Origin of the sequence: Streptomyces sp. NK15101 (assembly GCF_020400725.1) — a bacterium.
Classification (GTDB): domain Bacteria; phylum Actinomycetota; class Actinomycetes; order Streptomycetales; family Streptomycetaceae; genus Streptomyces.
The window spans coordinates 1-228,212 of record NZ_JAINVG010000001.1 but is presented as its reverse complement, the minus strand read 5'-3'; the positions used below and the strand labels follow the sequence as shown (position 1 = coordinate 228,212).

Sequence of the window (228,212 nt, the reverse complement as noted above, 5' to 3'; positions counted from 1 at the left end):
TACGCCGAGCGCCGCGACCGGCTCGTCGAGCTGCTCGGCGCCATGGCCGCCACCGGCCTCACCGCCGCCCACGTCATGGACCTCGGCGGACACGACGTCCCCGGACTCCTCGCCGGCGTCGAGGAGGACGGCCACCTGCCGGTCCGCCTGCGCCTCGCCCCCTGGTGCATGCCCGGCGCCGGCCCCGAGGAGATCGACGGACTCGTACGGCTCCAGGAGCGGGCCGGACGGCTGTGGGCGATCGGCGGCGTGAAGTTCTTCATGGACGGCACCGTCGAGGGCGGCACCGCCTGGCTGGAACACGCCGACTGCCACGGCCAGGGCACCGACGCCTTCTGGCCCGACCCGGCCGCCTACTCCGCCGCCGTGCGCCGGCTCCACCGGGCCGGTGTCGGCACCGCCACCCACGCCATCGGCGACGCCGCCGTCCGGCACGTCCTCGACACCGTCGAAGGCCTCGGCAAGGGCGGCCCCCGCCACCGCGTCGAGCACATCGAGACCGTCCCCGACGACCAGCTCGGACGCTTCGCCGCGCTCGGCGTCGTCGCCTCGATGCAGCCCCCGCACACCGCGTACACCCGCGCCGACCACACCGACGAGTGGTCCCGGCGGCTCGGCGGGGAGCGGGCCGCCCGCGCCTGGCGCTGCCGCGACCTGCGGGACGCCGGGGCGCACCTCGCGCTCGGCTCCGACTGGCCCATCGCCCACCACGACGCCCGTCAGGTCCTCGCCACCGCCCGCGCCCCGCGCGGCGCGGCCGCCGCCCGGCACGGGCTCACCGGCCTGATGGCCCTGGAGGGGATGACCACGCACGCGGCGCTCGCAGCGGGGGAGGAGGCGGTGGCGGGCCGGATCGCCCCGGGCTTCCGGGCCGACCTCACCGCCTTCGCCGCGGACCCGGTGGAGATCCCGGCGGACGAGACCGCCGGGATCCCGATCCGGCTGACGGTCGCCGGGGGCCGGATCACGTACCGGGGCTGACCGGCCGGATCACGTACCGGGGCTGACCGGCCGGATCACCCGCCGGAGCCGGCCGGCCGGATCACTTGCCGGAGCCGACCGGCTCCACGTCGTCCTCGCGGTCCGTCCCCGCCACGGGGGACGGACCGCCCCGCTGCGCGGTCGACGCCGCCGGCTCCACCAGCTTCGGCAGGCGGTGGGGGCGGGAGCCGTACCAGAAGTAGGAGACGGCGAAGCCGAAGGACAGGCAGACCGTGCCGCCGACCGCGTCCAGCCAGAAGTGGTTGGCGGTGGCGACGATGACGACGAGCGTCGCCGTCGGGTAGAGCAGGCCGAGGACCTTCGCCCAGGGCGCCCGGGCGAGCAGGAAGATGGTCAGTCCGCACCAGAGCGACCAGCCGATGTGCATCGACGGCATCGCCGCGTACTGGTTCGACACGTGCTTGAGGTTGCCCGAGGCCATCGAGCCCCAGGTGTGGTGGACGAGCACCGTGTCGACGAAGTCCTGGCCGTTCATGAGCCGGGGCGGCGCGAGCGGGTACAGGTAGTAACCGACCAGGGCCACACCGGTGGTCGCGAACAGGACCGTGCGGAACGCCGCGTAACGGCCCGGATGCCACCGGTACAGCCACACCAGCACGCCGATGGTCACGACGAAGTGCAGCGTGGCGTAGTAGTAGTTCATCGAGACGATCAGCCACGTCACCGAGTTGACGGCGTGGTTGACGGCGTGCTCGAAGGCGAGCCCGAGGGACTCCTCGGTCTTCCAGATCCAGTCGGCGTTCCGGAGTGCCTCGGCCTTCTGCTCCGGCACCGCGTTGCGGATGAGCGAGTACGTCCAGTAGCTCACCGCGATGAGCAGGATCTCGAACCAGATGGTGGGACGCCGGGGCGAGCCCGTGCGCAGCCGCGCGAACCTGCCCTCGTCGGCCACGATGGGTGACGACGGGGTCGTCCGGCTGTCCAAGCTCTTCACGGTCGTTTCACCCATAGCGAGAGAGTCTGCCAGATCCCGTCCCCCCGACCGATCATCCCTCCGTCGGGTCCGGGGTGCACCCGCTCCACCTCAGGAAGGAGTGCGCGCGGGTGCCGGAGCCGACGCGGTCGAACCGCGAACCACCAGCTCAGGCATGAAGACGAACTCGGAGTGCGGGGCCGGGGTGCCCCCCACTTCCTCCAGGAGCGCGCGGACCGCGGCCTGCCCCATCGCCTGCACCGGCTGCCGGATCGTGGTGAGCGGCGGGTCGGTGAACGCTATGAGCGGAGAGTCGTCGAAACCGACGACCGAGACGTCCCGGGGGACGTCCAGGCCCTGCTGCCGGGCCGCCCGGATCGCGCCGAGCGCCATCATGTCGCTGGCACAGACGACGGCCGTGCAGCCGCGGGAGATCAGCGCCCCGGCCGCGGCCTGGCCGCCCTCCAGGGTGTAGAGGGAGTGCTGGATCAGTTCCTCGGACTCCTCGGGGGAGAGGCCGAAGCGCTCCGCCATGCCCTGCTGGAAGCCCTCTATCTTGCGCAGCACCGGCACGAACCGCTTCGGCCCGACGGCGAGACCGATCCGCGTGTGCCCGAGGGCGGCCAGGTGCGTCACGGCCAGCCGCATCGCCGCCCGGTCGTCGGGGGAGACGAAGGGCGCCTGGACCTTCGGGGAGAAGCCGTTGAGGAGGACGTACGGAACGCCCTTGCCGCGCAGCTGGTCGTAGCGCGTCATGTCGGCGGTGGTGTCGGCGTGCAGGCCGGAGACGAAGATGATGCCGGCGACGCCGCGCTCCACCAGCATGTCGGTGAGCTCGTCCTCGGTGGACCCGCCGGGGGTCTGGGTGGCGAGGACCGGTGTGTACCCCTGCCGGGTCAGGGCCTGCCCGATGACCTGGGCGAGGGCGGGGAAGATCGGGTTGTCCAGCTCGGGGGTGATGAGGCCGACCAGTCCCGCGCTGCGCTGGCGCAGACGCACGGGCCGCTCGTAGCCGAGCACGTCGAGCGCGGCAAGGACGGACTCGCGGGTGGCGGCGGCCACTCCCGCCTTGCCGTTGAGCACGCGGCTGACTGTGGCCTCACTGACCCCCGCCTGGGCTGCGATGTCGGAGAGCCGCGCGGTCATGAGGATGGACTGTACCGGTCACGGGGCGTATTGCCCACCGCTACCTCCAGGTCGGCCCGACATCGTCCTGCTGCAAGGCCTTGCAGCCCTTGCCGCCGCCTTGCGGGGGCGCTCGGGCGGGAAAGGAGGCCCGGTCGCCCCTGTCAAGCGATCCTTCGGCAACCTTCGGGACACGTGAATGTAACGATCGACGGTCCTTGCAGAAAGTTCTCGCAAGGTCTTTCGGCGCGTTTTCATCCCTGTTACGTTCCTGGCAACCCGGAGCGCCGCGAGGGAGCGGTCGCATGAGGAAGGTTCCAGCCCCTCGTCACCCCCGGGATCATCGAAGGAGTTCACATGCGGCGTGGCATAGCGGCTACCGCGCTGGTCGCGGCCCTGGGCGTGACCCTGGCGGCGTGCGGCGGAAGCGACAGCGGTTCCGAGGGCGGCTCGAAGAGCTCGGGCGAGCTCTCCGGCACCGTGACCTGGTGGGACACCTCCACGGTCGGCTCCGAGGACAAGGTCTTCAAGAAGGTCGCCGAGGAATTCACCAAGGCGCACCCCAAGGTCACCGTCAAGTACGTGAACGTGCCGTTCGGCGAGGCGCAGAACAAGTTCAAGAACGCCGCGCAGTCCGGCTCCGGCGCGCCCGACGTCATCCGCTCCGAGGTGGCCTGGACCCCCGAGTTCGCCGACCTCGGCTACCTCGCCCCGCTGGACGGCACCCCCGCCCTCAAGAACGAGGGTGACTTCCTCAAGCAGGCCGCCGCCTCCACCAAGTACAACGGCAAGACCTACGCCGTCCCGCAGGTCATCGACTCCATGGGCATCTTCTACAACAAGAAGATCTTCAAGGACGCCGGCGTCACGGTCCCCAAGACCATCGACGAGCTCAAGTCCGTCTCCGCCAAGATCAAGCAGAAGACCGGCAAGACCGGCCTGTACCTGCGCGGCGACGACGCCTACTGGTTCCTCTCCTTCCTGTACGGCGAGGGCGGCGACCTGGTCGACGCCGAGAACAAGAAGGTCACCGTCGACAACCCGGCCGGCGTGAAGGCCTTCAAGGTCGTCAAGGACCTGGTGGACTCCGGCGCCGCCAAGACGGACGCGACCGACGGCTGGAACAACATGCAGACCGCCTTCAAGGAAGGCAAGGTCGCCATGATGATCAACGGCCCCTGGGCCGTCGCCGACACCTACGCCGGCAAGGAGTTCGCCGACAAGGCCAACCTGGGCATCGCCCCGGTCCCGGCCGGCTCGGGCGGCCAGGGCGCCCCGCAGGGCGGTCACAACCTCGCCGTCTACGCCGGCTCGAAGAACCTCGACGCCTCCTACGCCTTCGCCGAGTACATGACCTCGGCCGAGACCCAGGCGAAGATCTCGAAGGAGCTCAGCCTCCTCCCCACCCGCGAGTCGGTCTACATCAAGCCGGACGTCGCGACCAACGAGATGATCGCCTTCTTCAAGCCGGTCGTCGACAAGGCCGTCGAGCGCCCCTGGATCCCGGAGACCGGCAGCCTCTTCGCGCCGCTCGTCACCGAGTACACCAAGGTCCTGACCGGTCAGACCCCGCCGGAGACGGGAGCCAAGACGGTGGGCGACGGCTACCGCAAGCTCCTGAAGGACTGGAAGTAACAGGAAGGCAGGCCGGCTGATGGCTGTGGACACCCCCAGCCAGTCGGTGGCGAAGGCCGCGGGCGACGACGTCGCCCGCGGCCGGAGCCGCGGAACTGGCAGTCACCGGGGCGCGACGAAGCGCTCCCTCTCCACCCACTGGTACGCCTGGGCGATGGTCGCCCCGGTGACGATCGTGATCGCCGTGATCATCGGCTACCCGCTGGTCCGCGGCATCTACCTGTCGCTGACCGACGCCAACGAGCGGAACGTCGCGCGGTCGATCGGTGTCAACCAGATCCCGGCCAGCTACGAGTTCGTCGGTCTGGACAACTACACCGACGCGATCACCGGGGGCCAGTTCCTCGGGACGCTCGGCTGGACGATCGTCTGGACCGTGTCCTGCGTGGCCCTGACCTTCGGCCTCGGCCTCGGCCTCGCCAACATCCTGAACCGCAGGATCGCCGGCCGCTCCGCCTACCGGCTGATGCTGATCCTGCCCTGGGCCGTGCCCGGCTTCGTCTCGGTCTTCGCCTGGCGCTTCCTCTACAACCAGGACAACGGCCTGCTCAACAAGATCCTCGCGGGCGGCGGCATCGACGCCGTCCCGTGGCTCAACGACCCGACCTGGGCCAAGCTCTCGGTCATCGCGACCAACGTCTGGCTCGGCGTCCCGTTCATGATGGTCGCCCTCCTCGGCGGACTCCAGTCCATCCCCGGCGAGCTGTACGAGGCCGCCGAGATGGACGGCGCGAGCGCCTGGCAGCGCTTCCGGCACATCACCATGCCCGGCCTCCGGTCCGTCAGCACCACCGTGGTCCTGCTGAGCACCATCTGGACCTTCAACATGTTCCCGGTGATCTTCCTGCTCACCCGGGGCGGTCCCGGCGAGGCCACCCAGATCCTCGTCACCCAGGCCTACAAGTTCTCCTTCGAGGTCAGCCCGCGCGACTTCGCCCAGTCGTCCACGTGGGGCGTGCTCATCCTGGTCCTCCTGATGGTCTTCGCCGCGTTCTACCAGCGCGTCCTCCGCAAGCAGGGAGAAGTCTGGTGACCACCACGACCCCCACCCCCCAGACCCTGAACGCCCCGATCCGGGGACGCCGCTCCCCGCTCGCCTCGGTCGGCCTGCACGTCACGCTGATCGTGGCCTCCGTGATCGCCGTCTTCCCGGTGCTGTGGGTCCTGCTGACCTCGCTGAAGCCGGCGAAGTTCGCGACCACCACGGACTTCTTCAAAGAGACGACCTTCGAGAACTACACGAACCTGCTGAACGACACCCCGTTCCTCACCTGGTTCGGCAACTCGCTGCTCGTCGCCGGTCTCACCACCGTCCTCGGCGTCTTCGTCTCCGCCACCACGGGCTACGCCGTCAGCCGCTTCCGGTTCCCCGGCAAGCGAGGTCTGATGTGGACGCTGCTGGTCACCCAGATGTTCCCGGTCGCCGTCCTGATCGTGCCGATCTACAACATCATGGCGACGATGGGCCTGCTCAACCAGCCGGTCGGCCTGGTCATCACGTACCTGACCATCGCCGTCCCGTTCTGCGCGTGGATGATGAAGGGCTTCTTCGACACCATCCCGCGCGAGATCGACGAGTCCGGCTACGTCGACGGCCTCACCCCGTTCGGCACCTTCTGGCGGCTCATCCTGCCGCTCGCCAAGCCGGGCATCGCGGTCACCGCCTTCTACTCCTTCATCACCGCCTGGGGCGAGGTCGCCTACGCCTCCGCCTTCATGGTCGGCGACGAGAACCTCACGCTCGCCGGCGGACTGCAGAAGTTCGTCAACCAGTACGGCGCCCAGTGGGGCCCGATGTCCGCGGCCTCCGTGCTCATCGCCGTCCCCGCAGCACTGGTGTTCCTCTTCGCCCAGCGGCACCTCGTCACCGGCATGTCCGCCGGCGCCGTCAAGGGCTGACGGTTGAACGCCCCATCTGTACGCCCCTCCTTACCTCCCAGGGAAGACATGACCCAGCATCTCGCCACCCCGGCCGACGCCCCCACCACCGGCACGCACACGGGCTGGTGGAGAGAGGCCGTGATCTACCAGGTCTACCCGCGCTCCTTCGCCGACGGGAACGGCGACGGCATGGGTGACCTGGAGGGCGTCCGCAGCCGGCTGCCGTACCTCAAGGAGCTCGGCGTCGACGCCGTCTGGCTCTCCCCGTTCTACGCCTCGCCGCAGGCCGACGCCGGCTACGACGTCGCCGACTACCGGGCCATCGACCCCATGTTCGGCTCGCTCCTCGACGCCGACGCGCTGATCCGCGAGGCCCACGAACTGGGCCTGCGCATCATCGTCGACCTGGTCCCCAACCACTCCTCCGACCAGCACGAATGGTTCCAGCGCGCCCTGCGCGAGGGCCCCGGCTCGGTGCTCCGCGAGCGCTACCACTTCCGCCCCGGCAAGGGCGAGAACGGTGAACTCCCGCCCAACGACTGGGAGTCCATCTTCGGCGGCCCCGCCTGGACCCGTACGGAGAACCCGGACGGCACCCCCGGCGAGTGGTACCTCCACCTCTTCGCCCCGGAGCAGCCCGACTTCAACTGGGAGCACCCCGCCGTCCGCGACGAGTTCCGCTCCATCCTGCGCTTCTGGCTCGACATGGGCGTCGACGGCTTCCGCGTCGACGTCGCCCACGGCCTGGTCAAGGCGGCGGGACTGCCCGACATCGGCGCCCACGACCAGCTGAAACTGCTCGGCAACGACGTCATGCCCTTCTTCGACCAGGACGGCGTCCACGAGATCTACCGCTCCTGGCGGCAGATCCTCGCCGAGTACGACGGAGAGCGCATCCTCGTCGCCGAGGCCTGGACCCCGACCGTCGACCGCACCGCGAACTACGTGCGCCCCGACGAGATGCACCAGGCCTTCAACTTCCAGTACCTGGGCACCCACTGGGACGCCGCCGAGCTCCGCGCCGTCATCGACGCCTCGCTCGACGCGATGCGCCCGGTCGGCGCCCCCACCACCTGGGTGCTGTCCAACCACGACGTCACCCGGCACGCCACCCGCTTCGCCAACCCGGCGGGCCTCGGCACCCAGCTCCGCGAGGCCGGCGACCGCGAGCTCGGCCTGCGCCGCGCCCGCGCCGCGACCCTGCTCATGCTGGCCCTCCCCGGCTCCGCCTACGTCTACCAGGGCGAGGAGCTCGGTCTGCCGGACGTCACCGACCTGCCCGACGAGGTCCGGCAGGACCCGTCGTTCTGGCGGGCCAGCGGCCAGGACGGCTTCCGCGACGGCTGCCGGGTGCCGATCCCGTGGACCGTCGAGGGCTCCTCGTACGGCTTCGGCGACGGCGGTTCCTGGCTGCCGCAGCCCGCGACCTGGAGCGCCCTGAGCGTCGAGGCGCAGACCGGCGACCCCGGCTCCACCCTGGAGCTGTACCGCAGCGCGCTCGCCGTCCGGCGCGAGCGCCCCGAACTCGGTGCGGGCGATTCCGTCGAGTGGCTGGAGGCACCCGAGGGTGTGCTCTCCTTCCGCCGCGGCGGATTCGTCTGCACCGCCAACACCACCGGCCGGGCCATCACCGTCCCGCTGCCCGGCCGGTATCTCCTCTCCAGCGGGGAGGTGGAGGGCTCCGCCGCGGAGGGGACGGTGGAGCTGCCCGCCGACACCACCGTCTGGTGGACGGCGTGACGATCCCCCTGCCGCGGGGCGCCGGGAACGGCGCCCCGCGGCTCGCGGACATCGCGGCCCAGTCCGGGGTCAGCGAGGCCACCGTCAGCCGTGTCCTCAACGGCAAGGCGGGGGTGGCCGGCGCGACCCGGCACAAGGTCCTCGCGGCGCTCGACGTGCTCGGCTACGAGCGTCCCGTACGCCTCAAACGCCGCAGCGCGGGCCTCGTCGGGCTCGTCGTGCCCGAGCTGACCAACCCGATCTTCCCGGCCTTCGCCCAGGTCGTCGAACAGGTCCTCGCCGGGCACGGCTACACCCCGGTCCTCTGCACCCAGATGCCCGGCGGCGCCACCGAGGACGAGCTCGTCGACCAGCTCGTCGAGCGAGGGGTGGCCGGCATCGTCTTCCTCTCCGGACTGCACGCCGACGCCAGCGCCGACCCGGCGCGCTACGCCCGGCTGACCGAGCGCGGCGTCCCGTACGTCCTCATCAACGGCTACAACGAGCACATCGACGCCAACTTCGTCTCCCCGGACGACCGGGCCGCGGCCAGGATGGCCGTCCGGCACCTGGTCGAGCTGGGCCACGAGCGGATCGGCCTCGCCATCGGCCCCACCCGGTACGTGCCCTCGCGCCGCAAGGCCGAGGGCTTCGCCGCCGAGCTGTACGACCTCCTCGGCGTCGAACGGGCGGAGGCCGAACGGTTCATCAGGCCCACGCTCTTCGGCGTCGAGGGAGGGCACGCGGCCGCCGAGATCCTGCTCCGCGAGGGCTGCACGGGCATCGTCTGCGCCTCCGACCTGATGGCGCTCGGCGTGATCCGCGCGGTCCGCGCCCGCGGCCTCGACGTGCCCGGCGACGTCTCCGTCGTCGGCTTCGACGACTCGCCGCTCATCGCCTTCACCAGCCCGCCGCTCTCCACCGTGCGCCAGCCCGTGCAGGCCATGGCGACGGCGGCCGTCGGCGCGCTCCTGGAGGAGATCGAGGGGAATCCGGTGCAGCGCACGGAGTTCGTCTTCCAGCCGGAGCTGGTGGTGCGCGGTTCCACCGCGCAGCCGCCCGGTCGGCTGCCGCAAGTCCTTTCGTAACAAGTTACGTGGAGGTGTCCGGAGGGTTGACCGGGCGCCGGGGCACTCATACGGTCACGGCTGAAAACAGTTGCTGACATTTTCGGCAACTTCTTGCGACATCGGAGTCAGCAGGAGGAAACATGGCCAGGAAGACCGTGGCCGCTGCACTCGCCCTCGTGGCGGGAGCCGCTGTGGCCGTCACGGGCAACGCCCCGGCACAGGCCGCCCCGCCCGGCGAGAAGGACGTCACCGCGGTGATGTTCGAATGGAACTTCGCCTCGGTGGCCAAGGCCTGCACCGACCAGCTCGGCCCCGCCGGTTACGGCTACGTGCAGGTCTCCCCGCCCCAGGAGCGCATCCAGGGCCCCCAGTGGTGGACCGCCTACCAGCCGGTCAGCTACAAGATCGCCGGCCCGCTCGGCGACCGTGCCGCCTTCAAGAGCATGGTCGACACCTGCCACGCCGCCGGTGTGAAGGTCGTCGCGGACAGCGTGATCAACCACATGGCGAACGCCTCGGGCACGGGAACGGGCGGGACCTCGTTCTCCAAGTACGACTACCCGGGCCTCTACTCCGGCGCGGACATGGACGACTGCCGCTCCGCCATCTCCAACTACCAGGACCGCGCCAACGTCCAGAACTGCGAACTGGTCCAGCTTCCCGACCTCGACACCGGCGAGGACTACGTCCGCGGCCGGATAGCCGGCTACATGAACGACCTGCTGTCGCTCGGCGTCGACGGCTTCCGCGTCGACGCCGCCAAGCACATGCCGGCCGCCGACCTCGCGAACATCAAGTCCCGGCTGACGAATCCTTCCGTCTACTGGAAGCAGGAGGCCATCCACGGCGCCGGCGAGGCCGTCTCCCCGAGCGAGTACCTCGGCAACGGCGACGTCCAGGAGTTCCGCTACGCCCGCGACCTCAAGAGGGTCCTGCAGAACGAGAAGCTCGCCTACCTCAAGAACTTCGGCGAGGGCTGGGGCTACATGCCCTCCGGCCAGTCCGGCGTCTTCGTCGACAACCACGACACCGAGCGCGGCGGCGACAGCCTCAACTACAAGGACGGCGCGAACTACACCCTCGCCTCCGTCTTCATGCTCGCCTGGCCCTACGGCTCCCCGGACGTCCACTCCGGCTACGAGTGGACCGACAAGGACGCCGGCGCCCCCAACAACCACCAGGTGAGCGCCTGCTACAGCAACGGCTGGAAGTGCCAGCACGCCTGGCGCGAGATCTCCTCCATGGTGGCCTTCCGCAACACCGCCCGCGGGCAGGCCGTCACGAACTGGTGGGACAACGGCAACAACGCGATCGCGTTCGGCCGCGGCTCCAAGGCGTACGTGGCGATCAACCACGAGTCCTCCGCACTGAGCAGGACCTTCCAGACCTCCCTGCCCGCCGGCACCTACTGCGACGTGCAGTCCAACACCGCCGTCACGGTGAACTCCTCCGGTCAGTTCACGGCCACCCTCGCCGCGAACACCGCCCTCGCCCTGCACACCGGGGCCATGAGCTGCGGCACCCAGCCGGTCACCGCGGGCGCCTCCTTCAACGTGAACGCCACCACGGTCACCGGCCAGAACGTCTACGTCACCGGAAACCGCCCCGAGCTCGGCAACTGGGCCCCCGCCTCCGCCCTCAAGCTCGACCCGGCCGCGTACCCCGTCTGGAAGCTGACGGTGTCCCTGCCCGCCGGAACGGCCTTCGAGTACAAGTACATCCGCAAGGACGCGGCCGGGAACGTCACCTGGGAGTCCGGCGCCAACCGCACCGCGACCGTCCCCGCCTCGGGCCAGATCGTCCTGAACGACACCTTCCGCAACTGAGCCTCCCCCCCCGCAAGGGCCGTCCCGCCGGGGCGGCCCTCTCTTCCCGTACCTCCAGGGAGCACCCCCGTGATACGCAAGAGAACGGCGGTCGCGACGGCCGCCGCGCTGTGCGCCGCCCTCGTGCCCGCCGTCCCCGCGACGGCCGCGTCCCGGCCCCCCGCCCCGCCCTCCGACCAGGCCCTCGCGGCCCAGCCGGCCCGCCAGGACCTCACCCGCGAACAGTTCTACTTCGTCCTGCCGGACCGCTTCGCCAACGGCGACGCCTCCAACGACCGGGGCGGTCTCACCGGCAGCCGCACGGAGACCGGCTTCGACCCCGCCGACAAGGGCTTCTACCAGGGCGGCGACCTCAAGGGCCTGACCGAGCGGCTCGACTACATCAAGGGCCTCGGCACCACCGCGATCTGGATGGCGCCGATCTTCAAGAACCGGCCCGTCCAGGGCACCGGCAAGGACGCCTCCGCCGGCTACCACGGGTACTGGATCACCGACTTCACCCAGGTCGACCCGCACTTCGGGACCAACGAGGACCTGGAGAAGCTGATCGCCGCCGCCCACGCCAAGGGCATGAAGGTCTTCTTCGACGTCATCACCAACCACACCGCCGACACCGTCGACTACGCCGAGAAGAAGTACGGCTACCGCCCCAAGGGCGCCTACCCGTACCTCGACGAGGACGGCCGCCCCTTCGACGACCGGACCGCGATCGGGAAGGTGGACGCGGACTCCTTCCCGTACACGCCGACGACGACCGGCGGCAAGGTCCCCTCCTGGCTGAACGACCCCACGATGTACCACAACCGGGGCGACTCCACCTGGGCCGGGGAGTCCGCCGAGTACGGCGACTTCGTCGGCCTGGACGACCTGTGGACCGAGCGTCCCGAGGTCGTCGAGGGCATGAAGAGGATCTACGAGAAGTGGGTCCGCGACTTCAAGATCGACGGGTTCCGCATCGACACCGTCAAGCACGTGGACCTGGACTTCTGGACGCAGTGGGCCACCGCCCTCGACGCGTACGCCAAGAAGCAGGGCCGCGAGGACTTCTTCATGTTCGGCGAGGTGTACTCCGCAGACACCGCCGTCACCTCCCCGTACGTCACCCGGGGCCGGCTCGACGCCACCCTCGACTTCCCCTTCCAGGACGCCGCCCGCGCCTTCGCCTCCCAGGGCGCCGGTGCCGACCGCCTCGCCAGGGTCTTCGCCGAGGACTACCGGTACACCACCGACAAGGCCAACGCCTACGAGCAGGTGACCTTCCTCGGCAACCACGACATGGGCCGCATCGGCGCCTTCCTGAAGCAGGACAACCCGAACGCCTCCGACGGGGAACTCCTCCGCCGCGACCGCCTCGCCAACGAGCTGATGTTCCTCTCCCGGGGCAACCCGGTCGTCTACTACGGCGACGAGCAGGGCTTCACCGGCCCCGGCGGCGACAAGGACGCCCGCCAGACCCTCTTCGCCTCGAAGGCCGCCGACTACCTCGACGACGACCAGCTCGGCACCGACCGCACCCACGCCTCCGACGCGTACGACACCACCCACCCGCTGTACCGCTCCATCGCCGCGCTCTCGAAGCTCACCCGGGAGAACCCGGCCCTCCGCGACGGCGTCCAGCAGGAACGGTACGCCGAGGGCTCCGTCTACGCCTTCACCCGCACCGACCCGAAGACGCGGACCGAGTACCTGGTCGCCGCCAACGGCGCCACCGAGGCGAAGACCGTCACCGTCCCCGTCGACTCCGCCGGCTTCCGCACCCTGTACGGGGGTCAGGATGCCGTGGCGGCGCGGGACGGGAAGGTCACCGTCACCGTCCCGGCCCTCTCCTCCCTGGTCCTCAAGGCCGACGCCCCGCTGCCCGCCCCGGCGACGAAGCCCACCGTGACGCTGAAGGCCCCGGCCGCCGGCTCCACCGGCACCGTCGAGCTCTCCGCCGACGTCACCGGCGGCGGCCTCAACCGGGTCGTCTTCGCCGCCCAGGTCGGCGACGGCCGCTGGCAGACCCTCGGCACCGCCGACCACGCCCCCTACAAGGTCACCCAGCACGTCACCGCCCCCACCGGCACCGCCCTGCGCTACAAGGCCGTCGTCGTCGACGGCGCCGGCCGCACCGCGAGCGCCCTCGCCGCCACCACCGCCGGCGCGCCCCCGGCCCCGGAGAAGCCGGTCGCCGTCGAACGGGCCCACGCCGTCGTGCACTACAAGCGCGAGGACGGCGCCTACGACGGCTGGAAGCTGAAGGCCGCCGGCCAGGAAGCCGCCTTCACCGGACGGGACGCCTTCGGCGCCTTCGCCTGGGTCAAGGTCCCCGAGGGCGCCTCCACCGTCACCTACACCGTGGAGAAGGACGGCACCGCCGACGGGCCGCAGCGCAGCATCAACCTCGGCCGCACCGGCGAGGTCTGGATCACGCAGGGCACCGACGGCCAGTCCGACACGAACCCGGCCCCCGCCGCCCCCGACAAGACCAAGGCCGTCATCCACTACCAGCGGACCGACGGGAACTACGACGGGTGGGGCCTCCACACCTGGACCGGCGCCGCCCAGCCCACCGACTGGTCCAAGCCCCTCATGCCCGTCCGCACCGACGCCTACGGCGCGGTCTACGAGGTCCCGCTCACCGAGGGCGCGAGCTCCCTCTCGTACATCCTCCACAAGGGCGACGAGAAGGACCTGCCCACCGACCAGTCCCTCGACCTCGCCACCTACGGCCACGAGGTCTGGCTCCTCTCCGGACAGTCCAAGTACCTCCTCCCGACCACCGGCGGCGCCCCGAACCTCGACCTCGGCAAGGCCGAGGCCCAGTGGATCGACCGGAACACCGTCGTCTGGAAGGTGAAGGCCACCGACGCCACCAGCCAGCAGCTGGTGTACGCCGAGGACGGCGGGATCACCGTCACCGACGGCGCCCTGAACACCGAGGGCCGGTGGCTCCGCCTCAACCCGGGAAGCCTCACCGACGCCCAGAAGGCGAAGCACCCCCACCTCAAGGACTACCCGGCCTTCACCGTCGACCCGCGCGACGCCGACCGCGTGCGGGACTCCCTGCGCGGCCAGCTCGTCGCCACCCAGCGCGCCGCCAACGGCGCCCTCCTCGCCGCCACCGGCGTCCAGACCGCCGGCGTCCTCGACGACCTGTACGCGGCGAAGGCCACGAAGGCGGACCTCGGCCCGGTCTTCCGCGCCGGCCGGCCCACCCTCTCCCTCTGGGCCCCCACCGCACGGTCCGTCTCCCTCGAACTCGACGGGAAGACCCTGCCCATGCGACGTGACCCCGCCTCCGGCGTCTGGTCCGTCACCGGCCCCCGCGGCTGGGCGGGCAAGCCCTACCGGTACGTCGTGAAGGTCTGGGCCCCGAGCGTCCGGAAGGTCGTCGAGAACCGGGTCACCGACCCCTACTCCACCGCCCTCACCACCGACTCCGCCCGCAGCCTCGTCGTCGACCTCGCCGACCCGAAGCTCGCCCCCACCGGCTGGAAGACCCTGAAGAAGCCCGCCGCCGTGCCGCTGCGGGACGCCCAGATCCAGGAGCTCCACATCCGGGACTTCTCGATCGCCGACCCCACGGCGAAGACCGGCCACCAGGGCACCTACCTCGCCTTCACCGACAAGGACAGCAAGGGCTCGCGACACCTCAAGGCGCTCGCCGCCTCCGGCACCTCCTACGTCCACCTGCTCCCGGCCTTCGACATCGGCACCGTCCCCGAGGAGAAGTCCGCGCAGACCACCCCCGCCTGCGACCTGAAGGTCTACGCCCCCGACTCCGAGGAGCAGCAGGCCTGCGTCGCCGCCGCGGCGGCCAAGGACGCCTACAACTGGGGCTACGACCCCCTGCACTACACCGTCCCCGAGGGCTCCTACTCCACCGATCCGAACGGCACCCGCCGCACCGTCGAGTTCCGGCAGATGGTCCAGGCCCTCAACGGCGACGGACTGCGCACCGTCATGGACGTCGTCTACAACCACACCGTCGCCGCCGGACAGTCCGACAAGTCCGTCCTCGACAAGATCGTCCCCGGCTACTACCAGCGCCTCCAGGCCGACGGCTCCGTCGCCACCTCCACCTGCTGCGCCAACACGGCGCCCGAGAACGCCATGATGGGCAAGCTCGTCGTCGACTCGGTCGTCACCTGGGCCAAGGAGTACAAGGTCGACGGCTTCCGCTTCGACCTCATGGGCCACCACCCGAAGACCAACATCCTCGCCGTGCGGAAGGCGCTGGACGCGCTGACCGTCGAGAAGGACGGCGTCGACGGCAAGACGATCGTCCTCTACGGCGAGGGCTGGAACTTCGGCGAGGTCGCCGACGACGCCCGCTTCGTCCAGGCCACCCAGAAGAACATGGCCGGCACCGGCATCGCCACCTTCTCCGACCGGGCCCGCGACGCCGTGCGCGGCGGCGGCCCCTTCGACGAGGACCCCGGCGTCCAGGGCTTCGCCTCCGGCCTCTACACCGACCCCAACACCTCCTCCGCCAACGGCACCCCCGAACAGCAGAAGGCACGCCTCCTGCACTACCAGGACCTCATCAAGGTCGGCCTGACCGGCAACCTCGCCGACTTCACCTTCACCGACACCTCCGGGCGCACGGTCAAGGGCTCCGAGGTCGACTACAACGGCGCCCCCGCCGGATACGCCGCCGCCCCCGGCGACGCCCTCGCCTACGCCGACGCCCACGACAACGAGTCCCTGTACGACGCGCTCGCCTTCAAGCTGCCCGCCGGCACCTCCCCGGCCGACCGCGCCCGCATGCAGGTCCTCGCCATGGCGACGGCCACCCTCTCGCAGGGCCCGGCCCTCTCCCAGGCCGGCTCGGACCTGCTGCGCTCCAAGTCCCTGGACCGCAACTCCTTCGACAGCGGCGACTGGTTCAACGCCATCCACTGGGACTGCCGCGACGGCAACGGCTTCGGCCGCGGCCTGCCGCCGGCCGCCGACAACAAGGCCAAGTGGTCCTACGGCAGGCCGCTGTTGGTGAACCCGGCCCTGACGGTCGGCTGCGAGCAGATCGACGGCACCTCCGCCGCCTACCGGGACCTGCAGAGGATCCGCACCACCGAGCCGGAGTTCTCCCTGGCCACGGCGGACCGCGTCCAGCAGGCCCTGTCCTTCCCGCTCTCCGGCCGCGACGAGACCCCCGGCGTCATCACCATGCGCCTCGGCGACCTGGTGGTCGTCCTCAACGCGACCCCGAGCGGCACCTCGCAGAAGGTCGCCGACCTGGCCGGGAAGGGCTACCGCCTGCACCCGGTCCAGGCCGCGGGCGCCGACCCCGTGGTGAAGTCCGCCGCCTACGAGCAGGCCTCGGGCACCTTCACGGTCCCGGCGCGGACGGTCGCAGTCTTCAAGGCCGGGTGAGCGGTCGCTCCATCAGGGTGACCCCGTACCGGGTCCCGTCGGCGGCGAGCTTCCCCGGCTCCTCGCCGACGACCCGGTAGCCCGCGGCTTCGTAGTACGTACGGAGCCGCGGGTTGCTCGACACGCAGTCGAGCCGCGCGACCGTCCGTCCGCGGGCCGCGATCCGCCCCTCGGCGTGCGCGAGCAGCGCCCGCCCCGTACCGGCGGGCGCGGCCTCCCGGTCGGACATGAGCCGGTGGACGTACCCGGCGACCGGGGGCTGCGGGCCCCAGGCCTGCTCGTCCTCCCACCACAGCTCGTACGCGCCGACCGCCCGCCCCTCGTGCGACGCGAGCCACACCTCGCCCCCGGCGAGCCGCTCCCGGAAGTGCTCGGCGTCCTTCCCGCCCGGCTTCCACTGGTCGATTCCGTTCCGCACCATCCAGTGCGCCGCCCCGTCGAACAACCCCACCAGAAGGTCGAGATCGCGTTCGTCCGCCTGCCGGAAGGTCACTTGTGCGCTCATGGCCCTCACCGTAAAGGTGTGGCCAGCCATCCGTCTCACCGGGAGTGACCCCCATGCCACAGATCACCGTCGACTACTCCGCGCCCCTCGACCGGCGCGGCTTCGCGCTCGCCCTGCACCCGCTCGTCGTGGAGACGGTCGACACGACGCCCGACGCCTGCAAGACCCGGTTCCGGGAGGTCGAGGAGCTGGTGGTCGGCGACGGAGCCACCGACGACGTCATCGTCCACGTCGAGATCGCCCTGCTGTCCGGCCGTACGGACGAGGTGAAGGCACGGCTCTCGGAGGCCGTCCTCGACCTGCTGCCCGCGTACCTCAAGGCCGGCGAGGGAGTCAGGCTCTCCGTCGAGGTCCGCGACCTCGAAGCGTCCTACCGCAAGCGCTGATCGGGCACGCGGGGCGCGAGCGCCGAGAGCCTGGCCACGAGGTCCCCGAAGGGACCGTCGGCCGGCTCGTCCGCGAGGATCCGGACGAGGATCTCCGCCATCTCCGTGTCGTACGCGGCGCTCACCGCCGCCAGCGCGGCGAAGTCGTGCACCAGCTGGAGCTCCAGCTCCGCGCGCGGGACCCGGCGGCCGTCCAGCCACAGCAGAGCCGTCGACTCGGCGAGCGACACCCAGGAGCGGACGACCAGTTCGAGCCGGGCGGAGGGCTCCTCGACCGCCAGATGGGCCAGGATCTGCTCGTACGCTGCCTGCCGGACCTCGTCGATCATCGCGTTCGTCGTGGACGAGCCGACCGCGGGACCGCCGCGCATCAGCGCCGCGAACCCCGGCCCGTGCTCGTCCACGAAGTCGAAGAACCGGCCCATCACCCGCAGCAGCCGCGCCCCGAGCGGTCCCTGCGGCGGCTCCACGAAGCGGGCCGCCAGCTCGTCCGCCGCCCGCCGCAGCGCCGCCTCGTAGAGGCTCTGCTTGCCGGGGAAGTAGTGGTAGACCAGCGGCCGCGAGATGCCCGCGGCCGCGGCGATCTCGTCGATGGAGACCTCGTCGGGAGAGCGGTGGCCGAAGAGTTCGAGGGCCACCCCGATCAGCTGCTGCTTGCGCTCCTCGACGCCCATCCTGCGGCGCACCCCGGTCGTCATACGAACAGCCTAACGGTGTCCGTTACGCTCCTGCTTCATGAGCGCTTCCGACCAGGACACCCCGACGGCCGATGCCCCGGAGACCGAAGGGCCCGAGGAGGCCCGAAAGCCCGAGGAGGCCGAGAAGCCCGAGGAGGCCGGAGAGGGCCGGCAGGCCGAAGGGACCCGGGAGGCCGAAGAGGGCCGGGGAGACACCGAGTCCCCCGAAGTCCACGAGGACTCCGAGGAATCGGACGGGTCCGCGCAGGCCACCGGGGAAGCCGCGCGCGGCGAGGGGCTCACCCCGAAGCAGGCGCGGCGGCTGCGCGTCGCCGCCGCGTCCGTGCTCCTGGTCGCCCTGGCCGTGGTGCTCGTCATCCGGCTCGCGAGCCGCACGTCCGTCCTGGTCGTCGGCGTGTACGGGCTCGCCATGATCCTCTGCGGGATCGTGATCGAACTCTCCCGCAACGGTCGCACCCGCCTCGGCACCTGGCTCCTGGCGGGCGGCCTCCTCACCGCGCTGGCCCTCGACTGGCTGGTCCTGCCGTAGGCGTCACAGGTCCAGGACGAGCCGCTTCCCCGCGCAGCGCGAGACGCAGATCAGCATCGAGTCGTCCCGCTCGGCGTCGGTGAGCAGCTCGTCCCGGTGGTCGATCTCGCCCTCCAGGACGCGCTGTCGGCAGGTCCCGCAGAAGCCCTGCCGGCAGGAGTACGTGATGCCGGGCAGCTCCTCGCGGACCGCCGACAGGAGCGACTGGTCGGCCGCCACCGTCAACGTGCGCCCGGAGCGGCGCAGTTCGACCTCGAAGGCGGTGCCGCCGGTCGGCGCGGCCGCCGTGAAGCGCTCCAGGCGCGGCGCCCGGCCCTCCGGCATCGCCGCGCCCACCGCGTCCGCCAGACCGTCGGGCCCGCAGCAGTAGACGGCCGTCCCGTCCGGCAGGTGCGCGAGGAACTCCAGCTCGGGGAAGCCGGATTCGTCCTCGGCGACGACGGTCACGCGGTCGCCGCCCAGCGCCTCGATCTCCGCCAGGTACGGCATGGTGGCCCGGCTTCGCCCGCAGTACACGAGCCGCCAGTCCGCCCCGGCCGCCTCGGCGGCCCGGAGCATCGGCAGGACGGGGGTGATGCCGATGCCGCCGGCGACGAAGACGTACGCGGGGGAGTCGACCAGCGGGAAGCGGTTGCGGGGGCCCCGGATCTCGATCTCCACGCCCTCGTGGAGCTGCTCGTGCACCTCGCGCGAGCCGCCCCGGCCGTCCTCGACGAGCCGGGTGGCCACCGTGTACGCCGACGGGTCGCCGGGGTCGCCGCAGAGCGAGTACTGCCGGACGAGCCCGGAGGGCAGGACGAGGTCGACGTGGGCGCCGGGCTGCCAGGCGGGCAGTCCGGCGCCCTCCAGGCGGAGTTCGACGACGCCTTCGGCGGGCGCGGTGCGTCCGGTGACCCGGACCTTGCGCGGGACGGTGCTGCCCCGGCCGTAACCGGAGACGGGTACGTCGAGGGCGGGCATCGGCCAGAGCGGAGCGGTGCTCATCCGGCTGCGGACGGCACGGCGGACGAGCAGCGCGGCCCCGGCGACGAGGGCGACGGTGGTGAACCGGGGCATCAGCGGCCTCCGTTCGCACCGGGGGAGGAGGCCAGGTAGGCCATGGCCTGCGCGGTGTCGCCCTCCTGGGAGGGGTGGTAGGAGCGGCTGAGGTAGCGGGGTATCGAGCGCAGCATGGCCGGCGTGGAGGGCAGTACGCCCTGCCGGCCCTTGCGGACGAAGTCCGCGAAGGAGACCTTCGGGTCGAGCAGGCTGGGGTCGTTCTCCATGAAGAAGCGGATGCCCCGCTGCCAGAGGAAGACCAGCGCGGAGAAGGCGAGCGCCCAGGTGCGGGCGCGGCGCCGGTAGCCGCCGTCGAGGTGCATGAAGAGCTCGAAGGCGACCGCGCGGTGCTCGACCTCCTCCGCCCCGTGCCAGCGCAGCAGGTCCAGCATGGTCGGGTCGGCGCCGACCCGGTCGAGCGCGTCGGCGTTGAGGACCCAGTCGCCGAGGAAGGCGGTGTAGTGCTCGATGGCCGCGATCAGCGCGACCCGTTCCATCAGCCACCAGCGGCGCGGCCGGCCGGGCGGCAGGGTGCGGTCGCCGAGGAGCTTCTCGAAGAACCAGTCGACCTGCGCGGTGTACGGGGTGGGGTCGAGGCCCAGCTTCCGCAGGTGGGGGAGGACGTCGTCGTGGGCCTGGGAGTGGATGGCCTCCTGGCCGATGAAGCCGATGACGTCCTCGCGCAGCCGGTCGTCGGTGATGTGCGGCAGCGCCTGCTTGTAGACGTGGACGAACCAGCGCTCGCCGGCCGGCAGCAGCAGGTGCAGCACGTTGATCGTGTGCGTGGTGAAGGGGTCGCCCGGTACCCAGTGGAGCGGTGTCTCCTCCCAGTCGAAGGAGACCTTGCGGGCCTTGAGCTCGACGTGCTCCGACGCCACCGGTGCAGGCTGCGTATTAGACATGATGTCAATGTACTGAGGGGTAGGGCGCGGCAACAGGCCCGTGCGCCGTCTTTTCGCTCCTGTTAACTCCGGTCACCGCGGGGCGGCCGCTGTCCAGGTCGCCGAGGGACGGTCGTTGCTCCGGTCGCCCCGGGGCGACCGTCGCCCCGGTCACCGCAGGGCCGTCCGTCGCGTGCCGCCCCTCAGGGTGCCGTTCAGGTCCGCCCGCGCGCCCGCCGTCGCCCGTACCGCCAGGAGCGGCCCGTCCGAGCGGCCCTTCACCCCGCCCGAGACCTCCAGGGACGCGAAGTCCGGGCTGCCCGCCGCCAGGACGAACCAGCCGCCGCCCGGCGCCTGCCACAGCACGCCCGCCAGGACCCGGGGATCCCGCACCCCACAGGCAGGCGAGCCCTCGGAGCGGGCCGCGAGCGCCGCCGGGACCCCGGGCGACGGGACCAGGAACTGGGCGAGGACCCGGCTGCCCGTGCCCCGCCAGGTCTCCGCGCGCGTGCACACCCAGGTGCCGTGCCCGGCGCCCCCCGGCAGCGGCTGCCGCGCGAACCGCCAGGCGTTCACCGACCGCACCCCGTGCGCCCGCGCCGCCGCCAACTGGCACGCCGTCCGCGCCCACGCCTCCCGCGCCTCCGGTTCCGTCGCGTCCACGGGCGCGGCGGGCGGCCCCCACAGCAGCCGGGCGGGCGCCAGCTCGCCCAGATCGGTCAGGAGCCGCGCCCCCGAACCGTCCCGCACCTGGAGGGTGTTCCACCGGGTGCAGGCACCGGCCCGCGCGGGGCTCGGCATCGGATCGGTCACCCCGTCGGCGTCCCGCACCAGCGGCCGGGGCTCCTTCGTCGGCGCGAGCAGGTCCCGTACGGCCGTCTCCCGCACCCACGGGGCCGTCAGGTAGCGGACGTTGCCCGCCGCGCGGGAGACGACCAGCGCCGCCGAACCGACCGTGTCGGCCGCGTCCGTCCGCGCGAAGTCCAGTGCGGCACCCGCCGTCCCCTCGACCGGTTCCGCGTACCGCACGGCCCGCAGCCCGTCGTGGAAGAGCACCACCCGCATGGCGTCGACCCGTCCCGCGAACAGCAGCTGCGGCGGCCCCATCGGCGGCCCGACGGGCGTCCCCGGTGTCGCGGAGGACCGCACGGAGCCGCCGGGCCGGGCCCACACGGCGAGCGCCCGCCGCAGCAGCGCGCTGTCACCGGTCAGCCCGCCGCGCGCGGGCCACACCGAGAAGTCCTGCCGCGTCGACCCCGGCCAGACCGCCGGGTCCACCCGCTTGACCGCACCGGGGTCGAGGGCGGCCTCGGCGGCGGGGTTGCGGGCGTACGAGGGTGCCGCAGCACCGTTTCTGCCCCAGCCGTCCCCGGGCAGTCCGAGCAGCGTCCCGCACACCACGAGCGCCACGACGGCGACGAACGCGGCCCGGCCGTGCTGCCGTCGCCGCATCAGATCGGTCGGCCGCGCCTGCAGGGCACACGGATCGAACTCGTCGGACTCCAGCAGGGCGGCACCACTGAGACGGCGGGGGAGGACGGGGGCGCCTCCGCCGTCGGACGGCCCGCCGGGAGCGGCGCCGGCGGCCTCCCCGGGACCGGGACCGTCCGCCCGTCCGCCGGAGCCGCCCGCGATCCCTTCCCGGCCCGCCCCTTCCGCCCGGCCCGCGCCGCCGCCACCGGAACGGCCACCGGTCCTGCCCGGCCCGGCCTGTTCGCCGACCCGCTCGGAGCGGCCGCCCGTGACTCCGCCCGTGATTCCGTCCGGGGCTCCGGCCCTTCCCGGGCCGCCCTGTTCGCCGACCCGGAACGCGTCGGAACCGGTCCCCACGGGGGCGGGGACCTCCGCCGCGTCCAGGGCGTCCGCCTCCGCCAGGGCCGCCGCCGGGTCCTCGACGCCCGCCGCCGCCAGGACGCGCAGGACCTCCGGGTCCCCCTGGCGCTCCAGGCCGCGGAGCACGTACGCCGCGCGGCCGGGACCGGAGAGCCGGGACAGCCGCTGGTCCAGGGCGAGTTCGTCGGCGCCGCCCACCCGGGGGAAGAGCCGCAGCCCCCACACGTGCGGGAGCAGCGGCGGGAACTGGGCCCGGCGCGGCAGCGCGAGGCGCCGGAGCGGCAGCCCGGCGACCAGCGCCTGCCGCAGCACCTCGCCCCGTACGTACGCGTAGCCCGGATCCACCGCGTCCTCGTCCCGCCGCGGACCGGCCACCGCCGGACCCGGGACCCGACGCCGGGGCAGCGACCGCTGGACGAGGGCGTGCGCGGTCAGCACCCGGCGGTTGCGGCCGAAGGCCGGCGGCAGGACGAGATAGGCGATGCGGACGAGCCGTGGATACCGCTCGACGAGCGCGGCCTCGGCCTGTTCGACGTCGACGGGACCCACGGGCGAGGGAACGAGATCCTGGGTGCTCACGTTCAGCAGAACGAGCGATTCTTCCGATGGTCACCCCGGGCCCGTGCGGGGGAGGATCAGACCGCCGGGACCGTCAGGCGCTCGCGGATCAGCTCCGTCACCTCGTCCGGGACGCCCAGCCCCTCCCGTACGTACTTCTCCATCGAGCCGTGCCGGACCGCCACCTCGTCGAGCGCCGCGTCCAGGTACTCCGGCAGGACCCCGATCAGTTCGAGCGCGAGCTCGGGGTCGCCGCCCTGGGCCGTGAACCCCTCGATCATGGGCGCGAACGCCAGCCGCACCGCCGGGTTGACCGCCAGGTACTCGGCCCGCACCGTCTCCTCGTCCGCGCCGAGCAGGGACAGGACGACCGTCGCCGCCCAGCCCGTGCGGTCCTTCCCCGCCGAGCAGTGGAAGAGCAGCGGACCCGCGTCCGGCGCGCCCAGCTCGTCGAGCAGGGCCCGGTAGGAGGCGCGGGCGGACTCGCCCGAGACGAAGGTCCGGTAGGTCCGGGCGAAGGCCGCCCGGACCCTGCCCCCGCCGAGGTGCTCCTCGGCGAGCGCCGGATCGGCGAGCAGGGCCTTCAGGCGCGCGGAGGGCGGCAGCCCGCTGCCGGCCAGGTAGTCGGCGAGGACGTCCGCGACGAGCAGCCGCGCGCCGGACGGCAGCCGGTCCGGCCGGTCCGCGCGCTCGACCTCCGTCCGGAAGTCGACGACGGTACGGATGCCGAGCCCGGCCACCGCGGGCTCCACCGGATCGAGCCGGTCGAGCTGCGCGGAACGGAGGACGAGACCGGACCGGACCGAGCGCCCGCCACCCAGCGGCAGGCCGCCGAGATCGCGGAGGTTGGCGACGGAGGTGGCGGGGATGGCGGGCATGGCGTCGATTCCTCCGATTCGTGCACGTTCGTATCGACGGTAGTGGATCACCCTGCTCCAAGCAGATCCACGAAACCCACGCCCCCGCCCACCCGGCGGGTGGGCCGGGGCACCGCCACGCCGGGCGCGGGCCCGAACGGGCGGGGGCGGCGGCACCGCCCAGCCGGGCGCGGCGCTCGCACGGGCGGGAACAGCGGGGCACCGCCCGTACGGGCACGCTCCCTCAGCCCTTCGTCAGCGCCGCCAAGACCTCCGCCTCCCGCTCCGGAGAGAGCCCGGCGCCCTGCCGGTCCGGGCGCTGGGGCGCGACGCCGCCGAGCGACTCCAGCCACGCCCAGGTGTCCGCGACCGTCTCCTCCACCGGCCGGCAGCGCAGCCCGGTCGCGAGCGCCCGGGAGACGTCGGCGGTGTGCATCGCGTCGTACGTCTCGCCCGGCGGCAGCCACACCGGCAGCTCCGTCCAGGGCTCGGCCCCGGCCGCGAGGAGCGCCTCCGGCTCCGTCCAGCGCAGCTCGGCGTCGGCCCCGGTCGCCCGCACGCAGGCGTCGAGCAGCCCGCCCATGGTGGTGTGCCCGGACGGCGAGACGAGGTTGTACGGCCCCGAAAGACCGGCCGCCACCGCGTCCAGCGTCCATGCGGCGAGGTCGCGGACGTCGATGTACTGGACCGGCATCGTCCGCGGCCCGGGGGCGAGGACGGGGCCGCCGCGCGCGATCCGGCCCAGCCACCAGGGGAGCCGGCCCACGTTCTCGTACGGGCCGAGGATCAGGCCCGCGCGGACGAGCAGCGTCCGGCCGGGCCCGAAGGCGGCGGTGGCGGCGAGCTCGCCGCCCCGCTTGGACTCCGCGTAGGGCACGTCCCCGTCGTCCGGGGAGCCCTCCACCAGCGGGCCGTCCTCCGCGAGCCCGGCGGCGGGCGGCCAGGCGTACACGGAGCGGCTCGACACGTACGCGTACCGGCCCGCCCGGTCCGCGAGCAGCCGGGCCGCGTCCCGGACCGCCGAGGGCGCGGCCGACCAGGTGTCCACGACGGCGTCCCAGGAACCGGTGGCGAGCGCGGCGAGCCCGTCGGGGGCCGCGCGGTCCCCGATCAGCGACGCGGCCCCCGCCGGAGCGGCGTGGCGGCCCCGGTGGAAGACCGTCACCTCCCAGCCCCGTTCGAGCGCGTCCTCGACGATCGCGCGGCCGACGAACTCCGTGCCTCCGAGCATCAGCAGTCTCATGGTCCGAGCCTGCCCGGCGGGCACGGCCGGGGCCAGGGAGTTCCGCTCCCGGAGATTCCGCCAGGGGAGAAACGACTTCGGGAGGTGTGCCTGTTCGGCCATCTGGCCGGGATGACAGCATGGCGGCGATGACGAACGCCCGGTCGCCCCTGCGCACCCTACGAGCCGCACTTTTCGCGGTCGTGTGCGTGACTTTGGCCGCTGTGGGGCATTCATCCATGTCTGCGCACCAGCTCCCGGCGACACTGCTGCTCGGCGCCTTCGCCGCGACGGCGGCGGTCGCGTGGGCGGGGGCCGGACGACGCCGGGGCGCGCCCACGATCGCGGGGTCCCTGCTACTCCTCCAGGGCGCGCTCCACCTGCTGTTCTCGACGACGGGTCAGCACGCGCAGGGGATGCACCACGCGATGCCGGGGACGGACGGGGCGCCGGCCATGGCCGGCATGCACACCATGCCGGCCATGCAGGCCCTACCCGGCATGGACGCCATGCCCGGCACGGACACCATGCCCGGCATGGATGCCCTGTCCGCCATGGACACCATGGCCACAGCCACCACCACCCCCATGACCTCCGCCTCCGGCGCTGGCATGCTCGCCGTCCACCTCCTCGCCGCCCTCCTCTGCGGCCTCTGGCTCGCCCGCGGCGAGGCCGCGTTCTTCACGCTGGCCCGCGCCGCCCTCGCGTACGCCTTCACCCCGCTCCGCCTGCTCCGCGCCCTCGTCCCCGTCACCGCGGCCCCGCGCCGCCCGGTCCGCCGGGCTCGGCGCGAGGCCCTCCGCCCGCACGCCGTCGTCCTCGCGCACGCCCTCTCCCGGCGCGGCCCACCCCGGCTGTCCGCACCCCGCGCCACGGCCCTCGGAGCACACGTCTGACCCGGGGGTCGCCTCCCCCTGTCGACACACCGACTCCAAGGACGGTCCGTCATGACCATCGACGATCTCGCACGCCCGGAAACTCCGGAATCCGAAGCACTGCCGTCACCGGCCCCGGCCGGGAACCCCGCCCGGCCCGGCACCTGGAGCGCCCTGCGCCCCCTCGTCCTGCGCCTCCACTTCTACGCGGGCGTCCTCGTCGCCCCGTTCCTCCTCGTGGCCGCCGTCAGCGGTCTGCTCTACGCGCTCTCCTTCCAGGCGGAGAAGGTCGTCTACGCGCACGAGCTGGAGGTCCCCGTCGGCGACGCCGTCCTCCCGCTCTCCCAGCAGGTGGACATCGCCCGGAAGGCCAACCCGAACGGCACCGTCACCGCCGTCTGGCCCGGCGCCGAACCCGGCGCGACCACCCGGGTCCTGATGGCCGACCCCGACGTCCCCGAGGACACCTCGTCGGCCGTCTTCGTCGACCCGTACACCGGTGACGTGCGCGGACAGCTGCCCAGCTTCGGCAGCTCCGGCGCCCTGCCGCTGCGCACCTGGATCGACGGTCTCCATGCCGACCTGCACCTCGGCGAACTCGGCCGCAACTACAGCGAGCTCGCCGCGAGCTGGCTGTGGGTGATCACGCTCGGCGGCGTGCTGCTCTGGGCCGGCCGCCGCCGGAAGAACCGCCGCGCGCTCGTCCTGCCGGAGCGGGGCCCGAAGTCCCGCCGCCGCACGCTCTCCTGGCACGGCTCGGTCGGCCTGTGGGCGGCGCTCGGCCTGGTCCTGCTCTCCGCGACCGGCCTGACCTGGTCGCGGTACGCGGGTGAGAACATCGGCACCGTCCAGGACGCGCTCGGCGGTGCGACGCCCAAGCTGTCGGCGGGCGCGGCCCCGTCCTCGGAGCACGAGGGCCACGGCGGCGCGCACCACGGCGGTACGGCCCCGAAGGGCACGGACATAGGCCTCGACAGAGCACTGGCGGCGGCCCGCGCGGCCGGCATCGACAGCCCGAGGATCTCGGTCGTGCTGCCTGCCGAGGGCAAGGGGTACGTGGTCAAGGAGACCGACACGCAGTTCCCGGTCCAGCTGGACTCGGTGGCGCTGAACCCGGCGGACGGCACGGTCCTCGACCGACTGCGCTTCAGCGACTATCCGGTGCTCGCGAAGCTGACCCGGATAGGCATCGACGCGCACACCGGCGTGTTCCTGGGCCTGTTCAACCAGCTGGCGCTGGCGGCCCTCGCGCTCGCCCTCATCCTGCTGATCCTCTGGGGCTACCGCATGTGGTGGCTGCGCCGCCCGGGCCGCCCGGCGGCGCGCGGCACGTGGCGGAAGGTCCCGGTGACGCTGCTCCTGCCGCTCGCGGCGGCGACGGCGCTCGTCGGCCGGTTCGTCCCGCTGCTCGGCCTGAGCCTGCTGGCGTTCCTGGCGGTGGACCTCACCCTCGCCCTGGCGGCGAAGGTGAGGTCGAGGGCAACCGCCTGATCAGGGCGTGTACTTGTAGCCGACCCGCCGCACGGTCTGGATCGTGTGGCGGTGCTCGGCGCCCAGCTTGCGGCGCAGCCGGGCCACGTGCACGTCGACCGTCCGGCCGTCGCCCACGTGTCCGTACCCCCACACCGTCGTCACCAACTGGTCGCGGGTGTGCACCCGGTGAGGGTGTGCCACCAGGTGGGCGAGCAGTTCGAACTCGAGGTACGTCAGGTCGAGCGCCTCCCCGTCGACGAGGGCGATCCGCTGGACGCCGTCGATGGTCACCGGCCCCTGCGCCTCCGCCGCCGCGGGAGCCGGGGCGGGGGCCGCGGGCAGGTGCGGCTGCTGGTCGGCCGGGACGAGGACGAGGTACCCGACCATCGGCGGGCGCCCCGGCAGCGTCGGCAGCGCGTGCTGGGGCGCGGGCAGCAGGGTGGCGCCGGGCGGCAGGAAGTCCGCCACCTGGGAGAGGTCCACGACCTCGTTGGGGTCGACGGCACGGAGTCGGTGCCGGCCGGGGCGGACGGCGGTGAGGGAGGCGGTCTGGGTGTGTGCCATGACAGATCAGCTCTTTCGCGCGGGGAACGGACGGAGAGGTCTCGTACGTCGTGCGCGTGGGCCGAAGGCCGGGATCGGACCGTGTACCGATCGGGGCGTTAGAGGGCCGACGCGTTCCTCACGCGTCGACAGCACCGGTCGAAGTCGTGGTGCTGACGGGAAGGCCAGAACGGCTCGAGGTCGTGGCGACCCGTCGCGGTGTCGTTCTGCATGAAGGCCATATCCCTATTGAACCAGAAGGGAATGCCGTCGACGACCCCTCCGCCCGTCGTATCCCGTGTCATCCATCCCACATGGCGAGAGGGGCGCCCACCGTGTGAAACGGTGGGCGCCCCTCGGGAAGCGGTGCGGATCAGACCTGGCCGGCCTTCTCCAGGGCCTCGCAGCAGGTGTCCACGATGAGGCGGGTCACCACGTACGGGTCCACGTTCGCGTTCGGGCGGCGGTCCTCGATGTAGCCCTTCTGGTCCTGCTCGACCTGCCACGGGATGCGGACCGAGGCGCCGCGGTCCGAGACGCCGTAGGAGTACTCGTCCCACGGGGCGGTCTCGTGCAGGCCCGTCAGGCGCTCGTCGATGCCGGCGCCGTAGTTCTTGACGTGGTCGAGCGGCTTCGAGCCCTCGCCGAGCGCCTCGCACGCGGTGATGATCGCGTCGTAGCCCTCGCGCATCGCCTTGGTGGAGAAGTTGGTGTGCGCGCCCGCGCCGTTCCAGTCGCCCTTCACCGGCTTCGGGTCGAGCGTCGCGGAGACGTTGAAGTCCTCGGCCGTGCGGTAGAGCAGCCAGCGGGCGATCCACAGCTGGTCCGAGACCTCCAGCGGGGACAGCGGGCCGACCTGGAACTCCCACTGGCCGGGCATGACCTCGGCGTTGATGCCGGAGATGCCGAGACCGGCCTTGAGGCAGTTCTCCAGGTGCGCCTCGACGATCGGGCGGCCGTGGATCTCGTCCACGCCGACGCCGCAGTAGTAACCGCCCTGCGGGGCCGGGAAGCCGTTCACCGGGAAGCCGAGCGGACGGGTGCCGTCGAAGAAGGTGTACTCCTGCTCGATGCCGAAGATCGACTCCTGCGCGGCGTAGCGCGTGGCGACCTCGACCAGCGCGGCGCGGGTGTTGGAGGAGTGCGGCGTCATGTCCGTGTTGAGGACCTCGCACAGCACCAGGATGTCGTTGCCGCCGCGGATCGGGTCCGGGCAGGAGAAGACCGGCTTGAGGACGCGGTCCGAGGCGTGGCCCTCGGCCTGGTTCGTGCTGGAGCCGTCGAAGCCCCAGATCGGCAGCGCGTCGAGGGCGAGGCCCTCACCCGCGATGATCTTCGTCTTGGAGCGAAGCTTCGCGGTCGGCTCGGTGCCGTCGATCCAGATGTACTCAGCCTTGAAGGTCACGGGTCTCATCCTTTGGCGTGCTGCTGCGGGTGTCCGCTGCGGCTCGCGGCACTGCGAGAAGCTGCGGTCTCTGCGCTGACTGCGCGGTTTGTGTTCGACCGCAGCTTCGCAACACGGGATTTCCCGTCGGTTGCCCGTTTGTGAACCCCGTGTTACTCAGCCTTCCCGATCTTCGCGGAGCCGCCGTGCGACGACGTGGGCGTCGAGGAGCCCGCCGAGGCCCGCGCCCCGCACCCGCCGGACCAGTTCGGCGTACGAGGTCCCGAGCGCCTCCGCGGTCCGGCCGAGGTGCCAGTCGCAGTCCGCGAGCCGGTTCAGGAGGTGTCCCTTCCGGATCTGGTTCTCGGAGAGCCGGAAGGTCTTCAGATAGGCCGCCCGCCCCTTCCGGTCGGTGATCACCTCGCCGATGTGCTGCTCCCGCCCGCCCCGCTCGAACGGCGGGAGGAACCGGTACAGGCCGAACCGGTCCATCCGGTGGACCCGCTCGAAGGAGTACGGGGTCTCCAGCAGGTCGCGCGCCATCAGCCCGTCGTGCGCCGCCGCCCAGGCCCGCTCCTGCTCCCGCGCGGCCGCCCGCAGGTCGGCGAGGCCGCGGATGCCGCCGGCGCCGTCCCGGATCCGCGCCGTGAACTCGGGCACCGGGGCGCCGTAGTGCGCGTACTGGTGGACCAGCTCCCCGTACAGGTCCTCGACCAGCGTCGGGTGCAGCAGCCGGTAGTCGTCCGGGTGCGGCACCACGAACGCCGCGGCCAGCGCGTCCGCCACGTACAGGAGCAGCCCGCACTGGCCCGGGTGCAGCTCGAAGACCCGCAGCGCCTCCGCGAGCCCCGGCACCGCCCACCCGGCGTACGCCGCCTCCGCGCGAGGCGAGAGACCGCGCCGCAGCGCCTCCCGGGACCAGTCGTCCCAGACCACGGACGGCCCCCCGAAGTGCAGCGCCAGGTACCCCTCCAGGGCCAGGTGCAGCGGCAGGAACCGCAGCCGCCGCTCGGCGCGCCCGTCCTTGCCGCGCCGGCGCTTGGCCATCCGGTGGAGGCGCCGCACGGGCACGCAGCCCGGCACCGCCTCGCCGCCGAGCCGCGTCCCGTACACGGCGGCCTCCGCCCCCGTCCCGGTCCAGTCGGCGACGAAGCCGTGCGGGACGTACGAGGTGTACGCGGTGCGGTCGCCGAGCTCGACGGAGGCCCCGCCCCACCCCTCGTACACCTCCCGGCGCAGCCGCAGCCCCGGCACCGGCTCGTCCCGCACGAGCGGCACGAGCCGCACCCCGCCCCACACCTGCGCGGGCCGCACGCCGAGCCCGGTCAGGTCGATCCGGGTCATCCCTCCGCCCCCTTCAGGAACAGCTCCACCCTCCGGTCCAGATAGGCCCGCAGCTCCGCGAAGCCCGTGCGCCCCTCCGCGAACTGCGCGATCTCCACCAGGGCCGCCAGATCCTCCGCGTCCCGGATCCCGGCCGTCGGCACGCTCGGGGCGAGCCGGCGCACGTCGAAGCCCTCGGAGTCGTATACGGGGTTCAGGTGCACCGCGCTCGTCCGCCGCTCCGGATCGAGGCGCGAGCGCCACACCCGCAGCACCTCGCCCGCGAGCCCCGGCGGGGCGTTGTCCCAGCCGTCCGAGACGATCACCAGACGCTCGGGACCGGTCTCCAGGGCGTCCAGGACCCGCAGGCCGAGCGGGGTCGGCCCGTAGGGGTGGACGAGCAGGGGATCGTCCCGGCCCGACGTCCACAGCGGGGTGTACGCCCCCGGGGACGCCAGGGCCTCCAGGAGGAAGTGACAGCCGAGGGCCACGGCCAGCGGACGGCGCCGCTTCACCGCCGAACCGGACGAGGAGAAGCTGTCGTCGAGGACGGCCGCCACCCGCCCCCAGCTCCCGGCGTGCGGTCCCGCGGCGCGCCGGGCGGCCGCGCGCAGTGCGTCCGTCAGCTCGGCCCGGCGTGCCACCCGCTCGCCGAACGGCAGCGCGAGGACGTACAGGGCGAGCCGGGTGAGCGGCATGACCGACAGATCGGCCGCCCGGTCCGCGCGCAGCCGTTCGAGGCGGGTCATCCGGGGCGCGATCCGCTCCAGGAACACCGCGCGGGGCACCCCGTGCTTCGCGGCGAAGCCCTCGGCGACCGTGAACGGCAGCTCGTACAGCGCGTTCTGCTCGTAGTGCGCCCGGCGGTGCGCGTCGAGCGTGGCGTTCTCGTAGCGGGTGCGGCGGCCCGGCGCGAAGAGGAAGTCGCCCGTCTCCGCGTCGGCCGCCCGCCCGTGGACGTGCCGGAGGGCGGTCTTCAGGCCGGTCCGGTACTTCACCGCGTCCAGCGCGGGATCGGGGCGGGCCGCGAGCCACGCGCGCACGATCGCGCGCGTACGGCGGTTGTTGACCCCGGCGGCGCGGAGCGCGCCGAAGAGGCGGTAGACCCGCTGCGGCGGCAGCAGCGCGAGGCGTGCGGCGATCAGCCGGCCCTCGCCAGGCTCCGCCTCCTTCGGGGTGCGGAGCAGGTGCTCGACGACGAGCGCGGCGTTGTGGTCGTTGATGTCGAGCGCGAGCGCGGCGGCGTACACGGGACGGTAGTTGACGCGTACGTACTCGTGGAGGAACGCGAGCGAGAAGCGCTGCTCGGCGGCGGAGGACCGGAACTCGCGCTGGCCGGTGGCGGTCACGGCGGCGTTGACGAAGAGGAGCACGTCCTCGGCGGCGACGAGCTCGGACATGGTGTTCTCCTTCCGGCGCGGAGGTGCCGGCCGGGGAATGAGAGCGCGAACAGCGAAGACGTTGCTTCATAGGCAGGTTCCGGAAGTCGCGCCGGAGTCCCGCGGCCGGCGCGGGAACGCTAGCACCGAGCCGGGGGAGGTCCGCCAGCGGATTACGGGCCGCGGTGGGCCCCCGGCCGGGTCCCGGGCCGTGGGGCCGCCCTCCGGGGTCCGCTGTCGGTGCCGCCCGGCAGACTGTGGGGCATGGCGAAGCACCCGGGCGCGAAGCCCCGCATCGGACTCCTCGGCACCGGCCCGTGGGCCGCGCGCACGCACGCGCCCGCGCTCGCCGGGCATCCGGGCGTCGAGTTCAGCGGGGTGTGGGGCAGACGCCCCGAAGCGGCAGCGGAGCTCGCCGCCGCGTCCGGCACCCGGGCGTACGAGGACGTGGACGCCCTGTTCGCCGCGAGCGACGCCGTCGCCCTGGCCCTCCCGCCCGACGTCCAGGCGCCCCTCGCGGCGCGGGCGGCGGCGGCCGGCTGCCACGTCCTGCTCGACAAGCCGGTCGCGACGACGGTGGCGCTCGCCCGTGAGGTGACCGGGGCCGTGGAGGCGGCCGGGGTCGCCTCGGTGGTCTTCTGCACCCTGCGGTTCGCGGAGCCGACGGCCCGCTGGATCGACGAGCAGGCGGCGGCGGGCGGCTGGTTCCTGGGAGAGGCCCACTGGCTGGGCTCGCTCTACGGCCCCGGCTCCGTCAGCGCGTACGCGGCCTCGCCCTGGCGGCGGGAGAAGGGCGGCCTCTGGGACGTCGGCCCGCACGTCCTCTCCGTCTACCTGCCGGTCCTCGGCGACGTCACCGGCGTCACCGCCGCACCGGGCCCCGACGACACCCACCACCTGGTGCTGCGGCACGGCTCTGGGGCGAGCAGCACGGCCACGCTCACCCTGAGCGCGCCACCGGAGGCGGCGGAGACGGCCCTCACCCTGCACGGCAGCCGGGGCCGGGCCGACATGCCCCGCTGGGAGGGCGCGGTGGGGGCCTTCGCCGCGGCCGTGGACGCCCTCGTCACCGCGGCCCGCACCGGCACGCCCCACCCCTGCGACGCCCGCTTCGGCCTGCGCGTCACGGAGATCCTGGCGGAGGCGGAGCACCGTGCCGCTCGCGGCTGAGGGCGGCGGGCGGCCGGTCCTCCGGGCCGTCACCTCCGACGACTGGCCCCTCTGGCGCGAGGCCCGCATCGCCTCGCTCACCGTCTCGCCCGAGGCGTTCAAGGCCCGGCTCGCCGACTGGGACCGGGGCGGCGAGGAGCGATGGCGGGCCAGGTTCGACGACCCGGCGGCGTACGGCGTCCTGGCGGTGCGCGGCGCCCGTCCCGTCGGCCTCGCGGCCGGGCTCCCGGCGGCCGGCGGCCTGCCGGAGCTGCGCTCGGTCTGGGTCGCGCCCGAAGCCCGCGGGCAGGGCCTGGCCGCGGGCCTGATCGGGTCCGTCGAGACCTGGGCGCGCGGTACGGGGGCGGGAGCCCTCCGGCTCTCCGTGCTCGCGGCGAACGTCCGGGCCGTCGCGCTGTACGAGCGCCTCGGTTACGCGCCGGAGGGCCGCGCGGGCCAGGAGCTGATCATGACGAAGCGTCTGTGACCCGCGGGCCGAGCGCCCCGGTCAGGGCCCGCGCGGGCCTCGGCGGACTTCCCGATCAGCGGGAGAGCGCGTCCCGCACGGCCTCCTCGGTGCGGCCGACGACGGCCGTGCCGTCCTCCGCCGTGATGATGGGCCGCTGGATCAGCTTCGGGTGGGCGGAGAGCGCCTCGATCCACTTCTCGCGGGCGGCCTCGTCCCTGGGCCACTCCTTCATCCCGAGCTCCTTGGCGGCGTCCTCGCCGGTCCGCGTGATGTCCCAGGGCTCGAGCCCGAGCCGCTTCAGCACCTCCCGGATCTCCTCCGGCGAGGGGACGTCCTCCAGGTAGCGGCGCACGGTGTAGTCGGCGCCCTCCGCGTCGAGGAGGGTGAGGGCGCTGCGGCACTTGGAACAGGCGGGATTGATCCAGATCTCCATGGCCCGTACGGTACCCCCCACGCCTTCCTGGAACACCCCCCAAACCCCACCTGGCCAGCGGCGATTGTCAGTGGGGGTCTCTAAAATGGGGGGTGAAGGTGAGGGTCCCGAGGAGGGCCCGCACCCCCCGTTCGCCAGGAGGTAGCCCATGGCTCTCGCCGTGATCCGGACACCGTCCATCGAACCCTGGAAGCCGCTCGAGAAGAAGCCGCTCCCCGCGGGCCGCCCCCGCGAGTGGTACGTGTCCCACAACCGCCGTCTGAAGGCCATGCGCCTCGCGATCGCGCTGCTCGACGCCGGCGTCTACGTCCCGTCGAAGGCGACGAACGCGACGATCAGCGCGACGGCCGCCGACATAGGCATCCACCCGCCCTCCGACAGCACCTGCCGCATGGTCCGGGCCCTGATCCGCTACGGCCGCTGACACCGGAGGGGTGCTGCCCGGACCGGTCCGGGCAGCACCGTCTTCGGATCCCGTCCGCTACCAGGCCACCGGCAGCCGTTCGGGGAGCCGCTTCATGAAGTTGGTGCGCCACACCAGCTGCTCGACCGGCACCGCGAGCCGCAGCTCCGGCAGCCGGTCGAGGAGCGTCTCCAGGGCGATCTCGGCGTGCCGCTTGCCGAGCGCCGTCGCCGGGCAGTAGTGCCGCCCGCCACCGAAGGAGAGGTGCTCGGCGGCGTTCTCCCGGTCCGGCCGGAAGGCCAGCGGGTCCGGGAAGCGCTCGGGATCGTGGTTCGCGGCCTCCACGAGCACCAGGACGAGGTCACCGGCCCGTACCTCGACCTCGCCGAGCCGCACGTCCTCCAGGGCGAGGCGCGGCAGTCCGTCGCCGATCGACAGATTCACCCGCAGCAGTTCGTCCATGGCCCCGGCGACGCCGCGCGTGCCGCCGGCGGTCAGCGCCTCCCGCACGTCCGGCCGGGTCAGCACCGACACCAGCGCCATCGTCAGGAAGCCGGCGGTGGAGATCACCCCGGCCCCGAACAGCGTCACGCCCACCGTCGCCAGCATCTCGTCCGTCAGATGCGCGTAGTCGGGGTCCTCGCGCAGCGCCGCGAGCTCCGCCATCAGGCCGCCCGTCGCCGGATCGTCCAGGCGCTCGGTCATGTAGGCGATGTCCCGGTCCCAGTTGAGCCGGGCCGCCTCGATCTCGCGCGGTGCGTTCATGAAGGCCACGTCCAGGCTGCGCAGCAGCCGCGGCCCGTCCTCCTCCGGGATGCCCAGCATCCGGCAGTGCAGTCCCGCCGAGTACGGATCGGCGTAGGCGCCCCGCAGCTCCCCGGGCGCCCCTTCGGCGACCAGGGCGTCCACCAGGGTCCCGGCCCGTGCCCGCAGCCATTCCTCCAGGCCGGGTGCCTTCGGGTTGATCGCCTTCATGACGGCCTTGCGCAGCCCGGCCCCGGTGATGTTGCCCATGTTGTTCACCACGTGCGGCGGGATCGTCAGCGCGTACTGCCTGGGCGCCCCCGGCGCCGAGGTGTCCTTCAGGCTGAACCTCGGGTCCTCCAGCACGTGTCTGCACAGCTCGTACGAGGAGACCAGCCAGGCCTCGGCCCCGGCGATCGTGCGGACCTTCCGGACCGGCTCGGCACGCAGCGCGTCGATCTCGGTGGGCAGCCGGGTCCCGTCCCAGTCGAAGGGGAAGGCAGGCAGGGTCTCGACGGCGACGCTCATCGCGCGGCTCCTTCGACGGTGGTCTCGGCGGTCGTTCCGACGGGCGTGAGGATGCCGTGGCCCTGGTTGCGCGAGGCCCGGAGCCCGGACCCCCGCCCGTAGAGCAGATCGGCCAGGGGCAGTGCCTGGTGGTAGCAGTTGAGCGAGGAGGGCACCCCGAGGATCGCGGGCGTGTCCAGGAAGAGCGGTACCTCGGCGCAGATGTACGCCCGGCACACCTCCCGCTGCCGCTCGTCCGTCCGCTGCCCCGGCGCCAGCTTCCCCGCCAGGAATATCCCGGTCAGCGCGTCGCAGGTCTCCCGCACCACCGGGTCGGCCGCCACGGCGTCGAGCACCGTGCGGTGCAGCTCGCGGTACGCCGGGACGTCCCCGAACTCCGACATCCCGCGGGCCCGTGCCCGTGCTCCCGTGGGGTCGGCCTCCGCGACGGCCGCTCCGACCTTCGCCCGCACCCCCCGCAGGTTCTTGACGGCCTTCCGCCGCGCCTCGTCGGCCCCGTACCCCAGCGCCTCGTACATGTCGGCGACATGCAGATCGGTGTAGACGAGATCGACCTGATCGAAGTGGTCCAGGCCCCAGCGCGTCAGCTCGCGCAGCCGCTGGGCGGTGAAATAACTGTTTCCCGGTGAGACGCCGATGACCACGTGCGCGCCCTCGTCGGCGATGACGCGGCAGTGATCGGTGTACGGCTGGAGTCGGAGCGTCTCTGCAGGGGCGAAAGCCGCCTGAGTCACGTAGGCAGTCCTCATCGCGCCAGCTAGTCCCAGCGGAGCCCTGTGCTCCGGGTGTGGCGGCAGCGACGACGACAAGCTATCGATCAGTCGCGGAGCGTGAATCCCCTACTCGTAGGTACGACCGATAGTTCGTCAGCTGTTCGCATTGCCGTGATCTTGGCGCGAAGACGGCGAGGCCCGCCGCCCCCGGAAGGGGACGACGGGCCTCGGAAGGATCCCGCTCGCGCGGTCCGCGGTTTAGAGGTCGAAGTAGAGCTCGAACTCGTGCGGGTGCGGGCGCAGCTGGATCGGGGCGATCTCGTTGGTGCGCTTGTAGTCGATCCAGGTCTCGATCAGGTCCGAGGTGAAGACGCCGCCGGCCTGGAGGTACTCGTTGTCCTCCTCGAGGGCGTTGAGGACGGCCTCCAGGTTGGTCGGGACCTGCTGGACGTTGGCGTGCTCCTCGGGAGCGAGCTCGTACAGGTCCTTGTCGATCGGCTCCGCCGGCTCGATCTTGTTCTTGATGCCGTCGAGGCCCGCGAGGAGCAGCGCCGAGAAGGCGAGGTACGGGTTCGAGGACGGGTCCGGCGCGCGGAACTCGACGCGCTTGGCCTTCGGGTTCGAGCCCGTGATCGGGATGCGCATGGCGGCGGAACGGTTGCGCTGCGAGTACACCATGTTGACCGGGGCCTCGAAGCCCGGCACCAGGCGGTGGTACGAGTTCACCGTCGGGTTGGTGAAGGCGAGCAGCGACGGGGCGTGCTTGAGGATGCCGCCGATGTAGTAGCGGGCGGTGTCCGAGAGGCCCGCGTAGCCCGTCTCGTCGTAGAACAGCGGGTCGCCGTTCGACCACAGCGACTGGTGGACGTGCATGCCCGAGCCGTTGTCGCCGAAGATCGGCTTCGGCATGAAGGTCGCGGTCTTGCCGTTGCGCCAGGCGACGTTCTTCACGATGTACTTGAAGAGCATCAGGTCGTCGGCCGCGGCGAGCAGCGTGTTGAACTTGTAGTTGATCTCGGCCTGGCCGGCGGTGCCGACCTCGTGGTGCTGGCGCTCGACCTGGAGGCCGACGTTCTCCAGCTCCAGGGAGATCTCCGAGCGCAGGTCGGCGAAGTGGTCGACCGGCGGGGCCGGGAAGTAGCCGCCCTTGTAGCGGACCTTGTAGCCGCGGTTGTTCTCCACCGCACCGGTGTTCCAGGCGCCGGCCTCGGAGTCGATGTGGTAGAAGCCCTGGTTCGCCGAGGTCTCGAAGCGCACCGAGTCGAAGACGTAGAACTCGGCCTCGGGGCCGAAGTAGGCGGTGTCGGCGATGCCGGTGGAGGCGAGGTACGCCTCGGCCTTCTTCGCGATGTTCCGCGGGTCACGGCTGTACTGCTCGCCCGTGATCGGGTCGTGGATGAAGAAGTTGATGTTCAGCGTCTTGTCGCGGCGGAAGGGGTCCACGCGGGCCGTCGACAGGTCGGCGCGGAGCGCCATGTCGGACTCGTGGATGGCCTGGAAGCCGCGGATCGACGAGCCGTCGAAGGCGAGCTCCTCCGCCGGGTCGAAGGCCGTCGCGGGGATCGTGAAGTGCTGCATCACACCCGGAAGGTCGCAGAACCGGACGTCGACCATCTTGACGTCGTTGTCCTTGATGAACTTCTGGACCTCGTCGGCGTTCTGGAACCCGTTGTTCTGGGACATCCAACTCCTCCTACTCCCGGCCCGGGGAGGGGCGGGGTTGCAGCTCGGTCGTGCGGCCAGTGCGGGGGCACACGCTGGACCCGACCATAGGCAGACGGGATTTCTCAAGCATGACCCATTTGTTTCGTCGAAGTTAACCGGGCCGGGTGCCGCCCCGCCTCTCCGGCTTCGTACGCCCACCCGCGCCGAAGTGATCAAAAACGGGCACAGTACCGTGGTCGGGTGGACAACAGGCAAGCACTCGGATCTTGGCTCTCCGGCCCCCGCGCGGCGGCCGAGGACGCAGGCGTCGACTTCGGCTACCGCGGTGAGCAGCTCGGGCTGCCCGAGGAGGGGCCCGGCTCGATCGCCCGCCCCGGGCGGCGCCTCGGCGCCCTCGCCGTCGACTGGGCCCTCTGCGTCCTGATCGCATACGGCTTGATCACCGACGGCTACGGCCAGGCGACGGGCAACTGGGCCCTGCTCATCCTGCTCGTCCTGAGCGTGCTGACGGTCGGCACCATCGGCTCGACGCCCGGCAAGCGGCTCTTCGGCCTGCGCGTCGTCTCCGTGAACGGCGGGCGCCTCGGCCTGTTCCGGGTCGTGATCCGCTCCCTGCTCGTCTGCCTCGCCGTCCCGGCCCTCATCTGGGACCGCGACGGCCGCGGCCTCCACGACCGCCTCTCCGGCGCCGTCCAGGTCCGCATCTGAGACGGGAACACGAGAAAGGCCCCGGACCGCGCGGTCCGGGGCCTTTCTCGTCAGGTCGGGTGTCAGCGCATCTTTCCGCCGCGCGGCATCCGCATGCCCTTCGGCATCGGGCCCTTCGGCAGCGGCATGTTGCTCATCAGGTCGCCCATCGCCCGCAGCCGGTCGTTGGCCGCGGTGACCTGCGGACCGGTGAGCACGCGGGGCATCTTGAGCATGGTCGTGCGGATCTTCTTCAGGGGCACCTGGCCGTCGCCGTCGCCGACGATGAGGTCGTGCACCGGCACGTCGATCACGACGCGGTTCATCCGCTTCTTCTCGGCCGCGAGCAGGGTCTTGACCCGGTTCGGGTTGCCCTCGGCCACCAGCACGATGCCGGCGCGGCCGACCGCGCGGTGCACGACGTCCTGGTTGCGGTTCATCGCGACCGCGGGGGTCGTGGTCCAGCCGCGCCCGACGTTCTGCAGCACCGCCGCCGCCGCGCCCGGCTGGCCCTCCATCTGTCCGAAGGCCGCCCGCTCGGCGCGCCGTCCGAAGACGATGGCCGCGGCCAGGAGCGCCAGGACGAAGCCCAGGATGCCCAGGTAGACCGGATGACCGATGAGGAAGCCGATCGCGAGGAGGACACCGAGTACGCCGATGCCCACGCCCGCGACGACCAGACCGACCTTGGGGTCGGCCTTCCGGGTCATCTGGTACGTGAGGGCGATCTGCTTCAGTCGCCCGGGGTTCGCAGCGTCAGCGCTGCCCGTGTTTGCCTTCCTCGCCATGTCCTGAAGTTTACGTGGCCCGGGAAGCCCGGCCGGACGCGACCTCCATCACGCGCTGGGCCTCCACCCGGTCCTTGGCGCGGCGGCGGTCCTCCAGCACGGAGTTCCAGGCGTTCCGTCGCGCGGTGCGCTGGCCGGCGCCCAGGAGCAGGGCCTCCACGGCCTTCAGGGCGTCGGTGACGGACGGGATCGCGGTGACGCGGACGTGCGTCGATGCGGCCGGCATGGCGGGGCCTCCCTCGATGGCGGGTGGGACGAGGTGGGGGTGTGAGCGGCTGGTGGCGGTGAGTGAAACCAGGCTCACAGATCGGTGTTACCAGGGCGTGACCCGGTGGTCAAACACTGATGAAACGTTGATGCGGCCATGTGGAGGACCGGGTGGACGCCGAAGCGGCCCGGACGCCCCCGCTGAGCTGCGGAGGTGTCCGGGCCGCGCCGGATCCGGCCTATACCGGCCGGTAACTGCTTGTGCGGCGATTCACACAGGCCCGGCGCGGGGCTCAGACGGCCTGGGTGGCGTTGTCGACCGCGCCGCGCTTCTCGATCGCCTGCTGGTACAGCCGGCCCGCGCGGTACGAGGAGCGGACCAGCGGGCCCGACATCACGCCGGAGAAGCCGATCGCGTCGGCCTCCTCCTTCAGCTCCACGAACTCCTGCGGCTTCACCCAGCGCTCCACGGGGTGGTGCCGGACCGAGGGGCGCAGGTACTGCGTGATCGTGATGAGTTCGCAGCCCGCGTCGTGCAGCTGCCGGAGCGCCTCGCTGATCTCCTCGCGGGTCTCGCCCATGCCGAGGATCAGGTTCGACTTCGTGACCAGACCGTAGTCGCGGGCCCGGGTGATGACGTCCAGGGAGCGCTCGTAGCGGAAGCCCGGACGGATCCGCTTGAAGATCCGCGGGACGGTCTCGACGTTGTGCGCGAAGACCTCCGGGCGGGAGTCGAAGACCTCCTTCAGGAGCTCCGGCACCGCGTTGAAGTCGGGGGCGAGCAGCTCGACCTTGGTGCGGCCCTCGGCGCGGTCCGCCGTCTGCTGGTGGATCTGGCGGACGGTCTCCGCGTACAGCCAGGCGCCGCCGTCCTCCAGGTCGTCGCGCGCGACGCCCGTGATGGTGGCGTAGTTCAGGTCCATCGTGACGACCGACTCGCCCACGCGGCGGGGCTCGTCGCGGTCGAGCGCCTCGGGCTTGCCCGTGTCGATCTGGCAGAAGTCGCAGCGCCGGGTGCACTGGTCACCGCCGATGAGGAAGGTCGCCTCGCGGTCCTCCCAGCACTCGAAGATGTTGGGACAACCCGCCTCCTGGCAGACCGTGTGCAGGCCCTCGCTCTTCACGAGGCCCTGCATCTTCGTGTACTCGGGACCCATCTTCGCGCGGGTCTTGATCCACTCGGGCTTGCGCTCGATGGGGGTCTGGGCGTTCCGGACCTCCAGGCGCAGCATCTTGCGTCCGTCGGGGGCGACTGCGGACACATCGGCTCCTGTAGCTTCGATTCTTCGGCGTACACCAGGGTACGCCCGTTGCTTCCATGCCTTGCTTTACGCTTGGCCAACCTGTGGCCACAGCTCGGCATTCCTCAGGCCGAGGCCCGCTCGATCTCCCGCGGCTTCGGCTCCGCGTTCTCCAGCACGTCCCGCAGGTGCTTCTCCGCGACCGGGAGCACCTCCTCGATCGTGACGTCCCGGCCCAGCTCGTTGGCGAGCGAGGTCACGCCCGCGTCGCGGATGCCGCACGGGATGATCCGGTCGAACCAGGCGTTGTCCGGGTTCACGTTGAACGAGAAGCCGTGCATGGTGACGCCCTTGGCGACCCGGATGCCGATCGCGGCGAGCTTCCGGTCCTCGCGGCGCTGGCCGGCGTTGGACGGGGCGTACTCGGGGCCGTTCAGGCGCGGGTCGAACTCCTCGTCGTTCAGCCGCGGGTCGAAGTCCAGGGAGAGGCCGCCGATCGACGGCCGCCGCTCGACCGGGTCGCCGAGGACCCAGACCCCGCTGCGCCCCTCGACCCGCGTCGTCTCCACGCCGAACTCGGCGGCCGTGCGGATCAGGGCCTCCTCCAGGCGGCGCACGTGCGCGACGACGTCCACCGGGCGGGGCAGCTTCAGGATCGGGTAGCCGACCAGCTGGCCCGGACCGTGCCAGGTGATCTTGCCGCCCCGGTCCACGTCCACCACCGGCGTCCCGTCCAGCGGCCGCTCGTTCTCCTGCGTGCGCCGGCCGGCGGTGTAGACCGGCGGGTGCTCCAGCAGCAGACAGGTGTCGTCGATCTCGTCGGCGAACCGTGCGGCGTGCACTTCGCGCTGCTTGTCCCAGGCCACCTGGTAGTCGACGGATTCCTCGCCGAACCCAAGGCGGACGAATCGCAGCTCACTCACGGCCATGCCTCCTCCTGGGCGCCGGAAGCCGGGAACCGGGGATCATCCCGGGCCGGCTCGGCACCATGCGTCATTCGCGCCCATGCCACTGTACGGCGGTACCGGGGACGCCCCTCCGGCAGGTGGACGGGGGCACCTACGTCAGCGATGCCGTCAATCCTCACACGATCGGATGAATGTGGGGCGAAGGTGGCGGTACGGGCCGCGGAGACCGCTAAATTCACGCCGTTCCATGAGGGTCCGACGGGGCTGCCGCCCGGACCCGGAAGGCAGGAGACCGCACAGCTGATGACGGAACGACCACCGCAGCGCATCCCGAACCGCCAGCTCGCCGCGCTCATCGCCGAAGCCGGGTTCTCCAACGCGGGGCTCGCCAGACGGGTCGACCAGCTCGGTCTGGAACACGGGCTCGACCTGCGGTACGACAAGACCTCCGTGACCCGCTGGCTCCGCGGCCAGCAGCCGCGCGGCACCACCCCCGCCCTCATCGCCGAGGTCTTCACCCGCCGCCTCGGCCGCCGCCTCTCCGCCCAGGACCTCGGCCTCGACGCCTGCGCGCCCGTCTACGCGGGCCTGGAGTTCGCCGCCACCCCCGAGGAGGCCGTGGACATCGTCAGCGGCCTGTGGCGCAAGGACTCCGGCAGCCACGCCGAACTCCGCAAGATCGCCTTCACCCCGGCCGGCCTCGTCGTCCCCAGCCGCGACTGGCTGATCGGCCGCGCCGACGACCGGGTCGCCCGCGGCGAGCCCGCCCCCGGCCCGGCCGCCCGCCCGCCGTCCGCCCCCGCCGGATCCGCGCAGGACCCCCGGGTGCCGCCCCAGGGCCGCTTCTCCGTCCCCCGCCAGCGCGGCACGGACCGGGGCCCCGGGCAGCGGGTGTCCAGCGGCGACATCGCCGCCCTCCGCTCCGTCGGCGAACTCTTCCGCACCCTCGACCACGCCTACGGCGGCGGCCACGCCCGCCAGGCCCTCGTCCGCTACCTGGAGCACGAGGCCGAGCCCATGCTGCGCGGCACGTACGGGGAGAGCACCGGCCGCCGGCTCTTCGCCGCCGCCGCCGACCTCACCCGGCTCGCCGGCTGGACCTCGTACGACATCGCCGCCCACGGCCTCGCCCAGCGCTACTTCGTCCAGGCGCTGCGCCTCGCCCAGGCGGCCGGTGACCGCGCCTACGGCTCGTACGTGCTCCTCACCATGAGCTGCCAGGCCGTCTACCTCGGCCACGGCCGCGAGGCCGTACAGCTCGCCCGAGTCGCCCAGCAGGGCGTCGGCCCCGCCGCCCCGCCCGTCGTCCAGGCGATGCTGCACGCCGTCGAGGCGCGCGGCCACGCGGTCCTCGGCGAGGCGCGGGCCTGCAGCGCCTCCCTGGTCCGCGCCGAGCGGGCCCTCGAAGCGGCCCGGCCCGGCGACGAGGTGCCGTACTGGGCCCGTCACTTCGACGAGGCACAACTCGCCGACGAGCTCGGGCACTGCCACCGGGACCTCCAGCAGTACCGGCCCGCCGCGCAGCACGCCGAGCGCGCGCTCCAGCTCCGCGCGCCCGGCTTCGCCCGCAGCCGGCTGTTCTGCCGGGTCGTCCTCGCCACGTCACGCCTGGCCCTGGGCGAACTGGAGCAGGCGTGCGCGCTGGGCGCGGAGGCGGCGCAGCAGGCGTCGGAGATGCGCTCGGCGCGGGCGCTGGAGTACGTACGCGACTTCGAGCGCCGCCTGGAGCCGTACCGCGACGCGGCGGCCGCCCGCACCTACCGGGACCGCGTCGCGGCGATCGGCTGACACGGCGCCCCGGCGGAACGCATGCCCGTGACGGGGTCAGGCCGCCGCGTCCGGTTCCGCCAGGCGGGGGCGGGCCCCCCGGGCCGCCATGAGGGACCTCGTGGCGCGGGCCGCCGACGTCAGCGCGCCCCGGACCGTCCCCGCCTCCCGGTGGTCCCCGCACACGTACAACCCCGCCAGGAGCCGGACCGGGCGGTGCGCGTCGTGCGGCGGCGGCATCGCCGGGACCGCGTCCCGGGTGTGGTGGAGGGCCAGGAGCTCCCAGTCGTCCGTGGACGTGCCGTACAGCGTTGCCAGGTGCTTGCGGACCCGGCGCTCCGTGTCGTCCGGGGGCGTGCCGAGGACCGTGGAGGTGACGAGGCCCTTCCCGGCCGGCGCCCGGGTCGGGTCGACCGCGCTCATCACCGCCGTGTGGGCGACCGGTCCGCCGGGGTCGGACTCCAGGAGCAGGGTGGGGTCCGAGACGGGCGCCGCGGGCGCCGTGTGGTGGAGGACGGTGACCGGGTGGAACGCGGGGAGCCGCAGGCCCGGCAGCAGCTCCGCCGCCGTGCGCGCCCCCGTGGCCAGGAGCACCGAGCGGCAGCCGATCACGCCGTGCTCGGCCGTCGTGACCCGGGAGACCGACACGTCGGTGACGCGGACGCCGGTGCGGACCGTGCCCGGCGGCAGCGAGGCGGCGAGCCGCTCGGGGAGCGCCGCCGAACCGCCCTCGGGGACGGTCGGCCGTCCCCGGGCGAAGGCCCGCAGTGCCAGGTCCGCCTGACGGCTCGACATGCCGAGGTCCGGATCGGCGAGGAGCGCGGCGAGCAGCGGCCGCAGCACCCCCTGGACGGTACGGGCGGGGAGCCTCGCGGTCAGGGCTTCCCGGGCGGTCCGGTCGGGCCGGGCCAGCAGTCGCTGCGGCGGCGTCGCGGCGAGCCGCACGAGGGAGGCGCCGAGCCGCGCCTGGTCGAGCGACGCGGCCGGATTCCGGGGGGCGCTCGCGAGGGCGCGCGCCACGCTGAACGCTCCCCCCACGCCCCGGTGGACTCCGCCGCTCCGGTGTCCGGCGGTCCGGTGTCCGGCGGTCCGGCGCGGGTGCGGGACGCCCCATCGCGCGTACCGCCCGTCGCTGTGCACGAGCACCCCGGGGGCGAAGGGGCGGAGTTCCAGGCCGTGGAGACCCGGCGTGGTCCGCAGCTCCTCCGAGGAGAGGGTGAGCAGCGGGCCCACCCGGTCGAGCAGGAAACCGTCGACGAGATCGGTGGCCAGCCGTCCGCCGACCTGCGGCTCCGCCTCCAGGACGGCGACGGCGAGCCCGGCGCCCGTCAGCCGGTGCGCGGCCGCGAGCCCCGCGGTCCCGGCTCCTACGATGACGACGTCGACGGCCTCCACGACGTCCCTGTGCTGTGCGCTGGTTGCGGTACTGAGCACGTGCCCCTCCCCAGGTCGGCGCCGCCGGTGGGAGGCGTTATGCCCCCGACAGGCCTCCGGAACGCCCGAGTTCGCGTTCGTATCGAACGGTGGTCATCGAACGGTGGGCATCGAGCCTAGGCAGTGCCGCCGCGGAAGTCGGCCGCGCGCGGTGGGGTTCACGCAGCACGGGGGAGCGCACCCCGCGGGGAGGGGGCTCAGCGCAGCGCCGCCCGGATCGAGTCGTCGATCGTCGGGAAGGCGAAGTCGAAGCCGCTCTCCAACAGGCGCCCCGGCAGCACCCGCTGACTGCCCAGCACGTCCTGGGCGAAGTCGCCGAGGACGATCCTCAGGGCCGGCGCGGGGACGGTGAACACGGTCGGGCGGCGCAGCACCCGGCCCATCGCCGCCGTCACCTCGCGGTTGGTGACCGGCTCGGGGGCCGTCAGGTTCACCGGACCGGAGAGGGCGGGGGTGTCGACCAGGTGGCGCAGGGCGGCCACCTCGTCGTGGAGGGAGATGTGCGACCAGTACTGGCGGCCGTCGCCCATCCGCCCGCCGAGCCCCGCGCGGAAGACGGGGAAGAGCCGTCCCCACGCCCCGCCCTGGCGGGCCACCACCAGGCCCGTGCGGGCGTAGGCGACCCGGATGCCGGCCTCCTCGGCGGGGGCGGCCGCGGCCTCCCACTCCCCGCACACCGAGGGCAGGAAGCCCGTGCCGGCGGGGGCGCTCTCGTCCACCGCGCGGGTGCCGGTGTCCCCGTACCAACCGAGCGCCGTGCCGCAGACCAGCGTCTCCGGCGGGTCGGCGAGCGAGGCGAGCGCCTGGGAGATCGCCGTCGTGCCGAGGACCCGGCTGTCCCGGATCTCCTTCTTGTACGCCTCGTTCCAGCGGCGCTCGCCGACGCCGGCGCCCGCCAGGTGGACGACGGCGTCGACGCCGACGAGCCCGGCGGCGTCCACGTACAGCCGCTTCGGGTCCCATTCGACCTCGTCGGCGGTGCGGGCGGGGCGGCGGACGAGGCGGAGGACGTCGTGGCCGTCGGCGCGCAGGGAGCGGACCAGGGCCGAGCCGATGAGTCCGGAGGCGCCGGTGACGGCGACGCGCTTGCGAGTGGCGGAACGCTGCATGCGCACCATCCTGCCCTCTCCGGCCGGTGCGTGGCACAGTGGCCGTCATGATCGTGCCGGAGACGCAGATACGCACCGCCGTGCAGGACGACGACGCCGCGCTCGCGGAGCTCGACCGGGCCACCTGGTCGACGCTCCACGCGGTGATGCCCGCCCCGGAGCCGGGCGCGCCCTTCTTCGACGCGCGCCACCTGCCCGAGGACTACCTCGTGGCCGTGCGCGGGGGAGCGGTCGTCGGTTACGTCCGGGTGGTGCCGCCGACCCCGCTCGCCGCCACCGCCCACGTCCGCCAGATCCAGGGCCTCGCCGTGGCCGGGTCCGCCCGGGGCGGGGGCGTCGCGCGGGCGTTGCTGCGGGCCGCCATGGACCGGGCCCGGGAACAGGGCGCCGTACGGCTCACCCTGCGGGTCCTCGGCCACAACGCGCCGGCCCGCGCGCTCTACGCCTCCGAGGGCTTCGTGGTCGAGGGCGTGCTGCCGGGGGAGATGTTCCTCGACGGGGCGTACGTGGACGACGTGCTCATGGGCCGGTCGCTGGTCCGCTGAGAGCCCGTGACGGCCGCCCGCCCCGGGGGCCGGCGCGCCGCCGTCACGCGTCCCGCAACAGCCGCATCCCGCCCATCAGTTCGCGCAGGCAGCGGACCGCCAGCGCGGCCGGTGCTCCCTCTCCGCGCTCCGGGGCGTCCGTCTCCGCCCAGCTCTCCAGGGCGATCCGGATGGCGTCGGTGGCCGCCGCCGCTGCGAGGCGCACCTCCAGCGGGTCGGCGTCCGGTCCGGCGAGCCCGGCGACGACCTCGCGCAGCCGCTCCTCGGACTCCTGGTTGACCCGGTACCAGACGGCCCGCAGGGCGGGGTCCTCGGCGGCGGCCCGCAGCAGCCCGCGCGTCCAGCGCAGGCCCTCCGCGTCCGCCTCGGTCTGCGGGGTGAGCGAGGCGGCGATCGAGCGCTCCAGGGCCTCGGGCACGCCGGCGCCCGGTTCCGTCGCGGCGAGGAGTCGCCGCCAGCGGTCGGCGCCGCCCGCGAGGAGCGGGGCGACGGCGTCCTGCTTGGAGCGGAAGTAGCGGTAGAAGGTGCGCAGGGCGACGCCGGCCCGCTGGGCGATCTCCTCGGCCGTGGTGCCGTCGGGGCCGCGCTCGGTGAAGAGCTCGGCCGCGGCGCGGGCGATGTCGAGCTGGGTGGCGGCCTTGCGGCGCTCCGTCAGCGAGGGAGTGGGGGGCGTGGTGCCCTCGGGCTTGGTGCTCACCCGCGAAGCGTACGCCTGCGACTGCCGGAGATGCATGACGTGCAGGTGTGGCAAAACGTGCCACTCGGGCGTACGGTGGCGGCGTTCCCCGGAAGCTTGACATCGAGAGGTTGCCGCCATGAACCAGCTGACCCGTTACGAAGGACGCCGCGCCCTCATCACCGGCGGCGGCTCCGGCATCGGCCAGGCCACAGTCCTGCGCATGCTCGCCGAGGGCGGCCGGGTCGTCGCCGCCGACGTCAGCGAGGACGGCCTCAAGGACACCGTCGCCAAGGCGGGCGACGCCGCCGACCGCCTCACCACCGTCGTCGTGAACGTCGCCGACGAGGCCTCCGTACGGGCCGGCGTCGCCGCCGCCGTCGAGGCGCTCGGCGGCCTGGACGTCCTGGTCAACGCGGCCGGCATCCTGCGCTCCTCGCACACCCACGAGACGACCCTGGACTCCTTCGAGCAGGTGGTCCGGGTCAACCTCACCGGCACCTTCCTCGTGATCCGCGAGGCCATACCGGCGCTCCTGGAGGGCGACGGCTCCGCCGTCGTGAACTTCTCCTCCACCTCCGCGCAGTTCGCCCACCCCTACATGGCGGCCTACGCGGCCAGCAAGGGCGGCATCCAGTCCATGACCCACGCTCTCGCCGCCGAGTACGCCAAGCAGGGCATCCGCTTCACCGCCGTCCAGCCCGGCTCCATCTCCTCCGGCATGACCGACGGCTCCGGCGCCTCCAAGCAGTCCCAGGGCCCCGGCCTGCCCGAGGACACCGACTGGTCCCTCTTCGCCAAGCTCGCCCCCGCCCTCGGCCAGGGCTTCGCCGGCCCCGAGACCGTCGCCGGCGTCGTCGCGATGCTCGCCTCCGAGGACGGGAAGTTCATCACCGGCACCGAGGTCCGCATCGACGGCGGGACCCACTTCTGATGACCGCCGCCGAGGTCACGGCCGTCGTCACCGACGTCGCCGAACCCGCCTCGGTCGAGGCCCTCGCCGACGAGCACGGGCCCACGCCCGAGGAGCACGCCGAGAGGGTCTTCGAGATGATCGCGGAGGGCAGGTACCGGGCGATCCCGCAGCCCGAGCAGCTCTGCCCGGCGCTCAAGGCGCGCACCGACATGATCCTCGGCCAGGAGAACCCCCGGCCGCAGCCGGGCTGAACCACCCACCCGGGGCTGCGGATCCCGGAAGGATCCGCACCCCGGCGCGTCACGCCGTCCCGAAGCGCTCCCACAGCCGGGGGAAGCGGCTCGCGAGCACGCCCTCGTCCCCCAGGTCGACGGGGGTGCCCAGCGGCTCCCCGCCCGGCATCGGAATGCCCAGGTCGGGGGTCTCGCCGCCGGTCAGCTGCTCGTACGCCTCGTCGGCGGCGAAGCCGATCTCCTCGCCGTCCCCGTCGATCTCCACGTCGAAGTCGCCGAGCAGCTCCGCCAGCGCGTCCGGATCGTGCACGGCCCCCTCGTACACCTCACGGCCCTGGCCGATCAGCCAGCAGCGGAACGAGTCGAAGGTCTCCTCGCCCGCCCCGTCGAAGAGCACGGCCGCCGCACCCCACAGGTCCCAGAGGTACGCGCGGTTGAAGCGGGCCTCGAAATGGCGCGCGTAGTCGAGCACCGAGTCGGGGTCGAGCCGGGTCAGCCGCTCCACGAGCAGGTCGGCCTGCTCCTCGGGGTCGCCCTCGGCTTCCTCGCGGGTGGCGTCGATGAGCTCCCAGAACTCGGTCTCGTCCATCACGGCTCCAGCATCGTGGTTCGCGGAGTCCGACGCACCCGGAAAACCCGAAAGGAAACCCGACAGAAGATGTCGTGCTTTCCTGACAGGCTGGCGCCCATGACGACTGAGACCACACCCCTGCGCGGACGTGTCTGCCTGGTCGCCGGGGCCACCCGGGGCGCCGGACGGGCCATCGCCGTCCAACTCGGCACCGCCGGGGCCACCGTGTACGTCACGGGCCGCACCACCCGCGAGAAGCTCAGCGAGGTCGGCCGCGCCACGGAGACCATCGAGGAGACCGCCGAACTGGTGACGGCCGCCGGCGGCGAGGGCATCGCCGTTCCCACCGACCACCTGGACCCCGACAGGGTCCGCGCACTCGTCGACCGGATCGACCGCGAGCGGGGCCGGCTCGACGTCCTCGTCAACGACGTGTGGGGCGGCGAGCACCTCCTCGGCCCCTCCTTCGGCAAGAAGACCTGGGAGCTCGACCTCGCCGACGGCCTGAGGATGCTCGAACTCGGCGTGCGCACCCACGCCATCACCTCGCACCTCGCCGTCCCGCTGCTGATCCGCAACCCCGGCGGGCTCGTCGTCGAGGTCACCGACGGCACCGCCGCGTACAACGGCACCCGCTTCCGCGAGAACCTCTACTACGACCTCGCCAAGAACGCCCCGATCCGGATGGCCTTCGGCCTCGCCCGGGAACTGGAGGAGTACGGCGGCACCGCCGTCGTCGTCACCCCCGGCTGGCTCAGGTCGGAGCAGATGCTCGCCGGCTTCGGCGTCACCGAGGAGAACTGGCGCGACGCCACCGAGAAGATCCCCGACTTCGGCGTCTCCGAGTCACCGGTCTACGTCGGCCGGGCCGTCGCCGCCCTCGCCGCCGACCCCGACCGGCACCGCTGGACCGGACAGTCCCTCTCCAGCGCGCAGCTGGCCGGCGAGTACGGCTTCACCGACGCCGACGGCTCCCGCCCCGACGCCTGGGGCTTCATCGTCGCGAACGAGACGGGGAATCCGGACGTGGCCGACTACCGGTAGGGCTCCGCCGGCAGGGCCCTACCGGTAGAGCTCCGCCAGGCCCCGGGCCGCCTCCGCGAACCGCTCCCGGAGCGAGTCCGGGGCCAGCACCTCCGCCTCCGGGCCGAGCCCGAGCAGCTGACCGAGGGCGACCTCCTCGCTCTCCACCCGGAGGACGACCCGCACGAGGCCGCCCTCGGCGGTCCCCGCCGCCAGCGCCTCCTCGGCGGCAGCGCGGTCCGTGACGTGCGGCAGCCGGCGGGCGCCCGCCTCCGAGAGCCGCACGACCACCTCCGTACGGAGCAGGGAGCGGGTGAACTCCGCCGACCGCTCCTCCCAGAAGGCGGGCAGGTCGAAGTCGGGGTCCCGGTCGAACCGGGCCTCGCCCACGGCCACCGCCGTGAACCGGTCCACCCGGTACGTGCGGAACGAGGAGCCCGAGCGCGCGCACACGTACCAGACGCCCGCCTTCAGGACGAGGCCGTACGGCTGGAGCTCCCGCTCCACCTCGCCGCCGTCCCCGCGCCGGTACCGCGCCGACACCCACCGGTCGTCCCAGACCGCCTCCGCCAGCGGCGCCAGCAGCTCCGGCGTCTCCGGCTCCTGGTACCAGCCCGGCGCGTCCAGGTGGAAGCGCCGGGCCGCCGACTCGTGCGCGTCCCGCAGCGAGGGCAGCAGCGCCGCCGACACCTTCAGCCGGGCCGCCGAGGCGGCGTCCTCCAGGCCCATGTCCCGCAGCGCCCCCGGCAGTCCGGACAGGAACAGCGCCTCCGCCTCGTCGCGCCCGAGCCCGGTCAGCCGGGTCCGGTACCCGCCGACCAGCCGGTACCCACCGGTCCGGCCCCGGGCCGCGTACACCGGCACCCCCGCCTCCGAAAGGGCGAGCGCGTCCCGGGTGACGGTCCGCTCCGACACCTCCAGCTCGGCGGCGAGCTGGGCGGCGGTCATGGACGGCCGGTTCTGGAGGAGCAGGACCATTTTGATGAGGCGGGCGGCACGCATGACCACCAGAGTGCCGTACGCACGCCGAGGGGCCGCCTCCGCACGTGCGTGCGGAGGCGGCCCCTCGGACGGATCGGAGGCCCTTACAGGCCGTAGCGCTCGCGCGCCTCCTTCACGGCCGTCGCCTGGACCTCGCCGCGGCGGGCCAGCTGGGCCAGGGCCGCGACGACGATCGACTGGGCGTCGACGCCGAAGTGGCGGCGGGCCGCGTCGCGGGTGTCCGAGAGGCCGAAGCCGTCGGCGCCCAGCGAGGTGTAGTCCTGCTCGACCCACTGCGCGATCTGGTCCGGGACCTGGCGCATGTAGTCGGAGACCGCGAGGACCGGGGAGTCGATGCCCTCCAGCGCCCTGCGGACGTACGGCACCCGCTCCTCGCCGCGCAGGAGGGCCGCGTCGGCCTCCAGCGCGTCGCGGCGCAGCTCGGTCCAGGAGGTGGCGGACCACACGTCGGCGGCCACGCCCCACTCGGCGGCGAGCAGCTTCTGCGCCTCCAGGGCCCAGTGGATCGCCGTGCCGGAGGAGAGCAGCTGGACGCGCGCGGCGTTCGCGGGCAGCTCCAGACCGGCCGACTCCGCCGTGTTGAAGCGGTAGAGGCCCTTGATGATGCCCTCGTCGACGCCGGCCGGCTTGGCCGGCTGCGGCATCGGCTCGTTGTAGACGGTGAGGTAGTAGAAGACGTCCCGGTCCTCGCCCTCGGCGGCCTCGCCGTACATCCGGCGCAGACCCTCCTTGACGATGACCGCGACCTCGTAGGCGAACGCCGGGTCGTAGGTCAGCGCAGCCGGGTTGGTGGCCGCGATCACCGGCGAGTGGCCGTCGGCGTGCTGGAGGCCCTCACCGGTCAGGGTGGTGCGGCCGGCGGTCGCGCCGACGAGGAAGCCGCGGCCGAGCTGGTCGCCGAGCTGCCACATCTGGTCGGCGGTCCGCTGCCAGCCGAACATCGAGTAGAAGATGTAGAACGGGATCATCGCCTCGCCGTGCGTCGCGTACGCGGTGGACGCGGCGATGAAGTCGGCCATCGAGCCGGCCTCGGTGATGCCCTCGTTCAGGATCTGGCCGTTGACGGCCTCCTTGTAGTACATCAGCTGGTCGCGGTCGACCGGCTCGTACGTCTGGCCCTTCGGCGAGTAGATGCCGAGCGACGGGAACAGCGACTCCATGCCGAAGGTGCGGGCCTCGTCCGGGACGATCGGGACCCAGCGCCTGCCGGTCTCCTTGTCGCGGATCAGGTCCTTGATCAGTCGCACGAACGCCATCGTCGTGGCCATCGACTGCGAGCCGGAGCCCTTGTCGAACGCGGCGAAGGCCTTGTCGGCCGGGGCCGGCAGCGGGGCGAGCGCGTGGGTGCGGCGGGCCGGGGCCGGGCCGCCGAGGGCCGCGCGGCGCTCCTGGAGGTAGCGGACCTCGGGGGAGTCGGCGCCCGGGTGGCCGTAGGGGACCACGCCGTCGACGAACTGCGCGTCCGAGATGGGCAGCTCAAGAAGGTCACGCATGTTCTTGAACTCGTCCGTCGTCAGCTTCTTCATCTGGTGGTTCGCGTTCTTCGACGCGAAGCCCTCGCCCAGGGTGAAGCCCTTGACGGTCTGCGCCAGGATCACCGTCGGCGCGCCCTTGAACTCCAGGGCGGCCTTGTACGCGGCGTACACCTTGCGCGGCTCGTGACCACCGCGGGAGAGGTGGAAGCACTCGAGGATCTTGTCGTCGCTCAGCAGCTGCGCCATCGCGACGAGCGCCGGGTCCTTGCCGAAGAAGTCCTGGCGGATGTAGGCGGCGTCGCGGGTCTGGTACGTCTGGACCTGCGCGTCCGGCACCTCGCGGAGGCGGCGGACGAGGGCACCGGTGGTGTCGAGCGCGAACAGCTCGTCCCAGGCGTTGCCCCACAGCGACTTCACGACGTTCCAGCCGGCGCCGCGGAACTGGGCCTCCAGCTCCTGCACGATCTTGAAGTTGGCGCGGACCGGGCCGTCGAGGCGCTGCAGGTTGCAGTTGATGACGAAGGTCAGGTTGTCCAGACCCTCGCGGGCCGCCAGGGCGAGGGCCGCGGTCGACTCGGGCTCGTCCATCTCGCCGTCGCCCAGGAAGGCCCAGACGTGCGAGGCGGAGACGTCCTTGATGCCGCGGTTGGTCAGGTAGCGGTTGAAGCGCGCCTGGTAGATCGCGGAGAGCGGGCCCAGACCCATGGAGACGGTGGGGAACTCCCACAGCCAGGGGAGGCGGCGCGGGTGCGGGTAGGAGGGCAGGCCGTTGCCGCCGGACTCCTGCCGGAAGTTGTCGAGGTGGGCCTCGTTCAGGCGCCCGTCGAGGAAGGCGCGGGCGTAGATGCCGGGGGAGGCGTGGCCCTGGATGTAGAGCTGGTCGCCGGAACCGTCGGCTTCCTTGCCCTTGAAGAAGTGGTTGAAGCCGGTCTCGTAGAGCCAGGCAGCGGAGGCGAAGGTGGCGATGTGGCCGCCGACGCCGTGCTTGGAGCCGCGGGTGACCATCGCGGCCGCGTTCCAGCGGTTCCACGCGGTGATCTTCCGCTCCATCTCCTCGTCGCCGCCGAACTCGGTGATCGAGGGCTCGGCGGCCGTGGGGATGGTGTTGACGTAGTCCGTCTCCAGGAGCTTGGGGAGGGCCAGGCCCGCCCCCTCGGCGTGCTGGAGGGTGCGGCGCATCAGGTAGGCGGCCCGGTGGGGGCCGGCGGCCTTGGTGACGGCGTCCAGGGAGGCCGCCCACTCGGCGGTCTCCTCGGTGTCACGGTCCGGGAGCTGGTCGAGCTCGCTCGGAATCTTGCCTACGGGATCGGTCATGATCGCCGCCTTCCGGACGGATGGGGGTGGAGATAAGGGGGCCTTGTCTGGCAGGACAGGGCGAAGGGCCGGGTGACGGCCCGCCGAAGACTGTAAACCGGCGATCGATGATCGATCAAAGGGTTGAAGCGGAAAACCTCTTCAGATCGAGAAAGTCGGCACAGGGTGCCAGGGAAAGGGGCACCCGGTGCCTTGTTTTCTGCCTTGTTTTCGCAGGTGAACCCGGTTGTGTGAAGGTGTGCGCGCACGAATGAGCGGGCCCGCCGGAAGACGGACCCGCTCACCGTGCGTACGGGCGTGGCTCAGGCGCGCGGCGCGCAGCCCAGGACGTGCGCCTTCACCAGGGCGCCGATGTTCGGGTCGCCCCGCCGGAAGGCCTCCACCAGCTCCTGGTGCTCCTCCGCGTACGACTTCTGGACCGTGCCCAGCCAGCGGATCGACAGGGCCGTGAAGACCTCGATGCCGAGCGTCTCCCAGGTGTGCAGCAGGACGCCGTTCCCGGCCGCCTTCACCAGCTCCCGGTGGAAGGCCACCGTGTGCCGCACCTGCGCCGTCCCGTCCGAGGCCGCGTCCGCCTCGTACAGGGCGGCCACGTGCGGCTCCAGGGCCGAGCAGTCCGCCGCGAGCCGCCCGGCCGCCAGCTCGGCCGCGATCTGCTCCAGACCGGCGCGGACGGGGTAGCTCTCCTCCAGGTCGGCCGCGGTGAGGTTGCGGACCCGGACGCCCTTGTTGGGCGCCGATTCGATCAGCCGCAGCGACTCCAGCTCGCGCAGCGCCTCGCGGACGGGCGTCTGGGAGACCTCCAGCTCGGTCGCGATCCGACGCTCCACGATGCGCTCGCCCGGCTTCCAGCGGCCGCTGACGATCCCCTCCACGATGTGCTCGCGGATCTGCTCGCGCAACGAGTGGACGACGGGGACGGTCATGAAGCGGCTCCTCGGGGAGTGTTGACCCTTAGACAATACGGCGGCGCCCCCGTCCGGAAACACTTCCGGACGGGGGCGCCGCAGGTGAGGCTCGTTACGTTGCGCCTCGGACGACGGGTCAGAGACCGAGGTCGACCTCGAACTCGCCGGCCTCCAGGATCGCCTTGACGGCCGTCAGGTAACGGGCCGCGTCGGCGCCGTCCACCAGGCGGTGGTCGTAGGACAGCGTCAGGTAGGTCATGTCCCGGACGCCGATGACGGTGCCCTCGGCGGTCTCGATGACGGCCGGACGCTTGACCGTGGCACCGATGCCCAGGATGGCGACCTGGTTCGGCGGCACGATGATCGTGTCGAACAGGGCGCCGCGCGAACCGGTGTTGCTGATGGTGAAGGTCGCACCGGACAGCTCGTCCGGCGTGATCTTGCTCGCGCGGACCTTGCCGGCCAGCTCGGCCGTGGCCTTCGAGATGCCGGCGATGTTGAGGTCGCCCGCACCCTTGATGACCGGGGTCATCAGGCCCTTCTCGGAGTCCACGGCGATGCCGATGTTCTCCGAGTCGAAGTACGTGATCGTGCCCTCGTCCTCGTTGATCCGGGCGTTGATGACCGGGTGGGCCTTCAGCGCCTGGGCCGCCGCCTTCACGAAGAACGGCATCGGGGAGAGCTTGACGCCCTCACGGGCGGCGAACGCGTCCTTGGCGCGGGCGCGCAGCTTCATCAGCTTGGTGATGTCGACCTCGACGACCGAGGACAGCTGGGCCTGGCCGTGCAGCGCCTTCATCATGTTGTCGCCGATGACCTTGCGCATGCGGGTCATCTTGACGGTCTGACCGCGCAGCGGGGAGACCTCGAGGGCCGGGGCCTTCGCCGCGGCGGCCGGGGCGGCGGCGGGGGCCGGGGCGGCAGCGGCGGCCTTCTTGGCCTCGGCGGCCGCGAGGACGTCCTGCTTGCGGATGCGGCCGCCGACGCCGGAGCCCTTGACGGACGCCAGGTCGACACCGTTCTCGGTGGCGAGCTTGCGGACCAGCGGGGTCACGTACGCGCCGTCCTCGGCCGGAGCGGCCGGAGCGGCCGCGGGGGCCGCCGGGACCGGGGTGACCACGGCCGGGGCGATCGACGGAGCGGCAGCGGCCGGAGCCGGGGCCGCCGGCGCGGGGGCCGGGGCCGGGGCGGCCGGAGCCGGGGCAGCGGCGGCGGGCGCCGGGGCGGCGGGGGCCGGAGCGGCGGCGGGCGCCGGGGCGGCCGGGGCCGGGGCGGCACCCGCGGCACCGATGACGGCCAGCTTGGCGCCGACCTCGGCGGTCTCGTCCTCGCCGACGACGATCTCCAGGAGAACGCCGGAGGCGGGGGCGGGGATCTCGGTGTCGACCTTGTCCGTGGAGACCTCGAGCAGCGGCTCGTCGGCCTCGACGGTCTCGCCGACCGACTTCAGCCAGCGGGTGACGGTGCCCTCGGTGACGGACTCGCCCAGCGCGGGCAGCACGACGTCGGTGCCCTGGGCGGAACCGCCGCCGGCGGCAGCCTCGGCCGTCGGCGCCGGGGCCGGCTCCTGGACCTCGGTGGACGGGGCGGCCTGGGGGGCCTCGGGGGCCGGGGCGGCGGCCGGAGCCGGAGCGGCCTCGGCGGCCGGGGCCGGGGCGGCGGCCGGAGCACCGGAGCCGTCGTCGATGATGGCCAGCTCGGCGCCGACCTCGACCGTCTCGTCCTCGGCGACCTTGATGGAGGCCAGGATGCCCGAGGCGGGGGCGGGGATCTCGGTGTCGACCTTGTCGGTCGAGACCTCGAGCAGCGGCTCGTCGGCCTCGACACGCTCACCCTCGGCCTTGAGCCAGCGGGTGACGGTGCCCTCGGTGACGCTCTCGCCGAGCGCCGGCAGGGTTACGGAAACCGACATGGTTTCAGTTGCTCCTAACGAATTGCGGAAAGTGGTCGTCGCGCCCTGTGATGACGTGAGCGTCAGTCGTGGGAGTGCAGCGGCTTGCCGGCCAGGGCCAGGTGGGCCTCGCCGAGCGCCTCGTTCTGCGTCGGGTGGGCGTGGATGAGCTGCGCGACCTCGGCCGGCAGCGCCTCCCAGTTGTAGATCAGCTGCGCTTCGCCGACCTGCTCGCCCATGCGGTCACCGACCATGTGGACGCCGACCACGGCACCGTCCTTGACCTGGACGAGCTTGATCTCGCCCGCGGTCTTGAGGATCTTGCTCTTGCCGTTGCCCGCGAGGTTGTACTTCAGGGCGACGACCTTGTCCGCGCCGTAGATCTCCTTGGCCTTGGCCTCGGTGATGCCGACGGAGGCGACCTCGGGGTGGCAGTACGTCACCCGGGGCACGCCGTCGTAGTCGATCGGCACGGGCTTCAGACCCGCGAGCCGCTCCGCGACGAGGATGCCCTCGGCGAAGCCGACGTGCGCGAGCTGGAGGGTCGGGACGAGGTCGCCCACGGCCGAGATCGTCGGCACGTTGGTGCGCATGTACTCGTCCACCAGGACGTAGCCGCGGTCCATGGCGACGCCCTGCTCCTCGTAGCCGAGGCCGGCCGAGACCGGACCGCGGCCGATGGCGACCAGGAGCACCTCGGCCTCGAAGGTCTTGCCGTCGGCGAGGGTGACCTTGACGCCGTTGTCGGTGTACTCGGCGGACTGGAAGAAGGTGCCGAGGTTGAACTTGATGCCGCGCTTGCGGAACGCGCGCTCAAGAAGCTTCGAGCTGTTCTCGTCCTCGACCGGGACGAGGTGCTTCAGGCCCTCGATCACCGTGACGTCGGTGCCGAAGGACTTCCACGCCGAGGCGAACTCGACGCCGATGACGCCGCCGCCGAGGATGATCGCGGACTCCGGGACCCGGTCCAGCGTCAGCGCGTGGTCCGAGGAGATGATCCGGTTGCCGTCGATCTCCAGGCCGGGCAGGGACTTCGGCACGGAACCGGTGGCCAGGAGGACGTGACGACCCTCGACGCGGCGGCCGTCCACGTCGACGGAGGTCGGGGAGGACAGGTGACCCGTGCCCTCGATGTACGTCACCTTGCGGGAGGCGACGAGACCCTGCAGGCCCTTGTACAGGCCGGAGATCACGTCGTCCTTGTACTTGTGCACGGCCTTGATGTCGATGCCCTCGAAAGAGGCCTTGACACCGAACTGCTCCGCCTCGCGCGCCTGGTCGGCGACCTCGCCGGCGTGGAGCAGGGCCTTCGTCGGGATGCAGCCGTTGTGCAGGCAGGTGCCGCCGAGCTTGTTCTTCTCGATCAGTGCGACGTCCAGGCCCAGCTGCGCTCCGCGCAGCGCCGCGGCGTAACCGCCGCTACCGCCGCCGAGGATCACTAGGTCGAAAACGGTGCTGGCGTCGTTCGCCACGTCACGTCCTCCATGCATGTGCGCTCGTCGCCGGTCGTCGATGACCTGGCGGCGGCTGGTGTCCGGCCGCTTTATTTCGGCCCTGTGGTGGGGGCCCTGTCCTGCCGAGAACCCATCTTCGCACTTGTTGACGGACGACGGGACGCGGGGCCGGGCTCTGAGACGGCCGATCGTCCGTACGGCGGGGTCACGGGGGCGTACGAACCTACGGATTTCGTCGCGGGCGAACAGCGGCCGGTGAAAGGGGAAGGCCCCGGAGCCGGAGCTCTCGGGGCCTTCGTCACATCCGCGGTGCTCAGAGCTCGCCGGCCGCCGTGCGCTCGGCCAGCTTCACCAGGGTGCGGATCGAGGAGCCGGTGCCGCCCTTCGGGGTGTAGCCGTACGGGGCGCCCTCGTGGAAGGCCGGGCCCGCGATGTCCAGGTGGGCCCAGGTGATGCCCTCGCCCACGAACTCCTGCAGGAAGAGGCCGGCGACCAGGCCGCCGCCCATCCGGACACCCATGTTCGCCATGTCGGCGGTGGGGGAGTCCATGGTCTTGCGCAGTTCCGCGGGGAGCGGCATCGGCCAGGACTGCTCGCCGACCTCCTCGGCGATCTCGTGGATCGCGGTCCGGTAGTCGTCGTCGTTGGCCATGATGCCGAAGGTGCGGTCGCCGAGCGCCAGGACCATGGCGCCGGTCAGGGTCGCCACGTCGACGATGGCGTCCGGGTGCTCCTCGGAGGCCCTGGTGATCGCGTCGGCGAGGACGAGCCGGCCCTCGGCGTCGGTGTTCAGGACCTCGACGGTCTTGCCGCTGTACATGCGCAGCACGTCACCCGGGCGGGTGGCCGAGCCGGACGGCATGTTCTCCGCGAGGGCGAGCCAGCCGGTGACGTTGACCTCCAGGCCGAGGCGGGCCGCGGCGACGACGGCGGAGAACACGGCGGCGGCGCCGCTCATGTCGCACTTCATCGTCTCGTTGTGGCCGGCCGGCTTCAGGGAGATGCCGCCCGAGTCGTAGGTGATGCCCTTGCCGATGAGGGCGAGGGTCTTCTCCGCCTTCGGGTGGGTGTAGGCGATCCGGACCAGGCGCGGCGGGTTCACGGAGCCGGCGCCGACACCGAGGATGCCGCCGTAGCCGCCCTTGGCGAGCGCCTTCTCGTCGAGGACCTGGACCTTGAGGCCGTGCTCCTTGCCGGCGGCCTGGGCGACGGCGGCGAAGGCGGCCGGGGTCAGGTCGTTCGGCGGCTGGTTGATCAGGTCGCGGGCGCGGTTGATCTCCTCGGCGACGGCCTGGGCGCGCTCGGCGGCGGCCTTGTGGGCCTTGTCGCGCGGCTTGGCGCCGAGCAGGGCCACCTCGGCGAGGGGCTTCTTCGCGTCCTTGCCGTTCTCCTGGTACGCGGTGTAGGCGTACGCGCCGAGCAGGGCGCCCTCCGCGATGGCGGCGGCGTCGTCGGCGGCGGCGATCGGCAGCGCGAACGCGGCCTTCTTCGAGCCGGTCAGGGTGCGGGCGGCGGTGCCGGCGGCGCGGCGCAGGGTCTCCGCACCGAAGGACTCGCCGTCCTCGGGGGCCTCGCCGAGGCCGACGGCCAGGACGACGGGAGCCTTGAGACCGGCGGGGGCGGGCAGCTTCGTCGCCTCACCTTCGGCACCCGAGGCGCCCAGGGTCTCCAGGACGGCGGCGAGCCGGCCGTCGAAGGCCTTGTCGACGGCCTCGGCGCCCGGGGCGACGACCAGGGTCTTCCCGGACTTCGCGACGCCGACGACCAGGGCGTCGGCGCGCAGCGTCGCCGCGCCGGCAGTGCTGAGAGTGAGAGCAGTCACGGTGGTGAAATCTCGCTTCCATTGAGTTCTGTGGCGGTCGAGGGATGGGCCGACCGTGCCCGCCGCATCGTATTTCGGCCCGGAGAGCGCCGAGAACGAGCCTACGCTCGCTCACAAGGTTCGATCACGGCGGCGTTGATTCACTCATCCGTGGTGTCTCTTTCATGTTTACCCTTTCGGCCTCTGTCGCCCGGTCACACTCGCCTCATTCATGCAAGGACGACACACCGTCCTTCGCCTCATCTGCGACATCTCCACGGGTCCTGCCGGTTCGGGCGGGGCCCGTCGAGGGGGGACACCCGCCATGGACTCCGACCGAATCCGTACGCCCAGAACCGCGTCCCGCACCGCCCGCACCACGTCCCGTACGGGCGGGACCGCGCCCCGCACGGGCAGGATCGCGGCCCTCGCCGCCGCCGCGCTCCTCGCCACCGTCGTCCCGTCCGCGCAGGCGGTCGCCGAGACGACGGCGCCCCGCGTGGACCTCACCGTCCTCGTCGTCGACGACGGCGGCAGCGCGGTCGGGGCGATCGCCGCCGAGCTGAAGGGCGCCGGCGTCCCGTACCGCAGGATCGACCTCGGGGACCCGAACCGGCCCGTCCTGGACGCGGCCTTCCTCAGCGACACCGTCGACGGGCGGCCCCGCGCCAAGTACCAGGGCGTCGTCCTGCCCCACGAGAGCGCCTTCGGCCCCGACTCCGCCGAGCAGACCGCCCTCCAGGCGTACGAGCGGACCTTCGGCATCCCGCAGGTCGACGCCTACACCTGGTCGCACCCCGGCGTCGGCCTCGACTACACCGACCAGGGCGGCTGGTCCGGCGTCCTCGACGGGACCACCGCCGGCGTCACCGCCGCGGGACAGGCGGGCCCCTTCCGGTACCTCGCCGGGACGCTCGCCTTCGAGGACAACGACCCCGCGATCGCCGAGAGTTACGGCTACGCGGGCCGCCCCCGGGCCGGCTACACCAGCTACCTCGACATCCCCGTCGACGGCGGCGGCCGGGCCAGCCTCGTCGGCGAGTACGCCGCCGACGGGCGCCGCGAACTCGTCGTCACCTTCGCCTACAACCGGTACCAGCGGCAGTTCCGCGCCCTCGCCCGCGGCATCGTCGACTGGCTCACCCAGGGCGTCCACCTCGGGCAGAGCCGCAACTACCTCTCCGTCCACGTCGACGACGTCTTCGCCCCCGACGCCCGCTGGGACGTCGCGCTGAACTGCACCCCCGGCGACTTCGACTGCGTCGGCGACGACGGAGAGGGCGCCGATCCCATCCGCATGACGGCCGCCGACGCCCAGTACGCCGCCGCCTGGCAGAAGTCCTCCGGCTTCAAGCTCGACATGGTCTACAACGGCGGCCAGGGCGAACAGTGGAAGACCGAGCACGGCGGCACCGACCCGCTCACCGACCGGCTCGTCGCCGACCGCGCCCAGTACCGGTGGATCAACCACACCTACACCCACCCCTTCCTCGGCTGCGTCCAGGACAACACCGTCGTCCCCTGGCGGTGCGCCACGGACACCGCGGGCAACACCCTCTGGGTCAGCCGCTCCGAACTCTCCGGCCAGATCCGCGACAACCACAACTGGGCCGTCGGCAAGGGCATCTCCGTCGACCGCTCCGAACTCGTCACCGGCGAGCACTCCGGCCTCAGGACCCTGCCCCAGCAGCCCGTCGACAATCCCAACCTCGCCGGCGCCCTCGCCGACAACGGCGTGAAGTGGACCGCGAGCGACAACTCCCGCGAACCCGAGCAGCGCGCCGTGGGCACCGGCGCCGCGAGGACCGTGCCCCGCCACCCGATGAACGTGTACTACAACGTGGGCACCGCCGCCGAGATGACCGACGAGTACAACTGGATCTACACCTCCCGCGCCGACGGCGGCAGCGGCATCTGCGAGTCCGACCCGGCCTCCACCTGCCTGCCCGCACCGCTCCCCACGACCACCGGCTACGCCGACCACATCGTGCCGCAGGAAGCCCGCACCGCCCTCTCCCACGTCCTCGGCAACGACCCCCGGCCGCACTACGTGCACCAGTCCAACCTCGCCGAGGAGCGCCTCCTCTACCCCGTCCTCGACCGCGTGCTCGCCGACTACCGGGCCCTGTTCGCGGCGAACACGCCCCTGGTGAACCCGGCCCAGAAGGAGGCCGGCACCGAACTGAACCGCCGCGCCGCCTGGGACCAGGCCGTCGCCACCGGAAAGGTCACCGCCTACCGCATCGGCACCACGGTCACCGTCAAGGCACCAGCCGGCGTCAACGTGCCCGTCACCGCCCCCGAGGGCACCCGCAAGCGGCTCCTCCTCGGCAGCACCGCCTTCGGGACGGCCTACGCGGGCACCCGCTCCGCCTGGACCACGCCCGAACCGCTCCAGACCGCCGTCACACTCACGCTCCCGACCGCCTGACCAGCACGTCCTGGGGGGACCCGCTCATGCCGAGCAGTGGCCGTCACGTCACCATGCTCACCGAAGGCACCTACCCGCACGTCCACGGCGGCGTCAGCACCTGGTGCGACCAGCTCGTCCGCGGCATGCCGGAGGTCGACTTCGAGATCCTCGCCCTCACCGGCAGCGGCCGCGAACCCGTCACGTGGGAGCTGCCGCCCAACGTCACCCGGCACACCGCCTACCCCCTCTGGGGCCTTCCGCAGGGTCCGGCCGCGCCAGGGCGCGCGCGCCGGGGCCTGCGGGGGCGCGAACGCCGTCGCTTCCTCGACGCGTACGAAGGACTCCTGCTCGCCCTCCTCGACCCCGCGGCGGGCCGCGACTTCGGCGCGAGCCTGTACGAACTGGCCGCCCTCGCCCGGCAGGGACGGCTGACCGCCGCCCTCCGCTCAGAGCCGGCCCTGCGCTCCCTCATGTGGATCTGGACCATGCCGCACCTGCCGACGCTCGCGGCCCGGCCCACCGTCCACGACGCGCTCACCGCCACCGACCTGCTCGAACACGCCCTCCGTCCGCTCGCCGCCCGGATAGCCACCGGCGGCGTGGCGCACGCCGTCTCCAGCGGCCTCGCCACGCTGCCCGCACTCGCCGCGCAGCACTTCGAAGGGGTGCCCTTCCTGCTCACCGAACACGGCATCTACCTCCGCGAGCGCTACCTCGGCTACCGCACCGAAGCACAGCGCTGGCCCGTCAAGGCGCTCATGCTCGGCTTCTACCGCGAGCTCAACACCCTCGGCTACCGCAAGGCCGACCTCATCACCCCCTGCAACCAGTACAACCGGCGCTGGGAGGAGCGCGGCGGAGCTCCCGCCGACCGCATCCGCACCGTCTACAACGGCGTCGACCCGGCCCTCTTCCCCGAGGCCGGACCCGAACCCGAGACCCCCACCCTCAGCTGGTGCGGCCGGGTCGACCCCATCAAGGACCTGGAGACCCTGATCAGGGCGTACGCGATCTCGCGCGCCGAACTCCCCGAGCTGAGGCTCCGCCTCTTCGGCCCGGTCCCGGCGGGGAACGAGGACTACCTGACCCGCCTGGAGAAACTCGCCGCCGAACTCGGCGTCGCCGACGGCGTCTCCTTCGAGGGCCGCGTCTCCGACGTGCCCTCCGCCTACGCGGCCGGCAGCGTGGTCATGCTCTCCTCCATCAGCGAGGGCTTCCCCTTCTCCCTCATCGAGGCCATGTCCTGCGGCCGCGCCACCGTCTCCACGGACGTCGGAGGCGTACGGGAAGCGGTCGGCGACACCGGGATCGTCGTCCCGCCCCGCGAACCGGCCGTCATGGCCGCCGCCGTCTCCGCCCTCCTCCGGGACGGCGCCCGCCGCGCCGAGCTGGGCCGCCGGGCCCGACAGCGCGTGATCGACCAGTTCACCCTGCACCGCTCGGTGGACGGCTTCCGGCAGATCTACCGCGAACTCGCGGGCGGCCGCCCGCCGCGCCCCGCCCCGCTGCCCCGGGAACCCCTCCGCCTGAGCATCCCCGCCCCGCGCCGCACCTCCCCGGCCCTCGTCACGGGAGGCACCCCGGCATGAGCGGCTCCCTCTGGCTGAAGCCCCCGACGACGGGGGCGACCCCGCTTCCCGGCATCCCCCGGCCCCGGGTGGCCCGCCCCGACCAAGCCCCGGGCGCGGGGGCGGGGGCTCCGCCCCGGGCACTCGGGACGGCAGCCGCCGGGCGGGCCGGGCATCCGACCCCGCCCGGCACCGCCCGGCCCGGGACGCCCACCGGACGAGCGGCCCCACTCCCACCGGACACCGCCGGCCCGCCGCCCCCGACCGCCCCACCGGTTCCTGCCGGTCCCGTGGCTGCCGACCCGCCGGTTATTGCTGGTCCTGCGACTGCCGGCTCGCCGGTTCCTTCCGGTCCTGCGACCGCCGGTCCGCCGGTTGTTGTCGGTCCCGCGGCCGCCGGGCCCTCGGCTGCAGCCGGCCCCGCCGGGGCCCCGGTCCGTCCGGCCCGGCCCGCGCCCGTCGCCGGGCAGCCGGCCCGGATCGGCCCGCCCCCCGCCGGGGGCGAGCTCGCCGCGGAGGGCGCCCCGCCCTCCGCTGTCCCGCCTCCCGCCGGAGACGGTCTCGCCGCTGATCCGCTCGACGAACTCGCCGAGCGGCTCGACGGGTTCGTCGCCGCCGCCGTGCACCCGGACGAGATCGCCGCGATCCTGGAGTCCGACGGCATGACCGACGAGCACATCCGGCTCACCTACGGCCGCGCCGACTCCTTCTCCCTCGCCGAGGACCTCTACGCGCGCGTGGAGCGGCGCCACCCCGAACCGTCGGCGCCGTCCGCCGGCGCCTGGCACAGCGAGCTCTGGGGCTGTCTGCTGCGCGGGCTCGTCTTCGCGCTCCCCGGCCTCGCGTACGTCCTCGCCGCCCCGCTGCTCGCCGCGGAACACGGCAGGTTCGGGCTCCCCGCCGGGACCGTCCCGCTGCTCGCCGGGGCCGTCACCGGCTGGGTCTGGAACCAGGCCCTCTCCCACCGCGCGTACACCTGGCTCGGCCTCGGCGACCGGCCCGCCGCCGCCCGCGCGCTGCTCACCGGCGCCCCGGCCGGCGCCCTCGCGGGGACGGCCGTCGCCCTCGTGACCGCCGGGCCCGGCGAGATCCCGGCCGCCGTCTTCGCCGCCGGCCAGTCGCTCTACCTCGCCGCCGCGACCGCACTCCTCGTCCTCGGCCGTGAACGGGCCCTGCTCTGCGCCCTGCTGCCGCTCGCCGGAGCCGTCCCCGCCTTCCGCTGGGACCTGCCCGACGCGCTGCGCGCCGGACTGCTCCTCGCCTCCCTCACCGCGTCCGTCGCCTTCGCCGTGCTCGTCCTGCGCCCCGGCGCCCGCCGGGGCGCGGGGGGCCGCGGCGGCCCCCCGCGGACCGCCTCCCTGCCGTACGGCCTCTTCGGCCTCGGCAGCGGCCTGCTCGTCCTCCACGCGGGCGTGGCCGACACGCTGGTGAGCGGGGCGGGGGCGGTCATCGCGCTCACCCTCTCCATGGGCCCCGCCGAGTGGCTCCTGCACCGCTTCCGGGGCGAGAGCCTGACCCGGCTGCGGACCCTCACCACCGCCCGCGAGTTCCGCCGGGCGGTCACCGGCACCCTCGTGCTCTGCCTCGGCGGCTACCTCACCGTGCTCCTCGCCCTCACCCTCGCCGCGACCCTGGCCTGGCCCGGCGCGCCGTGGCCGACGCTCCCGCGCCTGGCCACCCTGCTCCTGATCGGGGCCGTGCTCTGGCTCGGGCTGTTGCTCCAGGCCTTCGGGGCGGTGCTCAGCGCCGCCACCGTCTGCCTGCTGGCGGCGGCCGCACAGACGGTGCAGCCGGCGGCGGGCCCGGTGGCCGCCGGGGGAGCGGCGGCGGTGCTCGCCGCCCTGACCTGTGCTCTGCTGGTACGACCGACCGCCCACCGCGCTTAGGGACGCCATGACGAACCCCTCCCTCCTGGTGCCGTACTACGAGCACCCGTCCGAACGCCCCGAGGCCTGGTCGGCGCTCGTCGGCGCGGCCCCGTCCCTGTACGGCGTCGTCCTCAATCCGGCGAGCGGCGCCGGCGCGGCCCCCGACCCGGCGTTCGCCGAGGCCGCCGGGCGGCTGCGGGCGGCCGGGGTGCGGGTCCTCGGCTACGTGGACACCGCCTACGGACGCCGCCCGCACGCCGAGGTCATCGCCGAACTGGTCCGCCACCGCGACTGGTACGGCGCCGACGGCGCCTTCCTGGACCAGGCGGCGACCGCGCCCGCCGCCCTCGCCCACTACCGCCGCATCGCGGTCGCGGCCCGGGCCGCCGGGGCCGCGACCCTGGTCTTCAACCACGGCGCCCACCCGGACCCCGGCTACGAGGCGCAGGCCGACCTCCTCGTCACCTTCGAGGGCCCCTGGGACACGTACCGGACGCTCGATCTGCCGGTCGCCGCCCACTACTGCCACCTCGTCTACGCGGCCCCGGCGGACTTCCGCCCGGCCACCCCGGTGCACTGCGCCGTCCCCGGCGCGGGCGCGCACCCCTGGGGCACCCTCCCGCACCTCCTGGAGCCCGCCCGATGAGGGCCGCCCGCGTGACGGCCCTGCTCGTGGGGATCCTGCTCCTCGCCACGGCCTGCACGGCGGCCCCCGGCCCCGGCCCGGACCCCAAGACGACCGACGACCGCTGGCGGCCGGCCCCCGGCCTCGCCTGGCAGTGGCAGCTCAGCGGCACGCTCGACCCGGCCGTCGACGTCCCGGTGTACGACATCGACGGCTTCGACCACCCGGCGTCGACCGTCGCCGACCTCCACCGCCGGGGCCGCAAGGTCATCTGCTACCTGTCCACCGGCGCCTGGGAGGACTTCCGCCCCGACGCCGGCGACTTCCCGAAGCCGCTCCTCGGCAAGGGCAACGGCTGGGAGGGCGAGCGCTGGCTCGACATCCGCCGCACCGACCTCCTCGCGCCCCTCATGGCGAAGCGCCTCGACATGTGCCGGGACAAGGGCTTCGACGCCGTCGAACCCGACAACATGGACGGCTACGAGAACCGCACCGGCTTCCCCCTGACCGCCGCCGACCAGCTCCGCTACAACCGCCTCATCGCCGCGATGGCCCACGAGCGGGGCCTCGCGGTCGGCCTCAAGAACGATCTGGACCAGATCCCGGAACTTCTCCCGGACTTCGACTTCGCGGTCAACGAGCAGTGCGCCGAGTACGACGAGTGCGGCCGTCTCGTCCCGTTCGTCACGGCGGGCAAGGCCGTCTTCCACGTCGAGTACGAGCTGACGGCGGACCAGTTCTGCCCCGAGACCCGGAAGCTGGGCCTCAGCTCCATGCGGAAACGGTACGAACTGGACGCCTGGCGCCGGCCCTGCTAGGGGCCCGATCCGAAAGGTCCTAGCCCGCCGAGCCCAGCGTCAGCGCCACCAGGGTCGCCGTCGCCGCCGTCTCCTCGACCGCGCCGAACACGTCGCCCGTCACCCCGCCGAAGCGCCGCACGCACCGGCGGAGCAGCAGTGCCGCGGCGCCGAGGCCCGCGCCGGCCGCCAGGACGTCGCGGACGGCGTCGTACGGGGAGAGCAGGAGGCCCGCCGCGGCGCCGAGGACCAGGAGCAGGGCGGTCGTGAGGGTCGCGGAGCGGGTCGGGACCGTCGCGGCGACGATCGCGCCGAGGCCCTCGGGGCGGGCCGCCGGGACGCCGTGGCGGGACGCGTGGGTGAGGGCGAGGCGGGCCACGGTGGCGGCGAGGACCGCGGCGACGGTGCCGCGCGCCCAGCCCTCTCCGTACAGCTCGTACAGCGCGGCGACCTGGGCGAGCAGGACGAGGACCAGGGCGATGACGCCGAACGGGCCGATGTCCGACTGCTTCATGATGCGCAGCGCGTCCTCGGCGGGCTTGGCGCTGCCGAGGCCGTCGGCGGTGTCCGCGAGGCCGTCGAGGTGGAGGCCCCGGGTGAGCAGGGCGGGGACGGCGGTGGTGACGACGGCCGCGAGCAGCGGACCCGAGCCGAGCAGCAGGAACGCGCCGCCGGCGGCCGCGGAGCAGAGCCCGACGGCGAGACCCGCGAGCGGGGCGCAGAGCATGCCGGCCCGCGCCGCGTCCCGGTCCCAGCGGGTGATGCGGGCGGGGAACACGGTGAGGGTGCCGAAGGCGAAACGCAGGCCGTCCATCCGGGCAGGGTAATCGCCGCCCCCGGACGGTAGATTGCGCATACCTCACATATCGGAAGGGGGTGGCATGGGTCACTGGTTCTCCCGGAACATCGTCGAGCCGGGCAAGCTCCCGATGTTGCTCGCTCTGACCTCCTTCGTCCTGACATTCCTGGTCACCCGCACCGTCACCCGGCTCATCCGGGCGGGGAAGGGGCCTTTCCGAAACGTTTCCTCGGGGGGCCTCCACATCCATCACGTCGTGCCGGGCGTCGTCCTCACCGTCCTCGGTGGATTCGGCGCGGTGGCCAGCGACCGGTACGGCGTCGCCGCGGCCGTCTTCGCCGTCGTCTTCGGGATCGGCGCGGGGCTCGTCCTGGACGAGTTCGCGCTCATCCTCCACCTCGACGACGTGTACTGGTCGGACGAGGGCCGCAAGAGCGTCGAGGTGGTCGTGCTCACCGCGGCCCTGGTCCTGCTCACCCTGAGCGGCTTCTCACCGCTCGGCGTCAACGACATGACGACGGAGGAGCGCCAGGACCGGACCGCCTTCATCCTCACCGTCGCGCTGAACTTCCTCATCGTCCTGGTCACCCTGATGAAGGGGAAGGTCCGGATGGCCGTTTTCGGGATCCTCGTCCCGTTCGTGGCGATCATCGGCGCCGTCCGGCTGGCCCGCCCCGGCTCCTGGTGGTCCCGGCGCCTCTACGGCCGCCGCCACCGCGCCAGGGCCCGCTCCCGGATCCGCGCCTACCGCCACGACAAGCGCTGGACCAGGGTGCGGCGCAGGGTTCAGGACCTGATCGGCGGTTTCCAGGAGCGCGTGCCCGGACGGGGCTCGACGCCGTCCTGACCCCGTCCGCGCCAGGCCTGGACCGCGATCAGGACGAGGACGGCGGCGATCGCCGCGAGGTGCTCCTTGCCCGCCAGGTTCGCCTTGACCACGACCTCGATCACCATCGCCAGCACCACGAGCGCACCCGTCCACCGCGCCCCGTACCGCCAGCAGACGTAGACGGCGAGGCCGACCACGGCCGCCGAGGGGCCGGTGTCGACGACCTGCGCGTCGGAGGCGGGCAGCCCGAGGGGACCGTCCGGGCCGAGGGCGATGCCCACGCGCGCGTAGAGCGTGCCGGCCAGCGTCGCCAGATAGGCGACGGCGAGCGTCCGCCACCGCCCGAGGCAGATCTCGGCGATCCCGAACACCAGCAGGACCTGTGCGAGGGCGCCCCAGACGGGCAGGTCGAGCGCGGGCACGAACAGCGAAGGCGGCGTCCGCAGCAGCGCGAGCCAGAGGGGGTCCTCGGCCCGTACGGAGCCGATGTCCTGGACCGGCTGATAGCCCCAGTCCTGGTTCTGCACGAGCTGGAACAGGGCGGTCAGACAGACGGCGCCCAGCGTCATCGGGACCGCTCGCCACCTCCCGGTGACGAGCGCCGTCCGTACGGTGGTGAACAGCGGCCCCCACTCACGGCGGGCGAACTCCTTCAGGGGCCCGCTCAACGCCCGCTCTCCAGATGCCTGCGGTGCATCCACTTCGGCAGGCCGGGAGCCTCCAGGAAGCCCTCGGCCCGACCGGCGGCGAGGCCGATGCGCAGCAGGTCGGCGCTCTTCTCGAAGAGCATGAATCGGGGCTCCCAGATCGGTCGGTACTTGGCGTTGGCGCGGTACAGCGACTCGATCTGCCACCAGCGGGAGAAGAAGCTGAGCAGCGAACGCCACATGCGCAGCACGGGTCCCGCCCCGAGCTTCGAGCCACGTTCGAAGACGGAGCGGAACATCGCGAAGTTGAGCGAGACCTGAGTGATCCCGATCTCCTCGGCCCGCTGCAGGAGTTCGATGACCATGAACTCCATCAGACCGTTCTCGGAATCCCGGTCGCGGCGCATCAGATCCAGCGAGAGCCCCTTCGGCCCCCAGGGGACGAAGGAGAGCAGCGCCCGCAGCTCACCCGACCCGTCGGTGCACTCCAGCATCACGCAGCGGCCGTCCCGGGGATCGCCCAGCCGGCCGAGCGCCATCGAGAAACCGCGCTCGGTGGCCCCGTCCCGCCAGTCGTCCGCCTTGCGCAGCAGCTCCGCCATCTCGGCCGCGGGGATGTCCTCGTGGCGCCTGATCCGGACCTCGTACCCGGCCCGCTTGACCCGGTTGAAGGCCTGCCGGACCGTCCGCATCGCCCGGCCGTCCAGGGTGAACTCGCCGGTCTCCACGATCGCCTCGTCGCCCAGCTCCAGGGCGTCCAGACCGTGCCGGGCGTAGATGACCCCGGCCTCCTCGCTGGCGCCCATCACCGCCGGGATCCAGCCGTGCTCGCGCGCCTCGGCGAGCCAGGGCTCGATCGCGCCCGGCCAGGCCTCCGGGTCGCCGATCGGGTCGCCGGAGGCGAGCGAGACGCCGCCGACCACCCGGTAGGCGACGGCGGCCTTCTCGCTCGCCGACCACACGACGCTCTTCTCGCGGCGCAGCGCGAAGTAGCCGAGCGAGTCGCGCTCGCCCTGCTTGTCGAGCAGGAGCCGCAGCCGCTCCTCGTCCTCCTCGGTCAGCGGGTCGACGGCCCGCCGGGAGCGGAAGGCGGCGAAGAGCACCGCGAAGAGCAGCAGCGTGGACAGGACGTTGATGGTGACGTCGACCCAGCCGGGGGATCTGATCCCGTCGAATCCGGAGGCGTCGGAGGCCAGGGTGACCAGCCGCAGCACGCCGTACTTCCAGCGGTCCAGGAAGGTGGAGTGGCCGGTGGACTCGTTGGTGACGGTCACCAGGAGGGCGGCCGCCAGCGAGGTGACGAGCAGTCCGCCGACCGCCACCCCCGCCGCCAGCTTCGGGTTGGAGCGGTCGCCCTTCGCGTAGAACTCCCTGCGGCTGAGCAGCAGGGCGAGCACGAACGCGGCGGTGAGGACCAGCGAGATCCAGTTCTGGGCGTGCTGCCGGATCTCGGGGAAGAACATCACGAGGGCGAAGAGCAGCAGGAAGAGGCCGCTGAGCACCAGGTTGAGGATCCACGCGGCCCGTTTGCGGCGCCGCATGGTGATCGCCAGGAAGAGGGTGAAGACGCCCGAGGCGAAGCCCGCGGTGAGCATGTACGGCGTGAAGTAGTTGTCCTCGTTGTGCCGGCGCAGGTCGTTGCCGAACGAGACCCAGACGGCGCTCAGGAAGTTGATGAACGTGACGACGCGTAGGTACCAGACGGCGAACGCGGCGCCGCGCCGCGAACGGGGGGTGCTGCCCCGGGGGGTCGTGCTCCGGGGCGCTGCTTCGGCAGACAAGCGGACTTCTCCCATGAAAAGCGATCATATGGGGCGTCGCTTGCGGTGCGGAGACGCCCGGGGCGGTCACGCGCGCGTCGCGCGTGACCGCCCCGGAGCCGACCGTTCCCTTCCGTCCGCGCTCAGGCCTCCACTGCGCCGTCGGCGTCCGGAGTGGTCGGATCCGGACGTTCGGGCAGCTCCGCGGCGAACGCCGCCGCGGCCTGGACGAGGGGAAGTGCGAGCAATGCCCCGGTTCCCTCACCCACATGGACGCCGTGGTCGAGCAGCGGGTTGAGCGCCATCCGGTCCAGGGCCTTCGCCTGCGCCGGCTCCCCGCTCACCTGACCCGCCAGCCACCAGTCCGGCGCCCGGAACGCCGCCCGCTGCGCCACCAGCGCACAGGCCGCGCCCACCACACCGTCCAGGATCACCGGCATCCGCCGCACCGAGGCCTGCAGCAGGAACCCGGTCATCGCCGCCAGGTCCGCCCCGCCGACCGCGGCGAGCAGCTCCAGCTGGTCGCCCAGGACCGGCCGGGCCCGCCGCAGCGCGTCCCGGATCGCCGCGCACTTGCGCATCCACGCCAGATCGTCGATCCCGGCACCGCCCCGGCCGGTCACCACCGAGGCGTCCGTCCCGCACAGCGCCGCGATCAGCGTGGACGCCGGAGTCGTCCCGCCGACGCTCAGATCCCCGAGCACCACCAGATCGGTGCCCGAGTCCGCCTCCTCGTCGGCGATCGCGATGCCGAGCCGGACCGCCGCCTCGGTCTCCTCGACCGTCAGCGCGTCCGCCACGTCGATCCGGCCGCTGCCGCGCCGCACCCGGTGCCGTACCACCTCGGCGGGCAGCAGCTCCGGGTCGCAGTCCAGACCGGCGTCCACGACCCGCACCGGCACGCTCATCGAGCGGGCGAGCACGGCCACCGGGCTCGCCCCGTCGAGCACCGCGCGCACCAGCTCGTGCGCCGTACCCGCCGCGCGGCCCGACACGCCCAGCGAGGCCACCCCGTGGTCGCCCGCGAACAGCACGACCTTCGGCTGCTCGATCGCCCGCACCTTGACCGAGGCCTGCGCCGCGGACAGCCACTCGCCCAGCTCGTCCAGCCGCCCGAGCGCCCCCGGGGGCACGCTCAGCCGCTCCCGGCGCTCCTCGGCGTCACGCCGTATCCCGCCGTCGGGGCGCTCGATCAGATCGGAGAAGTCGTCCAGGTTCAAGGGTTCCGCCTAGTGACAAGTCAGCGAGGGCCATCAGCGATCGGAACCCTACCCGCGCAGTACGAGGGCCTGGCCCGCGACCACGAGGACGACCTCCTCGCACTCCTCCGCGAAGGACGCGTTCAGTCGGCCCAGCTCGTCCCGGAACCGACGGCCCGCCGCCGTCGCCGGCACCACCCCGGAGCCGACCTCGTTCGTCACCGCCACGACCGTGCGGCGCGTCGCCCGCACCGCCGCCACCAGCTCCGCCGTCCGCTCCCGCAGCGCCGCCTGCCCGCCGTTCGCCCAGGTCTCGTCGTCCCACGCGCCCACCCGGTCCATGGCGTCCGTCAGCCACAGCGACAGACAGTCGACGAGCAGCGCCGGACCGTCCTCCGCGAGCAGCGGCACGAGCTCGCAGGTCTCGGCCGTACGCCACGAACCCGGCCGCCGCTCCCGGTGCAGCCCGACCCGCTCGGCCCACTCCGGGTCGCCCTCCCGGGTGCCGCCCGTCGCCACGTACAGCACCTCGGGGAAGGTCTCCAGGCGCCGCTCGGCCTCCACCGACTTCCCCGACCGGGCCCCGCCCGTCACCAGCGTCCGCCGGGGCACCTCCGGCACCTCGTGGTAGTCGCCGACGTACAGCGTCGTCCCGTCCGGCACCGCCCGCGCCCCCCCCGCCGCGAGCCGCCGGTCCAGCTCGGCGCCCGTCGGCGCGTCGTGGTCCAGGTGCACCGCGATCACCTCGGTGGCCGGGCCCACCGCCCCGGCCGCCCGCAGCCGGGCCAGCCCGTCCGGCCGACCCGTCACATCGGCGACCACCACGTCGTACGGGTCGAGGGGGCCGTCCGTCAGCCCGGCGGGCGCGCCGCCCGGCGGCAGGTACAGCAACCGCTCCCCGTCCGCCGAGGTCACCTCGTACCCGGTCCCGGGGGAGTCCATCGAGACGGCCCGCACCCGGTGCCCGCTGATCAGCGTCAACTCCCGCCCGTCCGGCACCCGCCCGGCCGTCGGAAGCCCCGCGGGCACCTCCACGGCCGGTCCGGCGTGCGGATGCGTGAGCAGCACCTGCCGCACCCCCACCAGCGAATGCCCCGACCGGGCCGCCGCGAGCGCGGCCCCCGGAGTCAGATCGAGCAGCAGGGCCCCGTCCACGAGCAGCGCGGTCGCGGCACGCGCGCGCGTCCCCCGGGAGCGCGCGCACACGGCGCAGGGGCAGTCGGGACGGGGGAGGCCGAGCGGGGCGCCGGTGCCGAGCAGAGTCAGTTCCACCCTCAGATCCTCCCGCGCCACCGCGAGGCGTGCGCGCCCGGCTACGCTGCGGGCAGGAAACCGATCATCCGGTGAGCTCCAGGAGGCTTGCATGGCATGGACGTGGCGGTTCGAGAAGTCCGACGGCACGGAGGTCGAGCCGGTGGTGACCCCCGAGGAGTTCACCACCCAGGGCGACGCGGAGAGCTGGATCGGCGAACACTGGCGTGACCTCCTGAGCGGCGGCGCGGACCAGGTGACCCTCTCGGAGGACGGCACGAAGATCTACGGCCCGATGCCCCTCGACGCGGAGGGCTAAGACTTGTTCCGCAATTCACCAGAGGGTGAGCTGCGGACTGTACGCCGGTCGGGTGCCGGGCGCTCCAGCGTGGTCGCGCATATGGCGCGGCTCATCTGGGGTTGCTCGGTCCCGTCGTTCGGCGGTTCGGTGAGCAGAGGCCCCGCTCTGACGCGGAACTGCCACGCGACCAGCACCCCGAGGGGTGTTCTGGCACGGTGTGGTTGACTCACGCAGGGCTTCTTCCAGCCCTTCTCCGTACGTGATCTGTGCGTGCCGCGACCGGGCGGAGTCCAGTCGGGCTGTCTTGGGGTCGTCGGGGCCAGCCAGGTCCACGAAGGCGGCCAGGGCGGCGGAGACGAGATCCCGCTTGCCGACGAGTCCGCAGGCGATGCACTGGTGTTCCCGGTCCCGCAGCGTCTTGGTGACGCGCTCACCGCACAGGCAGTGCTGCGACAGGGCCGTGGACCAGGTGGAGGCACGCACGAGACGGCCACCGGCGGCCCGGCACTCGATCTCCAGGGCGGAGAGCGGAGATCAGCATGCCCGGCGTGGTCCGGGAAAGGCGCTTGCCCCACAGCTGGTACCAGGTGCGGATATCACAGTCCTCCACCGTCAGGCGGGGGCCGTGGGCGGCGACGATCTCGCGGGCCACGGCACGGGCCCGGTGACGCCGGTACTCGGCCGCGCTGGTGGCGGCTTCGGCCTGGCGGGCGCGCAGCTCCCGGTAGCCGTGGGACAGCCGGTCGCGGCGGAACGCCTGCTTGGGCACCCCGTCGGAGCGGGAGTCGCGGGCGCCGCCCGGCACCGTGGTCTTCTTGGGCTTCAAGCCCTGGGCGGCCCGGCGCTCAGCGCGGGCGGCCTGCCGCTTGGACAGCCCGTACTGTGCGGTGTTCGCCGCCCGGCGTGACCGCTCCAGCGCCCGAATCCGGCTCCGGCGCTTCTTCGCCTCCCGCTCCGGCCGCGCCCGCTCCTGATCGGTCGGCACGATCTCCGAGGAGCGCGGGGCACCGTCGGCAGGGTCCGGGGAGGCGGGGAAGGAGACGACGGACAGGTTGGAGACGTTGCCGTCCACCCCGCCGATCCGGTCAAGCTCGGCAGCGCGCTGCCGCATCTGCCGTACGGCCGGGGAGGCGTAGCCGGGGCCGAGGACCATCAGGTGTGCCTCGTACACCCAGCCGCCCGGCGCACCGGCCTTGCGGCGGCGCACGAGATCGACCTTGTGCCAGCAGGTGTCGGCCGCAAGGAAGTGCCGTACGCGGGCTTCCTGGCCCGGCCCCTGGGAGATGCGGACGGGGAGGACGAGGTCGCCGCGCTTGCCGTCCGGGCCGCCCGCGAACACCACGGCGAGCGGGCCGGTGTGGTCCCACCAGGTGGCCCTGCGGGTGCCCTTGTCGGTGGAGATCTTGCCGTCCGGCTTGGTCGGTGTCGGCATCCGGCGGGGCTGCATCAGGGCTTGCCGGCCTCCGCCGGCGTAAGCCACGGCGTGGCCGTGGAAGGTGCCGACGAGGCGGAATGTCTCCCACTTGTTCACGATGGTGTGGGAGCGGGCGCGGCCCGGAATCCGGGTGAAGTCGTACCAGCGACCCACGCGGGGGCGGCCGTGGCGGTTTCCCGTGTTGTCGGCGAACAGGTGCCGCCGCACGCCGTTCCACACCTCGTCGGCCATGTGCATTGCCAGGGCCTTGGAGACGTGGTGCGTGAGATGCCCTGCATCCTCAAGATGCTTGTACGCGCACCGCTCCAGGCCCCCACGGGACAGGCCGGGGCGCTGCCGTACGGCCTTCGCCCCGCGGGTGTCGCGCTCGCGTCTGGCCGCCCAGTACGCGTCGACCTTGGCGCTGGCGTCGCGCTGGACGGCCCGCTTGACCGACCACATCGCACCGAACAGCTTCTCCAGCCGGTCAAGGTCGGCCGGGGCGGTGACGGCCAGCGGCAGCACCATCACGGACACGATCCCGCCGTCGGGCTTGGTCCATTTCGGGGCCTTGTTCTTGCCTCGGAACTTCCCCCTGCGTCTGGGCAGTCTGCACGGCCGTCACCTCCCTTCGAAATCGCCCGTGTTAATGCTCTGCAAGCCCTTGGCGTGCGAACGTGCTCCAGAAGACTCCCGCCTCGCCCCCTGTGTCCGATCCGGCCATCCCTATGGCACGCACCCCTCGGTCACGGCCCCGGGTAGCCGAGGCCCCCTGCATCTCGCGCGCGTCATGAATCCGGGTCCCCTTCCGAGGGTTCCTCGGCGGGCGATGCCTCACGCCACAGGGCGGGCCCGATGTTGTCGACCGCCGTCGTCCAGGCGACGCCGGTGGCGGGCTGGACGTATGCGACATGCAGGAGCCGATCGCCGTGCCGCTCGTGAGCGACGGCCGTCAGCACTCCTTCACCTCGGCTGGCGATGTCGCGGACCCTCTGGTGAAGGAGGGGGGTGACTGTCCCCGCCCTCGGCGCCAGGCGCGCTCACCGTTCGGACTCCTCGCAGGCGTCGAACCACCGGCGGAGGAACTTCCGCCAGCCGGCCTCGGCCCGCTCTCGGAGAGCCGGGCTCAAGCCCTCCGGCGGCACGGGAATGCCATGCCGCGCTTCGTCGGAATCCATCGCTTCCATGCCGATAGCCTTAAGCGCAACAGTCTTTAAGCGGCAAGCCCTTAAGATCGCGCTTCCGGTGAGAGCGAGCAAGTAGGGTCACTGACAACAGTGAGCCGGGGGTAGGAACATGTCGGGCGATGCATGGATCAGCGAGACCGCGCCGTACCTGGCCCCGCGCAAGCCCGGTCAGAGCGACGCATGGAGCGATGAGGCCGCTCGCCATGGGCGCCGTGGCGGCCAACGCCTCCTCCAGGCAGGCGAAGTGGACGCTCCCGACGCGGTCCGCGCCGCCCTGCGGTTGTCCGCCTCTGAGCGCGTGATTGTCAGGCGTCGGCTGATTCTCCTCGATGACCAGCCCGTGGAGCTGGCCGACTCCTACTACCCCGTCGCCATCGCCGCAGGCACGCCCTTGGCGGAACCGCGCAAGGTGCCCGGTGGTGCCGTCACCCTGCTCAAGGAGCTCGGGTACACCGGCGCCGAGGTCGTGGAGGACGTGAGCGCTGCCCTCGCCACCACGGAGGAGCGCGAGCACTTGGGTCTGCCCGAGGGCAGCGCCGTCCTTCAGCTGCTCCGCCTGACGCGGACCGCCGACGGAACACCGATGGAGGCCTCCCTGATGACCATGCCTGCCGGCAGGCGCCTCACGTATCGGCTCGGGAAGCAGGGCGTGTGATGGCGAAGGAGTTCAAGGATCCGAGATCGCCGCACCAGAAGATCGCGGCGGAGATCCGGCGACAGATCACCCGTGGCGACCTCCCTCCAGGTAGCAAGCTGGGCTCGACGGCCGAGCTGATGGAGCAGTACGGCGGCGTGGCCAACACGACCGTCCAGAAGGCCCTCCAGGCGCTGAAGGCAGAGGGACTCCTCGAAGGGCTCCCGGGCAAGGGTGTATACGTACGGCAGCACGCGCAGCAGTCCGTCGAGCCGATCGCCTACATGAGGCCTGCCGGGCCGGGCGAGCCCTACCCCTGGATGTCCGAGGCCGCGAAACGCCGGCAAGTCGGCAGGTCTCGGCTCCTTGCCGTCGAGGTCGTCGTCCCGCCGAGGGAAGTGGCCGAGGCCCTGCAGTTGGAGGACGGTGAGCGAGCTGCGCTTCGCAAGCAGGTCCTTTTCCTGGACGAGGAGCCGACCGAACTCACGAGGTCGTACTACCCGCTGAGCCTGGTCGAGGGCACGGCCATCCTGGAGAAGAAGCGGATTCGGGGCGGTACGCCCACGCTGCTCGACGCGATGGGTCTTCCCCCGCGCGAGTTCGTGGACGAGCTGTCGTCCGAGATCCCGACAGAGGAGGAAGTCGTGGCGCTGGAACTTCCGAAGGACATGCCCGTACTGGTGGCCTTCCGGGTGGTCTATTCCGACGCCCGGCGCCCGATTGAGGTCACACTGATGACGAAGGCTGCGCACCGTTACCGGATGCGCTACAGGATGCCTGTGACATAGGTACGTCTTCGCCGGCCTCCCTGCGACCATGCCCAACCACGTCATCGGTCACCAGCTGCTCATCGGAAGGCCAGGCGGCGGGCACGGATCGAACACGCCCTCGCCCGCCTCAAGGGCTTCGAGGCGCTGAGGCGACACCGCCGACGCGTGACACGATCAACGACACTGTCCGCGTCGTCCCTGTCCTCCACACCCTCAAGATCGACTACCGGCAAGAGTCGGCGTGCCCCCGTTGTGGGCAGTCGTTCCGCCCCAGCGGGGCGATTGCCCACACGGGCGGGGGCGGGTACCGTGCGGCGGGCGTGCGCCCACACAGGGGGGCGCGGTCCGTGGGCCCTACATCTCGCCCAAGGTGACGTCCGTCTTGCGGGCCTTCCCGTCGCGGACGTACCCCACTGTCACCACATCCCCCGGCTTCATCGAGGCCAGCGCCTCCGAGAGCGACGTGATCGTCGTGATCGTCTCGTCGCCGAGGCTCGTGATCACGTCGCCCGGCTTCAGTCCCGCCTTCCCGGCCGCCCCGTCCGCCGGCGCCTCGACCACCGCGACGCCCGCCGGCTCGTAGCCGCCGTCGAGGACGGTGCGCCCGGTGATGTTGAGGGCCGCCCGCCCCGAGTCCGTCACCTTGCCGTTCTTGACGATCTGGTCGGCGATCGTCCGCACCATCGACGCGGGGATCGCGAAGCCGATGCCGGGCGCCGAGCCGCCGCCCAGTTCGGGGTCGGTCGCGGCGAGCGTGGGGATGCCGATGACCTCGCTGTCGAGGTTCACGAGGGCGCCCCCGCTGTTGCCCGGGTTGATCGCCGCCGACGTCTGGACCATGTTCCCGATGGTCGCCCCGGTTCCGCCGCCGGTCCGGCCCTCGCTGACCGTCCGGCCGGTCGCCGAGACGATGCCCTGGGTCACGCTGCCGGACAGGCCCAGCGGGGAGCCCATCGCGAGCACGATCTGCCCCATGTCGACGGCGGCGGAGTTGCCGAACTTCGCCGCCTTCAGCCCTTGCGGCACGCTGTCCAGCTTGAGCACGGCGAGGTCCTGCTCGGGGTACGAGGAGACGAGCCGCGCGGTCACGTGCCGCCCGCCGGTGGCCGCCGTGACCTTGAAGGTCCTCTCCTGGCCGACCACGTGCGCGTTGGTGACGACGTGCCCCTTGGCGTCGTAGACGACGCCGGAGCCGAGGCTGTTCGTCGCCTCGATCTGCACGACGGACGGCAGGACGTTCCTGATGACGGTCCGGTAGTCGTCCTGGAGCTCGTTGGCGGCGAGCGGGGCCGCCGCCTGGGTGGACCGCTCCGGGGCGGACGCGTCCCCGTCGGCGGAGGAGCAGCCGCCGGTCAGTGCGAGGGCGCAGGTCCCGGCGGTGAGCGGGAGGAGGACACGACGCGTGCGGAGGCGGGCGCGGTGACGAGCGTGGGCGTGGGCACGGGATACGTCCATGTCCGGAGTATCCGATTCCGCCCCGCCCCCGGCCCGGCGAGCGCACCCGATCAGGGGTGCGCCGGATCAGGGGGCGCGACCATCGGCCGCGCCCCCGTCAGCCCCGTACCCCGCACAGGTGCAGCAGCGCCGCGACCCGCCGGTACGGCTCCGTGCGTCCGGCCCGGTCCTCGGCGGCGAGCAGCCGCTCCAGCTCCTCGGCGGCGGGCAGGCCCGCGTCGGCGGGGATGCCGTCCGTGAAGACCCGCACGCCGTACCAGGCGTGCAGCGGCGCCGCGATCCCCGCGAGCGTCGCCGTGAGCGAGTCCAGCCGGTCGGCCCGCACCTTCACGCCGTTGTCGTCCGTGTAGACGTCGGAGTCGAAGGCCGTGAGCGCCCCGGGCCAGTCCCCGGCGAGCCCCGGCCGCATGGCCAGGGCCTCCGCGTTCCGTACCACCAGGGACAGCAGGCCGCCGGGGGCCAGCATCCGGGCCAGGCCCGCGAGCAGCGCGTCGGGTTCGTCCGCGTACATCAGCACGCCGTGACAGAGGACCACGTCGAAACTGCCGGGCAGGAAGTGCACCCCGGTCTCGCGCCCGTCGCCCTCGATCATCCGGACCCGCTCGCGGATCCCGGCGGGCTCCGTCGCCAGCGAGTCCCGGGCCGCCTTGAGGAGGTCCGGATCGGCCTCCAGGCCGGTCACGGTGTGTCCGGCCCGGGCGAGGCGCAGGGCCTGGGTGCCCTGCCCCATGCCCGCGTCGAGGATCCGCAGCCGCTGGCCCACGGGATAGCGGGCGGTTATCTGCTCGTCGAGCTGACGGGCGACGATCTCCTGCCGGATGGTGTCGCGCAGCCCGCCGTGACCGGTGGGCCAGTGCGCGACGACGGGCAGCACGGGGCCGCCCGACTCCGACGTGGCCTCGCCGAACGCGCGCCCGTCGAACTCCGAGCTGTCGGCGCTCAGGGCCGCTCTCCGCGCTTGACCTGCGGCTTCGGCAGGCGCAGTCGGCGCATCTGGAGCGTGCGCATCAGGCCGTAGGCGACGGCGCCGCGCTTGGGCTCGTTCGGGAAGCGCTCGTTCAGCTGCTTCCGCAGACGGATCCAGATGCCGATCGAGTCGATGACGATCAGGATGATCACACCGAGCCACAGCAGCAGGGAGATGTTCTGCAGCGACCGGTTGGCGTTGCCGAACAGCGACAGCACGAGGATGACCACGGCCATCGGCAGGAAGAACTCGGCGATCGCGAACCGCGAGTCGACGAAGTCGCGCACGAAGCGGCGGACCGGCCCCTTGTCGCGGGCGGGCAGGTAACGCTCGTCGCCGCTGGCCAGCGCCTCGCGCTGGCGGGCCAGGTCGGAGCGGCGTGCCTCGCGCTGGCGCTTGGCGGCCTCCTTGCGGTCGGTCGGCACCGTCGCGGCGCGCCGGCGCTGGGACTGCGCTTCGCTCCGCTTCGGGGTCGGGCGGCCCTTGGGGGCCTCGGGGTCGCGGGGCTGCTTGGTGGAGAGGTCCGCCGTCACCTTGTCGGTGGGGGCCTTCTCGTCCTTCGAACGGCTACGGAACACAAAACCCAAGGGTACGGGGTGGCGGGCATGAACCCCATGCGGGCCGGGAACGATCTGATAGCAATGCTTCGAAAAGATCTTGAAAAATTTTCGGCCTTGACGGAGCGACAGCGGAGCGGACTGCGTCTTGGGGCGTACGTACGCGAGGACGACGCGGTCTCCCCCGGGATCCACCTACTCCCTGCGCGGGAGGGAACACCGCGCGCAGTCGTCCTTGGGGAGGAGCGCATCCCGCTCCGAACAGTGCGGTAATGGAGACAGGGCCCGTACTGTGGATCCTGTCGAAGAGCTGGAGCCGAAGTCCGTCAGAAGGGGGCGCGCGAAGCCCATGAGCGGTGTCATGAAGCGTATGGGGATGATCTTCCGCGCGAAGGCGAACAAGGCCCTTGACCGGGCCGAGGATCCGCGCGAGACGCTCGACTACTCCTACCAGAAGCAGTTGGAGCTGCTGCAGAAGGTGCGACGGGGCGTCGCCGACGTCGCCACCTCCCGCAAGCGGCTCGAACTCCAGCTGAACCAGCTGCAGAGCCAGTCCGCCAAGCTGGAGGACCAGGGCCGCAAGGCGCTGGCCCTCGGCCGCGAGGACCTGGCGCGCGAGGCGCTGTCCCGGCGGGCCGCCCTCCAGCAGCAGGTCAGCGACCTGGAGGTGCAGCACCAGACGCTGCAGGGCGAGGAGGAGAAGCTCACCCTCGCCGCCCAGCGTCTCCAGGCCAAGGTGGACGCCTTCCGCACCAAGAAGGAGACCATCAAGGCGACCTACACGGCGGCCCAGGCGCAGACCCGGATCGCCGAGTCGTTCTCCGGAATCTCGGAGGAGATGAGCGACGTCGGTCTGGCGATCCAGCGGGCCGAGGACAAGACCGCCCAGCTCCAGGCGCGCGCGGGCGCGATCGACGAGCTGCTCGCCTCGGGCGCCCTGGACGACCAGTCCGGGCTCGCCAAGGACGACATCCAGGCGGAGCTGGACCGGCTGTCCGGCGGCACGGACGTCGAGCTGGAGCTCCAGCGGATGAAGGCCGAGCTGGCCGGGGGCCCCTCGGCGCAGCAGCAGGCCATCGAGGGCGGTGGCGCGGCCACGCCGCAGGACCGCACCCAGCAGCAGTCCCACCCGCGCTTCGAGAAGTAGGCGACAGACAGGACGCGTCATGATCGTACGGATCATGGGGGAGGGCCAGTGGAAGCTGGCCGACAGCCGCTTCGTCGAGCTGAACAGGCTCGACGACGAGCTGCTCGAAGAGATGGAGACGGGGGACGAGGAAGGGTTCCGGCGGACGCTGTGCGCCCTCCTCGACGCCGTCCGGCGGCTCGGTGAGCCACTGCCGGACGACGCCCTGGAGCCCTCGGAACTGATCCTCCCGGCTCCGGACGCGACCCTGGACGAGGTCCGCGAGATGCTCTCCGACAACGGCCTGATCCCCGGCTGACCCCCGCCCCCGCCCACCCCGTTGTGGGCAGGCGTTCCGCCGGGGCGGAACGGGTGGGCACAACGGAACGGCGCCCTTGCCGGCACCCGAGGCTCCCGGGCCTGAACCCGCACCCCGTGCACAGTGCGCTGTCGGTGCGGGTCAAGGCGCGGAACGCGGAGGCGCCGCTGAGGGCGCCGTTCCGTGTGCCCACCCGTCCCGCCCTACGGGACGATTGCCCACACGGCGGGTGGCGGAGGGGCACCGCCCCGCCGGGCGCGGGCCCACACGGCAGGTGGGTGCCGTCCCGCCGGGCGCGGGCCCGTACCGTGCGGGTGCCGGCCCGGGAGCGGGCCCCCACGGCCCCCGGCAGCCCGCCCCGCGGGGACCCGCCCCGTACCGTTGTCTCCCGTGACCCCCACCGGCCCCGCCACCGGCACCCTCCACGCCCGTCTCCGCGACTGGTTCCGCGCGCACCCTCCCGCCTTCGACGCCGCGATCGCCGCCGGCACGCTCGTCGCCATGATCGCGGGGTCCTTCACCGATCCCCACGGCAGCCCGGACGGGCCGACCTTCGGGGACCGCGTGCCCGACGTGTGGAGCGTGCTCATCATGATCGCGGGGGCCGCCGTGCTGGTGTGGCGCCGGCGGAACCCCTTCGCGGTGCTCTCCGTCACCGTCGTGCTCGGCCTCGTCGAGCTGATGGACGACAACCGGCCCGCCCCGATCGCGATGAGCGCCGTCGTCGCGCTCTACACGGTCGCCTCCCGCACCGACCGGCCCACCACCTGGCGGGTCGGCCTCGCCACGATGACGGCGCTCACCGCCGCGGCCATGGCCTTCGGCCCGACCCCCTGGTACGCGCAGGAGAACCTCGGCGTCTTCGCCTGGACGGGCATGGCGGCCGCGGCCGGGGACGCCGTCCGCAGCCGCCGGGCCTTCGTGGACGCCATCCGGGAGCGGGCGGAGCGGGCCGAACGGACCCGCGAGGAGGAGGCCGGGCGGCGGGTCGCCGAGGAGCGGCTGCGGATCGCCCGCGACCTCCACGACGTCGTCGCCCACCACATCGCGCTGGTGAACGTGCAGGCCGGGGTCGCCGCCCACGTCATGGACAAGCGCCCCGACCAGGCCAAGGAGGCCCTCGCGCACGTCCGCGAGGCCAGCCGCTCCGCCCTGGACGAGCTGCGCGCCACCGTCGGCCTGCTGCGCCAGTCCGGCGACCCGGAGGCCCCCACCGAGCCCGCCCCGGGCCTCGCCGTCCTCGACGGGCTGCTCGACAGCTTCCGCAAGGCCGGCCTTCCCGTCGCCCTGGCCCGCGCCGACGAGGGCCTGACACTGCCCGCGACCGTCGACCTCGCCGCGTACCGGATCGTGCAGGAGGCCCTGACCAATGTGCGCAAGCACGCGGGACCGGACGCGAAGGCCGAGGTGAGCGTCGTCCGGGTGGGCCGTACGGTCGAGATCACCGTCCTCGACGACGGGGCGCCCCCGGCCGTCCCGCCCCCGGCCGTCGAGCAGCCCCCGGTCGGCGGCCACGGGCTGCTCGGCATGCGGGAGCGGGTCGGCGCGCTGGGCGGCACCCTCACCGCCGCCCCCCGCTACGGCGGCGGCTTCCGCGTCCAGGCGATACTGCCGGTGACGACCCGCACGGGGGAGGACGGCACGTGACGATCCGGGTACTGCTCGCCGACGACCAGGCCCTGCTCCGCAGCGCCTTCAAGGTCCTGGTGGACTCCGAGCCCGACATGGAGGTCGTCGGCGAGGCGCCCGACGGCGACGGGGCGGTCGCGCTGGCCCGCTCCACGCGGCCCGACGTCGTCCTGATGGACATCCGCATGCCGGGCACCGACGGCCTCGCCGCCACCCGGATGATCACGGCGGATCCCGAGCTGGCCGACGTGCGGATCGTCATGCTGACCACCTTCGAGGTCGACGAGTACGTCGTGCAGTCGCTGCGCGCCGGCGCCTCCGGCTTCCTCGGCAAGGGCGCCGAGCCGGACGAGCTCCTCGGCGCGATCCGGATCGCCCACGCCGGCGAGGCGCTGCTGTCCCCGGCCGCCACCAAGGGCCTGATCGCCTCCTTCCTCGCCCAGGGCCCGGGCGCGGACACCACGGGCGCGCCCGGCGGGGCCCGCGCCGAGCGGCTCGCCGTGCTCACCGCCCGGGAGCGCGAGGTCCTCGTCCTCGTCGCGGGCGGTCTTTCGAACGACGAGATCGCCGAGCGGCTCGACGTCAGTCCGCTCACCGTGAAGACGCACGTCAACCGGACCATGGCCAAGCTCGGCGCCCGCGACCGGGCCCAGTTGGTGGTCACGGCCTACGAGTCCGGTCTCGTACGCCCCCGGGTGGAGTGAGCGCGTACTCCAGACGCGGTATGCGCGACATAAGGAAGTGGACCCGGGGGCCGAGGACTTCCGGCCGCGAGTGGCAGATCGTATGGACGGGGGGGCAGCTCCGGCGGATCCAGCGGGTCCGGGCCGGGGCCTTGGCTGCTCCCGCCTGACGACGAGTACGCCACAGAAGAGAGACCCCATGTCCTGGCTGTCCAGATTCAGCCTCGCGCAACGGGCCCTGATCGGGCTGATGTCCATCGTCGCGATCGTGTTCGGGGCGATCGCGATCCCGCAGCTGAAGCAGCAGTTGTTCCCCTCGATCGAGCTGCCCATGGTCTCGGTCCTCGCCCCGTACCAGGGCGCCTCTCCCGATGTGGTCGAGAAGCAGGTCGTCGAGCCGCTGGAGGACAACCTCAAGGCCGTCGACGGCCTCAAGTCGGTCACCGCCACGGCCTCCGAGGGCATGGCCGTCGTCATGGCCTCCTTCGACTACGGCGACGAGTCGACGAAGCAGCTCGTCGCCGACGTCCAGCAGGCCGTGAACCGCGCCCGCGCCCAGCTGCCCGACGCCGTCGACCCGCAGGTGATCGCCGGTTCGACGGACGACATGCCGACCGTCGTCCTCGCCGCCGCCTCGGACAAGGACCCGCAGGCGCTCGCCGACCAGCTGGAGCGGACCGTCGTGCCCGCCCTGGAGGACATCGAGGGCGTCGGCCAGGTCTCCGTCAGCGGTGTGCAGGACCTCCAGGTCTCCGTGACCCCCGACGAGCGGAAGCTCGCCGCGGCCGGGCTCAACACGATGAAGCTCGCCGAGGCCCTGCGCTCCGGCGGCGCCACGATGCCGGCCGGCTCCTTCTCGGAGGCGGGCAAGTCCCGCACGATCCAGGTCGGCGGCGGCTACACCTCGCTGAAGCAGATCGAGGACCTGCGCATCCCGGCGGCCGTCCCCGGCAAGGGCAAGGCGGTCCGCCTCGGTGACGTCGCCACCGTGAAGCAGGAGGAGTCCCCGCGCACCTCCCTCACGCGGACGAACGGCAAGCCCAGCCTCGCCGTGATGGCCACCATGGACAAGGACGGCAGCGCCGTCGCGATCTCCGACGCCGTCGAGGAGAAGCTGCCCGATCTGCGCCGCGACCTCGGCGCGGGCGCCGAGCTGACCGTGGTCTCCGACCAGGGCCCGGCCGTCGCCAAGGCCGTCTCCGGCCTGACCACGGAGGGCGCGCTCGGCCTCGTCATGGCCGTCCTGGTGATCCTGGTCTTCCTCGCGTCGGTCCGTTCCACCCTGGTGACCGCGGTCTCCATCCCGCTCTCGGTCGTCCTCGCCCTCATCGTGCTGTGGACCCGCGACCTCTCGCTGAACATGCTGACGCTCGGCGCGCTCACCATCGCCATCGGCCGGGTCGTCGACGACTCGATCGTGGTCCTGGAGAACATCAAGCGGCACCTGGGCTACGGCGAGGAGCGCCAGAGCGCGATCCTCACCGCGGTCCGCGAGGTGGCGGGCGCCGTCACCTCCTCGACCCTCACCACCGTCGCCGTCTTCCTGCCGATCGGCCTGACCGGCGGCATGATCGGCGAGCTGTTCGGCTCGTTCTCGCTGACGGTCACGGCGGCGCTGCTCGCCTCGCTGCTGGTCTCCCTGACCGTGGTCCCCGTCCTCTCGTACTGGTTCCTGCGCGCCCCCAAGGGCACCCCGGAGGACCTGGCGGAGGCCCGCAGGCTGGCCGAGGAGAAGGAGGAGAAGAGCCGCCTCCAGCGCCTGTACGTGCCGGTCCTGCGGTTCGCGACCCGGCGCCGCTTCACGAGCCTGGCCATCGCGATCGTCGTCCTGGTCGTCACCTTCGGCATGGCCCCGCTCCTGAAGACGAACTTCTTCGACCAGGGCGAGCAGGAGGTCCTCAGCATCCAGCAGGAGCTGGCGCCCGGCACCAGCCTGAGCGCCTCCGACGAGGCCGCGAAGAAGATCGAGAAGGTCCTCGCGGACACCGAGGGCGTCAAGGACTACCAGGTCACCGTCGGTTCCTCCGGCTTCATGGCGGCCTTCGGCGGCGGCACCGGCTCCAACCAGGCCTCGTACAAGGTGAGCCTGGAGGACTCCGCCTCGTACGAGGAGACGCGCGACGCCATCGAGAAGGGTCTCGACTCGCTCGACGGCGTCGGCGACACCACCATCGCCGCGGGCGACGGCTTCGGCTCCCAGGACCTGAGCGTGGTCGTCAAGGCCGCCGACCCGGAGGTCCTCGAGAAGGCCTCCGAGCAGGTCCGCACCGCGATCGCCGGGCTGAAGGACGTCACCGACGTCCAGAGCGACCTCTCGCAGTCCGTCCCGCGGATCTCCGTGAAGGCGAACGCCAGGGCGGCCGACGCCGGCTTCGACACCACCTCGCTCGGCGCGGTCGTCGGCCAGGCCGTCCGGGGCACCCCGGCCGCCAAGGCGACCCTCGACGACAGCGAGCGGGACGTCCTCATCACCTCGGCGCAGCCGGCCACCACCCTGGCCGCGCTCAGGGCGCTGCCGCTCGGCCCGGTGAAGCTGGGCGACGTCGCCACCGTCGAGCTGGTCCCCGGCCCGGTCTCGATGACCCGGATCGACGGCGCGCGCGCCGCGACGATCACGGCCAAGCCGGTCGGTGACAACACCGGCGCGGTGAGCGCATCCCTGCAGTCGAAGATCGGCGCGCTCGACCTGCCGGAGGGCGCCACCGCGACCATCGGCGGCGTCTCCGAGGACCAGAGCGAGGCCTTCCTCAACCTGTTCCTGGCGATGCTCGCGGCCGTCGCGATCGTCTTCATGCTCCTGGTGGCGACCTTCAGGTCGCTGGTCCAGCCGCTGATCCTGCTGGTCTCGATCCCGTTCGCGGCGACCGGCGCGATCGGTCTGCTCGTGGCCACCGGCACGGCGATGGGCGTCCCGGCGATGATCGGCATGCTGATGCTCATCGGCATCGTCGTCACCAACGCGATCGTCCTGATCGACCTGATCAACCAGTACCGGGCGCAGGGCCTGGGCGTCGTCGAAGCGGTGATCGAGGGCGGCCGGCACCGGCTCCGCCCGATCCTGATGACCGCCCTGGCGACGATCTTCGCCCTGCTGCCGATGGCCCTCGGCCTCACCGGCGAGGGCGGCTTCATCGCCCAGCCGCTGGCGGTGGTGGTGATCGGCGGTCTGATCACCTCGACCCTGCTGACCCTGCTCCTCGTCCCGACGCTCTACGCGATGGTGGAGCTCCGCAAGGAGCGCCGCGCGAGGAAGAGGGCGGCGAAGAAGGGCGGCGCGGACGTCCCGGAGCAGCCGACGGACGCGAACACCGACACGGACCTGCTGGACGTCCTGGACGCCTAGTCGGCCGCGCGTACGCCGAAGGGCGCCCCGCACACCGCGGGGCGCCCTTCGGGCGTATCAAGGGGGGAATCGTTACGGCAGCGCCAGCATCCGCTCCAGGGCGAGCTTGGCGAAGCTCTCCGTCTCCTTGTCGACCTGGATCTGGTTGACGAGGTTGCCCTCGGCCAGGGACTCCAGGGTCCACACCAGGTGGGGGAGGTCGATGCGGTTCATGGTCGAGCAGAAGCAGACCGTCTTGTCGAGGAAGACGATCTCCTTGCCCTGGTCGGCGTAACGGTTCGCCAGACGGCGGACCAGGTTCAGCTCCGTGCCGATGGCCCACTTGGAACCGGCCGGGGCCGCCTCCAGGGTGTTGATGATGTACTCGGTCGAGCCCACGTAGTCCGCGGCGGCGACGACCTCGTGCTTGCACTCGGGGTGGACGAGCACGTTCACGCCCGGGATGCGCTCGCGCACGTCGTTGACCGAGTCCAGCGAGAAGCGGCCGTGCACCGAGCAGTGGCCCCGCCACAGGATCATCTTGGCGGCGCGCAGCTCCTCGACGGTGAGCCCGCCGTTCGGCTTGTGCGGGTTGTAGACCACGCAGTCGTCCAGGGACATGCCCATGTCGCGGACGGCGGTGTTGCGGCCCAGGTGCTGGTCCGGCAGGAAGAGCACCTTCTCGCCCTGCTCGAAGGCCCAGTTCAGGGCCCGCTCGGCGTTGGACGAGGTGCAGATCGTGCCCCCGTGCTTGCCGGTGAAGGCCTTGATGTCGGCCGAGGAGTTCATGTACGAGACGGGCACGACCTGCTCGGCGATGCCGGCCTCGGTCAGCACGTCCCAGCACTCGGCGACCTGCTCGGCGGTGGCCATGTCGGCCATGGAGCAGCCGGCCGCGAGGTCGGGCAGGACGACCTTCTGGTCGTCGCCGGTGAGGATGTCGGCCGACTCGGCCATGAAGTGCACACCGCAGAAGACGATGTACTCGGCCTCGGGCTTGGCGGCGGCGTCGCGCGCGAGCTTGAAGGAGTCACCGGTCACGTCGGCGAACTGGATGACCTCGTCGCGCTGGTAGTGGTGGCCGAGCACGAAGACCTTGTCCCCGAGCTTCTCCTTCGCGGCGCGGGCGCGCTCCACGAGGTCAGGGTCGGAGGGCGACGGCAGATCGCCAGGACACTCCACGCCGCGCTCGCTCTTCGGGTCGGCCTCGCGGCCGAGCAGGAGCAGGGCGAGCGGCGTCGGCTGGACGTCCAGGGGCTGGGCGGTGGTCACGTCACGCACCCTTTCTTCGGGGAACCTTTTCGTCGAAATGACGCTATCTATCATAACCCGCTTCACGTCATTCTGACGATGTCCATAGTGTCGATGTGACGAATTCGCCGTCCGCGCTCCTGGACATGGTGTGCGAGCATGAAAGAGGGAAGACCCCACTCGGCCCGGAATGAATCCGGGGCACCGTCGGTTGCAACCGTCGGCAAGCAGTCTCCGTACACACCGGGAGAGAAGCAGATGTCCGTATCGGACGAGAAGACCACTGTCAGCGACGGCATCCTCCTGTCCGACGCCGCCGCGGCCAAGGTCAAGGCCCTCCTCGACCAGGAAGGCCGCGATGACCTGGCCCTGCGCGTCGCCGTTCAGCCCGGCGGCTGCTCCGGCCTGCGTTACCAGCTCTTCTTCGACGAGCGCTCGCTCGACGGCGACGTCGTGAAGGACTTCGACGGCGTCAAGGTCGTCACCGACCGCATGAGCGCCCCGTACCTCGGCGGCGCGTCGATCGACTTCGTCGACACCATCGAGAAGCAGGGCTTCACCATCGACAACCCGAACGCCACGGGCTCCTGCGCCTGCGGCGACTCGTTCAGCTAAGCCTGTACGCGCGTGAGGGCGGCGGTCCCGGGAATTGCCCGGGCCGCCGCCCTCACGCGTACACGGGGAACGTCAGCCGCGCACGGGGAACGTCAGCGCCGAGGCACCGGCTGCCCGCTCGCCTCGTCGACCACCGGACGCCCGCCCAGTGGGCTCTGCAGGGTCACGGTCAGCGTGATCTCCTTGGCGATCGCGATGCACGCCCGCCCGGGGTCGGACTTCTCGTCGATCCGCACGGTCACCTTCTCCGGCGACTCCACGGCCTTCGCGGTGTACGTGCTGCACACCCCGCCCCAGAAGGTGACCGTCAGCTTCCGGCCGTCCTCCGCCGTCCGGTACGACTCGATCCGCCGGGCCGGCGCCGTCTCCTCGTCCGGCGAGGGCTTCGTCGGCGGCGCCAGGTGCCCCGGGGCGACCGCCGTCTCCGTCACCGTGTACGGCGCAGCGTCCACCGGGTCGGCCGTGAACAGCCACGCCGGCACGAGCAGCCGTTCGCCCGCCACGTCCTGCGCGGCCAGACCGAACACCGCGCCCGTCACCGGGACCTCGGTCGGTGCGGCCGTGTCCGCGGCCGGCGGGCAGGGCGCGGCCGGGTCGGTCCTGCCGCTCCCGTCGACCGGCGCCGGGCCGTCCTCGCCGGTCCCCTCGACCCCGGCCGGCGGATCCGTCGCGCAGCCGCCGATGCCGATCGGGCCGGTGCCCTTCGCGTCCTCGTTCAGCTCCGCGAGCGCCTCCGCCGCCCCGACGACCGGATACGTGTCGCCCTTCACCGGCTCCTTCAGCGTCCCGCTGCCGGCGACCGCCCGGCCGTCCGGACCGATGTGCAGCCCCGTCGACCAGCCGTAGGTCGGCAGCCCGTCCACCACCGGATCGGCGTTGACCACCCGCACCGAACCGTCCATCACCTGGGTCGCCGTCACCTTCGCGTCGTCCTGTCCCAGGGCCTTCAGGACGGGGACGGCCGCCGCCTTCGCCGCCGCCTCGCTCACCGGCGTACGGCCCGCGGTCGGGGGCTTAGCCCGGCCCGGCGGCGGGCACGCCGTCCCCTTGAGGCAGCTGTCGCCGACCGGGCCGCCGTCGTACCAGGAGTACGTCCAGTTCCCCGGGGCCGCCTTCGCCACGTCCAGGCGCGGACCCTGACCGTCCTTCTCGGGCCGGATCGTCCAGACGTCCCCGACCAGCACGGGCCGGCCCTCGACCCCGAGGGCTTCGGCCAGCCTGGTCACCTCCGCCGAGGTGACCAGGCCCTCGGGCCGGTGGACCGCGGCCGAGGAGGGCCCTGGGGGGAGCGGGCCCTTGGCCTTGTAGACCGTCCCGTGCGCACCACCGCTCGGGTCCGGCTCGCCGGGAGCGATCCCGGGACCGCCCCCCGTACTGCCGCCGCCGGCCTCCCGGGCCAGGGGCGGCGATCCGGCCGCGTCGGCGGCCTTCCCGGCCGCCCCGGCCGGCGTGGCCTCACCGGACGCCGCGGTGGCCAGATAGACGCCACCGCCCCCGGCGAGCAGCACACCCGCCGCCACCGAGGCGGCGAGGATGTTCCGTCGCCTCCGCACGTTCTCCGTACCGCTCACCGCAACGCTCCCTCGTCTCGACCGGACGCCGATGGGACGGAGCGGAGGCGCGGACGGTTCCGTCCGTCAGCCGCCGTACTCGACGGTGGCGTCGATCAGCCGGGCCGAGGCCGCCGGAACGACGACGCCGTGGATCGACGCGGGGGAGACCCGAACGGGGTCCGGGCCGGTCGGAGTCACCCAGTGGGGAGCCATCCGGGCGCCGTCCCCGCGCAGCTGGGCGAGGCTCAACTCGGACTCGTGACGCTCACGAGGAGCGGGGTAGGTGGTCATGGGCGCACCGTATGCACCGCACCGCTCCACGGAAAAGACCTACTCTGGGGTAGTTTCCACTGTTCGGCAGTGCGCCCCCCACCCGGTAGCGTGAACTGTCGTTCTCTCCGTCGCCCATCACCGCCTCCGTTCGAGCGCCTCGCGCGCCCCTACTGAATTCCGCAGGAGCACCCCGCCGTGCGTATCGCAGTCACCGGCTCCATCGCCACCGACCACCTCATGACCTTCCCCGGCCGGTTCGCCGACCAGCTCGTGGCCGACCAGCTCCACACGGTGTCCCTCTCCTTCCTCGTCGACAACCTGGACGTCCGCCGGGGAGGCGTCGCCGCCAACATCTGCTTCGGCATGGGACAGCTCGGCAGCCGCCCCGTCCTGGTCGGCGCGGCGGGCTTCGACTTCGACGAGTACCGCGCGTGGCTCGACCGGCACGGCGTCGACACCGGCTCGGTGCGCATCTCCGAGGTCCTGCACACCGCCCGCTTCGTCTGCACCACCGACAGGGACCACAACCAGATCGGCTCCTTCTACACCGGTGCGATGAGCGAGGCCCGGCAGATCGAGCTCAAGGCCGTCGCCGACCGCGTGGGCGGCCTCGACCTGGTCCTCATCGGCGCCGACGACCCCGAGGCGATGCTCCGCCACACGGAGGAGTGCCGGACCCGGTCCATCCCCTTCGCCGCCGACTTCTCGCAGCAGATCGCGCGCATGGACGGCGAGGAGATCCGCACCCTCCTCGACGGCGCCACCTACCTCTTCTCCAACGAGTACGAGAAGGGCCTGATCGAGTCCAAGACCGGCTGGACCGAGGCGGAGATCCTCTCCCGCGTCGGCCACCGCGTCACCACGCTCGGCTCGCGAGGCGTCCGCATCGAGCGGGTCGGCGAGACCCCCATCGAGGTCGGCTGCCCCGAGGAGACGGCCAAGGTCGACCCCACCGGCGTCGGTGACGCCTTCCGCGCGGGCTTCCTCACGGGCCTGTCCTGGGGCGTCGGCCTGGAGCGGGCGGCGCAGGTCGGCTGCATGCTGGCGACGCTGGTCATCGAGACGCTGGGCACGCAGGAGTACACGCTGCGGCGGGCGAACTTCATGGAGCGCTTCACGAAGGCGTACGGCGAGGAGGCCGCGACGGAGGTCCAGTCCCACCTGCTCTGACCCACCCCCGCCGGGGCGGTGCCCCTGCCGCGCGGGCGCCGTGCCCGGCGGGGCGGTGCCCCTCGCCCCGCCCGTGCGGGCCGCGCTTCCGCCCGTGTGGGCAGTCGTCCCGTTGTGCCCACCCGTTCCGCCCCGGCGGAACGACCGCCCACAACGGGGGGCGCGAGGGGCGGAGGCGGTGGTCACGACACCCGGCGGACCACGTACGCCGTCCCGCCCCCCGCCCCCGGCGACTCCCCCACGTACTCCTGCCCCCGCATCTCGCACCACGCCGGAATGTCCAGTCGCGCCGCCGCGTCGTCCGAGAGCACCGTCACCGTTCCGCCCACCGGCACGTCGCCGATCACCTTCGCGAGTTCGATCACCGGGATCGGGCAGCGCTTGCCCAGGGAGTCCACGACGAGCGAGCCCGAGGGCGACGGGGCCGGCGGGGCGGAGACGGGGGCCCCGAGCCGCTCCCGTACGTCCGCCACCACACCCGGCAGCACGGCGAGGAAGCGGTCCACGTCCTCCTCCGAGGTCCCCGCGGGCAGTGACACCCGGACGTTCCCCTCGCTCAGCACCCCCATCGCGCGCAGCACATGGCTGGGCGTCAGGGTCGAGCTCGTACACGACGAACCGGACGAAACGGAGAAACCCTCCCGGTCCAGCTCGTGCAGGAGCGTCTCCCCGTCGACGTACAGGCAGGAGAAGGTGACGAGGTGGGGGAGCCGGCGCACCGCGTCGCCCACCACCTCCACGTCCGGCACCAGCTGGGGCACCCGCGTCCGGATCCGGTCCACCAGGGCCCGCAGCCGTGCCCCTTCGGCGTCCGCCTCAGCCCGGACCGCCCGCAGCGAGGCCGCCGCGGCCACGATCGCCGGCAGGTTCTCGAAGCCCGGTGCCCGGCCCGACTCCCGCTCGTCGGAGGGGCCTTGCGGCGCGAACCTGACCCCCTTCCGTACGGCGAGCAGCCCGACCCCCGCGGGCCCGCCCCACTTGTGCGCGCTCGCCGCCAGCAGCGACCAGCCGCCGTCCACCGGGCCCCAGGCGAGGGACTGGGCCGCGTCCACCAGGAGCGGCACCCCGGCCGCCCGGCAGGCCTCCGCCGCCTCGGCCACCGGCTGCACCGTGCCGACCTCGTGGTTGGCCGACTGGAGGCACGCCAGGGCCGTGCCGGGAGTGAGCGCGGCCGCGAAGGCCTCCGCGTCCACCGCCCCCGACCGGTCCACCGGCACCTCGGTCACCGTGCCGCCCGCCGCCGCGTGCGTCTCGCCCGCGTGCAGGACGGAGGAGTGTTCGACCGCGGAGACGACGAGCCGGTCTCCGACACGCCGACGCCCCGCGAGCGCGCCGGAGATCCCGGCGTGAACCGCGCGTGTCCCCGAAGGAGTGAACACGAGCTCGTCCGGACGGCACCCCACGGCCTCCGCGGCGGCCTCCCGGGCCGCGTCGAGCAGCAGCCGGGCGCGCCGCCCCTCCCGGTACAGCCGGGCCGGGTCGGCCCAGCCCTCGTCGAGGGAGGCGAGCAGCGCCTGACGGGCGACGGGATGCAGCGGGGCGGCGGACGCGGCGTCGAAGTACGGCATCCGCCCACGGTAGAGCCTGTGCCCGGCCGGTCCTCGTCGGCCCGGGCCCGGCCTCCCTCGGTGTTCCGGATCCGGGCCGCACGCCCCCCGCCCCGGGCCTCCGCGCACGCCCCGCTCCGCGCCCCCGCACGCGCCCGGCTCCACCCCGCCCCACCTCCGATGAGCCCTCGTCAGAAGCCCGTCCCACCACGCCGACAGCCCGCCGGACGGGCGCCTCCGGTCCCCCTCCGGAACCCCGGAGTCCACCCCTTCGGGGGCCCGAACGGCGCGTTGGGCACCCTCCCCGCGCGACCCCAAATAGCGTCCAGTAGGGTTTGGTCCGCATAAACATCCAAACCCCTGCCCGCGGCCGGGGCGGCGACCGACCAGCGAGACGGACGGCCGTGGCCGACCACTGCGGGCCGAGACTCTCGGGAAGGCGCTACGTGAGTCCCAACGGCTCCGACCGCTCGTCGCGGCGCCCGATGCGGCGGAAGCTGCCGCAGGTGCTGACTGCGGGCCTGATCCTGGCGACAGCCACCGGCTGCTCGTACAACTGGGAAGACTTCCCCCGCCTTGGCATGCCCACCCCCGTCACGGAAGAGGCGCCTCGGATCCTCTCCCTCTGGCAGGGCTCCTGGGCCGCCGCCCTGATCACGGGCATCCTGGTGTGGGGCCTGATCCTCTGGGCCACCATCTTCCACCGGCGCAGCCGGACCAAGGTCGAGGTACCTCCGCAGACCCGTTACAACATGCCCATCGAGGCGCTGTACACGGTCACCCCGCTCATCATCGTCTCGGTGCTCTTCTACTTCACCGCGCGTGACGAGTCCAAGCTCCTCGAGCTCACTCCGAAGCCGGCCCACACGATCAACGTGGTCGGCTACCAGTGGAGCTGGGGCTTCAACTACGTCGAGAACGTGCCCGGTGTGCAGGGCGACGCGAAGACGGACAAGAACCTGGCTACGCTTCCGGACCGCTACAAGGTCCAGTTCCCGGAGAACGCGGGCGGCGTCTACGACGCCGGCATCCCCGGCACCCGGAACCCCCAGACCGGCAACCCGGGACCGACGCTCTGGCTCCCCAAGGGCGAGAGGGTCCGGTTCGTCCTGACCTCGCGTGACGTGATCCACTCCTTCTGGGTGGTTCCCTTCCTGATGAAGCAGGACGTCATCCCGGGCCACCCCAACGCCTTCGAGGTCACCCCGACCCGGGAAGGCACCTTCCTCGGCAAGTGCGCCGAGCTCTGCGGTGTCGACCACTCCCGGATGCTCTTCAACGTCAAGGTGGTCTCCCCGGAGCGCTACCAGCAGCACCTGAAGGAGCTGGCGGAGAAGGGGCAGACCGGCTACATCCCGTCTGGCATCGAGCAGACGGACCCGGCCAGGAATGCGGAGAAGAAGCAACTGTGAGCATCCCCAACGAAACCCAGGGTGCCGCCGCAGCTGAGGACTCGTACGAGAACGAGCTGCCCGTACGGCGCAAGCAGCCCGGCAACGTGGTCATCAAGTGGCTCACCACCACCGACCACAAGACCATCGGCACGATGTACCTGGTCACGTCGTTCGCCTTCTTCTGCGTCGGCGGACTCATGGCGCTCTTCATGCGCGCCGAGCTCGCTCGTCCCGGCACGCAGATCATGTCGAACGAGCAGTTCAACCAGGCGTTCACGATGCACGGCACGATCATGCTGCTGATGTTCGCGACGCCGCTCTTCGCCGGCTTCGCGAACTGGATCATGCCGCTGCAGATCGGCGCGCCCGACGTGGCGTTCCCGCGGCTGAACATGTTCGCCTACTGGCTGTACCTCTTCGGCTCGCTCATCGCGGTGGCCGGCTTCCTCACCCCGCAGGGTGCCGCCGACTTCGGCTGGTTCGCCTACTCCCCGCTGTCGGACGCCGTCCGCTCGCCGGGTGTCGGCGCCGACATGTGGATCATGGGTCTGGCCTTCTCCGGCTTCGGCACGATCCTCGGTTCGGTCAACTTCATCACCACGATCATCTGCATGCGCGCTCCCGGCATGACGATGTTCCGCATGCCGATCTTCACCTGGAACGTGCTGCTGACCGGTGTCCTGGTCCTGCTCGCCTTCCCGGTCCTGGCGGCCGCGCTGTTCGCCCTGGAGGCGGACCGCAAGTTCGGTGCCCACGTCTTCGACGCGGCCAACGGCGGAGCGCTGCTCTGGCAGCACCTCTTCTGGTTCTTCGGACACCCAGAGGTGTACATCATCGCCCTGCCGTTCTTCGGCATCATCTCCGAGGTCATCCCGGTCTTCAGCCGCAAGCCGATGTTCGGCTACATCGGCCTGATCGCCGCGACCATCGCGATCGCGGGTCTCTCCGTGACCGTGTGGGCGCACCACATGTACGTCACCGGTGGCGTGCTCCTCCCGTTCTTCTCCTTCATGACGTTCCTCATCGCCGTTCCGACCGGCGTGAAGTTCTTCAACTGGATCGGAACGATGTGGAAGGGCTCGCTGTCCTTCGAGACCCCGATGCTCTGGGCCGTCGGCTTCCTGATCACCTTCACCTTCGGTGGTCTGACCGGCGTCATCCTGGCCTCGCCCCCGATGGACTTCCACATCTCCGACTCGTACTTCGTGGTGGCGCACTTCCACTACGTCGTCTTCGGCACCGTCGTCTTCGCGATGTTCTCCGGCTTCCACTTCTGGTGGCCGAAGTTCACCGGCAAGATGCTCGACGAGCGCCTCGGCAAGATCACGTTCTGGACGCTGTTCATCGGCTTCCACGGCACCTTCCTGGTGCAGCACTGGCTCGGTGCCGAGGGCATGCCGCGTCGTTACGCGGACTACCTGGACGCCGACGGCTTCACCGCGCTGAACACGATCTCGACGATCTCCTCGTTCCTGCTCGGTCTGTCGATCCTGCCGTTCTTCTACAACATCTGGAAGACCGCCAAGTACGGCAAGAAGATCGAGGTCGACGACCCGTGGGGCTACGGCCGTTCGCTCGAGTGGGCGACGTCCTGCCCGCCGCCGCGGCACAACTTCCTCACCCTGCCGCGGATCCGTTCGGAATCCCCGGCGTTCGACCTGCACCACCCTGAGATCGCCGCTCTCGACCAGCTCGAGAACAAGCCGCACGAGGCCGAGGCCCTCACGGGCAGCAAGGAGGCCGGCAAGTGAAGATCCAGGGCAAGATGTTCATCTGGCTGAGCGTCTTCATCCTTGCCATGGCGATCCTCTACGGCGTCTGGTCCAAGGAGCCGGTCGGCACGACGGCGCTCTTCCTGGCCTTCGGCCTGGCCATCATGATCGGCTACTACCTGGCCTTCACGGCCAAGCGTGTCGACGCGATGGCGCAGGACGACAAGGAGGCCGACGTCGCGGACGAGGCCGGTGAAGTGGGCTTCTTCGCCCCGCACAGCTGGCAGCCGCTCTCGCTGGCCATCGGCGGTGCGCTCGCCTTCCTCGCCATCGCGATGGGCTGGTGGCTGCTGTACTTCTCCACCCCGCTGATCCTCGTCGGCATCTTCGGCTGGGTCTTCGAGTTCTACCGCGGCGAGAACCAGAACCAGTAGCGGTACCCCGCTCCGCACCGGAGCACACCGAGGGGCCCGGACACTTCGTCACCGAAGCGTCCGGGCCCCTCTTTTGCAGTACTCGGCGCGCTGGCCACGAGGATTGTCCTTAGCGTGAAGTCATGAACGACACGCCGCGCATAAGGACTGTTCTGAGCTGCACTCTTCTGGCCGTCACCGTCACCGCCGGCACCTCCGCGTGCTCGGGCTCCGACGGCCATCCGCTGTCGCAGAAGACCTACGACGCGGCGGACCAGCTCGCGGTCAGCGCTCCCGCCGACGGTGCCAAGGCGGACCCCGAGAAGCCCCTGGAGATCACCGCCAAGGGCGGCAAGGGCCGGATCACCGACGTCACGGCCACCGACGCCTCCGGGCACCACCTCGCCGGCGAGCTCACCGCGGACGGACAGCGCTGGCGCTCCACGGCCGCCCTGGCGGCCGGTGCCCGCTACACGGTGCGGGTGGCCACCGAGGACGAGGACGGCGCCCCAGGCGCCCGTACGTTCACTTTCGAGACGGCTCCGGCCAAAGGGGCCCTGACCGTGACCTTCGGGCCGGAGGCGGGCACGTACGGCGTCGGGCAGCCCATCACGGCGGAGCTCAGCCTCCCGGTCAAGGACCGGTCGGCCCGCGCGGTCGTCGAGCGGGCCCTCAAGGTCCGCTCCACCCCCTACGTCGAGGGCGCCTGGTACTGGGTGGACGACAAGAAGCTGCACTTCCGTCCGAAGGAGTACTGGCCGGCCGGGGCGCTCGTCACGGTCACCGGGAACCTGGACGGCCTCAAGGTCGGCGACAAGCTCTACGGCGGCGCGTCCAAGCCGCTGAAGCTCACCATCGGCGACCGCATCGAGGCGGTCGCGGACGCCGGATCGCACCAGATGACCGTGAAGCGCAACGGAGAAGTGATCAACACCATGCCGGTGACCACCGGCAAACCCGGCTTCTCCACCCGCAACGGCATCAAGGTCGTGCTCGGCAAGGAGTACTACGTCCGGATGCGGGGCACCAGCATCGGCATCGCGGAGGGCAGCTCGGAGTCGTACGACCTGCCCGTGTACTACGCCACCCGGGTCACCTGGAGCGGCGAGTACGTGCACGCCGCGCCCTGGTCCGTCGGCTCCCAGGGCATCGAGAACGTCAGCCACGGCTGTGTCGGCATGTCGACGGAGAACGCGGCCTGGTTCTACAAGACCGTCCGCCCCGGCGACATCGTCCGCGTCGTCAACAGCCTCGGCGACACGATGGACACCTTCGGCAACGGCTTCGGCGACTGGAACATGGAGTGGGACAAGTGGCGCCAGGGCAGCGCCCTGGTGGAGGCCGCCGGAAACCCGGTGACCTCCACGGAGAAGGCGAGGCTGCGGCCCTCGATCTGAACCGGGGCCGACCGGCTCAGGCGTCGATCGACAGGCGCGAGCGCAGCAGGGACGCCAGGGACGCCGCGAACTCGACCGGTTCCACCGGAAGGGTGACGGCGGCGTCCGCGCGGCTCCAGGTGGCCAGCCAGGCGTCCTGCGGGCGCCCGATCAGCAGCAGCACCGGCGGGCAGCGGAAGACCTCGTCCTTGATCTGCCGGCAGACCCCCATGCCCCCGGCGGGCACCGCCTCGCCGTCCAGCACGCACACGTCGATGCCGCCCTCGTCCAGGCGCTTGAGCACCGCGGGCAGCGTCGCGCACTCCACGAACTCGACCGGGGGAACGTCGGTCGCGGGCCTGCGCCCGGCCGCGAGCCGCACCTGCGCGCGGGTGTTCGCGTCGTCGCTGTAGACCAGGACCGTGGCACTCGACTGCATCGTTCCTCCGTGGGGAAGTCCGTGGGAAGGTCGTCGATCGATGCGCCGGATGCTACTCCGCTCCACACCCCGTCAACACCCGTTCAACACCTGTTCGAACGGCGCTCCGCGGCCTCGATGCTGGGCCGTTCGGGCTGGACACACCCCCCTGACACTCCGAACGGCACCCCCCGGAGTGAGGGCGGGATAAGCGACCGACATAATGTCGGTCGTGGCGACAGTAACGACAGTAGAAACAGGGCACGCGCACCCGTCGGTCAATCGACCGAACCTCACCAGCGTCGGAACCATCATCTGGTTGAGCTCCGAGCTGATGTTCTTCGCGGCCCTCTTCGCGATGTACTTCACCCTGCGATCGGTGATGGGTCCCGACTTCTGGGCGGAAAAGGCCTCGGCCTTGAACTTCCCCTTCTCGGCGACCAACACCACGATCCTGGTGCTCTCCTCCCTCACCTGCCAGCTCGGCGTCTTCGCCGCGGAGCGGGGCGATGTGAAGAAGCTCCGGACGTGGTTCATCATCACGTTCGTGATGGGTGCGATCTTCATCGGCGGCCAGGTCTTCGAGTACACCGAGCTGGTCAAGCACGAGGGCCTCTCGCTCTCGTCGGACCCGTACGGCACGGTGTTCTACCTGACCACCGGCTTCCACGGCCTGCACGTGACGGGCGGTCTCATCGCCTTCCTGCTGGTCCTCGGCCGGACGTACGCCGCCAAGAGGTTCACTCACGAGCAGGCAACCGCCGCCATCGTCGTGTCCTACTACTGGCACTTCGTCGATGTCGTCTGGATCGGCCTCTTCGCCACGATCTACATGATCAAGTAATCGGCTCCGCCTCCACGGCGGACCGAGACATCCAGCAAGCATCGACGCAGAAGATCCTGACACCGGGGTAATCCGTGAAAAAGCTCTCCGCACGACGACGCCATCCGCTGGCGGCGGTCGTCGTCCTACTTCTCGCGCTGGCGGCCACTGGGGGGCTGTACGCCGCGTTCGCGCCCGCGGGCACGGCGAAGGCCGACGAAACCGCCCAGTCCCTCGCCATCGAGGAGGGCAAGAAGCTCTACTCCGTCGGCTGCGCCAGCTGCCACGGAACCGGCGGTCAGGGCACCTCTGACGGCCCGTCCCTGGTCGGCGTGGGTTCGGCGGCCGTGGACTTCCAGGTCGGCACGGGCCGCATGCCGGCCCAGCAGCCGGGTGCCCAGGTCCCGAGGAAGAAGGTCATCTACTCGCAGGCTGAGATCGATCAGCTCGCGGCGTACGTCGCCTCCCTCGGTGCCGGCCCGATCAAGCCGACCGAGGGCCAGTACAGCCCTGACGGTGCCGACATCGCCAAGGGTGGCGAGCTGTTCCGCACCAACTGTGCCCAGTGCCACAACTTCACCGGTGAGGGCGGCGCGCTGACCTACGGCAAGTACGCCCCGAGCCTCGAGGGCGTGGACCCGAAGCACCTCTACGAGGCCATGCAGACCGGCCCGCAGAACATGCCCTCCTTCCCGGACACGACCATGCCGGAGAAGGAGAAGAAGGACATCATCGCGTACGTCCAGGCCGTCAACAGCGACAAGGCCAACAACCCGGGCGGTCTCTCGCTCGGCGGCCTCGGCCCCGTCAGTGAGGGTCTGTTCGGCTGGATCTTCGGTCTGGGCGCGCTGATCGCAGTTGCCATCTGGGTCGCGGCCCACACCGCTAAGGCCAAGAAGTCATGAGTAGCCAAGAGATTCCAGAAGAGACCCTGCCGGCAGGGCAGGACACCGCGCACGGCGCGGTGACGGTCGCCGACGACCCGTTCGCCGACCCGGGCCTCCCGCCCCACAAGCCCCGCATCCAGGACATCGACGAGCGGGCCGCCCGCCGGTCCGAGCGCGCGGTCGCCTTCATGTTCACGCTGTCGATGCTGGCCACCGTCGGCTTCATCGCCTCGTACGTGATCTTCCCGGTCGAAAAGATCGTGTACATCTGGCCCTTCGGCCGGGTGTCCGCGCTCAACTTCGCCCTGGGTCTGACCCTCGGCGCCGCCCTCTTCTTCATCGGCGCGGGCGCGGTCCACTGGGCCCGCACCCTGATGTCCGACGTCGAGGTCGCCGACGAGCGTCACCCGATGGCGGCGTCGCCCGAGGTCAAGGCGAAGGTCATGGCGGACTTCGCGGCCGGTGCCGCGGAGTCGGGCATGGGCCGCCGCAAGCTCATCCGCAACACGATGTTCGGCGCGCTGTCGCTCGTACCGCTCTCCGGCATCGTCCTGCTGCGTGACATGGGCCCGCTGCCCGAGAAGAAGCTCCGGACCACCATGTGGACCAAGGGGCTCCAGCTCATCAACATGAACACGCACGAGCCGCTGCGTCCCGAGGACGTCGCGGTCGGCTCGCTCACCTTCGCGATGCCCGAGGGCCTCTCGGAGCACGACGAGCACTTCCAGACCGAGATCGCCAAGGCCGCCCTGATGATCGTCCGGATCCAGCCGGAGGACATCAAGGACAAGCGCGAGCTCGAGTGGTCGCACCAGGGCATCGTCGCGTTCTCGAAGATCTGCACCCACGTCGGCTGCCCGATCTCCCTGTACGAGCAGCAGACGCACCACGTGCTCTGCCCGTGCCACCAGTCCACCTTCGACCTCTCCGACGGCGCCCGCGTCATCTTCGGCCCGGCCGGTCACCCCCTCCCGCAGCTGCGGATCGGCGTGAACGACAAGGGCTTCCTCGAGGCGCTCGGCGACTTCGACGAGCCCGTCGGTCCGGCATTCTGGGAGCGCGGATGAGCACCGTGACCAACACGCAGAAGAAGGCGCCCGCCGGTGAGCGGGTCGCGGACTGGGCCGACGGCCGCCTGGGGATCTACACGCTGGCCAAGGCCAACATGCGGAAGATCTTCCCGGACCACTGGTCCTTCATGCTGGGCGAGGTCTGCCTCTACAGCTTCCTCATCATCATCCTGACGGGCGTCTACCTGACGCTGTTCTTCCACCCGTCGATGAACGAGGTGGAGTACGTCGGACCGTACGTCCCGCTCCAGGGACAGCTGATGTCCGAGGCGTTCAACTCGACCATGCACATCTCCTTCGAGGTGCGCGGTGGTCTGCTGATCCGGCAGATCCACCACTGGGCGGCGCTGATCTTCCTCGCCGGCATGTTCGTGCACATGATGCGCGTGTTCTTCACCGGCGCGTTCCGCAAGCCGCGTGAGATCAACTGGCTGTTCGGCTTCCTGCTGTTCTTCCTGGGCATGTTCACCGGCTTCACCGGTTACTCGCTCCCGGACGACCTGCTCTCCGGCACCGGTGTCCGCTTCATGCAGGGCGCGATCCTGTCCGTGCCGGTCCTCGGCACGTACCTGTCGATGTTCCTGTTCGGCGGCGAGTTCCCCGGCGGCGACTTCGTCGCCCGGTTCTACTCGGCGCACGTGCTGCTGCTCCCCGGCATCATGCTGGGCCTCGTGGTCGCCCACCTCATCCTGGTGTTCGTCCACAAGCACACGCACTTCGCCGGCCCCGGCCGGACGAACGACAACGTCGTCGGCATGCCGCTGCTGCCCGTGTACATGGCGAAGGCCGGAGGCTTCTTCTTCCTGGTCTTCGGCGTCATCGCGGTCATCGCGGCGATCGCCTCGATCAACCCGATCTGGGCCATGGGCCCGTACCGCCCGGACCAGGTGTCCACCGGCGCCCAGCCCGACTGGTACATGGGCTTCGCCGAGGGTCTGATCCGTGTCATGCCGGGCTGGGAGATCAACCTGTGGGGCCACACGCTGGTCCTCGGCGTGATGATCCCGCTGGCGATCTTCCCGCTGGTCCTCGCGGTCATCGCGGTCTACCCGTTCATCGAGTCCTGGATCACCGGCGACAAGCGCGAGCACCACATCGCGCAGCGCCCGCGCAACGCTCCGACGCGCACCGCCTTCGGCGTCGCCTGGATCACCGCGTACATGATCATGCTCGTGGGTGGTGGAAACGACATCTGGGCGACCCACTTCCACCTGTCGCTGAACGCCATCACCTGGTTCGTGCGGATCTTCTTCTTCGTCGGCCCGGTCATCGCGTTCATCGTCACCAAGCGGATCTGCCTCGGCCTCCAGCGCCGCGACAAGGACAAGGTGCTGCACGGCCGCGAGTCGGGCATCATCAAGCGCCTGCCGCACGGTGAGTTCGTCGAGGTCCACGAGCCGCTCAGCCAGGGCGAGCTGCACCGCCTCACGGCGCACGAGCAGTACGAGGCCGCGGAGCTTCCGCCGGCCGTCGACGAGAACGGCGTGGAGCGCAAGATCGGCCGCATGGAGAAGCTCCGGGTCAAGCTCAACAAGGGCTACTACGGCGAGGACAGCCAGATCGCCAAGCCCACGGTCGAGGAGTACAAGGAGATCCAGAGCGGCCACGGCCACCACTGATCACCCTGAACACCTGACCTGACTGAAGGTCGCCACGGCGAGGGCCCCGTCCATTCGATGGACGGGGCTCTTTGCCGTCCCGGGAGGTCGATAGGGTGGGACCGTATCCGTCACGTGATCACCAGGAGCCGTCATGAGCGCTGCGACCCCCGCTGGAGGACCTACGTCGGCGGGCCGCTCCTGGCCCGTCCTGCTGAACGGTCTGCTCGAAGGCAAGGACCTCTCCGCCGACGACACGGCCTGGGCGATGGACCTGATCATGAGCGGTGAGGCGACCGACGCGCAGATCGCCGGATTCATGGTGGCGCTGCGGGCCAAGGGCGAGACCGTCCAGGAGATCACCGGTCTCGTCCGGACGATGTACGCGCACGCCAACACGATCGAGGTGCCCGGCCCCGCCGTCGACATCGTCGGCACCGGCGGCGACGGCGCCAAGACCGTCAACATCTCCACCATGGCGTCGATCGTGGTCGCCGGTACGGGCACGAAGGTCGTCAAGCACGGCAACCGGGCGGCGTCCTCCGCCTCCGGCTCCTCCGACGTCCTGGAGAAGCTCGGCATCAACCTCAACCTCACCCCGCAGCGGGTCGCCGAGGTCGCCGAGGAAGCCGGCATCACCATCTGCTTCGCCGTGAAGTTCCACCCCTCGCTGCGGCACGTCGCCGCGGCCCGCGGCCAGCTGGGCATCCGGACCACCTTCAACGTCCTGGGACCGCTGACCAACCCGGCCAAGGTGAAGGCCCAGGCCGTCGGCGTCGCCGACCCGCGCATGGCGCCGATCGTCGCCGGCGTCCTCGCCGAGCGCGGCAACTCCGCCCTGGTCTTCCGCGGCGACGACGGCCTGGACGAGCTGACGACCACCGCCACCTCCCGGGTCTGGGTGGTCCGGGACGGCGGTGTCACCGAGGAGCGCTTCGACCCCCGGGACGTCGGCATCGAGCTCGTCCCCCTGGAGGCCCTGCGCGGCGCCGACGCCTCGTACAACGCCGACGTGGCCCGCCGACTGCTCGCGGGGGAGACCGGTCCCGTGCGGGACGCGGTGCTGCTCAACGCGGCGGCGGCGCTCACCGCCCTGGAGCCCGGCACGGGCACCCTGGCGGAGCAGCTGGGCGCGGGCATCGCGAAGGCGGCCGAGTCGATCGACTCCGGCGCGGCCCTGCGGTCCCTGGAACGGTGGATCGCGGCCAGCAACGCCTGAGCGCGTGTGAACGGCACATTGCGACCCCGTCCCGGATGCCGGGACGGGGTTGCGGCGTCGTGATCGTCTGGCATAGGTTCTGGAACAGGTCATGAGTGACAGCTGCAAGGCCCCGGCCGGCTGTCCGGCAACCCTCCGTCCGTGGCGGGGTGCCCCGGGTGAAGACCAGGCCGTACGAGCAGAAGCCTGCGGCAAGCGCGGACCCCTGCGCACCACCCTGGGGTCCTTGGTCCTCTAGGGAGCGTTGTCTCGTGAGCAAGCGAATGCGTTAGGGCCCTTTCGGCCCCTCTTCCCCTCACCACCCGTACGTGGCGCGGCCCTTCGCGCGCTGCTGCCCCGCGGGCCCCTTCACGCCTTTTCGCGCCCCTTTTATGCCGGGAGATACCGCCATGTCCGCACGCCCGAACACCGCCGTCGAGACCGCTGCCGCCGCCGATTCCGCCGCCCCCGTCGAGTCCGCCGACCCCTGCTGCGCCGCCCCGCTGCCGGTCCTCGGCCAGGACGTGACCGTCCCGCTCGTCACCGGCGGCGAGGTGACCTACGCGGCCCTCGACTACGCGGCCAGCGCGCCGGCCCTCCAGCGGGTCTGGGACGACGTCGCCGCGTACGCCCCCTACTACGGCAGCGTCCACCGCGGTGCCGGCTACCTCTCCCAGCTCTCCACCGACCTCTTCGAGAACAGCCGCGCCACCGTCGCCGAGTTCCTCGACTGCCGCCCCGGTGACCAGGTCGTCTTCACCCGCTCCACCACCGACTCGCTCAACCTGCTCGCCCAGGTGGTCCCGGCCGGCTGCGAGGTCTTCGTCTTCGAGACCGAGCACCACGCCTCGCTGCTGCCGTGGCGCGACGCCCACGTCACCTACCTCGACGCGCCCCGCACCCCGCAGCAGGCCGTCGAGACCCTGGAGCGCGCGCTCGCCGACCGCGACCCCCACGGTCCGGCCCTGGTCTGCGTCACCGGCGCCTCCAACGTCACCGGCGAGCTGTGGCCGGTGCGGGAACTGGCCGCCGCCGCGCACGCGCACGGTGCCCGGATCGTGCTCGACGCCGCCCAGCTCGCCCCCCACCACCCGGTCTCCGTACGGGAGTTGGACGTGGACTGGGTCGCCTTCTCCGGGCACAAGCTGTACGCGCCCTTCGGCTCCGGCGTCCTCGCCGGCCGCGCCGACTGGCTACAGGATTCCGAGCCCTACCTCGCGGGCGGTGGAGCGTCCCGCAAGGTAGCCCGTCGGGCCGACGGTGGTGTGGACGTGGAGTGGCACACCACGTCGGCCCGACATGAAGCCGGTTCGCCGAACGTCATCGGCGTCTACTCGATCGCCTCCGCCTGCAAGGCGCTCACCGAGGCCGGCTTCGACTCCCTCGTCGCCCGCGAGCGGCACCTGATCGCGAAGGTCCGCGAGGGTCTGGCCGAGGTGCCCGAGGTGCGCGTGCTCTCGCTCTTCGGCGACGACGCGCCCCGCGTGGGCGTCATCTCCTTCGTCGTGGAGGGCTGGAACAGCTCCCACTTCGCCGCCGCGCTCTCCGCCGAGTACGGCATCGGCGTCCGCGACGGCCTCTTCTGCGCCCATCCGCTGGTCCGCACCCTGCTCGGCAGCGACCCGCAGGACCCGGGCGAGTGCGGTGCGCCCGAGGCGGCCCCGGGGGAGCGCTCCCTGAACGCCATCCGGGTGAGCTTCGGCGCCGGTACGCCGGACGAGCACGTGGAGCGGTTCGTCGGCGCGGTGAAGGAGCTCGTCCGGGACGGCGCGCAGTGGAAGTACCGCACCGAGGACGGCCGCTGCGTCCCCGACCGCGGCTGATCGCTCACTCGTACGGGTGAAGGGGGGCCTCCCGGTCGGGAGGCCCCCCTTCGGTCGTGCCGCGTGCCGGGCGTCAGGACTCCAGGCCGATGGCGAAGGCCGCCTCCAGGTCGTGCTGGGAGTACGTCCGGAAGGCGACGTGCGTGTCCGTGGCCTCGACGCCCGGGATCTTGCTGATGCGGCCGGGGATCACGTCCGCCAGGTCGTCGTGGCGCGGCACCCGGACCATGGCGATCAGGTCGTACGTGCCGGTGACCGAGAAGACCTCGCTGACGCTGTCGAGCGCGGCGATCGACTCGGCGATCTCGGGGATGCGGTCCACGCTGGTCTTGATGAGCACGATCGCGGTGATCACGGCTGGCTTTCTCCCTCGGTCGCCGCGGCTTGGGCCTTCACTCTATCCCCACCGCGGAAGCGCCCCCAGGCGTAGAGGAAGCCGACCGAGAAGCCCACGACGTGGGCCAGATAGGCGACGCCGGGTCCCGCGCCCGCCGCCCGCGCGGCCAGCCACTGCAGCGTGAACCAGAAGATCAGCACGATCCAGGCCGGGAAGCGCAGCGGCAGGAAGAACAGGAAGGGGAAGAGGCTGGTGACGCGGGAGCGGGGGAAGAGGAAGAGGAAGGCCCCGAGCACCGCCGAGATCGCCCCGGAGGCCCCGACCAGGGTCTGCGCGCTGTCCGCGTGCACCACCGCGTAGCCGGACAGGGCGACGTAGCCGGTCCCCAGGTAGAAGAGGCAGAACCCGACCGGGCCCATGCGCTCCTCGGCCATCGCCCCGAAGACGTACAGGAAGAGCATGTTGCCCAGCAGGTGGAGCCAGCTGCCGTGGACGAAGAGCGCGGTCAGCGGGGTGAGCAGGGCGCGCGGATCGCCGTTCGTCAGCTCGGCGGGGATCACGCCCCAGCGGCGGAAGTAGGCGCCCTGGGCGGCCAGCAGCCCGTCGCCCGTGCCGTACGCGGGACTGAGTCCGGCGGCCGGGCTGATCAGGAAGAGGAGGCAGCAGGCGGCGATCAGTCCGTACGTCACCGCGGGGCCGCCGCGGACACCCCGCCAGGCCCCGAGGGCCCCGCCTCGCCAGTCGATCATGGACAGATCATGGCGTACCGGGGCCGAAGTGGACAGAGCGCCTCGCCGTGCCCCGTCCTCCCCGGGAGGCCGTAGGGTTACGGGCACCACCGACCGCAGTTCGACGGCGCACCGCGGCTCCCGTACCTGGTACCACGCAACAGGAAGAAGGACGGCACCGATGACGACGGTTCCCCTGCCGACCGACGAGACCCGCTGGCGCTGCACGCTCTGCGGCAACCTGACCCGCTTCGACGTGACCCGCTCCTCCAAGGTCGTGGAGTACGTCCATCTGGACCTCGCCGGCGATCCGACGGTCGAGGAGCGGCAGGTGGTGAGTGAGACCATCGAGTCGGTGCGCTGCCGCTGGTGCAACGCGGTGGACCAGATCGAACTGGTGGACAGGCCGGGCGCCGCCTCCTGAGGGACGGCGCGGACGACATAGGGGTGACGGATCGTGGAGCAGCCCGCGCACGGTGGTGAGCCGGCCGGCGCGGCAGGTGACGCTGCCGAGACGCTCGACCACCCATTGCCGGAAGCCGTACGGCGACGGGTCGTCGCGCTGGTCGCGGACGCCTTCGGCGGGCTCACCGTCGCGGAGCTGCCCGCCCCCCTGCGGCAGTACGCCCGCTTCACCGCGAGCCGGCGGGCCAAGTTCGCCGGCAACGCGATGGCCGCCGCGCTCGACGCCGACCCGCTCTTCCGGCAGCGGATCGGCGAACGGTTCAAGCAGGGCCAGCCCGAGCTGGCCGGAGCCGTGGAGACCGGCACCCCGCCCGCGGCCGCCGACCCCGTCGACGTGGCCGCGGCCGCCTATGTGCTGCGCCCGCCCGGCTGGGTCAAGCTCGTGGCCGCCGCCGGCGAGGAGGCCCTGCGGGCCGACGCCGAGCGGGCCGACGAGGCCGGCCGGCGCGAGCTGGAACGGCTGCGCGAGGAGCTCGCCGCCGCCCGGGACCGCGCCCGGAGCGAGACCGAGCAGCTCCGGCACGACCTGGAGGCCGCCCGCAAGGAAGCGGAATCGCTTCACCGCAAGCTGCGCAGCGCCCAGAGCGACGTCAAGCGCGGCGAGGCCGCGCTGCGCAGGGCACAGGGCGAGATCGATACCGTGCGGGCCGAGTCGGCGGCGCAGGTGTCGGCCGCCGAGAGCGAGACGCGGCGGCTCAGGGCGCGGCTCGGCGAGGTCGAGGCCGCCCTGGAGACGAGCCGCAGGACCGCCCGCGAGGGCCGCTCGGTGGAGGACATGCGGCTGCGGCTGCTGCTCGACACGGTCCTCGACGCGGCCCAGGGGCTGCGCCGCGAACTCGCGCTGCCGCCCGTCTCGGTGCACCCGGCGGACACCGTGGACGCGGTGGAGCCGGGGCGGATGTCCCCGAAGGACATCGCGGCGCGGGCGCTCTCCGAGACGGACCCGGCGCTGCTCGACCAGCTGCTCGCGCTGCCGCAGGCGCATCTGGTCGTCGACGGCTACAACGTCACCAAGACCGGCTATCCGACGATGCCGCTGGAGAAGCAGCGGCTGCGGCTGCTCGGCGGGCTCTCGGCGCTCGCGGCCCGCTCGGGCGCCGAGGTCACCTGTGTCTTCGACGGGGCGGAGCTGGCGGCCCCGGTGCTGCTCGCGCCGCCGCGCGGGGTGCGGGTGCTGTTCTCCAAGCCCGGGGTCACGGCGGACGAGTTGATCCGGCAGCTGGTCCGGGCGGAGCCGCCGGGGCGGCCGGTCGTGGTGGTCTCCACCGACCGGGAGGTCGCCGACGGCGTCGCGAAGGCGGGGGCGCGGCCGGTGGCGTCCGCCTTGTTGCTCAAGCGGCTTTCGCGCCTCTCGTGAGGCATCGCAACTCCTGGGCGGTATGACCGAATTATGGGTGGCGTACCGTCAAGTGCCCGTCACTGGACGTGCGATGCGTGTAAATAAAGTGGTGCGTGAGCGAGATTTTTGCCAGCGGGATTTGAACTGATCACAACTTGGTCACTAGGGTCGGGCTTCGAACCTTCGCGCGGTTGATCACCCATCCGGGGTGGCAGCGGAGGAACCGCCTGCCCCTGACCGGTTGGGCGGCTCGAGGAAGAAGGAGCTCGCCTTCGTGGCGTCCCACCGTCGACCCAAGCAGCCGAGCCGTACCCGTGTGACCGTGTTCACCGCGGCAGCGGCCGCCGCCGTCGCCCTCTCCGCCCAGTCCGGAGCACAGGCGGCCCCCGCGAAGCCCAAGATCGACGAGGTCAAGTCGAAGGTCGACAAGCTGAACCACGAGGCCGAGGAGGCCACGGAGCAGTACAACCTCGCCGAGGAGCGGCGGGGCAAGCTGCAGAAGGAGATCAGCAACCTCCAGGACAAGGTGGCCCGCGGCCAGGAGGAGCTCAACACCCTGCGCGACCAGATCGGTTCGGTCGCCAGCGCCCAGTACCGCTCCGGCGGCATCGACCCGGCGCTCCAGCTCTTCCTCTCCGCCGACCCGGACACCTACCTCGACAAGGCGTCCGCGATCGACCAGCTGAGCGCCCAGCAGGCCGACGTGCTCACCTCGATCCAGGCCAAGCAGCGCACCCTCGCCCAGCAGCGGGCCGAGGCCACCTCGAAGCTGGCCGACCTCGAGGACGTCCGCAGGACCCTCGGCGAGAAGAAGAAGAAGTTCCAGGGCAAGCTGGCCGAGGCCCGCAAGCTCCTCAACACCCTCACGGCCGAAGAGCGCGCCAGGATGCAGCAGCAGGAGCAGCGCGCCAGCCGCGCCGCCGGCGAGCGCGTCAACCTGGGCAACGAGGTCCCGGCCTCGCAGCGCGGCGCCGCCGCCCTCGCCGCCGCGGCCACCCAGATCGGCAAGCCGTACGCCTCGGGCATGGAAGGCCCCAACGCGTACGACTGCTCGGGCCTGACCATGTGGGCCTACGCCCAGGCCGGCGTCAACCTCACCCGCACCACGTACACCCAGCAGAACGACGGCGTGAAGATCGGCCGCAGCCAGCTCAAGCCGGGCGACCTGGTCTTCTTCAACGGCCTGTCGCACGTGGGCCTGTACGCGGGCAACAACACGGTCCTGCACGCCCCCTACACCGGCGCCTACGTCCGCTACGAGTCCATGAACACCCTGGGCTCGTTCCAGTTCGGCGTCCGCGTCGGCTGACCCGCCGCGACCCGCTCCGGCATGCCGCCCAATCGGGTGGTTCGCCACGACGCGCACTGACCTGACGCCCCGCCGGTGACCTGTGTTCTCCGGCGGGGCGTCACTTTGTGTGCCCGGCGCCTTCGTTGGACGAGGGCTGATCAGCGGCTACTGTCTGCCGCGCCAGTCTGCGTCGAGCCGAACGGAGCGCGATTCGTGGCGTCCCACCGCCGACCCGTGAGGGTCACCGTCCTCACCGCCGCCGCCGCGGCCACCGCGGCGGCGTCCCTCGGGGCCGTCCCCGCGAGCGCCGACCCCGGGGCCACGCCCGCGGCCACCCGCGCCACGGTCGACCGCCTCTTCGAGGAGGCCGAGAAGGCCACCGAGGGCTACAACCGGGCGGACGAGAAGGCGGACGCGCTGCGCCGGACGGTCTCCCAGGCGCAGGACAGCCTCGCCCGCGGCCAGGAACGCATCAACCGCATGCGGGGCGCGCTCGGCTCGGTCGCCGGCGCCCAGTACCGCTCCGGCGGCATCGATCCCGCCCTCGCCCTCCTGCTCTCCTCCGACCCGGACACCTATCTGGACCGGGCCTCCGCCCTGGACCGGGTCACCGCCCGGCAGGGCGCCGCGCTCGGCGAACTCCGGCGCGAGCAGCGCCGCCTGAGCCAGCAGCGGAGCGAGGCCCGCACGGTCCTCGCCGAACTGGAGCGCAGCCGGGCCGAGGTCGCCCGCCACAAGCGCACCGTCGAGCGGAAGCTGGCCGAGGCCCGCCGGGTGCTCGCCTCCCTCACCGTCGAGCAGCGCGCCGACTACGACCGGGCCTCCCGCACCGGGGAGCGTGCCGGGGGACCGGCCGAGGGGCCCGCCGCGGAGCTGCCGCCGCTCGCCGACCTCGGCCCCTCGCGGGCCGCCGCGGCGGTGATCGCCGCCCGCAGCGCGATCGGCAAGCCGTACGTGTGGGGGGCGACCGGCCCCTCGGCCTTCGACTGCTCGGGCCTGATGGTCTGGTCGTACCGGCAGGCCGGGATCAGTCTGCCGCGCACCTCCTCGGCGCAGCGGTACGCGGGCCGGCAGGTGCCGCTCTCGCAGGCGCAGCCCGGCGACCTCGTCACGTACCGCGGCGACGCCAGCCACGTGGCGATCTACGCCGGCAACGGCCAGGTCATCCACGCCCCGTACCCGGGCGCCCGGGTCCGCTACGACCCGGTGAACATGATGTCGCACGTGACGGTCACCCGGGTCTGACGGCGTCCCCGTACGATCGGGGGCGTGGCGGGTCTGCGGAGCGGAGTGGTGCGGGGCGCGGCGGCGGGTCTGCTGGCCGCGGTGCTCGCCCTCGCCGGGTGCGCGGCCCCCGAGCCCGCAGGACCGGCGACCGGGGAGATCCAGGGCCTGCTCGACCGGCACGCGCGGGCGCTGCTCGACCGCGACGAGGCCGGCTATCTCGCCGCCCTCGACCCCGCGCTCGCGCCGGCCGCGCGCACCGAGTTCGACCGGCTCGCGAAGATCCCGCTGGGCGGCTGGACGTACCGGGTCACCGGCCTCGACCGGGCCGGCGAGGGCCGGGCCACCGCCAGGGCCGAGCTCGGCTACCGGATCGAGGGCTACGACTCCGGGCCCGCCACCACCGAGCGGGTCCTCGACCTCGCCGAGCGGGACGGCCGCTGGTACGTGACCGGCGACCGCGCCGCCGACGGCGCCCCGCAGCAGCTGTGGCAGCAGGGCGAGGTCACGGCCGTGACCGGCCGGCGCAGCCTCGTCCTGGGGGTGGGGCAGAGCCCGGAGCGGCTGCGGGAGATCGCCGCGGCGGCGGACCGGGCGGTGCCCGCGGTCGGGGACGCCTGGCACGGGAACTGGGCGGGCCGGGTCGTGGTCCTCGTCCCCGCCTCGATCGAGGCGATGGGCCGGCTCCTCGGCGGACCGGCCGCCTCCTACCGGGGCATCGCGGCCGTCACGACCGGCCGGGCGGACGGCGGCCCGACGGCGCCCGCGGACCGGGTGATCGTGAACCCGGACGCGTACGCGGTGCTCGGCGCCTTCGGCCGGCAGATGGTCCTCACCCACGAGACCACCCATGTCGCGACCCGCGCCCAGACCACCGCGGCCACTCCCGTCTGGCTCTCCGAGGGCTTCGCCGACTGGGTCGCCTACCGGGGCACCGGCCGCACCGCCGCCCAGGCCGCCCCCGAGCTGCGCCGCGCGGTCCGGGCCGGCGAGCTCCCGGCGGAGCTCCCCGACGACGGGGCCTTCACCTTCGGCGGCGACGCGGAGGGCATGGCCCGGGCCTACGAGGGCGGCTGGCTGGCCTGCGAGCTGATCGCGGACCGCTGGGGCGAGGAGAGGCTGACCGCGTTCTACCGGGCGGTGGGCGCGCACCCGGCCCGGGAGGGCGCGGTGGAGAAGGCGCTCCGGGAGGTCCTGGACACCACGCCGGAGGACTTCACCGCCGACTGGCGCGCGTATCTGACCGAACGGCTGGGCTAGGGCCCGATCCCGCCGGCGGGCCCCGGGGCCCGGCCCTCCAGCAGCTCCAGGGTCTCCGCGAGCCAGGCCTTCTCCTCGGTGCCCGTCGCGCGGGCGATCCGCAGCATTCCCCGCCGGAAGAGGTCGGGCTCCCGCTCGACGCTGACCGCGGTCCCGTCCTCGTAGAAGAAGCTGGCCGGGGCGAGCAGGAACTCCTGGCGGCGGCGGAGGACGGCCGCCTGGTCCGCCCGGTCGGGGAGGTGTCCCAGGAAGGCGAGCAGGGTGAACCAGCGCTGGCCGTCGGTGATCTCGGCGTCCTTGGGGGTGCGCAGCCGGGCGAGGAGCTCTCGGCGGCCCTCGGGGGTGAGCGAGAGCGTCCGGCGCGGGGCCGCGCTCGCGCCCGGCTCCGTACGGCTGTCGACCAGGCCGTTCTTCACCAGGCGGGTGATGGCGGGGTAGAGGGCGCCGTCGCTGACCGGGCGGACGTGGCCGCTCAGGCCCTGGATGCGCTCCTTCAGCTCGTAGCCGTGCAGCGGCTTCTCGTACAGGAAGCCCAGGATCGACAGCTCCAGCACCGGCACCCCTCCCTCGCGCTTGTCGGGATACAGCTTCTCATGCTACCTCTTTTCGAGGTACCTCTATTCGAGGTACATCGGAAAGAGGGGGGATTCCTTCGCATGTCCTCGCACCGCCGCACGCTCGTCCGGCTCGCCCGCCCGGTCTACCTCGAACTCCTCGCCGGAGTCGCCGCCGGCGTCATCAACATGGTCTGGGTCGCCCGCCTCGGCGGGGACGCCGTCGCCGCCGTCGCCCTCGCCGGCAACGTCGAGAACCTCCTCCTCGGCGTCGTCCTCATGGCCGGCTCCGGCACCACCGTCCTCGTCGCCCGCGCCCGCGGCGCCGACGACCCCGGCGCCGTCCGCGCCGCCGTCCGCGGCGGCACCGCCCTCTGCGCCCTGCTCGTGCCGCCCGTCGCCCTCGGCGGCTACCTGCTGCGCGAGCCGCTCGCCGCCCTCCTGCTCGGCGGCTCCGGCCACCCCGCCCACGCCCTGGCCGTCGCCTACTTCGCGATCTCGCTCCCCGGCACGGCCGTCTTCTTCGCCACGAACGTGCTCGACGGGGTCCTCAAGGGCGCCGGCGACACCCGCACCCCCATGCGACTCGCCTTCCTCGCCAACGGGCTGATCCTCGTCCTCGACCCGCTGCTCATCCACGCCCACGGCGTGCCGGGCGCCGCCCTCGCCACCGTCACCGGCCGGAGCGTCGCCCTCGCCGCGGGCCTCCTCGCCCTGCGCCGCGACCCGCTCCTCAGGGCCGCGCGGGCGGCCCGGGCGGCCCTGCCCACCGGCGCCGCGCTGCGCCGCACCGCCGCCACCGGACTGCCCATGTCCGTCGACTTCGTGGTCCGGATGGCCGGAGCCCTCGCCCTCGTCTCCGTCGTCGCCCGGCTCGGCGTCACCGAGATCGCCGCCTACGGCATCGCCACCAAGGCCATGTACGTGGCGACCATGGCCTTCTACGCCGTCCGGCAGGCCGCCGCCATCCACAGCGCCCACCTCCTCGGCTCGGGCCTGGACGAGCGCCGGGCCGTCGGCCGGCAGGCCCTCCTCCTCGGCGGAGCCCTCGGCGCGGGCGCCGCCGGGCTGCTGTTCCTCGGTGCGGGACCCGTCATGCGGGCCTTCGGCGCCGAGCCCGAGGTGGTGGCGGCGGGCGCGCTCTTCCTGCGCTGCCTCGGCCCCTACCTGCTGCTCATGGCCGGATACATCGCCCTCGCCGGGGTCTTCGAGGGCACGGGGGCGAGCCCGCGCCTCGCCCGGATCACGGTCGCGGGCGTCCTCGTCCAGCTTCCGCTCGCGTACGCCCTCTCAGGCGCCGGTCTCGGCGGGATCTGCCTGGCCATGGCCCTTGCCATGGGGGCCCAGTGCGCGGCCCTGGGCCTGCTGCACCGCCGTGTCCTCGCCGTCCCCCGGGGGTCTCAGCGCGAGCCGGACAGGGCCTTCTCGCGCTCCGGCTGAGTCGCCTGCGCGGGGATCCTGCCGGCCGCGGCCGCCGCGAGACGCGGCTCCGTCACCGTGTGCCGCCACAGGATCCGGCAGGCGATGACGGTGGCGGCGATCAGCAGACCGTTCCGGCCGAACAGCACCGCCATGCCCAGCGGATCGCTCCGCGTCACGTGCGAGAACCACACCGGGAACTCGAACTGCGTCACCGCCGTCGCCGCGAGCACCAGGTGCGCGGGCAGCCGCATCCGGCTCGACCGGTAGGCGAGGCACACCGCTGCCAGACCCACCAGCCACAGCATGTACTGGGGGGAGAGCACCCGGCTCGTCGTCGTGAACAGCAGCACCGCGACGAAGGCCGCGTCCGCCACCGTCGACGAGACGAAGCGGCGGGCCCGCAGCCGCCACACGAGCAGCCAGCCGAACGCGGCTATGGTGAGGACCAGGGCGGCCGTCGAGACCGTGGACACGTACGGACCGAGGAACTCGATCGAGCCGTAGTTCATCCTCGCCTCGCCGTCCCAGCCGAAGTGCCGGGCGACGTGGAAGACCATCGCGCCCAGCGACTCGACCTCCGTGCCCCGGTCGCGCTGGAAGCCGAGGAAGGCCAGCGCCCCCGGCATCCACACCAGGCAGAACGCGAGCACCGCGGCCGCCGCGCCCACCGCCGTCGACCAGGAGCGCAGGGTCGCCCGCCCCTTCGGGGTGCCGGCGAGCAGCAGTACCGGCCACACCTTCAGGACCGCGCCGAAACCGGCGAGCGCGCCGAGCACGCGCGGGCTGCGGCCCGCCGCGAGCAGCCCCGCCACCGCGACGGCGGTGACCATCACGTCGTACCGCGCGTACGCCGTCGGGCCGAGCAGCGCGACGCCCGCCAGCCAGAACCAGGCACCCCGCGAGGACCGGCCGGAGCGGCGGCCCGTGTGGAGGAGCAGCCCGAAGACGAGCGCGTCGCAGAGGAAGGCGAGGACGAAGAAGGCGGTCGCGTAGCCGAGGAACGGCAGCAGCCCGGGGGCGAGGATCGCGAAGGCGGCGGCCGGCGGGTACTGCCAGGTGACGTCGTCCAGCGGGTACGTGCCCGTCCGCAGGACCTCGTACCAGCCCTGGTAGATGTTCGAGACGTCGAAGGTGATGTCCGGTCCGGGGATCACCACGATCTTGAAGACGCAGAGCAGCAGGAGGGCCCGGGACAGACCCCAGAGGCCGAGCGGAAGCCGCAGACCCGTGCGTGACCCGTTCCCCGCCGCACCCGTCGTCACTGTCGCGTCCTTCTCCTGTCGGCCCGCGGTGGCGGGGCGGTCGTGGTCCTGTCGGCCCGCGGTGGCGGGGCAGGCGTGTTGCCGGGTGGTGCAGGCGATCGCGTACTGTCGGCCACGATGCACAAGACCCTGATCGTAACCAACGACTTCCCGCCGCGTCCCGGCGGAATCCAGGCCTTCCTGCACAACATGGCCCTCCGCCTGGACCCCGACCGGATCGTGGTCTACGCCTCCACGTGGAAGCGCAGCCGCGAAGGGATCGAGGCGACGGCCGCGTTCGACGCCGAACAGCCTTTCACGGTCGTACGGGATCGCACCACCATGCTGCTGCCGACTCCTCGGGTCACCGCCCGCGCCACCGCGCTGCGGGGGGGGCACGGGTGGGGGTCCGTGTGGTTCGGCGCGGCCGCGCCGCTCGGCCTGATGGCCCCCGCGCTGCGCCGGGCCGGCGCCCGCCGGCTCGTCGCCACCACCCACGGGCACGAGGCCGGCTGGGCCCAGCTCCCCGCCGCCCGGCAGCTCCTGCGCCGCATCGGCGAGGGCACGGACACGATCACCTACCTCGGGGAGTACACCCGCTCCCGGATCGCGAGCGCCCTCACCCCGGCCGCCGCCGGCCGCATGGTCCAGCTCCCGCCCGGCGTCGACGAGAAGACCTTCCACCCCGACTCGGGAGGCGACGAGGTCCGGGCCCGCCTCGGGCTCAGCGACCGCCCGGTCGTCGTCTGCGTCTCCCGGCTCGTCCCCCGCAAGGGCCAGGACACCCTGATCCGGGCCGTGCCCGCGATCCTGAGCCGGGTCCCGGACGCCGTCCTCCTGATCGTCGGCGGCGGACCGTACGAGAAGGACCTGCGCCGCCTCGCCGCCGAGACCGGCGTGGCCGGATCCGTACGCTTCACCGGCGCCGTGCCCTGGTCCGAGCTGCCCGCCCACTACGGCGCCGGCGACGTCTTCGCCATGCCCTGCCGCACCCGGCGCGGCGGCCTCGACGTCGAGGGGCTCGGCATCGTCTACCTGGAGGCCTCCGCCACCGGCCTCCCCGTCGTCGCCGGCGACTCCGGCGGCGCCCCCGACGCCGTCCTCGACGGCGAGACCGGCTGGGTCGTCCGCGGCGAGTCCGCCGAGGAGACCGCCGACCGCGTCGCCACCCTCCTCCTCGACCCCGAGCTCCGGGCCCGCATGGGCGAGCGGGGCAGGGCCTGGGTGGAGGAGCGCTGGCGCTGGGACCTGCTGGCGGAGCGGCTGCGCGAGCTGCTGTAGGGAGCGCGCAGGAGTCGCAGGAGTGCGGAGAGGGCCCGGGGCGATCGCATCGCCCCGGGCCCTCTCCGCATCCGCCCTACTTGCTGTAGATCGCCTCGATCTCGTCCGCGAAGTCCTTCGCCACCACGTTCCGCTTCAGCTTCAGGGACGGGGTGATGTGACCCGCCTCCTCGGTGAACTGGGCCGGGAGGATGCGGAACTTGCGGACCGACTCCGCCTTGGAGACCGCGGAGTTGCCGTCGTCGATCGCCCGCTGGACCTCGGCGATCAGCTCCGCGTCCTCCCGCAGGGACGCCGCCGTCGAACCGGCCGGCTTGCCGTGCTCGCTCGCCCAGCGGCCCAGGAACTCCTCGTCGATCGTGACCAGCGCGCCCACGAACGGACGCCCGTCGCCGACCACCATGCACTCCGCGACCAGCGCGTGCGCCCGGATCCGGTCCTCGATGACCGCCGGGGCGACGTTCTTGCCGCCCGCCGTCACCAGGATCTCCTTCTTGCGGCCGGTGATCGCGAGGTAGCCGTCCTCGTCGAGCGTGCCGATGTCACCCGTGTGGAACCAGCCGTCCGCCAGCGCCTCGGCCGTCGCCGTCGGGTTGTTCCAGTACTCCGTGAAGATGTGCTCGCCGTGCAGCAGCACCTCGCCGTCGTCGGCGATCCGCACCACCGAGCCCGGCAGCGGCTGGCCGACCGTGCCGATCTTCTGCCGGTCCCACGGGTTGAACGCGGTCGCCGCGCACGACTCCGTCAGGCCGTAGCCCTCCAGGACCGTGAAGCCGATGCCCCGGAAGAAGTGGCCGAGCCGCTCGCCCAGCGGCGCGCCGCCCGAGATCGCGTACTCGCCGCGACCGCCGAGCACCGCCCGCAGCTTGCTGAAGACCAGCTTGTCGAAGACCTTGTGCTTCAGCTTGAGCCCGAAGGAGGGGCCCTGCGGGGTGCCGAGCGCCCGGCTGTACGCGATGGCCGTGTGCGCGGCCTTGTCGAAGATCTTGCCCTTGCCGTCGGCCTGCGCCTTCGCCCGCGCCGAGTTGTAGACCTTCTCGAAGACGCGCGGCACGCCCAGGATCAGCGTCGGCCGGAACGAGGCCAGCTCGTCCGTGAGGCTCTTGATGTCCGGGACGCAGCCCAGCCGGATCGGCGCCATCACGGACGCGACCTCGACGAGCCGCCCGAAGACGTGCGCGGCCGGCAGGAACAGCAGCACCGAGCACTCGCCCGTGCGGAAGAGGGGCTTCAGCCGCTCCACCACGTTGCCGCACTCGGCGAAGAACGCCCGGTGGGTCAGGACGCAGCCCTTGGGGCGGCCCGTCGTGCCCGAGGTGTAGACGATCGTCGCCGGGGCGTCCGCGTTCGCCGCCGACATGCGCTCGTCGAGCAGCTCGTCGGAGACGTCCGCGCCGGCCGCGGTGAGCCGCGCGACCGCGTCGTCCTCGATCTGCCGGACGCCCTTGAGCTCCGGGAGCCGGTCCCGCACGGACTCCACCGCCGCCTGGTGCGCCGCGCTCTCCACCAGGACCAGGGTCGCGCCCGAATCGCCCAGGATCCACTGGATCTGCTCCGGCGAGCTCGTCTCGTACACCGGCACGGTCACCGCGCCCGCGCTCCAGATCGCGAAGTCGAGGAGCACCCACTCGTAGCGCGTACGGGAGAGCAGCGCGACCCGGTCGCCCGGCTCCACGCCGGAGGCGATCAGACCCTTGGCGACCCCACGGACCTCGGCGAGGAACTGCGTGGCGGTGACGTCCGTCCAGACGCCGTCGACCTTGCGCCCCATCACGGCGACGTCTGGATGCTGGGAGGCGTTGCGGCGGATGAGATCCGTCAGGTTGCCGTCCGTGGGGACCTCGTACAGGGCCGGAAGGCTGAACTCGCGCAAGACTGCTGCTCCTCATCGGGCGCCGGCGCCACGGCTCTGTGTGATGCACCGGTGAAGTCCATGATCGGGCAGGTGCTCAGTGGGGGTGAGCACGACTGGACTGCCCGGACGTTACTCGTCAGTACACGGTTCCCGATAGGGGGTCCCGGCCAGATGTTCCGTGCGTCACACCGGTGTGACGGTGCTCTGCGCACAGTAATCCACAGCTTTCACGACTCCCAAGTAACCGCAGGTGACACCCCCTAAGGTGGGCTCATGCGAGTCCATGTGGTCAGTGACGTGCACGGCAACGCCGGCGACCTCGCCAAGGCGGGAGAGGGCGCCGACGCCCTGATATGCCTCGGTGACCTGGTCCTCTTCCTCGACTACGCCGACCACAGCCGGGGGATCTTCCCCGACCTCTTCGGCACCGAGAACGCCGACCGGCTCGTCGAGCTCCGCACCGCCCGCCGCTTCGACGAGGCCCGCGACCTCGGCCGCCGCCTCTGGGCCGGACTCGACGTCGACCGCGACACCGCCATCGAGGCCGCCGTCCGCCGTCAGTACGCCGAACTCTTCGCCGCCTTCCCCACGCCCACGTACGCCACCTACGGGAACGTCGACATCCCCCGCCTCTGGCCCGACTTCGCCGGGCCCGGGACCACCGTCCTCGACGGAGAGCGGATCGAGATCGGCGGGCTCGTCTTCGGCTTCGTCGGCGGCGGGCTGCGCACGCCCATGCGCACCCCGTACGAGATCTCCGACGAGGAGTACGCCGCCAAGGTCGAGGCCCTCGGCGACGTCGACGTCCTCTGCTCCCACATCCCGCCGGAGGTGCCCGAGCTGACCTACGACACGGTGGCCCGCCGCTTCGAACGCGGCAGCCGGGCCCTGCTCGACGCCGTCCACCGCGTCCGCCCCCGCTACGCCCTCTTCGGTCACGTCCACCAGCCGCTGGCCCGGCGGATGCGGATCGCCTCCACCGAGTGCGTGAACGTCGGCCACTTCGCCTCGACCGGGAAGCCCTTCGCCCTGGAGTGGTGACGGCGCGGGCACGGGGGCGCGATAGCCTTCCGTCGGCACGTCTGTGCCCTTTTGCTTCCGCCTTTACTTCCGCCGGACCGCACAGTGGAGGAGCCACCGCGATGGCCGAACACACCAGCTCGAGCATCACCATCGAGGCGGCGCCGGCCGACGTCATGAGCGTGATCGCCGACTTCGCCCGCTACCCCGAGTGGACCGGCGAGGTGAAGGAGGCCGAGGTCCTGGAGGCCGACGAGGCCGGGCGCGCGGAGAAGGTCCGCCTCCTCCTCGACGCGGGCGCCATCAGGGACGACCACACCCTCGCGTACACCTGGACCGGGGACAACGAGGTCAGCTGGACCCTGGTCAAGTCCCAGATGCTCCGCTCCCTCGACGGCTCCTACCTCCTGAAGCCGCTCGGTGCCGACCGCACGGAGGTGACGTACCAGCTCACCGTGGACGTCAAGATCCCGATGCTCGGCATGATCAAGCGCAAGGCGGAGAAGGTCATCATCGACCGGGCGCTGGACGGCCTGAAGAAGCGGGTCGAATCAGGCGCGTAAGCCCGGCCTCCCGGACCCGCCGGCCCCTGCGGGGCGGTGCCCCCCCCCCGCCACCCGCCGTGTGGGCAGTCGTCCCGCTGGGCGGGACGGGTGGGCACACGGGACGGCGCCCTTCGCGGCGCCTCCGCGTCCCGCGCCTGGACCCGCACCGCAAGGAACGGCGCACGTCCGGTGCGGGTCCAGGCCCGGGAGCCTAGGCCCGGCAGGGGGCGCCGTCCGTTGTGCCCACCCGTTCCGCCCCAGCGGAACGACTGCCCACAACGGGTGGGCGCCGCCCCGGCGGAACGACTGCCCACAACGGGTGGGCGCCGCACCGGCGGAGCGACCGCCCGCAGCGGGGCGCGGGATGGGCGCCGTCCCGGTGGGACGGACGTCCGCGGCAGGGCCGGTAACGTTTCGCCGCATGCGGATCATCCTTGTCACCGGCCCCGGCGGCGCCGGACGCACCACCCTCGCCGCCGCCACCGCCCTCGCCGAGGCGCGGGCCGGCCGCCGGGTCCTGCTCGTCTCCGAGGACGCGGAGCCGATCGAGGGTCTCCAGAACCTCCGGCCCGAGCCCGGCGTCGACTTCCGCCGGGAGTTCCTCGCCCTGCAGGACCGTTCCTCCGCCGCCCTCGACCTGCTCGGCGCCGCGCCCTTCGAGGACGCGGAGCTGACCGAGCTGCCCGGCAGCCGCCCGTTCGCCCTGCTGCGGGCCCTGCGCGACGCCGCCGCCGGCGACCACGACCTCGCGGTCGTCGATCTCCCCCCGCTCCCCGAGGCCCTCGCCCTCCTCGCCCTGCCCGGGCAGCTCCGCCGCTATCTGCGCCGCCTGCTGCCCCAGGAGCGCCAGGCCGCCCGCGCCCTGCGCCCGATGCTCGCCCAGCTCGCCGGCGTCCCCATGCCCGCGCAGTGGCTGTACGAGACGACGGCCCGCTGGGAGGCCGAGCTCGCCGCCGTCCAGACCGTCGTCGAGGCACCCGCCACCACCGTCCGTCTCGTCCTCGAACCCGGCCCCGGCGCCGCCCGCGCCCTGCGCACCGCCCGGCTCGGCCTCGCCGTCCAGCGCCTCGCCCTCGACGCCGTCGTCGCGAACCGGATCCTCCCGGCCGGCTCCGAGGATCCGTGGCTGGCCGGACTCACCGCCGAACAGCACCGGCACCTCGCGGAGCTCCGTACCGCCACCGACGAGCTGTACGAGCTCCCGCACCTCGGCCGCGCCCCGCGCGGAGCCGACGACCTCGCCCTCCTCGCACCCGTCCGGCCCGAGACGGCGGTCCCCGTCCCCGTACCGGAGTGGACCGTCGAGGACCGGCGCGAGGAGGACGGCGTCCTCGTCTGGCACATCCCCCTGCCGGGGGCCGTCAAGGAGGAGCTCTCGCTCGTCCGCCGAGGCGACGAACTGCTCCTGACCGTCGGCGCGTTCCGCCGCGGCGTCCCGCTGCCGGGCGCCCTGCGCCGCTGCACGGTCACCGGCGCCGGACTCGTCGACGGGGACCTCCGGGTGCGCTTCACACCCGACCCCGGGCTCTGGCCCCGCACCCCCTGAGACGGCGTGTACCGTCGAAGTACGCAGCCACTGAGGAGTACGCCATGAGCGATTCGGACGCCTGGGCCAAGGCCTGTGCCGAGGACCTGGAGGCGGAGAAGGCCCGCCGCCGGGCGCAGCGCGCGGCCGAGCCCGGCTCGCCCGCGGAGGAGTTCCGCAGGCTCTTCGAGGCCGTGGCCGACAAGGTCTCCGGCGGTCTCGGGAACCCGCTCTTCGGCGGCCAGGCCGCGCAGGCCGCCGCGCACACCGTGCAGCAGCTCGTCAACCAGGCGAAGGCCGTCGTCGAGCCCGTCATCGAGCGCAACCCGCAGGTCTTCGACCACCTCGCCGCCGCCGGCGGCGAGCTGCTCGCCGCCTACCGCTCCGCCGTCGAGGGCCACGAGAGCCGCTGGACCCGCGGCGGCGCCGTACCCGAGGACGACGACCCGCGCCGGGACACGGACCCGGACACCCCCCGCAAGGACGACGAGGGGCCCGGAACCGGCCAGCACATCGACCTCGACTGACCGGCGGGGCACCTCCCCTCGGGTACGGTGGGCCTTAGCGGGGCTCGACCGAAAACTGAGGGACACATGGGACTCACCATCGGCGTCGACATCGGCGGCACGAAGATCGCGGCCGGCGTGGTCGACGAGGAGGGCAACATCCTCGACACGCACACCGTGCCCACCCCGCCGACCCCCGAAGGCATCGTGGACGCCATCTGCGCCGCCGTGTCCGAGGCCGGCAAGGGCCACTCGATCGAGGCCGTCGGCATCGGGGCCGCGGGCTACGTCGACGACAAGCGCGCCACCGTCCTCTTCGCGCCGAACATCGACTGGCGGCACGAGCCGCTCAAGGACAAGGTCGAGCAGCGGGTCGGTCTGCCCGTCGTCGTCGAGAACGACGCCAACGCGGCGGCCTGGGGCGAGTACCGCTTCGGCGCCGGCCAGGGCCACGAGGACGTCATCTGCATCACCCTCGGCACCGGCCTCGGCGGCGGCATCATCATCGGCAACAAGCTGCGCCGCGGACGTTTCGGCGTGGCCGCCGAGTTCGGCCACATCCGGGTCGTCCCGGACGGTCTGCTGTGCGGCTGCGGCAGCCAGGGCTGCTGGGAGCAGTACGCCTCCGGGCGCGCGCTCGTCCGGTACGCCAAGCAGCGCGCCGCCGCCACCCCCGAGAACGCGACGGTGCTCCTCGGGCTCGGCGACGGCACCCCCGAGGGCATCGAGGGCAAGCACGTCAGCGAGGCCGCCCGGGCGGGCGACAAGGTCGCCATCGACTCCTTCCGCGAGCTGGCCCGCTGGGCCGGCGCAGGCCTCGCGGACCTGGCGTCGCTGTTCGACCCGTCGGCGTTCATCGTCGGCGGCGGCGTCTCCGACGAGGGCGAGCTGGTCCTGGACCCGATCCGGAAGTCCTTCCGGCGCTGGCTGATCGGCGGCCGGTACCGTCCGCACGCGCAGGTCCTCGCGGCCCAGCTCGGCAACAAGGCCGGCCTGGTCGGCGCCGCGGACCTGGCCCGCCAGGGCTGAGCGCCCCCTCCGCGCCCGAACCGGCGCCTCCCTCGGGCTCCGTCCGGGGCCCCACTCGCGGATGCGGTCGACCGCCGCGAGGGTCGCTCGATCGACGGCCGCGGCCGTCGTCGCACTGTCGAACGGCGTACGCCCGTCGCGTCCTCCTGGACACGGCGGGCGGTCGTCGTATGTTGGCCGTCATGGCGATCAGTGAGCTGCCCAACTCCCGTACCGAGAGCGACGGTTCGGCCGTCCTCCGGGTCCTGAGCTACAACGTCCGGTCGATGCGCGACGACGAGGACGCCCTCGCCCGGGTGATCCGGGCCTGCGCCCCGGACCTCGTCTTCGTCCAGGAGGCCCCCCGCTTCTTCCGCTGGCGCAAACACGCGGCCCGGCTCGCCGCCAAGAGCGAGCTCGTCGTTCTGACCGGCGGCGCCACCGCGGCCGGACCGCTGCTGCTCTGCTCCCTGCGGGCCACCGTGGAGCGGACCGAGGACGTCCTGCTGCCGCTCACGCCGGGCCTGCACCGGCGCGGCCTCGCGACCGCGGTCGTCCGCTTCGGCGGGGCCAGGCTCGGTCTCGTCAGCTGTCATCTGAGCCTGCGGGAGGACGAGCGGTACGCCCAGGCCGGGATGGTCCTCGACCGGGTCGCCGCCCTCGGCACCCCGCACGTCCTCGTCGCCGGCGACCTCAACGAACGCCCGGGCGGCCCCGCCTTCACCCGCCTCACCAAGGAGCTCCAGGACGGGTGGGCGGTCAGTCCCTGGGGTGGCGAGCACACCTCGACCCCCGTCGATCCGCACCAGCGCATCGACGCGATCCTGGCGACCCCGGGCGTCGAGTTCCTCGGCTGCGGAGTCCCGACGGACCTCGACCCGGCTGACCTGCGGGCCGCCACCGACCACCTTCCGGTACTCGCGGCGGTCCGCGTCCCCGCCGCGTCCTGAGGGCCGACACCGTCGGCGGGCAGAGCCCGGCGCAGCCGTCCGAAGCCCGGGAGGCGCCCCGGCGCCGATCGGCGCGAGGGCTGCATCGGGAGGACCAGCCCGCCTTCCGGTACTCGCGGCGGTCCGCGTCCCCGCCGCCTGAGGCGTCCTACACGACCGCTCCGCGGCCCGGGTCGTCGAAGCCGTCGTCATCGTCGTCGTCGTGCTTCATCCGGGCCACCAGGGTCGCGAAGCCGCCCAGGAAGCCGCCCACGCAGAGCGTCGTCAGCCACCAGGTCATGTCCCACTGGAGCAGCACGGCGACCAGCATCAGGACCGGGCCGCCGACGACCGCGAGCCAGGCGAACTTGGTCGTCGTGTCCGCCTCGGGCAGCGGCGGCGGCTCCGGCGGGACGAAGTGGCCCTCGTCGGCGCCCGCCGCGTCGTCCGGCTCGGCCGGCGAGTAGTCCCGGGGGCCACCCGACCGCACCCCGGGCGCGAACACGATCGAGCTGCCGAGCGCCGGCCGCTCGGGGCCCGCCTCCGGGTCCTCGTCCGCCCCGGCGTCCTCCGGCGCGGCCTCCGCGGGCTTCGGCCTCGGCTTCCAGGCCGTGCCCTTCACGGGCCGGACCTCCCCGGCGGCCCCGTCGTCCTCGTCCCCGTCCTCCGGCTCCGGCAGCGACAGGTTCTCGACGGGCCGGAACGGCTTCGCCCCCGGAGGGTCCGCGGGCTCCTCGCCGTACCCGGCGACGATCGCGGCCCAGGCCGCCTCCTCGTCGATGGGCTGCGGCTCCCGCTCCGGGCCGTCCTGCTGCTCAGCCACCGCTCCTGCTCCCCTTCCCGTCGACCAGCTCCGGGGCCAGACGCTCGACGAAGGCCAGGCTCTCGTCGAAGATCCGCTCCGCGTCATGGTCCAACGTCGCCACGTGGTAGCTCTGTTCCAGCAGGATCTCCTTGACGTCCGTCGAGGAGATGCGGGAGAGGATCCGGGCCGAGTCGGCGGGCGGCACGACGTGGTCCTGGGGGCTGTGGAGCAGTACCACCGGCTGGGTGACCTGCGGGAGCTGCGCGTCCACCGTCCGGAAGAACTGCCGCAGGGAGTACGCCGCGTGCAGCGGCACCCGGTCGTACCCGATCTCGGTCACGCCCTCCTTGGCGATGTCGCTCGCGATCCCGTTCGTCGAGGGGACCAGGTGCCGGACGACCGGCAGCGCGTGCGCCGCCACGCCGTGCACCTTGTTGGCCGGGTTGACCAGGACGACGCCCTTCACGGCGTCCCCGTGCCGGGCCGCCAGCCGCAGCGCCAGCGCCCCGCCCATGGAGAGACCGAAGACGAAGACGGTCCGGCACCGCTCCAGGAGCTCGCGCAGGGCCCGATCCACCTCCGCGTACCAGTCGTGCCAGGTGGTGAGCTGCATGTCCTGCCAGCGGGTGCCGTGGCCCGGCAGCAGCGGCACCGACACAGAAAGGCCGCGCTCGGCCAGGTACTCGGCCCACGGGCGCATCGACTGCGGGGAACCGGTGAATCCGTGACAGAGAAGGACGCCGACCTCTCCGCCTTCGTGGCGGTACGGCTCGGCTCCGGGAAGGACCGGCACCGGGGTCTCCTGTTCGTTGCGACTCCGGCGTCTTCGGGTGCGCCGGAGCGACGGAATATGGGGAAGGACCTTCACGGTACGCGACCGGACCGACACCGACCAGGGCCGTAGCCGGGGGCGTGCGCCGGTACGGGATAAAGTCGGGGCGACGGCACACGGAAGGCATGGCGAGTTGATCTACGGCGCAATGAAGTTCTCCATCGGAGGGTCCCTGAAGCTCGCCTTCCGGCCCTGGGTGGAGGGTCTGGAGAACATCCCCGCCGAGGGCCCCGCGATCCTCGCCAGCAACCACCTGTCCTTCTCGGACTCCTTCTTCCTGCCCGCCGTCCTGGACCGCAAGGTCACCTTCATCGCCAAGGCCGAGTACTTCACCACCCCCGGTGTGAAGGGCAAGCTCACCGCCGCCTTCTTCAAGGGCGTCGGCCAGCTCCCGGTGGACCGTTCGGGTGCCCGCGGCGCGGGCGAGGCGGCCATCAAGGCCGGCATCCAGGTCATCGAGGGCGGCGGCCTCTTCGGCATCTACCCCGAGGGCACCCGCTCGCCCGACGGGCGCCTCTACCGGGGCAAGCCCGGCGGTCTGGCGCGCGTCGCCCTGGCCACCGGCGCGCCCGTCATCCCGGTCGCCATGATCGACACCGAGAAGATCCAGCCGCCCGGCAAGGTCGTCCCCAAGCTGATGCGCCCGGGCATCCGGATCGGCAAGCCGCTGGACTTCACCCGCTACCAGGGCATGGAGGGGGACCGCTTCATCCTCCGCTCGGTGACCGACGAGGTCATGTACGAGATCATGAAGCTCTCCGGCCAGGAGTACGTCGACATCTACGCGACGGCCGCCAAGCGGCAGATCGCGGAGGCGGAGAAGGCGGCCAAGGAGGCCGTCAAGGCCGAGATCGCCGCTCGGGAAGAGTCCGGCGCGTAGGTCCCCGCGAGGGACTCGGGGGGTGGGGGAGATGGCCAAGCGCGAACGTGTCGTGCGCATGTCGGTCGAGCAGCCGCTGTGGCGGGCGCTGACCGGCTACCGCGTCCTGACGATGGTCTACGCGGTCCTGCTGTTCGTCTTCGGCCGGAGCGGGTACGAGCGGCCCTGGGTCGCCGTCGGCTATCTGGCGGTGCTGTGCTGCTGGACCCTCGCCACCCTTCCCAAGGTGGCGAACGCGGTCGGCTGCACCAGGCGCTTCCTCGTCGCCGACCTCACCGTCGCCCTCGTCGGCATCCTCCTCACCCCGCTCGCCGACGCCCACGCCCAGTCGGTCGACGGCCCCACCCTGCCGTCGATATGGACCGCCGGCTCCGTCCTCGCCTACGCCATCAAGGGCGGCTGGCGCTGGGCCGGCGTCGCCTCCTCCCTGGTCGCCGTCGCCAACATCGTCGAGCGCGGCCAGCCCAGCCGGGACACCTTCCACAACGTGCTCCTCGTCTGGGTCGCCTCCATCGCCATCGGCTACGTCGTCGAGGTCGCCCGCGCCTCCGAGCGCACCCTCGCCCGCGCCCTGGAGATCGAGGCCGCGACCCGGGAGCGGGAGCGGCTCGCCCGCGACATCCACGACAGCGTCCTCCAGGTCCTCGCGATGGTGCAGCGGCGCGGCACCGCGCTCGGCGGCGAGGCGGCCGAACTCGGCCGGATGGCGGGGGAGCAGGAGATCGCCCTCCGCACCCTCGTCGCCGGCGGGCTCAGCCGGCCCAGTCTGGTCTCCGAGGACGAGTCCGAGGGCGCCGTCGTCCGGGTCGTGGAGGAGGACGACGATCCCTCCTGCGGCGCGCCCGACGCCCCCGCCGACCTCCGCGTCCTGCTCGCCCCGCGCGCCGGCGCCCGGGTCACGCTCTCCGAGCCGGGCGCCCCGGTCCTGCTGCCGCCGGCCGCCGCCCGCGAGCTGGCCGCCGCCGTCGGCGCCGCCCTGGACAACGTCCGGGTGCACGCCGGCGAGGACGCGCACGCGTGGATCCTGATAGAGGACTGGCCGGACGAGGTGATCGTCACCGTCCGGGACGACGGCCCCGGCATCCCGGAGGGCCGCCTCGCGCAGGCGGAGGGCGAGGGCCGGATGGGCGTCGCCCTGTCCATCCGGGGGAGACTGCGGGATCTGGGCGGCACGGCCGAGCTGATCTCGGTCCCCGGCCAGGGCACGGAAGTCGAGTTGAAGGTTCCACGGGGGAAGGCAGGGGAGAAGTGAGCGAGCAGCGGATCAAGGTGATGGTCGTCGACGACCATCCGATGTGGCGGGACGCGGTCGCCCGCGACCTCGCCGAGGCGGGCTTCGACGTGGTCGCCACCGCCGGCGACGGCGAGCAGGCCGTGCGCCGCGCCGTCGCGGCCGGCCCCGACGTCCTCGTCCTGGACCTGAACCTGCCGGTCAAGCCGGGCGTCCAGGTCTGCAAGGAGCTCGTCGGCGGCCGGCCCGAGCTGCGGGTCCTCGTCCTCTCGGCGAGCGGCGAGCACGCCGACGTCCTGGAGGCGGTCAAGTCCGGCGCCACCGGCTACCTCCTCAAGTCGGCCAGTACGGAGGAGCTGATCGACGCGGTCCGCCGGACGGCCGTCGGCGACCCCGTCTTCACGCCGGGCCTGGCCGGCCTCGTCCTCGGCGAGTACCGCCGGCTGGCCTCCGAGCCCGCCCCGGCGGCCGGCACCGACGAGCCGAAGGCCCCGCAGCTGACCGAGCGCGAGACGGAGGTCCTGCGGCTCGTCGCGAAGGGACTCAGCTACAAGCAGATCGCCGAGCGCCTGGTCATCTCGCACCGCACGGTGCAGAACCACGTCCAGAACACCCTGGGCAAGCTCCAGCTGCACAACAGGGTGGAGCTCGTCCGGTACGCCATCGAGCGGGGCCTCGACGACGCCTGAGGCGCCGGGAAGGACGAAGGGTCGTATATTCGCGATGTTCGCGCATTCGCGCAGATACGGCCCATCGTGACGATGAGGGGAATCCCGTGGAGATCCTGGCATTCGGCGTGCAGGCGGACGAGAAGCCCCTCATGGAGAAGGCCTTCGCGGGACATCACGACGTCCGCTGCCTGGACGTCTTCCTCACCGAGGACACCGCCCCCATCGCCGCCGGCTACGAGATCGTCTCCACCAGCGTCAACGCCGACCTGAACCACCGGGCCCTGCAGACCCTCGCGGCGGGCGGGACCCAGCTGATCGCCCAGCGCTCCACCGGCTTCAACAACATCGACCTGGACGTCGCCGAGCGCCTCGGCCTCACCGTCGCCCGCGTCTCGTCCTACTCGCCGTACTCCGTCGCCGAGTTCGCCTGGACCCTCGCCATGGCCGTCAACCGCCGGATCGTCCGCGCCTCCAACCGGACCCGCGACTTCGACTTCCGGCTCGACGGACTGATGGGCCGTGACCTGCGGGGCCGTACCGTCGGCGTCCTCGGCACCGGCAGGATCGGCGAGGCCTTCACCCGCATCGCCCACGGCTTCGGCATGCGCCTCCTCGGCTGGGACGTCGCCGAGAACCCCGCCTGCGTGGAGCTCGGCATGAAGTACGTCGACAAGGAGCGGCTCCTCGCCGAGGCCGACCTCGTCAGCCTCCACGTCCCGCTCGTGGAGGCCACCCACCACCTCGTCGACGCCGCCGCCCTCAAGGCCATGAAGGACGACGCCATCCTGGTGAACTCCAGCCGCGGCGGGCTCGTCGACACCGAGGCCCTCGTCGCCGAGCTCCGCGCCGGCCGCTTCACCGGGGTCGGCCTGGACGTGTACGAGGCGGAGGCCGGGCTCTTCTTCCTCGACAAGTCCCTGGCGGGCGTCGAGGACGACACCCTGGCCCGCCTGGTCACCTTCCCGAACGTGGTGGTCACCTCGCACCAGGCGTACTACACGGTCGAGGCGGTCACCCAGATCATCGACACGACGGTCCGGAACGTCCTCGACTACACCGCGGGGCGGCGCAGCGAGAACGTCCTGGTACCGAGGGCCTCCTAGACCAGCACCCCCGCGAGCAGGGAAGCGGTGAGCGCCGCCCCGTCCGTCGTGAGCACCGACTCCGGGTGGAACTGCACGCCCGCGAAGCCCGGTCCGCGCAGGGCGTGCACCTCGCCGGTCTCCGCGTCCCGGCTCACCTCGATGCGGTGCAGCGCCAGCTCCGTCGCCGTCCGGTCGTCGCAGCGGGCCGTGAAGCTGTTGTAGAAGCCGACCGTCCGCCGCTGACCGAAGAGGTCGACCCGCAGCTGCGCCCCCTGGAACGGGGTCCGCTTGCGGACGATGTCCAGGCCCAGCTCGGCCGCGATCAGCTCGTGCCCGAGGCAGACGCCCAGCAGGCCGTGTCGGTGGTCCCGCACCAGCTCGGCCGTCAGACCGCGCAGGAAGCGCATCTTCGGGTCGGCGGCGTCCGACGGGTTCCCGGGGCCGGGCCCCAGGACGACCGGGCCCTCGTGGGCGAGGGCCAGCTCCCGCAGCCCCGGCTCGTCGTAGCGGAGCACCGACACCTCCAGGCCGGAGGAGCGCAGGACGTGCGCCAGCATCGCCGTGAAGGTGTCCTCGGCGTCGATCACGAGCGCGTGCCCCGACAGCTCCGCGGACCGGGCCTGCATCTTCAGCCAGAACGGCGCCAGGTCCGACCGGCGCGCGTCGAGCGCGGCCCGCACCCGGGGGTCGTCGGCGAGCCGCGGCGGCACCGGCGCCGACGGCTCGGCCGGCCGGCCCTCCCGCACGCCGAGGGCCGTGAGGACGCCCGCCGCCTTGGCGTGGGTCTCGGCGACCTCGCCCTCGGGGTCCGAGTGCCGCACGAGCGTGGCCCCCACCGGCACCCGCAGCCGGCCGTCGGCGTCGATGTCGGCGGTACGGATGAGGATGGGGGAGTCCAGCGTCTGCGCCCCGTTCCCGTCCGTGCCGAGCAGGGCGAGCGCGCCCGCGTAGTACCCCCGGCCGCCCTCCTCGTGACGCTCGATCACCCGGCAGGCGTTCTGCACCGGCGAGCCGGTCACGGTCGCCGCGAACATCGTCTCCCGCAGCACCTCCCGCACGTCGAGCGAGGACCGGCCCCGCAACTCGTACTCCGTGTGCGCGAGGTGGGCCATCTCCTTCAGGCGCGGCCCGATCACGACCCCGCCCATGTCGCCCACCGTGCACATCATCTTCAGCTCCTCGTCCACCACCATGGAGAGCTCCTCGGTCTCCTTGCGGTCGGCGAGGAAGGCGAGCAGGTCCTCGGCGGTCGGGGCGGCCCCGGCCGGGTAGCGGTACGTGCCGCTGATCGGGTTCATCACGACCGTCCCTCCGGACATCCGGACGTGCACCTCGGGGCTGGCCCCGACGAGCGTCCGCTCCCCGGTGTGCACGACGAACGTCCAGTACGCGCCCCGCTCGCCCGCGAGCAGCCGCCGGAACAGGGCGAGCGCGTCGGCGCGCCCGAAGCCCGGGATCTCCCCGGTGTACGTGCGCCGGATGACGAAGTTCGCGCCCTCGCCGGAGCCGATCTCCTCGTCGATGACCCGCCGCACGGTCTTCGCGTACGCCTCGTCGGAGACGTCGAACCCGCCGCCCTCCACCCGCACCTCATGGGCGGGCAGCGCGGCCAGGGCCTCGGCGAGCGGCAGCTCGTACGCCTCGTCGGCGACCAGCACGGAGAGCGGGGTGCCGTCGTCCCGCACGTCGAAGCCGCGCTCCCGGATCTGCCGGAACGGCACGAGGGCCAGCGTCGGCATCGGACCCACGGGCAGCTCCGCGAGGCGCCCGGCCTCGTGGACCCGGCCGATCAGCACCTCGACGGTGTCGTGGTCACGGCCGGGGGTGCGGCGGCGCAGCAGCGCGAAGGGCGGGCAGGAGGGGTCGAGGAGACGGGAAAGGTCCATGGGGCGGTCGTTCCTTCCGAGGAGAGTACGGAGAGGAGGAACGGCCCGGGTACGAGAAAGGCCGCCCCTCGGGCGGCCTTTGCGTGTGTCGGTGTACGCGCAGTCAGTGGGCCGCCGGATGAGCGGTCCACCACCAGTTCTGGGTCTGCGAGACGTACGACATGCGAGCACTGTAACGCAGCCGGGCACGGAAACGGGGCCCGGTCCGCACCGTGGACGGTGCGAGCCGGGCCCCGAGGCCGAGCGAACGACCCGATCAGAAGATCAGGTTGTAGGACTGCCAGCCCGGGCCGACCTGCACGCGAGAGGAGTACGGGGCGGTGGCGCTGCCGGTGCCCTTGTACAGCCACAGCACGCCGGAGCCGTCACGGGCGACGAAGTCGACCTTGCCGTCACCGGTGATGTCACTCGGACCGGTGATGCTGTTGTAGATCTGCCAGCCGGTGCCGACCTTGACGCGGGCGGCGTACGGGGCGGTGGCGCTGCCGGTGCCCTTGTACAGCCACAGCACGCCGGCGCCGTCGCGGCCGATCATGTCCGGCTTGCCGTCGGAGGTCAGGTCGCCGGTGCTGACGACGGCGTTGTAGATCTGCCAGCCGGTGCCGATCTGCACCCGGGGCGCGAACGGCGTGGCCGGGGTGCCGGTGCCCTTGTACAGCCACAGGACACCCGACTTCTCGCGGGCGATCAGGTCCGGCTTGGAGTCGCCGGTGAGGTCGCGGACGCCGGTGATCCGGTCGTAGACCTGCCAGCCGCCGCCGATCTTCAGACGCGGCTTGAACGGCGCGGACGCGTTGCCGCTGCCCTGGTAGTACCAGAGCACACCGGAGGCGTCCCGGGCCACGGCGTCACCGGTGCCGTCGGCCCGGAGGGCGGTCAGCGGGGTGACGGTGTTGTAGATCTGCCAGCCGGCCCCGACCTTGTACCGGGTCAGGAAGGGCGCGGTGGCACTGCCGGTGCCCTGGTACTGCCAGAGCACGCCGGAGCCGTCACGGGCGAGGAGGTTGTAGCGGTTGTCGGCGCGGACGGACGCCGTGGTGGCGACCTGCTTGACGTCGCTCGCCTTCACGAACGCCATGCGGTGGTTGAAGCGGATCGGGATGAAGATGTTGGTCGTGCCGACGACACGGGTGCCGTCGGTGTTGTAGGCGCTGTAGTAGTAGTCGCCCGCGACCGGCTCGCCGGCCTTTACGTACAGCTGCCCGGCCGGGAGGCTGTACTTCGTCAGCGACGCGCCGTTGTTCGCCTGGACCGGGACACCGGTGCCCGTGTAGGCGGCGTCCTCGGGGTAGGCGCGGCCGTAGACCGGGATCGAGGCGGCGCCGTCCTTGGCGGTGATCGCCGTCTTCACGCCCACGGGGGCCGTGTACTGGCCGCCGGGGTTGTGGAACCAGGCCTTCTTGCCGCCGTACCAGATGGCGGTCCAGTCGGTCCGGGACTCGGCGACGACGTGGGTGCTGCCGGCCGTGACCTTGTTCGCCCAGTTCGAGCCGAACTGCCAGTTCGAGGTGAAGTACGGGTCGGTCAGCGCCTTCGTCTGGTCGGCGACCGGCTCCGAGTACAGGTAGCCGAAGTTCACCGGCAGCGGCACGGTGGTCTTGGTGACCCCCTGCTCCGTGTACTTCATCTGCTGCTGGTTGGCCGAGGTGAACGGCGGGACGACCCGGACGAGCTGACCGGCCTGGAGCGGGCCGCCCGCGCCACCGGCACCGGTGGGCGCGCCGACCAGGGTCATGAAGTGGTTCCAGTCCCAGAACGGGCCCGGGTCCCAGTGGTCCTGGATCTTGCTGTCCAGGACGCTCGGCACGTCGTCGTGGCCGATGATGTGCTCGCGGTCCAGCGGGATGGAGAACTTCGTCGCCAGGTACTTCACGAGGGCGGCGGAGGACTCGTACTCCGGCTCGGTGTACCAGCCGGCGTCGCCCTTGATGGCGTAACCCTCGTGCTCGATGCCGATCGAGTGCATGTTGAGGGTCTTGTTGCCGGCGTGGTACGCCTCGTTCTTGGTCTCCACCATCTGCGTCACACGACCGTCGGCGCGGACGATGTAGTGGGCGCTGGCGTAGCTCAGCGGGTTCTGGAAGACGCTGACGGCACCGTCGTGGGTGCCCTCGATGTCGTGGATGACGATCTGGCGGACGTCGAAGCCGTTCGAGGGGCGGCTCGCGATGTTGTAGTTGCCGTCGTTCTGCGAGTACGCGGCCGGGATGAAGGTGCAGACGGGCGCCGTCGCGCCGGTCGGGCACTCGACCGCCGGGGTCTCGGTGGTGGCCGTGAAGCTCGCCGCCAGCGGCACGTTCGACGCCTTGACCGGCTTCACCGACGGGTCCGCCGGCAGGACGACCTGCTCGCCGTCCGCGGTGATCTCCCGCTCGCCCGTCCTGATGGACTCGAAGACGCGCTTCGCGAAGAGGTCGGCGCCCTTCCGGTCCTCGGACTGGCTGTAGCGGGCCACGGCCGGGTACCAGGCGCCCGGGTCGTCCGACAGCTCGGCGCCGGCCTGCTTCTGGTACTCGGCCAGCAGTGCGGCACCGGCGCGGATCGAGGCGGCCGTGTCGTTCTGCACGGACTCGGTCGAGCCGTCGATCAGCTCGGCGGCCTTGTCGAGCGTGTGCAGCGTCGGGTCGGAGGTGTCGATCTTCTTCTCGGGGAGGGCGGCCAGCGCCTTCTTCCCGTCGAACCTCTTCTCGACGCGCGGGTCGCCGCTCCGGTTCATCAGATCGAGCAGCTGCTCGTCCGTGTCCTGCTCGACGTCCTCCGGGTCGACCTTCGTCAGCCCCATGACGTTGTACGCGCCCGTGGTGCTGGGCACGCCCTCGTGCGACTCCCAGCGCGTCTGGCGGTACGACACCGCCATGAGCACGCTCTGCGGGACATCGAACTCGCGGGCGGCGTTTGCGAACTGCGTCTGGAGGGAAGGGTCACCCCCGGACGTACCGTCGCCCGTGCCGAGGAGGCCCGGTGAGGCCACCGCGATGGTGCCGATGGTGGCGGTGGCGACGACGGCCGCCGCCGCTCCGTACAAGAGTCGTTTCTTCTTGCGATCCCTGCGGTGCCTCTGGGTCACACCCACCCCTGTGAATTCGACTTTGCTCTTGTGAAACGGGCCAGAGGGTAACACCACTCGATGGCGCGAAGATCCCCGTGTGACATTTCGGGCGCGCGTCTCAGCCAATGGGCAGGCGGACAGGACCGGACGAAGAACCCCGTAATGTTGTGCATGTGACCGTGAACGCTGATTCCCACGCCGTCGCCAAGGCGACCTGGCGAGACCTGCCCGCGGCGCAGCAGCCCGAGTACCCCGATGCCGAGGCTCTGCGCGATGTGATCGCGGACCTCGAGTCGTATCCTCCGCTCGTCTTCGCCGGCGAGTGCGACCAGCTGCGCGCCCGGATGGGAGCCGTCGCCCGTGGTGAGGCGTTCCTGCTCCAGGGCGGCGACTGCGCCGAGGCCTTCGACGCCGTGTCCGCCGACCACATCAGGGCCAAGCTCAAGACGCTGCTCCAGATGAGCGCCGTCCTCACCTACGCGGCCTCCGTGCCCGTCGTGAAGGTCGGCCGTATCGCCGGCCAGTACTCGAAGCCCCGCTCCAAGGGCACCGAGACCCGCGACGGCGTGACCCTGCCGACCTACCGCGGCGACTCGGTCAACGGCTTCGACTTCAACGAGAAGGCCCGGATCCCGGACCCCGAGCGGCTGAAGCGGATGTACAACGCCTCCGCCTCCACGCTCAACCTGGTCCGCGCCTTCACCACCGGTGGCTACGCCGACCTGCGCCAGGTCCACGCCTGGAACCAGGACTTCGTGAAGTCGTCCCCCTCGGGCCAGCGTTACGAGGCGCTCGCCCGCGAGATCGACAACGCCCTGAACTTCATGAAGGCCTGTGGCACCGACCCGGCCGAGTTCAAGGCCGTCGAGTTCTACGCCTCCCACGAGGCGCTGCTGCTCGACTACGAGGGCGCCCTGACCCGTACGGACTCGCGCACCGGGAAGCTGTACGACACCTCCGGCCACATGGTCTGGATCGGTGAGCGCACCCGCCAGCTGGACCACGCGCACATCGAGTTCTGCTCGCAGATCGCCAACCCGATCGGCATCAAGCTCGGCCCGACCACCACGGTGGACGAGGCGCTCACGTACATCGACCGTCTCGACCCGGACCGCGAGCCGGGCCGGCTGACCTTCATCGTCCGCATGGGCGCCGACAAGGTCCGCGACAAGCTCCCCGAGCTGGTCGAGAAGGTCACCGCCTCCGGTGCGGTCGTCGCCTGGGTCACCGACCCGATGCACGGCAACACCTTCGAGGCCGCCTCCGGCCACAAGACCCGCCGCTTCGACGACGTGCTCGACGAGGTCAAGGGCTTCTTCGAGGTCCACAAGGCGCTGGGCACCCACCCGGGCGGCATCCACGTCGAGCTCACCGGTGACGACGTCACCGAGTGCGTGGGCGGCGGCGACGAGATCTTCGTCGACGACCTGCACCAGCGCTACGAGACGGCCTGCGACCCGCGGCTCAACCGCAGCCAGTCGCTCGACCTGGCGTTCCTGGTGGCGGAGATGTACCGCGATCAGTAAGTAGGTTCCTACGGAGATGGGGCGCGGATCGCTGTGATCCGCGCCCCATCGTCGTATCCGGGGCTTTTGGGGCTCCGGGCCGCCGGGTAAGGTTAGGTTAGCCTTAACGATCTCGGCGGGAGGTGAACCGCGTGTACGTCTGCTCATGCTTCGGTGTCACGGAGAAGCAGGTCAAGGAGCATGCGGACGCGGGCGCGTGCACGCCCCGCCAGATAGCCTCGGCGTGCAAGGCCGGTACGGACTGCGGTTCCTGCGTCCGTCGCATTCAGGCCATTCTCGGGCGCGGCAACTGCCCGCGACGCGAGCTCGTGGACCAGGGCATGCCCGCCCTGGCCTCGGAGACGGTCACGGAGCTCCAGGAAGCCGCCTAGGCCCCCGGCCCGGCCGCTAGCTGGGCTGCTCGATCAGTGTGGAGATGTACAGCGCCTCACCCAGGGACTCGATCAGCTCCAGCTGGGTGTCCAGGTAGTCGATGTGGTGCTCCTCGTCGGCCAGGATCTCCTCGAAGAGGTTGGCGGACGTGATGTCCCCCTTGGCGCGCATGACCTCGATCCCGCGCCTGAGGCGGTCGATCGCCTCCACCTCGACCTGGCGGTCCGCCTGGAACATCTCGGTGATCGTCTGGCCGACCCGCACGTGGAAGAGCCGCTGGTAGTTGGGCAGGCCGTCGAGCATCAGGATGCGCTCGGTCAGCTTGTCCGCGTGCTTCATCTCGTCGATGGACTCTTCGCGGGTGTACTTGGCGAGCTTCGTCCACCCCTTGTTGTCCTGGATGCGGTAGTGCAGCCAGTACTGGTTGATGGCCGTCAGCTCGCCGGTCAGCTGCTCGTTGAGGAACTCGAGGACCTCGGGGTCGCCCTGCATCGCTCCAGGCTCCTTCCACGTTACGTGTCTACGCCGTCACTGGGCGGGATGGCCGCATCCTCGCACCCCGAATGGGGGGCGTCCAGTAAGTGCAGGCTTAGTCGCAGTTGCCCGAATCGCTCCGGCCGGGTGGTCGCCTGGTCATGACCACCCCTCGCCGTCTGTCACCATGGATGACATGGGTCAGCCGGAGAGCGGAGTACACCGGGAAGCGGGTCGGCCGGATCGTTCGCCGGACTTTCCGCCGGATCTGCCCCCGGGGCAGCGGCTGCAGCGCGGCTGGCCGGTCACCCATTACGGGCCCGTCCCCAAGTTCAAGCCGGACCGCTGGGAGTTCCGCGTCTTCGGGGCGACCGCCGACGGTGACAAGCGGTGCTGGAACCACGAGGAGTTCTCGGCCCTCCCGTTCTCCACGGTCGTGGCCGATCTGCACTGCGTCACGAAGTTCAGCATGCTCGGGGCCGAATGGGGCGGTGTCCCCGCCCGCACGATCCTGGAGCTCGCTCCGCCCGCACCCCACGTGACGCACGTGATGGTCTGGGCCGAGTACGGGTACAGCGCCAACATGCGGCTCGCCGACTTCGCCGCGGACGGCACGATCTTCGCCACCCACAAGGACGGGGAGCTGCTCACCGCCGAGCACGGTTTCCCGCTGCGGCTCGTCGTCCCGCACCTGTACGCCTGGAAGGGGCCCAAGTGGGTCCGGGGCGTGGAGTACATGGCGGCCGACCGCCGGGGCTTCTGGGAGGAGCGCGGCTACCACAACCTCGGTGATCCGTGGACGGAGCAGCGCTACTCGTACCAGGAGGAACCGGGGGACGGCCCGGAGCTGTAGCGGCTCCGGACCGTCCGTCGTGCGGTCAGTGGTGGTACTGGTGGACCACCGCGTGGCCCTTGCCGCGGCCGATCATCCACTTGTTGACCGGGGTGGTGATCACGAAGGCGGCGGCGAGCGCGATGGCGAGCACGATCCAGAAGAGCGGCTCGTCGAGGTGCGCGTCCATGGCGCCGGGCCAGAGGGCGATGACGCCGTTGTCGATGATCTCCATGACGGCGATGGAGAGGGTGTCGGCGGCGAGGGCGACCTTGAAGGCCGTCTTGAAGTCGACGCCGGCGGAGAGGATGCCGCGCAGGGTGAGCGCGTAGCCGAAGAAGAAGGCCAGGACGATCGCGAGGACCATCGTCGGCATGTTGCCCCAGCCCAGGGCGGTGCCGATGATCATGCCGAGGATCTCGCCGATGGCGCAGCCGGTGAGGCAGTGCAGCGTGGCCCGGGCCGCCATCGCCCAGGAGACGGTGCCGCCGGAGGCGTGATGTCCTTCGTGGCCGGAGCTGGCCGCGTGGCCGGTGTGGTGGGTGTGATGGGCGTGGCTCTGGTGGTCGGCGTGGCCGGTGGGAGCCGCGTGAGCCTGGTGGTCGGCATGGCCCGCGTGGCTCTCGTGGCCGATGTGGTCCCCGTGCCCGGTGTGCCCGGTGTGGCCGCCATGGCCCTCGTGGCCTTCATGACCGTGGCGTGCGTGCGCTTCGTGCTGCATGAGAGGTGCCCCCAACCTCGTATACGGTTCCTGCCCTCGCTGGAACCGTATACCCCCCTAGGGTATTCCTCAACCGGATGTGATCAATCCCGGCGCTCGCGGAGCTTCTTCAGGAGCTCGATGTCGGCGACGTGTCCTTCCTTGCCGCCCGGGGTCTCGATGATCAGCGGGACGTTCTCGGTGGCCGGGTGGCGCAGGAGTTTCCCGAAGGCGTCCTCGCCGATGTGACCCGCCCCGATGTTCGCGTGCCGGTCCTTGTGCGCGCCCACGACGTCCTTCGAGTCGTTGGCGTGGATCAGCTTCAGCCGCCCCTCGCCGACCGTGTCCACCAGCAGGTCCAGCGTCTGCGCCGCCCCGTGCGGGCCCGCCAGGTCGTGACCGGCCGCGAAGATGTGACAGGTGTCGAGGCAGACGCCCAGCTTCGGGTGGTGGTCGAGCGCGTCGAAGTACGGGCCGAAGTCCCAGGTCCGCGAGCAGAGCGAGAAGCCCTGGCCCGCCGTCGACTCCAGGAGGAGGTCCGGATCGTCCTCGTGCGTCAGCTCGTCGAGGAGCGGCAGCATCCGCTCCCGCACCTGGGCGAGGGCCACCTCGCGCGGCCGGCCGCCGGTCGCCGAGCCGGTGTGCACCACCACGCCCTTGGCGCCGATCTCCCTGCCCCGGCGCAGCGAGTGCCGCAGCGACTCCACCGACTTCTCCACCGTGGCCTCGGTGTGGGACCCGAAGTTGATCAGGTAAGGGGCGTGCACCCACGCCGAGATCGACCCGGCCTCGCACTCGGCCCGGAAACGCTCGTCCTGGGCCGGATTGCCGACCGGGGTCGCCCAGCCGCGCGGATTGGCGACGAAGACCTGCACGGTCTCGGCGCCGAGCTCACGGGCGTAGCCGAGGCCGACCGTGGCGAGGCCACCGGCCACGGGGACGTGGCCGCCGACGGGGTTGCGCATGAGTCTCTAGAGTCCCTTGATCGTGATGGTGATGGTGGAGCCCTCGGGCGCGGTCCCGCCGCCCTTCACGGACTGGCTCGCGACCGTGTCGCCGAGGTAGGGGAAGGACTTCTTGACCTCCACCTCGAAGCCCGCGTCCTCCAGGGCGGCGCGCGCGTCCGCAGTCGACTCGTCCGTCACGTCCGGGACCTCGACCAGCTTCGGTCCCTTGGAGACCGTGAGGGTGATGACGTCGCCCTCTGCGGCCCGGCTGCCCCCGGCGAGGGACTGGGCCGCCACGGTGCCGGCCTCCTCGGGGGAGTCGATCCGCTCGGGGGCGACCCGGACGGTGAGCCCCTCCTCCTGGAGGACGGCCGTGGCGTCGGCGACGGTCTCGCCGCTGACGTCGGGCACGTCGATCGGGGAACCCTTGCTGACCACCAGGGCGACGGCGGAGTCGGGGCTGCGCTCGGTGCCGGGCTCGGGATCGGAGCCGATCACGGAGCCCTGCGCGACGGAGTCGCTGAACTCCTTGGTGATCACCCCGGGGGCCAGGCCCTCCTGCTCCAGGAGGCGCTTGGCCTCCGCGAGCGGCCTGCCCTTGAGGTTCGGCACCTTCACGACCTCCGGGCCGCGGGAGAGCGTGAGGACGACCGTGCCGTTGCCCCGGACGCGCTCGCCGGGAGCCGGGTCGACGGCCATGACGGTCCCGCGCTCGTACACGTCGCTGAAGGCGCGCTTCGTGCTGCCCACCTCGAGACCGGCGTCGGTGACGCGCTTCGTCGCGGCGGCCTCGGACTGGCCGAGGACGGCGGGGACCCGGGTGAACTGGCCGGAACCGATGTACCAGACGCCGGTGCCCAGGCCGAGGGCGAGCAGGACGGCGACGACGACGAGGAGCGGGCCGCGCGGGGGCCGCCGGCGGGCGACGGGAGGCGCCTCCGGGGCGGGCAGCCGGCCGGTGCGCTCCATCTGCCGGGCGTCGGCCGCCGCCGGTACGGGCCGGGCGATCACGCTCGTCCGGTCCTCGGCGGTGTCCCGGCCCCCGGACCGCGCCGACGGAGGCACCGCGTCCAGCTGCTCGTCGCCGAGTCCGGCACGGGCCTCCCGGAGCAGGGCGAGCAGGGCGACGGCGTCGTGCGGACGGACCTCGGGATCGCGGGCGGTGGCCGCCGCGACCAGCTCGTCCAGCTCCGGGGCGAGCCCGGGGACGGCGGCCGAGGGGGCGGGCACGTCGGTGTTCAGGTGCTGGTAGAGCACCTGGGCGGGGGTGTCGCCGGAGTGCGGCTTGACGCCGGTCAGCATCTCGTAGAGGACGACGCCGCAGGCGTACACGTCGGCGCGGGTGTCGGCGGTGCCGTGCTCGATCTGCTCCGGCGCCAGGTACGAGACCGTGCCGAGGACCGCGCCGGTCGTGGCCGTCGCCGAGCCCACGGCCCGTACGAGACCGAAGTCGGCGACCTTCACCCGGCCGTCGTCCCCTATCAGGACGTTCTCCGGCTTCATGTCCCGGTGCACGAACCCCGCCCGGTGCGCGGCACCCAGCGCGGCGAGCACCGGCTCCAGGATGTCGAGGGCGGCACGGGGCGTGAGGGCGCCGCGCTCGCGCAGGACGTCGCGGAGGGTGCAGCCGGCGACGTACTCCATCGCCAGATAGACGTACGCGCCCTCGGCGCCCTGGTCGAAGACCCCGACGACGTTGGGGTGCGCGAGCCGGGCCACGGACTTCGCCTCGCGGATGAACCGCTCGACGAAGGCGGCGTCGGCGGCGAGGGCCGGGTGCATCACCTTGAGCGCGAGGACGCGGTCGAGGCGGGTGTCGACGGCCCGGTAGACGGTGGCCATCCCGCCGACGGCGATGCGCGCGTCGACGCGGTAGCGGCCGTCGAGCAGCCGCCCGACGAGGGGGTCCTGAAGGGTCGTGTCCACGGCGACGAGTCTACGAGCCGGGGGCGGGGGGCTCGTGCGGTCGGGGCGGGACTGCAGCGCAGCTGTGACGAGCGGGGCGCCGCCGGGACCTGGGCCTGGCGACCGGCACCCCCACGTGGAGCCCGCACCCGGCGGGGCGGTGCCCCCGCCCCCGTCCCGTGTGGGCAGTCGTCCCGCTGGGGCGGGACGGGTGGGCACACGGGACGGCGCCCTTCAACGGGGCCTCCGCGTTCCGCGTCTGGACCCGCACCACAAGTGAGCTGTGCACGGGGTGCGGGTCAGGGCGCGGAAGCCTGGGCCCGGCAAGGGCGCCGTCCGTTGTGCGCACCCTCCCCCAAGCTCTCGGCTCCGCTCGAGCAGGGGGGACCCCCTTGCCCCGGCGGAACGACCGCCCACGACGGGGGTGGCGGGGCACCGCCCCGGCGGAACGACCGCCCACGACGGGGGTGGGAACCGTCGGCGGGGCGGCTGTTCGGGGCGGGGGTCAGAACGCGGGGCGTTCGGGGTCCAGGTGGGCCTGGCCCGTCGTCGGGGAGGACGCGGAGGCGAAGTGCCGGCGGGGAATCCGTCCCGCCCGGAACGCCAGCCGCCCCGCCGAGACCGCGTGCCGCATCGCCGCGGCCATGAGCACCGGCTCCTGCGCCCGCGTCACCGCCGACGCCAGCATGACCGCCGCGCACCCCAGCTCCATCGCGAGCGCCGCGTCCGAGGCCGTTCCCGCGCCGGCGTCGAGGACGACCGGGACTCCGGCCCGTTCCACGATCAGCTGGAAGTTGTGCGGGTTGCGGATGCCGAGCCCGGAGCCGATGGGGGAGCCGAGCGGCATGATCGCCGCGCAGCCCACGTCCTCCAGCTTCCGGGCCAGGACGGGGTCGTCGTTGGTGTAGGGGAGGACCACGAAGCCGTCGTCGACCAGGGTCTCGGCCGCCGCCAGGAGCTCCTCGCCGTCCGGCAGGAGGGTGCGCTCGTCGGCGACGACCTCCAGCTTGATCCAGTTCGTGCCGAGCGCCTCCCGGGCCAGGCGGGCGGTGAGGACGGCCTCGCCCGCCGTGTAGCAGCCCGCCGTGTTCGGCAGGACCTGGATGCCGAGGCGGGTGAGGACGGACAGGACCGAGCCCTGGACCGTCGGGTCGAGGCGCCGCATGGCGACCGTCGTCAGTTCCGTACCGCTGGCGACGAGGGAGCGCTCCAGGACGTCGAGGCTGGGGGCGCCGCCGGTGCCCATGATGAGGCGGGAGGAGAACTCCGTACCGCCGAGGGTGAAGACGTCGTCGGACATTCCGGTCAGCCTCCCTGCACCGCGGTGAGGACCTCGACCCGGTCGCCCTCGCCGAGCAGCGTGGTGGCCCATTCGCCGCGCGGCACGACCGTCTCGTTGAGCGCCGCGGCGACTCCGGAGCGGGCCGTGGTCAGGCTCGCCACGAGGGCGTCCAGGGAGACGGGGCCGGAGAGCTCGCGCGCCTCTCCGTTCACGGACACGGTCACGGACACGGTCATGCGGGCTGCTCCTGTCGTACGGGGGAGAAACGGCGGGGGGTGAAGGGGCGTGCCTCGTCGGGCAGGGCGCCGGTGGTGAGGACCTCGGCCATGACGTCGCCGGTGACGGGGGTGAGCAGCACCCCGTTGCGGTAGTGGCCGGTGGCCAGGTGCAGGCCCGGCAGGGCGCTCGGCCCGAGGAGGGGGGCGTTGTCCGGGGAGCCCGGGCGCAGGCCCGCACGCGTCTCGGTGAGCGGCAGCTCGGTGAGGCCCGGGACGAGCTCGTGGGCGTCGCGCAGCAGCTCGTACACCCCGCCCGCCGTCACCGTGGTGTCCCAGCCGAGCTCCTCGCTGGTGGCGCCGACGACGAGCTCGCCGTTCTCGCGGGGCACCAGGTAGACGTGGCTGCCGCGGACGACGGCCCGGACGGTGCGGGAGAGGAAGGGGGCGTACGCGGGCGGCACCCGCAGCCGGAGGACCTGGCCCTTGACCGGGCGGACCGGTGGCAGCACCTCCTCGGGCACGCCCGCGAGCCGCCCGCTGAGGCTGCCCGCGGCGAGGACGACCTGGTCGGCCGTCAGCTCCTCGCCGCCGGTGAGCACGGCGCCGCGTGCCCGGTCCCGCACGACCGCGAGCCGCTCCGCGAGGGCCCGGTGGAAGACGACCCCGGCCCGTTCGCAGGCGCGCAGGAGCGCGGTGGCCAGTCGGCGCGGGTCGACCTGGTGGTCGCCGTCGACCCGCAGCCCGCCCCGGACGCCGGGCGCCAGCATCGGTTCGAGGCGGCGGCACTCGCGGCCGCTGAGCCATTCGGAGACGAGTCCGCAGCGGGTCTGCAGGGCGTGCAGTTCGCGCAGATGGGCCCGGTCGTCGGCGTCGAGGGCGACGGCGAGCGTGCCGCAGGCGCGGTAGCCGACGTCGTGGCCGGCGGCGTCCTCCAGTTCGGCGACGAACGCGGGGTAGCGCGCTGCGGAGGCGAGGTTGAGCCCGAGCAGGGTCTCCTCGCCGTAGTGGAGTTCGGTGACGGCGGCGAGCATGCCGGCCGCGACCCGTGCGGCCCCGCCGCCCGGGTCCGGGTCGACGACGGCGGTGCGCAGTCCGCGCTGCGCGGCCCGCCAGGCCGTGACCAGGCCGATGATGCCGCCCCCGACCACGAGGACATCGGAAGAACGCATGGGCGTCCAGCCCCTCCCTTCGCCGGCATGACCCGGATCAGGTTCGTACGGTCGGAGGCCGTCCCAGCCTCCCTCTCAGCCCGGTGCGTCCGGGCTCCCGCGAGTGCTTTACGCCCGCCAGACTAGCCCGCGCCGCCGGGGGGCCACAGACCCCTCCCTCGCCCCTCCCTTCCTGACGCTTCGTCAGATGCGTAAGGTGGTCGGGTGAGCGAGCAGAAGCAGGCCCAGCAGCACGTCGTGATCGTCGGCGCCGGAATGGCGGGCGTCCAGACCGCCGTCGCCCTGCGCGAGCAGGGCTTCGCCGGCCCCCTGACCCTCATCGGGGCCGAACCCCACCAGCCCTACGACCGGCCGCCGCTCTCCAAGGCGATCCTCCTCGGCAAGGCCGAGGACTCCGCCTTCGAGATCGACTTCGAGGACCTCGGCATCGAGCTCCGCCTCGGTCTGGACGTCACCGGACTGCGCGCCGCCGACCACGAGATCGACACCGAGGCCGGACCCGTCGCGTACGACGTCCTGGTCGTCGCCACCGGAGCCCACCCCCTCACCCTGCCCGGCACCGAGGGCGTCCCCGGGGTCCACCTGCTGCGCACCCTCGACGACGCCGTGCGCCTGGGCCCCGTCCTGGAGCGCCGCCACTCCGTCGTGGTCGTCGGCGCCGGCTGGATCGGCGCCGAGTTCGCCACCGCCGCGCGCGAGGCGGGCTGTGCCGTCACCGTCGTCGAGGCCGCCGACCGCCCCCTCGCGGGAGCGCTGCCCGCCGAGGTCACCGCCCCCATGGCCGAGTGGTACGGGGCGAACGGCGCCGAACTCCTCACCCACGCGCGCGTGGACACCGTCGAGCCCGGTGCGCCCGGCCGCGTCGTCCTCGCCGACGGCCGGGAACTGCCCGCCGACGCCGTCGTCGTCGGCATCGGCGCCCGCCCCGCCACGAGCTGGCTCGCCGGCTCCGGCATCGCCCTCGACCCGGGCGGCGCCGTCACCGCGGACGACCGGCTGCGCACCTCCCTGCCCGACGTGTACGCCGTCGGCGACTGCGCCTCCTTCCCCTCCGCCCGCTACGGGGAGCGCCTCCTCGTCCACCACTGGGACAACGCGCTCCAGGGGCCCCGCGCGGTCGCCGCGGCGATCACCGGCGCCGCCGACGTGCCGTACGACCCGGTGCCGTACTTCTGGTCCGAGCAGTTCGGCCGCTTCGTCCAGTACGCGGGACACCACGCGGACGCCGACGAGCTGCTGTGGCGCGGCGACCCGACCGACGAGGCCTGGTCGGTGCTCTGGCTGCGCGCCGGGGTGCCGGTGGCCCTCCTCGCGGTCGGCCGTCCGCGCGACCTGGCCCAGGGCCGCAAGCTCATCGAGGCCGCCGTGCCCGTCGATCCCGAGCGCGCCGCGGACCCGTCCGTCCCCCTGAAGGCGGCAGCCCGGTAGGGCCCGACTACCGGCTGTCAGTCCGGGATGGCAGGCTTGTCCTGTGACCGAGATTGACGTAAAGATCGATGCGCTCGTCCCCGCCTGGCTCTACGTGCCCGACATCGCGGAGATGCTCGATGTCGACGTGGTGCGCGTGCGGCAGCTGATCAAGGAAGGCCAGCTCATCGCCGTGCGTCGCGGCGAGAACAACGCCCTGCAGGTTCCGGCCGCCTTCATCCAGGGCGACAAGATCGTCAAGGGTCTCGTCGGGCTCCTGACCGTGCTGCGGGACGACGGCTTCACCAACGAGGAAATGCTGGAGTGGCTCTTCACTCCGGACGAGAGCCTGCCGGGCACGCCCGCGCAGGCGCTCAACGAGAACCGCGGCACGGAGGTGAAGCGCCGCGCCCAGGCGCTCGCCATCTGACGCACCCGCGTCGGACGTACCGTACGCACAGACACCACCCGCCGGTGTCGCGGCGCCCGGCCCCCACGGGCCGGGCGCCGCGACGCCGGCGCACGAACGGGGGAACCCACCCATGTCCACGCCTCGTGAGCGGCTCGCCGACGCCCGGCTCTACCTGTGCACCGACGCCCGGAAGCGCCAGGGCGACCTGCCGGACTTCCTCGACGCCGTGCTCTCCTCCGGCGTGGACATCGTGCAGCTCCGCGACAAGGGCATGGAGGCCGGTGAGGAGCTGGAGCACCTCGCCGTCTTCGCCGACGCCGCCCGCCGGCACGGCAGGCTCCTCGCGGTGAACGACCGGGCCGACGTCGCCCACGCCATCGGCTCCGACGTCCTCCACCTCGGCCAGGGCGACCTGCCCGTGCCCGCGGCCCGCGCGATCCTCGGCGACGGGGTGCTGATCGGCCGCTCCTGCCACGCCGAGGCCGAGGTGGCCGCGGCCGCCGCCGAGCCGGGCGTGGACTACTTCTGCACGGGCCCCTGCTGGCCCACCCCCACCAAGCCCGGACGGTACGCGCCGGGGCTCGGCCTCGTGCGGTACGCGGCGGAGCTGGCCCAGGACCGGCCCTGGTTCGCCATCGGCGGCATCGACGAGACCAACCTCGACGAGGTCCTGGACGCGGGCGCCCGCCGGATCGTCGTCGTCCGCGCCATCACCGAGGCCGCCGACCCGGCCGCCGCGACGGCCGCCCTCGCCAAGCGCGTCCGCGAGCGCGCCGGAGCCTGAGGGGCGCGCCCGTGGGGCGCCAGGTGGAGGCGGGGCCGCCGGGGTTCCCGGCACGCACCCGGCGACTGGCCGAAAAGGTGTCCAAAAAGATGTCCAACACTCGGACGGTGTTTACGCGGTTCCCTGGACCGCGTCTAACCTGCCCGTATGGCCCTTGGTACCGCTTCCGTCCGGTCGGACCGTGCGCGCACGGTCCGCGAGATCCTCGCCTCCGGTGACACGTCGTACTCCTTCGAGTTCTACGCGCCCCGGACCGAGAAGGGCGAGCAGGTCCTCTGGAACGCCATGCGCCGGGTCGAGGCGGTCGGCCCCAGCTTCGTCTCCGTGACCTACGGCGCCGGCGGCTCCACCCGCGGCGGCACCGTCAAGGCCACCCAGAAGATCGCCTCCGACACCACGCTCACCCCCGTCGCCCACCTCACGGCCGTCGACCACTCGGTCGCCGAACTGCGCAACGTCCTCGGCCAGTACGCCGACGCGGGCATCCGCAACATGCTCGCCCTGCGCGGCGACCCGGCGGGCGACCCGCTGGGCGAGTGGGTGGAGCATCCGGAGGGCGTCAAGTACGCCGCCGACCTCGTCCGGCTGATCAAGGAGTCGGGAGACTTCTGCGTCGGCGTCGCCGCCTTCCCGGAGATGCACCCCCGGTCCACCGACTGGGACACGGACATCCGGCACTTCGTGGACAAGTGCCGCGCGGGCGCCGACTACGCCATCACCCAGATGTTCTTCGACCCGGAGAACTACCTGCGACTGCGCGACAGCGTGGTGAAGGCGGGCTGCGAGACCCCGATCATCCCCGAGGTCATGCCCGTCGTGAACGTGAAGACGCTCGACCGGCTGCCCCAGCTGAGCAACGCCGTCTTCCCCGCCGACGTGAAAGACCGCATCCTCGCCGTCAAGGACGATCCCGCCGCTGTACGCTCCATCGGTATCGAGTTCGCGACGGAGTTCTGCGCGCGTCTGCTCTCCGAGGGTGTCCCCGGACTGCACTTCATCACGCTCAACAGCTCCACCGCGACGCTCGAGATCTACGAGAATCTCGGACTGCACCAGCAGTCGTGACCGGTCGTACCCGCCCCGACCCGCGGCGGTGACCGTGGAGAGGGGCGGCGGGGCATGGGGTGGACGGTCCTCTACATCGCGTTCGGCGTGGTCGCGCTGTGGCTGCTGGGGGAGGTGCTCCTCCAGTACAAGGCACGGCTGCGCTGGCGCCTGCTCGCCTTCGGCGGCTTCCTCTGCGTCGTCCTGGGCGTCCTGCTGCCCTCGGTCCTCGTCATCATCGCCGGGGCCGTGGCCTTCGCCGTCGGCCAGACCTATGTGACGCTCTCCTTCCGCCGCGGCTTCTCCACCGGCTGGGCGATCGGCGGCAACCCGGGCGCGAGCCGCCGCCGCAAGGCCGCGCCGGCCGAGGCCGGACCCACCCTGGAGGTCACCGAGCTCTCGTACGACACGGTGGACACCGCGTACGGCACGGAGGCCGGGCCCGGTCACGTCCCGCATCCCGAGACCGCCGCCGAGACGACGGCGGTCTACGAGCCGCAGCCGATGCCCGAGGACACCGGCCAGTACGGGGTCTACGACGCCACGGCCCAGGCCGCCGGCACCGGCTACGGCACGGGGCACGACTCCTACGCGTCCGGGTACGAGCAGGCCTCGTACGGACAGCCCTCCTACGAGCAGCCCTCCTACGAGCAGCCCTCCTACGAGCAGCAGCCGGCCTACGACTACGGCGCCGCCGGGCAGCAGCAGTACGCCGCGTACTCCGACCCGTACATCGGACCGGGCACGGACAGCCAGCAGTACACCCCGTACTACGCCGACCCCTACGCGCCCTCGTACACCTACGACACCCCGCCGGGCGGCGTCTGGGTCCCGCAGCAGCGCGACACCGACCAGACCCCGCAGCCGCCGCAGGCCCCGTACGGCTACGAGCAGCCGCACCCGGACGACCAGCAGCAGTACCGCTACTGAAACCGGACCTCCGCGGCCTCGGCAGCGGTACCGCCACTGGACCCGGACCCCCGCGGCCCCTACTGGGAGCCGCGGAAGTCCGCGCCCTCCACGATGAGCCCGGCCACCAGCGCGCCCGACAAGCCCGCGTGGGCGAGCCCGCCCCCGGGGTGCGACCAGCCGCCCGCGAAGTACAGGCCCGGCAGCGGGGAGCGGTTGGCGGCCGGCAGGAGCCGGCCCCCCGCTCCGGCGAGCGCGGGCCCCGGCACCTCGGCGGCGCCCGTGTCCCGCCGGACGTCCTCCGGGGTGCGGACGTGCCGCCAGAGGAGCCGCCCGGCGAGGTCCGGGACCGCCCGCCCGGCCGCCTCGGCCATCCGGTCGGCGAAGGCCTCCCAGTCCTGGCCGGGGGAGGTGCGCACGGTCGCGGTGACCGTCACCGACTCGTGCTCGCCGTCCGGGCGCAGCGCCGGGTCGTCCGGCCGCAGGACGGTCACGGTCGGCCGCCCGCCCTCCGCGTGCACGACGGTCCGATGGACCGCGTCCGCCTCCCGGGGGCCGCGCAGGGCCAGACAGACCGTCACCCGGCCCGTGCCGTTCACCTGGTGGCGCGGCGGTTCCTCGCCGTGGTGGAGCGCCGGCACCGGGGCCCCGGACACCACGTGGTCGGCCTCGACGGTCTCGCCGTCCGCCAACCGGACGCCGGCCGCCCGGCCGTCCTTCTCCACGACGGCCTCGACCAGTGTGTCGAACACGAACTCCACGCGCCGCTTCCGGCACCGCTCGTACACCGCGTCGGCGAGTGCCCGCAGGCCCCCGCCCACGTACCAGCTGCCGAAGGTCTGCTCCATGTACGGCAGGACGGCGGCCGAGGCCGGGGCGGTCGCCGGGTCGAAGCCGTACGACCACGCGTACGCGTCGAGGAGGGCCGCGAGCCGCGGGTCGCGCAGCTCCCGCGCCCCGACCTGGGCGAGCGTCGTCGTCGGACGCCGCAGCAGGCCCGCCTTCAGGGCCGGGTACGGCTCGCGCGCGAGCGGCGCCGGGTCGGCCGGCTGCGGCTCCTCCAGGAGCGGCCGCCGGGTCCGGTCCCAGGCCTCGCGGGCCCGCGTCAGGAAGTCGCCCCAGCGCTCGCCGGTGCCCGCGCCGAGCGCCGCGTCCAGGGCGGCGACCGTGCCGGCCCGGGAGGCGTTCGGCAGGTCGACGCGGGTGCCGTCGGCGAAGACGTGACGGGCCGCCGGATCGACCTGCGTCAGGGAGACGCACTCCTCGAGCGGCTCCCTGCCGGTCTTCACGAACAGGTCCCGGTAGACGGCGGGCAGGTGCAGCAGCCCGGGGCCGGTGTCGAAGGCGAAGCCGTCGCGCTCGAAGCGGCCGACCGCGCCGCCGTACGCCGACGTCTTCTCGTACACCGTCACCGTGTGTCCGGCGACCGCCAGCCGGGCCGCCGCCGCCATGGCGCCGAGTCCCGCGCCGATCACCACAATCCGTGCCATGCGGACGAGCCTATCCGGCACCTCCGGCACCGGCGGAGGGCAGGCCACGGGCCCCGTCGGCCGGGGTCAGAAGTGGTCGGACCCGTCGTCCGGCGGCCCCTGTGGTCGTGGCCGCGCCCCCAGGGCCGCGAGCCGTTTCTCCTCCCGCCGCTGTGACCGGCGGAGCCAGAAGCGGCGGATCCGCCGGGCCAGGAAGACCAGTACCGCCAGGCCCGACAGGAGCAGGACGGCCGCGATGACCGACGCCGCCACCGGATGGAAGATCGCGAAGGTGACGATCGCGGCCACCCCGAGGTCCTCCGCCAGGCTCAGCACGATGTTCGAGAACGGCTCCGGCGAGGAGTTGACCGCCATCCTCGTCCCGGCCTTGACGAAGTGACTGAGCAAGGCGGTCGAACCGCCGACCGCGCCTGCCGCCAGCTCCGGCAGCGAACCGTTCTGCCCGGCGAGCAGGGCGCCGACCACGGCGCCCGCGATCGGCCGGATCACCGTGTGGACGGAGTCCCACATCGAGTCGACGTACGGAATCTTGTCCGCCACCGCCTCGCACAGGAACAGCACGCCCGCCGCGACGAGGACATCGGTGCGCTGCAAGGACGCGGGCACCTCGTCGGTCAGCCCGGTCGCGCCGAAGACGCCGAACAGCAGGATCACCGCGTACGCGTTGATCCCGCTCGCCCAGCCGCTGGTGAACACCAGGGGGAGTACGGACACGCCCGCGATCGTAACCAGGACTGAGTACCCGTACCTAGGGGTCGAGATGAGTAGGCGTGCGGATGGGGCGGATGGCGCCCGGAGGAGAGAGTGGAGCCCACGGAAGGGGCGCGGCTCCGGTACCGCCGGCACGGGGCTGCGGAACGGGGCCGCGCACCTGCCGGCACGGGGGGTGCGAAAGGAAGGCCGGTGCGGCGAGGCTCGGGGGGATCGAGCCTCACCGCACCGGCCTTTTCGTGACCACGCGCGCGTGGCGACCGCGTCAGCGGCCGCCGACGCGGCCGTGCAGCAGGCGGGAGAGCGCCGCGTGCACGTCGTCGAGCGAGCGCTCGCTCTGGAAGGCCTGCCAGTCGAGCGCCGCCACCAGCACCATCCCGACCAGCGCCGCCGCGGTCAGCTGGACGTCGATCTCCTCGCTCAGCTCACCGGCCGCGACCCCCTCGCGCAGCACCCCCTCGACCACGGCCACTGCCTCCTGGCGCACCACCAGGAGCGTGGAGTTCCAGGCCCGGTTGGTGCGCCAGAGCTCGGCCACGTACAGCTGGGTGAAGGCCGGGTAGCGGTCGATGAAGACGAGGCCCGCGCGGATCATCGCGTCCAGCGCGTCGACCCGGCTCCCGCCGCGCTCGGCGGTCTCCTCGGCCGCCGAGCGCAGGGAGGCGGTGAGCAGCGACACGCCGTGGCGCAGCAGCTCCTCGAAGAGCTCGGTCTTGCTCTTGAAGTTGTAGTAGACCGTGCCCTTGGCCACACCGGCCCGCTCGGCGATCTCGTCCACCGTCGTCGCGGAGAAGCCCTGCTCCGCGATGAGGGTGACGGCCGCCTCGTAGAGCTTCGTGCGCGTGGCCCGGCGTCGGGTGCTGCTGCTGTCCATGGCGTCGATTCTCACAGGTTCAGAGCGACAGTTCGGGGTGGAGCCGGTCGAGCGTCCACACCTGCTTCCGGCGCGCCGAGACGGCGGTCAGGGCCAGGGCGCCCACGGTGAAGGCCGCCAGGACCGCGCAGGCCTCCCAGACCGGTCCGATCCCGCCACCGGTGATCAGCCGGCGCAGCGCCTCCACCACGTGGCTCATCGGCAGGAACGGGTGGACGGCGTTGAAGAAGGCAGGGCTCGTCTGGACCGGGTACGTGCCGCCCGCCGAGGTCAGCTGGAGCATCAGGAACGCGAGCACCAGGATCCGGCCCGCCGCGCCGAAGCGGGCGTTGAGCCACTGGATGATCGCGGCGAAGCAGCAGGTGACGAGGGCGAGGAAGCCGATCGTGCCGGCGGCCCGGGTCATCTGGAGGCCGAGGCCCCAGTGCAGGACCGACATCAGGGCCGCGACCTGGAGGACGCCGATCGCGGCCACCGGGAGCCAGCCCGCCAGCGCTATCCGCCAGGCGGAGCCCCCCGCGGCGAGGGCACGCCGGTTCAGCGGCTGGATGATCATGTAGGCGACCATCGCGCCGACCCAGAGGGAGAGCGGGATGAAGTACGGGGCGAAACCCGTGCCGTAGTTCGGCGCCTTGTGCAGGGACTGCGAGGCCAGCTTGACCGGGTCGGCCATGACCTCCGTGCGCCGGTCGCGGTCCTGCTTGTCGTAGTCGGGGATCTGGCCGACCCCGTCCTGCAGGCCGGTGGCGAGGGTGCCCGAGCCGTCGGCCAGCTTGAACAGGCCGCCGTCGAGGGCGCCCGCGCCCTTCTTGAGCTTGCCGACGCCGGTGTCGAGGCTGACCGAACCGGCCTTCGCCTCGGTGATGCCGGTGTGCAGCCGGTCCGCGCCCTTCGCGACCTTCTGCGCGCCCGCGTTGAGCTCGTTGATCTTCCGGATGGCGTCCTCGACGTCCTCGTCGAGGTGCGGGGCGCGGGCGGCCAGCTCGTCGGCCTGCTTCCTGAGCTTGGTGAGGCGGGCGTCCAGGGTCTTCAGGTCGTCGGCGTCGTCCTTGGTGAGCTCGTGCACGTCGTCGGCGATGGTGGCGACGTCGTCGGCGGAGACCGAGGCCTTCTCGAGCGTCTCGCAGACCTTGGGGTCGGGGGCGGGGACGGTGACGGGGGCGTTCACGCACAGCTCGCGGTGGAGTTTGGCGAGGTCGTCGTCCGCCCTGTGGGCGGCGGCGCGGACCAGGGGCGCCCGCCTGACCAGGTCGTCCAGGTTGTTCTGGGCGGCCGCGGCGGAGTCGGAGACGAGCCGGGCGGTGTCGCGGATCGACTTGCCGTTGTTCGCCAGGTACGGGCGGACCTTGTCGGCGGTGCCGTTCACCTTGTCGGCGAGGGTCTGCGTGCCGTTCGCGACCTTGCGGGAGCCGCTCTCCAGGTCCTTGGCGCCCTTGTCGAGCTTCTTCATGCCGGCGGCCAGGTCGCCGCTGCCGGCCTTGGCGTCCGTGAGGCCGTCCGAGAGCCTCTTGGACCCCTTCTTCGCCTTGTCCACGCCCTGCTTGAGGTCGGCCGCGCCCTTGGCGGCCTTCGCGGTGGCGTCGTGGATGTCGGAGAAGGAGATGAAGATCTTGTCGAGGAAGGTGCGCGAGGACTTCGTGGAGGCCGCGGTGCGCACCTCGGAGAAGACCGTCCGGGAGATCTGGCCGACGATGTAGTTGTTCGCGTCGTTCGTCCGCACCCGGAGCGCGCCGGTCTCGGGGGAGTCGCCGGAGCTGGAGGCGATGCGGGTGCTGAAGTCGCCGGGCATGGTCAGGGACAGGTAGTACGTCCCGTCCTCCACGCCCTTGCGCGCCTCGGCGTCGCTCACCCGGTGCCACTCGAAGGTCTCGCTCTCCAGGAGCCCCTCGGTGATGTCGTCACCGGCGTTGATCTCCTTGCCGCCCGCGGTGGCGCCCCGGTCCTCGTTGACGAGGGCGACGGGGATCCTGTCGAGCCTGCTGTACGGGTCCCAGAACGAGTACAGGTACAGGGCGCCGTACAGCAGGGGCAGCAGCAGGATCGCGACGAGCGCGGCGCGCGGCAGCTTTCCCCTGCCGAAGCGCTTCAGCTCAAGCGCGGCCAGTTTCGGCGAGCGCATCGGCCGCCCCCTCCTCGGTCGTGGCGTCGGTGGTGTCGTCGGTCGCCGTCTCCCCGACGGCGGCCCGGTCGGCGGTGGTGCCGCCGGGGGTGGTGTCCGCCGCGGCGCGGTCGTCGGCGCGGCTCTCGGCGGCGGCCTTCGCGGCGGAGGCCTTCGTGGTGCCGGGCTTCGTGGCGGCGGCCTTCGCGGCGGAGGCCTTCGTGGTGTCCGGCTTCGTGACGGTGGGCTTCGGGGTGCCCGGCTCCGTGGTGCCGGTCGCCGCGGCGTCGGCCGGGGTCCCGGAGGCGTCCGGGGCGGTCTCGGCGGAGAGCGTCGTGATGCGCAGGGCGTCCTCGGGGGCCTCGCTGCAGACGGCGAGGACCGTCGTCCCGGCGGCGGCCAGGGAGCGCAGCAGCGCCCAGGCCTCGGCGCGGTCGGCGTCCGAGAGCTTCAGGTCCGTGTCGTCCACGGCGAGCAGCCGGGGACGGCCGATCAGGGCGAGGGCGATCGAGAGCCGCAGCGCCTCGAGCCGCTCCAGGTCCCGTACGGAGGTCCGCTCGCCCTTCGGCAGGGCGTCGAGGTCCAGGCCCGCGGCCGTCACGGCCTCCTCGATCCGGGCCCGGGCCGTCGCGGCCCGCTCGGCGGGGCGGCGCAGGAGCGCCCGCACGGAACCGTCGTAGCGGCGCTGGAGCAGGACCCGCTCGCGCAGGTGCTCGGCGACCGTGAAGGCGGGGTCGAGCTCGCTGACGCCCGGGACCTGGCCGAGCGCGCTGATCCGGCGCACGGCGGCCATCTTGCGGGGCAGGGGGAGGCCGCCGACCTCGGCACGGCCCTCCCCGGCCTTCATCCGGCCGGTGAGCGCGAGCAGCAGACAGGTGCGCCCGGAGCCCGAAGGGCCCTCGATGGCCACCAGCGTGCCGGGCCCGGCACGGAAGGAGACCCGCCGGAAGGCCCAGCCGCGCGGCCCCTTCAGTCCGAAGCCGTCCGCGACGACGGCGGCGCCGTGCGGCTGCTCCTCGGTTTCCGTGCCCACGGACTCACCCCCCATTCCCGTTTTTGAACTGACCAGTCAGTTCAAAAGTTACCCCCGAGTTGGGGTTCAGGCAAAACCCCAGGTCAGCGCGATTGTCAGTGGGGCACGGCACGATGAACACATACGGCCACAGCGCCGTCACGCGACGACAGGAGGCTCGACATGGCCGGTCCTTCCGCAGCAGCCACGCCCCGCCGCCGTCCCATCCCCGCGGAGACGGGGCCCGCATCCGACATCCACCCCGTCCCGCGCCGCTCCGCCGCCCCGCCCGCCGCCCTCGACCTCCTCGCCAAGTCCCGCGCCGGACTCGCCGAGGCCGCCGCCCTCGACCGCCCCCACGAGCGGTACGCCACCGCCCACCTCGCCGCCCTGCGCGCCGCGGCCGCCGTGCTCGCCGCCCGGGGCAGGCCCGAGACCGGCCTCCGCCGGCAGCGGATACGGAGCGCCTGGGAGCTCCTCGCCGAGCTGGCGCCCGAGCTGACCGAATGGAGCGCCCTCTTCGCCGCCGGCGCCCAGCGCCGGGCCCGCGCCGAGGCCGGCATCAGCAGCGCGGCCACCCCGCGCGAGGCCGACGACCTGCTCAGGGACGCCGCGCACTTCCTGCGCCTGGTCGAGCGCCTGCTCGCCCTCCGGCCCGTGCAGCCCCGCGGGCCCGGGACCGACGAGACCGGAGGATGATCCGAAAGGCGGGGGCGAGGCCATAGGGTGGGGAGCGTCCGTACCCGTCACCGAGGAGTCAACAGCCGTGCCGGACCCTTCCCCTGTCTTCGGTCGAGAGGCGTCGTCGCGTCCGTCGCGCGCCTCCCTGCGTACCGCCGTCGTCTGGGACGTCCTCAAAGACGCCCTGGACCGCCGGGTCGAGGCGACCGGGAAGGACAGCCTCGACGTCCTCGACACGGGCGGCGGCTCCGGGAACTTCGCGGTGCCGGTGGCCCGCCTCGGCCACCGGGTCACCGTCGTCGACCCCAGCCCCAACGCGCTCTTCGCGCTGGGGCGCCGGGCCGCCGAGGCCGGCGTCGCCGACCTCGTCACCGGCGTCCAGGGCGACATCCGCGGCCTCTTCGACGTGGTCGGGCGCGAGGAGTACGACACCGTGCTCTGCCACGGCGTCCTGGAGTACGTCGACGACCCCGCCGAGGGCGTGCGGAACGCCGCCGCGGCGCTCCGCCCCGCCGGCAGCCTCAGCCTGCTCGCCGCCGGGGTCGGCGGCGCCGTCCTGGCCCGCGCCCTCGCCGGCCACTTCACCGAGGCCCGGCACGCGCTCGACGACCCCGCGGGCCGCTGGGGCGCCGGCGACCCCGTGCCCCGGCGCTTCACCGCCGAGCAGCTCACCGGGCTCGCCGACGGGGCCGGACTCACGGTCGGTGCCGTGCACGGCGTCCGGGTCTTCGCCGACCTGGTCCCCGGCGCCCTCGTCGACACCGAGCCCGGCGCCGCGGAGGCCCTGCTCAAGCTGGAGGCGGCCGCCGCGGAGCTGCCCTCCTTCCAGGCCATCGCCACCCAGCTGCACCTTCTCGGCGAGAAGCGGACCTGAGCGGGACCCCACTCGTCCGGCGGCCCGAGCCCGGCGCTCCATGGAGTACGCCACAGCCCGCCCGATGAAGGGCTCCGCCCCGTATGATCGGGGGACACCATCCGGCATGACGGGGAAGGGGCTGGGGAATCAACGCCTCAGCAACCGATCCGCATGGCGGCCCGGATTGGCTATTCGGCATTGAGGGCGGGTTTCACGGGGGCGATTCCCTGCCTATCCTGAAAGGGCCGCAAACCGGTCGCCCCCGCGACCGACGACTAGGAGGACTCCGTGCCGCTCTCGGAGCACGAGCAGCGAATGCTCGAGCAGATGGAGCGAGCGCTGTACGCCGAAGATCCCAAGTTCGCGACAGCGCTCGAGGGAAGCGGACTGCGTACGTACACCCGGCGACGGGTCTACCAGGCAGTCGCCGGCTTCCTGGTGGGTATCGCGCTCCTCATGGCCGGAATGGTCGCACAGCAGATCTGGATCAGCGTGGTGGGATTCCTCGTCATGCTGGGCTGCGCGGTCCTGGCGGTCACCGGATGGCGCAAGGCGCCGAAGCCGGGTGAGCAGCGGGCCAGGGGCGGGATGGCGGCCGGTGGCCGTCAGACCCGGCAGCGACGCTCCATGATGAACCGGATCGAGGAACGGTGGCAGCGCCGCCGCGACGAGCAGCAGGGCGGCGGCCACTGACGGCGCCCGAGCGGTAGCCCCGCCCCCGAAACCGACCGAGCCCCGCAGGAACGGCGCCCCCGGCGCCTCCCCTGCGGGGCTCGCGCCATTCCAGCCCACGCCCCGCGCGGGCCGCGCCCTCCTGGGCGGTTCCCCGCCCCCGCCCGTGTGGGCCGCGCTTCCGCCCGTGTGGGCAGTCGTCCCGCTGGGGCGGGACGGGTGGGCACACGGGACGGCGCCCTTCAGCGGCGCCTCCGCGTTCCGCGCCTGGACCCGCACCGCAAGGGGCGGCGCACGTCCGGTGCGGGTCAGGGCGCGGGAGCCTGGGCCCGGCAAGGGGCGCCGTTCCGTTGTGCCCACCCTCCCCCGAGCTCTCGGCTCCGCTCGAGCAGGGGGGACCCCCTTGCCCCGGCGGAACGACCGCCCACAACGGTGGGGGTGGCCCCCGCCCCGGAAGGGCAGGGGCTCAGGAAGCGGCAGCGTCAGTTCGCCTCGCGTGGCCCCCGGCGGAGGAGACCCCACGCCCGCGTCCTCAAGGCCTCCGCACGCCCCGACCAGCGGGCCGCCGTGGACGCCCAGCGGGCCGAGGCCGTCCAGCGGAGCCGGGCGGCCGAGCGGGGCGCCAGAAGGACGCGGAGCCGACCGCGCCGGCCGGCGCCCGCGTGGAACCCGGCCCGGACCCGCGCCGCCTCGGCGGCCAAGCCCGCGACGGGCTGCGGCCGGGGCGCGTACAGCACCTCCTCCACCGCCCGCGCCACCCGGTGCACCGCGTCCGCGGACTCGCCCCGCAGCTCGCCCAGGCGGACCATCCGCGCCGCCGACTTCCTCGGCGTCAGCGAGTCGTCCGGCTCGACGCCGTAGTCCCAGGCGGTGTCGTTGATCTCCTCCCAGACCGCGAGGGCGTCCGAGCCGAGCCGCCGGGCCCGTACCCGGGTCCGCCAGAGCAGCGGGAGGAAGGGGACGGAGAGGAGGAGCACGGCCGCGAGGGACAGCAGCGTCACCGTCAGGGGGTCGGGGCCCGAGCCGTCCGAGGACGCGCCGGCCACCGCCTCGTCCGGTCCGCAGTCACCGAGCTTCCGCTCCTGCGGGGTGCAGCCCGCCGAGGCGCTGGGCGCGGCGGACGGCTGCGCCGAGGCGCTCTGCTGCGGCCGGGCGGGCCCGGTGGCCGTGCCCGAGGGCGTGCTCTCCCGGGTGTACGAGGGGGTGGAGCCCCGCGAGGGGGTCGGCTCGAACCGGGTCCAGCCGGCGCCCTCGAAGTACAGCTCGGGCCAGGCGTGCGCGTCCCGGATGCCGACGGAGACCGATCCGTCGGTCTGGGTCGTGCCCGGCATGAAGCCCACGGCCACGCGGGCCGGGATGCCGAGCGAGCGGGCCATCGCCGCCATGGAGAAGGAGAAGTGGACGCAGAAGCCCTCCTTGTCCTTCAGGAAGCGGGAGATCGCCTGCACGCCGGTGCCGGACACGACGTCGACGTCGTAGCGGAAGCCGCCGTCCCGGGCGAACCAGTCCTGCAGCTTCACAGCCTTCTCGTAGTCGTTGCGCGCGCCCTTGGTGACCGACAGGGCCGTCGCCCTCACGTCGGCGGGCAGCGTCGTGGGCACCTTGGTGTACTCGCGGCGCAGCTTCTCCGGGGCGGGTCCGGAGCCGGCCAGCTGCTCGGCCGTCGGCTGCACGTCCAGGCTGGCGACCTGGTAGCGGGCGCCCTTGGTGGTCTGCTTGTCGTCGCCGACGAGCATCCGGCCGGCCGGCTCGTACCGCCAGCGGCCGTCGATGTCGACCCGGCCGGCCGGGTACGGCATGGGCAGCCACTTCTGCTCGTACGCCTCGGAGGCGACGAAGTTGCCGGTCACCTCGGTGATCTTGACGCTCTGGGAGAGGCCCTCCGGCCAGGGCAGCTGCTCGGGCACGTCCTCGATCGGGCGGACCGAGGACTTCCACGAGGTGCCGTCGAACTGGTCGAGCGCGACGAGCCGCAGGTACATGCCGCTGGTGTCGCGGGCGTTGGTCCGGTAGCGGATGACCTCCCGGTCCTCCGGCTGGCGCAGGTTGTTCTGGAGGGAGACCAGGGGGTTCACGGCGGAGATCGTGCCGCCCTTGCCGGCGCCCCCGCCCCCCTCGCCGTCGCCGCCGAAGAGACCGCCGGAGAAGCCCGGCAGCGCGAGCGGCGCCACCAGCGCGACGCCCATGGCGACGGCGCCGATCCGGCGGCCGGTGCGGACCGGGGCGAAGGCGGAGCCGCCGGCGGCGACGGTCGAGCCGGGGCGTCCGGAGCGCTGGGCGCCGCCGAAGACCCGTCCCCACTGGGAGAGCCGGTCACGGCCCTCGGCGAGGAGCAGCAGCAGATAGCCGGAGGCCGCGAGGAGGAACCAGAGCCAGCCCGCGCCGCCGCCGGAGAGCCCGGCGGCCACCGAGTACAGGGCGAGCAGCGGCAGACCGGCCGGGGCCGCCTTGCGGAAGGTGGCCGCGAGGGCGTCCACCAGGAGCCCGATCGCGACGACGCCGCCGACCAGCATGAGCCGGATGCCCTCGGTGTCGGGCGCGGGGATCGCGTACCGGCCGACGTCCGCGGCGCCCGCCCGGAACAGCTCGACGCCGTGCGCGAAGACCTCGGGGCCGGGGACGAGCCAGAGGACGGCCTGCTCGCGGGCGAAGAACAGGGTCAGCGCGAGGAGCACGGTGACGGTCTGGGCGAGGAGGGTCAGCGGCCGGGCCAGCGGCACCCGCCGCGCCAGCATGCCCACCCCGCTCACCAGGGCGAGGACGAAGGCCGCCGTGAAGATCCAGGTCGCCGGCTTCACCAGGGGGAGCAGCGCCCCGGCCGCCATCAGGGTGGCACCCCAGGAAGCGAGCGTCAGCCGTGTGAGGCCGCTCATGACCATCCTCCGTAGGTGTCGGCGGCGGCGGTCTCCGGACGGAGTCCGGCAGCCTGCTGCCACAGGTCGGCGAGCGAGGCGCCGGGCGGCACGGCGAGGGCAGTCCAGCCAGCTTCCCGGAGCTGCCGCACCCGGTCCTCGACCGCTCCGGCGACCGCGCCGCCGGTGAGCCAGGCGCCGGAGTCCAGGACGAAGGCGACGGCCGCGCCGGCCCGCCCGCGCATCCGGGCGGCGAGGGCCGCCTGTTCCTCGTCGAGGTCGCCGAGGAAGGCGATGAGCAGCCCGTCGCCGCCGCCGCGCAGCACGTCGGAGGCGCGGGAGAGGCCGGCCCCCTCGGAGTGGTCGACGACCGCGAGGGTGTCCATCATCAGACCGGCCGCCTCGGCCGAGTCCTGCGCCGGGCCGGCGAAGCCCTCGGCGCCCTCGCCGGGGATCGCGCTGCCGGTGTCGGTGAGCAGCCGGACCGCGTAGCCGCGCTCCAGCATGTGGACGAGCGCGGAGGCGGTGCCGGAGACCGCCCATTCGAAGGCGGAGTCGGGGCCCGCGCCCTGGAAGGCGATCCGGCGGGTGTCGAGGAGGACGGTGCAGCGGGCCCGCTGGGGCAGCTCCTCGCGGCGGACCATCAGCTCGCCGTAGCGGGCGGTGGAACGCCAGTGGACCCGGCGCAGGTCGTCGCCGTGGCGGTAGGTGCGCGGGATGACGTCGTCGTCGCCGGCGAGGGCCAGGGAGCGCGACTGCCCGTCCCCGTACCCCGAGGCCTCGCCGAAGAGCTTCACCGGCGGGAGGGCCTCGGTCCGGGGCACGACGGTGAGGGTGTCGTACGCGCTGAAGGAGCGGGTCAGCTCGCACATCCCGAAGGGGTCGTTGAGCCGCAGCTGGAGGGGGCCCAGCGGGAAGCGGCCGCGCAGGTCGGAGCGGACCCGGTAGGACACCTCGCGCCGCCCGCCGGCCTCGACCCGGTCGAGGACGAAGCGGGGGCGGGGCCCCAGCATGTACGGCACGTGGTCCTGGAGCATCAGGAGGCCGGTGGGGAGCTTGGAGACGTTCTCCATCCGCAGCTGGACCCGCGCCTCGGTGGCGGTCTCCACCCGCTGGGGGGTGAGCCGGCGGGAGGCGGCGACCCGGTAGCGGGTCCGGTGCAGCACGAGGACGCAGATCAGCGGCAGGGCGGAGAGCAGCAGCCCGACGCGCAGCAGATCGGCCTGGCCGAGGACGTACGCGCAGACGGCGGCGGCCACCCCGGCGGCGAGGAAGGAGCGGCCGCGGGTGGTGAGACCGCCGAAGGCGGCCCGCAGCCCGCCCCGGTCGTCCTCGTCGCCCCGCTGTCCGTCCGGCACGGTGGCGCCACTCATCACAGCCGCCGGGCGCCGGGCTGCTGCTGGCCGTAGAGCGGTCCGGAGGGCGGGGCCGCGGTCGGGACGGGGGTGCGCTGCAGGATGTCCTGGACGACCTGCTCGGCGGTGCGGCGGTTCAGCTGGGCCTGCGCCGTCGGCAGCAGCCGGTGGGCGAGGACGTGCGAGGCGAGGGCCTGCAGGTCGTCGGGCAGGACGTAGTCCCGGCCGCTGAGCGCGGCGGAGGCCTTGGCGGCCCGCAGCAGGTGGAGCGTGGCCCGGGGGGAGGCGCCGAGCCGCAGGTCGGGGTGGGTGCGGGTGGCGGCGACGATGTCGACCGCGTACCGGCGGACGGAGTCGGCGACGTGGACCCCGCGCACCGCGTCGATCAGCTTGAGGATGTCGTGGGCGTGGGCGACCGGCTGGAGGTCGTCCAGCGGGGAGACCGAGCCGTGCACGTCGAGCATCTGGAGCTCGGCCTCGGCGCTCGGGTAGCCGATGGAGACCCGGGCCATGAAGCGGTCGCGCTGGGCCTCGGGCAGCGGGTAGGTGCCCTCCATCTCGACCGGGTTCTGGGTGGCGACGACCATGAACGGGCTGGGCAGCTCGTACGTCTGGCCGTCGACCGTGACCTGCCGCTCCTCCATGGACTCCAGGAGCGCGGACTGGGTCTTCGGCGAGGCGCGGTTGATCTCGTCGCCGATCACGATCTGGGCGAAGATCGCGCCCGGCTTGAACTCGAAGTCCCGTCGCTGCTGGTCGAAGATCGACACGCCGGTGACGTCCGAGGGCAGCAGGTCGGGGGTGAACTGGATGCGGCGCACCGAGCAGTCGATGGACCGGGCCAGCGTCTTGGCCAGCATGGTCTTGCCGACGCCGGGGACATCCTCGATGAGGAGGTGCCCCTCGGCGAGCAGCACGGTCAGCGAAAGCCGTACGACCTCGGGCTTGCCCTCGATCACGCTCTCCACCGATCTGCGGACTCTCTCCACGGTGGTGGTCAGATCAGCGAGGCTCGCTCGATCGTCATAGGTCGTCACCCGGCCCTCCTCGGCCTTTCGGAACTGTCGTCCGGGCATTCTGGTTGGCGTGGCCGGGCCGTGTCACTTGCCTGCGGACAAGTGGGAGGGAAATGCCGGGGTTTGACGGTTTACGCCGGGTCGATCTCGCGCAGCAGACCGGTCGTGACGTCGAAGACGAATCCGCGGACGTCGTCGGAGTGCAGCAGGAAGGGGGAGGTCCGCACCCGCTGCATCGACTGCCGGACGTCCTGGTCGACGTCCCGGAAGGCCTCGACCGCCCAGGCGGGGCGCTGGCCGACCTCGTCCTCCAGCTCGTGCCGGAAGTCCTCGGTGAGCGATTCGAGACCGCAGTTCGTGTGGTGCACCAGCATCACGCTGCGGGTGCCGAGGGCGCGCTGGCTGATGGTGAGCGACCGGATCACGTCGTCGGTGACCACGCCGCCCGCGTTGCGGATGGTGTGGCAGTCGCCGAGTTCGAGGCCGAGGGCCGCGTGCAGGTCGAGACGGGCGTCCATGCAGGCGACGACGGCGACGCGCAGTACGGGCCGCGCGTCCATTCCCGGGTCGGTGAAATCGGACGCGTAGCGGGCGTTGGCCTCGACGAGACGGTCGGTGACCGTGGGGCCGGTGCGTATGGCGTCGGCGGAGGGGTGCGTGGAGGTCGACATGGTTCCGACGTTAATGGTCACAGGCTTTCCGGGCCTGTTGTGAGAGGGGACAAAGAACCTCAATGAGCCTTGTTGTGAGCTATGCCACAGACATGAGCGGCTCCGCCCCCGAACGGGTGAGCCGTCCGGAATGTCCGGACAGGTCGCCGGTGCCGGGCGACGCGCCAGTCGGTTGATTGACCGGCGGGTCCCGTGGACTAAAGTGACGCGGAGTTCACGGAGACAACGAGCGATTTCCCGCGGTTTCTCCCCCGTGTGTGCGGCGGTACCTCCGGCTCGGCCTCCGCCCGCGGTACGTGCCTCCGCGCCGGACCTGAGAGGGCGCATTGAGCAACGACCGACACGTCCCGGTGATGCTCCAGCGGTGCCTGGACATGTTGGCCCCCGCACTGCAGCGCCCCGGCGCGGTCGTCGTCGACTGCACCCTGGGCCTCGGCGGCCACAGCGAGGCCCTGCTCGAGCGGTTCCCCGAGGCGCGGCTCGTCGCCCTCGACCGCGACAAGGAGGCCCTGCGGCTCTCCGGCGAGCGGCTCGCCCCGTACGGGGACCGGGCCACCCTCGTCCACGCCGTGTACGACGAGCTGCCCGAGGTCCTCGACCGGCTCGGCATCGACAAGGTGGACGGCGTCCTCTTCGACCTGGGCGTCTCCTCCATGCAGCTGGACGAGGCCGACCGCGGCTTCGCCTACGCCCAGGACGCCCCGCTCGACATGCGCATGGACCAGACGACCGGCATCAGCGCGGCCGAGGTCCTCAACACCTACCCGGCGGGCGAGCTGGTCCGGATCCTGCGCGCGTACGGCGAGGAGAAGCAGGCCAAGCGGATCGTCTCCGCGATCGTGCGCGAGCGCGAGAAGGAGCCCTTCACCAACAGCGCCCGGCTCGTCGAGCTCATCCGGGACGCCCTGCCGCAGGCCGCCAAGCGCACCGGCGGCAACCCGGCCAAGCGCACCTTCCAGGCCCTGCGCATCGAGGTCAACCACGAGCTCGACAGCGTCGAGAAGGCCATCCCGGCGGCCGTCAAGGCCCTCGCCGTCGGCGGACGGGTCGTCGTCCTCTCGTACCAGTCCCTGGAGGACCGGATCGTCAAGGGCGTCTTCGCGGCCGGTGCGGCGACCACCGCCCCGCCCGGGCTGCCGGTCGTCCCCGAGAAGTACCAGCCCCGGCTGAAGCTGCTCACCCGGGGCGCCGAGCTGCCCACGGAGGAGGAGGTCGCCGAGAACCGGCGGGCCGCCCCCGCCCGGCTCCGGGGCGTCGAGCGCATCCGGGAAGACGTCCTGTGAGCACGGCGAAGGGGCCCCTCAAAGGGCGGGCCGAGCGACTCGGCCGGCTCATGCCGTCGGGGCCCAGCTCGGCCGCCCGCACCCCCTTCGTCCTGCTCGTCGTCGTCCTGCTCGGCGGCGGGCTGATCACCCTGCTCCTGCTGAACTCGGCCCTCAACCAGGGCTCCTTCCAGCTGAACGAGCTCAAGGACAAGACCACCGAGCTCACCGACGAGGAGCAGGCGCTCCAGCGGGACGTCGACGACTACGCGGCCCCCGACGCCCTGGAGCGGCGGGCCCGCGAGCTCGGCATGGTCCCCGGCGGCAGCCCCGCCTTCCTCGGCCCGGACGGCAGGGTCCTCGGCGAACCGTCGGTCGCGGTCGCCCCGAAACCGACCCCGAAGCCCCAGCCGAAGCCGACGCCGCCGCCGGCCGGAACCGGCACCCCGGGGACCACGTCCGCCACGCGCACCGGCGCCACGACGAACACCGGTACCTCCGGCAGCCCCACGAGTGCGGTCAGCGCCACCGGGAGCGCAAGCACACCCGAGGTCATGAACACCGGCACGGGCACGACCGGAGCAACCCCCACCAGCCCGGGCCCCACCGGCACCGGCCAGGCAGGGGCAGCGCCGGGACCCGAGCGGCAGGACCCCACCGGCACCGGCCAGGCAGGGACAGCGCCGGTGCCGGACGTCCGGGACCGCCAGGCACGGACAGCGCCAGAACCCGCACCGACACAAACCGGCAGGTGAGCGAGCAGTGCCCTCCAAGGAGCCCCCGGGCCGCCGCGTCCCCGGCCCCGCCCGGCCCGCACGCCCCCGGCCCGCCTCCGCCGGGGCCCGCACGACCGGAGCCCGCACGCCCGGGGCCCGTCCGTCCCGCCCCGCCCCGCGCCCGGCCGCGAAGCGTCCCGCGGCCCGGCCTCCGGCCCGGCAGCCCCGCACCATCCGGCTCGGCAGCCCGCGGCCCCGGCTGCGGCTGATCTCCCTCGGCCTGACCCTCGTCATGCTGGTCTTCGTGGTGCGGCTGCTCCAGGTCCAGGCCGTCGACGCCGGTGCGTACGCCGCCAAGGCCGACAAGTACCGCTTCCAGGAGTACACGCTCTCCGCCGAGCGGGGCGAGATCACCGACCGCAACGGCATCGCGCTCGCCGCCAGCGTCGACGCGTACGACATCACCGCCGACCCCAAGCTCTTCACCCGCGAGGAGTCGAAGACGGCCGACGCCCCCGAGCAGGCGGCCGCGCTCCTCGCCCCGATCCTCGGCAAGCAACCGGCCGAGCTCGCGAAGAAGCTGCGCACCCCCAAGTCCCGCTACACCCTGCTCGCCCGCAAGCAGACCCCGCAGGTCTGGAACCAGATCAAGGACCTCAAGCGGGTCTACGGCCAGAAGGCCCAGGCCGTCGGCGGGAACGGGATCAACCTCCTCGGCGGCATCCTCAGCGAGCCCAGCAGCAAGCGCGTGTACCCGAACGGCGAGCTGGCCGCCGGGATACTGGGCTACGTCAACGCCGAGGGCCGCGGCGCCGGCGGTCTCGAGTCCATGCTCGACCGGGAACTCGCCGGCAAGGACGGCAAGATCCGCTTCACCCAGTCCGGCGGCCGCCAGGTGCCCACCGCGGGCTCCCAGGGCACCCCCGCCGTCCCCGGCTCCGACATCGAGCTGACCATCGACCGGGACATCCAGTGGGCCGCCCAGCAGGCCATCACCGAGCAGGTGAAGAAGTCCAGGGCCGACCGCGGCTACGTCGTCGTGCAGAACACCAGGACCGGCGAGGTCCTCGCCATGGCCAACGCCCCCGGCTTCGACCCAAACGACCTCTCCGCCGCCAACGCCGCGGCCATGGGCAACGCCGCCCTCCAGGACGCCTACGAGCCCGGCTCCACCAGCAAGATCATGTCCATGGCCGCCGTCCTGGAGGAGGGCAAGGCCGCCCCCGACACCCACGTCACCGTCCCCAACCGGCTCCACCGCGGCGACCGGCTCTTCAAGGACGACGTCGACCACAGGACCTGGTACCTGACGCTCAACGGCGTCCTCGCCAGGTCCAGCAACATCGGCACCATCCTCGCCACCGGCCGACTCGGCGCCGACCAGGCCGAGTCCAACCGGGTCCTCTACTCCTACCTGCGCAAGTTCGGCATCGGCAGCCCCACCGGCCTGCGCTACCCGGGGGAGACCCCCGGCATCCTCGCCAAGCCGCAGGACTGGTCCACCTCGCAGCAGTACACGATCCCCTTCGGCCAGGGCCTCTCCGTCAGCGCCATGCAGGCCGCCTCCGTGTACTCGACCATCGCCAACGGAGGCGTACGGATCGAACCGACCCTCGTCCGCGGCACCAAGGGACCCGACGGGCGCTTCGCCGCGGCCCCCGCGCCCAAGGAGTCCCGGGTCGTCAGCGAGAAGACCGCCAAGACCCTCGCGCAGATGCTGGAGTCCGTCGTCGACGACGAGGACGGCACCGGCAACAGGGCCGCGATCCCCGGCTACCGCGTCGCGGGCAAGACCGGCACCGCCAACCGCGTCGACCCCGAGCTCGGCCGCTACAAGGGGTACACCGCCTCCTTCGCCGGCTTCGCCCCCGCCGACGACCCGCAGATCACGGTCTACTGCGCCATCCAGAACCCCACCAAGGGAAGCTACTTCGGCGGCCAGATCTGCGGACCCATCTACAAGAAGGTCATGGAGTTCGCCCTCAAGACCCTCCACGTCGCCCCCACGGGCAGCGCCCCCGCTCGACTGCCCGTCGACTTCGAACCCACCCCGTGACACTCCGGGAGCACCAGTGACAACGATCACCCCCCATTCCGGGAACCGGAAATCGAACTCCGGCGAGGCCCCGGGCTCTTTTGGCCCCGCACAGGGTGCGCCCGGTACGCTCACCGCCGTGCCACACGCTGATCAGTACCGAAACGCCCCACCCCGGCCGGAGCAGGCCCGCCCGACACCCCTGGGCGACCTGGCCGCGCAGCTCGGGGTCGAAGCCCCGCGGGCCGCCGAGATCTCGGGCATCACGCACGACTCGCGGGCCGTGCGCCCGGGGGACCTGTACGCGGCCCTGCCCGGCGCCCGCGCGCACGGCGCGGACTTCGTCGCCCAGGCCGCCGGGCTCGGTGCCGCCGCGATCCTCACCGACCCGGCGGGCGCCGAGCGCGCCGCCGCGACCGGCCTCCCGGTCCTCGTCGTGGAGAACCCGCGGGGCCGGATGGGCGAACTGGCGGCCGCGATCTACGGGCGCCCCGGCGAGGACCTCCTCCAGATCGGCATCACCGGCACCTCGGGCAAGACCACCACCGCCTACCTGGTGGAAGGGGGACTGCGCGGTTCCGGGCGGAGGACCGGCCTCGTCGGCACCGTCGAGATGAGGATCGGCGACGAGCGCATCAAGTCCGAGCGGACCACCCCCGAGGCCACCGACCTCCAGGCGCTCTTCGCCGTCATGCGCGAGCGGGGCGTCGAGGCCGTCGCCATGGAGGTCTCCAGCCACGCCCTCGTGCTCGGCCGGGTCGACGGCTGCGTCTTCGACGTCGCCGTCTTCAACAACCTCAGCCCGGAGCACATGGAGTTCCACTCCGACATGGAGGACTACTTCCAGGCCAAGGCCGGGCTCTTCACGCCCGCGCGCAGCCGCCTGGGCGTGGTCAACCTCGACGACGCGTACGGCCGCAGGCTCGTCACGGAGGCCACCGTCCCGGTCGTCACCTTCTCCGCCGAGGGCCGGGCCGAGGCCGACTGGCGCGCCGAGGACCTCGTCCTCGGCTCCCACGACTCGACCTTCACCGCCGTCGGGCCCGAGGGCGAGCGGATCTCCGCCACCGCCCCGCTGCCCGGCCCGTTCAACGTCGCCAACACCCTCGCCGCGATCGCGACCCTCGCCGCCGCCGGCCTGGACCCGAAGGCCGCGGCCGAGGGGGTCGCCGCCGTCCCCGGCGTCCCGGGCCGCCTGGAGCGGGTCGACGCGGGCCAGCCGTACCTCGCGGTCGTCGACTACGCGCACAAGACGGACGCCGTCGAATCGGTCCTGCGCTCCCTGCGCGAGGTCACCGAGGGCCGGCTGCACGTGGTCATCGGCTGCGGGGGCGACCGGGACACCACCAAACGCGGCCCGATGGGAGCCGCCGCCGCCCGGCTCGCCGACACCGCCGTCCTGACCTCCGACAACCCCCGCTCCGAGGACCCCCTGGTGATCCTCGGCGCCATGCTCGCCGGCGCCGCCGAGGTGCCGGCGGAGGAACGCGGCCACGTCCTCGTCGAACCCGACAGGGCCGCAGCCATCGCCGCCGCCGTCGCCCGGGCACGGCCCGGCGACACCGTCCTGGTCGCCGGCAAGGGCCACGAGCAGGGCCAGGAGACCGCCGGGGTCGTACGCCCCTTCGACGACCGCGAGGTCCTGCGCGCGGCGATTCTCAGCCAGCAGAGCCAGCAGAGCCAGCAGAGCCAGCAGGACGCACACCGTCACGAGAACAGTCAGGGATGAAGCAGTGATCGCCCTCTCCCTCGCCGAGATCGCCGAAATCGTCGGCGGGCAGGCGCACGACATACCGGATCCGGCCACCCGGATCACCGGGCCCGTCGTCATCGACTCCCGCGAGGTGCGGGCCGGCAGCCTCTTCGCGGCCTTCACCGGTGAGCACGTCGACGGCCACGACTACGCGGAGCGCGCCGTCGCGGCGGGAGCGGCGGCCGTGCTGGCCGCCCGCCCCGTCGGCGTCCCCGCCATCGTCGTCGACGACGTCCAGAGCGCGCTGGGGGCCCTCGCCCGCGCGGTCGTGGAACGGCTCGGCACCGATGTCGTCGCCCTCACCGGCTCGGCCGGCAAGACCTCCACCAAGGACCTGATCGCCCAGGTCCTCGACCGGCACGCACCCACCGTGTGGACGCCCGGCTCGCTCAACAACGAGATCGGCCTGCCGCTCACGGCGCTCCGCGCGAGCGACGAGACCCGGCACCTGGTCCTGGAGATGGGCGCCCGCGGCATCGGCCACATCCGCTACCTCACGGAGCTCACCCCGCCCCGCATCGGCCTCGTCCTCAACGTGGGCAGCGCCCACATCGGCGAGTTCGGCGGCCGGGAGCAGATCGCCCAGGCGAAGGGCGAGCTCGTCGAGTCCCTGCCGTCCGCCGAGGAGGGCGGGATCGCGGTCCTCAACGCCGACGACCCGTTCGTCCGCGCCATGGCGAGCCGCACCAAGGCCCGCGTGACGTTGTTCGGCGAAGCGGACGAAGCGGCCGTACGGGCCGAGAACGTCCACCTCACAGAGAACGGACAGCCCTCTTTCAGGCTTCACACACCCACCGGGTGCAGTGACGTGACCTTGCGCCTGTACGGTGAGCACCACGTGTCGAACGCGCTCGCAGCGGCCGCCGTCGCGCACGAGCTGGGCATGCCTGTCGAAGAGATCGCCACCGCGCTCTCCGAGGCCGGCACCCTGTCGCGCTGGCGCATGGAGGTCACCGAGCGTCCGGACGGCGTGACGATCGTCAACGACGCCTACAACGCGAACCCCGAGTCCATGCGAGCCGCCCTGCGCGCGCTCGCGGCCATGGGCAGGGCCGCACAGGCCCGAGGGGCTCGTACGTGGGCGGTGCTCGGCAAGATGGCCGAGCTCGGTGACGCATCGCTCGTCGAGCACGACGCGGTCGGACGGCTCGCCGTCCGGCTCAACGTCAGCAAGCTCGTCGCGGTCGGGGGCAGGGAAGCGTCCTGGCTGCAACTGGGCGCATATAACGAGGGTTCGTGGGGTGAGGAGTCGGTGCACGTGTCCGACGCGCAGGCGGCTGTCGACCTGTTGCGCAGTGAGCTGCGCCCGGGGGACGTCGTCCTTGTGAAGGCTTCCAGGTCGGTCGGTCTCGAACAGGTCGCGCTGGCGCTCCTCGACACCGAGGGCGAGGTCACCGGCCGATGAGGCAGATCCTCTTCGCGGGGGCCATCGGGCTCTTCCTGACCCTGATCGGCACGCCGCTGCTGATCAAGCTCCTTGCCCGCAAGGGGTACGGGCAGTTCATCCGTGACGACGGCCCGCGCGGTCACGCCGGGAAGAAGGGCACGCCCACCATGGGCGGCATCTCCTTCATCCTGGCCACGCTCATCGCGTACGCGCTGGCCAAGGTCATCACCGGTGAGGACCCGACGTACTCGGGCGTCCTGGTGCTGTTCCTCATGGCCGGCATGGGCCTGGTGGGCTTCCTCGACGACTACATCAAGATCGTCAAGCAGCGGTCGCTCGGTCTGCGGGCCAAGGCGAAGATGGCCGGCCAGCTGATCGTCGGCATCGCCTTCGCCGTGCTCTCGCTGCAGTTCGCGGACGCGCGCGGCCAGACCCCGGCCTCCGACAAGCTCTCCTTCATCACGGACTTCGGCTGGTCCATCGGCCCGGTGCTCTTCGTGGTCTGGGCGCTCTTCATGATCCTGGCCATGTCCAACGGCGTGAACCTGACGGACGGCCTGGACGGCCTCGCCACCGGCGCCTCGGTGATGGTCTTCGGCGCGTACACCTTCATCGGGCTCTGGCAGTTCCAGGAGTCCTGTGCCAACGCGATCACGCTGACCAACCCCAACGCCTGTTTCGAGGTCCGCGACCCGCTCGACCTCGCGGTCGTCGCCTCCGCGCTGATGGGCGCCTGCTTCGGCTTCCTCTGGTGGAACACCTCGCCCGCCAAGATCTTCATGGGTGACACCGGCTCGCTCGCCCTCGGCGGCGCCCTCGCCGGTCTCGCCATCTGCTCCCGTACGGAGCTCCTGCTGGCCCTGCTCGGCGGCCTGTTCGTACTGATCACGATGTCCGTGATCATCCAGGTCGGCTCGTTCAAGCTGACCGGCAAGCGCGTCTTCCGGATGGCACCCCTCCAGCACCACTTCGAACTCAAGGGGTGGTCCGAGGTCCTGGTCGTCGTCCGCTTCTGGATCATCCAGGGCATGTGCGTGATCGTGGGCCTGGGCCTCTTCTACGCGGGATGGGCATCGGAAAAGTGACAGAACAGCTCGACTGGAACGGCAAGAAGGTCACCGTCGCGGGACTCGGCGTCTCCGGCATCCCGGCCGCCCGCGTCCTGCACGCCCGCGGCGCGCTCGTGACCGTCGTCAACGACGGCGACGACGAGCGCTCCAGGGCGCAGGCCGCGGAGCTGGAGGCGGAGGGCATCACCGTCCGCCTCGGCGACGGGGCCACCCTGCCGACCGGCACCGAGCTGATCGTCACCACGCCCGGCTGGCGGCCCGACAAGCCCCTCTTCGCGGCCGCCGCCGAGGCGGGCGTGGAGGTCTGGGGCGACGTCGAGCTCGCCTGGCGCCTGCGCGGCCCCGGAGCGGCGCCCTGGCTCGCGGTCACCGGCACCAACGGCAAGACCACGACCGTGCGGATGCTCGCCTCGATCCTGGAGGCGGCGGGCCTGCGGACCGCCGCCGTCGGCAACATCGGCGTCTCGCTCCTCGACGCCGTCCTCGGCGAGCAGGAGTACGACGTCCTCGCCGTCGAGCTCTCCAGCTACCAGCTCCACTGGGCGCCCTCCGTCCGCGCCCACTCGGCCGCCGTGCTCAACCTGGCGCCCGACCACCTCGACTGGCACGGCTCCATGGAGGCGTACGCCGCCGACAAGGGCCGGATCTACGAGGGCAACCGGATCGCCTGCGTCTACAACGTCGCCGACAAGGCCACCGAGGACCTGGTGCGCGAGGCCGACGTCGAGGAGGGCTGCCGGGCCATCGGCTTCACCCTCGGCACCCCCGGCCCCTCCCAGCTCGGCGTCGTCGAGGGCATCCTCGTCGACCGCGCCTTCGTCGAGAACCGGCAGAAGAACGCCCAGGAGCTCGCCGAGGTCGCCGACGTCCAGCCGTCGGCCCCGCACAACATCGCCAACGCCCTCGCCGCGGCCGCCCTCGCGCGCGCCTTCGGCGTCGAGGCGAAGGCCGTACGGGACGGCCTGAAGGCCTTCCGGCCCGACCCGCACCGCATCGAACCGGTCGAGGAGGTCGAGGGCGTCATGTACGTCGACGACTCCAAGGCCACCAACACCCACGCCGCCGAAGCCTCGTTGGCCGCCTACGACCCGATCGTCTGGATCGCCGGCGGCCTCGCCAAGGGCGCCACCTTCGACGAGCTCGTCCAGCGGTCGGCGAAGCGCTTGCGCGGGGCCGTCCTGATCGGCGCCGACCGCGCCCTGATCCGCGAAGCCCTGGCGCGACACGCCCCGGAGGTCCCGGTGGTGGACCTCGACCGGACCGACACTGGGGCGATGTCCGAGGCGGTCCGCGAGGCGGCCCGGCTCGCCCGCCCGGGAGACACGGTCCTGCTCGCCCCGGCCTGCGCCTCGATGGACATGTTCACCAACTACAACAAGCGGGGCGAGGCCTTCGCGGACGCCGTCCGCGCCCTCGCCGCCACCGGGGACGCCTGATCCGACCAGCGGGAGGGTCCGGCCGGACCGGGCACGACTGGAGGGGACAGCGACCATGCCGAGCAAGATCGCCGGGGCACGCCGGCCCTCCGCCGCACGCGGCGGAGGGCGGGCCCCCGCGACCCCGCGGCGGCCGCGCGGCACGGGCGTGCGGGGGCTGTACGAGCGGGCCCGCAAGGCCTGGGACCGGCCTCTGACGGCGTACTACGTGATCATCGGTGCGGGGCTCCTCATCACCACGCTGGGCCTCGTGATGGTCTACTCGGCCTCGATGATCACGGCGCTCCGCTACGACCTGGTGCCCTCCTACTTCTTCCGGAAGCAGTTCTTCGCCGCGCTCCTCGGCACCGGGCTGCTCCTGGTCGCCTCGCGGATGCCGGTCAAGCTGCACCGGGCGCTCGCCTACCCGATCCTGGTCGGCGCGGTCTTCCTGATGGTCCTCGTGCAGATCCCCGGGATAGGGCACGCGGTCAACGGCAACCAGAACTGGATCTCGCTCGGCGGCCCCTTCCAGCTCCAGCCCAGCGAGTTCGGCAAGCTGGGGCTGATCCTGTGGGGGGCCGACCTGCTCGCGCGCAAGCAGGACACGCGGCTCCTGACCCAGTGGAAGCACATGCTGGTGCCGCTGGTCCCCGGGGCCTTCATGCTGCTCGGACTGATCATGCTCGGCGGCGACATGGGCACCTCGATCATCCTCGCGGCCATCCTCTTCGGCCTGTTGTGGACGGCCGGAGCGCCCACCCGGCTCTTCGTCGGCGTGCTCACGGTGGCCGGCGCGATCGGCGTGCTGCTGATCAAGACGAGTTCGAACCGGATGAAGCGCTTCGACTGCATCGGCGCGACCGACCCCGGTGGCGAGGGAGCCCCCTGTCTGCAGGCCGCGCACGGAATCTATGCTCTGGCCTCGGGCGGATGGTTCGGTTCCGGACTCGGCGCGAGCGTCGAGAAATGGGGGCAACTCCCCGAAGCGCACACCGACTTCATCTTCGCGGTCACCGGTGAGGAACTGGGTCTCGCGGGGACGCTGTCGGTACTCGCCCTGTTCGCGGCTCTAGGCTATGCGGGTATCCGCGTGGCCGGAGGCACGGAGGACCCCTTCGTGAGGTTCGCCGCGGGAGGTGTGACCACCTGGATCACGGCTCAGGCCGTGATCAACATCGGTGCGGTGCTCGGCCTGCTGCCGATCGCCGGTGTCCCTCTCCCGCTGTTCTCCTACGGAGGGTCGGCCCTGCTGCCGACCATGTTCGCCGTCGGGCTCCTCATCGCCTTCGCGCGACAGGAACCCGCCGCGAAAGCGGCCCTGGCCATGCGACGCCCCGGCTGGGGCAAGCGGGCCGGGAAGAGATGGAAGTCGATGCGACGGCGCGTCAAGAAGCGCCCGTCCGGAGAGCGGTGAATTTCGGTGCATGTCGTACTCGCCGGCGGGGGGACCGCCGGCCACATCGAGCCCGCGCTGGCCCTCGCGGACGCCCTGCGCAGGCAGGACCCCAGCGTGGGGATCACGGCGCTCGGCACGGAGAAGGGTCTGGAGACCCGGCTCGTGCCCGAGCGGGGCTACGAGTTGGCGCTCATCCCCGCCGTACCGCTGCCCCGCAAGCCCACCCCCGAGCTGATCACCGTCCCCGGACGGCTGCGCGGCACGATCAAGGCGGCAGAGCAGGTCCTGGAGCGCACCAAGGCGGACTGCGTGGTCGGCTTCGGCGGCTACGTGGCCCTGCCCGGCTATCTGGCGGCCAAGCGCCTCGGGGTGCCCATCGTGGTCCACGAGGCCAACGCCCGGCCCGGTCTGGCCAACAAGATCGGTTCGCGGTACGCGGCCGGGGTCGCCGTCGCCACCCCGGACAGCAAGCTGCGCAACGCCCGTTACATCGGCATCCCGCTGCGGCACACCATCGCGACCCTCGACCGGGCGCGGATGAGGCCCGAGGCGCGCGCCGCCTTCGGCCTCGACCCGAACCTGCCGACGCTGCTCGTCTCCGGCGGCTCCCAGGGCGCCCGGCGGCTCAACGAGGTGATCCAGCAGATCGCCCCGGTCCTCCAGCGCTCCGGCATCCAGATCCTGCACGCGGTCGGCCCGAAGAACGAGATGCCGCGCGTCGACAACATGCCCGGTATGCCGCCGTACGTGCCGGTACCGTACGTGGACCGGATGGATCTCGCGTACGCCGCGGCCGACATGATGCTCTGCCGCGCGGGCGCGATGACCGTCGCCGAGCTCTCCGCCGTCGGGCTGCCCGCCGCGTACGTCCCGCTGCCCATCGGCAACGGCGAACAGCGGCTCAACGCCCAGCCGGTGGTCAAGGCGGGCGGCGGGCTCCTCGTCGACGACGCGGAGCTGACGCCGCAGTGGGTGCAGGGCAACGTCCTGCCCGTACTGGCCGATCCGCACCGGTTGTACGAGATGTCCCGCGCCGCCGCCGAGTTCGGCCGCCGGGACGCCGACGACCTGCTCGTCGGCATGGTGTACGAGGCGATCGCCTCCCGCTAGCGGGAGGGTGAGGGCAGGAGGCGCCAGGTGGCAGCCGGACCGACGACCGCGGAGAAGAGCGGTACCAGCAAGTCGAAGGGGTCGTCGGGGCGGTCGTCCGGCGCCAGCACCCGGAACCACCAGTTCCGGGTACCTGCCCCCAGGGTGCTCCTCGTGGCGCTCGGCCTCGTCGCGCTCGTGGCCGGCGGGGCCTGGGCGCTCTACGGATCGTCCTGGTTCCGTGTGGAAGATGTGAAGACTTCCGGCACCCGGGTCCTGAAGCCGGCCGAGGTCGAGGCGGTCGCCGCCGTCCCGATGGGCGCCCCGCTCGTCACCGTCGACGCCGACGCGATCGAGGCCCGGCTCCGGCAGCGGCTGCCGCGGATCGAGTCGATCGACGTCGTGCGGTCGTGGCCGCACGGAATCGGGCTGAAAGTGACGGAACGGCAACCCGTCCTGCTCGTCGAAAAGGGCGGAAAGTTCACCGAGGTGGACTCCACGGGCATGCGGTTCGCCACCGTCGACACGGCTCCGCGCGGCGTCCCCCGGCTCGTCCTCGACAGTGCCGCCTCGCCGAGCCTCCGGCGCTTCGGCGCGGACCGGCTCCTCCGAGAGGCGGTCCGCGTCCGTGGCGAACTCCCGCCAGAGGTCGCCCGGGACGCTCGTGTCGTGCGCATCACCTCGTACGACTCCGTCACCCTGGAGCTGGCCGGGGGCCGAACGGTCTTCTGGGGCAGTGGGGAGTACGGCCCGGTCAAGGCCCGGGTGCTGACCGCCCTCATGAAGGCGAGCCCCAAAGCGGGGCACTTCGACGTAAGTGCTCCCACGGCACCCGCCTCGTCCGGGAGTTGACGGCCATCTCCGCTGGCCAGCACCCTGGTTGGCCAGCGCTACGGGTGATCACATAGGGTGAAAAGAAAAACGGGAGGTTCGGCGTGTTCGTTGAACGTGCGCCACTTGTCGACTTAGTGTCCTGTTCGGAAGAGTCCAGCGAACAGAGACACTGGTAACCCTAAACTTCAACGTTAGGGTTCGGGTCGGCGTTTCGGACCGTCCCAATCGGCATCCGTCGGAGCGGCGCGACCAACCGCGCAGCGACGACACGTAACTCGAGGCGAGAGGCCTTCGACGTGGCAGCACCGCAGAACTACCTCGCAGTCATCAAGGTCATCGGTGTCGGCGGCGGTGGTGTCAATGCCATCAACCGAATGATCGAGGTCGGTCTCAAGGGCGTCGAGTTCATCGCGATCAACACCGACGCGCAAGCGCTGTTGATGAGCGACGCCGACGTCAAGCTCGACGTCGGCCGTGAACTCACCCGCGGCCTCGGGGCCGGGGCCAACCCGGCCGTCGGTCGCAAGGCGGCAGAGGACCACCGTGAGGAGATCGAGGAGGTCCTCAAGGGGGCCGACATGGTCTTCGTCACCGCAGGCGAGGGCGGCGGCACCGGCACCGGCGGCGCGCCCGTCGTCGCCAACATCGCGCGCTCGCTCGGCGCCCTGACGATCGGTGTGGTCACCCGGCCGTTCACCTTCGAGGGCCGCCGGCGCGCCAACCAGGCGGAGGACGGCATCGCCGAGCTCCGCGAAGAGGTCGACACCCTCATCGTCATCCCGAACGACCGGCTGCTCTCGATCTCGGACCGCCAGGTCTCCGTGCTCGACGCCTTCAAGTCGGCCGACCAGGTCCTCCTGAGCGGTGTCCAGGGCATCACCGACCTCATCACCACCCCGGGTCTGATCAACCTCGACTTCGCCGACGTGAAGTCGGTCATGTCCGAGGCCGGTTCGGCGCTCATGGGCATCGGCTCCGCCCGCGGCGACGACCGCGCGGTGGCGGCGGCCGAGATGGCGATCTCCTCGCCGCTCCTGGAGGCCTCCATCGACGGCGCCCGCGGCGTGCTGCTCTCCATCTCCGGCGGCAGCGACCTCGGCCTCTTCGAGATCAACGAGGCCGCGCAGCTGGTCAGCGAGGCGGCCCACCCCGAGGCCAACATCATCTTCGGCGCCGTCATCGACGACGCCCTCGGCGACGAGGTCCGGGTCACCGTCATCGCGGCCGGCTTCGACGGCGGCCAGCCGCCGGCCCGCCGGGACAACATCATCGGCTCGGTCTCTGCCAAGCGCGAGGAGCCGGCCCCGGCGCCCCGCGTCACCGAGACCCCCCGCCCGCTGGGCGGCCTCGGCACGGTCGCCCCGCGCGAGGAGCCGGCCCCGGCCCCGGTCGAGCCCGCCCCGGTCGTCAACGAGTCCCCGCTGGCGTCCGTCCCGCCGGTGGTCCCGCCGGCCCGTCCGTACGCGGACAGCCAGGCCGAGGAGCTGGACGTCCCGGACTTCCTGAAGTGATAGGACATCGCTTCGACGCGAACGGCGCCCACTTCGCCTTCACCGACCGGTGGGGCGGGGTGAGCGCCGTTCCGTACGAGGAGCTCAACCTCGGCGGAGCGGTGGGGGACGAGCCGGCGGCCGTACGCGCCAACCGGGCCGCCGCCGCCGGAGCCCTCGGGCTCGACCCGGCGCGGGTGGTCTGGATGAACCAGGTGCACGGCGCGGACGTCGTCGAGGTCGACGGACCGTGGGGGGACGCGGACGTCCCGGCCGTCGACGCCGTCGTCACCGCCCGGCCCGGACTCGCCCTCGCCGTGCTCACCGCGGACTGCGTCCCCGTCCTCCTCGCCGATCCGGTCGCCGGGGTCGCGGCCGCCGCCCACGCCGGGCGGCCCGGAATGGTCGCCGGAGTCGTCCCCGCCGCCGTCGCGGCGATGACGAAGCTCGGCGCCGAACCCGCCCGGATCGTCGCCCGGACCGGACCCGCCGTCTGCGGCCGGTGCTACGAGGTGCCGGAGACGATGCGCGCCGAGGTCGCGGCCGTCGAACCCGCCGCGCACGCGGAGACCTCCTGGGGAACCCCCGCCGTCGACGTCGCCGCCGGGGTGCGCGCGCAACTGGTGCGCCTCGGTGTCCGGGACATCGAGGACGCCGGGGTCTGCACCCTGGAATCGCGCGACCACTACTCGTACCGCCGCGATCGCACCACAGGGCGACTCGCGGGATATGTCTGGTTGGACCGAGAAGAGACATGACGGATCGCAAGTCGGAACTCGCCGCGAATCTCGCGGCGGTGGAGGAGCGCATCGCCGCCGCGTGCGCCGCCGCCGGGCGCGAGCGGGAGGAGGTGACGCTGATCGTGGTCACCAAGACCTACCCCGCGAGCGACGTCAGACTCCTGCACGAGCTCGGGGTGCGGCACGTCGCCGAGAACCGGGACCAGGACGCCGCCCCCAAGGCGGCCGCCTGTGTCGATCTTGATCTGACCTGGCACTTCGTGGGTCAGTTGCAGACCAACAAGGTCAGATCCGTGGTGGGTTATGCCGATGTGGTGCAGTCCGTCGACCGCTTGAAGCTCGTTTCCTCGCTCTCCGCGGCCGCGGAGAAGGCGGGCCGCGAACTCGGCTGCCTCCTCCAGGTCGCGCTCGACGCCGAGTCCGGCGAGCGGGGGGACCGCGGCGGTGTCGCCCCGGACGGGATCGAGGAGTTGGCCGCGGCCGTCGACGCCGCGCCCGGGCTGCGGCTCGACGGACTGATGACCGTCGCCCCGCTCGCCGGGGAGTACGCCGGCCGGCAACGCGCGGCCTTCGAGCGGCTGATGGATTTGTCGACTGTCCTGCGCGCGACCCGTCCGGCTGCGAACATGGTGTCGGCGGGGATGAGCGCGGACCTCGAGGAGGCCGTCGCCGCCGGGGCGACACACGTACGCGTCGGTACGGCGGTACTCGGTGTCCGCCCGAAGCTCGGGTAACGTCGCGAAGCAAGTCGGACCACAGCAGAAAATATGGTCATTCCGCAGAACGGCGGCATGGCCCGTGGATCGCCGGCACTTGGTGACAAGGCCGATCCACCACAGAGCGGAGGACTCAGAGAATGGCCGGCGCGATGCGCAAGATGGCGGTCTACCTCGGCCTCGTGGAGGACGATGGGTACGACGGCCGGGGCTTCGACCCCGACGACGACTTCGAACCCGAGCTGGAGCCGGAGCCCGAGCGCGACCGGCGCCACACCCCCCCGCGTCAGGTGGAGCGCGAGGAGCCGGTGCGGGTGGCGCAGCCCCCGGCCCCCCGGGAGCCGGTCGCCCATTCCGTCCCGGTACTCGCCGAAAGCGGACGTCCGGCCCGAATTGCCCCCGTGGCATCCATCACACCCGAACGCCCGAGCCTGGAGAAGAACGCACCGGTGATCATGCCCAAGGTCGTGTCCGAGCGGGAGCCGTACCGCATCACCACGCTGCATCCGCGGACCTACAACGAGGCCCGTACCATCGGGGAACACTTCCGTGAGGGCACCCCGGTGATCATGAACCTCACGGAGATGGACGACACGGACGCGAAGCGACTTGTCGACTTTGCCGCCGGACTGGTCTTCGGGCTCCATGGCAGCATTGAGCGCGTAACGCAGAAGGTGTTCCTGTTGTCGCCTGCTAACGTCGATGTCACGGCGGAGGACAAGGCCCGGATCGCAGAGGGCGGATTCTTCAACCAGAGCTGAGAACACGAGAACCGGACGGACCGGCCGCGAAGCGGCCGGACAAGCGAGAGCACGAAAGCCAGGGGAGAGGGAAACGCGGGATGGGCGTCGCACTACAGGTTGTCTACATCGTGCTGATGTGCTTCCTCGTCCTCCTGATCGTCAGGCTTGTCATGGACTACGTCTTCCAGTTCGCCCGTTCATGGCAACCCGGTAAGGCGATGGTGGTCGTCCTTGAGGCCACCTACACTGTCACCGATCCACCGCTCAAGCTTCTGCGGCGACTCATCCCGCCGCTGCGTCTCGGGGGCGTGGCACTCGACCTGTCCTTCTTCGTTCTGATGATCATCGTTTACATCCTGATCTCCATCGTGAGCAGCTTCGCGAGGTGATGGTGGAGGAACAAGTGGACGATACGGTCTTGCCGACTGCCGACGACTACGTAGAGGTGAAGAAGAGATGCCGCTGACCCCCGAGGACGTGCGGAACAAGCAGTTCACGACCGTCCGCCTTCGAGAAGGCTATGACGAGGACGAGGTCGATGCCTTCCTCGATGAGGTCGAAGCCGAGCTGACCCGCCTGCTCCGCGAGAACGAGGACCTGCGCGCCAAGCTGGCCGCCGCGACGCGCGCCGCCGCGCAGAACCAGCAGCAGGGCATGCGCAAGCCCCCGGAGCCGCAGGATCGTCCCGTCGGTCCCGGCGCCCCCGTGCCCGCCGCCATATCCGGACCGCCGGCCCAGCAGCAGCAGCCGCAGATGGGTCCGCCGCAGCTGCCGTCCGGTGCCCCCGCGCTGCCCGCCGGCCCCATGCAGGGCGGCCCGATGGGTCCCGGCCCGATGCAGGGCGGCCCCATGCAGGGCGGCCCCATGGGTCCCGGCCCGATGCAGGGCGGCCCCATGGGTCACCCGCAGCAGCAGATGCAGCAGCAGATGCAGCCGCCGATGCAGCAGCCGCAGCAGGGTCCCGGTGGCGACAGCGCCGCGCGTGTCCTCTCGCTGGCCCAGCAGACCGCCGACCAGGCGATCGCCGAGGCGCGCTCCGAGGCCAACAAGATCGTCGGCGAGGCGCGCTCCCGCGCCGAGGGCCTGGAGCGGGACGCCCGCGCCAAGGCGGACGCTCTTGAGCGGGACGCGCAGGAGAAGCACCGCGTCGCGATGGGCTCCCTGGAGTCCGCCCGCGCCACGCTGGAGCGTAAGGTCGAGGACCTGCGCGGCTTCGAGCGCGAGTACCGCACGCGTCTGAAGTCCTACCTGGAGTCGCAGCTGCGTCAGCTGGAGACCCAGGCGGACGACTCGCTGGCTCCGCCGCGCACCCCGGCCACGGCCTCGCTGCCGCCGGCCCCGTCGATGGCCTCGGCGGGCGCGAGCGCGCCGTCCTACGGCGGCAACGGCGCGATGGGCGGTGCGCCGTCCATGGGAGGCGCGCCCTCCTACGGCGGCCAGCAGCAGATGTCCCCGGCGATGACCCAGCCGATGGCTCCGGTCCGGCCGCAGGCGCCCCAGCCGATGCAGCAGGCGCCGGCGCCGATGCGGGGCTTCCTGATCGACGAGGACGACAACTGAGGCGGCGGATGCCCGCGCTTTGAGCGCGTAGCCGTCGGCAGTCTCGAAGGGCCGGCTCCCCTCCCGGGGGAGCCGGCCCTTCGGCACGCCTGCTGGGCGGCGTCCCTCCGCCACCCGCCCGTGTGGGCAGTCGTCCCGCTGGGCGGGACGGGTGGGCACACGGGACGGCGCCTTCAGCGGCGCCTCCGCGTTCCGCGCCCGGACCCGCACCACGTTGCGCAGTGCACCTCGGGTGCGGGTTCAGGCCCGGTAGCCTCGGGCGCCGGCGAGGGCGCCGTTCCGTTGTTCCCACCCTCCCCCGAGCTCTCGGCTCCGCTCGAGCAGGGGGACCCCCTTGCCCCGGCGGAACGACCGCCCACAACGGGGGCGGGGGTGAGGGTATGGCGAAGGGCCCGGTCCCGTGGGGGTGCCGGGCCCTTCGACGGGGCTTACGCCTTGCGGAGGCGGAAGGTGAGGGCCAGGGCCTCGTCCTCGAACGCCGCGCCGTACGAGTCGTCGGCCTCGCCCCGGGCGTAGTCCGTGGACAGGACCTCGTCCGCGATCAGGGACGCGTGGGCCGTCAGCGCCTCCACCGTCTCCGGAGACGTGGACGACCACCGCAGCGCGATGCGGTCCGCGACGTCCAGGCCGCTGTTCTTGCGGGCCTCCTGGATCAGGCGGATCGCGTCACGGGCCAGACCGGCGCGCCGGAGCTCCGGGGTGATCTCCAGGTCCAACGCCACCGTCGCGCCCGCGTCGGAGGCGACCGACCAGCCCTCACGGGGGGTCTCCGTGATGATGATCTCCTCCGGGGTGACGGTGATGTCCTCGCCGTTCACCGAGAGCGTCGCCTCGCCGGAGCGGAGGGCCAGCGAGAGGGCCGCGGCGTCGGCGGCGGCCACCGCCTTGGCCACGTCCTGGACGCCCTTGCCGAAGCGCTTGCCCAGCGCCCGGAAGTTCGCCTTCGCGGTGGTGTCGACGAGCGAGCCGCCGACCTCCGACAGGGAGGCGAGCGAGGAGACGTTGAGCTCCTCCGTGATCTGGGCCTGGAGCTCCGGGGACAGGGCCGCGAAGCCGTTCGCCGCGACCAGCGCGCGGGACAGCGGCTGACGGGTCTTCACGCCCGACTCCGCCCGCGTCGCCCGGCCCAGCTCGACCAGGCGGCGGACCAGGAGCATCTGCTCGGAGAGGGTGCCGTCGATCAGGGCGGCGTCGGCCTCGGGCCAGGTGGCGAGGTGGACCGACTCCGGGGCGTCCGGCGTCACCGGCACGATCAGGTCCTGCCAGACCCGTTCCGTGATGAAGGGGGTCAGCGGGGCCATCAGGCGGGTGACCGTCTCGACGACGTCGTGGAGGGTGCGCAGCGCCGCCTTGTCGCCCTGCCAGAAGCGGCGGCGCGAGCGGCGCACGTACCAGTTGGAGAGGTCGTCGACGAAGGCCGAGATCAGCTTGCCGGTGCGCTGGGTGTCGTACGCCTCCATCGCCTCGGTCGTCTCGGCGACCAGCGTGTTCAGCTCGGAGAGCAGCCAGCGGTCGAGGACCGTGCGGTCGGCCGGCGCCGGGTCCGCGGCGCTGGGCGCCCAGCCGGACGTGCGGGCGTACAGCGCCTGGAAGGCGACGGTGTTCCAGTAGGTGAGGAGGGTCTTGCGCACGACCTCCTGGATCGTGCCGTGGCCCACCCGGCGCGCCGCCCACGGCGAGCCGCCGGCCGCCATGAACCAGCGGACCGCGTCGGCGCCGTGCTGGTCCATGAGCGGGATCGGCTGGAGGATGTTGCCCAGGTGCTTGGACATCTTCCGGCCGTCCTCGGCGAGGATGTGGCCCAGGCAGACCACGTTCTCGTACGAGGACTTGTCGAAGACGAGCGTGCCCACCGCCATCAGCGTGTAGAACCAGCCACGGGTCTGGTCGATGGCCTCGGAGATGAACTGGGCGGGGTAGCGGGACTCGAAGAGTTCCTTGTTCTTGTACGGGTAGCCGTACTGCGCGAACGGCATCGAGCCCGAGTCGTACCAGGCGTCGATGACCTCCGGCACGCGGGTGGCGGTCTTCGAGCAGCTGGGGCACGGGAAGGTGACCGCGTCGATGTACGGGCGGTGCGGGTCGAGCTCCGACTGGTCGGTGCCCGTCAGCTCCGTGAGCTCCGCGCGCGAGCCCACGCAGGTCAGGTGGTCGTCCTCGCAGCGCCAGATCGGCAGCGGGGTGCCCCAGTAGCGGTTGCGGGAGAGCGCCCAGTCGATGTTGTTGTTCAGCCAGTCGCCGAAGCGGCCGTGCTTGACCGACTCCGGGAACCAGTTCGTCTTCTCGTTCTCCTGGAGGAGACGGTCCTTCACGGCGGTCGTGCGGATGTACCAGGACGGCTGCGCGTAGTAGAGCAGGGCCGTGTGGCAGCGCCAGCAGTGCGGGTAGCTGTGCTCGTACGCGATGTGCTTGAAGAGCAGGCCGCGCGCGTCCAGGTCGGCGGTGAGCGCCTCGTCGGCCTTCTTGAAGAAGACGCCGCCGACCAGCGGCACGTCCTCCTCGAAGGTGCCGTCGGGGCGGACCGGGTTCACGACCGGCAGGCCGTACGCCTTGCAGACCTTGAGGTCGTCCTCACCGAAGGCGGGGGACTGGTGGACCAGACCCGTGCCGTCCTCGGTCGTGACGTACTCGGCGTTGACCACGTAGTGGGCCGGGGCGTCGAAGGGGATCAGCTCGAAGGGGCGCTGGTAGGTCCAGCGCTCCATCTCCGCGCCGGTGAAGGACTCGCCCGTGGTGACCCAGCCCTCGCCGAGCGCCTTCTCCACCAGCGGCTGGGCGACGACGACGCGCTCGTCGCCGTCCGTGGCGACCACGTACGTCACCTCGGGGTGCGCCGCGACCGCCGTGTTGGACACCAGGGTCCAGGGGGTCGTCGTCCAGACCAGGAGCGCCGCCTTGCCCGCCAGGGGGCCGGACGTGAGCGGGAAGCGCACGTACACGGAGGGGTCGACGACCGTCTCGTAGCCCTGGGCCAGCTCGTGGTCGGAGAGGCCGGTGCCGCAGCGGGGGCACCAGGGTGCGACGCGGTGGTCCTGGACGAGCAGGTCCTTGTCGAAGATCTGCTTGAGGGACCACCAGACCGACTCGATGTACGAGGGGTCCATGGTCCGGTAGGCGTCGTCGAGGTCGACCCAGTAGCCCATGCGGGTCGTGAGCTCGGCGAAGGCGTCGGTGTGGCGGGTCACGGACTCGCGGCACTTGGCGTTGAACTCGGCGATGCCGTACGCCTCGATGTCCTTCTTGCCGGAGAAGCCGAGCTCCTTCTCGACGGCGAGCTCGACCGGCAGGCCGTGGCAGTCCCAGCCGGCCTTGCGGGCCACGTGGTAGCCGCGCATGGTCCGGAAGCGGGGGAAGACGTCCTTGAAGACGCGGGCCTCGATGTGGTGGGCGCCGGGCATGCCGTTGGCGGTGGGCGGGCCCTCGTAGAACACCCACTCGGGGCGGCCCTCGGACTGCTCCAGGGTCTTCGCGAAGACCTTGCTCTCGCGCCAGAAATCGAGCACGGCGTGCTCCAGCGCGGGCAGGTCGACCTGGGCGGGCACCTGGCGGTACTGCGACATCGATCTTCCTCCGGCGGACGGTTCTCTTCCGTCGGAGGGACGAGAGCACTGCTCCCGCGGTACCACCCTCCTTGGCCCCGGACGTGATCGTCCTGAGCCCCCTCATTGGGGTCGCGACGTCGGGTCTAGTCACCGCTCTGTCGTGCGGCTTTCTTCCGACGGCTCCGGGGTGATGCTTCACATCGGGCTCGCCCCCGGGCTCTCACCGTCCCCGGGTCGCTCATGGCTGCTTGCGACGCTACTCGTCCCCATCCAAGCCTTTCGCTGGGGCCAGTGTACGGGGCCCGGAGGCGGGCGGCAGACCGGTTTTCCGGTGACCCGAATGGCCATACGGGGTGTGCCGGACTTCCGTTGCGGCCATGTGGGGGAGGGGCGGGGCGGATAACCGGGCGGGGAGCTGGGCACAACGGAGGCAGGCCCGCCCCGCGGGGAGCGGGGGCGGGTGGGAACGGCGGCGTGCCCCGTTGCCGCGGGCCTCGGGCCGATTTATCGTCCCAGCACGATTCGCGAGCAAGATCACAAAATGTGAAGGGGCCGCGACATGGTGGCGAAGAAGACCGCCGCGAAGAAGACCTCGGCCGCCGGTTCCACCAGCGCGGCCGAGGTCGCCAAGGACGTGGCCGGCAAGAAGTCGACGGTCGACGGGAAGTCGGTCGCGGTCGCAGGGAAGACGCCCGCAGCGAAGACAGCCGCGAAGACCGTCGCGAAGAGCGTCGCGAAGAAGGCGTCGGCCAGGAAGGCCGCGCCCCGGAAGACGGTCACCGCGGACGCGGCCCCGAAGGACGCCGCCCCCGGTGAGGCCGGTGCGGCGGTCTCCGCCCCCGACGCCTCCGCCCCCAGGACGCCCGCCAAGAAGGCCGTGGCGAAGAAGGCGGCCGCCAGGAAGGCGCCCGCCGCCAAGAAGCAGACAGGAGCCAGGACGGTGGCAGCGAAGAAGACCGCGGGTGGCGTCACGACCGTCGGGGACGAGGCGTCGGTGCCCCCGGCACGGGCCGGCGAGCTCGCCGTGCGTCCCGGCGAGGACCCCTGGACGCCGGAGGAGGTCGCCGAGGCCCGCAGCGGGCTCCAGGCGGAGGTGCTGCGGCTGCGCAGCGAGCTCGTCCACTCCCAGGAGGAGCTGACCGGCCTGATGCGGGACTCGGGCGACGGCGCCGGGGACGACCAGGCCGACACGGGCACCAAGAACATCACGCGCGAGCACGAGCTGGCCCTCGCCGCGAACGCCCGGGAGATGCTGGAGCAGACCGAGCACGCCCTGGAGCGGCTCGACGCGGGCACCTACGGCCTGTGCGAGGTGTGCGGGAAGCCGATCGGCAAGGCGCGGATGCAGGCCTTCCCGCGGGCCACGCTCTGCGTCGAGGACAAACAGCGACAGGAGCGGCGCGGCTGACGATCTCGGCTGCCGGTCTCGTACGCCTGTGCCGTACCCTCGGTGCACGGTCAGGCATCGAGGTCGAGGGACTCACTCACGTGGCAGAGGCGGAGCGCATCATCGGTACGCCGGATTCAGCAGGGGCCGACGAGTCGGCGGCCCGCGAGGAGGCCGCGGCCCCGGGCGGCACGCCGGACCACGACGGCACGTCGGCCCCCGACGGCGCGGCCGCTCCCGGGGAGCGGCCCAGGGGCAGGCGCAGGATCTTCGCCCTCTTCGTCGTGGCCGTCCTCGCCTACCTGCTGGACCTCGGCAGCAAGATGCTGGTGGTCGCCAAGCTGGAGGGCCACGAGCCGATCGACCTGATCGGCGACCTGCTGCGGCTCGACGCCATCCGCAACCCGGGCGCCGCCTTCGGCATGGGCGAGGCCTTCACGATCATCTTCACCTGCATCGCGGCCGCCGTGATCGTCGTGATCATCCGGCTGGCGCGGAAGCTCTACAGCCTGCCCTGGGCGATCGCGCTCGGCCTGCTGCTGGGCGGCGCGCTCGGCAACCTCACGGACCGGATCTTCCGCTCGCCGGGCGTCTTCGAGGGCGCGGTCGTGGACTTCATCGCCCCCGCCCACTTCGCCGTCTTCAACCTCGCCGACTCGGCGATCGTCTGCGGCGGCATCCTGATCGTCATCCTGTCGTTCCGGGGCCTGGACCCCGACGGCACCGTCCACAAGGACTGAGGCCGACCCCGGCGGAAGACGGAGTGCCTTCCGCACAAGGCATACTCGACGGGTGAGCACGAGTCCCGAGATCCGCACGCTGCCCGTTCCCGATGGCCTGGAGGGCGAGCGCGTCGACGCCGCCATCGCCCGTATGTTCGGGTTCTCCCGTACGAAGGCGGCCGAGCTGGCCGCCGCAGGGAAGGTCCAGGTCGACGGCTCCGTCGTCGGCAAGTCCGAGCGGGTCAGCGGCGGCGCGTGGCTCGAGGTCGAGATGCCGGGCGCCCCCGCGCCCGTGCAGGTCGTCGCCGAGCCCGTCGAGGGCATGGAGATCGTCCACGACGACGACGACATCGTCGTGATCATGAAGCCGATCGGCGTCGCCGCGCACCCCAGCCCCGGCTGGACCGGCACCACGGTCATCGGCGGCCTCGCCGCAGCCGGGTACCGCATCTCCACCTCGGGCGCCGCCGAGCGCCAGGGCATCGTGCACCGCCTCGACGTCGGCACCTCCGGTCTGATGGTGGTCGCCAAGTCCGAGTACGCGTACACCTCGCTCAAGCGCCAGTTCAAGGAGCGCACGGTCGACAAGCGCTACCACGCGCTGGTCCAGGGCCACCCGGACCCGATGAGCGGCACCATCGACGCGCCGATCGGCCGCCACCCGAACCACGACTACAAGTGGGCGGTCACCGCCGACGGCAAGCCCTCCGTCACGCACTACGACCTCATCGAGGCGTACCGCTCGGCCTCGCTGCTCGACATCAAGCTGGAGACGGGCCGCACCCACCAGATCCGGGTGCACATGTCCGCCCACCGCCACCCCTGCGTCGGCGACCTCACCTACGGCGCCGACCCGACGCTCGCCAAGCGCCTCGGCCTGACCCGGCAGTGGCTGCACGCCGTCCGCCTCGGCTTCGAGCACCCGGGCGACGGGTCCTGGGTCGAGTTCGCCAGCACCTACCCCGAGGACCTGCAGAAGGCCCTCGACCGGATCGCGTCGGAGAGCCGGTGACCGCCGCGTACAGCGTCCGCGAGGCGCTCGGGACCGAGGACCGGGAGGCGTGCTTCGCGGTGCGCCGCGAGGTCTTCGTCGAGGAGCAGGGCGTTCCGCGGGAACTGGAGTACGACGCGTACGACGCGACCGCGGTGCACGTGCTCGCGGTGCGCGAGGACGGACTGCCGCTCGGCACCGGCCGCCTGCTGCACGGGGCGGACGCGGTCGGCAAGACCGGTGCCGACGCCTCCGTCGGCTCGCTCGGCCGGCTCGCCGTCGCCAAGGCCGCGCGCGGCCTCGGGGTCGGTGCTGCGCTCGTGCGGGCCGTCGAGGACGTGGCCCGGGAGCGCGGCCTGAGCGCCGTCGACCTGCACGCGCAGACCCACGCGCTGGGCTTCTACGAGCGGCTCGGCTACGTGGCGTACGGGCCCGAGTTCCCGGACGCGGGGATGCCGCACCGGGCGATGAGGCGCACGCTGTAGCGGACGTGGGGAAGGGCCGGTCCGGGAGGACAGGCCCTGAAGGGAGACCCGGGGGGACGGCGTGACCGGCCCGGACCGGGGATCGTGTCGACGGCTGCTTGATCGTGTCGACGGCTACTTGAAGGTGTGGCACCCGTGCGGGCGCTCGTCGACGGGTCCGGTGCACTGACCGCTCTGGCCGCCGCCGTTTCCGCCGTTGGTCGGCGGGTGCGGCGTCGCCAGTGCTGCCGAGCCGGCGCCGAGCACGCCGGTGACGGCCAGCACCAGGGCGGCCGCGCGGCGCCCGATGTGCTGCTTCAACATGACATCCTCCTGGCGAGTGGTCGGAATGTCCCTTTTACGATATGCCTTCCGACCTTCGCCCGCCTGGAGGGGACATCGTGGACCAGCTCGCCCTGCTCTTCCTGCTGCTTCTCGGCGCCCTGCTCACCGTGCCCCTCGGTGAGCGGCTCGGGCTCCCCGCGCCGGTCCTGATGACCCTCGTCGGGATCGTGCTGGCCTTCCTGCCCTTCGTGCCGAACGTCGAGATCCCGCCGGAGTTCATCCTCCCGCTGGTGCTGCCGCCCCTGCTGTACGCCTCCGTGCAGCGGACCTCCTGGCGGCAGTTCGCGGCCAACAGACGCCCCATCTTCCTGCTCGCGGTCGCCCTGGTCTTCGTCACCACCGCCGCCGTCGGCGCGGTCGCGCACTCGCTCGTGCCCGGCCTCCCGCTGGCCGCCGCCCTCGCGCTCGGCGCCCTCGTCGCGCCGCCGGACCCGGTCGCCGCGACCGCCGTGGCCGGCTCGCTGGGGCTGCCCCGCCGGCTGGTGTCGATCCTGGAGGGCGAGGGGCTCTTCAACGACGTCACCGCGATCGTCCTCTACCACGTGGCGATCGCCGCCGTCGTCAGCGGCTCCTTCTCCTGGCCCGAGGCGCTCGGCCAGTTCGCGCTCTCCGCCGTGGTCGCCGTGGCCGTCGGCCTGGCGCTCGGCTGGCTCGCCAACAAGCTCATCGGACTCCTCGGCGACGCCACCCTGCAGACCGGCCTCACCCTCCTCGTCCCCTTCGTGAGCTACGTCATCGCCGAGGAGCTGCACGGCTCCGGCGTCCTCGCCGTCCTGCTCACCGCGCTCTTCCTGGCCGAGCACGCGGCCGACGCGGACGACGTCATGGGCCGGCTCGCCGGACAGACCTTCTGGCAGGTCGTCGACACCCTCGTCACCGGCATCGCCTTCGGCCTCATCGGCCTGGAACTCGTCCACGTCTTCGGCGTCGCCGAAGGCCGGGGCCGGGAGATGCTCGGCTGGGGCGCCGCCGTCGTCGGCGTGGTCGTCGGCGTCCGGCTGCTGTGGCTGCTTCCCGCCACCTGGCTGGCGAAGAGGCTGCACACGCTCCGGGACGTCGACGAGGAGATCCCGATGAGCTGGCGGGAGACCGTCGTCATGTGGTGGGCGGGGATGCGCGGGGTGGCCTCGGTCGCGCTGGCGCTCGCCATCCCGCTCCGCACCGACGACGGCGCGCCCTTTCCCGGCCGCGACGAGATCGTCTTCATCGCCTTCTGTGTGATCATCGCCACCCTCGTCTTCCAGGGCCTCACGCTGCCCTGGCTGGTCCGACGGCTCGGGGTGCGGGCCGACGCGGACGCCGAGCGCGCCCTGGAGCGAGAGCTCGCGATCCGGGCGGCGAAGGCCGCCAAGCGCAGGCTCAAGGAGATCGAGGAGGTCGAGGAGCTTCCCGAGGAGGTCCAGGAGCGGCTGCTGCGCGGGGCGTACGACATCGGGGCGCGGATCAGCCCCGACATGGTGGACGACGAGCGGCGGGCCGCCTTCGTGGAGCGGACGAAGCGGTTCAGGGCGGTGCAGCGGATCCAGCGGGAGCTGATGTCGGCCGCCCGGCACGAGGTCCTGGCGGCGCGCAGCGAACCCGGCGCCGACCCCGAGGTGGTGGACCGGGTGCTGCGTCACCTGGACGTGCGCAGCATGCGCTGACGGCCGGCCCCGCCGGTGCCGGGTGGCAGGATGGGACGCATGGACATCATGCTCTTCCACTCGGCCTACGGGCTGACCCCTTCCGTCGAGGCGGCCGCCGAGCGGCTCCGGGCCGCCGGGCACCAGGTCTGGACGCCGGACCTCTACGACGGCCGGACGGTCAAGACGGTGGAGGAGGGAGTGGCGCTCCGGGACGAGATCGGCAAGGACGAGCTGCTGAAGCGGGCGGTCCTGGCCGCCGCCCCCTACTCCGAGCGGGGCCTGGTCTACATGGGCCTCTCCCTCGGGGCCTCGATCGCGCAGACCCTGGCGCTCGGGGACGAGAAGGCGCGCGGACTGCTGCTGTTCCACGGCACCTCGGACCTCGCGGAGTCCGCCTCGGTGGACGAGCTGCCGGTCCAGCTGCACGTGGCCGAGCCCGATCCCTTCGAGACGGACGACTGGCTGTCCTCCTGGTACCTCCAGATGCGCAGGGCCGGGGCGGAGGTGGAGGTCCACCGCTACCGGGGCGCGGGGCACATCTACACGGACCCGGAGCTCCCCGACTGGGACGAGGAGGCGGCGGAGCGGACCTGGGCGGTGGCGCTCGCCTTCCTCGACGAGCTGTAGGGCCGTACGGAAAAGGGGTGTGGCCCCCGGGGAGTTCCCCGGGGGCCACACTCATGCTCTGCGGACGGACCGTCAGGCGCGGTACGCGACCCAGGCGTCGTTCATCCGGGCCACCTGGCCGGCGGTGAACTGGTACATGCAGGCGTCGTACGTGTAGTCCATGAAGTTGTGGATCGGGTCCACACCGGCCTTCGAGGCGCAGGAGTCACGGCCGGTCGGGCACTCGTACGCGGGGCTCTTCTCGGCCGGGGTGTCGGCGACGTAGTCGCCGTTGCCCGTGCAGCCGCCCTGGAAGGTGTGGTACAGGCCCATCCAGTGGCCGACCTCGTGCGTGGCGGTGTCGCCCTCGTTGTAGTTCGCGGCCGAGCCGCCCGGGAGCGAGGAGTCGAGGACGACGACACCGTCCATGGACGGGTTGGAGTTGTACGAGGACGGGAAGGTCGCCCAGCCGAGGAGGCCGCCGCCGAGGTTGGCGGTGTAGAAGTTCAGCGCGCCGGCGCCGCCCTTGCGGAGGGTCTGCTTCATCTGCTTCTCGGCGGTGGAGCCGGAGGACAGGTTGTACCAGGTGGCGTTGTCCGTGTAGTCGGTCGCGGCCAGCGTGAACTGGAAGTTGGTGTTCACGTTGCCGGTGCCCTGGCCCGCGTAGGCGGCGTTCAGGACGTTCATCTGGTTCTGGATCTGGGTGGCGGAGAGCTTGCCCGTCGTGCCCGAGTGGATCACGTGGAAGTAGACGGGGATGTTCACCACGGCCGCGGCGCCGGCGGTGGCGCTGAGACGGCCCTCGGAGCGGGCCGCGGCCAGCTTCTTCTTCAGGTCGTCGTCCATGGCCTTGGCCTTGGCGGCCGTGATCTCGTTCGGCTCGGCGGCGTGGCTGTCGGCGCCGCGCTCCTTGCGGGCGCCGGACAGGGTCGCCGTGCCGTCCGCGCACTCCTCGGCGGACGCGCCGGCCAGGGTGGTGGCCGCTCCGGTGGCGACCGGGGCGGACAGCGGGGCCAGGGCCAGGGTTCCGGCCATGACGGCGGTGCCGAGCATCCGACGCGACATACGCGGGGATATGCGGACAAGAGCACGCACGGTGACTCCTCGTGGGGGGTGCTGGTGAGGAACTTCCTCGCCACGCCGGGGAGATTACGCGTCCATGTCAGCCGCCGTTGAGAAGTGATCAGGCCCAATCATCCATGGGGCAATTCGGGTCATCGGGAAGAAATTCTTGCGCCTGTTCCGGAGTTTGAGACCTCGACGTAACAGGTGGAGTGACAGAGGCGGGTGGTGTGTCCGGATTCGATCTCCAAAACTCGCCACCCGCCGTAGCCGTGTGATCTCCCGTTAACAGAAGAGATCATGGCTGAAAATCGCCCCTCAGATGACGATCACAGCACCGGCTGGTACACCCGCTCGACACGCTGCGTTCCGCTCAGCGTCCGGTACGAGCGCGCCCAGGCCGTCGTCGCGGCCGGATCCGTCTTGTCGGAGACCGTGTAGTAGTCCATCTGCGAGCGCGCGGCGGTCACGTCGAGCACTCCGTACCCGTGGTGGTCCATGTCCACCCACTTCACATGGCGGTTGGCGGCCCTCACGGCGCCCGCCGCCACCACCGAGAGCGTGCCCGGTGCCACGTGCAGCAGGTCGTCCAGGTTGTCCGAGGTCACCGAGGTGACCACGAACTCGGTCGCCGTCGCCTCCGAGAGCGGATACGTCGCCGCCTTCACCGGCACGTCGTTGGCCCAGGCCATGTGGATGTCACCGGTCAGGAAGACCGTGTTCCGGATCGCCCGTGCGGTCAGGTGCGCGAGCAGCTCCTTGCGGTCGTCGGTGTAGCCGTCCCACTGGTCGACGTTGACCGCGATCCCCTCCTTCGGCAGACCGAGCAACTCGGCGAGCGGCTCCAGGAGGTACGCCGGCAGCGAGCCGAAGGCGACCGGCGAGATCATCACCGAGGTGCCGACCAGCTGCCAGGTCGCGTCCGAACCGGCGAGCCCGGCCTTGAGCCAGTCCAGCTGCGCGCGGCCGGTGATGCTCCGCTCCGGGTCGTCGACCGTGCCGCTGCCCGTCTTCGCCGGCGTGGACCGGAACGAACGCAGGTCGAGCAGATGCAGATCGGCCAGCCTGCCGAAGCGCAGCCGCCGGAAGACCGTGCCCTCCGTGGAGGCGCGGACCGGCATCCACTCGAAGTAGGCCTGCTTCGCGGCGGCCACCCGGGCCGCCCACTCGCCCTCGGCGCCCGGGGTGTGGTTCTCGGCCCCGCCCGACCATGCGTCGTTGGCGAACTCGTGGTCGTCCCAGATGGCGATCACCGGGTGCGCCGCGTGCAGCGCCTGGAGGTCGGCGTCCGTCTTGTACTTCCCGTGCCGGGTGCGGTAGTCGGCGAGCGAGACGATCTCGTGGCGCGGCTCGTGCTGCCGGACGACGTACTTCGCCTCGGGGTAGGCGCCGGTGGCGTACTCGTACAGGTAGTCGCCGAGGTGGAGGACCGCGTCCAGGTCGGAGCGGGCCGCGAGATGGCGGTACGCGGAGAAGTGACCGGACTCCCAGTTCGCGCAGGAGACCACGCCGAAGCGGACACCGGGCACGGCGGCGTCGGCGGCGGGCGCGGTGCGGGTGCGGGCGGCGGGGGAGACGACGGTGCCCACGGTGAAGCGGAACCAGTAGGCGGTGGCCGGGCGCAGGCCCCGGACGTCGGCCTTCACCGTGTGGTCGGACGCGGCGCTCGCGGTGGTGGTGCCGGAGGCGACGACCCGGGCGAAGCCGCGGTCCTCGGCGAGTTCCCAGCCGACCCGGACGTCGGGGCCGAGGCCGGATCCGGGCACGGCCTCGGGGACGGGGGTGACGCGCGTCCAGAGCAGGACGCCGTCGGGCAGCGGGTCGCCGGAGGCGACGCCGTGGAGGAAGGCGGGGACACCGGTGTCCGCGAGCGCCGGGGAGGCCGCGCCCAGGAGCGCGGGCCCGACGGCGGCGGTGGCGGCGGCGGCCTTGACGACCGAACGCCGGGTGGGGGCAGGGGATATGAAACGACTGGTCACGGGCAGTCAGATTACTGACGGGTACGCCCGAGGGGCAGGCGAATTCCGGAAGTTCGCCCACTCGTCGTCAGGAGGACGCCGGGTTCCGTGACGCCCGGTCCCGTAAAGCCCGGTTCCATGACGCCCGGTCCCGGAAGCGCCTCGGCCCCGGACCGCACGGTCCGGGGCCGAGGCGTCACGTGCCGGATGTGGCGTCAGGCCTTGAGGGCCGCGTCGATCGCCGTGTCGAACTCGGCCACCGTCATGGGCGGGTTGTCCGTGCCCTGGACCGTGACGGTCTTGCCGTCCATCTTCAGCGTCGGGGTGCCCTGCACCCCGCTGGCGTCGAAGGCCTTCGACATCTTCATCGCCCACGCGTCGAAGGTGCCGTCCTCGACGTTCTTCCTGAACTCGGCGTTGCCCTTGAGGGCCGGGACCGAGTCCGCCACCTCCAGGAGGTAGGAGTCCTTGGCGAACTTGTCGTCCTTCTCCTCCGGGTGGAACTTCGTGGAGTAGAGGGCCGACTTGTACTTGAGGAAGGCCTCCGGGCTCACGTCCAGCGCGGCGCCGAGCGCCGAGAGGGCGTTCTTCGAGCCCTCGCCCGGGACGCCGTTGTCGATGAAGGTGGCGCCGACGTACTTGATCTTGTACTTGCCGGCCGCGACGTCCTTCTCGACGGTGGAGCCCACGCTCTGCTCGAAGGTCGCGCAGACCGGGCAGCGCGAGTCCTCGTACAGCTCCAGGGTCTTCTTCGCGGAGTCCTTGCCTATGACGACGGTCGTGCCGTTCGTGCCCGTGGTGTTCTTCGGGGCCTTCACGGTCTTCGCGTCGGCCACCGACTCCCAGTGGGAGGGCTTGTTCGACTGGACGACCGCGAAGCCGATGCCGCCGGCGGCGGCCAGGACGGCCACGGCCGAGACGCCGACGACGAGCTGTCGGCGCGCCCGGTCCTTCTTCGCCTGGCGCTCGCGCTCCTCGCGCAGTCGCTCGCGGGCGGCGACCTTGTTGGCGTGGCTGTTGCGTGCACTCATGATCGTGATCTCCGTGAAAGGTGGGGAAAGGCAGGGGGACGCGTCGGGGCCGCTCAGACGAGAGCGGGCACCGGACGCGGCGGCCCCCGCCGCCCGACGGAGTGCACGAGGAGCCGGGCGCGGGAGGACCGGGGCCGCTCGACGGGCCGGCCGGTCCGCGCCGGCGCCGGACCGCCGGCCCGGAAGAAGGCCGCCACGAGCAGCAGCGGCCGGAACGCGAAGGCCTCCACCGCGCGGAGCAGCCGGGCGAGCGCCCGCTCGCCGCCGCGCAGCCAGCAGGCGGCCGAGAGCCCCACGCCCACATGGGCCAGGAGCAGCAGCCAGGGCAGCGCCGGGTCCGGGGAGGCGAGCAGGGCGGCCGCGCTCCCGCTCTCCGGGGTCACCACACCGGGCAGCGGCGTGCCCACGGCGCCGCCGCAGAACACCTCCACGCCCACCGAGCGCAGCGAACCGGCGACCGGGCCGCCGGCGGGGCCGTAACAGACCGCCTGACCGCTGGTGAAGAGGGTGTCGGCGGCCAGCTCCAGCGGGACGAGGAGCCCGGCGATCGGGCCGAGGCCACGCTCGCGGCCGGCCAGCGCGTACGCCACGGCGAAGACGGCGACCGCGACCGGGACGACCGTGCCCAGCGGCAGCGGCACGCGGGAGAGCAGCACGTGGGACGCCACGGACAGCGTCACGACCAGTGCCGTGAAGAACGCCGCCCGCAGCGCCCTCAGCTGCGTCCCTGCCATGTCCATCGTCGTGGAGTGTCCCATGCGGGCCCGTAAGGGGTCCTTAAAAGGAACCTGTGGACGATCCCACCGGCCCCTACAGTCCCGGGATCCGGCCGTTGCGGAAGAGGTCCACGAAGATCTGGTGGTCCGCCCGCGCCCGCGCGCCGTAGGAGTGCGCGAAGTCCACCAGGAGCTCGGCGAAGCCCTCCTCGTCGGCGGCGATCGCCGCGTCGATGGCCCGCTCCGTCGAGAACGGGACCAGGGAGTGGCCGCTGGAGTCGTCCGCCGCCGCGTGCATCGTCGCCGTCGCCCGGCCCAGGTCGGCGACGGTGGCCGCGATGTCCTCCACGTCGTCGATGTCCGACCAGTCCAGGTCCACCGCGTACGGCGACACCTCGGCGACCAGCTGACCCGCGCCGTCCAGCTCCGTCCAGCCCAGCCACGGGTCGGCGTGCGCCTGGAGCGCCCGCTGCGAGATGACGGTGCGGTGCCCCTCGTGCCGGAAGTACTCCCGTACCGCCGCGTCCGTGATGTGCCGCGAGACCGCCGGGGTCTGCGCCTGCTTGAGATAGATCACGACGTCGTTCTCCAGGGCGTCGGTGTGACCCTCCAGGAGGATGTTGTACGAGGGGAGACCGGCCGAGCCGATGCCGATCCCGCGCCGTCCGACGACGTCCTTCACCCGGTACGAGTCGGGGCGGGCGAGCGAGGACTCCGGCAGGGTCTCCAGGTAGCCGTCGAAGGCCGCGAGGACCTTGTACCGGGTGGCCGCGTCCAGCTCGAGGGCGCCGCCGCCCGCCGCGAAGCGCCGCTCGAAGTCGCGGATCTCGGTCATCGAGTCGAGCAGCCCGAAGCGGGTGAGCGCCCGGGCCTCGCGCAGGGCGCCGAGCAGTGCCCCGTCGGCGGTCTCCAGCGTGAAGGCGGGGACCTCCTCGCCCTTGGCGCCGGCCGCGAGGGCGTGGATCCGCTCGCGGTAGGACGCGGCGTAGATCCGGACCAGGTGGGTGATCTGCTCGTCGCTGAGCGCCTTCGCGTAGCCGATCAGGGCGAGCGAGGCGGCGAGCCGCTTCAGGTCCCAGGTGAAGGGGCCGACGTACGCCTCGTCGAAGTCGTTGACGTTGAAGACCAGGCGGCCGTTGGCGTCCATGTAGGTGCCGAAGTTCTCGGCGTGGAGATCGCCGTGGATCCAGACCCGGCCGGTCTGCTCGTCCAGGTACGGGCCGCCGTGGGCCTCCTGCTCCAGGTCCGCGTAGAACAGGCACGCGGTGCCGCGGTAGAAGGCGAAGGCGGAGCCGGCCATCTTCCGGAACTTGACGCGGAAGGCCGCGGGATCGGCGGCGAGGAGCTCGCCGAAGGCGGTGTCGAAGACGGCGAGGATGTGCTCACCGCGCTCGGCCGCGGTGGGCTGCGGGACCGGCATTCGAAGTGCCTCCTGGTGCAGGGCGTGGTGCAAGAATGTTCACGACAATTGGGACAGGTGTTCCCTGTCTCCCAACGCGCGACCGTACCCCCGAGTGCCCGCGTCCTGTCGGCGGGCCCACGTAGACTTCCACGCTGTCCCCCCAGAAATTCATCGGAGGCCTCCCCCGTGACCAAGCCGCCCTTCACGCACCTCCACGTCCACACCCAGTACTCGCTGCTGGACGGTGCCGCGCGGCTGAAGGACATGTTCAACGCGTGCAACGAGATGGGCATGACCCACATCGCCATGTCCGACCACGGCAACCTGCACGGGGCGTACGACTTCTTCCACTCGGCGAAGAAGGCCGGGGTCACGCCGATCATCGGCATCGAGGCCTACGTCGCCCCGGAGTCCCGGCGCAACAAGCGGAAGATCCAGTGGGGCCAGCCGCACCAGAAGAAGGACGACGTCTCCGGTTCCGGCGGTTACACCCACAAGACCATCTGGGCGGCGAACGCCACCGGCCTGCACAACCTCTTCAAGCTCTCCTCCGACGCCTACGCCGAGGGCTGGCTGCAGAAGTGGCCCCGGATGGACAAGGAGACCATCTCCCAGTGGTCCGAGGGCCTGATCGCCTCCACCGGCTGCCCCTCCGGCGAGCTCCAGACCCGGCTGCGCCTCGGCCAGTTCGACGAGGCCCTGAAGTCCGCCTCCGAGTACCAGGACATCTTCGGCAAGGACCGCTACTTCCTGGAGCTGATGGACCACGGCATCGAGATCGAGCACCGGGTCCGCGAGGACCTCCTGCGGATCGGCAAGAAGCTCGGCATCCCGCCGCTGGTCACCAACGACTCCCACTACACCTACGCGCACGAGGCGACCGCCCACGACGCCCTGCTCTGCATCCAGACCGGCAAGAACCTCTCGGACCCGGACCGCTTCAAGTTCGACGGCACCGGCTACTACCTGAAGTCCACGGACGAGATGTACGCCATCGACTCCTCGGACGCCTGGCAGGAGGGCTGCGCCAACACCCTGCTCGTCGCGGAGCAGGTCGACACCACCGGCATGTTCGAGGCCAAGAACCTCATGCCGAAGTTCGACATCCCCGAGGGCTACACCGAGGTCACCTGGTTCCGCGAGGAGACCATGCGGGGCATGCACCGCCGCTTCCCGAACGGGATCCCGGAGGACCGCATGAAGCAGGTCGAGTACGAGATGGACACCATCATCTCGATGGGCTTCCCCGGCTACTTCCTCGTCGTCGCCGACTTCATCATGTGGGCGAAGAAGCAGGGCATCGCCGTCGGCCCCGGCCGAGGCTCGGCGGCCGGTTCGATCGTCGCGTACGCCATGGGCATCACCGACCTCGACCCCATCCCGCACGGCCTGATCTTCGAGCGCTTCCTCAACCCCGAGCGCATCTCGATGCCCGATGTCGACATCGACTTCGACGAGCGTCGGCGCGTCGAGGTGATCCGGTACGTGACGGAGAAGTACGGCTCCGACAAGGTCGCCATGATCGGCACGTACGGAAAGATCAAGGCGAAGAACGCCATCAAGGACTCCGCGCGCGTCCTCGGCTACCCGTACGCCATGGGCGACCGGCTCACCAAGGCCATGCCCGCCGACGTCCTCGGCAAGGGCATCGACCTCGACGGCATCACCAACCCCTCCCACCCGCGCTACAGCGAGGCGGGCGAGATCCGGGCGATGTACGAGAACGAGCCGGACGTGAAGAAGGTCATCGACACCGCCAAGGGCGTCGAGGGCCTGGTCCGCCAGATGGGCGTGCACGCCGCCGGCGTGATCATGTCCAGCGAGCCGATCGTCGACCACGCCCCGATCTGGGTGCGGCACACCGACGGCGTCACCATCACGCAGTGGGACTACCCGCAGTGCGAGTCGCTCGGCCTGCTGAAGATGGACTTCCTCGGCCTGCGCAACCTCACGATCATGGACGACGCCGTCAAGATGGTGAAGGCCAACAAGGGGATCGAGCTCGACCTCCTGGCCCTGCCGCTGGACGACCCGAAGACCTTCGAACTGCTCCAGCGCGGCGACACGCTCGGCGTCTTCCAGTTCGACGGCGGCCCCATGCGCTCGCTGCTGCGGCTGATGAAGCCCGACAACTTCGAAGACATCTCCGCCGTGTCCGCGCTCTACCGCCCGGGCCCGATGGGCATGAACTCGCACACGAACTACGCCCTGCGCAAGAACGGCCAGCAGGAGATCACCCCGATCCACCCGGAGCTGGAGGAGCCGCTCAAGGAGGTCCTGGACGTCACCTACGGCCTGATCGTCTACCAGGAGCAGGTGCAGAAGGCCGCCCAGATCATCGCCGGCTACTCGCTCGGCGAGGCCGACATCCTCCGCCGCGTCATGGGCAAGAAGAAGCCCGACGAGCTGGCGAAGAACTTCACCATCTTCCAGGCCGGCGCCAAGAAGAACGGCTACAGCGACGAGGCCATCCAGGCCCTCTGGGACGTCCTGGTCCCCTTCGCCGGCTACGCCTTCAACAAGGCGCACTCCGCCGCGTACGGCCTGGTCTCCTACTGGACCGCCTACCTCAAGGCGAACCACCCCGCCGAGTACATGGCGGGACTCCTCACCTCGGTCAAGGACGACAAGGACAAGTCCGCGGTCTACCTCAACGAGTGCCGCCGCATGGGCATCAAGGTCCTGCCGCCCAACGTGAACGAGTCCGAGTCGAACTTCGCCGCCCAGGGCGACGACGTGATCCTCTTCGGCCTCTCCGCCATCCGGAACGTCGGCACCAACGTCGTCGAGTCGATCATCAAGACGCGCAAGGCCAAGGGGAAGTACTCCTCCTTCCCCGACTTCCTCGACAAGGTCGAGGCCGTCGTCTGCAACAAGCGGACGGTCGAGTCGCTGATCAAGGCCGGCGCCTTCGACGAGATGGGCCACACCCGCAAGGGCCTGGTCGCCCACCACGAACCCATGATCGACAACGTGGTGGCGGTCAAGCGCAAGGAGGCCGAGGGACAGTTCGACCTCTTCGGCGGGATGGGTGACGAGGCGAACGACGAGCCGGGCTTCGGCCTGGACGTCGAGTTCTCCGACGTCGAGTGGGAGAAGTCGTACCTGCTCGCCCAGGAGCGCGAGATGCTCGGCCTCTACGTCTCCGACCACCCGCTCTTCGGCATCGAGCACGTCCTGTCCGACAAGACGGACGCGGCGATCTCCCAGCTGACCGGCGGCGAGCACGGCGACGGCGCGGTCGTCACCATCGGCGGCATCATCTCCGGCCTCCAGCGCAAGATGACCAAGCAGGGCAACGCCTGGGCGATCGCCACCGTCGAGGACCTGGCCGGCTCCATCGAGTGCATGTTCTTCCCGGCCACCTACCAGCTGGTCTCCACCCAGCTGGTCGAGGACACGGTCGTCTTCGTGAAGGGAAGGCTCGACAAGCGCGAGGACGTGCCCCGGCTCGTCGCCATGGAACTGATGGTCCCCGACCTGTCGAACGCCGGGACCAACGCGCCGGTGGTCCTCACCATCCCCACGGTGAAGGTGACCCCGCCGATGGTCAGCAGGCTCGGCGAGATCCTCAAGCACCACAAGGGCAACACCGAGGTGCGGATCAAGCTCCAGGGCCCCCGGAAGACGACCGTCCTCCGGCTCGACCGGCACCGGGTGCAGCCCGACCCGGCGCTCTTCGGAGACCTGAAGGTGCTGCTCGGCCCGTCCTGCCTGGCCGGCTGAGCCCACCCCGCACACGCGCAAGGGGCGCGCCCGTCGTCACGGGCGCGCCCCTTTGCCGTCGGACCGCGTCAGTTGTGGCCGAAGCGCTTCTGACGGCCCTTGCGGGCCATGTCACCGGGCGTGACCTGGCTCGCGCGCTGCTCGGCCTGCGACTCCATCGCGGACTGCTGCGCCTGCTGAGCGCCGCGCTCGGCGGGCGACTGCTGCTTCTGACTGCGGTTCTGGTTGCGGTTCTTGGCCATGGGGATGCCTCCTCAAAGGGTCCTAGGGGCCAGGGCCGCTGTCAGACTCACATACGGTGCGAACCGCCGCATGTTGGATCATTACGGATCGTGAGGGCCCGCCGGGGACGTGATATCCGCCACGCCGATGATCCAGTTCCGACGGTCAAGCCCCCGGCGGTCGGGCAGACTCGAAGGAAACCCGAAGCACCTTCCGATCCCGATTCCGATCCCGAGCCGACCCCGAGGCTCACGAAAGAGGGTGGAACACGTGGACCGCTGCGTCGTCCTGGTGGACGCCGGCTATCTGCTGGGCGCCGCCGCCAGTCTCCTCGCCGGGGAACCGGCCCGCTCCAGGATCACCGTCGACCACGCCGGCCTGATCCAGCAGCTGCGGGAGCGCGCCGAGGCCGAGACCGCGCTGCCCCTCCTGCGGATCTACTGGTTCGACGGCGCGCCCGACCGGGTGCCCCAGCCCGAGCACCGCAGACTGCGCGTGATGCCCCGGGTCACCGTCCGGCTCGGCGCTCTGACCAGGAGCGACGGGCGCTGGGCGCAGAAGGGCGTCGACGCGGCCATGCACACCGAGCTGACCGAGCTCGCCAGGAACAGGGCCTGCTCCGACATCGTGCTCGTCACCGGCGACGGCGACCTGCTGCCCGGCCTCATGTCGGCCAAGGAGCACGGCGTCGCCGTCCACCTGTGGGCCGTCCAGGCCGCCGACGGCGACTACAACCAGTCCGAGGACCTGGTCGCCGAGGCCGACGAGCGGCGGGTCCTCGACCGGGCCTGGATCACCCGCGCCGTCCGCGCCAAGGACCTCACCGGCATCTGCGCGCCGCCGCCCGCCCCGCGCCCGGAGATCGCCGCCATCCTCTCCGCGCCGCTGCCCGAGGCGGCCCTCGCCGCCTCCGCCGAACGGGCCGCCGGGGCGGCCGCCCCGGCCGTACGGGACGGGACGCCGGCCCCCGCCGCCGCGACCGGCAACGGCGGCCACGAGCACGCCCGCACCAACGGCCACGTCCGCGACGACGAGCACGCCCACGGCCCGGGCGTGCCCGCTCCGGCGAGCGGCAAGGGCGTCCCCACCCCCAAGGACCTCGCGGGACTGCGCGGCCCCGGCGCCCCGGGCACCCCGGTCCCGCAGGGCGCGAGCGCGCTCCGCTGGTCCTCCGACCGGGGCTGGATCGAGCGCCCCGCCCCCTCCCTCGGCGAGCCGGCCGAGACCGCCACCCTGCCCACCCTCGCCGCGCTCACCAGCGCGGAGCAGCGCTGGGCGGACCGCGAGGAGGACATCACCACCGTCGGCGGCGACCCCTTCGAGGTCGGGCAGGTGTTCGCCCGCCGGTGGATGGAGCGGCTCCCCGAGCAGAGCCACGTCCAGAAGCTCTCCGCCCTCTACCCGCGCATCCCGCACCGCATCGACGGCGAACTCCTCCGCTACGCCGCACGCTTCGGACTCCTCGCCCACAAGGACGACCAGATCGACGAGCACGACCGCTACGCCATCCGGGCCGGATTCTGGCGCGAGATCGACGTCCGGGCCGCCGCCGAACCCGCCCCCGCGCCCGGAGCGGGCGCGGCGACCCCGTAGGCTCTTCCCCCGTGAGTACGGTGTGCGTGGTGCGGGACCTGGTCAAGACGTACCCCGCCACGCGCGGCAGGCGCGGCGCGCCCGCGACCCCCGAGGTGCGCGCCACCGACGGGATCAGCCTCGACGTGCGCGGCGGCGAGATCTTCGGCCTGCTCGGCCCCAACGGCGCCGGCAAGTCCACCCTCGTCCGCCAGCTCACCGGGCTCCTGCGCCCCGACTCCGGCACCGTCGAACTCCTCGGCCACGACCTCGTGCGCCACCCCGAGCGGGCGGCCCGGCTCCTCGCCTACCTCGGCCAGGAGTCCACCGCCCTCGACGAGCTGACCGTCTCCCTCGCCGCCGAGACCACCGGACGCCTGCGCGGCCTCACCGCCCACGACGCCCGCGCCGAGCGCGACGCCGTCCTGGACGAGCTCGGGCTCGGCGAGATCGCCGACCGCCCCCTCAAGAAGCTCTCCGGCGGTCAGCGGCGGCTCGCCTGCTTCGCCGCCGCCCTCGTCGGCCGCCGCCCCGTGCTCGTCCTCGACGAACCCACCACCGGCATGGACCCCGTCGCCCGGCGCGCCGTCTGGGCCGCCGTCGACCGGCGCCGCGCCGAACACGGCAGCACCGTGCTGCTCGTCACCCACAACGTCATCGAGGCCGAGACCGTCCTCGACCGGGTCGCCGTCATCGACCGCGGCCGGGTCATCGCCTGCGACACCCCCGCCGGCCTCAAGGAGCGCGTCGCCGGCGAGGTCCGCGTCGAGCTGGTGTGGCGCGACACGCCGCCGCTCCACCTGCCCGAGGTCGCCGCCCTGCGCGGACTCGCCCAGGAGACCGGACGCCGCTGGCACCTCCGGCTCGCCCCCGACGCCGCCCGCGCGGCCGTCGCCACCGTCACCGGCGGGACCGCCTTCGCCGCACTCGACGACTTCACCCTGGCCACGCCCAGCCTGGAGGACGTGTACCTCGCGCTGGGCGGCGCGACCGAGGGGCTGGTGAAGGCGTGACCCGCCACGAACCGCCCGTGACCGTCAGGAGCTGTACGCAGTGAGCACCGTGCCCGCCGAGGCCCCGCCGACCGGCGCGCTTCCCGCCACGGGCCCGGACGCGGAGGACACCGCCGCGCCCCTCGCCCCGCGCGCCCGGCTCCTCCCGGCCCTGGCCGCCGTCTACCGCGCGCAGCTCTCCCGCGCCCGCGTCGCCCGCATCCCGCTGCTCTTCGTCGCCACCTTCCAGTCGATCGGGATCATGGTCCTGATGCGCGGGGTCGTCGACGGCGGCTCCGAGGCGCGCGCCGTCGTGGCCGGCTCCACCGTCCTCGTCGTCGCCTTCGTCGCGCTCAACCTGCTCGCCCAGTACTTCGGGCAGCTGCGGGCCGGCGGCGGCCTCGACCACTACGCCACCCTGCCCGTGCCGCCCGCCGCCGTCGTGCTCGGCGCGGCCGGGGCGTACGCCTCCTTCACCGTGCCCGGGACCGTCGTCACCGCCGTCGCCGGCTCCGTCCTCTTCGGGCTGCCCCTCGGTCACCTGTGGATCCTCGGCGCCGTCGTCCCGCTCGCCGGTGCGGCGCTCGCCGGGCTCGGCGCGGCCCTCGGACTCCTCGCGCCCCGCCAGGAGCTGGCCACCCTCCTCGGCCAGCTCGGCATGTCGGCGGCCCTGCTCCTCGGGGTCCTCCCGGCCGAGCGGCTGCCCGGACCGATCGGCTGGGCACGGGACCTGCTGCCCTCGACGTACGGCGTGGAGGCCCTCGCCCGCACCTTCGGCCCGCACCCCGACTGGGCCGCCGTCGCCGTCGACCTCGCCGTGTGCGGGGCGGTCGGCCTCGGCTCGCTCGCCGTCGCCACCTGGGCCTACCGGCGGGCCGCCGTCCGCTGAGGCGGGCCACAGGGACACCTGGCACGATGGCGGGGTGACCGCACCTCTGACTCCGCCTCACCAGCCGCCGAACGACCCCGACCAGCCCCCGCCGCCCCCGCCGCCGCTCGGCCCGGCAGGGGACCCGATCACGGCTGCCGAGGTCGTGCAGGGCGTGCTGGTGACCCTCGTCTCCGCGGTCGCGGGGGCGCTGCTCGGGGTGCTGTGGCTGAACCTGGCCCCGCGCGTCCTGCTCATCTCGGACGGCAAGGGCGTCTACCTGCGGAACTCCGAGGGGGAGCAGGCGATCGGCGCCGACGGAACGTTCGTCCTCCTCGCGCTGGCCTTCGGCGCGGTCGCCGCGCTCGTCGTCTTCCTGCTGCGCCGCAGCGGCGGGGTCCCGCTCGTCCTCGGCCTGGCGCTCGGCGGCGGCCTGGGCTCGCTGATCGCCTGGGGGATCGGAACGCGCTTCGGACCCACCGACGACGTGGTCGCCCACGCGAAGGCGGTCGGCCCGAACGTCGCCTTCGAGGCGCCGCTCGAACTGAACCTGGCCGCCGCCGCGATGCTGGCCTGGCCGCTCGCCGCGATGATCGTCCACCTCGCGCTGACGGCGGCCTTCGGCCCCCGCGACCCGGAACCGGAGCCCTGGGACCGGCCGAAGGCGTACACCCAGGGACCCGGCTCGCACTGACGCCCGACCCCCCACGGAGGCCGCGCCGTCCGTCAGGCGCGGCCGATCGGGGCCAGCACCGCCGAGGTGAGGGCGGCCAGGTCCGCGGGGGAGAGCTCCACCTCCAGGCCGCGGCGGCCCGCCGAGACGCAGACGGTCGCGTGCTCCGAGGCCGAGGCGTCGAGGACGGTACGGAGCCGCTTGCGCTGGCCCAGCGGAGAGATGCCGCCCCGGACGTACCCCGTGGTGCGCTCCGCCGCCGCCGGGTCGGCCATCGCGGCCCGCTTCCCGCCGACCGCCGAGGCCAGCGCCTTCAGGTCCAGCTGGCCCGCCACCGGGACCACCGCGACCGTCAGCTCGCCGTCGACGTCCGCGACCAGCGTCTTGAAGACCCGGTCGGGGGAGACGCCGAGGGCCTCCGCCGCCTCCTCGCCGTACGAGGGGGAGGCCGGGTCGTGCTCGTACGCGTGCAGCGTGAACGGCGTGCCGGCCGCCGTCAGGGCCACCGTCGCCGGAGTGCCTCCGCTGTTCTTCTTCTGCTTCTTCGCCACGCGCTCTTCCTCGGCTCGGTCCGTCCGGCGGGGCCGGCTCAGTTCGGGTACGTCGGGGCCTGCGTCAGGTCCACCACCGGCAGCGACGGCAGATGCCGCAGCACCGCGGTCTCCGCCCGCAGCAGCGTCAGCTCCTCGCGCAGCCGGGTCGCCGTGTCCGGCGCCTGGAGCAGCCGCTGCTTCGACGGGATGTCGAGCACCGCCGCCGCCGCGACCAGGTACGACACCACGGAGGGCTCGTCCGGCAGCTCACTCGTCGTCAGCGAACGCTCCCGGGCGCCCGCGAGGCGCTTCTGGTAGCTCCGGAAGGCCCGCAGCACCCCCTCGGCGAGCGTGCCCGCCTCCTCGCCCTGCTCCTCGGGGATCTCCTCGACCTCGGCCGTCAGGAACGGCCCGCTCGCGTCGACCGACAGCAGCTTCACCCGGGTCGTGCCGGTGGCCATCACCTCGAAGCTGCCGTCGGCGCGCTCCCGGATCGACGCCGCGTCGGCGATGCAGCCGACCCGGTGGAAGGCCTGGACGGGATCGGAGCCGAAGCCCGCCGCCGGGCCCTTCTCCGGCAGCGCCGTCTGGTCCGGCATGCCGGGAGCCGTCGGCGCGACCTCGCGGCCGTCGCGGATGGCGACGACGGCGAAGCGGCGCGGCTGTGCGTCGTCGATCGTGAGCAACTCGCGCATCATGGCGCGATAACGCTCCTCGAAGACGTTCAGGGGCAGTACGAGGCCCGGGAACAGCACCGTGTTGAGCGGGAAGAGAGGCAGACGGGCGGTGGTCACAGCGGCCAAGCCTAATGGCCGCCGGGCCCGCCCCGTCCGGCCCGTCCACGACCGGTGCCCCGCAGCGGCGTCCGGCGGGCCAGCTCGCCCCGCACCCCGTCCCGCGCGGCCAGGAAGCGGAAGAGGGGGTCCCCCCTGCTCGACCGGAGCCGAGAGCCCGGCGGAGGGTCCTCCGGCACGGCGCCCGGCGCGGCGCCCCAGGGGAACGAGGTCGCGTACGGGCCGATCCGCCCGAACTCCTCCCACGCCTCCGCCCAGCGCGCCCGCTCGACCAGCACGTACGCGAGCAGGTTGCGGACCTCGGCCGGCCACGGGTCGCCCGCCGGGAACGCCGCCGACAGGGCCAGGGCGCGGGCCACCGCCCGGTCGACCCGCTCGGCGGGCACGGACCCGTCCGGTCCCGGCGGCACCCGGAGCCCGTCGTAGGCCGCGCGGACCGGCAGCGCCCCGACGAGCGAGTCCGGCGCGGCGTCGTCGGCGGCCTGCTCGGCGAAGTCGAAGGCCGCGCGGTGCGAGCCGTACCACTGCGCGGAGAGGTACTTCAGCGCGGCGACATGGCAGCCGTAGTGGTGCGGGGAACGGCGCACGGCCTGCTCCCACAGCGACTCGAAGACCGCGTGCCCGGCGTGCGCCCCGCGCGCGTGGTCCAGGGCCAGCCGCCACGGCACCGGATCGTGTGGGGACTCCCCGGCGATCTCCCGCACCAGCGGGCCGAGCTCACGCAGCCGCTCGGCCCGCGCCGGGGACTCCCAGGCCCTGCGGACGGCCAGCTGCGCCGTGACGAGGAGGGCGTCGGGGTCGCCGGGCGCGGCGGCGAGCCACCCGGCGAGCCAGTCGCCCCTGCTGTACGCGAAGGTGGCGAGCCGGGTGACGTACCGGTCGCGGTCCTCCCACTCGCCGGCGTCCCGGGTGGTGACGAGCAGCTTCGCCGCGGGCTCCGGATCGCCGAGGGCGGCGGCGACCAGGGCGGGGGCGAGCCGCTCGTCCGGGGCGTCGAGCAGCACGTCGGCGTCCGGCACGAGCGCCGCGGCGAGCCGCGGTGCGTGCCGGGCCGAGCGGACGGTGCCGAGCAGGGCGCGGAGCAAGGACATGGTGCTGTGCATTCTCCCCCGGCCACGCCCGTCACGGCAGCCGCGTCACGGGCTCGCGACAGCACCCTCACGTCGCGGTGACACGGCCCCCTCACCCCCTCCGCAGCAGCCGGCTCGCGCCCGCCGCCACCGTCGTCGCGAGGATCCAGCCCAGGAGGATCAGGGCCGTCGCCACCCACTGCCAGACGCCCTCCAGCCGCCAGTAGCCGTCCTGGCCGAGGTTGATCACGGGCAGCAGCAGGTCGAGCGCGTACAGCGTGGCGTTCCACTCGGGCGACTCCTCCGCCTTCAGCGGTATCGGGCGGTAGCGGGAGAAGGCCACCGTGCCCGCCGCCCACAGCACGGCCATCCACAGCGCGGCCCGGCCCGGCCGGTAGCCGTACGCCACGGTCCAGTCCTGGAGGTAGCCCCACAGCTTCCCCGCGATCGGCAGGGTCTCCCGTCTGCGCCGCTGCTTGGCGAGCAGCACCTCGCGGGCGTCCGCGTCCTCTCCGCTGTTCCGCAGGACCGTCGCGAGCCGCTCGTACGGCTCGGGGGCGTACTCCGGGGTCGCCGCCGCCACCCACTCGAGGCGCCGGGCCAGCGGGAAGTGTCCGTACGGCACCAGGTTCTCGTAGGCGAAGCCGCCCATCGCGAGCCCGCCGGGCCCCGGCCAGCTGGTCGACAGGTCGATCAGGGTGACGACCTTGGCGCCGTTGAGCACCACGCGCCCCTCCTCCGGGCGCTCGCCGTTGAACCGCAGCTCCGGGGTCACGATCCGGCGCAGCGACACCTCGTCCCGCCGGGCGCCGTCCAGCAGGAAGCGGGCGTGGTGCAGGTCCACCGCGTCGCCGAACCGGCCGTCGTCGAGCCGCACCCCGCCGTGGCACTCCACCGGCTTGCGCCGGGTGCCCTGGGCGGGCGTCACCCCGTACGGCGGGGTGGCCGTGGTGTTCCCCGTCCAGCCCGCGCTCCCCGTCTCCTCGTACACCCAGGCCGCGTTCAGATAGAGCGAGCGCTCCACCGTCAGCTGCGGCGCGTTCAGCGCGCGTCGGCCCTGCGCCCCGCGCAGCACGCTGCCCCGCAGGCTGAGCGAGACCCCGACGTTCGCCCCGCGCAGGCTCAGCTCCCCGTAGGTCTCGATCAGCTCGGCCTGGAGGTCCTGGGCGACCACCATCCCGTCCGCCGTGATCGCCCGCCCCCGCCGGTCCGGCCACACCCGGATCTGGTTGATCAGCAGGTCCGTGCCGATCTGCGCGTCCGTCAGCCGGATGCCGCGCCGCACCCGGCAGCGGGGCAGGTGCAGGTCCCCCTCCGTGTGCAGCCGGGCCGCCTCCAGGCGCGGCAGCGCGCACTCGACCATCCGCAGGGTGCCGAACCGGGCCTCGGGCAGCACCACCTCGTCGTCGAACCGGCAGCCGTGCAGTTCCACGTACGGCCCTATCGTCCCGCCCGCCAGGTTCAGCACGCCGGTGATCCTGACCCCGCGCAGCTTCAGTGCGGCCACCCGCCCGGACCGGGCCGACGGCCCGTCGAGCAGCAGCAGCGCCACCACGTCGGCGCGGACGCTCCGCGCCTCCCCCCACTCCCACGTCCCGAAAGGGTCGTCCCGCTCCGCGGTCCCCTCCGTCAGATCGCAGGTCCTGCCGATCCGGAACGCCCGCCACATGGCCCGCTCCGGGCCCGTGAGACCGTCCGGCATCCCGTCCTCGTGCGGCTCGGTCACTGCCGCCCCCTCGCTTTCCACGATCCGCTCCCACGATTCCGCTTGCCGGGATTCGTGGATTCGTACAGCCGTTCTTCCCGCTGTGTGACGGGCTGAACGCTAACGGTCAGCTGTGGCGACAAGACGCCAGTGGGACGCGTATCAGTCACTGATTGGCATGTATCAGCTGTTGATACGGACGACCGGCGTTCTAGGCCGTCTGCGAGAATTGACCCGTGATCTCGCGAATCGATCTGCGCGGTGAGACCCTCCCCGAGGGTTCCGCCCTGCGCGACCTGCTGCCCCGTGCCGAGTTCGACGTGGAAGCCGCCCTGGAGAAGGTGCGGCCCATCTGCGAGGACGTCCGGCATCATGGCGCGGCCGCGGTGATCGACTACGGGGAGAAATTCGACGGCGTCCGCGTTCCGGGCCTGCGGGTCCCCGCCGAGGCGATCCGCCGCGCCCTCGACGAGCTCGACCCGGCCGTCCGCGCCGCCCTCGAGGAGTCCATCCGGCGCGCCCGGCTCGTCCACCGCGAGCAGCGCCGCACCACCCACACCACCCAGGTCGTCCCCGGCGGCACGGTCACCGAGAAGTGGATCCCGGTCGAGCGCGTCGGCCTCTACGTGCCGGGCGGCCGCTCCGTCTACCCGTCCTCCGTCGTGATGAACGTCGTCCCGGCCCAGGAGGCCGGCGTCGAGGGCGTGGCCATCGCCTCGCCCCCGCAGAAGGAGTTCGGCGGCCTCCCGCACCCGACGATCCTGGCCGCCTGCGCCCTGCTCGGCGTCGACGAGGTCTACGCCGCCGGCGGCGCCCAGGCCATCGCCATGTTCGCGTACGGCACCGGGTCCACCGCCGACGAGCCCGGCTGCGCCCCCGTCAACCTGGTCACCGGCCCCGGCAACATCTACGTGGCCGCCGCCAAGCGCCTCCTCAAGGGCCGCATCGGCATCGACGCCGAGGCCGGCCCGACGGAGATCGCGATCCTCGCGGACTCCACCGCCGACCCCGTGCACGTCGCCGCCGACCTCATCAGCCAGGCCGAGCACGACCCGATGGCCGCCTCCGTCCTCGTCACCGACTCGGAGGAGCTGGCCGCCGCCACCGAGGCCGAGCTGAAGACCCAGGTCGCCGCCTCCAAGCACGTCGACGACCGGATCGTCCCGGCCCTGGCCGGCCGCCAGTCCGCGATCGTCCTCGTCCGCGACCTCGCCGACGGCCTCAAGGTCGTCGACGCGTACGGCGCCGAGCACCTGGAGATCCAGACCGCCGACGCCGCCGCCGTCGCCGACCGGGTCCGCAACGCCGGCGCCGTCTTCGTCGGCCCCTGGGCGCCGGTCTCGCTCGGCGACTACGCCGCCGGCTCCAACCACGTGCTGCCCACCGGCGGCTGCGCCTGCCACTCCTCGGGCCTCTCCGTGCAGTCCTTCCTGCGCGGCGTGCACATCGTGGACTACAGCCGCGACGCCCTCGCCGACGTCGCCCACCACGTCGTGACCCTCGCCGAGGCCGAGGACCTCCCGGCCCACGGCGCCGCGATCAAGGCACGGTTCGGATGGAAGGTCCCCGAGAGCAAGTGACCGAGAACGACATCATCCGGATCGACGACCTCCCGATCCGCGACGAGCTGAAGGGCAAGTCGCCCTACGGCGCCCCCCAGCTCGACGTCCCCGTCCAGCTGAACACCAACGAGAACCCCTACCCGCTGCCCGAGCCCCTGGTGGCCCGGATCGCGGAGCGGGTCGCCGAGGCCGCCCGCGGCCTCAACCGCTACCCCGACCGGGACGCGGTCGAGCTGCGCACCGAGCTCGCCGCCTACCTCACCCGGACCGGCGGGCACCGCGTCGGCGTCGAGAACGTCTGGGCGGCCAACGGCTCCAACGAGGTCCTCCAGCAGCTGCTGCAGACCTTCGGCGGCCCCGGCCGCACCGCGATCGGCTTCGAGCCCTCGTACTCGATGCACGCCCTGATCGCCCGCGGCACCGGCACCGGCTGGATCTCCGGTCCGCGCAACGACGACTTCACCATCGACGTCGAGGCGGCCGTCCAGGCCATCGCCGAGAACGCGCCGGACGTCGTCTTCGTCACCTCGCCCAACAACCCCACCGGCACCGCCGTCGAGGCCGACACCGTCCTCGCCCTGTACGAGGCGGCCCAGGCGGCCAAGCCCTCGATGGTGGTCGTGGACGAGGCGTACGTGGAGTTCAGCCACCGCGAGTCGCTGCTGCCGCTCCTGGAGGGCCGCCCGCACCTGGTGGTCTCCCGGACCATGTCCAAGGCCTTCGGCGCCGCCGGGCTCCGCCTCGGCTACCTCGCCGCCCACCCGGCCGTGGTCGACGCGGTCCAGCTGGTCCGCCTCCCGTACCACCTGTCGGCCGTCACCCAGGCCACCGCGCTCGCCGCCCTGGAGCACACCGACACCCTCCTCGGGTACGTCGAGCAGCTCAAGGCCGAGCGCGACCGGCTCGTCACCGAGCTGCGGGCGATCGGCTACGAGGTCACCGAATCCGACGCCAACTTCGTGCAGTTCGGGCGCTTCGACGGGGCCGAGGGCTCCCACGAGGCCTGGCGGAAGATCCTCGACCGGGGCGTCCTGGTCAGGGACAACGGCGTACCGGGCTGGCTGCGGGTCACCGCAGGCACCCCCGAAGAGAACGACGCGTTCCTCGACGCGGTCCGTGAATTGATGAAGGAGCAGGAACGATGAGCCGCGTAGGCCGCGTTGAGCGCACCACCAAGGAGACCTCCGTCGTCGTCGAGATCGACCTCGACGGCACCGGCAAGGTCGACGTGTCGACCGGGGTCGGCTTCTACGACCACATGCTCGACCAGCTCGGCCGGCACGGCCTCTTCGACCTGACGGTCAAGACCGACGGCGACCTGCACATCGACTCGCACCACACCATCGAGGACACCGCCCTGGCCCTCGGCGCCGCCTTCAAGCAGGCGCTCGGCGACAAGGTCGGCATCTACCGCTTCGGCAACTGCACCGTCCCGCTGGACGAGTCGCTCGCCCAGGTCACCGTCGACCTCTCCGGCCGCCCGTACCTCGTGCACACCGAGCCCGAGAACATGGCGCCGATGATCGGCTCGTACGACACGACGATGACCCGGCACATCCTGGAGTCCTTCGTCGCCCAGGCCCAGATCGCGCTGCACGTCCACGTGCCGTACGGCCGCAACGCCCACCACATCGTGGAGTGCCAGTTCAAGGCCCTGGCCCGCGCGCTGCGCTACGCCTCCGAGCGCGACCCGCGCGCCGCCGGGATCCTCCCCTCCACGAAGGGCGCGCTCTAGTCGTGAACGGCCTCTCCACCGTCCTGATCGTCGTCGGGCTCTTCCTGCTCGGCGGCATCTACTCCTTCGTCAAGCAGCAGATGCCCAAGGGTCTGATCGTGCTCGTCTCCATCGGCGCCGCGATGTGTCTCTCCGCCGGCGTGCTGCGTCTGGAGATGTGGTCATGAGCACGACTTCCCCGAAGAAGGTCGTCGTCTTCGACTACGGCTTCGGCAACGTGCGCTCCGCCGAGCGCGCCCTCGCCCGGGTCGGCGCCGAGGTCGAGATCACCCGCGACTACGACAAGGCCATGAACGCCGACGGACTCCTCGTCCCCGGCGTCGGCGCCTTCTCCGCCTGCATGCAGGGCCTCCGGGAGGCCCGCGGCGACTGGATCATCGGCCGCCGGCTCGCCGGCGGCCGTCCGGTCATGGGCATCTGCGTCGGCATGCAGATCCTCTTCGCCCAGGGCATCGAGCACGGCGTGGAGACCGAGGGCCTCGACGAGTGGCCCGGCACGGTCGAGCCGCTGAACGCCCCCGTCGTCCCCCACATGGGCTGGAACACGGTCGACGCGCCCGCCGACACGCAGCTGTTCGCGGGGCTCGACGCCGACGCCCGGTACTACTTCGTGCACTCCTACGCGGTGCGCGAGTGGACCCTGGAGGTCGGCAACCCCAACATCCGCGCGCCCAAGGTCACCTGGGCCACCCACGGCGAGCCCTTCGTCGCGGCCGTGGAGAACGGCGCCCTGTGGGCGACCCAGTTCCACCCCGAGAAGTCCGGCGACGCCGGAGCCCAGCTCCTCACCAACTGGATCGGAACCCTGTGAGCACTCTCGAACTCCTCCCCGCCGTCGACGTCCGCGACGGCCAGGCCGTCCGGCTCGTCCACGGCGAGTCCGGCAGCGAGACCTCCTACGGCTCTCCGCTGGAGGCCGCCCTGGCCTGGCAGCGCGCCGGCGCCGAGTGGCTCCACCTGGTCGACCTGGACGCCGCCTTCGGCACCGGCGACAACCGGGACCTGGTCCGTCAGGTCACCGAGGCCATGGACATCAAGGTCGAGCTCTCGGGCGGCATCCGCGACGACGCCTCGCTCGCCGCCGCCCTCGCCACCGGCTGCACCCGCGTCAACCTCGGCACCGCCGCCCTGGAGACCCCCGAGTGGGTCGCCAAGGTCATCGCCGAGTTCGGCGACAAGATCGCCGTCGGCCTCGACGTGCGCGGCACGACCCTGCGCGGCCGCGGCTGGACGCGCGACGGCGGCGACCTGTACGAGACGCTGGCCCGCCTCGACTCCGAGGGCTGCTCCCGGTACGTCGTCACCGACATCGCCAAGGACGGCACCCTCCAGGGCCCCAACCTGGAGCTCCTGAAGAACGTCTGCGCGGCCACCGACAAGCCCGTCGTCGCCTCCGGCGGCGTGTCCTCCCTGGACGACCTGCGGGCCCTGTCCGGCCTCGTCCCGCTGGGCGTCGAGGGCGCGATCATCGGCAAGGCGCTGTACGCCAAGGCCTTCACCCTCGAAGAGGCGCTCGCGGCGGTGGCGTCGTGACCTCGGAGGTCCAGGGCGAGATCCGCAAGGTCGTCACCGGCGCTCCCTGGGAGGAGCAGTTCGGCTACTCCCGCGCGGTCGAGCTGCCGAACGGCACGGTCCTGGTCTCCGGCTGCACCTCCGTGGTCGACGGCCAGATCGCCGACGGCGGTCCGTACGACCAGGCGGTCAACTCCTTCAACGTGGCCTTCGGGGCGCTGAAGCAGCTGGGCCTGGGCGCGGAGCACGTCGTCCGGACCCGGATGTACATCACGCACGCCCGGGACGTGGAGGAGGTCGGCCGCGCCCACAAGGAGCTGTTCGACGCCGTCCGCCCCGCCGCCTCGATGATCATCGTCTCCGGCTTCGTCGACCCCCGCCTGGTGGTCGAGGTCGAGGTCGAGGCGTACAGGAGTGATGCGGCATGAGCCTCGCCGTACGAGTGATCCCCTGCCTGGACGTGGACAACGGCCGGGTCGTCAAGGGCGTCAACTTCCAGAACCTGCGGGACGCGGGCGACCCCGTCGAGATGGCCAAGCTGTACGACGCCGAGGGCGCCGACGAGCTGACCTTCCTCGACATCACCGCCTCCTCCGGCAACCGGGAGACCACCTACGACGTGGTGCGCCGCACCGCCGAGCAGGTCTTCATCCCGCTCACGGTCGGCGGCGGCGTCCGTTCGGCCGAGGACGTCGACAAGCTGCTGCGGGCCGGCGCCGACAAGGTGGGCGTCAACACCGCCGCCATCGAGCGCCCCGAGCTGATCCAGGAGATCGCGGAGCGCTTCGGCCGGCAGGTGCTCGTCCTGTCCGTGGACGCGCGCCGCACCGCCTCGGGCTCCTTCGAGGTGACGACGCACGGCGGCCGCAAGGGCACCGGCATCGACGCCGTCGAGTGGGCGCACCGGGCCGCCGAGCTGGGCGCGGGCGAGATCCTGCTCAACTCGATGGACGCCGACGGCACGAAGGACGGCTACGACACCGAGATGATCGCGGCCGTGCGCAAGCACGTGACGGTCCCGGTGATCGCCTCCGGCGGCGCCGGCAAGCTGGCCGACTTCCCGCCGGCCGTGGCGGCGGGCGCGGACGCCGTGCTCGCGGCCTCCGTCTTCCACTTCGGCGACCTGCGGATCTCTCAGGTCAAGGACACGCTGCGGGAGGCGGGGCACCCGGTTCGCTGACCGGGGGTTCCGCTTCTGGGCGGCCTCGGAGAAGGGCCCCTTCGGGGGCCCTCCTTCTTCCTCGGATGCGCAGGATTATTTGTGCAAATTCCATTGCGCAAGTTTTCTTTCGTATCTACGGTCGTGGACATGACCTCGCAGGAGAACCGCCGGATCACCGATCTCGGCACCCTCAAGGCCATCTCGCACCCGCTGCGGATGCGCCTCTACCGCGCCCTGCACGTGGCCCGCACCGCCACCGCCTCCCAACTCGCCGAGCAGGTCGACGAGGCCGTGTCGCTGGTCAGCTACCACCTGCGCAAGCTCGCCGAGCACGGCCTCATCCAGGAGGCCGAGGTCCAGTCGGCGGACGGCCGCGAACGCTGGTGGGAGCTCAGCTCGTACGGTCTCGAGATCCGCGACGAGGACGTGCGCGGCACCCCCGAAATGGCCGCCGCGAGCGACGCCCTCGGCCGCGCCGTCAACGAACAGCGCACCGAACTCCACCGCCGCTTCCTCGACGAGCGCCTCACCTGGTCCGACGAGTGGCGCTCCGCCGCCATCAGCTCCGAGTGGCTTCCCCGCCTCACCGCCCCCGAACTCGCGGCCCTCGGCAGGGAGCTCGACGCGCTCCTCAAGAAGTACGACCAGGCCGCCCGCGCCGCCGAGGCCGCCGGCGACACCGAGGGCCGCGAGAACGTCGCCGTCCATCTGCACGGCTTCCCCTACCGGGGAGGACCGCGATGACCACGACCGCCGTCACCACCCCCGCCGCCGCCCGCCCCGCCCACCGCAACCCCCAGGTCCTGCGCTGGCTCGGCGCCTACACCGCCTCCACGCTCGGCGACAGCGTCTATTACCTCGCCCTGTCCTGGGCCGCCGTCAGCAACGGCACCCCCGCCCAGGCCGGGCTCGTCATGACCGTCTCCGCCGTCCCCCGCGCCCTGCTCATGCTCGCCGGGGGAGTGATCGCCGACCGGCTCGGCCCCCGCCGCGTGGTCATCGCCTCCGACGCCGTCCGCTGCCTGTCCACCCTCGGCCTCGCCGCGATCCTCTTCCTCGCCACGCCCGGCCTGTGGGTGCTCGCGGCCGTCGCCCTCGTCTTCGGCACCGTCGACGCCCTCTTCCTGCCCGCCGTGGGCGCCCTGCCGCCCCGGATCGCCGACCGCGACCAGCTCGCCCGCGTCCAGGGCATGCGCGGCATCGGCTACCGCGCGGGCGCCGTCCTCGGCGCCCCGCTCGGCGGCCTCGCCGTCGCCCTCGGCGGCTCCGCGACCGCCTTCACCGTCGCCGGCGTGCTCTTCGCCCTCTCCCTGCCCCTGCTCTCCGCCCTCAAGCTGCGGCCCCTCCCCCAGGAGCACGACGAGGGCGGCGGCACCGCCCTGCGCGACCTCGCCGACGGCCTGCGCCACCTCCGCGGCCACCGCGTCCTCGGCCCGCTGATGATCGTCATACTCCTCGCCGACCTCGGCTTCGTCGGCCCGCTCAACGTCGGCCTCGCGCTCCTCGCCGAACAGCGCGGCTGGGAGGCCGCCGGCATGGGCTGGGTGCTCTTCGGCTTCGGTGCGGGCGCGGGCGCCGCCTCGCTGCTCCTCACCGTGCGCGGGCGCGTTCCCCGGGCCGGCGCCGTCATGGGCTGGAGCATGGCCCTCGGCGCCCTGTCGATCGGCGCCCTCGCCTTCGTGCCGCAGCTGCCCTTCGCCGTGCTCGTCGCCGGGGCCGTCGGCCTGCTCGCCGGGCTCAACGGAGTGCTGTGCGGCGCACTCGTCCAGACCGAGGCCGACCCCGCCTACCTGGGCCGCGTCTCCGCCGTCTCCAGCCTCGGCAGCCTCGGCATCGCCCCGCTGAGCTTCCCGCTCACCGGCGCCGCCATCGGCCTGTGGGGCCCCGGCCCGGTCTTCGTCGTCAGCGCCGCGGTCTGCGCGCTGTCGGGACTGCTCGCCCTGCTGGTGCCCGCCCTGCGCAAGGCCGAGCTGCCGGAGTAGCCGGGGCGGCCGGAGTAGCCGGGGCGGCCGAGTGGCCGGGTGGCCCGGCGGGGTCCTAGATCCCGAGCTGCTTCGTCTCCCGCAGCCGCTCGATCGCCTCCGGCTCGCCCTCCAGGGCCACCTTCGCCGAGTCCTGGCGGCCGTACAGGTACATCATCAGCTCGCCCGGCTCCCCGGAAGCCGTCACCACCGGGGTGCCGCGGTGGGCGACCGCCGTCTGGCCGTTCGGGCGGCGCAGCACCAGGCCCACCGGGGCCCTGCGGCCGAGCAGCCGGGCCATCCGCTCCAGACGGGACCAGAGGGCGTCCGCGAAGACCGGGTCCAGCTCGCGGGCCGACCAGTCGGGCTGGGCCCGGCGCACGTCCTCCGCGTGCACGTAGAACTCGACGACGTTCGCCCCCTCGTCCACCTGCTTGATGGTGAACGGCGAGAACCGCGGCGGACCCGTGCGGATGAGCCGGATCAGCTCCTCGTACGGTTTGTCGGCGAACTCCGCCTGCACCCGGTCGAGCCGCTCCTTCAGCACCGGTACGAGGGAACCCGCCGCCGCGTCCGGACGCCGTTCCCGCACCACCACGTGGGCCGCGAGGTCCCGGGTCCGCCAGCCCTCGCAGAGCGTCGGGGCGTCCGGGCCCGCCGCCTCCAACAGATCGGCGAGCAGAAGCCGTTCACGTTTCGCATGGGTCGACATGCTGGCCAGCGTACGACCGGCGCGCGCGGTCCGCCCAGTGGACGCCCGGCCGGACACCGTCCCGGCGCGCGGCACAATGTCCCCATGAGCAGCACGCCCCGGACCTCCAGCGACCTCGACCCGGCCGTCGCGGCCCGCCTCAAGCGCAGCGCCGACGGCCTCGTCCCCGCCATCGCCCAGCAGTACGACACCGGCGAGGTGCTGATGCTCGGCTGGATGGACGACGAGGCCCTCCACCGCACCCTCACCACCGGCCGCGCCACCTACTGGTCCCGCAGCCGGGGCGAGTACTGGGTCAAGGGCGACACCTCCGGGCACGTCCAGCACGTCAAGGCCGTCGCCCTCGACTGCGACGCCGACACCCTCCTCGTCAAGGTCGACCAGGTGGGAGCCGCCTGCCACACCGGCACCCGCACCTGCTTCGACTCCGACGTGCTCCCCGTCTCCCAGTAAGGTCCGGTGCCATGGATCTCGAGACCTTCCGCAAGCTGGCGGCCGACCGCCGCGTCATCCCCGTCAGCCGCAGGCTCCTCGCGGACGGCGACACCCCGGTCGGGCTCTACCGCAAGCTCGCCGCCGAACGACCCGGCACCTTCCTCCTCGAATCCGCGGAGAACGGCCGCAGCTGGTCCCGCTACTCCTTCATCGGAGTCCGCAGCGACGCGACCCTGACGGTCGAGGACGGGCAGGCCCGCTGGCTGGGCACCCCGCCCGTCGGCGTCCCCACCGACGGCGACCCGCTCGCCGCCCTGCGCGCCACCGTCGAGACCCTCCACACCCCGCGCGACCTCGCCTCCGGCATGCCGCCCTTCACCGGCGGCATGGTCGGCTACCTCGGCTACGACATCGTCCGCCGCCTGGAGAAGATCGGCGAGCACGGCCGCGACGACCTGCGGCTCCCCGAGCTGACCATGCTCCTCACCAGCGACCTCGCCGTCCTCGACCACTGGGACGGCTCGGTCCTGCTGATCGCCAACGCGATCAACCACAACGACCTGGAGACCGGCGTCGACGAGGCGTACGCGCACGCCGTCGCCCGCCTCGACGCCATGCAGGCCGACCTGGCCCGCCCCGCCGCCACCGTCCCCGCCGCCCTGCCGGAGTCCGCCCTGCCCGAGTTCTCGGCGCTCTGGGGCGGACCGGCCTACCAGGACGCCGTCGAGGACATCAAGGAGCGCATCCGGGCCGGCGAGGCCTTCCAGGTCGTGCCCTCGCAGCGCTTCGAGACCCCCTGCGCCGCCTCCGCGCTCGACGTCTACCGGGTCCTGCGGGCCACCAACCCGTCCCCGTACATGTACCTCTTCCGCTTCGAGAACGGCTTCGACGTCGTCGGCTCCTCGCCCGAGGCCCTCGTCAAGGTCGAGGACGGGCGCGCGATGCTCCACCCCATCGCCGGCACCCGGCACCGCGGCGCCACCCCGCAGGAGGACCACGACCTCGCCGAGGAACTGCTCGCCGACCCCAAGGAGCGCGCCGAGCACCTCATGCTCGTCGACCTCGGCCGCAACGACCTCGGCCGGGTCTGCACCCCCGGCTCCGTGGAGGTCGTCGACTTCATGTCGATCGAGCGCTACTCCCACGTGATGCACATCGTCTCCACGGTCACCGGCGAGGTCGCCGAGGGCCGGACCGCCTTCGACGTCCTCACCGCCTGCTTCCCCGCCGGCACCCTCTCCGGCGCGCCCAAGCCCCGCGCCATGCAGATCATCGAGGAGCTCGAACCCTCCCGGCGCGGCCTCTACGGCGGATGTGTCGGTTATCTCGATTTCGCCGGAGACGCCGACACCGCCATCGCCATCCGCACCGCCCTGCTCCGTGACGGAACGGCGTACGTGCAGGCCGGAGCGGGCGTCGTCGCCGACTCCGACCCGGTCGCCGAGGACAACGAGTGCCGCAACAAGGCCGCGGCCGTGCTCCGCGCCGTGCACACCGCCAACCGGATGAACGACAACTGAGGACGTAGGGGATAGTGGGGTACGTGAGTGCCGTACCCGTACCCCAGCCCCGGGCCGCCCGCGCGGCCGTCCCCACCGGCGGCCGCCGCAGCCTGGCCGCGGCCCTCCTCCTCGGCGCCCTCGGCGCCACCGTCGTCCTGCTCTCCGCCGGCCAGATCTGGGCGGAGGGCACCGCCTCCGTCGGCGGCGGCAGCGTCCCCGTCGAGGCCGACGGCGGCACCGTCACCGGGGTGCCGACCGCCCTCGCGATCGTCGGCCTCGCCGCGCTCTTCGCCGTCTTCGCCGTCCGCCGCACCGGCCGCACTCTCGTCGCCGCGCTCCTCGCGCTCAGCGGCGCGGGCGCCGCGCTCGCCGCGCTCCTCGGGGCCTCCGACAGCGCCGCGCTCGACGCCGAGGCCGCCCGCATCAGCGGTGACACCGCCGCCGCCGTCGCCGGCCTCTCCCACACCATCTGGCCGTACGTGACGGCCGGGGGTGCCCTCCTCATCCTGCTCGCCGGCCTCTTCGCCCTCCGCTTCGGCAAGAGCTGGCCGGCGATGGGCGGCCGCTACGAGCGCTCCGGCGCCCCGCGCGCCGGCCGCAAGGCCCCCACGACCGACCCCGACCGGCCCGAGGACCTGTGGAAGGCCCTGGACCGCGGCGAGGACCCCACCCACGGCGAATGACCGGTCACGGGTGACCGGCGGGGGCACCATCGCGACGCGTGATCGTCCCGGCACCCCCGATTCATCCTCGCGAGCCCGCGTGCGGGACAATGAGCGCCGAGTGTCCGCGCACGCGAGACCTCACCATCGAGCAACTGCAACGAGGAGCAACTCATGGCGGGCAGCGCCCACGGACACACCCCGGCCGCCTGGACCGGTGTCATCATCTCCTTCATCGGCTTCTGCATCGCCGGCGTCTTCATGGTGGCCGCCAACGTGCCCGGTTTCTGGGCCGGCGTGGGCGTCATCGTCCTCGGCGGCATCGTCGGCGGCGCGATGAAGGCGGCGGGCCTCGGCATGCCGAAGGAGTCGGCCGAGGTCGCCGCCGCCCGTGAGGCCGCGACCACGACCGCCCGGGCCCGCGCCTGACGCGACACGACGCACCCGAGGGCGCAGTCCGGCCGTGCCGGGCTGCGCCCTCGCGCGTCAGAGGCGAGAATCACCGCGTGGACGCGCAGCCGACGGCCGAGGCCGAGACCGACGATTCCCCCACCCGTCCGGGTGAACCCACCCGACCGAATGCCACGTCACCACCGGAGCCGCACGTGACGGCGGGGGAAGCGGTCACGGCGGCGCCGGAGCCGGTCACGGCGGCATCGGTCACGGCGGCATCAGAGCCGGTCACGGCGGCGCCGGGGGCCGCAGGGGCGCCGGGCGGGTCCGCGCCCGCGGGCTCTGCCGCCCCAGGCGGGCCCGTGTCCACGGGCTCCGTCGCGCCGGGCGGGCTCGTACCCCCCGGGGCCGGCGACTCGGCAGGTGGGCCCGTGCCGGGGCCGCCCATGGCGCCGGGGCCCGGTGGCCCGCACGGGGTTCCCGGGCCGCAGGGGGCCGCTGCCCGGCCCGATGCCGCCGGGGTGCCGGGGCCCGTCCGGCACGGGGGCCCCGTGCCGGCCGCGCCGCCCCCGCCGCGGTCGCTCGTGCGGCGGCTGTCGCCGCCCGTCGCCGCCCTCGCCGGGGTCGTCGCCGCGTTCGCCTACGTCGGGACCGTCGACCCCAACGAACCCGGGCACTACCCCGTCTGCCCGCTCCTCCGCTTCACCGGCGTCTACTGCCCCGGCTGCGGCGGACTCCGCAGCGCCCACGCCTTCGCCCACGGCGACCTCGCGACCGCCCTCGGCGCCAACGCCCTCGCCGTCGTCGGCTACGGGATCTTCGCCGTCGTCATGGCCGTATGGCTGGTTCGAGCCGTCCGCGGAGTGCCCATGCGCCTCGCCGTCTCCACGTTCTGGTCGTGGGGGATCGGGGCCGTCATCGTCCTCTTCACCCTGGTCCGGAACCTGCCCTTCGGCTCCGCGCTGGCCCCCTGAGCGCCCGCGGAAACCTCACGAGGAGTCCCAGCAGATGGGACGCGACTCCGGCCGATGCGAGTCCGGGGCCATCCTGCGGATAGGATCGAAGTGGCTGAACCTGGTTCATCATCACCGTCACCGTCCCGGAAGGGGGCCCCTCGCGTGAGTGTGCTCGACGAGATCATCGAAGGCGTGCGCGCCGACCTCGCAGAGCGGCAGGCGCGGGTCACCCTCGACGAGCTCAAGGAGCGCGCCGCAAAGGCGCCGCAGGCCAAGGACGGCGTCGCCGCACTGCGCGGGGACGGCGTCAAGGTGATCTGCGAAGTCAAGCGCTCCAGCCCGTCCAAGGGCGCGCTCGCCGCGATCGCCGACCCGGCCGGCCTCGCCGCGGACTACGAGGCGGGCGGCGCCGCCGTCATCTCCGTCCTCACCGAGCAGCGCCGCTTCGGCGGCTCGCTCGCCGACCTGGAGGCCGTGCGGGCCCGGGTCGACATCCCCGTGCTGCGCAAGGACTTCATCGTCACCGCGTACCAGCTCTGGGAGGCGCGGGCGTACGGAGCGGATCTCGCGCTCCTCATCGTCGCCGCCCTGGAGCAGGAGGCGCTGGTCTCCCTCATCGAGCGTGCCGAGTCCATCGGGCTGACCCCGCTGGTCGAGGTCCACGACGAGGAGGAGGTCGAGCGCGCCGTCGACGCGGGCGCCCGCATCATCGGCGTCAACGCGCGCAACCTCAAGACGCTCAAGGTCGACCGCTCCACCTTCGAGCGCGTCGCCCCCGAGATCCCCGCGCACATCGTCAAGGTCGCCGAGTCCGGCGTCCGCGGCCCGCACGACCTCATCGCCTACGCCAACGCGGGCGCCGACGCGGTCCTCGTCGGCGAGTCCCTCGTCACCGGCCGCGACCCGAAGGCCGCCGTCGCCGACCTCGTCGCCGCCGGCGCCCACCCGGCGCTCCGTCACGGCCGGAGCTGACCGGACCATGACCCCCCGCCACGACGCGCCGGCATCCCTGGGCACCGCCCCGGGGCACGCCGCCGTGCCGTCGGCACCCGGGCGCCGCGGCCGGCTCCGCACCGCCGCCGCCCCCGTCCCCGCGCACGCCCCCCTGGCCCGGGGCTGCCGCCCGCGCGGCTGCCGCGCACCCGCACGCCGGGTCCTCGGCAGGCGCGTGCGGTACGTGATCGGCGACGAGCCCGGCCAGGTCAACGGCATGCGATGGCGCCCGCGCCTCGCGCGCGTTCTCACGTACGACGCCTGACCGCCACCCCCACCCGTGTGCCGCCCGTCCCGCAAGGCGGGACGGGCGGCACACGGGACGGCGCCCTTCGCGGCGCCTCCGCGTTCCGCGCCTGGACCCGCACCAACGTGTGCGCCGCACAGCGGGGTGCGGGGCAGGGCGCGGGAGCCTGGGCCCGGCAAGGGGCGCCGTCCGTTGTGCCCGCCCGTTCCGCCCCGGCGGAACGACCGCCCACAACGGGGGCACCGCTCCGGCGGCGTCGTCGTCTGCGTGACCGGTCGCGCGCATACCGTGACCACCGACCCCACGTATCCCGGGGCACCCGCCCCGCGAGGAGCATCCGCATGTCCAGCGAGTTCTTCATTCCCGACCCGGACGGTCAGGTCCCCACCGCCGAGGGCTACTTCGGTGCCTACGGCGGCAAGTTCATCCCGGAGGCCCTCGTCGCCGCCGTCGACGAGGTCGCCGTCGAGTACGAGAAGGCCAAGGCCGACCCCGAGTTCACCCGTGAGCTCAACGACCTGATGGTCAACTACACGGGTCGCCCGAGCGCCCTCACGGAGGTGCCCCGGTTCGCCGAGCACGCCGGCGGCGCCCGGGTCTTCCTCAAGCGCGAGGACCTCAACCACACCGGCTCGCACAAGATCAACAATGTGCTCGGGCAGGCCCTCCTGACCAAGCGCATGGGCAAGACGCGGGTCATCGCCGAGACCGGCGCCGGCCAGCACGGCGTGGCCACCGCCACCGCCTGCGCCCTCTTCGGCCTCGAGTGCACCATCTACATGGGCGAGATCGACACCCGCCGCCAGGCCCTCAACGTGGCCCGGATGCGGATGCTCGGCGCCGAGGTCGTCGCCGTGAAGTCCGGCAGCCGCACCCTCAAGGACGCCATCAACGAGGCCTTCCGCGACTGGGTCGCCAACGTGGACCGGACGCACTACCTGTTCGGCACCGTCGCGGGCCCGCACCCCTTCCCCGCCATGGTCCGCGACTTCCACCGGGTCATCGGCGTCGAGGCCCGCCGCCAGATCCTGGAGCGCGCCGGCCGCCTGCCCGACGCGGCCATCGCCTGCGTCGGCGGCGGCTCCAACGCCATCGGGCTCTTCCACGCCTTCGTCCCGGACGCGGACGTGCGCCTGATCGGCTGCGAGCCGGCCGGCCACGGCGTCGAGACCGGCGAGCACGCGGCCACCCTGACGGCCGGCGAGCCCGGCATCCTCCACGGGTCCAGGAGCTACGTCCTCCAGGACGACGAGGGCCAGATCACCGAGCCGTACTCGATCTCGGCGGGCCTGGACTACCCGGGCATCGGCCCCGAGCACGCGTACCTGAAGGACAGCGGGCGAGGCGAGTACCGGGCCGTCACCGACGACGCCGCCATGCAGGCGCTGCGGCTGCTCTCCCGTACCGAGGGCATCATCCCGGCCATCGAGTCGGCGCACGCCCTCGCCGGGGCCATGGAGGTCGGCAAGGAGCTCGGCAAGGACGCCCTGCTCGTCGTGAACCTCTCCGGGCGCGGCGACAAGGACATGGACACCGCCGCTCGCTATTTCGGGCTGTACGACACCGACGCCGAGGTGGCCGCGAACCAGGCCGACACCGCCGAGATCCAGGGGGACGCCAAGTGACCGGCAACATCCAGCTGCTCAGCGACACCCTGGCCGCGGCCAAGGCCGAGAACCGGGCCGCGCTCATCGCGTACCTGCCGGCCGGCTTCCCGACCGTCGACGGCGGGATCGCCGCGATCAAGGCCGTCTTCGACGGCGGCGCCGACGTGGTCGAGGTCGGGCTTCCGCACAGCGACCCGGTCCTCGACGGGCCGGTCATCCAGACCGCCGACGACATCGCGCTGCGCGGCGGCGTGAAGATCGCCGACGTCATGCGGACGGTCCGCGAGGCCCACGAGGCCACCGGCAAGCCGGTGCTCGTCATGACGTACTGGAACCCGATCGACCGGTACGGCATCGAGCGCTTCACCGAGGAGCTCGCCGAGGCCGGCGGCGCGGGCTGCATCCTGCCCGACCTGCCGGTCCAGGAGTCCGCCGTCTGGCGCGAGCACGCCGACAAGCACGGTCTCGCGACCGTCTTCGTCGTCGCGCCCAGCAGCAAGGACGAGCGCCTCGCCACCATCACCGCGGCCGGCTCCGGCTTCGTCTACGCCGCCTCGCTCATGGGTGTCACCGGCACCCGCGAGTCGGTCGGCGAGCAGGCCGCCGACCTGGTCCGCCGCACCCGCGCCACCTCCGAGCTGCCGGTGTGCGTCGGGCTCGGCGTCTCCAACGCCACGCAGGCGAAGGAGGTCGCCGGCTTCGCCGACGGCGTCATCGTCGGCTCCGCCTTCGTGCAGCGGATCCTCGACGCAGACGGCGACGAGGCGGCCGGGCTCACCGCAGTAAGGGAACTGGCGGCCGAACTCGCCGAGGGCGTCCGCCGCGTTTCGTAGCCCGTTCGGGTGGATCTGGGAGCGGGGAGGCGCGGATGTGCCTCCCCGGTTCGTTGCCTGGGGCGTGAGCGAGAAGAACCGTGGTGACGGTAACCGGAGCGCGCGGGAGCGCCTTCAGCAACAGCGCGAGCGCGACAAGGCCCGCGAGAAGCAGCGGCGCGTCCTGATCGTGTCGGCGGCCGTGGTCGGTGTCCTCGGCCTGGCCGCGGTCGTCGGCGTGATCGCCGCGGGCGGCGACAAGGACGGCGGATCGGACAAGGCGGGACCGGTGGTCGCGCCGACCGCGGCGACGGACGAGGACGGCAAGCCCGCCATCCCCACGGGCAGGGCGGACGCCCCGTCGACGCTCGCGGTCTGGGAGGACTTCCGCTGCCCGGCCTGCGCCCAGTTCGAGAACGTCATGCGGGACACCATCCACGAGCTCGAGGCCTCCGGCGCGCTCAAGACCGAGTACCACCTCGCCACCCTCATCGACGGGAACATGGGCGGCAGCGGCTCGCTGCGCTCGGCGAACGCGGCGGCGTGCGCCCAGGACGCGGGGAAGTTCACCGCGTACCACGACACGCTCTACGTCAACCAGCCGCCGGAGACGGACGACGCCTACGGGAAGAACGCCAGGCTGATCGAGCTGGCGGCGAAGGTGCCGGGGCTCGACACGCCGGCCTTCCGCAGCTGTGTGAACGACGGCACGCACGACGGCTGGGTGAAGAAGTCGAACGAGGCCTTCCAGAACGGCGGCTTCCGCGGCACCCCGTCCGTCCTCCTCAACGGAGAATCGATCTTCCCGACCAAGGGGAACGAGCAGATCTCCCCGGAGAACCTGAAGAAGTGGGTCGCCGAGGCCAACAAGGGCAAGAAACCGGGCACCGCCTCCCCGTCGGCGGGCTAGCGCGGCGGATTGGTTACCCAGAAGTTGCCGGGCGGGCTGCCGTCCCGCCCTCCCGGCAGGGTAGCGTCGGTCCCGTCATGGACCTTGCCTACATTCCCAGCCCGTCGACCGGCGTGATCCACCTCGGACCGATCCCGCTGCGCGGCTATGCCTTCTGCATCATCATCGGTGTCTTCGTCGCCGTCTGGCTCGGCAACAAGCGCTGGATCGCCCGGGGCGGCACCGCCGGCACCGTGGCCGACATCGCCGTCTGGGCGGTGCCCTTCGGCCTCGTCGGCGGACGCCTCTAC

Annotated in this window: 207 protein-coding genes and 2 riboswitches (1 of these 209 running past the window's edge); of the genes, 123 read left to right on the top strand and 84 right to left on the bottom strand. The window is 72.4% G+C overall.

From position 1 onward, the window contains the following. Positions 1–981, top strand: partial view of an amidohydrolase gene (locus K7G60_RS01045; RefSeq protein WP_225798829.1) — the 3' portion only. Its footprint begins 588 nt before the window's first position; the window shows 981 of its 1,569 coding nt (coding positions 589–1,569); its start codon lies beyond the left edge, outside the window; its stop codon occupies positions 979–981. 61 nt (positions 982–1,042) lie between these two features. On the opposite strand, the gene K7G60_RS01040 is transcribed toward K7G60_RS01045, so the two are convergent. Both K7G60_RS01040 and K7G60_RS01035 read right to left on the bottom strand, forming a co-directional pair. After that, the gene (locus K7G60_RS01040; protein WP_225798828.1) at positions 1,043–1,951 is read right to left on the bottom strand and encodes a phosphatase PAP2 family protein; all 909 of its coding nucleotides are present in this window, start codon (positions 1,949–1,951) and stop codon (positions 1,043–1,045) included. A 75-nt stretch (positions 1,952–2,026) separates the two neighbouring features. Then, positions 2,027–3,061 (bottom strand): LacI family DNA-binding transcriptional regulator, encoded by a 1,035-nt coding sequence (locus K7G60_RS01035; protein ID WP_225798827.1) that lies wholly within the window; start codon positions 3,059–3,061, stop codon positions 2,027–2,029. A gap of 336 nt (positions 3,062–3,397) precedes the next feature. Between K7G60_RS01035 and K7G60_RS01030 the strand changes: the two genes are divergently transcribed. From K7G60_RS01030 to pulA, 7 genes are all read left to right on the top strand, one after another. Continuing rightward, positions 3,398–4,675 carry an extracellular solute-binding protein gene (locus K7G60_RS01030; RefSeq protein WP_225798826.1) on the top strand — a complete coding sequence of 426 codons (1,278 nt, stop codon included), beginning with the start codon at positions 3,398–3,400 and terminating at the stop codon, positions 4,673–4,675. Between the two features lie 19 nt (positions 4,676–4,694). After that, positions 4,695–5,708, top strand: coding sequence for a carbohydrate ABC transporter permease (locus tag K7G60_RS01025; RefSeq protein WP_225798825.1), 1,014 nt, complete (start codon positions 4,695–4,697; stop codon positions 5,706–5,708). Further along, entirely contained in the window at positions 5,702–6,574 is an 873-nt protein-coding gene (locus K7G60_RS01020; RefSeq protein ID WP_263985363.1) for a carbohydrate ABC transporter permease, read from the top strand. Before K7G60_RS01025 ends, K7G60_RS01020 begins: the two co-directional genes overlap by 7 nt. 48 nt (positions 6,575–6,622) lie before the next feature. Continuing rightward, positions 6,623–8,296, top strand: a complete 1,674-nt coding sequence (locus K7G60_RS01015; protein WP_225798823.1) for a glycoside hydrolase family 13 protein — start codon at positions 6,623–6,625, stop codon at positions 8,294–8,296. Beyond that, positions 8,284–9,363: a LacI family DNA-binding transcriptional regulator gene (locus K7G60_RS01010; RefSeq protein ID WP_225798822.1), complete on the top strand. Its 1,080-nt coding sequence runs from the start codon at positions 8,284–8,286 to the stop codon at positions 9,361–9,363. Before K7G60_RS01015 ends, K7G60_RS01010 begins: the two co-directional genes overlap by 13 nt. Before the next feature lie 122 nt (positions 9,364–9,485). Continuing rightward, a complete protein-coding gene (locus K7G60_RS01005) occupies positions 9,486–11,171 on the top strand; it encodes a carbohydrate-binding module family 20 domain-containing protein (RefSeq protein ID WP_225798821.1) in 1,686 nt (561 codons plus the stop codon). 69 nt (positions 11,172–11,240) lie between these two features. Next, positions 11,241–16,529 (top strand): pullulanase-type alpha-1,6-glucosidase, encoded by a 5,289-nt coding sequence (gene pulA / locus K7G60_RS01000; protein WP_225798820.1) that lies wholly within the window; start codon positions 11,241–11,243, stop codon positions 16,527–16,529. Here pulA and K7G60_RS00995 read toward each other — a convergent pair. Beyond that, positions 16,516–17,034, bottom strand: coding sequence for a GNAT family N-acetyltransferase (locus K7G60_RS00995; protein WP_225798819.1), 519 nt, complete (start codon positions 17,032–17,034; stop codon positions 16,516–16,518). The two genes, pulA and K7G60_RS00995, sit on opposite strands and share 14 nt — an antisense overlap. A 53-nt stretch (positions 17,035–17,087) precedes the next feature. On the opposite strand from K7G60_RS00995, the gene K7G60_RS00990 reads away from it, so the two are divergent. After that, positions 17,088–17,420 (top strand): 5-carboxymethyl-2-hydroxymuconate Delta-isomerase, encoded by a 333-nt coding sequence (locus K7G60_RS00990; protein ID WP_225798818.1) that lies wholly within the window; start codon positions 17,088–17,090, stop codon positions 17,418–17,420. Here the strand turns inward: K7G60_RS00990 and K7G60_RS00985 are convergent. Next, on the bottom strand, positions 17,405–18,118 hold the full coding sequence (locus K7G60_RS00985) for a TetR/AcrR family transcriptional regulator (protein WP_225798817.1): 714 nt from the start codon (positions 18,116–18,118) through the stop codon (positions 17,405–17,407). The two genes, K7G60_RS00990 and K7G60_RS00985, sit on opposite strands and share 16 nt — an antisense overlap. A 37-nt stretch (positions 18,119–18,155) precedes the next feature. On the opposite strand from K7G60_RS00985, the gene K7G60_RS00980 reads away from it, so the two are divergent. Further along, complete coding sequence (locus K7G60_RS00980; protein ID WP_225798816.1) at positions 18,156–18,647, top strand: hypothetical protein; 492 nt, start codon at positions 18,156–18,158, stop codon at positions 18,645–18,647. A gap of 3 nt (positions 18,648–18,650) precedes the next feature. Here K7G60_RS00980 and K7G60_RS00975 read toward each other — a convergent pair whose 3' ends face one another. The 5 genes from K7G60_RS00975 to K7G60_RS00955 all read right to left on the bottom strand — a co-directional run bounded on the left by K7G60_RS00975 (position 18,651) and on the right by K7G60_RS00955 (position 25,057). Next, positions 18,651–19,703, bottom strand: coding sequence for a PDR/VanB family oxidoreductase (locus K7G60_RS00975; protein ID WP_225798815.1), 1,053 nt, complete (start codon positions 19,701–19,703; stop codon positions 18,651–18,653). After that, complete coding sequence (locus tag K7G60_RS00970) at positions 19,703–20,587, bottom strand: metal-dependent hydrolase (RefSeq protein WP_225798814.1); 885 nt, start codon at positions 20,585–20,587, stop codon at positions 19,703–19,705. Before K7G60_RS00970 ends, K7G60_RS00975 begins: the two co-directional genes overlap by 1 nt. 150 nt (positions 20,588–20,737) lie before the next feature. Next, on the bottom strand, positions 20,738–22,978 hold the full coding sequence (locus K7G60_RS00965) for a hypothetical protein (RefSeq protein WP_225798813.1): 2,241 nt from the start codon (positions 22,976–22,978) through the stop codon (positions 20,738–20,740). Positions 22,979–23,034: 56 nt separating this feature from the next. Then, the gene (locus tag K7G60_RS00960) at positions 23,035–23,835 is read right to left on the bottom strand and encodes a tyrosine-protein phosphatase (protein ID WP_225798812.1); all 801 of its coding nucleotides are present in this window, start codon (positions 23,833–23,835) and stop codon (positions 23,035–23,037) included. A gap of 223 nt (positions 23,836–24,058) precedes the next feature. Beyond that, complete coding sequence (locus K7G60_RS00955) at positions 24,059–25,057, bottom strand: NAD-dependent epimerase/dehydratase family protein (RefSeq protein ID WP_225798811.1); 999 nt, start codon at positions 25,055–25,057, stop codon at positions 24,059–24,061. Positions 25,058–25,275: 218 nt separating this feature from the next. Here K7G60_RS00955 and K7G60_RS00950 point away from each other — a divergent pair, with 218 nt between their 5' ends. Together K7G60_RS00950 and K7G60_RS00945 are read left to right on the top strand one after the other, a co-directional pair. Beyond that, entirely contained in the window at positions 25,276–25,932 is a 657-nt protein-coding gene (locus tag K7G60_RS00950; protein ID WP_225798810.1) for a hypothetical protein, read from the top strand. A gap of 51 nt (positions 25,933–25,983) precedes the next feature. After that, a complete protein-coding gene (locus K7G60_RS00945) occupies positions 25,984–27,402 on the top strand; it encodes a PepSY domain-containing protein (RefSeq protein WP_225798809.1) in 1,419 nt (472 codons plus the stop codon). Here the strand turns inward: K7G60_RS00945 and K7G60_RS00940 are convergent, their stop codons facing one another. From K7G60_RS00940 to K7G60_RS00925, 4 genes are all read right to left on the bottom strand, one after another. Next, positions 27,403–27,948, bottom strand: coding sequence for a winged helix-turn-helix domain-containing protein (locus tag K7G60_RS00940; protein WP_225798808.1), 546 nt, complete (start codon positions 27,946–27,948; stop codon positions 27,403–27,405). Positions 27,949–28,300: 352 nt separating this feature from the next. After that, complete coding sequence (gene glnII / locus K7G60_RS00935; RefSeq protein ID WP_225798807.1) at positions 28,301–29,332, bottom strand: glutamine synthetase; 1,032 nt, start codon at positions 29,330–29,332, stop codon at positions 28,301–28,303. A gap of 156 nt (positions 29,333–29,488) precedes the next feature. Continuing rightward, the gene (locus tag K7G60_RS00930; protein ID WP_225798806.1) at positions 29,489–30,655 is read right to left on the bottom strand and encodes a hypothetical protein; all 1,167 of its coding nucleotides are present in this window, start codon (positions 30,653–30,655) and stop codon (positions 29,489–29,491) included. Next, positions 30,652–32,034: a hypothetical protein gene (locus K7G60_RS00925; protein ID WP_225798805.1), complete on the bottom strand. Its 1,383-nt coding sequence runs from the start codon at positions 32,032–32,034 to the stop codon at positions 30,652–30,654. The genes K7G60_RS00930 and K7G60_RS00925 overlap by 4 nt, the downstream gene beginning before the upstream one ends. Positions 32,035–32,277: 243 nt before the next feature. On the opposite strand from K7G60_RS00925, the gene K7G60_RS00920 reads away from it, so the two are divergent. Further along, on the top strand, positions 32,278–33,183 hold the full coding sequence (locus K7G60_RS00920) for a Gfo/Idh/MocA family protein (RefSeq protein ID WP_225798804.1): 906 nt from the start codon (positions 32,278–32,280) through the stop codon (positions 33,181–33,183). Continuing rightward, on the top strand, positions 33,167–33,649 hold the full coding sequence (locus K7G60_RS00915; protein ID WP_225798803.1) for a GNAT family N-acetyltransferase: 483 nt from the start codon (positions 33,167–33,169) through the stop codon (positions 33,647–33,649). The genes K7G60_RS00920 and K7G60_RS00915 overlap by 17 nt, the downstream gene beginning before the upstream one ends. 55 nt (positions 33,650–33,704) lie before the next feature. On the opposite strand, the gene K7G60_RS00910 is transcribed toward K7G60_RS00915, so the two are convergent. Next, complete coding sequence (locus tag K7G60_RS00910) at positions 33,705–34,064, bottom strand: arsenate reductase family protein (protein ID WP_225798802.1); 360 nt, start codon at positions 34,062–34,064, stop codon at positions 33,705–33,707. Between the two features lie 148 nt (positions 34,065–34,212). Between K7G60_RS00910 and K7G60_RS00905 the strand changes: the two genes are divergently transcribed. Beyond that, positions 34,213–34,488, top strand: coding sequence for a hypothetical protein (locus K7G60_RS00905; protein ID WP_225798801.1), 276 nt, complete (start codon positions 34,213–34,215; stop codon positions 34,486–34,488). Positions 34,489–34,545: 57 nt separating this feature from the next. Here K7G60_RS00905 and K7G60_RS00900 read toward each other — a convergent pair whose 3' ends face one another. The 3 genes from K7G60_RS00900 to glnA form a co-directional block, all read right to left on the bottom strand. Next, positions 34,546–35,739, bottom strand: coding sequence for a cytochrome P450 (locus K7G60_RS00900; protein WP_225798800.1), 1,194 nt, complete (start codon positions 35,737–35,739; stop codon positions 34,546–34,548). Next, the gene (locus K7G60_RS00895; RefSeq protein WP_225798799.1) at positions 35,736–36,473 is read right to left on the bottom strand and encodes a tRNA-dependent cyclodipeptide synthase; all 738 of its coding nucleotides are present in this window, start codon (positions 36,471–36,473) and stop codon (positions 35,736–35,738) included. Before K7G60_RS00895 ends, K7G60_RS00900 begins: the two co-directional genes overlap by 4 nt. A 237-nt stretch (positions 36,474–36,710) precedes the next feature. Then, on the bottom strand, positions 36,711–38,135 hold the full coding sequence (gene glnA, locus K7G60_RS00890; RefSeq protein ID WP_225798798.1) for a type I glutamate--ammonia ligase: 1,425 nt from the start codon (positions 38,133–38,135) through the stop codon (positions 36,711–36,713). A 222-nt stretch (positions 38,136–38,357) separates the two neighbouring features. On the opposite strand from glnA, the gene K7G60_RS00885 reads away from it, so the two are divergent. Then, entirely contained in the window at positions 38,358–38,825 is a 468-nt protein-coding gene (locus K7G60_RS00885; protein ID WP_225798797.1) for an RDD family protein, read from the top strand. Positions 38,826–38,887: 62 nt separating this feature from the next. Here K7G60_RS00885 and K7G60_RS00880 read toward each other — a convergent pair whose 3' ends face one another. From K7G60_RS00880 to lipB, 4 genes are all read right to left on the bottom strand, one after another. After that, positions 38,888–39,592: a DUF4191 domain-containing protein gene (locus K7G60_RS00880; protein WP_225798796.1), complete on the bottom strand. Its 705-nt coding sequence runs from the start codon at positions 39,590–39,592 to the stop codon at positions 38,888–38,890. A gap of 10 nt (positions 39,593–39,602) precedes the next feature. Continuing rightward, entirely contained in the window at positions 39,603–39,818 is a 216-nt protein-coding gene (locus K7G60_RS00875) for a hypothetical protein (RefSeq protein ID WP_225798795.1), read from the bottom strand. A 274-nt stretch (positions 39,819–40,092) separates the two neighbouring features. After that, positions 40,093–41,061, bottom strand: coding sequence for a lipoyl synthase (lipA, locus tag K7G60_RS00870; protein ID WP_225798794.1), 969 nt, complete (start codon positions 41,059–41,061; stop codon positions 40,093–40,095). A gap of 104 nt (positions 41,062–41,165) precedes the next feature. Further along, a complete protein-coding gene (gene lipB, locus K7G60_RS00865) occupies positions 41,166–41,963 on the bottom strand; it encodes a lipoyl(octanoyl) transferase LipB (protein WP_225798793.1) in 798 nt (265 codons plus the stop codon). 288 nt (positions 41,964–42,251) lie between these two features. Here lipB and K7G60_RS00860 point away from each other — a divergent pair, with 288 nt between their 5' ends. Then, entirely contained in the window at positions 42,252–43,736 is a 1,485-nt protein-coding gene (locus K7G60_RS00860; protein ID WP_225798792.1) for a regulator, read from the top strand. A 36-nt stretch (positions 43,737–43,772) separates the two neighbouring features. Here K7G60_RS00860 and K7G60_RS00855 read toward each other — a convergent pair whose 3' ends face one another. Both K7G60_RS00855 and K7G60_RS00850 read right to left on the bottom strand, forming a co-directional pair. Next, positions 43,773–45,149, bottom strand: coding sequence for an NAD(P)/FAD-dependent oxidoreductase (locus tag K7G60_RS00855; RefSeq protein ID WP_225798791.1), 1,377 nt, complete (start codon positions 45,147–45,149; stop codon positions 43,773–43,775). 197 nt (positions 45,150–45,346) lie between these two features. After that, complete coding sequence (locus K7G60_RS00850; RefSeq protein ID WP_225798790.1) at positions 45,347–46,267, bottom strand: TIGR01777 family oxidoreductase; 921 nt, start codon at positions 46,265–46,267, stop codon at positions 45,347–45,349. Positions 46,268–46,305: 38 nt separating this feature from the next. Between K7G60_RS00850 and K7G60_RS00845 the strand changes: the two genes are divergently transcribed. Then, positions 46,306–46,803 carry a GNAT family N-acetyltransferase gene (locus K7G60_RS00845; protein ID WP_225798789.1) on the top strand — a complete coding sequence of 166 codons (498 nt, stop codon included), beginning with the start codon at positions 46,306–46,308 and terminating at the stop codon, positions 46,801–46,803. A gap of 43 nt (positions 46,804–46,846) precedes the next feature. Here K7G60_RS00845 and K7G60_RS00840 read toward each other — a convergent pair whose 3' ends face one another. After that, positions 46,847–47,500, bottom strand: coding sequence for a TetR/AcrR family transcriptional regulator (locus K7G60_RS00840; protein ID WP_225798788.1), 654 nt, complete (start codon positions 47,498–47,500; stop codon positions 46,847–46,849). Positions 47,501–47,618: 118 nt separating this feature from the next. Between K7G60_RS00840 and K7G60_RS00835 the strand changes: the two genes are divergently transcribed. Continuing rightward, positions 47,619–48,413, top strand: a complete 795-nt coding sequence (locus K7G60_RS00835; RefSeq protein WP_225798787.1) for an SDR family NAD(P)-dependent oxidoreductase — start codon at positions 47,619–47,621, stop codon at positions 48,411–48,413. Then, positions 48,413–48,646, top strand: coding sequence for a hypothetical protein (locus K7G60_RS00830; protein WP_225798786.1), 234 nt, complete (start codon positions 48,413–48,415; stop codon positions 48,644–48,646). The genes K7G60_RS00835 and K7G60_RS00830 overlap by 1 nt, the downstream gene beginning before the upstream one ends. A 49-nt stretch (positions 48,647–48,695) precedes the next feature. Here the strand turns inward: K7G60_RS00830 and K7G60_RS00825 are convergent, their stop codons facing one another. Beyond that, a complete protein-coding gene (locus tag K7G60_RS00825) occupies positions 48,696–49,217 on the bottom strand; it encodes a DUF4240 domain-containing protein (protein WP_225798785.1) in 522 nt (173 codons plus the stop codon). Between the two features lie 99 nt (positions 49,218–49,316). Between K7G60_RS00825 and K7G60_RS00820 the strand changes: the two genes are divergently transcribed. Next, entirely contained in the window at positions 49,317–50,243 is a 927-nt protein-coding gene (locus K7G60_RS00820) for an SDR family oxidoreductase (RefSeq protein WP_225798784.1), read from the top strand. A gap of 18 nt (positions 50,244–50,261) precedes the next feature. Here the strand turns inward: K7G60_RS00820 and K7G60_RS00815 are convergent, their stop codons facing one another. The 6 genes from K7G60_RS00815 to K7G60_RS00790 all read right to left on the bottom strand — a co-directional run bounded on the left by K7G60_RS00815 (position 50,262) and on the right by K7G60_RS00790 (position 60,088). Then, on the bottom strand, positions 50,262–51,224 hold the full coding sequence (locus K7G60_RS00815; protein ID WP_225798783.1) for a YafY family protein: 963 nt from the start codon (positions 51,222–51,224) through the stop codon (positions 50,262–50,264). 83 nt (positions 51,225–51,307) lie between these two features. Then, positions 51,308–54,013 (bottom strand): pyruvate dehydrogenase (acetyl-transferring), homodimeric type, encoded by a 2,706-nt coding sequence (aceE, locus tag K7G60_RS00810; RefSeq protein WP_225798782.1) that lies wholly within the window; start codon positions 54,011–54,013, stop codon positions 51,308–51,310. Positions 54,014–54,315: 302 nt separating this feature from the next. Next, positions 54,316–54,939, bottom strand: a complete 624-nt coding sequence (locus K7G60_RS00805) for a GntR family transcriptional regulator (protein ID WP_190102521.1) — start codon at positions 54,937–54,939, stop codon at positions 54,316–54,318. A gap of 118 nt (positions 54,940–55,057) precedes the next feature. After that, positions 55,058–56,833 (bottom strand): 2-oxoglutarate dehydrogenase, E2 component, dihydrolipoamide succinyltransferase, encoded by a 1,776-nt coding sequence (gene sucB, locus K7G60_RS00800; RefSeq protein ID WP_225798781.1) that lies wholly within the window; start codon positions 56,831–56,833, stop codon positions 55,058–55,060. A gap of 62 nt (positions 56,834–56,895) precedes the next feature. After that, a complete protein-coding gene (lpdA, locus tag K7G60_RS00795; RefSeq protein ID WP_030691860.1) occupies positions 56,896–58,284 on the bottom strand; it encodes a dihydrolipoyl dehydrogenase in 1,389 nt (462 codons plus the stop codon). Positions 58,285–58,579: 295 nt separating this feature from the next. Beyond that, positions 58,580–60,088, bottom strand: a complete 1,509-nt coding sequence (locus K7G60_RS00790; RefSeq protein WP_225798780.1) for a leucyl aminopeptidase — start codon at positions 60,086–60,088, stop codon at positions 58,580–58,582. 304 nt (positions 60,089–60,392) lie between these two features. On the opposite strand from K7G60_RS00790, the gene K7G60_RS00785 reads away from it, so the two are divergent. From K7G60_RS00785 to K7G60_RS00765, 5 genes are all read left to right on the top strand, one after another. Next, positions 60,393–62,498: a hypothetical protein gene (locus K7G60_RS00785; RefSeq protein ID WP_225798779.1), complete on the top strand. Its 2,106-nt coding sequence runs from the start codon at positions 60,393–60,395 to the stop codon at positions 62,496–62,498. A gap of 26 nt (positions 62,499–62,524) precedes the next feature. Then, a complete protein-coding gene (gene pelF, locus K7G60_RS00780) occupies positions 62,525–64,069 on the top strand; it encodes a GT4 family glycosyltransferase PelF (RefSeq protein WP_225798778.1) in 1,545 nt (514 codons plus the stop codon). A gap of 599 nt (positions 64,070–64,668) precedes the next feature. Then, complete coding sequence (locus tag K7G60_RS00775; RefSeq protein WP_225798777.1) at positions 64,669–65,934, top strand: hypothetical protein; 1,266 nt, start codon at positions 64,669–64,671, stop codon at positions 65,932–65,934. Between the two features lie 7 nt (positions 65,935–65,941). Next, entirely contained in the window at positions 65,942–66,562 is a 621-nt protein-coding gene (locus K7G60_RS00770) for a spherulation-specific family 4 protein (protein ID WP_225798776.1), read from the top strand. Then, positions 66,559–67,359 (top strand): endo alpha-1,4 polygalactosaminidase, encoded by an 801-nt coding sequence (locus tag K7G60_RS00765; protein ID WP_225798775.1) that lies wholly within the window; start codon positions 66,559–66,561, stop codon positions 67,357–67,359. The genes K7G60_RS00770 and K7G60_RS00765 overlap by 4 nt, the downstream gene beginning before the upstream one ends. A 19-nt stretch (positions 67,360–67,378) precedes the next feature. Here the strand turns inward: K7G60_RS00765 and cobS are convergent, their stop codons facing one another. Further along, positions 67,379–68,152 (bottom strand): adenosylcobinamide-GDP ribazoletransferase, encoded by a 774-nt coding sequence (cobS, locus tag K7G60_RS00760; RefSeq protein WP_225798774.1) that lies wholly within the window; start codon positions 68,150–68,152, stop codon positions 67,379–67,381. Positions 68,153–68,219: 67 nt separating this feature from the next. On the opposite strand from cobS, the gene K7G60_RS00755 reads away from it, so the two are divergent. Further along, positions 68,220–68,984, top strand: coding sequence for a hypothetical protein (locus K7G60_RS00755; RefSeq protein WP_225798773.1), 765 nt, complete (start codon positions 68,220–68,222; stop codon positions 68,982–68,984). Here the strand turns inward: K7G60_RS00755 and K7G60_RS00750 are convergent. The 4 genes from K7G60_RS00750 to K7G60_RS00735 form a co-directional block, all read right to left on the bottom strand. Further along, positions 68,924–69,634, bottom strand: a complete 711-nt coding sequence (locus tag K7G60_RS00750; RefSeq protein ID WP_225798772.1) for a hypothetical protein — start codon at positions 69,632–69,634, stop codon at positions 68,924–68,926. The genes K7G60_RS00755 and K7G60_RS00750 overlap by 61 nt on opposite strands. Beyond that, entirely contained in the window at positions 69,631–71,409 is a 1,779-nt protein-coding gene (locus K7G60_RS00745; RefSeq protein WP_225798771.1) for a phosphatidylglycerol lysyltransferase domain-containing protein, read from the bottom strand. The genes K7G60_RS00750 and K7G60_RS00745 overlap by 4 nt, the downstream gene beginning before the upstream one ends. A 107-nt stretch (positions 71,410–71,516) precedes the next feature. Further along, complete coding sequence (gene cobT / locus K7G60_RS00740) at positions 71,517–72,593, bottom strand: nicotinate-nucleotide--dimethylbenzimidazole phosphoribosyltransferase (RefSeq protein ID WP_225798770.1); 1,077 nt, start codon at positions 72,591–72,593, stop codon at positions 71,517–71,519. Positions 72,594–72,641: 48 nt separating this feature from the next. Continuing rightward, a complete protein-coding gene (locus K7G60_RS00735; protein WP_225798769.1) occupies positions 72,642–73,844 on the bottom strand; it encodes a bifunctional adenosylcobinamide kinase/adenosylcobinamide-phosphate guanylyltransferase in 1,203 nt (400 codons plus the stop codon). A gap of 91 nt (positions 73,845–73,935) precedes the next feature. Here K7G60_RS00735 and K7G60_RS00730 point away from each other — a divergent pair, with 91 nt between their 5' ends. Beyond that, positions 73,936–74,142 (top strand): hypothetical protein, encoded by a 207-nt coding sequence (locus K7G60_RS00730; RefSeq protein ID WP_225798768.1) that lies wholly within the window; start codon positions 73,936–73,938, stop codon positions 74,140–74,142. 412 nt (positions 74,143–74,554) lie between these two features. Here K7G60_RS00730 and K7G60_RS00725 read toward each other — a convergent pair whose 3' ends face one another. After that, entirely contained in the window at positions 74,555–76,066 is a 1,512-nt protein-coding gene (locus K7G60_RS00725) for a transposase (protein WP_225798767.1), read from the bottom strand. A 768-nt stretch (positions 76,067–76,834) separates the two neighbouring features. On the opposite strand from K7G60_RS00725, the gene K7G60_RS00715 reads away from it, so the two are divergent. Next, entirely contained in the window at positions 76,835–77,380 is a 546-nt protein-coding gene (locus K7G60_RS00715; RefSeq protein ID WP_225798766.1) for a GntR family transcriptional regulator, read from the top strand. Next, a complete protein-coding gene (locus tag K7G60_RS00710) occupies positions 77,380–78,147 on the top strand; it encodes a GntR family transcriptional regulator (RefSeq protein ID WP_225798765.1) in 768 nt (255 codons plus the stop codon). The genes K7G60_RS00715 and K7G60_RS00710 overlap by 1 nt, the downstream gene beginning before the upstream one ends. A gap of 336 nt (positions 78,148–78,483) precedes the next feature. Here the strand turns inward: K7G60_RS00710 and K7G60_RS00705 are convergent, their stop codons facing one another. From K7G60_RS00705 to K7G60_RS00695, 3 genes are all read right to left on the bottom strand, one after another. Continuing rightward, on the bottom strand, positions 78,484–79,584 hold the full coding sequence (locus tag K7G60_RS00705) for a S1C family serine protease (RefSeq protein ID WP_225798764.1): 1,101 nt from the start codon (positions 79,582–79,584) through the stop codon (positions 78,484–78,486). A 97-nt stretch (positions 79,585–79,681) separates the two neighbouring features. Then, entirely contained in the window at positions 79,682–80,458 is a 777-nt protein-coding gene (locus tag K7G60_RS00700) for a bifunctional 2-polyprenyl-6-hydroxyphenol methylase/3-demethylubiquinol 3-O-methyltransferase UbiG (RefSeq protein ID WP_225798763.1), read from the bottom strand. 65 nt (positions 80,459–80,523) lie between these two features. Beyond that, positions 80,524–81,129, bottom strand: coding sequence for a DUF3043 domain-containing protein (locus tag K7G60_RS00695; RefSeq protein ID WP_225798762.1), 606 nt, complete (start codon positions 81,127–81,129; stop codon positions 80,524–80,526). Positions 81,130–81,457: 328 nt separating this feature from the next. Between K7G60_RS00695 and K7G60_RS00690 the strand changes: the two genes are divergently transcribed. The 5 genes from K7G60_RS00690 to K7G60_RS00665 all read left to right on the top strand — a co-directional run bounded on the left by K7G60_RS00690 (position 81,458) and on the right by K7G60_RS00665 (position 88,208). Continuing rightward, positions 81,458–82,255 carry a PspA/IM30 family protein gene (locus K7G60_RS00690; RefSeq protein ID WP_225798761.1) on the top strand — a complete coding sequence of 266 codons (798 nt, stop codon included), beginning with the start codon at positions 81,458–81,460 and terminating at the stop codon, positions 82,253–82,255. 19 nt (positions 82,256–82,274) lie between these two features. Further along, complete coding sequence (locus K7G60_RS00685) at positions 82,275–82,553, top strand: hypothetical protein (RefSeq protein ID WP_225798760.1); 279 nt, start codon at positions 82,275–82,277, stop codon at positions 82,551–82,553. A gap of 390 nt (positions 82,554–82,943) precedes the next feature. Continuing rightward, positions 82,944–84,200, top strand: coding sequence for a sensor histidine kinase (locus K7G60_RS00675; protein ID WP_225798759.1), 1,257 nt, complete (start codon positions 82,944–82,946; stop codon positions 84,198–84,200). Then, entirely contained in the window at positions 84,197–84,886 is a 690-nt protein-coding gene (locus K7G60_RS00670; RefSeq protein WP_225798758.1) for a response regulator transcription factor, read from the top strand. The genes K7G60_RS00675 and K7G60_RS00670 overlap by 4 nt, the downstream gene beginning before the upstream one ends. A gap of 178 nt (positions 84,887–85,064) precedes the next feature. After that, entirely contained in the window at positions 85,065–88,208 is a 3,144-nt protein-coding gene (locus K7G60_RS00665; RefSeq protein ID WP_225798757.1) for an efflux RND transporter permease subunit, read from the top strand. 72 nt (positions 88,209–88,280) lie between these two features. On the opposite strand, the gene nadA is transcribed toward K7G60_RS00665, so the two are convergent. Beyond that, the gene (gene nadA / locus K7G60_RS00660; protein WP_225798756.1) at positions 88,281–89,459 is read right to left on the bottom strand and encodes a quinolinate synthase NadA; all 1,179 of its coding nucleotides are present in this window, start codon (positions 89,457–89,459) and stop codon (positions 88,281–88,283) included. A gap of 237 nt (positions 89,460–89,696) precedes the next feature. On the opposite strand from nadA, the gene K7G60_RS00655 reads away from it, so the two are divergent. Continuing rightward, positions 89,697–90,053, top strand: a complete 357-nt coding sequence (locus tag K7G60_RS00655; protein ID WP_018848827.1) for an iron-sulfur cluster assembly accessory protein — start codon at positions 89,697–89,699, stop codon at positions 90,051–90,053. A gap of 92 nt (positions 90,054–90,145) precedes the next feature. On the opposite strand, the gene K7G60_RS00650 is transcribed toward K7G60_RS00655, so the two are convergent. Together K7G60_RS00650 and K7G60_RS00645 are read right to left on the bottom strand one after the other, a co-directional pair. Beyond that, positions 90,146–91,624 carry a hypothetical protein gene (locus K7G60_RS00650; protein WP_225798755.1) on the bottom strand — a complete coding sequence of 493 codons (1,479 nt, stop codon included), beginning with the start codon at positions 91,622–91,624 and terminating at the stop codon, positions 90,146–90,148. A 66-nt stretch (positions 91,625–91,690) separates the two neighbouring features. Beyond that, positions 91,691–91,897 carry a hypothetical protein gene (locus K7G60_RS00645; RefSeq protein ID WP_225798754.1) on the bottom strand — a complete coding sequence of 69 codons (207 nt, stop codon included), beginning with the start codon at positions 91,895–91,897 and terminating at the stop codon, positions 91,691–91,693. A 177-nt stretch (positions 91,898–92,074) separates the two neighbouring features. Here K7G60_RS00645 and K7G60_RS00640 point away from each other — a divergent pair, with 177 nt between their 5' ends. Then, entirely contained in the window at positions 92,075–93,049 is a 975-nt protein-coding gene (locus K7G60_RS00640; protein ID WP_225798753.1) for a carbohydrate kinase family protein, read from the top strand. A gap of 182 nt (positions 93,050–93,231) precedes the next feature. On the opposite strand, the gene K7G60_RS00635 is transcribed toward K7G60_RS00640, so the two are convergent. Then, entirely contained in the window at positions 93,232–94,617 is a 1,386-nt protein-coding gene (locus tag K7G60_RS00635; RefSeq protein ID WP_225798752.1) for a cysteine desulfurase/sulfurtransferase TusA family protein, read from the bottom strand. Positions 94,618–95,042: 425 nt separating this feature from the next. Between K7G60_RS00635 and coxB the strand changes: the two genes are divergently transcribed. The 4 genes from coxB (at position 95,043) to K7G60_RS00615 (ending at position 99,512) form a co-directional block, all read left to right on the top strand. Continuing rightward, positions 95,043–96,008 carry a cytochrome c oxidase subunit II gene (gene coxB, locus K7G60_RS00630; RefSeq protein ID WP_225798751.1) on the top strand — a complete coding sequence of 322 codons (966 nt, stop codon included), beginning with the start codon at positions 95,043–95,045 and terminating at the stop codon, positions 96,006–96,008. Continuing rightward, positions 96,005–97,741, top strand: coding sequence for a cytochrome c oxidase subunit I (gene ctaD / locus K7G60_RS00625; RefSeq protein WP_225798750.1), 1,737 nt, complete (start codon positions 96,005–96,007; stop codon positions 97,739–97,741). Before coxB ends, ctaD begins: the two co-directional genes overlap by 4 nt. Beyond that, positions 97,738–98,136 carry a cytochrome c oxidase subunit 4 gene (locus K7G60_RS00620; protein ID WP_225798749.1) on the top strand — a complete coding sequence of 133 codons (399 nt, stop codon included), beginning with the start codon at positions 97,738–97,740 and terminating at the stop codon, positions 98,134–98,136. The genes ctaD and K7G60_RS00620 overlap by 4 nt, the downstream gene beginning before the upstream one ends. A gap of 122 nt (positions 98,137–98,258) precedes the next feature. Then, entirely contained in the window at positions 98,259–99,512 is a 1,254-nt protein-coding gene (locus K7G60_RS00615; RefSeq protein WP_225798748.1) for an Ig-like domain-containing protein, read from the top strand. 16 nt (positions 99,513–99,528) lie between these two features. Here K7G60_RS00615 and K7G60_RS00610 read toward each other — a convergent pair whose 3' ends face one another. Continuing rightward, entirely contained in the window at positions 99,529–99,930 is a 402-nt protein-coding gene (locus K7G60_RS00610; protein ID WP_189802204.1) for a hypothetical protein, read from the bottom strand. Positions 99,931–100,132: 202 nt separating this feature from the next. Between K7G60_RS00610 and K7G60_RS00605 the strand changes: the two genes are divergently transcribed. The 6 genes from K7G60_RS00605 (at position 100,133) to K7G60_RS00580 (ending at position 107,308) form a co-directional block, all read left to right on the top strand. Beyond that, the gene (locus K7G60_RS00605; RefSeq protein WP_225798747.1) at positions 100,133–100,753 is read left to right on the top strand and encodes a heme-copper oxidase subunit III; all 621 of its coding nucleotides are present in this window, start codon (positions 100,133–100,135) and stop codon (positions 100,751–100,753) included. 74 nt (positions 100,754–100,827) lie between these two features. Next, positions 100,828–101,637 (top strand): c-type cytochrome, encoded by an 810-nt coding sequence (locus K7G60_RS00600; RefSeq protein WP_225798746.1) that lies wholly within the window; start codon positions 100,828–100,830, stop codon positions 101,635–101,637. Beyond that, positions 101,634–102,686, top strand: coding sequence for a ubiquinol-cytochrome c reductase iron-sulfur subunit (locus tag K7G60_RS00595; RefSeq protein ID WP_225798745.1), 1,053 nt, complete (start codon positions 101,634–101,636; stop codon positions 102,684–102,686). Before K7G60_RS00600 ends, K7G60_RS00595 begins: the two co-directional genes overlap by 4 nt. Beyond that, on the top strand, positions 102,683–104,308 hold the full coding sequence (locus K7G60_RS00590; protein ID WP_225798744.1) for a cytochrome bc complex cytochrome b subunit: 1,626 nt from the start codon (positions 102,683–102,685) through the stop codon (positions 104,306–104,308). The genes K7G60_RS00595 and K7G60_RS00590 overlap by 4 nt, the downstream gene beginning before the upstream one ends. Before the next feature lie 133 nt (positions 104,309–104,441). Then, positions 104,442–105,506, top strand: a complete 1,065-nt coding sequence (gene trpD / locus K7G60_RS00585) for an anthranilate phosphoribosyltransferase (RefSeq protein WP_225798743.1) — start codon at positions 104,442–104,444, stop codon at positions 105,504–105,506. Positions 105,507–105,593: 87 nt separating this feature from the next. Beyond that, positions 105,594–105,710: riboswitch (SAM riboswitch) on the top strand. Positions 105,711–105,895: 185 nt separating this feature from the next. Beyond that, a complete protein-coding gene (locus K7G60_RS00580; RefSeq protein WP_225798742.1) occupies positions 105,896–107,308 on the top strand; it encodes an aminotransferase class V-fold PLP-dependent enzyme in 1,413 nt (470 codons plus the stop codon). A 73-nt stretch (positions 107,309–107,381) separates the two neighbouring features. On the opposite strand, the gene K7G60_RS00575 is transcribed toward K7G60_RS00580, so the two are convergent. Both K7G60_RS00575 and K7G60_RS00570 read right to left on the bottom strand, forming a co-directional pair. Next, positions 107,382–107,663 carry an Lrp/AsnC family transcriptional regulator gene (locus K7G60_RS00575; RefSeq protein WP_017238849.1) on the bottom strand — a complete coding sequence of 94 codons (282 nt, stop codon included), beginning with the start codon at positions 107,661–107,663 and terminating at the stop codon, positions 107,382–107,384. Further along, on the bottom strand, positions 107,660–108,394 hold the full coding sequence (locus K7G60_RS00570) for a rhomboid family intramembrane serine protease (protein WP_225798741.1): 735 nt from the start codon (positions 108,392–108,394) through the stop codon (positions 107,660–107,662). Before K7G60_RS00570 ends, K7G60_RS00575 begins: the two co-directional genes overlap by 4 nt. Before the next feature lie 160 nt (positions 108,395–108,554). Between K7G60_RS00570 and K7G60_RS00565 the strand changes: the two genes are divergently transcribed. The 5 genes from K7G60_RS00565 to K7G60_RS00545 all read left to right on the top strand — a co-directional run bounded on the left by K7G60_RS00565 (position 108,555) and on the right by K7G60_RS00545 (position 113,952). Continuing rightward, positions 108,555–108,797 carry a hypothetical protein gene (locus K7G60_RS00565; protein ID WP_055644001.1) on the top strand — a complete coding sequence of 81 codons (243 nt, stop codon included), beginning with the start codon at positions 108,555–108,557 and terminating at the stop codon, positions 108,795–108,797. 33 nt (positions 108,798–108,830) lie between these two features. After that, on the top strand, positions 108,831–110,195 hold the full coding sequence (locus K7G60_RS00560) for an NYN domain-containing protein (protein ID WP_225798740.1): 1,365 nt from the start codon (positions 108,831–108,833) through the stop codon (positions 110,193–110,195). 256 nt (positions 110,196–110,451) lie between these two features. After that, entirely contained in the window at positions 110,452–111,486 is a 1,035-nt protein-coding gene (locus K7G60_RS00555) for an NlpC/P60 family protein (protein ID WP_225798739.1), read from the top strand. A 195-nt stretch (positions 111,487–111,681) separates the two neighbouring features. Continuing rightward, positions 111,682–112,713: an NlpC/P60 family protein gene (locus tag K7G60_RS00550; protein ID WP_374115556.1), complete on the top strand. Its 1,032-nt coding sequence runs from the start codon at positions 111,682–111,684 to the stop codon at positions 112,711–112,713. Between the two features lie 24 nt (positions 112,714–112,737). Then, the gene (locus tag K7G60_RS00545; protein ID WP_225798737.1) at positions 112,738–113,952 is read left to right on the top strand and encodes a hypothetical protein; all 1,215 of its coding nucleotides are present in this window, start codon (positions 112,738–112,740) and stop codon (positions 113,950–113,952) included. On the opposite strand, the gene K7G60_RS00540 is transcribed toward K7G60_RS00545, so the two are convergent. Further along, positions 113,949–114,506, bottom strand: coding sequence for a PadR family transcriptional regulator (locus tag K7G60_RS00540; RefSeq protein ID WP_225798736.1), 558 nt, complete (start codon positions 114,504–114,506; stop codon positions 113,949–113,951). The two genes, K7G60_RS00545 and K7G60_RS00540, sit on opposite strands and share 4 nt — an antisense overlap. A 102-nt stretch (positions 114,507–114,608) precedes the next feature. On the opposite strand from K7G60_RS00540, the gene K7G60_RS00535 reads away from it, so the two are divergent. Beyond that, entirely contained in the window at positions 114,609–115,946 is a 1,338-nt protein-coding gene (locus tag K7G60_RS00535) for an MATE family efflux transporter (RefSeq protein WP_225798735.1), read from the top strand. Here the strand turns inward: K7G60_RS00535 and K7G60_RS00530 are convergent. After that, entirely contained in the window at positions 115,907–117,190 is a 1,284-nt protein-coding gene (locus tag K7G60_RS00530; protein WP_374115557.1) for a glycosyltransferase 87 family protein, read from the bottom strand. The genes K7G60_RS00535 and K7G60_RS00530 overlap by 40 nt on opposite strands. 117 nt (positions 117,191–117,307) lie before the next feature. On the opposite strand from K7G60_RS00530, the gene K7G60_RS00525 reads away from it, so the two are divergent. Then, entirely contained in the window at positions 117,308–118,450 is a 1,143-nt protein-coding gene (locus K7G60_RS00525; protein ID WP_225798734.1) for a glycosyltransferase family 4 protein, read from the top strand. Between the two features lie 76 nt (positions 118,451–118,526). Here the strand turns inward: K7G60_RS00525 and K7G60_RS00520 are convergent, their stop codons facing one another. After that, positions 118,527–120,323, bottom strand: coding sequence for a long-chain fatty acid--CoA ligase (locus K7G60_RS00520; RefSeq protein WP_225798733.1), 1,797 nt, complete (start codon positions 120,321–120,323; stop codon positions 118,527–118,529). 267 nt (positions 120,324–120,590) lie between these two features. Here K7G60_RS00520 and K7G60_RS00515 point away from each other — a divergent pair, with 267 nt between their 5' ends. From K7G60_RS00515 to K7G60_RS00490, 6 genes are all read left to right on the top strand, one after another. After that, positions 120,591–121,346, top strand: a complete 756-nt coding sequence (locus K7G60_RS00515) for a metallophosphoesterase (RefSeq protein ID WP_225798858.1) — start codon at positions 120,591–120,593, stop codon at positions 121,344–121,346. Positions 121,347–121,447: 101 nt separating this feature from the next. Beyond that, positions 121,448–121,888: an SRPBCC family protein gene (locus tag K7G60_RS00510; protein WP_225798732.1), complete on the top strand. Its 441-nt coding sequence runs from the start codon at positions 121,448–121,450 to the stop codon at positions 121,886–121,888. Between the two features lie 403 nt (positions 121,889–122,291). Further along, positions 122,292–123,416, top strand: a complete 1,125-nt coding sequence (locus K7G60_RS00505) for an ArsA-related P-loop ATPase (RefSeq protein ID WP_225798731.1) — start codon at positions 122,292–122,294, stop codon at positions 123,414–123,416. A 44-nt stretch (positions 123,417–123,460) separates the two neighbouring features. Beyond that, positions 123,461–123,922: a DUF5304 domain-containing protein gene (locus tag K7G60_RS00500; RefSeq protein WP_225798730.1), complete on the top strand. Its 462-nt coding sequence runs from the start codon at positions 123,461–123,463 to the stop codon at positions 123,920–123,922. A gap of 66 nt (positions 123,923–123,988) precedes the next feature. Continuing rightward, on the top strand, positions 123,989–124,930 hold the full coding sequence (locus K7G60_RS00495) for an ROK family glucokinase (protein WP_093876514.1): 942 nt from the start codon (positions 123,989–123,991) through the stop codon (positions 124,928–124,930). Positions 124,931–125,112: 182 nt separating this feature from the next. After that, positions 125,113–125,859, top strand: a complete 747-nt coding sequence (locus tag K7G60_RS00490) for an endonuclease/exonuclease/phosphatase family protein (RefSeq protein ID WP_225798729.1) — start codon at positions 125,113–125,115, stop codon at positions 125,857–125,859. A 148-nt stretch (positions 125,860–126,007) separates the two neighbouring features. On the opposite strand, the gene K7G60_RS00485 is transcribed toward K7G60_RS00490, so the two are convergent. Both K7G60_RS00485 and K7G60_RS00480 read right to left on the bottom strand, forming a co-directional pair. After that, positions 126,008–126,661: a hypothetical protein gene (locus K7G60_RS00485; protein WP_225798728.1), complete on the bottom strand. Its 654-nt coding sequence runs from the start codon at positions 126,659–126,661 to the stop codon at positions 126,008–126,010. Next, positions 126,654–127,436 carry a carboxylesterase gene (locus tag K7G60_RS00480; protein ID WP_225798727.1) on the bottom strand — a complete coding sequence of 261 codons (783 nt, stop codon included), beginning with the start codon at positions 127,434–127,436 and terminating at the stop codon, positions 126,654–126,656. The genes K7G60_RS00485 and K7G60_RS00480 overlap by 8 nt, the downstream gene beginning before the upstream one ends. Positions 127,437–127,608: 172 nt before the next feature. Here K7G60_RS00480 and K7G60_RS00475 point away from each other — a divergent pair, with 172 nt between their 5' ends. The 4 genes from K7G60_RS00475 (at position 127,609) to K7G60_RS00460 (ending at position 131,360) form a co-directional block, all read left to right on the top strand. Next, complete coding sequence (locus K7G60_RS00475) at positions 127,609–128,355, top strand: 1-acyl-sn-glycerol-3-phosphate acyltransferase (RefSeq protein ID WP_225798726.1); 747 nt, start codon at positions 127,609–127,611, stop codon at positions 128,353–128,355. A 31-nt stretch (positions 128,356–128,386) separates the two neighbouring features. Further along, positions 128,387–129,607, top strand: coding sequence for a MacS family sensor histidine kinase (gene macS, locus K7G60_RS00470; protein WP_225798725.1), 1,221 nt, complete (start codon positions 128,387–128,389; stop codon positions 129,605–129,607). Positions 129,608–129,627: 20 nt separating this feature from the next. Next, positions 129,628–130,275, top strand: coding sequence for a response regulator transcription factor (locus tag K7G60_RS00465; RefSeq protein ID WP_225798857.1), 648 nt, complete (start codon positions 129,628–129,630; stop codon positions 130,273–130,275). Positions 130,276–130,361: 86 nt separating this feature from the next. Further along, on the top strand, positions 130,362–131,360 hold the full coding sequence (locus K7G60_RS00460; protein WP_225798724.1) for a 2-hydroxyacid dehydrogenase: 999 nt from the start codon (positions 130,362–130,364) through the stop codon (positions 131,358–131,360). Here K7G60_RS00460 and K7G60_RS00455 read toward each other — a convergent pair. The 3 genes from K7G60_RS00455 to K7G60_RS00445 all read right to left on the bottom strand — a co-directional run bounded on the left by K7G60_RS00455 (position 131,357) and on the right by K7G60_RS00445 (position 136,253). Next, positions 131,357–133,228 (bottom strand): anthranilate synthase family protein, encoded by a 1,872-nt coding sequence (locus K7G60_RS00455; RefSeq protein WP_225798723.1) that lies wholly within the window; start codon positions 133,226–133,228, stop codon positions 131,357–131,359. The genes K7G60_RS00460 and K7G60_RS00455 overlap by 4 nt on opposite strands. Before the next feature lie 103 nt (positions 133,229–133,331). Next, a complete protein-coding gene (locus K7G60_RS39330; protein WP_225798856.1) occupies positions 133,332–133,391 on the bottom strand; it encodes a trp operon leader peptide in 60 nt (19 codons plus the stop codon). 93 nt (positions 133,392–133,484) lie between these two features. Next, positions 133,485–136,253, bottom strand: a complete 2,769-nt coding sequence (locus K7G60_RS00445; RefSeq protein ID WP_263985320.1) for an N-acetylmuramoyl-L-alanine amidase — start codon at positions 136,251–136,253, stop codon at positions 133,485–133,487. Positions 136,254–136,402: 149 nt separating this feature from the next. Between K7G60_RS00445 and K7G60_RS00440 the strand changes: the two genes are divergently transcribed. Then, on the top strand, positions 136,403–137,803 hold the full coding sequence (locus K7G60_RS00440) for a class II 3-deoxy-7-phosphoheptulonate synthase (RefSeq protein WP_263985319.1): 1,401 nt from the start codon (positions 136,403–136,405) through the stop codon (positions 137,801–137,803). A gap of 122 nt (positions 137,804–137,925) precedes the next feature. Next, positions 137,926–138,174 carry a bacterioferritin-associated ferredoxin gene (locus K7G60_RS00435; protein WP_225798720.1) on the top strand — a complete coding sequence of 83 codons (249 nt, stop codon included), beginning with the start codon at positions 137,926–137,928 and terminating at the stop codon, positions 138,172–138,174. 16 nt (positions 138,175–138,190) lie between these two features. Here K7G60_RS00435 and bfr read toward each other — a convergent pair whose 3' ends face one another. Further along, positions 138,191–138,667: a bacterioferritin gene (bfr, locus tag K7G60_RS00430; protein WP_225798719.1), complete on the bottom strand. Its 477-nt coding sequence runs from the start codon at positions 138,665–138,667 to the stop codon at positions 138,191–138,193. Positions 138,668–138,845: 178 nt separating this feature from the next. Here bfr and K7G60_RS00425 point away from each other — a divergent pair, with 178 nt between their 5' ends. Continuing rightward, entirely contained in the window at positions 138,846–139,502 is a 657-nt protein-coding gene (locus K7G60_RS00425) for a sulfite oxidase-like oxidoreductase (protein ID WP_225798718.1), read from the top strand. 25 nt (positions 139,503–139,527) lie between these two features. Here K7G60_RS00425 and K7G60_RS00420 read toward each other — a convergent pair whose 3' ends face one another. The 6 genes from K7G60_RS00420 to thiO all read right to left on the bottom strand — a co-directional run bounded on the left by K7G60_RS00420 (position 139,528) and on the right by thiO (position 145,702). Beyond that, positions 139,528–140,115, bottom strand: a complete 588-nt coding sequence (locus tag K7G60_RS00420) for a DUF4396 domain-containing protein (RefSeq protein WP_225798855.1) — start codon at positions 140,113–140,115, stop codon at positions 139,528–139,530. Positions 140,116–140,285: 170 nt separating this feature from the next. Continuing rightward, positions 140,286–141,146 (bottom strand): deoxyribonuclease IV, encoded by an 861-nt coding sequence (locus K7G60_RS00415; protein WP_225798717.1) that lies wholly within the window; start codon positions 141,144–141,146, stop codon positions 140,286–140,288. Positions 141,147–141,152: 6 nt separating this feature from the next. Then, complete coding sequence (gene pknB, locus K7G60_RS00410; RefSeq protein ID WP_225798716.1) at positions 141,153–143,054, bottom strand: Stk1 family PASTA domain-containing Ser/Thr kinase; 1,902 nt, start codon at positions 143,052–143,054, stop codon at positions 141,153–141,155. A 484-nt stretch (positions 143,055–143,538) separates the two neighbouring features. After that, positions 143,539–144,333, bottom strand: a complete 795-nt coding sequence (locus K7G60_RS00405; protein WP_225798715.1) for a thiazole synthase — start codon at positions 144,331–144,333, stop codon at positions 143,539–143,541. Between the two features lie 5 nt (positions 144,334–144,338). Next, positions 144,339–144,551: a sulfur carrier protein ThiS gene (gene thiS / locus K7G60_RS00400; protein ID WP_225798714.1), complete on the bottom strand. Its 213-nt coding sequence runs from the start codon at positions 144,549–144,551 to the stop codon at positions 144,339–144,341. Then, positions 144,548–145,702: a glycine oxidase ThiO gene (gene thiO, locus K7G60_RS00395; RefSeq protein WP_225798713.1), complete on the bottom strand. Its 1,155-nt coding sequence runs from the start codon at positions 145,700–145,702 to the stop codon at positions 144,548–144,550. The genes thiS and thiO overlap by 4 nt, the downstream gene beginning before the upstream one ends. After that, a riboswitch (TPP riboswitch) is annotated at positions 145,700–145,813 on the bottom strand. Its footprint overlaps the gene before it by 3 nt. 144 nt (positions 145,814–145,957) lie before the next feature. Here thiO and K7G60_RS00390 point away from each other — a divergent pair. The 5 genes from K7G60_RS00390 (at position 145,958) to K7G60_RS00370 (ending at position 150,279) form a co-directional block, all read left to right on the top strand. Continuing rightward, on the top strand, positions 145,958–147,130 hold the full coding sequence (locus K7G60_RS00390) for an FAD-dependent oxidoreductase (RefSeq protein WP_263985343.1): 1,173 nt from the start codon (positions 145,958–145,960) through the stop codon (positions 147,128–147,130). A gap of 43 nt (positions 147,131–147,173) precedes the next feature. Then, positions 147,174–147,539, top strand: coding sequence for an Rv2175c family DNA-binding protein (locus K7G60_RS00385; RefSeq protein ID WP_225798711.1), 366 nt, complete (start codon positions 147,174–147,176; stop codon positions 147,537–147,539). Between the two features lie 112 nt (positions 147,540–147,651). After that, the gene (thiE, locus tag K7G60_RS00380) at positions 147,652–148,305 is read left to right on the top strand and encodes a thiamine phosphate synthase (RefSeq protein ID WP_225798710.1); all 654 of its coding nucleotides are present in this window, start codon (positions 147,652–147,654) and stop codon (positions 148,303–148,305) included. Positions 148,306–148,452: 147 nt separating this feature from the next. Next, positions 148,453–149,370 (top strand): methylenetetrahydrofolate reductase [NAD(P)H], encoded by a 918-nt coding sequence (gene metF / locus K7G60_RS00375; protein ID WP_225798709.1) that lies wholly within the window; start codon positions 148,453–148,455, stop codon positions 149,368–149,370. 54 nt (positions 149,371–149,424) lie between these two features. Next, positions 149,425–150,279 carry a hypothetical protein gene (locus tag K7G60_RS00370; protein ID WP_225798708.1) on the top strand — a complete coding sequence of 285 codons (855 nt, stop codon included), beginning with the start codon at positions 149,425–149,427 and terminating at the stop codon, positions 150,277–150,279. A 59-nt stretch (positions 150,280–150,338) separates the two neighbouring features. On the opposite strand, the gene K7G60_RS00365 is transcribed toward K7G60_RS00370, so the two are convergent. From K7G60_RS00365 to K7G60_RS00345, 5 genes are all read right to left on the bottom strand, one after another. Next, positions 150,339–151,748, bottom strand: a complete 1,410-nt coding sequence (locus K7G60_RS00365; protein WP_225798707.1) for an NAD(P)/FAD-dependent oxidoreductase — start codon at positions 151,746–151,748, stop codon at positions 150,339–150,341. A gap of 66 nt (positions 151,749–151,814) precedes the next feature. Then, positions 151,815–152,462, bottom strand: coding sequence for a DUF4126 domain-containing protein (locus tag K7G60_RS00360; RefSeq protein WP_225798706.1), 648 nt, complete (start codon positions 152,460–152,462; stop codon positions 151,815–151,817). Positions 152,463–152,724: 262 nt separating this feature from the next. Further along, the gene (locus K7G60_RS00355; RefSeq protein ID WP_225798705.1) at positions 152,725–153,333 is read right to left on the bottom strand and encodes a TetR/AcrR family transcriptional regulator; all 609 of its coding nucleotides are present in this window, start codon (positions 153,331–153,333) and stop codon (positions 152,725–152,727) included. Between the two features lie 19 nt (positions 153,334–153,352). Further along, the gene (locus K7G60_RS00350) at positions 153,353–155,452 is read right to left on the bottom strand and encodes a YhgE/Pip family protein (protein ID WP_225798704.1); all 2,100 of its coding nucleotides are present in this window, start codon (positions 155,450–155,452) and stop codon (positions 153,353–153,355) included. Then, complete coding sequence (locus tag K7G60_RS00345) at positions 155,424–156,479, bottom strand: ATP-binding cassette domain-containing protein (protein WP_225798703.1); 1,056 nt, start codon at positions 156,477–156,479, stop codon at positions 155,424–155,426. Before K7G60_RS00345 ends, K7G60_RS00350 begins: the two co-directional genes overlap by 29 nt. Positions 156,480–156,626: 147 nt before the next feature. Between K7G60_RS00345 and K7G60_RS00340 the strand changes: the two genes are divergently transcribed. The 3 genes from K7G60_RS00340 to K7G60_RS00330 all read left to right on the top strand — a co-directional run bounded on the left by K7G60_RS00340 (position 156,627) and on the right by K7G60_RS00330 (position 158,673). Then, positions 156,627–157,142 (top strand): SAV_6107 family HEPN domain-containing protein, encoded by a 516-nt coding sequence (locus K7G60_RS00340; protein ID WP_225798702.1) that lies wholly within the window; start codon positions 156,627–156,629, stop codon positions 157,140–157,142. Between the two features lie 67 nt (positions 157,143–157,209). Beyond that, positions 157,210–157,998: a bifunctional 2-polyprenyl-6-hydroxyphenol methylase/3-demethylubiquinol 3-O-methyltransferase UbiG gene (locus K7G60_RS00335; protein ID WP_225798701.1), complete on the top strand. Its 789-nt coding sequence runs from the start codon at positions 157,210–157,212 to the stop codon at positions 157,996–157,998. A gap of 270 nt (positions 157,999–158,268) precedes the next feature. Next, complete coding sequence (locus tag K7G60_RS00330) at positions 158,269–158,673, top strand: DUF3040 domain-containing protein (RefSeq protein WP_030693444.1); 405 nt, start codon at positions 158,269–158,271, stop codon at positions 158,671–158,673. A 461-nt stretch (positions 158,674–159,134) separates the two neighbouring features. Here K7G60_RS00330 and K7G60_RS00325 read toward each other — a convergent pair whose 3' ends face one another. The 4 genes from K7G60_RS00325 to K7G60_RS00310 all read right to left on the bottom strand — a co-directional run bounded on the left by K7G60_RS00325 (position 159,135) and on the right by K7G60_RS00310 (position 164,546). Beyond that, a complete protein-coding gene (locus K7G60_RS00325) occupies positions 159,135–161,525 on the bottom strand; it encodes a DUF3488 and transglutaminase-like domain-containing protein (protein WP_225798700.1) in 2,391 nt (796 codons plus the stop codon). Then, positions 161,522–162,877: a DUF58 domain-containing protein gene (locus tag K7G60_RS00320; RefSeq protein ID WP_225798699.1), complete on the bottom strand. Its 1,356-nt coding sequence runs from the start codon at positions 162,875–162,877 to the stop codon at positions 161,522–161,524. The genes K7G60_RS00325 and K7G60_RS00320 overlap by 4 nt, the downstream gene beginning before the upstream one ends. Then, positions 162,877–163,896, bottom strand: a complete 1,020-nt coding sequence (locus tag K7G60_RS00315) for a MoxR family ATPase (RefSeq protein WP_225798698.1) — start codon at positions 163,894–163,896, stop codon at positions 162,877–162,879. The genes K7G60_RS00320 and K7G60_RS00315 overlap by 1 nt, the downstream gene beginning before the upstream one ends. Before the next feature lie 110 nt (positions 163,897–164,006). Next, positions 164,007–164,546: a carbonic anhydrase gene (locus tag K7G60_RS00310; protein WP_225798697.1), complete on the bottom strand. Its 540-nt coding sequence runs from the start codon at positions 164,544–164,546 to the stop codon at positions 164,007–164,009. A 326-nt stretch (positions 164,547–164,872) separates the two neighbouring features. Here K7G60_RS00310 and rsmH point away from each other — a divergent pair, with 326 nt between their 5' ends. The 16 genes from rsmH (at position 164,873) to K7G60_RS00230 (ending at position 182,755) form a co-directional block, all read left to right on the top strand. After that, the gene (gene rsmH, locus K7G60_RS00305; RefSeq protein ID WP_225798696.1) at positions 164,873–165,829 is read left to right on the top strand and encodes a 16S rRNA (cytosine(1402)-N(4))-methyltransferase RsmH; all 957 of its coding nucleotides are present in this window, start codon (positions 164,873–164,875) and stop codon (positions 165,827–165,829) included. After that, positions 165,826–166,563, top strand: a complete 738-nt coding sequence (locus K7G60_RS39095; protein WP_308079788.1) for a septum formation initiator family protein — start codon at positions 165,826–165,828, stop codon at positions 166,561–166,563. The genes rsmH and K7G60_RS39095 overlap by 4 nt, the downstream gene beginning before the upstream one ends. 7 nt (positions 166,564–166,570) lie before the next feature. Then, positions 166,571–168,580: a penicillin-binding protein 2 gene (locus K7G60_RS00295; RefSeq protein ID WP_225798695.1), complete on the top strand. Its 2,010-nt coding sequence runs from the start codon at positions 166,571–166,573 to the stop codon at positions 168,578–168,580. 16 nt (positions 168,581–168,596) lie between these two features. Continuing rightward, positions 168,597–170,288, top strand: coding sequence for a UDP-N-acetylmuramoyl-L-alanyl-D-glutamate--2,6-diaminopimelate ligase (locus K7G60_RS00290; protein ID WP_374115554.1), 1,692 nt, complete (start codon positions 168,597–168,599; stop codon positions 170,286–170,288). 4 nt (positions 170,289–170,292) lie between these two features. Beyond that, complete coding sequence (murF, locus tag K7G60_RS00285; protein ID WP_225798693.1) at positions 170,293–171,717, top strand: UDP-N-acetylmuramoyl-tripeptide--D-alanyl-D-alanine ligase; 1,425 nt, start codon at positions 170,293–170,295, stop codon at positions 171,715–171,717. Next, entirely contained in the window at positions 171,714–172,784 is a 1,071-nt protein-coding gene (mraY, locus tag K7G60_RS00280) for a phospho-N-acetylmuramoyl-pentapeptide-transferase (RefSeq protein WP_225798692.1), read from the top strand. Before murF ends, mraY begins: the two co-directional genes overlap by 4 nt. Then, positions 172,766–174,205, top strand: a complete 1,440-nt coding sequence (gene murD, locus K7G60_RS00275; protein WP_225798691.1) for a UDP-N-acetylmuramoyl-L-alanine--D-glutamate ligase — start codon at positions 172,766–172,768, stop codon at positions 174,203–174,205. Before mraY ends, murD begins: the two co-directional genes overlap by 19 nt. A 55-nt stretch (positions 174,206–174,260) precedes the next feature. Then, the gene (gene ftsW, locus K7G60_RS00270; protein WP_225798690.1) at positions 174,261–175,601 is read left to right on the top strand and encodes a putative lipid II flippase FtsW; all 1,341 of its coding nucleotides are present in this window, start codon (positions 174,261–174,263) and stop codon (positions 175,599–175,601) included. Positions 175,602–175,607: 6 nt separating this feature from the next. Then, positions 175,608–176,693 carry an undecaprenyldiphospho-muramoylpentapeptide beta-N-acetylglucosaminyltransferase gene (gene murG, locus K7G60_RS00265; protein ID WP_123451410.1) on the top strand — a complete coding sequence of 362 codons (1,086 nt, stop codon included), beginning with the start codon at positions 175,608–175,610 and terminating at the stop codon, positions 176,691–176,693. Between the two features lie 27 nt (positions 176,694–176,720). After that, the gene (locus K7G60_RS00260; protein ID WP_225798689.1) at positions 176,721–177,524 is read left to right on the top strand and encodes an FtsQ-type POTRA domain-containing protein; all 804 of its coding nucleotides are present in this window, start codon (positions 176,721–176,723) and stop codon (positions 177,522–177,524) included. 278 nt (positions 177,525–177,802) lie between these two features. Further along, positions 177,803–179,017, top strand: a complete 1,215-nt coding sequence (gene ftsZ / locus K7G60_RS00255; protein ID WP_225798688.1) for a cell division protein FtsZ — start codon at positions 177,803–177,805, stop codon at positions 179,015–179,017. Beyond that, a complete protein-coding gene (pgeF, locus tag K7G60_RS00250) occupies positions 179,014–179,754 on the top strand; it encodes a peptidoglycan editing factor PgeF (RefSeq protein ID WP_225798687.1) in 741 nt (246 codons plus the stop codon). The genes ftsZ and pgeF overlap by 4 nt, the downstream gene beginning before the upstream one ends. After that, complete coding sequence (locus K7G60_RS00245; RefSeq protein ID WP_225798686.1) at positions 179,751–180,470, top strand: YggS family pyridoxal phosphate-dependent enzyme; 720 nt, start codon at positions 179,751–179,753, stop codon at positions 180,468–180,470. Before pgeF ends, K7G60_RS00245 begins: the two co-directional genes overlap by 4 nt. Before the next feature lie 122 nt (positions 180,471–180,592). Further along, the gene (locus K7G60_RS00240) at positions 180,593–181,213 is read left to right on the top strand and encodes a cell division protein SepF (RefSeq protein WP_225798685.1); all 621 of its coding nucleotides are present in this window, start codon (positions 180,593–180,595) and stop codon (positions 181,211–181,213) included. An 80-nt stretch (positions 181,214–181,293) separates the two neighbouring features. Next, the gene (locus tag K7G60_RS00235; RefSeq protein WP_017238790.1) at positions 181,294–181,584 is read left to right on the top strand and encodes a YggT family protein; all 291 of its coding nucleotides are present in this window, start codon (positions 181,294–181,296) and stop codon (positions 181,582–181,584) included. A 67-nt stretch (positions 181,585–181,651) separates the two neighbouring features. After that, entirely contained in the window at positions 181,652–182,755 is a 1,104-nt protein-coding gene (locus tag K7G60_RS00230) for a DivIVA domain-containing protein (protein ID WP_225798684.1), read from the top strand. Between the two features lie 428 nt (positions 182,756–183,183). Here the strand turns inward: K7G60_RS00230 and ileS are convergent, their stop codons facing one another. Continuing rightward, complete coding sequence (ileS, locus tag K7G60_RS00225) at positions 183,184–186,315, bottom strand: isoleucine--tRNA ligase (RefSeq protein WP_225798683.1); 3,132 nt, start codon at positions 186,313–186,315, stop codon at positions 183,184–183,186. A gap of 541 nt (positions 186,316–186,856) precedes the next feature. On the opposite strand from ileS, the gene K7G60_RS00220 reads away from it, so the two are divergent. The 4 genes from K7G60_RS00220 (at position 186,857) to K7G60_RS00205 (ending at position 189,882) form a co-directional block, all read left to right on the top strand. Beyond that, on the top strand, positions 186,857–187,705 hold the full coding sequence (locus tag K7G60_RS00220) for a TraR/DksA C4-type zinc finger protein (protein ID WP_225798682.1): 849 nt from the start codon (positions 186,857–186,859) through the stop codon (positions 187,703–187,705). An 80-nt stretch (positions 187,706–187,785) separates the two neighbouring features. After that, positions 187,786–188,424, top strand: coding sequence for a signal peptidase II (lspA, locus tag K7G60_RS00215; protein WP_225798681.1), 639 nt, complete (start codon positions 187,786–187,788; stop codon positions 188,422–188,424). Positions 188,425–188,476: 52 nt separating this feature from the next. Continuing rightward, positions 188,477–189,418, top strand: coding sequence for an RluA family pseudouridine synthase (locus K7G60_RS00210; RefSeq protein WP_225798680.1), 942 nt, complete (start codon positions 188,477–188,479; stop codon positions 189,416–189,418). Further along, positions 189,415–189,882, top strand: a complete 468-nt coding sequence (locus K7G60_RS00205; RefSeq protein ID WP_225798679.1) for a GNAT family N-acetyltransferase — start codon at positions 189,415–189,417, stop codon at positions 189,880–189,882. The genes K7G60_RS00210 and K7G60_RS00205 overlap by 4 nt, the downstream gene beginning before the upstream one ends. A gap of 114 nt (positions 189,883–189,996) precedes the next feature. Here K7G60_RS00205 and K7G60_RS00200 read toward each other — a convergent pair whose 3' ends face one another. Further along, complete coding sequence (locus K7G60_RS00200; protein WP_225798678.1) at positions 189,997–190,185, bottom strand: hypothetical protein; 189 nt, start codon at positions 190,183–190,185, stop codon at positions 189,997–189,999. Between the two features lie 77 nt (positions 190,186–190,262). Between K7G60_RS00200 and K7G60_RS00195 the strand changes: the two genes are divergently transcribed. Together K7G60_RS00195 and K7G60_RS00190 are read left to right on the top strand one after the other, a co-directional pair. Continuing rightward, the gene (locus tag K7G60_RS00195) at positions 190,263–191,849 is read left to right on the top strand and encodes a Na+/H+ antiporter (RefSeq protein ID WP_225798677.1); all 1,587 of its coding nucleotides are present in this window, start codon (positions 190,263–190,265) and stop codon (positions 191,847–191,849) included. 39 nt (positions 191,850–191,888) lie between these two features. Further along, complete coding sequence (locus K7G60_RS00190) at positions 191,889–192,458, top strand: dienelactone hydrolase family protein (protein WP_225798676.1); 570 nt, start codon at positions 191,889–191,891, stop codon at positions 192,456–192,458. A gap of 72 nt (positions 192,459–192,530) precedes the next feature. Here the strand turns inward: K7G60_RS00190 and K7G60_RS00185 are convergent, their stop codons facing one another. The 5 genes from K7G60_RS00185 to K7G60_RS00165 form a co-directional block, all read right to left on the bottom strand. Next, positions 192,531–193,490, bottom strand: coding sequence for a zinc metalloprotease (locus K7G60_RS00185; RefSeq protein ID WP_225798675.1), 960 nt, complete (start codon positions 193,488–193,490; stop codon positions 192,531–192,533). Positions 193,491–193,828: 338 nt separating this feature from the next. Further along, positions 193,829–195,478 carry an alkaline phosphatase gene (locus K7G60_RS00180; protein WP_225798674.1) on the bottom strand — a complete coding sequence of 550 codons (1,650 nt, stop codon included), beginning with the start codon at positions 195,476–195,478 and terminating at the stop codon, positions 193,829–193,831. Between the two features lie 194 nt (positions 195,479–195,672). Further along, entirely contained in the window at positions 195,673–196,488 is an 816-nt protein-coding gene (locus K7G60_RS00175; protein WP_225798673.1) for a thioredoxin domain-containing protein, read from the bottom strand. A 53-nt stretch (positions 196,489–196,541) separates the two neighbouring features. Next, a complete protein-coding gene (locus tag K7G60_RS00170) occupies positions 196,542–197,228 on the bottom strand; it encodes a hypothetical protein (RefSeq protein ID WP_225798672.1) in 687 nt (228 codons plus the stop codon). 70 nt (positions 197,229–197,298) lie between these two features. Beyond that, complete coding sequence (locus K7G60_RS00165; RefSeq protein WP_225798671.1) at positions 197,299–198,624, bottom strand: DUF2252 domain-containing protein; 1,326 nt, start codon at positions 198,622–198,624, stop codon at positions 197,299–197,301. A 168-nt stretch (positions 198,625–198,792) separates the two neighbouring features. Between K7G60_RS00165 and dnaE the strand changes: the two genes are divergently transcribed. Beyond that, complete coding sequence (gene dnaE, locus K7G60_RS00160) at positions 198,793–202,332, top strand: DNA polymerase III subunit alpha (protein WP_225798670.1); 3,540 nt, start codon at positions 198,793–198,795, stop codon at positions 202,330–202,332. A gap of 68 nt (positions 202,333–202,400) precedes the next feature. Here the strand turns inward: dnaE and K7G60_RS00155 are convergent, their stop codons facing one another. Then, positions 202,401–202,574 carry a hypothetical protein gene (locus K7G60_RS00155; protein WP_191094710.1) on the bottom strand — a complete coding sequence of 58 codons (174 nt, stop codon included), beginning with the start codon at positions 202,572–202,574 and terminating at the stop codon, positions 202,401–202,403. 241 nt (positions 202,575–202,815) lie between these two features. On the opposite strand from K7G60_RS00155, the gene K7G60_RS00150 reads away from it, so the two are divergent. The 4 genes from K7G60_RS00150 to K7G60_RS00135 are packed head-to-tail and all read left to right on the top strand — an operon-like array spanning position 202,816 to position 206,680. Further along, positions 202,816–204,147 (top strand): NYN domain-containing protein, encoded by a 1,332-nt coding sequence (locus K7G60_RS00150; RefSeq protein ID WP_225798669.1) that lies wholly within the window; start codon positions 202,816–202,818, stop codon positions 204,145–204,147. Between the two features lie 11 nt (positions 204,148–204,158). Next, a complete protein-coding gene (locus K7G60_RS00145; protein ID WP_225798668.1) occupies positions 204,159–205,139 on the top strand; it encodes an ABC transporter ATP-binding protein in 981 nt (326 codons plus the stop codon). A gap of 40 nt (positions 205,140–205,179) precedes the next feature. Beyond that, positions 205,180–206,007 (top strand): ABC transporter permease, encoded by an 828-nt coding sequence (locus K7G60_RS00140; RefSeq protein ID WP_374115553.1) that lies wholly within the window; start codon positions 205,180–205,182, stop codon positions 206,005–206,007. A 34-nt stretch (positions 206,008–206,041) separates the two neighbouring features. Next, the gene (locus tag K7G60_RS00135; protein ID WP_225798667.1) at positions 206,042–206,680 is read left to right on the top strand and encodes a DUF2567 domain-containing protein; all 639 of its coding nucleotides are present in this window, start codon (positions 206,042–206,044) and stop codon (positions 206,678–206,680) included. Positions 206,681–206,712: 32 nt separating this feature from the next. Here the strand turns inward: K7G60_RS00135 and ybaK are convergent, their stop codons facing one another. The 4 genes from ybaK to K7G60_RS00115 all read right to left on the bottom strand — a co-directional run bounded on the left by ybaK (position 206,713) and on the right by K7G60_RS00115 (position 210,782). Then, positions 206,713–207,210 (bottom strand): Cys-tRNA(Pro) deacylase, encoded by a 498-nt coding sequence (gene ybaK / locus K7G60_RS00130; protein ID WP_225798666.1) that lies wholly within the window; start codon positions 207,208–207,210, stop codon positions 206,713–206,715. A gap of 38 nt (positions 207,211–207,248) precedes the next feature. After that, entirely contained in the window at positions 207,249–207,986 is a 738-nt protein-coding gene (locus K7G60_RS00125; RefSeq protein WP_225798665.1) for an LON peptidase substrate-binding domain-containing protein, read from the bottom strand. An 11-nt stretch (positions 207,987–207,997) separates the two neighbouring features. Beyond that, entirely contained in the window at positions 207,998–209,089 is a 1,092-nt protein-coding gene (locus K7G60_RS00120; protein WP_225798664.1) for a hypothetical protein, read from the bottom strand. Between the two features lie 79 nt (positions 209,090–209,168). Then, on the bottom strand, positions 209,169–210,782 hold the full coding sequence (locus K7G60_RS00115) for an oxidoreductase (protein ID WP_225798663.1): 1,614 nt from the start codon (positions 210,780–210,782) through the stop codon (positions 209,169–209,171). Between the two features lie 215 nt (positions 210,783–210,997). Here K7G60_RS00115 and hisD point away from each other — a divergent pair, with 215 nt between their 5' ends. The 10 genes from hisD (at position 210,998) to K7G60_RS00065 (ending at position 218,714) form a co-directional block, all read left to right on the top strand. After that, positions 210,998–212,341, top strand: coding sequence for a histidinol dehydrogenase (gene hisD, locus K7G60_RS00110; protein ID WP_225798662.1), 1,344 nt, complete (start codon positions 210,998–211,000; stop codon positions 212,339–212,341). 11 nt (positions 212,342–212,352) lie between these two features. Beyond that, a complete protein-coding gene (locus tag K7G60_RS00105) occupies positions 212,353–213,468 on the top strand; it encodes a histidinol-phosphate transaminase (RefSeq protein WP_225798853.1) in 1,116 nt (371 codons plus the stop codon). Further along, positions 213,465–214,058: an imidazoleglycerol-phosphate dehydratase HisB gene (gene hisB, locus K7G60_RS00100; protein ID WP_030492957.1), complete on the top strand. Its 594-nt coding sequence runs from the start codon at positions 213,465–213,467 to the stop codon at positions 214,056–214,058. Before K7G60_RS00105 ends, hisB begins: the two co-directional genes overlap by 4 nt. Positions 214,059–214,060: 2 nt before the next feature. After that, entirely contained in the window at positions 214,061–214,225 is a 165-nt protein-coding gene (locus K7G60_RS00095; RefSeq protein ID WP_225798661.1) for a hypothetical protein, read from the top strand. After that, positions 214,222–214,869 carry an imidazole glycerol phosphate synthase subunit HisH gene (gene hisH / locus K7G60_RS00090; protein WP_225798660.1) on the top strand — a complete coding sequence of 216 codons (648 nt, stop codon included), beginning with the start codon at positions 214,222–214,224 and terminating at the stop codon, positions 214,867–214,869. The genes K7G60_RS00095 and hisH overlap by 4 nt, the downstream gene beginning before the upstream one ends. Beyond that, positions 214,866–215,591, top strand: coding sequence for a bifunctional 1-(5-phosphoribosyl)-5-((5-phosphoribosylamino)methylideneamino)imidazole-4-carboxamide isomerase/phosphoribosylanthranilate isomerase PriA (gene priA / locus K7G60_RS00085; protein WP_225798659.1), 726 nt, complete (start codon positions 214,866–214,868; stop codon positions 215,589–215,591). The genes hisH and priA overlap by 4 nt, the downstream gene beginning before the upstream one ends. Next, entirely contained in the window at positions 215,588–215,998 is a 411-nt protein-coding gene (locus tag K7G60_RS00080; RefSeq protein WP_225798658.1) for a RidA family protein, read from the top strand. Before priA ends, K7G60_RS00080 begins: the two co-directional genes overlap by 4 nt. Then, a complete protein-coding gene (gene hisF / locus K7G60_RS00075; RefSeq protein WP_225798657.1) occupies positions 215,995–216,750 on the top strand; it encodes an imidazole glycerol phosphate synthase subunit HisF in 756 nt (251 codons plus the stop codon). The genes K7G60_RS00080 and hisF overlap by 4 nt, the downstream gene beginning before the upstream one ends. A gap of 129 nt (positions 216,751–216,879) precedes the next feature. Further along, on the top strand, positions 216,880–217,476 hold the full coding sequence (locus K7G60_RS00070; protein ID WP_225798656.1) for a transcriptional regulator: 597 nt from the start codon (positions 216,880–216,882) through the stop codon (positions 217,474–217,476). Next, positions 217,473–218,714 (top strand): MFS transporter, encoded by a 1,242-nt coding sequence (locus K7G60_RS00065; RefSeq protein ID WP_225798655.1) that lies wholly within the window; start codon positions 217,473–217,475, stop codon positions 218,712–218,714. Before K7G60_RS00070 ends, K7G60_RS00065 begins: the two co-directional genes overlap by 4 nt. 55 nt (positions 218,715–218,769) lie before the next feature. Here K7G60_RS00065 and K7G60_RS00060 read toward each other — a convergent pair whose 3' ends face one another. Then, positions 218,770–219,405: a TIGR03085 family metal-binding protein gene (locus K7G60_RS00060; protein WP_225798654.1), complete on the bottom strand. Its 636-nt coding sequence runs from the start codon at positions 219,403–219,405 to the stop codon at positions 218,770–218,772. Between the two features lie 84 nt (positions 219,406–219,489). Here K7G60_RS00060 and hisI point away from each other — a divergent pair, with 84 nt between their 5' ends. The 11 genes from hisI to K7G60_RS00005 all read left to right on the top strand — a co-directional run. Next, positions 219,490–219,858 (top strand): phosphoribosyl-AMP cyclohydrolase, encoded by a 369-nt coding sequence (gene hisI, locus K7G60_RS00055; RefSeq protein ID WP_225798653.1) that lies wholly within the window; start codon positions 219,490–219,492, stop codon positions 219,856–219,858. 11 nt (positions 219,859–219,869) lie between these two features. After that, positions 219,870–221,360: an anthranilate synthase component I gene (locus tag K7G60_RS00050; RefSeq protein ID WP_225798652.1), complete on the top strand. Its 1,491-nt coding sequence runs from the start codon at positions 219,870–219,872 to the stop codon at positions 221,358–221,360. 14 nt (positions 221,361–221,374) lie between these two features. Then, a complete protein-coding gene (locus tag K7G60_RS00045; RefSeq protein ID WP_225798651.1) occupies positions 221,375–222,025 on the top strand; it encodes a TIGR02234 family membrane protein in 651 nt (216 codons plus the stop codon). Positions 222,026–222,178: 153 nt separating this feature from the next. Next, a complete protein-coding gene (locus K7G60_RS00040; RefSeq protein ID WP_123451335.1) occupies positions 222,179–222,433 on the top strand; it encodes an HGxxPAAW family protein in 255 nt (84 codons plus the stop codon). 410 nt (positions 222,434–222,843) lie between these two features. Further along, positions 222,844–223,371: a DUF2752 domain-containing protein gene (locus K7G60_RS00035; RefSeq protein ID WP_225798852.1), complete on the top strand. Its 528-nt coding sequence runs from the start codon at positions 222,844–222,846 to the stop codon at positions 223,369–223,371. A 144-nt stretch (positions 223,372–223,515) separates the two neighbouring features. Beyond that, the gene (gene trpC, locus K7G60_RS00030) at positions 223,516–224,325 is read left to right on the top strand and encodes an indole-3-glycerol phosphate synthase TrpC (RefSeq protein WP_123451331.1); all 810 of its coding nucleotides are present in this window, start codon (positions 223,516–223,518) and stop codon (positions 224,323–224,325) included. Between the two features lie 7 nt (positions 224,326–224,332). Next, positions 224,333–224,611, top strand: a complete 279-nt coding sequence (gene trpM, locus K7G60_RS00025; protein ID WP_374115552.1) for a tryptophan biosynthesis modulator TrpM — start codon at positions 224,333–224,335, stop codon at positions 224,609–224,611. 323 nt (positions 224,612–224,934) lie between these two features. After that, positions 224,935–226,218 (top strand): tryptophan synthase subunit beta, encoded by a 1,284-nt coding sequence (trpB, locus tag K7G60_RS00020; RefSeq protein WP_225798650.1) that lies wholly within the window; start codon positions 224,935–224,937, stop codon positions 226,216–226,218. Beyond that, entirely contained in the window at positions 226,215–227,033 is an 819-nt protein-coding gene (trpA, locus tag K7G60_RS00015) for a tryptophan synthase subunit alpha (protein WP_225798649.1), read from the top strand. The genes trpB and trpA overlap by 4 nt, the downstream gene beginning before the upstream one ends. Before the next feature lie 64 nt (positions 227,034–227,097). Beyond that, on the top strand, positions 227,098–227,922 hold the full coding sequence (locus K7G60_RS00010) for a thioredoxin domain-containing protein (protein ID WP_225798648.1): 825 nt from the start codon (positions 227,098–227,100) through the stop codon (positions 227,920–227,922). Between the two features lie 77 nt (positions 227,923–227,999). Beyond that, positions 228,000–228,212 (top strand): prolipoprotein diacylglyceryl transferase family protein (locus K7G60_RS00005; RefSeq protein ID WP_225798647.1); only part of this gene is annotated, 213 nt, incomplete at its 3' end.

What these genes read in the sequence shown, in the direction of transcription:
- K7G60_RS01040 (WP_225798828.1), bottom strand. Translation starts at nt 1,951, where the DNA reads ATGGGTGAAACGACCGTGAAGAGCTTGGACAGCCGGACGACCCCGTCG.
- K7G60_RS01035 (WP_225798827.1), bottom strand. Translation starts at nt 3,061, where the DNA reads ATGACCGCGCGGCTCTCCGACATCGCAGCCCAGGCGGGGGTCAGTGAG.
- K7G60_RS01030 (WP_225798826.1), top strand. Translation starts at nt 3,398, where the DNA reads ATGCGGCGTGGCATAGCGGCTACCGCGCTGGTCGCGGCCCTGGGCGTG.
- K7G60_RS01025 (WP_225798825.1), top strand. Translation starts at nt 4,695, where the DNA reads ATGGCTGTGGACACCCCCAGCCAGTCGGTGGCGAAGGCCGCGGGCGAC.
- K7G60_RS01015 (WP_225798823.1), top strand. Translation starts at nt 6,623, where the DNA reads ATGACCCAGCATCTCGCCACCCCGGCCGACGCCCCCACCACCGGCACG.
- K7G60_RS01005 (WP_225798821.1), top strand. Translation starts at nt 9,486, where the DNA reads ATGGCCAGGAAGACCGTGGCCGCTGCACTCGCCCTCGTGGCGGGAGCC.
- K7G60_RS00995 (WP_225798819.1), bottom strand. Translation starts at nt 17,034, where the DNA reads ATGAGCGCACAAGTGACCTTCCGGCAGGCGGACGAACGCGATCTCGAC.
- K7G60_RS00990 (WP_225798818.1), top strand. Translation starts at nt 17,088, where the DNA reads ATGCCACAGATCACCGTCGACTACTCCGCGCCCCTCGACCGGCGCGGC.
- K7G60_RS00985 (WP_225798817.1), bottom strand. Translation starts at nt 18,118, where the DNA reads ATGACGACCGGGGTGCGCCGCAGGATGGGCGTCGAGGAGCGCAAGCAG.
- K7G60_RS00980 (WP_225798816.1), top strand. Translation starts at nt 18,156, where the DNA reads ATGAGCGCTTCCGACCAGGACACCCCGACGGCCGATGCCCCGGAGACC.
- K7G60_RS00975 (WP_225798815.1), bottom strand. Translation starts at nt 19,703, where the DNA reads ATGCCCCGGTTCACCACCGTCGCCCTCGTCGCCGGGGCCGCGCTGCTC.
- K7G60_RS00970 (WP_225798814.1), bottom strand. Translation starts at nt 20,587, where the DNA reads ATGTCTAATACGCAGCCTGCACCGGTGGCGTCGGAGCACGTCGAGCTC.
- K7G60_RS00960 (WP_225798812.1), bottom strand. Translation starts at nt 23,835, where the DNA reads ATGCCCGCCATCCCCGCCACCTCCGTCGCCAACCTCCGCGATCTCGGC.
- K7G60_RS00955 (WP_225798811.1), bottom strand. Translation starts at nt 25,057, where the DNA reads ATGAGACTGCTGATGCTCGGAGGCACGGAGTTCGTCGGCCGCGCGATC.
- K7G60_RS00950 (WP_225798810.1), top strand. Translation starts at nt 25,276, where the DNA reads ATGTCTGCGCACCAGCTCCCGGCGACACTGCTGCTCGGCGCCTTCGCC.
- K7G60_RS00945 (WP_225798809.1), top strand. Translation starts at nt 25,984, where the DNA reads ATGACCATCGACGATCTCGCACGCCCGGAAACTCCGGAATCCGAAGCA.
- K7G60_RS00940 (WP_225798808.1), bottom strand. Translation starts at nt 27,948, where the DNA reads ATGGCACACACCCAGACCGCCTCCCTCACCGCCGTCCGCCCCGGCCGG.
- K7G60_RS00930 (WP_225798806.1), bottom strand. Translation starts at nt 30,655, where the DNA reads ATGACCCGGATCGACCTGACCGGGCTCGGCGTGCGGCCCGCGCAGGTG.
- K7G60_RS00925 (WP_225798805.1), bottom strand. Translation starts at nt 32,034, where the DNA reads ATGTCCGAGCTCGTCGCCGCCGAGGACGTGCTCCTCTTCGTCAACGCC.
- K7G60_RS00920 (WP_225798804.1), top strand. Translation starts at nt 32,278, where the DNA reads ATGGCGAAGCACCCGGGCGCGAAGCCCCGCATCGGACTCCTCGGCACC.
- K7G60_RS00910 (WP_225798802.1), bottom strand. Translation starts at nt 34,064, where the DNA reads ATGGAGATCTGGATCAATCCCGCCTGTTCCAAGTGCCGCAGCGCCCTC.
- K7G60_RS00905 (WP_225798801.1), top strand. Translation starts at nt 34,213, where the DNA reads ATGGCTCTCGCCGTGATCCGGACACCGTCCATCGAACCCTGGAAGCCG.
- K7G60_RS00900 (WP_225798800.1), bottom strand. Translation starts at nt 35,739, where the DNA reads ATGAGCGTCGCCGTCGAGACCCTGCCTGCCTTCCCCTTCGACTGGGAC.
- glnA (WP_225798798.1), bottom strand. Translation starts at nt 38,135, where the DNA reads ATGTCCCAGAACAACGGGTTCCAGAACGCCGACGAGGTCCAGAAGTTC.
- K7G60_RS00880 (WP_225798796.1), bottom strand. Translation starts at nt 39,592, where the DNA reads ATGGCGAGGAAGGCAAACACGGGCAGCGCTGACGCTGCGAACCCCGGG.
- K7G60_RS00875 (WP_225798795.1), bottom strand. Translation starts at nt 39,818, where the DNA reads ATGCCGGCCGCATCGACGCACGTCCGCGTCACCGCGATCCCGTCCGTC.
- K7G60_RS00860 (WP_225798792.1), top strand. Translation starts at nt 42,252, where the DNA reads ATGACGGAACGACCACCGCAGCGCATCCCGAACCGCCAGCTCGCCGCG.
- K7G60_RS00850 (WP_225798790.1), bottom strand. Translation starts at nt 46,267, where the DNA reads ATGGTGCGCATGCAGCGTTCCGCCACTCGCAAGCGCGTCGCCGTCACC.
- K7G60_RS00845 (WP_225798789.1), top strand. Translation starts at nt 46,306, where the DNA reads ATGATCGTGCCGGAGACGCAGATACGCACCGCCGTGCAGGACGACGAC.
- K7G60_RS00835 (WP_225798787.1), top strand. Translation starts at nt 47,619, where the DNA reads ATGAACCAGCTGACCCGTTACGAAGGACGCCGCGCCCTCATCACCGGC.
- K7G60_RS00830 (WP_225798786.1), top strand. Translation starts at nt 48,413, where the DNA reads ATGACCGCCGCCGAGGTCACGGCCGTCGTCACCGACGTCGCCGAACCC.
- K7G60_RS00825 (WP_225798785.1), bottom strand. Translation starts at nt 49,217, where the DNA reads ATGGACGAGACCGAGTTCTGGGAGCTCATCGACGCCACCCGCGAGGAA.
- K7G60_RS00820 (WP_225798784.1), top strand. Translation starts at nt 49,317, where the DNA reads ATGACGACTGAGACCACACCCCTGCGCGGACGTGTCTGCCTGGTCGCC.
- K7G60_RS00815 (WP_225798783.1), bottom strand. Translation starts at nt 51,224, where the DNA reads ATGCGTGCCGCCCGCCTCATCAAAATGGTCCTGCTCCTCCAGAACCGG.
- aceE (WP_225798782.1), bottom strand. Translation starts at nt 54,013, where the DNA reads ATGACCGATCCCGTAGGCAAGATTCCGAGCGAGCTCGACCAGCTCCCG.
- K7G60_RS00805 (WP_190102521.1), bottom strand. Translation starts at nt 54,939, where the DNA reads ATGACCGTCCCCGTCGTCCACTCGTTGCGCGAGCAGATCCGCGAGCAC.
- sucB (WP_225798781.1), bottom strand. Translation starts at nt 56,833, where the DNA reads ATGTCGGTTTCCGTAACCCTGCCGGCGCTCGGCGAGAGCGTCACCGAG.
- K7G60_RS00785 (WP_225798779.1), top strand. Translation starts at nt 60,393, where the DNA reads ATGGACTCCGACCGAATCCGTACGCCCAGAACCGCGTCCCGCACCGCC.
- pelF (WP_225798778.1), top strand. Translation starts at nt 62,525, where the DNA reads ATGCCGAGCAGTGGCCGTCACGTCACCATGCTCACCGAAGGCACCTAC.
- K7G60_RS00770 (WP_225798776.1), top strand. Translation starts at nt 65,942, where the DNA reads ATGACGAACCCCTCCCTCCTGGTGCCGTACTACGAGCACCCGTCCGAA.
- K7G60_RS00765 (WP_225798775.1), top strand. Translation starts at nt 66,559, where the DNA reads ATGAGGGCCGCCCGCGTGACGGCCCTGCTCGTGGGGATCCTGCTCCTC.
- cobS (WP_225798774.1), bottom strand. Translation starts at nt 68,152, where the DNA reads ATGGACGGCCTGCGTTTCGCCTTCGGCACCCTCACCGTGTTCCCCGCC.
- K7G60_RS00755 (WP_225798773.1), top strand. Translation starts at nt 68,220, where the DNA reads ATGGGTCACTGGTTCTCCCGGAACATCGTCGAGCCGGGCAAGCTCCCG.
- K7G60_RS00745 (WP_225798771.1), bottom strand. Translation starts at nt 71,409, where the DNA reads ATGGGAGAAGTCCGCTTGTCTGCCGAAGCAGCGCCCCGGAGCACGACC.
- K7G60_RS00730 (WP_225798768.1), top strand. Translation starts at nt 73,936, where the DNA reads ATGGCATGGACGTGGCGGTTCGAGAAGTCCGACGGCACGGAGGTCGAG.
- K7G60_RS00725 (WP_225798767.1), bottom strand. Translation starts at nt 76,066, where the DNA reads ATGGTGCTGCCGCTGGCCGTCACCGCCCCGGCCGACCTTGACCGGCTG.
- K7G60_RS00715 (WP_225798766.1), top strand. Translation starts at nt 76,835, where the DNA reads ATGTCGGGCGATGCATGGATCAGCGAGACCGCGCCGTACCTGGCCCCG.
- K7G60_RS00710 (WP_225798765.1), top strand. Translation starts at nt 77,380, where the DNA reads ATGGCGAAGGAGTTCAAGGATCCGAGATCGCCGCACCAGAAGATCGCG.
- K7G60_RS00705 (WP_225798764.1), bottom strand. Translation starts at nt 79,584, where the DNA reads ATGGACGTATCCCGTGCCCACGCCCACGCTCGTCACCGCGCCCGCCTC.
- K7G60_RS00690 (WP_225798761.1), top strand. Translation starts at nt 81,458, where the DNA reads ATGAGCGGTGTCATGAAGCGTATGGGGATGATCTTCCGCGCGAAGGCG.
- K7G60_RS00685 (WP_225798760.1), top strand. Translation starts at nt 82,275, where the DNA reads ATGATCGTACGGATCATGGGGGAGGGCCAGTGGAAGCTGGCCGACAGC.
- K7G60_RS00665 (WP_225798757.1), top strand. Translation starts at nt 85,065, where the DNA reads ATGTCCTGGCTGTCCAGATTCAGCCTCGCGCAACGGGCCCTGATCGGG.
- K7G60_RS00655 (WP_018848827.1), top strand. Translation starts at nt 89,697, where the DNA reads ATGTCCGTATCGGACGAGAAGACCACTGTCAGCGACGGCATCCTCCTG.
- K7G60_RS00645 (WP_225798754.1), bottom strand. Translation starts at nt 91,897, where the DNA reads ATGACCACCTACCCCGCTCCTCGTGAGCGTCACGAGTCCGAGTTGAGC.
- K7G60_RS00635 (WP_225798752.1), bottom strand. Translation starts at nt 94,617, where the DNA reads ATGCCGTACTTCGACGCCGCGTCCGCCGCCCCGCTGCATCCCGTCGCC.
- K7G60_RS00615 (WP_225798748.1), top strand. Translation starts at nt 98,259, where the DNA reads ATGAACGACACGCCGCGCATAAGGACTGTTCTGAGCTGCACTCTTCTG.
- K7G60_RS00610 (WP_189802204.1), bottom strand. Translation starts at nt 99,930, where the DNA reads ATGCAGTCGAGTGCCACGGTCCTGGTCTACAGCGACGACGCGAACACC.
- K7G60_RS00605 (WP_225798747.1), top strand. Translation starts at nt 100,133, where the DNA reads ATGTCGGTCGTGGCGACAGTAACGACAGTAGAAACAGGGCACGCGCAC.
- K7G60_RS00595 (WP_225798745.1), top strand. Translation starts at nt 101,634, where the DNA reads ATGAGTAGCCAAGAGATTCCAGAAGAGACCCTGCCGGCAGGGCAGGAC.
- K7G60_RS00590 (WP_225798744.1), top strand. Translation starts at nt 102,683, where the DNA reads ATGAGCACCGTGACCAACACGCAGAAGAAGGCGCCCGCCGGTGAGCGG.
- trpD (WP_225798743.1), top strand. Translation starts at nt 104,442, where the DNA reads ATGAGCGCTGCGACCCCCGCTGGAGGACCTACGTCGGCGGGCCGCTCC.
- K7G60_RS00580 (WP_225798742.1), top strand. Translation starts at nt 105,896, where the DNA reads ATGTCCGCACGCCCGAACACCGCCGTCGAGACCGCTGCCGCCGCCGAT.
- K7G60_RS00570 (WP_225798741.1), bottom strand. Translation starts at nt 108,394, where the DNA reads ATGATCGACTGGCGAGGCGGGGCCCTCGGGGCCTGGCGGGGTGTCCGC.
- K7G60_RS00565 (WP_055644001.1), top strand. Translation starts at nt 108,555, where the DNA reads ATGACGACGGTTCCCCTGCCGACCGACGAGACCCGCTGGCGCTGCACG.
- K7G60_RS00535 (WP_225798735.1), top strand. Translation starts at nt 114,609, where the DNA reads ATGTCCTCGCACCGCCGCACGCTCGTCCGGCTCGCCCGCCCGGTCTAC.
- K7G60_RS00525 (WP_225798734.1), top strand. Translation starts at nt 117,308, where the DNA reads ATGCACAAGACCCTGATCGTAACCAACGACTTCCCGCCGCGTCCCGGC.
- K7G60_RS00510 (WP_225798732.1), top strand. Translation starts at nt 121,448, where the DNA reads ATGGCCGAACACACCAGCTCGAGCATCACCATCGAGGCGGCGCCGGCC.
- K7G60_RS00505 (WP_225798731.1), top strand. Translation starts at nt 122,292, where the DNA reads ATGCGGATCATCCTTGTCACCGGCCCCGGCGGCGCCGGACGCACCACC.
- K7G60_RS00500 (WP_225798730.1), top strand. Translation starts at nt 123,461, where the DNA reads ATGAGCGATTCGGACGCCTGGGCCAAGGCCTGTGCCGAGGACCTGGAG.
- K7G60_RS00495 (WP_093876514.1), top strand. Translation starts at nt 123,989, where the DNA reads ATGGGACTCACCATCGGCGTCGACATCGGCGGCACGAAGATCGCGGCC.
- K7G60_RS00490 (WP_225798729.1), top strand. Translation starts at nt 125,113, where the DNA reads ATGGCGATCAGTGAGCTGCCCAACTCCCGTACCGAGAGCGACGGTTCG.
- macS (WP_225798725.1), top strand. Translation starts at nt 128,387, where the DNA reads ATGGCCAAGCGCGAACGTGTCGTGCGCATGTCGGTCGAGCAGCCGCTG.
- K7G60_RS00465 (WP_225798857.1), top strand. Translation starts at nt 129,628, where the DNA reads ATGGTCGTCGACGACCATCCGATGTGGCGGGACGCGGTCGCCCGCGAC.
- K7G60_RS00455 (WP_225798723.1), bottom strand. Translation starts at nt 133,228, where the DNA reads ATGGACCTTTCCCGTCTCCTCGACCCCTCCTGCCCGCCCTTCGCGCTG.
- K7G60_RS00440 (WP_263985319.1), top strand. Translation starts at nt 136,403, where the DNA reads ATGGGCAGGCGGACAGGACCGGACGAAGAACCCCGTAATGTTGTGCAT.
- bfr (WP_225798719.1), bottom strand. Translation starts at nt 138,667, where the DNA reads ATGCAGGGCGACCCCGAGGTCCTCGAGTTCCTCAACGAGCAGCTGACC.
- K7G60_RS00425 (WP_225798718.1), top strand. Translation starts at nt 138,846, where the DNA reads ATGGGTCAGCCGGAGAGCGGAGTACACCGGGAAGCGGGTCGGCCGGAT.
- K7G60_RS00415 (WP_225798717.1), bottom strand. Translation starts at nt 141,146, where the DNA reads ATGCGCAACCCCGTCGGCGGCCACGTCCCCGTGGCCGGTGGCCTCGCC.
- K7G60_RS00405 (WP_225798715.1), bottom strand. Translation starts at nt 144,333, where the DNA reads ATGTCCGACGACGTCTTCACCCTCGGCGGTACGGAGTTCTCCTCCCGC.
- thiS (WP_225798714.1), bottom strand. Translation starts at nt 144,551, where the DNA reads ATGACCGTGTCCGTGACCGTGTCCGTGAACGGAGAGGCGCGCGAGCTC.
- thiO (WP_225798713.1), bottom strand. Translation starts at nt 145,702, where the DNA reads ATGCGTTCTTCCGATGTCCTCGTGGTCGGGGGCGGCATCATCGGCCTG.
- K7G60_RS00390 (WP_263985343.1), top strand. Translation starts at nt 145,958, where the DNA reads ATGGCGGGCGTCCAGACCGCCGTCGCCCTGCGCGAGCAGGGCTTCGCC.
- thiE (WP_225798710.1), top strand. Translation starts at nt 147,652, where the DNA reads ATGTCCACGCCTCGTGAGCGGCTCGCCGACGCCCGGCTCTACCTGTGC.
- metF (WP_225798709.1), top strand. Translation starts at nt 148,453, where the DNA reads ATGGCCCTTGGTACCGCTTCCGTCCGGTCGGACCGTGCGCGCACGGTC.
- K7G60_RS00370 (WP_225798708.1), top strand. Translation starts at nt 149,425, where the DNA reads ATGGGGTGGACGGTCCTCTACATCGCGTTCGGCGTGGTCGCGCTGTGG.
- K7G60_RS00365 (WP_225798707.1), bottom strand. Translation starts at nt 151,748, where the DNA reads ATGGCACGGATTGTGGTGATCGGCGCGGGACTCGGCGCCATGGCGGCG.
- K7G60_RS00355 (WP_225798705.1), bottom strand. Translation starts at nt 153,333, where the DNA reads ATGGACAGCAGCAGCACCCGACGCCGGGCCACGCGCACGAAGCTCTAC.
- K7G60_RS00350 (WP_225798704.1), bottom strand. Translation starts at nt 155,452, where the DNA reads ATGCGCTCGCCGAAACTGGCCGCGCTTGAGCTGAAGCGCTTCGGCAGG.
- K7G60_RS00345 (WP_225798703.1), bottom strand. Translation starts at nt 156,479, where the DNA reads ATGGGGGGTGAGTCCGTGGGCACGGAAACCGAGGAGCAGCCGCACGGC.
- K7G60_RS00340 (WP_225798702.1), top strand. Translation starts at nt 156,627, where the DNA reads ATGGCCGGTCCTTCCGCAGCAGCCACGCCCCGCCGCCGTCCCATCCCC.
- K7G60_RS00325 (WP_225798700.1), bottom strand. Translation starts at nt 161,525, where the DNA reads ATGAGCGGCCTCACACGGCTGACGCTCGCTTCCTGGGGTGCCACCCTG.
- K7G60_RS00320 (WP_225798699.1), bottom strand. Translation starts at nt 162,877, where the DNA reads ATGAGTGGCGCCACCGTGCCGGACGGACAGCGGGGCGACGAGGACGAC.
- K7G60_RS00310 (WP_225798697.1), bottom strand. Translation starts at nt 164,546, where the DNA reads ATGTCGACCTCCACGCACCCCTCCGCCGACGCCATACGCACCGGCCCC.
- mraY (WP_225798692.1), top strand. Translation starts at nt 171,714, where the DNA reads ATGAGGCAGATCCTCTTCGCGGGGGCCATCGGGCTCTTCCTGACCCTG.
- murD (WP_225798691.1), top strand. Translation starts at nt 172,766, where the DNA reads ATGGGCATCGGAAAAGTGACAGAACAGCTCGACTGGAACGGCAAGAAG.
- ftsW (WP_225798690.1), top strand. Translation starts at nt 174,261, where the DNA reads ATGCCGAGCAAGATCGCCGGGGCACGCCGGCCCTCCGCCGCACGCGGC.
- K7G60_RS00245 (WP_225798686.1), top strand. Translation starts at nt 179,751, where the DNA reads ATGACGGATCGCAAGTCGGAACTCGCCGCGAATCTCGCGGCGGTGGAG.
- K7G60_RS00240 (WP_225798685.1), top strand. Translation starts at nt 180,593, where the DNA reads ATGGCCGGCGCGATGCGCAAGATGGCGGTCTACCTCGGCCTCGTGGAG.
- K7G60_RS00235 (WP_017238790.1), top strand. Translation starts at nt 181,294, where the DNA reads ATGGGCGTCGCACTACAGGTTGTCTACATCGTGCTGATGTGCTTCCTC.
- K7G60_RS00230 (WP_225798684.1), top strand. Translation starts at nt 181,652, where the DNA reads ATGCCGCTGACCCCCGAGGACGTGCGGAACAAGCAGTTCACGACCGTC.
- ileS (WP_225798683.1), bottom strand. Translation starts at nt 186,315, where the DNA reads ATGTCGCAGTACCGCCAGGTGCCCGCCCAGGTCGACCTGCCCGCGCTG.
- K7G60_RS00220 (WP_225798682.1), top strand. Translation starts at nt 186,857, where the DNA reads ATGGTGGCGAAGAAGACCGCCGCGAAGAAGACCTCGGCCGCCGGTTCC.
- K7G60_RS00200 (WP_225798678.1), bottom strand. Translation starts at nt 190,185, where the DNA reads ATGTTGAAGCAGCACATCGGGCGCCGCGCGGCCGCCCTGGTGCTGGCC.
- K7G60_RS00190 (WP_225798676.1), top strand. Translation starts at nt 191,889, where the DNA reads ATGGACATCATGCTCTTCCACTCGGCCTACGGGCTGACCCCTTCCGTC.
- K7G60_RS00185 (WP_225798675.1), bottom strand. Translation starts at nt 193,490, where the DNA reads ATGCTCGGCACCGCCGTCATGGCCGGAACCCTGGCCCTGGCCCCGCTG.
- K7G60_RS00175 (WP_225798673.1), bottom strand. Translation starts at nt 196,488, where the DNA reads ATGAGTGCACGCAACAGCCACGCCAACAAGGTCGCCGCCCGCGAGCGA.
- K7G60_RS00170 (WP_225798672.1), bottom strand. Translation starts at nt 197,228, where the DNA reads ATGGACATGGCAGGGACGCAGCTGAGGGCGCTGCGGGCGGCGTTCTTC.
- K7G60_RS00165 (WP_225798671.1), bottom strand. Translation starts at nt 198,624, where the DNA reads ATGCCGGTCCCGCAGCCCACCGCGGCCGAGCGCGGTGAGCACATCCTC.
- K7G60_RS00155 (WP_191094710.1), bottom strand. Translation starts at nt 202,574, where the DNA reads ATGGCCAAGAACCGCAACCAGAACCGCAGTCAGAAGCAGCAGTCGCCC.
- K7G60_RS00120 (WP_225798664.1), bottom strand. Translation starts at nt 209,089, where the DNA reads ATGCACAGCACCATGTCCTTGCTCCGCGCCCTGCTCGGCACCGTCCGC.
- hisB (WP_030492957.1), top strand. Translation starts at nt 213,465, where the DNA reads ATGAGCCGCGTAGGCCGCGTTGAGCGCACCACCAAGGAGACCTCCGTC.
- hisH (WP_225798660.1), top strand. Translation starts at nt 214,222, where the DNA reads ATGAGCACGACTTCCCCGAAGAAGGTCGTCGTCTTCGACTACGGCTTC.
- hisF (WP_225798657.1), top strand. Translation starts at nt 215,995, where the DNA reads ATGAGCCTCGCCGTACGAGTGATCCCCTGCCTGGACGTGGACAACGGC.
- K7G60_RS00070 (WP_225798656.1), top strand. Translation starts at nt 216,880, where the DNA reads ATGACCTCGCAGGAGAACCGCCGGATCACCGATCTCGGCACCCTCAAG.
- K7G60_RS00065 (WP_225798655.1), top strand. Translation starts at nt 217,473, where the DNA reads ATGACCACGACCGCCGTCACCACCCCCGCCGCCGCCCGCCCCGCCCAC.
- K7G60_RS00060 (WP_225798654.1), bottom strand. Translation starts at nt 219,405, where the DNA reads ATGTCGACCCATGCGAAACGTGAACGGCTTCTGCTCGCCGATCTGTTG.
- hisI (WP_225798653.1), top strand. Translation starts at nt 219,490, where the DNA reads ATGAGCAGCACGCCCCGGACCTCCAGCGACCTCGACCCGGCCGTCGCG.
- K7G60_RS00050 (WP_225798652.1), top strand. Translation starts at nt 219,870, where the DNA reads ATGGATCTCGAGACCTTCCGCAAGCTGGCGGCCGACCGCCGCGTCATC.
- K7G60_RS00040 (WP_123451335.1), top strand. Translation starts at nt 222,179, where the DNA reads ATGGCGGGCAGCGCCCACGGACACACCCCGGCCGCCTGGACCGGTGTC.
- K7G60_RS00035 (WP_225798852.1), top strand. Translation starts at nt 222,844, where the DNA reads ATGGCGCCGGGGCCCGGTGGCCCGCACGGGGTTCCCGGGCCGCAGGGG.
- trpM (WP_374115552.1), top strand. Translation starts at nt 224,333, where the DNA reads ATGACCCCCCGCCACGACGCGCCGGCATCCCTGGGCACCGCCCCGGGG.
- trpB (WP_225798650.1), top strand. Translation starts at nt 224,935, where the DNA reads ATGTCCAGCGAGTTCTTCATTCCCGACCCGGACGGTCAGGTCCCCACC.